This window comes from Nocardia sp. NPDC024068 (genome assembly GCF_040638875.1).
GTDB lineage: Bacteria > Actinomycetota > Actinomycetes > Mycobacteriales > Mycobacteriaceae > Nocardia.
This window is the reverse complement of record NZ_JBEZYU010000004.1, coordinates 55,175-224,749: the sequence shown is the minus strand read 5'-3', so window position 1 is coordinate 224,749 and position 169,575 is coordinate 55,175. Positions and strand designations below refer to the sequence as shown.

Here is a 169,575-nt window from a genome sequence, read left to right as displayed (position 1 = left end):
TGTCAGCCCTCGAAGCGCATGTGGCGAAGCCACGAGTCTCGAGGGCTGACAGCAGACGCCAAGAGGGCCGAACCCCGCGCGCGCCAGCGCGCCAATAAACACAGCACCTTGGCGAGCAAGGTCACCTCCTCACCTTGGCGGGCAAGGTCACCTCCTCACCTTGGCGGGCAAGGTCACCTCCTCACCTTGGTGGGTGAGGTCGCCTGTCTCGCCTTGGCGGGCAAGATCAGCTCCCCACCGTCACGAGCAAGCCCGCCCGAACACCTGAGGCAGGGTTCCGCAACCATGTAAGTGCTCAACCGCCCCAACCCCTGGACGGGCAACCGCACGGCGCCTGCGCGGATGCTGTCGGTGTGGTTGGAGGGCCATGAGTCGGGCGCGCACCCACTCCCTCCTTCCTGCTGCTCCAGAAGTGGGCGGCCCCGCCCACTGCACGCGATCTCCGGACAAACGGGGAGGTCATCCAGCTCACCCGCATCCTTATCGCCCGGGACACCAGGGGGCCTCGACCCCGCGACGCCGAAGGCGGCGCCGACAAAGTTGACGTACCGGGGTGTAGCTGTAACTATTGGATACAGGTAAGCCCGAATCATCGACGAGAGGCAGTGACGATGACGTCTTCAGCCGCCACGGTGTCCGACGAGCAGTTGGTCGCCCAGGCCCAGGAGTACGCGGAAAAGCTGTTGCTGCTGTCGGAGGGCTCGGTCAACCGTAATTTCGATCCCTTCGAGGACATCGACTGGGATAACCCCGACTTCGATGCCGACGCCGGCCCCGAGCGCTGGATCCTGCCCGTATCGGGCGACACCCTCGGCCGTCACCCCTGGTATCAGGCGCTGCCGAAGGACAAGAAGATCGCGCTCGGCAGGTACCGCCAGGCCAATGTCGCCAAGGTCGGGCTGCAGTTCGAGGCAATCCTGATCAGCGGCATGATGCAGCACATCTTCGGCCTCCCCAACGGCGACCCGGAGTTCCGCTACTGCTCCCACGAGATGATCGAGGAGCACAACCACACCCTGATGTTCCAGGAGATGGTGAACCGGATCGGCGCCGATGTACCCGGTATGGGCCCGCTCGTCCGGCAGATCCGCCATATCGCGGTACCCGTCGCCGTCGCCTTCCCGAACCTGTTCTTCATGGCGGTGCTCGGCGGTGAGGAACCGATCGATCACATCCAGAAGGATGTGCTGCGCTCCGGCGAGGAAGTGCACCCCATCATGCGCGGTGTGATGGCGATTCATGTGGCCGAAGAGGCCCGGCACATCTCCTTCGCCCACGAGTTCCTCAAGAAGCACGTTCCCGAGGTTCCGCGGGCCAACAAGTTCGTGCTGTCGGTGGCCATGCCGATCGTCATGTGGATCCTGGGACGCTCGATCGTGACCCCGCCCAAGTCGTTCTTCGACGAATTCGATATCCCGAAGAGTGTGCGCAAGGAAGTGTTCCACGGCTCCGACGATGCCAAGCAGACCTTCAGCGACTACTTCGGTGATGTGCGCGCCCTGGCCAAGGAGATCGGCCTGATCAACCCCGTCTCCAAGCGGGTGTGGAAGGCGCTGGGGATCGACGGCCACACCACCCGCTACCGTTCCGAGCCGCTGCGCGCCGTCTCCGGCAAAGCGGCTTGAGCGGGCGGTACCACGTCGATGCCCTACGTCGTCACCCAGTCGTGCTGTAGCGACGCGTCCTGTGTTTACGCGTGCCCGGTCAACTGCATCCATCCGACCCCGGACGAACCCGATTTCCGGACCGCGGACATGCTCTACGTCGATCCGGCATCCTGCGTGGACTGCGGCGCGTGCGCCTCGGCCTGCCCGGTGGACGCCATCACCTCGTCGAAGAAACTGACCGACGAGCAGATGCCGTTCATCGAGATCAACGCCGATTTCTTCCGGCAGTCGCGACCCCGCCCGCTGCTGGCCCCGCCGGTGCCGGCAGCGGCGATCCATACGTCCGGGCGCGGTCCGCTGCGGGTCGCTGTCATCGGTTCGGGTCCCTCGGCGATGTATGCCGCCGATGAGCTGCTCACCCAGCCGGACGTCCGGGTGACGGTTTTCGACCGCTTGCCGGTGCCCTACGGGCTGGCCCGTTACGGTGTCGCGCCGGATCATACGAAAACCCGCCAGGTGTCCGGCCTGTTCGACGTGATGTCGCGCCAGCCGGGTTTCGGATCCTATTTCGATGTCGAAGTGGGTAAGCACATCTCGCACGAGGAGCTGCTCGCGTATCACCACGCCGTGGTCTACGCGGTCGGCGCGTCCTCGGATCGCAAGCTCGGGATTCCGGGTGAGGGCCTGGCCGGCAATGTGTCCGCGACGGATTTCGTGGCCTGGTACAACGGTCATCCCGACCATCTGGACCACGAGTTCGATCTCTCGCAGGACCGCGTCGTGGTGGTCGGCAACGGCAATGTCGCCCTGGACGTCGCGCGAATCCTCACTACCGACCCCGACGAGCTGGCCGGGACCGATATCTCCCCGATCGCCCTCGAGGCATTGCGCCGTAGTGCGGTGCGCGAGGTCGTGGTGATGGGCCGCCGCGGTCCGGCGGAATCCGCGTTCACCGTCCCGGAGTTCGTCGGGCTGCTCGGGGCCGATGTCGATATCGCCGTCGACGGGGAACTGCCGGTGCTCACCGGCACACTGCCCTACCAGCTGGAACAGAAGATGAAACTGCTCCGGCAGGTGGCCGACCGGCCGTTCGGGCGGCGTAAGCGCATCGTCTTCCGATACCAGAGCGCCCCGGCCCGCATCCTGGGCCCGGACCGGGTCACCGGGATCGAGGTGGAGCGGACCGAGCCGACGACCGGCGAGGACGGCCGGGTGCGCGCCGTCGGTACCGGCGATTTCGATCTCCTGGAGACCGGACTGGTGCTCACCTCGGTCGGCTACCGGGGCGTGCCCACGCCGGGGCTGCCGTTCGACGAGCAGCGCGGTGTCATTCCGAACCGTGCGGGCCGGGTGCTGGACGGACCGGCCGGGGCCGTTGTCCCGGGCGCGTATGTGACGGGCTGGATCAAACGCGGTCCCACCGGATTCATCGGCACCAACAAGTCCTGCTCCCAGGAAACGGTGCAGCAGCTCGCCGACGATTTCAACGCGGGCCGGCTCGACGAACCCGCGGGAAGTGCCGCGGCGTTCGACCGGCTGCTGCGGCAGCGCCGGCCGCAGGTGCGGGCCGGCGGTGCGGTGGCGAACACCGGAAAACCCGTGCGCCGCTTGTTCAGCCGCGCCTGAGCAACCACTCCGCTTCCGCCCGCCCGGCATTGTTCCGGGCGGGCGGTTTTCTTTTCTCGTAGCGAATTGCGCGAAATAGGATATTGACCGGTTACTGTCCGGTATACCCCGATTGCCGCGCATTCCACTGTCAGTGGGGCTTACGGGGGGACGGTGGTGCGGACACGGTGGTGTCCACCTGTCCGAACCATATTTCCGCAGTTCACGGCCATATCAACGGAATCCGGCGATCTGAACTGCCGGTTTGTTTCCAGGGGCACTATCGGGGATGTGTTCCGTAACATCGGCTTTCCTTGTCATTTATTGGATTTCACCGCACCGATACAGCTAACCTGTGGGCGCTGTTTGGAAAACGACCGCGCCCATGGCTCTTCGAAGGACGTGGTCTCGGTGCGTTGACGGGATGGCAAATGACTTCTGGGCTGGGTATCAGCATCGGCACGGTGAACGTTGTCTCGGCGCGAGTCGGTGCTCAGGACTCCCGCCCCGCGGTGAGAACCCGGCGGACGGCCGTGGGTTTCGACAGCGGCGGCACCGCGCGGCTCGGCGGAATCACCCGGTTCTCCACGGCGGTCAGCGAATTCGCGGACCTCGGCCGCAATCCGGAATCGGTGTACGTGGACGGCCGGATCTGGTCGCCGGCAACCATTTTCGCGTCGGTGGTCCAGGGGCTGGTCGCCGCCGAACCGGCCACCGGCGTGGTGGCCACCTATCCGGCCGGTTATTCGCGCAAACACCTCGAACTGCTCCACCAGAGCCTGGATCTCGCCGGCGTGGGCCATGTGCAGCTCGTTCCGGAACCGGTGGCCGCCGCGCATTGGCTCGATACCGAACAGGGCCCACTCGATACCGGGTTCGTCCTGGTCTACGACCTCGGCGGCAACAGCCTCGATGTATCCGTGGTGCGCACCGGCCCGGACTGGCCGGATCATCCCGTGGTCGGAAAGCCGGTGCGCTCCTACGAATTCGGCGGCCGCCCACTGGGCGCGCTGATCGCCCGGTGCGCCGGCGATCGCGCCATCGGTCCGGCCGAACCCGGGACCGGCGCGGTATCGCTCATGTCGTTCGTCAACCCCGAAGGTCTGCGCCGCGAGCATGTGCGCGATTCGCTCGAAGTGGTACGGAGCGCGGTGCGTTCGGCCGGGGTCTCTCTCTCCGATATCGCCCAGGTGCTGGTGGTGGGCGGTGCCGCCCGGCCACCGCAGGTCGCCGGGACACTCGCCGAACTGGGCCTGCCGGTGACGATAGCCGCCGATTCCGGCCAGTGCGTGGCCCTCGGCGCGGCCGCGATGGCGGCGGAGAGCGTGGCCGGAACCGGCTCGCCGCGGGTCGGGCATCCGCCGATCTTCTCCGGCGCGGCCCTGTTCTCCGCCGTGGCCATGTCCGCGGCGACGATCCTCGGCAACAGCCCGGCCGATACCGGTCCGCTCGACCAGGATCGGATTCCACTGCAGAGCCCGGGCGCGGTCCGCTACGAGATCCACGGGGAGGCGCGAGTGGAGCGCTCCGGCACCGGCTGGACCGTGTCCTACGCCCCGCTCGACCCGTCCGCACTGGTCGCCCCGGCGGCCACCTCGCGCCCGTACGGGCCGGCGATGCCGGGAGCGGAGTCCGCGGATCGCACCGATCGCCTCCGGACCGACCGGCCCGCCGGGGCGGGGTCCGGGACGCACAACTCGGCCCGCGACGGTCACGAGCTGCCCGCGGCGCGCCGCGACGATCCGGCCCGATTCGACCATCCGCTGCCCTCGGAACGGTCCGGAACGGGTACGCCGGGCCGGGATCGGGACGAGGGATCCGGCAGCGCGCCCGGCCCCGGCGATCCGCCCGGTACGGAACCGGAAGGCCCGCAGGATGCAGGATCGGGGCCGGGTCCCGGTGGCGGGTCGCCGGAGGACGGCGGGCCCGCGGGTGGCGGAATACCGCAGATTCCCGGTCCCGGTAGCTGGTCCGATGGCGGTCATTGGTCCGGCGGCGGCTGGTCCGGTGATCAGGGCGGGTGGTCCGGCCCGGGGACGGGCGATACGGGTTCCGAATCCGAGAACGGGGCGGGATCCGAATCCGGCGACGGCGCGGGTCCGGGAGCAGTCGACCAGGGTGGTTCGCCGGGTGGGGGCGACGGTGACTCCGGCTCCGGTGGTGGTGATTCCACCTCCGGTGGTTCCTCGTCGTCCGGTGGTTCGGACTCGTCGTCCGGGCACGGTGGCGATTCGGGTCACTCCGGAGGTGACTCGGGTGGCGATTCGTCTGGTGGAAGTACCTCCGGCGGCACCGATTCGACAGGTGGGAGCAGTGTCGGCGGGGCCGATTCTTCCGGTGGCGATTCGTCCGGTGGTGGTGACTCTTCCCATGGCGGTAGCTCCTCCGGCGGTGACTCTTCCGGCGGCTCGAAATCCGGCGCGCGGGGCTCGGATTCGGGTGGTTCGCGGTCGGGCGGCGGCGACGGCGGATCGTCGAAAGGCGGTTCCCGCAACTGATTCCGGTCTCGCGCGGGCGGCGGAATTCCGGCCGGAATCGACAGGCGCGCAGTGCGGAAGTGATCCGACCTCTCCCGGTTGTGCCCGCAATCCAGACCTCCCGGTGCAGCTTTCCGCCGAAAACCCGATGCTGTCCCGGGATATGCGCGGCACAATCGATTGCGTGGACGTTGACGGGGGCCCGCCGCGGCTGATCGCGCTGGATGTGGACGGCACGCTGCTGAAAACCGGTACGCCGGTAAGCGACCGGGTGGTGACAGCGGTGCGCGCGGCGGTGGCGACGGGTACGCATATCGTGGTGAGCACCGGCCGGACCATGGTCACCACCCGGCCGGTACTGGAAGAACTCGGTCTGGTCCGGGGGCACGCCATCTGTTCCAACGGGGCCGTACATATCGATATCGAGCGTGCCGATCCGGTCGCGGTGCATCATTTCGATCCCGCGCCCGCGGTTACCGCGCTCCGGGAACTGTTCCCGGAGATGATCTTCACCGCGGAACGGGTGGGACACGGGGTGTGGGCCACCGGTGCCAGCCCGGGGGAGTACTACCCCGGGGGCGAATACCTGGTGGTCGACGATCTCACCCTCGGCAGCGAACCGACGCCGCGCCTGAACTGCTGGTGGCCCGAGGGATCCACCGCCGAGATGCGGCGGCTGATCGATGAACTGGCCATTCCGGATATCAGTTGGGTGTACGGCGAATTCGGGCCGTGGCTGACCATCTCCCGGCACGGAATCTCCAAGGGCTGGGCACTCGAGCGGTTGCGCGGGCTGCTCGATATCCCCCGGTCGGCCACGCTCGCCATCGGTGACGGTTTCAACGACCGGGAGATGTTCGCCTGGGCCGGGCATTCGGTCGCGATGGCGAACGCGCCGGCCGAATTACACGACGTGGTCGACGAGGTCACCGTCGATGTGACCGCGGATGGGGTGGCGGCGGTCCTGGAACGCTGGTTCTGAGCGCCGGATCCGGGCTTCGCGACGGGTTCGGCGTCCGCCGGCGATCAGGGCGCTCAGGCGGAGAGGGCGAGCGTCCGGGCGAGCGCGGCGTCGTAGCGGTCCCAGACGATATCGGCCGTTATCGGGTCCGGCCCCAGGACCGCGGCGTGCGGGAGGCCGGGCGCCTGAGCGCGTAACCGGTCGGTGAGCAGCCCCGGCGCGAGGAACCACGGCGCCACCAGCACCTGTTCGGCGCCGCGGGCGCGCAGCCGGGTTACCGCCCGCGGCAGCGCGGGATCCGTGGTGGCGAAGCATATTTCGGTGGGGAGGCCGGTCCGGGCCGCGAGCCGCCGGGCCACCCGGGCGGTGGCGCGGTTCGCCGCGTCCGAGGAGGACCCGACCGCGGCCATCGCGATCCCGATTCGCCGTGTGCCGGGATCCCAGCCGTTCTCGGCGCAGGCGGTATGTACCCGATCGTGCAGTATCTCGATCAGCCGAGGATCGGCCCCGAGCACATCCGCCTGAACCGGTCGCAGCCGCGGATGCCGGGCCGACGACTCGGCCAGCAGCGCGGGCAGATCCACCCGCGCGTGGAACGCGCTGCCGAGTAGCAGCGGCACCACCACGGCGCGGGTCTGCCCGGCCGCCGCGACGGCGTCGAGGGCCTGCCCGACCGATGGCGCGTTCAGGTCGAGGAAGGCCACCCGCGCGGGAACCTCCGGGCGGGCGGCCCGGATCCGCTCCAGCAGCGCGGTGACCGTGGCGGCCGAGCGGGGATCCCGGCTGCCGTGGGCCACCGCGAGCAGAGTGGGCGGCGGTATCAAGAAGCCTCGGATCCGACCTCGACCGCGGTGAGCACATCGCCGACCAGACCGGCCGCGAGGGTGTTCCCGCCCGCCGGATCGATCAGCAGGAAACTGCCGGTGTGCCGGTTGGTGCGGTAGTCGTCGGCGGCGATCGGTTCGGCGACCCGCACCGAGATCCGGCCGATATCGTTGAGCGCCAGGGAATCCGGTGCCGGATCGGCGGCCAGCCGCTGCTCGTCGAAGCGTTCGGTGAGGGCACCGACGATCGCCTGGGTGGTGCGGGTGCCGTGTTTGAGCAGCAGCCGCGCACCGGCGTGCAGCGGTTTGTCGCCGAGCCAGCAGACCGTGGCGTCGAAGGTGTCGACAGGTTCCGGGGCATCGCCGGGGGAGACGATGGTGTCGCCGCGGGAGATGTCCACATCGTCGGCCAGGATCAGCGTGACACTGCGGCCCGCCTGGGCGACCGCGAGTTCCCCGTCGGGGGTGTCGATCCGCTCCACGGAGGTGCGGATACCCGAGGGCAGGACCACCACCTCGTCACCGGGTGCCACCGAACCGGCCGCGATCTGCCCCGCGTAGCCGCGGTAGTCCGGGTATTCGGGGGTGCGGGGCCGGATCACGTACTGCACCGGGAATCGCAGGCCGACGGCGTGCTCGCCGGAATTGTCCGCGTCCACCGGCACCGATTCGAGATGTTCGATCAGCGACGGGCCGCTGTAGTACGGGGTCTTGTCCGACCGGGTGGCGATATTGTCGCCGTGCAGCGCGGAGACCGGGATCTCCAGCACATCGTCGTCCGACCAGCCGAGGGTACGGGTGAGCTGCGAGAACTCGGCGGAGATCTCCGCGAAGACCTTGGCCGCCGCGGCCTGTTGCGCTTGTTCGCCGGGCTCGTCCTGACCGACCAGGTCGATCTTGTTCACTGCCAGCACCAGTTTCGGCACCCCCAGCAGTGCCAGTACCGCGGCATGGCGGCGGGTCTGCTCGATCACGCCTTTGCGGGCGTCGACCAGCAGGATCACCAGTTGCGCGGTGGAGGCGCCGGAGACGGTGTTGCGCGTGTACTGCACATGCCCCGGAGTATCGGCCAGCACGAACGACCGCTGCGGGGTCGCGAAATACCGGTAGGCGACATCGATGGTGATGCCCTGTTCGCGCTCGGCCCGCAGACCGTCCACCAGCAGCGACAGGTCGGGGGTGGACAGACCCTTGTCCACCGACGCCCGGGTCACCGCGTCGATCTGGTCGGCGAGCACGGATTTGGTGTCGTAGAGCAGACGTCCGACCAGTGTGGACTTGCCGTCGTCGACAGAACCGGCGGTGGCCAGCCTCAGTAGGTCGGACATATCAGAAGTAACCCTCTCGTTTACGGTCTTCCATGGCAGCTTCGGAGACCCGGTCGTCGCCACGGGTCGCGCCGCGTTCGGTCAGCCGGGAAGCGGCGACCTCGGCCAGGATGGCCTCGTTGTCCGCGGCATCGGACAGGATGGCACCGGTGGTGGAACCGTCGCCGACGGTGCGGTACCGCACCGAAAGGGTCTCCAGGACCTCGCCGTCGCGCGGCCCGCCCCAGCTACCCGGGGTCATCCACATCCCGTCGCGCTGGTACACCGGGCGCTGGTGGGCGTAGTAGATGGTGGCCAGTTCGACGTCCTCGCGGGCGATGTAGCGCCAGATATCGAGTTCGGTCCAGTTGGACAGCGGGAACACCCGCACATGCTCGCCCGGCGCGTGCCGCCCGTTGTACAGATTCCACAGCTCGGGCCGTTGCCGCTTCGGATCCCACTGGCCGAAGGCGTTGCGCAGCGAGAAGATCCGCTCCTTGGCGCGGGAGCGTTCCTCGTCGCGGCGGCCGCCGCCGAACACGGCATCGAACCGGTTCTCGCTGATGGCGTCCAGCAGCGGCACGGTCTGCAGCGGGTTGCGGATACCGTCGGGACGCTCGGTGAGGCGGCCGTCGGTGAGATAGTCCTCCACGCTCGCCACATGCAGCCGCAGACCGTACTTCTCCACCACATGGTCGCGGAATTCCAGCACCTCGGGCAGGTTGTGCCCGGTATCCACGTGCAGCAGCGCGAACGGCAGCGGTGCCGGCCAGAAGGCCTTCAGCGCCAGATGCAGCAGAACGGTGGAGTCCTTACCACCGGAGAACAGGATCACCGGGCGTTCGAACTCGCCCGCGACCTCGCGGAAGATATGGATGGCTTCCGATTCCAGCGCGGCCAGGGTGTCGAAATCCGAGAGTCCGATGGAGCGTTCGGTGGTGATGGCTTTTGTCATGACGCGTGTAACCCGCATTCGGTCTTGGCGAGGCCGGCCCAGCGGCCGCTTCGCGGATCGGATCCCGGCTCCGGCTTCCGTGTGCACGGAGCGCAGCCGATGGACGGATACCCTTCCTCCACCAGGGGATTGACGAGAATCCCGTGCTTTTCGATGTAGTCCTGCATCTCGTCGTCGGACCAGGGCGCGATCGGGTTGATCTTCACCAGCCCGAAACCCTCGTCGAAGGAGATGAGCGGAGCGTTGGCGCGGGTGGGGGCCTCCACGCGGCGGATCCCGGTGACCCACGCGTTGTAGGGCGCGAGCGAATTGCGCAGCGGTACCACCTTGCGCAGGCGGCAGCATTCACCGGCGTCGCGGGCGAACAGGTCCTTACCCAGCAATGCGTCCTGCTCGTCGACGGTCTGCTCGGGGCGCACGTTCACCACATTCACCCCGTACACCGCCTCGACGGCGTCACGGGTACCGATGGTCTCGGCGAAGTGGTAGCCGGTATCGAGGAACAGCACGTCCACGCCGGGCCGGACCTGGGCGGCCAGCTGTACCAGCACCCCGTCCTGCATATTCGACGCGACGATATAGCCGGAGCCGAAGTTCTCGTCGGTCCAGCGCAGCAGTTCCTCGGTCGAGGCGTCCGGACCCAGTTCGGCGGCGCCGCGCTCGGCCAGCGCCTTCAGTTCCTCGGTGCTCAGTTTGGTGGGCAGCTGTTTCTGCTCGGTTGTCACAGTGGGTTCTCCCGTCACCACGCTCGCGGGTTTCATCGCAGATCGGCTTCCTCGGCGCGAACGGCCCACTGCGCGAACCGTTCCCCGCCTTCGCGGTGTTTGACGAAATTGCGGACCACGCGCTCGATGTAGTCACCGAGTTCGGCGCTGGTCACCTTGTGCTGGCGCAGTTTGCGCCCGAAAGCGCTGTCGAGGCCGAGGCTGCCACCCAGATGAACCTGGAAGCCCTCGACCTGATTCCCGTCACCGTCGTCCACCAGCTGCCCCTTGAAGCCGATATCGGCGATCTGCGACCGGCCGCAGGAGTTGGGGCAGCCGTTGATGTTGATGGTGATCGGCACATCGAGCTCGGCGTTGATATCGGCCAGCCGCTGCTCCAGCTCCGGCGCCAAAACCTGGGAGCGTTTGCGGGTCTCGACGAAGGACAGTTTGCAGAATTCGATCCCGCTGCAGGCCAGCAGGTTGCGCCGCCATACCGAGGGCCGCGCCTGCAACCCCAGCGGTTCCAGGTCCGCGATGAGCTGCTCGACCTTGTCGTCGGCGACGTCGAGCACGATGAGCTTCTGGTACGGGGTGAACCGGATCCGGTCCGAGCCGGCGCGTTCCGCGGCATCGGAGACCTGGGTGAGGATGCTGCCCGAGACCCGGCCCGCGATGGGGGAGAAGCCGACCGCGTTCAGTCCGTTGCGCAGTTTCTGCACGCCGACATGGTCGATGGGGCGGCTGGGCCGCTCCGGTGCCGGGCCGTCGATCAGCTTGCGCTTCAGGTACTCGTCCTCGAGGACCTGGCGGAACTTCTCGATACCCCAGTCCTTGACCAGGAACTTCAGCCGCGCCTTGGTGCGCAGCCGGCGGTACCCGTAGTCACGGAACAGAGAGACCACCGCCTCCCAGACCTCCGGCACCTCGTCCAGCGGTACCCACGCGCCGACCCGCTGGGCCAGCATCGGGTTGGTGGACAGTCCGCCGCCCACCCACAGGTCCAGGCCGGGGCCGTGCTCGGGATGGTTCACGCCGATGAACGCGACATCGTTGATCTCGTGCACCACGTCCTGCTGGCCCGAGATCGCGGTTTTGAACTTACGCGGCAGGTTGGAGTACTCCGGTTTGCCGATATAGCGGCGCACGATCTCGTCGATCGCGGGCGTGGGGTCGAGGATCTCGTCGAACGATTCCCCGGCCAGCGGGGAACCGAGCACCACACGCGGGCAGTCGCCGCAGGCCTCGGTGGTCTGCAGGCCGACGCCCTCGAGCCGTTTCCAGATCTCGGGAACGTTCTCGATCTCGATCCAGTGGTACTGGACGTTCTCGCGGTCGGACAGGTCGGCGGTATCGCGGGCGAACTCGGTGGAGATACCGCCGAGCGTGCGCAACTGCGCGACATTCAGTGCGCCGCCGTCGCAGCGCACCCGCATCATGAAGTACTTCGCCTCGAGGAGGTCGATGTTCTCGTCGCCGGTCCAGGTGCCGTCGTAGCCTTCTTCGCGCTGGGTGTAGAGACCCCACCAGCGGAAACGGCCGCGCAGATCGCCCTTGTCGATACTGTCGAAGCCGTTGCGGGCATAGATGTTCTCGATCCGGCTGCGGACGTTGAGCGGGTTGTCGTCCTTCTTGGACTGTTCGTTCGGGTTGAGCGGTTCGCGGTAACCGAGCGCCCACTGGCCCTCGGCGCGGCGGCGCACCGGCTTACCGGTGCGAGCGCGCGTGGGGCGTGCGGCGGGGGCCTCGGCCTTCGCGGGGGTGGTGGCGTCGGTGCTCGACGTCATGAAGTCGCTCCTGCTGGGTTGGGCTTGATCCGTGCTGAGGGCGCGAGGGGCTGACTCGCGCCCGCGGTGGTCAGCGGGCCGAAATCCTCGAATCGGAATATCGCCGGGAATCCGGGAAGAGGCGCAGCTGAGCTACCGGGCGGAGCCGGGCAGACAACAGGCGCTGCAGACGCGCTTGAAGTCGACGTGGCGACGTGCCACAAGTCGTACTCCGGATGTGCGCATGCGACCCATTGTGCCATGCCGGAGGCTGCGTTCCGACCGCCCTACCAGTATTTCCCGCGAACAAGCGGAAAATTCCCTGGTTCTACCGTTCTATTTGTGACGGCCGTCATATTTACGCGCGCAACGGCTCCCGGGGCGGATCGCCGTGACCTCCGCGGTTGACCTGAACTTCGGTCGAGGTTGCAGGCTCGGGGTCATGACGATCGAAACCACGCATACCGGCCACCGCCCCGCCGATATCGAAGCCGAGACCGCCGCCATCCACGCGGTGATCGCCGCGGTGGCGCGCGCCCAGGCCGACGAGGACGTCGCCGGATTCGCCGGGCTCTTCCGCGCCGACGCGATCTGGACCACGGGGCACGGCAAACGTCTCTACGGACAGGCAGCCATCGCCGAGTTCACCGCACGGGTGCTGCCCGGCGCGACCGCGCACGGCCATGCCACCTATGAGGTCGAACACATCCTCTTCCTGCGACCCGATGTGGCCGCCGTCAAGGTGCGGCAGCGCTACTCCACCACCACCGGTGATCTGGAGAGCGAGGGCACACCCATGTATGTCATGACCCGAGAGGACGGCCGCTGGATGCTCACCGCGAACCAGAACACCCCGGTCGTCGAGGGCTGAGCCGGACGCGGTCACACTGGAGGGGTGAACCTCCCCGCCACCGCATCGCCCACCGACGCCTCCGCTCCGGTGCTGCGCGATTTCGGTGCCGGCCCGTTCGGCATCTATATCCATGTGCCGTTCTGCGCGACCCGCTGCGGATACTGCGATTTCAACACCTACACCGCCGGTGAGCTGGGCACCTCCGCCTCCACCGGGTCGTGGGCCGAGGCGCTGCGCGGTGAACTGGCGACCGCGGCCCGCGAGTTCGACGCATTGCCGAGCGCGACGCCCGAGGTGGCGACGGTTTTCGTGGGCGGCGGAACCCCGTCCCTGCTCGGCGGCGACGGACTGGCCGGAGTGCTCGACGCGATCCGGGCGGAGTTCACCCTCGCCCCGGACGTCGAGATCACCACCGAATCGAATCCCGAATCGACCGCGCCGGCGTTCTTCGAACGGATCCGGGACGCCGGTTTCACACGCGTCTCCCTGGGCATGCAATCGGCCGCGCAGCACGTCCTGGCCGTTCTGGACCGCACCCACACCCCGGGCCGGGCCGTGGCCGCCGCCCGGGAGGCGCGCGCCGCCGGATTCGACCATGTGAACCTCGACCTGATCTACGGCACCCCCGGCGAACGCGACGGCGACCTGGACGCCAGCCTGGACGCGGTACTGGAGGCGGGCGTCGACCACGTCTCGGCCTATTCCCTCATCGTCGAGGACGGCACCGCGCTGGCCCGCCGGGTGCGCCGCGGCGAACTGCCCGCCCCCGACGAAGATGTGCTCGCCGCCCGCTACGAACGGATCGACGCGCGGCTCGCGGCCGCCGGGCTCACCTGGTACGAGGTGTCGAACTGGGCCGCGGGTGACGACGCCCGCTGCCGGCACAACCTCGGTTACTGGGACGGCGGCGACTGGCTCGGCGCGGGCCCGGGGGCACACAGCCACCTCGGCGGGGTGCGCTGGTGGAATGTGAAACATCCGGCCCGCTACGCCGATCGCGTCGCGGATGGGGGCCTCCCCGCCGCCGGTTGGGAAGCTCTCACCCGCGACGACCGCTACCTCGAGCGCATCATGCTCGCCCTGCGCCTGCGCGGCGGCCTCCCGCTGACCGACCTCGACGCCGCCGGGCGCGCGGCGGCGCACCGCGTTTCGGCCGACGGGCTGGTGACGATCGCGGGTGGGCGGCTGATCCTCACCGATCGCGGGCGCCTGCTGGCGGACGGGGTCGTCCGGGATCTCGTCGGCTGAGTCCCGATCGCGAGCGGCTCCTGTCGCGAGACCGCCCGGCGATCAGCCGGTTGCCATCTTCACGATGGAGAGAATCAGCATCACGGCCAAGAACAGCCCGAACACGGCGAGTATCGGCGCCGTTACCCGGTAGTACCGCCATCCCGGGAATCGTTCACGCGGCTCGGGACCGAGCGCCCCGGCCGGAACCTGGTTCAGCGGCGCCTGGTAACAGATGGTCGTGCTGTGTTCGGGCGCGACCGGAACCATCGCGTCCGCGAAACCGAAAGGAATGCCCGGCAGGAGAATCGGAACGAGCTTGAAGCCGACCAGCCAGTGCGGGATCGTCCCCATCCGTACATGATGTACACCCGGTGGGACCGGCACGTGTGTCGTCCCCCACCCGATATCCGGGACCTTCTCGCCGTTGATCACCACACTCGGTTTCGCCATCCACCGATGGATATGCGGCGGGAACAACCAGGGGAAGTACAGCGCCCGCACGACTATTCCGGTCGAACCCGGCACCGGAATATAGTGCGGCATAGGCGAATCCGGAGTCGTGTCGTAGGGCAGGATGAAATCGGCGGGCAGTACGGTGCCCCGATACGGTTGGCCCGGGGTTACGGGACGTACCGGGGGAGGTCCGGCCGCAGCGGCCCGATTCGGGTGACCTGAGTGCATTGTGTTCCTGAATCCAGTCGTCGGAGCGGGGCGATCGCCCGGCGTACGGCTCGTCCGATGGATCGGGCCGCCGCGCCGGGAGCGTCGCGCGGTCAGGCGGGTGCCGGCGCGGCCGGAGTCTCTTCGGGGGCGGTGAGGGTGTCGAGGATAGCGAGGGCGGCGTCCCGGAACGGCGCCATATCCTTCAGGGCCATACCGAGTTTCGTCACGAGGGTCGCGACCCGGATCGACTCCGCGGTGATCCGCCCGGCCGCCGCGACCGCCACGACAGGGGCCGCGGTGCCGAGCGAGAGACCCAGTTCGATGGTCCAGCCGATCAGCGCCCCGGCCAGCGCCACCAGTATGTCGTGTACCAGGGTGCGGACGGCGTCGACGATCTTCGCCGCCTTCTCGGTCATCGTGGCCAGGGTGGCGGCGGCGCCCCCGGCCGCCTTGACGTGGTCGATCGATGTGGCCGCATAAGTACGGTAGGCATTGGCCGTCTCGCCGGACCAGGCGGCGATGTCCCGGTCGATCGCCGTCTGCCAGTCACCGCCGATCGCGGTCAGTTCTTCGGCGATCTTCGTCCAGGTCTGCGCGTATGCCTCGACCATTTCGGGATTGCCCGCCAGGGCATCGAAAGTCCGCCGCAGGTACTCGCAGTGGTCGAGCATCCAGCCCGCTATCTGGGTGCCGACGAAACCGAACGGGTCGATCCACGCGGCGCCGATGGTGACGCCGGCATCGATCGCGCCGAAAACGCTCGACATGTAGTCCTGTTTGTTGAAGTCCGAGACGACTTTCCACGCGTCATAGGCCAGGGTGCCCTCCAGCACTCCCCAGGGCCCTTCTTCACCCTCGAACCCGATGTTGGAGAAGGTGAAAACCGTCTCCTGGAAGTACTGTTCGCGGAAGTTCGTACCCTCGGCGATGAGGGGATTGCCCTCGGGCGCGGCCTCGTCGCCGAATCCGGGCAGTGTCTCGTTGAGCCAATCGCCCACCTGATTTGCCATTACAAGCCCCCTGTCGCTCCATCCACTGTTGTCTGCATCCCCTCCAGCGCCTTCGCCAGCGCGCCGTCCGCGCCGGCGAAGGAATCGGCGTCGGCGGCCAGCTTCCCGGGCACTGCGCCCACGGTGTCGTCGAGTTTGCGGATGGCCTCGACGGTCGCGCCGTGACTGTCCGCCAGCAGCCAGGAGACGAGGGGTTTGGGTATCACTCCGTACCCGTCGTCGGCGGAATTGATGTAGTTCGCCGCCTGCAGCACGGTCGCGAGTCGCGAGGTGAGCTGCTGCACCGAGGTGGCGTGGGTGCGCAGGGCTTCGGGATCCACCTGCACGGGAACCGGATCGCTCATCGCCGCCTCACACCAGCCACGAGGCGCGTCGGTAGTACTCGCCCTCTTCGTCTTCCACGTCCGGGATCAGCGACGAGCGTCCGGGCAGCGGCTCGGGGGGCCGCGGGGGTGAGCCGGGCTCCGGGTGAGCGGGCGGCTGCGGCGGAGCCGGTTGCGGTGCGGGCGGCCGCGACCCCGTGGGTGGTTGCGGGGCGGATGGCTGCGACCAGATGGGGGCGGGCGCCGGGGGCGCGACGGCCGGCTGGAATGCGGGCGCGGCGGTATCCGGCGCGGCGAGGCGCTCCTCGTACTGTTTGATGATGTTCGCGCCGATCGGGTCGTCGCCGACCACTTCCCGGATGGTCGCGGTGACATCGGCGGTCAGCGTCTGCCGGGCGCGGTACAGGCACTGCATCACCTCGGCCGACAGCGCGGCCGGGCTCTTACGGCGAATACCGTCGGTGAAACGGATATCCGCCGGTACGCCGTTGGCGTCGACGACCACGGTGACACTTCTGTCGTTCGAGACAGTGGTCGCGGTCAGGTTCGTCATTCGCGCCTGCAGCGTCTGGAATCGCTCGGTCTTGCGCTGCATCTCCTCGGCCCAGCGGGCGAGGTCGGGCGCAGAGCGAGACGGCTCGTCCACCATCCGGAATCCCCCTCGATAGCTTTTCGATCTTGCGTCGGCGACGCTATCATGTGCGCCACGGCAGAACCGAGTGAACGAGCGGGCGCCACTACACTGGGTGGCGAACCCGGCGGTACGTGAGCCGGGTTCGCGAGAACACGGGCGCCGGACGGCCACATCGACGCGCGGTAAGGCTAGGAGGTGGGTCGATGTCGAGCACCGAGGATCGGCGCTTCGAGGTCCTACGGGCGATTGTCGCGGACTATGTCTCCACCAAGGAGCCCATCGGTTCGAAGACCCTGGTCGAACGCCACAATCTGGGCGTTTCCAGCGCGACCGTCCGCAACGATATGGCGGTGCTGGAGGCCGAGGGTTATATCGCTCAGCCGCACACCAGTTCCGGGCGCATCCCCACCGATAAGGGCTATCGCCAGTTCGTGGACCGGATCGCCGAGGTGAAACCGCTGTCGCCGGCCGAACGCAGGGCGATCATGCAGTTCCTGGAGTCCGGCGTCGACCTCGACGATGTACTGCGCCGCGGCGTCCGCCTGCTTGCCCAGCTCACCCGGCAGGTCGCGGTGGTGCAGTATCCGACGGTATCGGCGTCGACGGTGCGTCACCTGGAAGTGGTGGCGCTGAACCCCGCCCGGCTGCTGCTCGTGGTGATCACCGATACGGGCCGCGTGGACCAGCGCCTCGTGGACCTCGGCACCGTGGTCGACGACGAGGATCTGGCCGCGCTGCGCGGCATGCTGGGCGGCGCCATGGACGGGAAACGCCTCGCCACCGCCTCGGCCGCCGTCGCCGAACTCCCCGAACAGGCACCGCCGAAACTGCGCGACGTTTTGATCAAGGTCTCGACCGTCCTGGTCGAAACCCTGGTTGAACACCCCGAGGAACGTCTCGTCCTCGGCGGCACCGCGAACCTCACCCGCAACGCCGGCGACTTCGGTATGCCCGGTTCGCTGCGTACCGTCCTGGAAGCCCTGGAAGAGCAGGTCGTGGTGCTCAAATTGCTCGCCGCCGCCCAGCAGCCCGGCACCGTCACGGTACGGATCGGGGAGGAGACCCAGGTCGAGGAGATGCGCGGCACCTCCGTCGTCACCACCGGCTACGGCGCCGCCGGCGCCGTCCTCGGCGGTATGGGCGTCCTGGGCCCTACCCGGATGGACTACCCGGGAACCATCGCCTCGGTGGCCGCCGTGGCCCGCTACATCGGCGAAGTCCTCGCCGAACGCTGAAGGTTGCGGGGTCGTCCCGTGTTCCGGGCCTCGACACGAGGCGGCGTAGCCGCGAGTCCCGAGGCCTGAAAACACGGACCCGAGGGGCCCGCGCCCCCGCGCGCCGGAGACGCGCCAGTAGACTCAACTCTTCGACCGGATAAAGTTGAGTCGACCCGACTAAGCTCACCAGCGGGCGGCTACACCCATCACGAGCCACGCGGCCGGACGAGCGAGCCGGAGCCGTGGACAGCGACCAAGGACTAAGAGACTCAAGTGGCACGGGACTACTACGGAATGCTAGGTGTCGGCCAAGACGCCTCCGATCAAGAGCTCAAACGCGCGTACCGCAAGCTGGCTCGCGAACTGCATCCCGATGTGAATCCGGACGAGGCGGCGCAGGCGAAGTTCAAAGAGGTCTCCGCGGCCTACGAGGTGCTGTCGGATCCGGAGAAGCGGCGCATCGTCGATATGGGCGGCGATCCGCTGGAGGCCGGCGGCGGCGCGGGCGGATTCAGTGGCGCCGGGTTCGGTGGTCTCGGTGATGTGTTCGAGGCATTTTTCGGCGGGATGAGCGGCGGTGCCGGTGGTGGCGCCCGCAAACCCCGCGGGCGGGTGCAGCCGGGCGCCGATTCGCTGGTGCGTACCCGGTTGAGCCTGGCCGAATGCGCGGTCGGCGTCACCAAACACCTCACCGTGGATACCGCGATCCTCTGTGATCTCTGTCAGGGCGCGGGTACCAACGGAAACTCCAAACCGGTGCGCTGCGAGACCTGCGGTGGTGCCGGTGAGGTCCAGTCGGTCCAGCGTTCCTTCCTCGGCCAGGTGCTGACCTCCCGGCCCTGCCCGACCTGCCGCGGTGCGGGTGAGACCATCCCCGATCCCTGCCATAAGTGCGGTGGTGACGGGCGGGTCCGCGCCCGCCGCGAGATCGCCGCACCCATCCCGGCGGGGGTGGCCAACGGTATGCGGGTGCGTCTGGCCGCGCAGGGCGAGGTCGGCCCGGGCGGTGGTCACGCCGGTGACCTGTACGTGGAGATCGTGGAGCAGCCGCACGATGTTTTCGTGCGCGACGGTGACGATCTGCACTGCACGGTCCGGGTGCCGATGGTGGACGCCGCGCTCGGCACCACCGTGGTGATCGACACGATCATGGACGGGCCGACCGAGTTGAGTATTTCGCCGGGAACCCAGCCCGGGGAGATCTCGGTGCTGCGCGGTCACGGTATGCCCCGGCTGCGCTCCAGCGCCCGCGGCGACCTCATGGCACATCTGGATATCGTCATCCCGACCAAATTAGACGGTAAGCAGACCGACCTGCTGCGTAAATACAAGGGGATGCGGGTCAAGGACAAGGCCGAGGTGATGTCGGCGCAGTCGGAACACAACAGCGGCCTGTTCGCCCGGTTGCGGGCGTCGTTCAGCGGACGCTGAGGCGATGGCCGCCACGGTCTTCTATCTGGACGAGGTTCCGGAGCCCGGTGCCGTCGCGCTGCTGGACGGGCCGGAGGGCCGCCACGCCGCGACGGTGCGGCGGATCCGGGCGGGCGAAGCCGTCACATTGTCCGACGGGCGGGGGGTGCTGGCGCGCACGGAGGTCGTCGCCGCGCAGAAGGACCGTCTCGAACTGCTGGTGCACGATCGTCAGCGCGCCGAACCGGCGTATCCGGCGGTCACGGTGGTCCAGGCACTGCCGAAATCCGAGCGTTCGGAGCTGGCGGTGGAGTTGATGACCGAGGCCGGTGCGGATCTGATCGTGCCGTGGCAGGCGGCGCGCTGCGTATCGAACTGGGAGACCAAAGCGGATAAGGGCGTGGCGAAATGGCGGGCGGCGGCGCGTGCCGCGGCCCGGCAGTCGCGGCGGGCCTATATTCCGGAGGTCACCGCCCTGCACCGCACACCGGAGGTGGCCGACGCCGTGCGGGCCGCGAAAGCCCAGGGTGCGGTGGTCGCCGCACTGCACGAGTCGGGCACTGCCGCGTTCACCGGACTGCCCTGGGGTTCGGCTCCGGCCGCCATGCTGATCGTGGGTCCGGAGGGCGGGCTCGACGATGCCGAGCTGACGGCGCTGGCCGGATCCGGAGCCGAGGTGGTCCGGCTGGGACCCACCGTGCTGCGGACGTCGACTGCGGCTGCGGTGGCGCTCGGGGCGCTCGGAGCGCTGACCCGGCGATGGTGAATGCACGGGCCGCCGATGTGCGCGGACCGCGCCGTGATCTCGTGCGCTGACCGCGCCGTGATCTCGTGCGCTGACCGCGCGGTGCGCAAGTGCGCCGATCACATGAGGTGAACACCCGGTGAATCCCCGGTCGTACCGTTGCGTGGCGCTGTGGACAGGAGATATTCCACTGGGACGTGTCGGGGCCGAGAGCTAGACTCTGGGCAGCGACAGAATTCGCGCCCAGCTTCATCAGCGTGCATCACCGCAGCTCCGAGACCGGAAAGCAGGCCATAGCGACTACGTGCGATCACAAGGCGATATCGGCGATCAGAATCCCTCCCCGGCCGGGAACGGTGCTTCGGAGCCCGCGGCTCGCACCGTCCGCTCGAGTATCGAACTCGCCCCCGAATCGGTATTCCCCTTCCTCGGATCGGCCGACGAGAATCTCCGCGAACTGGAAGAGTTGCTCACCGCCGATGTGCACGTACGCGGCAATCTGGTCACCCTGACCGGACGCGCGGGCGATGTGGCGCTGGCCGAACGGGTGATCGAGCAGCTGGTCGCGCTGACCGGCCGCAACCGGGTCATCACGCCCGAAGCGGTACGCCACACCGTATCCATGCTCACCGAGGGCACCACCGAATCTCCGGCCGAGGTCCTCAGCCTCGACATCCTGTCGCGGCGCGGGAAAACGATCCGCCCCAAAACTCTCAACCAGAAACGCTACGTCGACGCGATCGACGAGAACACGGTCGTATTCGGGATCGGCCCGGCCGGTACCGGTAAGACGTATCTGGCCATGGCCAAGGCCGTGCAGGCGTTGCAGACCAAACAGGTGAACCGGATCATCCTCACCCGTCCCGCCGTGGAGGCCGGGGAGCGGCTCGGCTTCCTGCCGGGCACTCTCAACGAGAAGATCGACCCGTATCTGCGCCCCCTCTACGACGCGCTGCACGACATGATGGACCCCGAGGCCATCCCCAAGCTGATGGCGGCGGGAGTTATCGAGGTCGCGCCCCTGGCATATATGCGTGGGCGGACGCTGAACGATTCGTTCATCATTCTGGACGAGGCGCAGAACACCACCGCCGAACAGATGAAGATGTTCCTGACCAGGCTCGGGTTCGGGTCGAAGATCGTGGTCACGGGCGACGTCACCCAGGTGGATCTGCCGCACGGCTCGCGTTCGGGCCTCCGCGCGGCCAGCGAGATTCTCACCGATATCGAGGATATCCATTTCGCGCAGCTCACCAGCAGTGATGTGGTGCGGCACCGGCTGGTGTCGGAGATCGTCGATGCCTACGAGAAATTCGAGTCGGAAACGCGCCCGCCGGTCGGCCCACCACATATGTCGGGGAACCGGGCGCAACGGCGGGCGGCCGGTCGCACGGCGCGCCGGTAGCGGTCACGCGCGGTAGCTCGGTGCGGGAGGCCGGGCAGAGCGTCTCCGGCGTGCACCAGACCGTACGTGCACGTCGGATGGGCTCGAGTCGGCCGCACCCTTTAGGCTGACCAGGTGAGTATCGAGATCGCCAACGAGTCGGGGATGGAAGTCCCCGAGGAAGACCTGGTGGGCGTCGCCCGGTTCGTGATCGGCCGGATGGACGTACACCCGGCTGCCGAACTGTCCATGGTGCTGGTGGATCTCGACACCATGGCCGATCTGCACATGCGCTGGATGGACCTGCCCGGGCCCACCGACGTCATGTCGTTCCCGATGGACGAACTCGAACCGGGAGGTCGTCCCGACAGTCCCGAACCGGGGCCCTCGATGCTCGGCGATATCGTGCTCTGCCCGGAGTTCGCCCTGGACCAGGCGGCCAAGGCCGGGCATTCCCTCGACCACGAACTGGCTCTGCTGACCGTGCACGGTGTTCTGCATCTGCTCGGCTACGACCATGCCGAACCGGCCGAGGAGAAGGAGATGTTCGAGCTCCAGGGCCGGCTGCTAGAACAGTGGTACGAGGAACTGCGTGACGCAGCGCGCCGCGCCGAACTCGCCGCCCGCGATGCCCGACTGCTGGGCAAAACGGGTTTCGCGGCGCCGGACGAGGGGCGTTCGTGGCCGGGTGACGCGCACGCGTGAACGAGATGACCCTGCTGCTGTTCGCGGCGTTGCTGGCCGCGGTCGGCGGGGTGTTCGCCGCGGTGGATTCGGCGCTGAACACCCTGTCCCCGGCCCGGCTCGACGATATGGCGCGCAGCGAACGCGCCGGTGCGGTGCGGTTGAGCCGGATCGTCGACGACCGGCCCCGCTATGTGAACCTCATGGTGCTGTTGCGCATCCTGTGCGAGATCACCGCGACCGTACTGCTGGCCGCCGCGTTGAGCAGCTTTCTGGACAGCGGGTGGGCACTGCTGGTGACGGCGGTGGCAATGGTGCTGGTGTCGTATGTGGTGATCGGCGTCGGGCCCCGTACGCTGGGCCGCCAGCACGCGTATTCGATCGCGCTGGCCGCGGGATTGCCGCTGCAGTTCATCGGTGCCTTGCTGGGACCGGTGAGCCGGCTGCTGATCCTGCTCGGTAACGCGATCACCCCCGGTAAGGGTTTCCGCAACGGCCCGTTCGCTTCGGAGATCGAGTTGCGCGAAGTGGTGGATATGGCGCGCGAGCGCGGCGTGGTCGCCGACGACGAGCGCCGCATGATCCAGTCGGTGTTCGAACTGGGCGACACCATCGCGCGCGCGGTGATGGTGCCCCGCACCGAGATGGTCTGGATCGAGGACGACAAATCCGTGGCGCAGGCGATGTCGCTGGCGGTGCGCAGCGGGCATTCCCGGATACCGGTGATCGGGGAGAACGTCGACGACATCCTGGGTGTGGTGTATCTGAAGGATCTGGTGCCCTACGCCGATCGCGGTCGCAGTGTCCGGGTGCGTGAGGTGAAACGCGACGCGATGTTCATGCCCGATTCCAAACCACTCGACGATCTGCTCGACGAGATGCAGCGCCGCCGCAACCATATGGCACTGCTGGTGGACGAATACGGCGGTATCGCGGGACTGGTCACCATCGAGGATGTGCTCGAGGAGATCGTCGGTGAGATCGCCGACGAATACGACACCGACGAGACCCCGCCGATCGAGGAGATCGAGACCGGCCGATACCGGGTTTCGGCGCGTCTGCCGATCGCCGACCTGGGTGAGTTGTACGGATTGCCGATCGACGAGGAGGAGGTCGACACCGTCGGCGGCCTGCTCGCGCATGAACTGGGCCGGGTTCCGCTTCCGGGCGCCGAGGTCGTCGCGCACGGTCTGGAACTACGTGGTGAGGGCGGCGCGGACGCCCGTGGACGGGTCCGGGTGCACACCGTGGTGGTGGGCCGGGCAGCGGAGCAGAGTTCGGAAACCGATCCGGGATCGGAACGGGATCGCCCGTCCGCCCGACACGACGAGGGAGCAGGCGATGAGTGAACTGGATGCCGAGGACAACAAGCTGGTGGTGCTGGCCCGGGGGGCGCTGGGTCGTACCGGCGGTTCGGGGGGTGCCGCGATCCGTGACATCGACGGCCGCACCTACGCTGCCGGGGAGGTCGGGTTGCAGGCGCTGCGGCTGACCGCCCTGCAGTCGGCGGTGGCGGCGGCGATCTCCAGCGGCGCCGAGGGTTTCGAAGCGGCCGTGGTGATCGGCGGGAAATTCGCCGACGCCGGGGTCGCCGCGGTGCGGGAGGTCTCGGCCGGCGCCCGCATCATCTTCGCCGACGCCGCCGGTACCGTCTTCGATATCGCCGAGGGTTACGAGGCCAGCGATGCCTGAGGCCGGTGGGGCCGAGTTCCGCTCCGGTTTCGTCTGTTTCGTCGGCAGGCCGAATACCGGTAAGTCGACGCTGACCAACGCGCTGGTGGGTGCGAAGATCGCGATCACCAGTTCGCGCCCGCAGACCACCCGGCACACCATCCGCGGCATCGTGCACCGCGAGCACACGCAGCTGATCCTGGTGGACACCCCCGGGTTGCACCGGCCCCGGACGCTGCTCGGGCAGCGGCTCAACGATCTCGTCCGCGATACGTATTCCGAGGTGGATGTGATCGCGCTGTGCATCCCGGCCGACGAGAAGATCGGCCCGGGCGATCGCTGGATCGTGCAGCAGATCCGGCAGATGGCACCGAAGACCACCCTTCTCGGTGTGGTCACCAAGATCGACAAGGTGGGTAAGGAGCAGATCGCCCGCCAGCTGCTCGCGGTGTCGGAGCTGCTCGGTCCGGAGACAGACGTGGTGCCGGTCTCGGCGACCAAGGGTGAGCAGATCGAGGTGCTGGTGGATGTGGTCGCCTCGCAGATGCCGCCCGGTCCTGCTTTCTACCCCGACGGCGAGCTCACCGACGAGCCCGAGGAAACCCTGATGGCCGAGCTCATCCGGGAAGCGGCCCTGGAGGGGGTCCGTGACGAACTGCCGCATTCGCTCGCGGTGGTGATCGAGGAGATCCTGCCCTACGAGGAGCGCGAGGACATGCTCGATGTGCACGCGCTGCTGTATGTGGAGCGGCCGAGCCAGAAGGCCATCATCATCGGCAAGGGCGGCGCCCGGCTGAAGGAGGTCGGGACGAACGCGCGCAAGCAGATCGAGCACATCCTCGGTACTCGTATCTATCTGAATCTGCACGTCAAAGTCGCCAAGGATTGGCAGCGCGACCCCAAACAGCTGGGCAAGCTCGGATTCTGATCAAGGCCGGTCTCTGGTTGCCGCCGGGTGGGCACGTCGAGCCCGATGAGCATCCGGCCCGCACCGCGTGCCGAGAAGTCGCGGAAGAACTCGGTATCACTGTCGACCTCACCCCGGTTTCCGCGCCGCGATCACCACCACGATCGGGGCCCACGGCGGCCACGAGGACGTCGGCCTCTGGTACGTGATCACCGTCGATCGCGGTACCGCCTTCACACTCGACCCCACCGAGTTCTGTGGTGGCCGGTGGTGGAGCGTCGACGAGATCGGCGCGGCCGACCCCGCACTGTTCGACCCGCATCTCGGCCGGTTTCTCACGAAGTTGCGCGGCAGCGCGCGGCCGGTGCGCGAGTCCCGATTCGGACACTGAGTGTTAGCTGAGGTTTGGCTTACTCGACTGGCGGACGTTGGACCAGACCGATATGCTTCGGCCCGTACCCGAATAAACCGGAGCGAAACCATTTTTCATCCGACGATTCGGTAACGGACACGACGGGGTGTCGGATGCGGGCTCGGCGTGGGGTCGGCAGGACAAAGCGCGAGCGGGGGTACTCGACCTATGTATGAATCGGTGGCGCCGGCCCCGGCCGGAGGGGCCGGCCGCAGGCCGTGGCTGGCCCCGGCGCTGGCGCTGGGCATCTCGGTGACGGTGGGCGTCGGAGTGCTGTGCGGCGCCGTGCTCTCGGTGGCCCCGGCCGACCGGATGCTCACGGCCGTATGGATCTCCGTCACCGTGGTGGCCGCGTGCACCGCCGTCACCACCGCGGTGTACTTCCGCGGGATGATCGGCGCGGAACAGCGCCGCGCCGATGCCGCGCTCGACCGGGCCGCCCGCGAGCAGGCCCGTGCCGTCGCCGCCGAACAGACGGTTCTCGCGGAGAAGGAGGCCACCGCGACCGCCGAGCGGCGCCGGTCGGCCGCCATCGCCGCCCTCGCCAACGCCGCGGGGCGGATGCAGGCGATGACCACCAGCATGCTCGCCGAACTGCAGGATCTCGAACATCGGTACGCCGATCAGAGCGTGCTCGCCGATCTGCTGAAACTCGATCACGCGACGGCCCAGGCGGGCCGGCTCGCCGATAGTATCGCCATTCTCAGCGGTGCGCGGACGGGCCGCCGCTGGGCCAAACCGATTGTGATGGAACGTGTTCTGCGTGCCTCCATCGGCCGGGTCGGCGGATATCAGCGGGTGCGGATGCGGGCGATCGCCGATATCGCCATCGCCGGGCACGCGGCGGAGGGCGTGATCCACGCCCTGTCCGAACTGGTCGACAATGCCTGCCGATTCTCCCCGCCCACCACCGAGGTGCATATCTACGCGGCGGAACTCCCCGCCGGTGTGGCGGTGACCATCGAGGACAGCGGCCTGGTGATGAGCGAATCCTCGCTGCGCCGGGCGCAGGCCACCGTTTCGGGCACGGAAACCGATGCGGCCGAGGGGCTTTCCTCATTGAACGGCACCCGGTTCGGGCTGGCGGTCGTCGGGCGGCTCGCGCGTAAACACGGACTCACGGTCAGCTACCGGCCGTCCGCGATCGGCGGCACCGCCGCGGTGGTGATGATCCCGCGTGAGCTCACCGCCCGGATCGAACCGCCCACCCCCGCCGCCCTGCCCACCGGTCATTCGGCCACCCAGGCCGGACTGCCGCCGGGCGCCGTCCCGGATACCGATTCCGGGTCCTTCGGCGCGCTCACCGATACGGGATCGCGATACCGCACGTCGCCTTCGGCCGGTGATGCGCTCGCGACCTTCGGATTCGATTCGGACGCGCCGGGCCGGCACGGCGGCGCGCGGCACAGTTCCGGCCGGTTCCCGGTGCTCGACTCCCCGGAAACGGACGCGACCACCACCACCGTGCTGCCGAAGCGGCGCCGGGGCAGCACCCTGGCGGCCGCCCACCCCGAGGGTCTGCCCGAACCCGACGCTTTCGACGGTGACGCCTATCAGGATTCGCCCGCGAAACACCGATCGGCAGCTTCCTCGCTGGGTGCGTTCCAGCGCGCGGTCACCGGCCGCGCCGGTGACGATTCCCAGCCGTTCGGCGGACCGATCCACGGCAACGACGCCGCGCGATCGTCCCGGCATTCCCTGACAACCGACTGGGAGAACGATCGATGACGATGACATCGGATCCAGCGCAATTGGATTGGCTGCTGCAGCGGCTACTCAGCGAAACCGCCGGTGCGCGGCACGCGGTACTACTGGCGGCGGACGGAATCCAGATGTGCCATACCGCCGGGTTGACCATGGACCAGGCCGATCGTCTCGCCGCCATCGCATCGGGAGTGCAGGCCCTGGCCGGCAGCGCCTCGGCCGAATTCGGCAACGGCCGCGGCGGGGTGCGACAGTCGATGACCGAGTTCTACGGTGGGATCCTGTTCATCGTCGGCGCCGGAGCGGGCGCGCAGATCGCGGTCCTGGCCGACGACGACGCCGACGCGGGACTGGTCGGCGCCCAGATGGCGGCCCTGATCGAGCAGGTGGGCGAGTATCTTTCCGCGCCGCCGCGAGGGAGCCGAGCGAGACTGCTGTGAACCGCCCCGGCCGCGACGACGAGCCCGACCGCTTCTACACACTGACCGGTGGACGCGCCGCCCCGACCACCGACGAATTCGATCCGGTCACCCTGGTGGTGAGCGAATGCGATCCGGCCGCCGCGATGCAGCACGAGCATATGGCCATTCTGGCGATATGCAGGCAGCCGACCGCGGTGGTGGAGATCGCGGCCGAACTGCGGTTGCCGATCGGTATCGCGACGGTACTGGTCGCGGATCTGCTGCACGCGGGAAAGGTCACCGTCCGCCATCCCGAACTCGCCACGGGCCGCTACGGTGACACGTTCGATATCGACATGCTCGAGAAGGTGCTAGTTGGACTCCGTAGCCTTTGACGCCCGACCCACTCGCGCTCGGGCGCCCCTGCACAGCTCGGTGCGGCACGCGCTGAAAATCGTCGTAGTCGGCGGTTTCGGCGTGGGTAAGACCACGATGGTTCGCGCGGTCAGTGAGATCCAGCCGCTGGACACCGAGGCGGTGATGACCAACGCGGGAGTCGGCGTCGACGATCTGTCCGGAGTGACCGGTAAGTCGACCACCACCGTCGCCTTCGATTTCGGGCGTATCAGCCTCGGTGCGGAGTACGTCCTCTACGTCTTCGGCGCACCCGGACAGGAACGGTTCTGGTTCCTGTGGGACCGGCTGTTCACCGGCACACTGGGCGCGGTGGTACTGGTGGATCCGCGCCGGATCAGCGATTCCTGGTATGCCATCGATCGCCTCGAATACCAGGGCACCCCGTTCGTGGTGGCCTGCAACTCCTTCGAACCGATCCCCCCGGCGCTCGACGAGATCCGCGACGCTCTCGATCTGGACCCGCAGGTGCCGCTGTTCACCACCGACGCGCGGTCCCGGGAGTCGAGCAAACAGGTGCTGATCGGGCTCGTCGAACACCTCATCGAGCGGCAGACGCCACCGGCCCCGGTAGCGGGGGCGGGCTCATGACCCGGGCCGGCCACAACCCAGGGGTATCCGCGGCGGCCTGTCCGGTGGGTCCGTCCGGAGCGGTACTGCTGGAGGGGCCGGGTTTCCACAACGATCCCGCGCTGCTCTACACCCGGATGCGGTCGGAGCGCGGCGCGGTCGTCGCGGTGGAACTCATCGGCGAGATCCCCGCGTGGCTGGTGATCGGCTACCGGGAGCTGCATCAGGTCACCACCGACGGCCTGTTGTTCCCGCGGGATTCGAGTCTGTGGAACCAGTGGCCGGCGATCCCGCCGGATTGGCCGCTGCTGCCGATGGTCGGGCGGCCCCAGCCCGGGATCTATTTCACCGCGGGCGCCGCGCACGCCCGGCATGTGGGCCTGGTGGAGCCCGCACTGGAATCGGTGGACCCGTTCGCGTTGCGGACAGCCTGTGAACATCTGGCCGACAGCCTGATCGACCGGTTCTGCGGTCGCGGGCACGCCGACGTGGCCAAAGAGTTCGCCGAACTGCTGCCGGTGCTGACACTGGCCTGGATCATGGGCGTTCCCGAAGCCGACGGCCCCTATCTCGCGCAGAATATGCAGGCGCTGTGTGACGGCGGGCCCGAGGCGCCCGCCGCCTACCAGCGTTTCGTCGAATACATGCAGCAGCTGCTGGCGCAGAAGAAGGCCGCACCGGGTCAGGATCTGGTGTCGCGGATGCTCGCCCATCCGGAGCCGTTCGCGGACGAGGAATACGTCCTGAACATGCAGTCGGTGACCGCGGCCGGGCATCTGCCGACCGCCGACTGGATCGGCAACTCGATCCGGCTGATGCTGGTCGACGACCGGTTCGCCGCGGCCTTCGGCGCCGCCCGGCACAGTATCGGCCAGGCGATGACCGAGGTGCTGTGGGAGGACACCCCCACCCAGATCCTGGCCGGACGCTGGGTCGCCCGCGATTCCCGACTCGGCGAAGTGCTGGTGCGGCGCGGAGATATGCTGCTGCTCGGCCTGGCCGCGGCCAACGCCGATCCCCATATCCGCCAGTACAGCGGGCACGGCGCCGACCCCGCCCATTCCGGTAACGCCGCGCATTTCGCGTTCGGGCACGGCGAATACCGATGCCCCTACCCGGCGCAGCAGATCGCCGAGATCATCGCGCGCACCGGTATCGAGGTGCTCCTCGACCGGCTCCCCGACCTGGATCTGGCGGTACCCGCCGAATCCCTGGTCCGGCGCCCGTCGCCGTTCCTGCGTGGATTCACTTCTCTTCCGGTTGTTTTCACACCCGTACCCGCTGTTGGAGGTGGCTCGTGAGCCAGCAATGCCCGCATACCGCGGCCCTGACCATCGACCCCATGGTCGCCGATCTCGCGGGCGAGACCCGGACCCTGTGCGAGGGCCCGGAGCTCACGAAGATCGAACTGCTCGGCGCTCCGGCCTGGACGATCACCCGGCACAATCTGGCCCGCCGGCTGCTCACCGACCCCCGCCTGGTGAAAGATCACACCCGGTGGAATCTGTGGCAGTCCGGGGCCGTCACCCGGGAGTGGCCGCTGATCGGGATGATCGACGCCGGCCGCTCCATGTTCACCGTCGACGGCGCCGAACACCGCCGGTTGCGGATCAAGACCACCCGTGCCCTGGCGCCCCGCCGGCTGGGGGAGCTGCGCCCGAAGATCGAACAGTTCACCGCCGAACTCCTCGGCGATCTGGCCGAAGCCGCCGCCGGCGGTGACGCCGTGGACCTCAAGCAGATCTTCGCCTACCCGCTGCCGATGCGGGTGATCAGCGAACTCATGGGCGTCCCGCGCAGCGACCACACCATGCTGCTGGAGTCGTACAAGAAGTTCTTCTCCCTGCTGACTCCGCACGACGAGCGGATGCGGGTTTACGCCGAACTCGACGACTACTACACCGAACTCATCAAGGAGAAAACCGCCCACCCCGCCGACGATCTGACCTCCGACTTCATCCACGATGTCGCCGAGGGCGAAACCCCGCTCACCGAAGCCGAAGTGCACGGCAACCTCAAAGCCCTCGTGGCGGCGGGCCACGAAACCACCGTCAGCCTCATCATCACCACCACCCGGGCCCTGCTCGCGAACCCGGACCAGCTGGCGGCGGTCCGCTCCGGCGACCGCAGCTGGGAAGAAGCGATCGAGGAGACCCTGCGCTGGGACGGCCCGGTCATCCACCTGCTGATGCGCTTCGCCACCGAGGACATCACCGTCGGTGATCTGACCATCGAGCGGGGCGACGGGGTCGTCATGTCGTACCGGGCCATCGGCCGCGACCGCGATCTGCACGGCGAGGACGCGGACACCTTCGACCTCACCCGCCCGACCGCCAACCGCAATATCTCCTTCGGCTACGGCCCGCATATCTGCCCCGGGGCGGCCCTGGCCCGGCTGGAGGCGGCCATCGCGGTACCGGCGTTGTTCGAGCGTTTCCCCGATATCCGCAGCGCGATGCCGATCAGCGAACTGGGCAACCTCCCGGTCCTCACCCAGAACGACCCGGCAGCCTTCCCCGTTCGGCTCGGCGGGGCATAGCGCCGCCGCTGCCGCGTCTCACGGCCCGGCCACGGAATCGTCACCGGTGCCTGTCACCGATCCGGTTCCGGACGCCGCGGTCCGGTGGAGTGCGTCGAGCAGGTGGCGCAGGGCGGGGCGGGGTGGCCCGGGTGGGACGGCGAGCGACGTTGTCACCGAGAGATCGGCAAGCGGGCGGATCGCCACCCGATGGACCGTCGGCAATGCGGCGACCTCGTAGAACACCGTCCATGACGGTGGGCCCTCGGCGATTTCGGTGAGAGTCTGCTGCAGCGTGGTGAACGGCGGGCCGGTGGGCGGGGCGATACCCGCGGTCCGGCACCCCTCGGTGACCAGATCCTGGAACGGCGGATTGGCGTCCCGCCCGGCGAGGCGCAGCGGAAGGCTCCCGAGTTGTCCCAGCCGCAGCTCGGGTTGCCCAGCGAGTACATGGTCCGCCGGTAGTGCCACGTACAGCGGATCGGTCCACAGCTCGAGCACCTCGAGATCGGCGGCGGACCGCAGGGCGCGAATCAAGGCGGCGTCGAGTTCTCCCGACCGGACGGCGGTGAGTCGTTCGGCGGGCGGCAGCCTGCGCGTCCGGACCTGCAGGCGCGGGGCTATCGTGGCCAGCTCGTTCAACGCGCGATAGATCCGATTACCGGGGGCGTGCAGGGTGCCCAACCGCAGCACACCGTCACCACCGGCGGCGATATCTCCGGCGATACGACTCATCCGCTGGGTGGCCGCGAGCACGAGCCGCGCCTCGGCCAGGAGACGTTCGCCCGCACCGGTGAGCCGGACGTGCCGGGTCGTCCGGTCGAGCAAGCGCACCGAGAACTCTCTCTCCAGCCGTGCGACCTGCTGACTCACCGCCGACTGGACGATGTTCAGGCGTCGGGCCGCCCGGCCGAAGCCACCTTCCTCGGCGACGGCCACGAAGTACTCGAGCTGCCGCAATTCCACAGCGCCTCCACCGATCTGGATCCGTGATCACTGCACGTGACAACTGCGTCTGGTTCGTCCTTTCTTCCCGGTGTGGACTGAGAGCAACCACGAACGAAGGAGCATGTATGCCGTCCCGTGATCCCGAAACCCTGTTCGTACCGCCCGCGACCGCGGAGGTCGTGCCCCTACCCGACGGCGGCGCCTTCCATCTACTCGCCGATGCCGTCGATACCGGTGGGGCACTGGGGGCGAATCGGCTCGTTCTCGGCGCCGGGGCGACCGGGGCCGGGCCACATCACCACGCGCTGTCCTCGGAGATGTTCTACGTCCTGGCGGGGACCGCCGAATTCGTTCTCGACGGCACACCTGTGACCGCGCCCGCGGGCAGTACGGTCGTGATTGCGCCCGGAACGATCCATGCCTTCGGTGCCGCACCGGATGCGCCGGTGGATCTGCTGATCGTCCTCACCCCGGGGATCGACCGATTCGAGTACTTCCGGCGGCTGGGCCGGATCCGGCACGGGGACGAGGACTTCGACAGCCTGTTGCCGGATCAACAGCGTTTCGATGTCCACTTCGCAGCTCCGACGGCCTGACATCCCCGTCCGGGATGGCCCGGCGCGCGGCGGCGCGACACGTGCAAGACTGGTCGCGTGCGCTTGTACCGTGACCATGCCGTCGTGCTGCGCCAGCACAAGCTGGGTGAGGCCGATCGTATTGTCACGTTGCTGACCAGGGAACACGGTGTGGTGCGGGCCGTTGCGAAGGGGGTGCGGCGTACCAAATCGAAGTTCGGGGCGCGGTTGGAGCCGTTCGCGTATATCGATGTGCAACTCCATCCCGGCCGCAGTCTGGACATCGTGACCCAGGTGCACACGATCGAGGCGTTCGCCACCGCCATCATCGCCGATTACGGCCGGTACACCACCGCCTGCGCCGTGCTGGAGACCGCGGAACGCCTGGCCGGTGAGGAACGCGCACCCGTGCCCCGCCTGCACACTCTCACCGCGGGCGCGTTGCGCGCCATCGCCGAGGGGCAGCGCCCGCACGAACTCGTTCTCGACGCCTTCCTGCTCCGCGCCATGGATTACGCCGGCTGGGCCCCGGCCGTCGACGAATGCGCCCGCTGCGCCACTCCCGGCCCACACCGGGCATTCCATGTGGGCGCCGGGGGAGCGGTGTGTGTGCACTGCCGCCCGGCGGGTGCGGTCACCCCGGCTCCTGCGGTGTTCGACCATATGCTCGCACTGCGCCACGGCCGATGGGACCGGGTCGAGACGATTCCGGACTCGGCGCGACGGCAGGCCAGCGGGTTGATAGCGGCTCACCTGCAATGGCACCTGGAGCACAAACTCCGGACCCTGCCCTTGATAGAACGTGCGGGAGCCGCATCGCGGTCCGGTCCCGCGGAACCCGGGCAGGGATCCGGGGCCGATCTGGACGGTGTCGTCTCGGGCGCGGTGGGGAGTTCCTGAAACCGCCGGAGCGCGCGGGCGGCGGGAAGGCCCCGATCCGGTCGGTGTCATGAACACAGATAGTCTTTTCTGGTGATCCTGCGTCGTGACTCCGCCGGTTCGGACGCATCCGCGTCTGCCGGTGTCCGCACTGTCCGTCCGCCGTCACCGCATCCGTCCGGCGCGACCCCGCCCGATATCCCGGCCGAGCTGGTTCCGCGGCATGTGGCCCTGGTGATGGACGGGAACGGCCGCTGGGCGCAGGAGCGGGGGTTACCGCGGACCGCCGGGCACGAAAAGGGTGAGGCCGTGCTCATGGATACCGTCGAGGGCTGTATCGAGATCGGTGTGAAGTGGTTGTCGGCGTATGCGTTCTCCACCGAGAACTGGCGCCGCAGCCCGGATGAGGTGCGGTTCCTCATGGGCTTCAACCGGGATGTGATCCGGCGCCGTCGTGACGAGATGCACGAGATGGGGGTCCGGGTGCGCTGGGCGGGACGGCGGCCGCGGTTGTGGCGCAGTGTGATTCGTGAGCTGGAGACCGCTCAGGAGTTGACGGCGGACAACACCGTCATGACATTGACGATGTGTGTGAACTACGGGGGTCGCGCCGAGATCGCCGACGCGGCACGGGAGGTCGCGCGCCGGGTGGCGGCGGGGGAGATCGATCCGGAGAAGGTGACCGAGGATGTGCTGGCCCGGTATCTGGACGAACCGGATATGCCCGATGTCGATCTCTTCCTGCGGCCTTCGGGCGAGTTCCGCAGTTCGAATTTCCTGATCTGGCAGTCGGCGTATGCGGAATTCGTCTATCAGGAGACGCTGTTTCCCGATTTCGATCGGCGCAATCTGTGGGAGGCATGCCTCGAATACGCCCGGCGTGACCGGCGGTTCGGCGGTACCAAATGAGTAGTGATGCGGATTCCGGCGCGCTGGCGCCGGATATCGAGTTGAAGGCCCGGGCCGGCGCCGGGCTGGGGCTCTACGATATCGACGTCCGGGTCGACAACGACGGTTCGTTGCGTTTCGACTATCAGGGTGTGCTGTGTTCGGCGAGCGCGTTCACACTGACGCCGGGTCTGGATGTGCTGTCGCTGACCTGCGTACTGGCGTGGGATCGCCCGCTGAAACCGCAATTGCACAAGCGGGTCGGCGAACGGAACGCCGCGTTGCAGTTCGGTTCGATCGCGGTGATCTCGCACGACAAACTGGCCGATGTGATCCTGCGCTACACCTTCCCGGCGGCCGGTCTGGACGATCAGGCCCTCACGACGATGCTGCTGCTGGTGCTCGGGGGAGCGGCGGAGGCGCGGAAGGGGCTGCTGCCCTGATCCTCGTTCAGGCGGGTGCGGCGTCCGCCGTTTCGGCCGGCGAGGGTGCCGGATAACGCCGGTCGCCATACGGGAAGAGGGTGTCGACACCGCGGATGTACTGATCGCTGTCCAGATCGCCCATGAGCAGGTGTTGCAGCACGAATCCGGGTAGCAGCCCGAAGAGCGCGGCCGCTACCGCGTCGAGATCGCTGTCGGCCGGCAGCCAGCCGGCGTCGTGCATCCGCACCGCGTACTCGCGCCACATGGCCCGGATACCGGTCATGGTGTTGCGGACGGGTATGGCGGCCTGCGCGTCGGTGAGGGCCAGCGACCAGGCCTGTGGAGCCAGGCGGATCCGGCCCTCGGGGCCGCTCTGGGTGTAGATCCAGTCGGTCATATGGGCGATCAGTTCGGCGGGTGTGGGCAGCGGATCGTGCTCGATGAACTCGAGCATGCGTGCGCGGACATCACCGGCCGCGGTGGTGGCCAAGGCCATGACCAGGTCGTCTTTGCTTTTGAAGTACCGGTAGACCGCGCCTGCGGACAGGCCCGATTCGGTGAACACGTCCTGCATCGACGTCTGGTGGAACCCTTTGCGGACGAAGCACACCCGGGCCGCGTCGAGGATCTGTTGCCGGCGGCGTTCCAGGTGTTCGTCACTGACTCGGGGCATACCTACAAAGTAAAACGAATGTTCGTTCTTGACAAGCTCGGGGTCGGATGGGACGGTGAGGTCACCGAAAAAGAACGAGCCTTCGATTTTCTGGGGAGAACGTCATGAACGTCATCCAGCGCGCTGTCGCCATCGGGGCCGGCGCGGCTCTACTGCAGGCGCTGATGCTCATCGCCTTCGCTTGGCCCGCCACCAATATCGCGCCGCGCGATCTGCCGCTGGCCGTCGCGGGACCGCAGGCGGCGATGGTGGAACAGCGGCTCACCGGCCAGAACCCGGACGCCTTCGAGGTCACCACCGTCGCCGACGCGGCGGCGGCCCGGGAGGCCATCGCCGACCGCGAGGTCTACGGTGCGATCGTCACCGGCAACGGGGCGCCCCAGCTGCTGATCGCCACCGGGGCCAGCCCCGCGGTCGCTCAGCAGCTCACCCAGATCGGTCAGCAGATGTCCGGCGCTCCGGCCGCGCAGATCGAGGACGTGGTGCCGGGTGATCCCGACGATCCGCGCGGTATGGGATTCGGGACCATGGCATTGCCGCTGGTGATGGCCGGTATCGCCGGAGGTGTCCTGCTGTCGCTGCTGATTCCCACCGCCACCGGCCGGATCGTCGGCGCACTCACCTTCGGGATCGCCGGCGGACTGCTGAGCATGCTCGTCACCCAGACCTGGTTGTCCATCGTCCCCGGTTCCTACCTGGCGCTGTCGGCGGTGGCCGGACTGGTCTCGTTCGCTGTCGCCGGAACCGTGTCGGGGCTGGCGACGGTGATCGGACGAGCCGGTATCGGTGTCGCCGCGCTGACGATGCTGCTGATCGGCAACCCGTTCTCGGCGGCCACCTCGGCTCCGGAACTGCTGCCCCGGCCGTGGGGCACGGTCGGCCAGCTGCTGCCGCCGGGTGCCGCCGCCTCGCTGATCCGTTCGGTCGCGTTCTTCGACGGCGCCGGTGCGCTGAAACCGCTGCTGGTTCTGCTGGCCTGGGCGGCCCTCGCGCTGGTTCTGCTGGGGATCGGCGTGATCCGCGACAGCCGTCGCACCGATCCGGAACCCGCCACCTCCGAGGCGGTCCCGGTGGCCGCCTGAGGCGATACCGCCGGCACGGCGACAGGGCCGCTACCGTTCTCGGTAGCGGCCCTGTCGCCTAGTACTCACGGTGTCCGCGTCACCGGCCCATCGCGGAGCAGGCGTGGCAGCTGCCGAAGATCTCCAGGGTGTGGCTGACATCGGTGAACCCGTGGCTGGAGGCGGTACTGGCCGCCCACGCTTCGACGGTGGGTCCCGCGACCTCCACCGTGCGGCCGCAGTGCCGGCAGACCAGATGGTGATGGTGCCCGGTCGAGCACTGCCGGTAGACCGACTCACCGTTATCGGTGCGCAGCACGTCCACCATCCCGGCGTCGGCCAGCGACTGCAGTGTCCGGTAGACGGTGGTCAGGCCGATGCCCTCGCCGCGGCGCCGCAGTTCGTCGTGTAGCTCCTGGGCCGAACGGAACCTGTCGATGTCCTCGAGTAGTGCGGCGACCGCGTTGCGTTGCCGCGTGGTGCGAACACCGACTGCTCTCCCCGTAGCGGCCCCTTTGCCGGTGACCAGGTTCTCGGACACGAATTACCCTTCTTCTTCGGCGTGCGCGACTGCGTCGACCACGATATGCGCAAGATGGTCATCGACGAGTTCGTAGAGGACCTCGCGGCCCGAACGCTCACCGTGCACCACCCCGGCCGATTTGAGGATCCGCAGGTGCTGGCTGACCAGCGGTTGCGTGACACCGAGGGCATCCACCAGTTCGTGCACACAGCGCGGCGACTCCCGCAGTTGTAGCACGATGGCAATGCGAACGGGGGCCGCGAGTGCGCGCAGCAGCTCACCGGCGTTCTCCAGGACGGCCCGGGCGGGTATCGGGACCGGCGCGGGGGAGCGGTAGGGGTTGTGCTGCCCGACGGCGGCGGTATCGGTTGTCATGGTCCACTCCTTATTGGAAACCGGTCCCATTTTGATATGCACGGATACGCATGTCAAATGTCCATGCCGTGGTGGGTGCGAAACCCGGTGGCATCGGCCGATAAGCTGTACAGGATCGTTCGTGTCACGGCCGTGGGCAACCGCCGTGTGCAGCTGTGATCACGCCGCTCGATCCGGGCGGTGTAACTACTGGCGATTCGTAGTGGATGGAGAAATCTCGCGTGGCACCCAAGTCGAAGGTGGACACCGTTGCCAACCTCGCCAAGCGCCGGGGGCTGGTGTACCCGTGTGGTGAGATCTACGGCGGTACCAAATCGGCGTGGGACTACGGTCCGCTCGGCGTCGAGTTGAAGGACAACATCAAGAAGCAGTGGTGGCGCACCATGGTCACCGGCCGCGACGATGTGGTCGGCCTCGACTCCTCGGTGATCCTCCCGCGGCAGGTCTGGGTCGCCTCCGGCCATGTGGAAACCTTCTCCGATCCGCTGGTGGAATCCCTGCACACCCACAAGCGGTACCGGGCCGATCACCTGCTCGAGGCCTACGAGGCCAAACACGGCCGCCCGCCCGCCAACGGCCTGGCCGATATCAACGATCCGGAAACCGGCCAGCCCGGCAAATGGACCGAACCCCGCAACTTCTCCGGCCTGCTCAAGACCTACCTGGGCCCGGTCGACGACGAAGAGGGACTGCACTATCTGCGTCCGGAGACCGCGCAGGGCATCTTCGTGAACTTCGCCAATGTGATGACCACCGCGCGTAAGAAGCCGCCGTTCGGTATCGCCCAGATCGGCAAGAGTTTCCGCAACGAGATCACCCCCGGCAATTTCATCTTCCGCACCCGCGAGTTCGAGCAGATGGAGATGGAGTTCTTCGTCAAGCCGGGTGAGGACGCCGAATGGCACAAATACTGGATCGATACCCGTTTCGCCTGGTACACCGACCTCGGTATCGATCCGGAGAACCTGCGCCTGTTCGAGCATCCGAAGGAGAAGCTCTCCCACTACTCCGCCGGCACCACCGATATCGAGTACCGGTTCGGCTTCCAGGGCGGTGAATGGGGCGAGCTGGAAGGTATCGCCAACCGCACCGATTACGACCTGTCCACGCACGCCAAGCATTCCGGCGCGGAACTGAGCTACTACGACCAGACCACCGAGGAACGCTACGTCCCGTACGTCATCGAGCCCGCCGCCGGTCTGACCCGGTCGCTGATGGCGTTCCTGGTCGACGCCTACGCCGAGGACGAGGCGCCCAACGCCAAGGGCGGCGTGGATACCCGCACCGTGCTGCGTCTGGACCGCCGTCTGTCCCCGGTGAAGGCCGCGGTGCTGCCACTGTCGCGCAATGCCGACCTCACCCCGAAGGCCAAGGATCTCGCCGCCCGGCTGCGCCGCAACTGGAATATCGAATTCGACGATGCCGGCGCGATCGGCCGCCGCTACCGCCGCCAGGACGAGATCGGTACCCCGTTCTGCATCACGGTCGATTTCGATACCCTCGACGATCAGGCGGTCACGGTGCGCGAGCGCGACACCATGGCCCAGGAGCGGATCGCCCTCGACCAGGTCGAGGGTTATCTGGCCCAGCGCCTGCTCGGCTGCTGACCGTGTCCCTCGTTCCCGCTTCGGCGGGAGCGAGGGACTTCCGCTCCTCGATAGCATCGGGGGGTGATCACCATCGAAAAGTCCTACACCGGCCATGTCGAACCCGGCGGCGCCGCGCAGCGCCGCGAGGTCCCGGGCGCCCGGGTGACCAAGATGTCGGTCGGCCCGATGGACAACAACACCTACCTGATCCAATGCGCCACCACCGGCGCGACCCTGCTGATCGACGCCGCCAACGACGCGGACCGCATTCTCGCGCTCATCGGCCAGGAAGCCACCCACGGTATCGACCTCATCGTCACCACCCACCAGCACGCCGACCACTGGCAGGCCCTCACCGCCGTCGCCGAATCCACCGGCGCCCCCACCGCCGCCCACGCACTCGACGCCGACCCGCTCCCGGTGACCCCGCAGCGCATCCTGGCCGAGGGCGATACGGTCACCGTCGGCGACCTCACCCTGGACGTCATCCACCTGGTCGGTCACACCCCGGGATCGGTGACCCTGGTCCTCACCGACGGCTTCGGCCGCGCCCACCTGTTCACCGGCGACTGCCTGTTTCCGGGTGGTATCGGAAAAACTTGGCGCCCAGAGGATTTCGCCACTCTGCTGGCGGACGTGACCACCAAACTGTTCGGCCGCTACGGCGACGACACGGTGGTCTACCCGGGCCACGGGGACGACACCACCCTCGGCGCCGAGCGTCCGCGACTGGGGGACTGGCAGAGCCGGGGCTGGTGACCCGCCGGGGTCCGGCGGTGGACATGACACCGCCCTCGGTGCGTGCGGCCGGAGGGGGCCCACGCCGCCGAGGGCGGTGAGTGGGGTCAGGCCAGGCCGGCCAGCTGCCCGCGCAGCCAGGACAGGGCAGTGGCCCCACCGGCTACCCGGTAGGTCGGGTAGCTCTGGTGGATGCCGGATTTCACGAAATCGTCGACCTGCTTCTTACGCTCTTCGTAGGCGTCGTTGTTGAGCTGATCGTGCAGCAGACCCAGACCGCCGGCGGCCAGGGCGTCGTTCAGCAACTCCACCCCCAGTGAGTGGTAGTTGCCGAACTGGGAGGGGTCGGCGTTGGACACCTGGGCGAAGAAGCCCGCGATCCGGGCCGCGAAATCGCCGTCGGGGGTGGAGCAGTACAGGTCGCCGACCGCGCAGAAGGTGTAGGTGCGGTTGCTCAGCCAGCCGAAACCGGTGAGGCGTGGGCCGCCCGCGCCGGAGCCGGGAACCGGCGGGCCGATGAGGACATCGGCGGGGGAGCGGCGCGGATCGGCGATCAGGCCGACCAGGGCGACCCGGTCGGCGGGGACGATACCGAGCCCGGTGCCGATCTCGGAGGCGAGGTCGCCGGCGGCGTCCGCGCCCTGGCTGTACCCGAGCAGCGCGAAACGGGTGTTGCCGCAGCGGCCCGCGACCTCGGAGATGAGACCTTTGGCCCCGGAGATGGCCTCGTTCTTCGAGCGGCCGTAGACCTCGCCCTCCCACGGGAAGGCCGTGGCCGTATAGGCGACATAGTCGCTGTAGGCGCCGCGGGGCAGGCCGTCGGCGACCGCGGCCAGCATGCCCTTGCCGGGGTCGGCCTTCGAGGTCTCCCAGGTGCCGGGGATCGCCACCACGTACAGACCCGGGCAATGCGCGGGTGTGGCGTGGGCGGTCGTGGCGACCGCGGGCGCGAGGACCGAGGCGAGGGTGACCGCCAGACCGGCGGTGGCGCTCTTCCATCGAGGAAACATCGTGTACTCCATGTGCTCACCGAGACGGCCACCGGCCGTTCATCTGTTCCCAGTGTTCCCAAAACAGTCGACGGGCATGCCGCGACGATGCGGCCGACACGTACGAACGGCGGGCCCACGGCGGCCGGAGGTTCTCCGGCGCGCAGCGGAACTCGCCGTCTATAGCAAATCACAAATACGATTGTTTCGGCGTGTGAAATCTACCCGTGTTCGCCACAGATCAACGCGATATTCACACGCGCGCGGGTTGGCGATGGACTTGCCGGCGGCCCGGTGCCGCCCAGCCGCGGCGGCACCGGGTCCGGATCAGATGCGCGCCACCGGTTCCTGGAGTTCGGTGACCCATTTGTTCTCGTCCACATCCCAGACCAGCGTGACCTCACGGCCCGCGCCTGCGGTGCGGTACCCGTTCTCCTCGATCCACCGGGTGAGATCCTGATGGGGTTCCAGGGCGCCGTCCATGCTGCCGCGGTGGATCTGGGTGGCGGCCAGCGGCATCGCGGGGAGGTCGACGACCGTGTAATCGGGTGTGTCACCGGGTTCGGCGGCGACCGGCATCGCGGCGTGCGCCAGCAGCGACCCGTCGGGGCGCTGGTCGTAGTAGACGACGGCGGGTCCGATGATCCCGACACCCGCCCGGTCCAGCCCGGCGCACAGGTCCGTGAACAGCTGCTCCACCGCGGGGCCGATCGCCTCCGGAGTGAAATCGGCGACCACGGTGCTGCGTTCGGCCACCCGGACCGCGGGGACGGATTTGATGACGATCTCGTCGGTAGGCATGGCGCCCTCCCTTTCGATAACCCGGAGTCTCGCCTCGACCTGGGTGAGCCGGTTTCGATCGGCGGTGATCCGCTGCTCGATCTCGGCGCGGCGCAGCGTGAGCATGCCGCGCAGTTCCGGTCCGGTCACCGCGTCGTCCAGGACCCGGCCCACCTGCTCCAGGGTGAGTCCGAGTCCCTTCAGCGCGATGATCCGGTTCAGCCGTGCCAGTTGCCCGGCCTCGTAGTAGCGGTAGCCGCTCACCGGGTCCACGCGGTCGGGTACCAGCAACCCGAGCCGGTCGTAGTGGCGCAGCATGCGAACCGACACCTGCCCGTGCCGGGCGAAATCTCCGATACTCAACATGACGCCTCCGGTTCTATGGTCTGACACGGGGAGAGGGTCAAGGCGGCGGCGGTCCGCCGAGCGCGCCGTGTTCCCGGCCCTGGGCCCGCCTGGCAGACTTGTGACGTGACTTGGGCGCCAGTGCGTACTCGACCGGACTCGCGTGCCGATTCCGGGCGTTCGCGCGGGATCGGCGCCGCGATCGTGCGCTGGGGCGGTCGTCTGATCGGCGGAGCCCTGGTGGTCGGGCTGGTGCTGCTCGGCGGTACTGCGGTGCGGGTGTGGCAGGTGGCGCGGATCGAGGACTACACCCCGGCCGACGCCATCGTGGTGCTGGGGGCCGCCCAGTACTCGGGCACACCGTCGTCGGTGTTCGAGGCGCGGCTCTACCAGGCGGAGAAACTGTACGAGCAGGGCGTCTCGGATCTGGTGATCACGGTCGGCGGTAAACAGGACGGCGATCTCTACACCGAGGCCGCGTCCGGGAAGATGTACCTGATGGAGGCCGGTATCCCGGAGGACTCCATCCTCGCCGTGGAAACCGGATCCGACACCCTGCGCAGTGTGGAGGCCGTGGCCGCCGCGATGCACGACCGCGGATTGGGCTCCGCGGTGCTGGTCAGCGACCCGTGGCATTCGCTGCGCACCCGCACCATGGCCCGCGACGCCGGTATCGACGCCTGGACCGCGCCCACCCGTACCGGCCCCGCCGTGTACACCCGGGAATCGCAGGCGCACGGCATCACCCGCGAGACCGCGGCGCTGCTCTGGTACCAGCTCACGCATTTCTCGGCGGATTTCTCCTATACCGCCGGGCAGTGAGCCCTTCACCCGCCGGTGTCGCCGCACCCGCCGACCGGTCACCCCCCGGTGGCAGACTCGTGCGATGAGCTACACCGAGCACGACCGCGAACGCCTGGTCACCGAGGCGCCCAAAACGGCGGGCCTGGTCGATCCGGGTGTCTCCGGTAACGGTCACCGCAGCGAATTCGCGCGTGACCGTGCCCGGGTACTGCATTCGGCCGCACTCCGCCGCCTGGCGGATAAAACCCAGGTGATGGGGCCGCGTGAAGGCGATACGCCCCGAACCCGGCTCACCCATTCGCTGGAGGTCGCGCAGATCGGGCGCGGTATCGCCGACGGCCTCGGGTGTGATCCGGACCTGGCCGAGCTGGCCGGCCTGGCCCACGATATCGGGCACCCGCCCTACGGGCACAACGGCGAGAAGGCACTGGATATGTTCGCCACCGACGCCGGCGGTTTCGAGGGCAACGCCCAGAACCTGCGCATCCTCACCCGGCTCGAACCGAAGGTGCTCGACTCCGACGGCAGCAGCGCGGGTCTCAACCTCACCCGCGCCGCGCTCGACGCGGCGATCAAATATCCGTGGCAGCGGATCGAGCCGGGTGGCAAATTCGGCGCCTACGCGGTCGACGCCGAGCGGCTTGCCTGGGTCCGCAAGGATGCGCCGGAGCGCCGGCCCGCGCTGGAATGCCAGGTCATGGACTGGTCCGATGATGTCGCCTACTCCGTGCACGATGTCGAGGACGGCATCATCGCCGGGCGGATCGATCTGCGGGCGCTGGCCGACCCGGTGGAGCGGGCGGCGCTCGCCGAACTCGGGCACGTCCAGCACCGCGACCTGACGATCGATGATCTGGTGGCGGCGGCGCAGCGGCTGTCGGCGCTGCCGGTGGTGGCCGACGTCTTCACCTACGACGCCACCCTCACCAGTTCGGTGGCGCTGAAACGGCTGACCAGCGAACTCGTCGGCCGGTTCGCGAACGCGGCGGTGGTGGCGACCCGCGAAGCCTGGCCGGGTACACCGGCCCGCTACTCCGCCGACCTGGTGGTTCCCCCGGTCGCCGCGGCCGAGGTCGCGATCCTGAAGACCGTGGCGCTGCGCTACGTGATGTCCGATTCCGACCACAAGCTGCGACAGGCCGAACAGCGGGACCGGCTCACCGCCGTCGCCGAACATCTGCTGGCCACCGGGCCCACCGCTCTGGACGCGATCCTGCAACCGTGGTGGGAGGCCGCGGCCGACGACACCGCCCGGGTGCGGGTGATCGCCGACCAGATCGCCTCCTACACCGAGAGCCGGCTGGAACGCGTCGCGTCGGGGCTGTGAACCTGCCCCGCAGCGGTTCCGGCCCTGCGACGGCTGCGGATGGGGTCCGCCCGGCGGTGCCCTCTAGACTCGACTTCCGTGACCGGACGAATACCAGCTCGCGATATCACCGCCATTCGGGAGCGTGTCCGGATCGAGGACGTGGTGAGCGAGTACGTCACGCTCAAGAACGCGGGACCGCAGTCGATACGCGGTCTGTGCCCGTTCCACGATGAGAAATCCCCGTCCTTCCACGTACGTCCCCACCTCGGCCTCTTCCACTGTTTCGGCTGCGGTGAGGGCGGCGACGTCTACGCGTTCCTGCAGAAGATCGAGCACATCGGCTTCGTGGAGGCGGTCGAACAGCTCGCCGACCGGCTCGGCTACCGGATCGACTACGAGGGCGGCGGCACGTCGGTCCAGCGCGACCGCGGGACCCGCTCCCGGCTGGTCGCCGCCAACGCCGCCGCGCACGAGTTCTATATGGAGCGGTTACGCGGCCCCGACGCCACCGTGGCCCGCAAATACCTCACCGACCGCCATTTCGACGAGGCCGCGTGGACCCAGTTCGGGTGCGGATACGCCCCCGACGGCTGGGACATCCTCACCAAACATCTCCTGAACCGGGGGTTCGATTTCAAGGAGCTGGAGGCGGCGGGCCTGTCGAAGCAGGGGCGCCGCGGGCCGATCGACCGCTTCCACCGGCGGCTGCTCTGGCCGATCCGCAACCTCGGCGGCGATGTGATCGGTTTCGGCGCCCGCAAACTGTTCGACGACGACACCATGCCCGGTAAGTACGTCAATACGCCGGAAACGCTGCTGTACAAGAAATCCCAGGTGCTGTTCGGGCTCGACCACGCCAAACGCGAGATCGCCAAAAGCCATCAGGCGGTGGTGGTCGAGGGCTACACCGATGTCATGGCGATGCATCTGGCCGGGGTGAAAACCGCGGTCGCGGCCTGCGGAACGGCGTTCGGCGACGACCATTTCTCCGCACTGCGCCGACTGCTGATGGACGACAACTTCTGGCGCGGCGAGATCATCTTCACCTTCGACGGCGACGCGGCCGGCCAGGCCGCCGCGCTCAAGGCGTTCCTCGGCGATCAGAAGGTGTCCGGCCAGACCTACGTAGTGGTTACACCGGACGGTGAGGACCCGTGTGAACTGCGCCAACGTGCCGGTGACGCCGCCCTGCGCGATCTGGTCGCCCGCCGTGAACCGCTGTTCGACTTCGCGCTGCGCCAGGAAATCGCCAAACGTGAGGACACCCGCACCCGGGCGCTGACCTACGACAGCCAGGTCGAGGTGATGCGCTGGGCGGTGCCGATCGTCGCGCAGATCAAGGACCACGGCCTGCGCAAACGCTATGCGACCCAGCTGGCGGAATGGACGGGCTGGCAGGACCCGCAGCTCGTCTACCGCCGTGTCGACGAGGAGGCCCGCAAGATCCGCGGTGCGGCGGCCGCGCCTCCCGCGCGGGCCAATCGCAACGAACAGGCCGGCCCGTCCCAGGCGGCGGCCCGTCCCGACCCCCGGGACCCCGTCCTGCGTTCACAGCGTCAGGCCCTCGCGGCGGGACTGCAGTATCCGGAGATCGCGGGACCGGCGTTCGACGCCCTGGAGGCCGACGCCTTCACCCATCCCGCCTATATCGCCGTACGCCGGCTCATGGCCGAAGCGGGCGGGGTGGCGGCCGGGTTGTCGGGTGCCGACTGGATCCATGCGATCGGCGACCGCAGCGACGACCTCACCCTCCGCGCCATGATCTCGGAACTGGCCAGTGAGCCGCTACCGGTGAAAACGACGAACGATATCCCACGCTTCATCACCGGGGTGCTGGCCAACGCCCAGGCCGCGCTGGTCGGGCGTCAGATCGCGGAACTCAAATCCCGCCTGCACCGGGTGTCCTCGGTGGACGACCCGGACACCTATATGGCCCTGTTCGGCGACCTGGTGGCGCTGGAGCAGTACCGCAAGAGCCTGCTCGCACAGGCCATGGGCAACGACAGCCACCCGGCCGCCGGTTAACGCCGTCGCAGCTGATCCTGCGGCACCATCACCGTGGTCCGCTCGTCCAGCGGCTCCATCGGCTCCAGTTTCGGCCGGGTGCTCAACCGGTCCGACAGTCGCTGTCGGCTCACCATCACCAGCTTGCGTGTCACCGGGCTGCCGGCCACCGCACGGGCACTGGCGCTGATCTGCTCATAGCGCGCCCGCCCGGCCTTACTGCCCAGTACATAACCGGCAGCGATACCGATGATCAACCGCAGCATTTCGGTCGAGCTCCTCCCAGTAGTCCGTGCCGCCCCATCCTGCCCGACCGCACCGACACCTGTCGATCCGACGCCGCCGACGGACCGGCCGCTCAACGCCGGTTTTCCCGCCCGCCCTTGGGCCCGACCCCGCGATTTGGGCGCGCGCGCACCCATACGCTAAAGTTTCCTCTCGGCCAGCCCGGTACGGGCGGGGCCGGTGAGCAATCCCCTATAGCTCAATTGGCAGAGCAGCCGACTGTTAATCGGCAGGTTACTGGTTCGAGTCCAGTTGGGGGAGCAGAAACCGCAGGTCAGGCCCGATAGTCAGGCTTGACCTGCTTTTCTTTTGGCTGATCACCCAAAAATACCCCAAGTTTCCGCCCCGGACTTTTATCCAGTCGAACGCCATGGCGATCATTTTTCCCGGGGTCGTGCTGACGGTGGCCCTGACTCTGCGGACACGCGACGCTGGACGGTATACCGCCGCAGGCAGGGTTCAGCCAGCCGGTGAGCCCACATCGGAATGGGTGGGGTTGCCCGTATATGACGCCGCCAAACGACGGGTGCCCGGGCTGCGCCGCCAACAGGTCGCCACCCTGGCCGGATTGTCGGTGGACTACTACACCCAGATCGAACGAGGAAAAGTTACCGGAGTCTCCGAACCGGTCTTCGACGCCATGGCCCGCGCCCTGCAACTCGACGAGGCCGAACGCTCGCACCTGTTCGACCTGCACCGCAGCCTCCTCACTCGCCCGCAACGGGCACGCCCACGCCGCGCCAAGACGATCCGGCCCGGGCCCCCCGCGCCCCGGCCCGCGCCGACCGGTGAACATCGTGCGGTTCTGCTTCCTCGACCCGCACGCCCGCGAGTTCTTCCTCGACTGGGACCAGGTAGCCGACGGCGTGGCCGATCTCTTGCGCATCGACGCCGGGCGCGACCTGCGACCGGGGCATCTCCGATCTAGTAGGCGAACTATCTACCCGCAGCGACGAATTCCTGGTTCGGTGGGCCAAGCACAATGTGCGGTTGCACCACAACGGCGTGAAGCGATTCCACCACCCCGTGGTCGGCGACCTCACCCTGGGCCGGGAAGCCATGCCGCTACCCGCCGACCCGGGCCTGGCCGTCACCTTCTACTGCCCTCAACCCGGATCGCCGTCGGCCGACGCGATCGCCCTGCTCGCCGGCTGGGCCGCCACCAACCTGCAAGACCAGTCCACCGCGCTCGAACGACCGGCAACCCACCACATCGGCGAATAGTGCCGGCGGCGTGGTCAGTACGCTCCCTGGCATTCCGCCGGCGCCGAGGCCCGGTACTGATCGAAACGCCGTCGGGTCGTCGCCCCCCGACGAGCGCCGGTCGTCGGGGTGGGACAGGTTCGGGCCGGGGAGTGCGGTGGGGTCGTAGGCCATTGCGCGTACAGCTGGCAAACACCTGTGATCCGCGACGAAAACGACTCCGGGCCGGGTCCTCCGACGTTCCGGGCGGGTTCGGGTGTCGAGGCGCTCGTCCGAGTTCATCCGCACGGTATCGAACCTCATTGTTCCTCTGTACGGGGAAGTGTGGGTCAGCATTCACCGGAGCGGATAGCGACCGTCAGGGCCGGGCCGGTCATGATTTCGAGCGCGGCGGAGCTCCCGGCTCGGGTGCAGCGCTCCGATCTCCGGGACACCTTGACGGTGGCCCCAGCAAATAAATACCGGTCGGTTGCATGAATGTGTTTGAGCTGGCAAGCTACTGGAAAGCAGGCGAGTCAGATCAGCTACCGCCGGCATGCTGTAGGCGAGGGATTGTGAATGAGTGTTGATCGGCTCCCGGGTTCGAGTCCGGTGATACCTGTGCCTTTGCCTGAGCGTGATCAGCTGTCAGGGCAGACAACTCGTTGAAGCGATTCAGCTATCGCTGCCGGCCGATATCGCTGAAGCCGTCGGCCGATCCGATTTCCCACAGCTGACAAACCCGCTGATCGGCGGGCGATCATGTCGCCCATCAGGCGGCCCCTGACTCTCGGTCGGTCGCCGATCCGTCTCAGAACCAACTGACTTACCCAACCCGGCGTGTTCACACCCCCCGGGTTTCTTCTCCCGACCCTGGAAGACCCTCCAGGTCTCTCTGCCGACCCTGAAAAACCGGGATGTGACACGTGGACACCAATAACGGCGCTTCGTCCGACCGCACGCTGGAGTACCTCAAGAAGGTAACGGTCGAATTGCTCACCACCCGGGACGATCTGACCCGGCTGCGCGACAAGCTCGACGAACCGATCGCGATCGTCGGCATGGCGTGCCGTTACCCGGGTGATGTGGAGTCACCCGACCAGCTGTGGGAGCTGGTCCGCTCCGGCGGCGATACCGTCACCGAGTTCCCCCGTGACCGCGGCTGGGATGTGGACGGGCTGTACGACCCCGATCCGGATCGGTTCGGTAAGACCTACACCCGGTCCGGGAGCTTCCTGCGCGGCGTAGGCGATTTCGATGCCGGCTTCTTCGAGATCGGCCCGCGCGAGGCGGCCGCGATGGATCCACAGCAGCGGTTGCTGCTGGAAGCGGCGTGGGAGGCGTTGGAGGACGCCGGGATCGATCCGGTGTCACTGCAGGGCTCCGATACGGGTGTCTACGCCGGTGTCATGTACCAGGACTACGACCACACCGCGCGGGCCGCCGGTCCGGCCGCCGAAGGCTACGGCGGTGTCGGTACTTCCGGCAGCGTGGTGTCCGGGCGGGTCGCCTACACGCTCGGCCTGGAAGGGCCGGCCATCACGGTGGATACCGCGTGTTCGTCCTCGCTGGTGGCGATCCACCTGGCCTGCCAGGCATTACGCCGTGGTGAGACGGCAATGGCGCTGGCCGGCGGCGTGACGGTCATGTCGACACCTCAGCTGTTCATCGAGTTCGCCCGGCAGCGGGGACTGGCGCCGGACGGCCGGTGCAAGGCGTTCTCGGCGGCCGCGGACGGGGCCGGTTGGTCCGAGGGTGTCGGACTGCTGGTGCTGGAACGGTTGTCGGATGCCCGGCGGCTCGGGCACAACGTACTGGCGGTGGTCCGCGGTTCGGCGGTGAACCAGGACGGTGCGTCGAACGGGTTGACCGCACCCAACGGCCCCTCCCAGGAGCGGGTGATCGCCGCGGCGCTGGCGGCGGCCGGGCTGGGACCCGCCGATGTGGACGCGGTGGAAGCGCACGGGACCGGTACGGCGCTGGGCGACCCGATCGAGGCGCAGGCGCTCATCGCGACCTACGGACAGGACCGCCTGGAACCGCTGCGGATCGGGACGCTGAAGTCGAATATCGGGCACAGTCAGGCGGCCGCCGGGGTGGGCGGGGTGATCAAGATGGTGCAGGCGTTGCGGTACGAGCAACTGCCCGAGACGCTGCACGTCGGCGAACTGTCGCCCCATGTGGATTGGTCGGCCGGCACGGTGCGCGTGCTGACCGGGACGGAGCCGTGGCCGGCCGGTGCGCGGGTGCGACGGGCGGGAGTGTCCTCGTTCGGGATCAGCGGCACCAACGCGCACGTGATCGTGGAGGAGGCGCCTGTCGCCGCCGAACCGGTCGCGGACGAGAACGCAGGTCCCGCGGATTCGCCGGCCACCGTGTCCACCGAGGTGACCCCGCTGGTGGTGTCGGCCAAATCCGAACCTGCCCTGCGAGCTCAGGCCGAGCGGCTGCGCCGGTGGTTGTCCGGCCATCCGGACGCCGACCTCCCGAGTGTGGCGTCGGCACTGCTGGAACATCGGACCCGGTTCGCCCGGCGGGCCGCCGTGGTGGGCCGGGACCGGGCCGAATTACTGGCGGGGCTGGCGGATCTGGCCTCGGGCTCGGCGTCGCCGGCGGTGGTGACCGGCTCGGTGGGTTCCGGAAAGACGGCCTTTCTGTTCACCGGACAGGGTGCGCAGCGGGTGGGGATGGGTGCCGGTCTGTACACGGCGTTCCCGGTTTTCGCACAGGCACTGGACGAAGTGTGCGGACAATTCGACCCGCTGCTGGGCGGGTCGCTGCGGGAGGTGATGTTCGCCGATCCGCAGGGCGTGCTGGAGCGGACCGAGTGGACGCAGCCGGCCTTGTTCGCGTTCGAGGTGGCCATGTTCCGCCTCGTCGAGTCCTTCGGTCTCGCGCCGGACCTGGTGGCGGGGCATTCGATCGGGGAACTGGTCGCGGCGTATGTGGCGGGTGTCTGGTCGCTGGCGGACGCCTGTGCGCTGGTGGCGGCCCGGGGCCGGTTGATGGGTGCGCTGCCCGCGGGCGGGGGGATGCTGGCCGCCGCCGTCACCGAGGAGCGTGGGCGCGAGATCGCGGCAGCTTTCGAGGATCGGCTGGCGCTGGCCGCTGTCAACGGTCCCGCCTCGGTGGTGTTGTCCGGTGACGCCGACGCCGTCGAGGAAGTGGAACGCCGGCTTTCCGGCGAAGGTGTGCGGACCTCGCGGTTGCGGGTCAGTCATGCGTTCCATTCGGCTCGGATGGATCCGATGCTGGCCGAGTTCCGCGCTGTCGCCGAGCGATTGACCTATCGGCAGCCGGCGCCGGCGCTGGTGTCGAATGTGTCCGCCGGTATCGCCGGGACGGCGTTGACCGATCCCGGCTACTGGGTCGACCAGGTCCGCGGTTGCGTCCGGTTCGCACCCGGGGTGGACGCGCTGGTGGCTGCCGGGGTGCGGCGGTTCGTCGAGGTGGGCCCGGACGCGGTGCTCGCGGCGATGTCGCGTGAATGCCTGGCCGGGCATCCGGGAGTGGAGGCCGAATCGCTGGTGGCGGCCGCGTCCCGGCGATCGGGCGACGAGGTGAACCAGTTCGTCACTATGCTGACCCAGGCCGGCGCCGCCGGCCTGGAGGTGGACTGGCGCCCCTTGTTCGCCGGCCGGGAGATCGGCCGGGTAGCGCTGCCCACCTATGCGTTCCAGCGGCAGCGGTACTGGCTGGAGCCGCTGCGCCGGGGGGCGGCGCCGGGAACTTCCGATCACCCGATCCTGACCGGTGTGGTTCCGCTGGCGGGCAAGGACGAATGGCTGTTCACCGGCCGGATCTCGGCGGCCGATCAGCCCTGGCTGGCCGATCACAGCGTATTCGGTTCGGTCGTGGTGCCGGGTACCGCGTTCGTGGAGCTGGTACTCACGGCGGGGGCGCGGCTGGACACCGGTTTCGTCGAGGAGCTGCTGCTGGAGAACCCGCTGGTGCTGACCGGCGATGCTCCGGTGGATATCCAGGTGAGTGTGGAACCGGCCGATGAAGCGGGCCGGCGCCGGTTCGCCGTGCACTCCCGCGCGGCCGGGGATGACGATGTCACCGGTGGCGAGTGGAGTACGCACGCCAGTGGTGTGCTGGTCCCCGTTGCCGAGGCCGTCCCGACCTGGGTCGCCGCCGAGACGTCGGGGGACTGGCCGCCCGCCGGGGCGGAGCCGGTCGCCTATGACGCGCTCTACGACCAGCTCGCCGATCTGGGGTTCGGCTACGGCCCGGCGTTCCAGGGAGTACGGGCGATCTGGCGGGACGGCGGGGATCTGCTCACCGAGGTGGCGCTGACCGACGACGCCGGTGCGGGGGCTTCCTACGCCATCCATCCCGCGTTGTTCGATGCCGCGTTCCATGCGGCGATCGCCGAACTCGCGCGGGAGCTGCCGGCGGGCCGGCTGCCACTGCCGTTCTCGTTCGGTGGGGTCCGGTTGTACCGCACCGGGGTGACGGCTGTCCGGGTGCGCGTCATGCTGACCGGATCCGATCGGATCCGGCTCGTCGCGGTCGATGACGCGGGTGCTCCGGTTCTGAGTCTCGACTCGCTGGCTTCCCGTCCCGTGGACGCCGAAGTGTTGCGCGGCGCAGCCGGAGAGCGTCCGTCACTGGCGGAGGTCGAGTGGGTGCCGGTGTCGGCGGGGTCCGGCGATCCGACGGTGCCGGTGGCGGTGCTGGGATCCGTCTCGGTCTCCGGGGCGGGCGGCCGGTTCGCCGACCTGGCCGAGCTGCTGGCCGCGGAGACGGTTCCCGAGGTCGTCGTATGGTCCCCGGTCGGCGGTGATTCCGGTGCCGACGATGTCGTCGCTCGCGCGCACACCGAGGTTGCCGCGACGCTGGAGCTGTTGCGTCGGTGGCAGACCGATGACCGGTTATCGGCTGCTCGGCTGGTGGTGCTGACGCGAGGTGCCGCCGCGATATCCGGCGAATCGCCGGATCCGGCCGGTGCGGCTGTGGCCGGTTTACTGCGCAGCGCGCAGTTCGAGTACCCGGGCCGGTTCGTGCTGCTCGACGTGGCGCCGGGCGCGGACCTGGATGAGGAAACGGTCGCCGCCGCGGCGGATTCGGAAGAACCGGAGCTGGCGATCCGCGACGGTGTGCGGTACGTGCCCCGCCTGCGACGCCGGTCCGGCCGGTCCGGATCCGCGGCACCGGACTTCGGCACGGGCTCGGTGTTGATCACCGGCGGCACCGGTGGGCTCGGTGCCGAGGTGGCCCGGCATCTCGTGGCGGCGCACGGAGTGCGTCGCCTGGTTCTGGTCTCGCGCCGTGGCGACCGCGCCCCCGGGGCGCCCGAGCTGGTCGGTGAGCTGGCCGCGGCGGGTGCACAGGTGCGGGTGGCCGCATGCGATGTCGGTGATCGCACCGCGCTGGCCGCGCTGCTGGCGGATCTCCCCGGCGAATTCGCCCCGAGCGCGGTGATCCATTCGGCCGGCGTTCTCGACGACGGCACCGTCGAAACCCTGACCGACGAACAGCTGCATCGGGTACTGGCGGCGAAAGCGGATGCCGCGTGGAACCTGCACGCCGCCACCCGTGACCGGGAGCTGGCCGCCTTCGTGTTGTTCTCCTCGCTCGCGGGTGTCGCGGGATCACCGGGGCAGGGCAATTACGCCGCGGCGAACGCCTTCCTGGACGCGCTGGCAGCCCAGCGGCACACGGCGGGCCTGCCCGCGGTGTCGATCGCGTGGGGTTCCTGGAACCAGGGCAGCGGTATGACCACTGCGCTGGACGACACCGCGATGGCGCGAATGGCGCGGATGGGGATACGCCCGCTCGCCACCGCCGACGGTCTGGCCCTGTTCGATCAGGTGACCGCCGCGGCCGCGCCGACGGTCGTCGCCACCGATTTCGACACCGAGGCACTTGCGGCGCGGGCCCGCGAGGGCTCGCTTCCCCGGGTACTGCACGCGATGGTGACCGTGCCGGTGCGGCGGGCGGCCGATACCACCGGCTCACTGGCTCGCCGGTTGGCGGCTGCCGAGCCGGCCGAGCACGAGGCCATTGTTCTCGCGGTGGTGTGCGCGGAGGCGGCCGGCGTGCTCGGGCACATCTCCGCCGCCGCGATCGATCCCGGCGCGCCGTTCAGTGAACTGGGTTTCGATTCGCTGGCCGGCGTCGAGTTCCGAAACCGGCTGGGCAAGGCGACCGGTGTGCAACTGCCGTCCACGCTGGTGTTCGACCATCCCACCGCCACGGCGGTGGCCGCATTCGTGCTGTCCCGGGTCGGCGAGCTCGGGTCGGCCCGACCGGTGAGCCGGGTGGTCCGCCGGGTCCGGACCGATGAACCGATCGCGATCGTCGGTATGGGCTGCCGCTATCCGGGGGGTGTCGAATCGCCCGCCCAGCTCTGGGATCTGGTGACCGCCGGAACCGACGCGATCACCGACTTCCCCACGGACCGGGGCTGGGATCTGGACCGGCTGTTCCATCCGGACCCCGACAACCCGGGGACCTCGTATCTGCGCTACGGCGGATTCCTCACCGATGCGGGCCATTTCGATGCGGGATTCTTCGGCATCGGCCCCCGGGAGGCGGCGGCGATGGATCCGCAGCAGCGGCTGCTGCTGGAGGCGTCGTGGGAGGCGCTCGAACACGCGGGAATCGACCCGGCGTCGTTGCGGGGCAGCGATATGGGTGTGTTCACCGGCGTCTCGTACCTGGACTACGAGGAGATCGCCAAAGCCTCCGGCGCCGGTGTCGAGGGGTACATCGGCACCGGTTCGGCGAGCAGTGTCGCCTCCGGTCGGGTGGCGTATTCCCTGGGTCTGGAGGGGCCGGCGATCACCGTGGACACCGCGTGTTCGTCCTCGCTGGTGGCCATTCATCTGGCCGCTCAGGCGTTGCGTCAGGGCGAATGCTCGATGGCGCTGGCCAGCGGCGCCGCGGTGATGTCGACACCGTTCCTGTTCACCGAGTTCTCGCGCCAGCGGGGTCTGGCGCCGGACGGCCGGTGTAAGGCGTTCTCGGCGGCGGCGGATGGGGTGGGCTGGTCCGAGGGTGTGGGTGTGCTGGTGCTGGAGCGGTTGTCGGATGCGCGGCGGCTGGGTCATGAGGTGCTGGCGGTGGTGCGGGGCAGCGCCGTCAATCAGGATGGTGCGAGCAACGGTTTGACCGCGCCGAACGGTCCGTCGCAGGAGCGGGTGATCGCGGCGGCGTTGGCGTCGGCGGGGTTGTCGGCGGTGGATGTGGATGCGGTGGAGGCGCACGGTACGGGTACGCCGTTGGGTGATCCGATCGAGGCGCAGGCGTTGATCGCGGCGTATGGGCAGGATCGGGCCGAACCCCTGTGGGTCGGCTCGCTGAAATCGAATATCGGGCACAGTCAAGCGGCCGCCGGGGTGGCCGGGGTGATCAAGGTGGTGCAGGCGCTACGCCACGCGGTGCTGCCCAGGACGTTGCACGCGGACGCGCCGTCGCCGCATGTGGATTGGTCGGCCGGTGCGGTGCGGTTGCTCACCGAGGATCGGTCGTGGCCGGGTTCGGCGGACCGGGTGCGCCGGGCCGGGGTCTCGTCGTTCGGGATCAGCGGTACCAACGCACACGTCATCATCGAGGAAGCACCGGCCGGACCGGTGGGCTCGGTGCCCGTAGCCGACGGCCGCGGTCCGGCGGCGGGAGTCGTGCCGCTGCTGCTGTCGGCCAAGTCGGCGCCGGGGCTGCGCGCCCAGGCGGCGCGGTTGCGCGACTGGCTGCTCGCGCACCCGGAAGCGGAACTACCGGATATCGCGCACGCGCTGCTGACAACTCGCTCCCGGCTGAACCGGCGCGGAGTGGTCGTCGCCGGGGACCGGGAATCGGCACTGGCGCGGCTGGCGGATATGGCCACCGGTTCGACCGGCGTGGGCGTCGTCGACGGCACACCCGTCGACGGCAAGATCGCCTTCCTGTTCACCGGTCAGGGCGCCCAGCGACCGGGCATGGGCGCCGGACTGTATTCGACCTTCCCGGTCTTCGCCGCCGCCTTCGACGAGATCTGCGCCGAATTCGATCGACAGCTCGGCAGCGATACCGGCCTGAAGGAGATCGTCTTCGGTTCGGCCGAGCCGGACTCGATCCATCGGACCGAGTACACCCAGCCGGCGCTGTTCGCCTACGAGGTGGCGCTGTTCCGGCTGGTGGAGTCGTTCGGCATCGGTCCGGATGTGCTGATCGGGCATTCGATCGGTGAACTGGTCGCCGCCTATGTGGCCGGGATGTGGTCGACCGCTGACGCGTGTGCGCTGGTGGCGGCGCGCGGCCGGCTGATGGGTGCGTTGCCGCCGGGCGGCGCGATGCTGGCGGCGGCGCTCGGGTCGCCGCGCGCGGACGAGATCATCGCCCCCTTCGGCGGGCGGGTGTCGATCGCCGCCGTCAACAGTCCGTCGGCGGTCGTGTTCTCCGGTACCGAGGAAGCTGTCGACCGGCTGGAGGAGCTGCTCTCCGCCGAGGATGTGCGGGTGTCCCGGCTGCGGGTGAGCCACGCCTTCCACTCCGGGTTGATGGAGCCGATGCTCCCCGAGTTCGAGAGTGTGGCGGCCGGGGTGAACTACCGTCGTCCGCTGCTTCCGGTGGTGTCCACCGTGTTCGGGGTCGTCGGCGGTGAAGCATTCGCCGATCCGATGTATTGGGTCGGTCATGTCCGGGATACCGTGCGGTTCGCCCTCGGCGTCGACCATCTGGTGGACAGCGGGGTGACGCGGTTCCTGGAAATCGGACCGGATGCCGTACTCAGCGCGATGACCGGGCAGTGCCTGCCCGCGGACCTGGAATCGAAGGCTCTGGTGGCGGCCGCCGGCCGGCGCGGCGCCGACGAGGTGACGCAGTTCCTGGCGTTCCTCGGCCGGGCGCACAGCGCGGGTATCGAGGTCGATTGGGCGTCCCTGTTCGCCGGCCACTCACCGGCGCGAGTCGAGCTGCCGACCTATGCCTTTCAGCGGCAGCGCTACTGGCTGCCCGCGGGCCGCCCGGCCGCTGCGAGCGGATTCGGCCATCCGATCCTGACCGAGGCTGTGCCGGTGGCCGGCAGGGATGAGTGGCTGTTCACCGGAAAGCTGTCCGATCCGGGCCAGCCCTGGGTCGCCGAGCATCTGGTGTTCGGTACGCCGGTGGTGCCGGCGACCACCTATCTGGAATTGGCATCCGCGGTCGGGGCGCGCCTGGGCGCCGGGGTGATCGAGGAATTGCTGCTCGATATTCCGCTGGTGCTCACCGAGAACCCGGTGGATATCCAGGTCGCGGTGGCGGAGGCCGGGCCGGACGGCCGCCGCCACTTCACCGTCTACTCCCGGCCGGAGCGGACCGAGGACGCCGAAGCCTGGGTCGCGCACGCCGGTGGTGTGCTGGCCGAAGCCGACGCGACACCCGATACCGGCACCGGATGGGCCGCGGCGTGGCCGCCGGAGGATGCCGAGCAGCTCGATGTGGCGGACCTGTATCACCGGATCTCCGGCCTGGGTATGGAATACGGACCGGTATTCCGCGGGGTACGCGCGGCCTGGCGTCGTGGGCAGGAGATGTTCGCCGAGATCTCGCTCGACGACGCGGTGATCCCCCAGCCGGGCGGCTTCGGTATCCACCCGGCGCTGTTCGACGCCTGCCTGCACCCGGCGCTCGACTTCGTCATGGACGACGTTCCCGCCGACCGGGTTCCGCTGCCGGTGCGTTGTGCGGGCGTGCGGTTGGCCCGGACCGGTTCCGGGCCGCTGCGGTTGCGGATCGACTGGCACGGTGGCTACGGGATCCGGATGGAAGCGGTCGGCGAAGCCGGCGAACCGGTGCTGAGTGTCGACTCGGTCGTGGTTCATCCGGTCGAGCGGCGCACGGTGGAGCGGGTCCGCTCGGCGGGCGCATTGCCGCTGTACGGCCTGGACTGGTTGCCGGTCCCGGTCTTGACCGAGGTGCCCGAGGTGTCGGTAGCCGTGCTCGGCGGGGCCGATATTGCCGGAGCCGAGCACCGATTCACCGATATCGGTGCGGCCGCCGAGGCGGCGCGGGGGCCGGCGGCACCCGATGCGGTCGTGTGGTTCGCCGAGACGGTGCCCGATGCCGTCGAGACGGTGTCTGATGCCTCCGCGACGGTGGCCGACGCCGCCCAGGCAGTGGCCGATATCGCCGAGACGATGCCCGGCCGGGCCCGGCGCGGCGTCCGGGAGACGCTCGGCCTGATGCGATCCTGGCTCGCGGAGAGCGGGGCGGCCCGGACCCGGCTGGTGGTGGTGACGCACCGGGCGATGGGGCCGGCCGGGGAATCACCAGACCCGGCGGCGGCGGCGATCGCCGGACTGGTGCGCAGTGCGCAGGCCGAACATCCCGGCCGGATCGTCCTGCTCGACCTGGACGGCGAGCTCGACCGGCGAATTGTCTCGGCGGCCCTCGCCGCGAACGAGCCGCTGCTGGCGGTACGCGACGGTGCCCTCACGGTGCCGCGCGTGAGTCGCCGTTCCGCCGCGACCGAGTCCGCGCCGATGTCTTTCGGCACGGGCACGGTGCTGGTCACCGGCGGTACCACCGGTCTGGGCGCACTGGTGGCGCGGCATCTGGTCGCGGCATACGGAGTACGCCGGCTGCTGCTGGTTTCCCGCCGGGGTCGCGACGCCGAAGGGCTACCGGAGCTGGTCGCCGAGGTGTCCGCGCTGGGGGCCGCGGTCGAGGTGGCCGCCTGTGACGTGGCGGATCGAGATGCCCTGGCACAGTTGCTGGCCCAGCTTCCTCCCGAGTTCCCGTTGTCGGGAATCGTGCACGCGGCCGGGGTCGTGGACGACGCGACTGTCGAGAGCCTGACGAACGAGCAGATCGATCGGGTGTTCCGGCCCAAGGTCGACGGGCTGTGGTCGCTGCATGAGGTGGCCGGGTCTGCCGCGGTTTCGGCGTTCGTCGTCTTCTCGTCCATGGCCGGGGTGGCGGGGTCGCCGGGCCAGGGCAACTACGCGGCCGCGAACGCCTTCGCGGATGCGATGGTGGTGCTGCGGACCACGGCCGGCCTACCGGCCGTATCGATTGCCTGGGGTCCGTGGAACGCGGGTACCGGGATGACCGGCGAACTGGGTGCGCCCGGCTTGGCGCGACTGCGCCGGATGGGTCTACGGCCGCTGGAGAACACGGCCGGACTGAAGTTGTTCGACGCCGCTGTCGCCGGGCCGAACGCCCTGGCGGTGGCCGCCGATTTCGATATCGCCGGACTGACCGAACTCGCTCGGGCGGGTTCGCTGCCGAACGTGCTGAGCACGCTGGTCGCCGCGCCCGGGACCCCTGCGAACGCGGCGCCGCTCGGGCGCCTGGCCACCGTCGCGGCCGCTGAGCGGGACGAGGTCGCGCTGTCGGTGGTGCGCGAGACCGCGGCCGCGGCGCTGGGCCACGGCTCGGCCGAGGCGATCGAGCCGGATATGCCGTTCACCGATCTGGGATTCGACTCCCTGGCCGGGGTCGAATTCCGCAACCGGCTCGCCAAGGCCACCGGTTTGCCGCTGCCCGCCACCCTGGTCTTCGACCATCCGACCGCGCGGGCGGTGGCGGTGTTGCTGGTATCGCTGATCGCTGACGCGCCCAGTGCGCGGAAGCCGGCGCCCAGGGCATTGCGCCAGGGCCGCACCGATGAGCCCATCGCCATCGTCGGAATCGGTTGCCGTTATCCCGGCGGCGTTTCCTCCGCGGCACAGCTGTGGGACCTGGTGGCCGCCGGCGCCGACGCGATCACCGGTTTCCCCACCGACCGGGGCTGGGATCTGGACCGGCTGTACAACCCGGACCCGGATGTCCCCGGCACCACCTACGTGCGTGAGGGCGGTTTCCTCGCCGACCCCGGTGGTTTCGACCCCGGCTTCTTCGGGATCAGCCCGCGTGAGGCGACGGCGATGGACCCGCAGCAGCGGCTGATGCTGGAAGCCGCCTGGGAGGGGCTGGAAGACGCGGGTATCGATCCGGTATCGCTGCGGAACAGCGATACCGGTGTATACGTCGGCGCCACACCTTCCGGCTACGGCGAGCGGGTCGTGGGGGAGAACGAAGGGTTCCGGATGACCGGGAACTCCGAGAGCGTGATCTCCGGGCGCGTCGCTTATGTTCTCGGGCTGCAGGGTCCGGCGATGACCGTGGACACCGCCTGCTCGTCGTCGCTGGTCGCCTTGCACTTGGCGTGCCAGGCGCTGCGCAACGGTGAGACGTCGCTGGTGCTGTCGGCCGGCGTCAGTATCTCCGGCAGCCCCGAGTTCTTCGTGGACTTCGCCCGGCAGCGGGGTCTGGCGCCGGATGGCCGGTGTAAGGCGTTTTCGGCGGCCGCGGATGGGGTGGGCTGGTCCGAGGGTGTGGGTGTGCTGGTGCTGGAGCGGTTGTCGGACGCGCGGCGGCTGGGGCACGAGGTGCTGGCGGTGGTGCGGGGTTCGGCGGTGAATCAGGATGGTGCGTCGAACGGTTTGACCGCGCCGAATGGTCCGTCGCAGGAGCGGGTGATCGCGGCGGCGTTGGCGTCGGCGGGGTTGTCGGCGGTGGATGTGGATGCGGTGGAGGCGCACGGTACGGGTACGCCGTTGGGTGATCCGATCGAGGCGCAGGCGTTGATCGCGGCGTATGGGCAGGATCGGGCCGAACCGCTCCGGATCGGGTCGCTGAAATCGAATATCGGGCACTCGGTGGCGGCCTCCGGAGTGGCGGGCGTGATCAAGATGGTGCAGGCCTTGCGCCACGGCATGCTGCCGAAGACCCTGCACGTGGACGAGCTCTCGCCGCAGGTGGATTGGTCGGCCGGTGCGGTGCGGGTGCTGACCGAGTCCGAGCCGTGGCCCGCCGAGGACGGGCGCAAGCGCCGGGCCGGCGTTTCGTCGTTCGGTATCAGCGGCACCAACGCACACGTGGTGCTCGAGGAAGCACCCGCCGAGTCTCCGACGGCACCCGGGCGGACCCGGCGCGATGAAACGGACGCGGCCGTTCGGGTGGCGGCGGTACCGCTGCTGGTATCGGCGAAATCCGAGGCTGGTCTACGCGCGCAGGCCGATCGATTGCGGCAGTGGCTGGCCGATGCCCCGGAGACCGATGATCTGTGGCGGGTGGCCTTCTCGCTGGTCGAAAGCCGAGCGCAGCTGGACTGGCGCGGCGCGGTGATCGGGCACGGCCGCGACGAGCTGCTGAAGGGCCTCGGGGAGTTGGCATCGGGCGCGTCGGCCGGGCGGGTGACACCCGGGAAGGCACGAACGGGTCGCACCGCGTTCCTCTTCACCGGCCAGGGCGCGCAGCGGGCCGGAATGGGTGCGGGGCTATACCGCGACTTCCCGGTTTTCGCCGCCGCACTGGACGAAGTGTGTGACCGGTTCGATCCGCTGCTCGGGCGGTCGCTCCGGGAGCTGATGTTCGACGCGGACCGGGCGGATCTGCTGGGCCGCACCGAGTTCACCCAGCCCGCGTTGTTCGCCTTCGAGGTCGCGATGTTCCGGCTGGTGGAATCGTTCGGGATCGTCCCCGACGTGCTGGCCGGGCATTCCATCGGCGAGCTCGCGGCCGCGCAGGTGGCCGGGGTGTGGTCGCTGGCGGACGCCTGCGAGCTGGTGGCCGCACGCGGCCGGCTGATGGGTGCGCTACCGGAGGGCGGGGCGATGCTCGCGGCGGCGACCACCGAGGAAAGCGCCGAGCGGTTGCTGGACGACTACCGGGACGATCTGTCGATCGCCGCGGTGAACGGCCCGCTCTCGGTGGTGTTCTCCGGAACCGCCGACGCGGTCGACGCGGTCGCGAAGCTGTTGGACGAGGCGGGGACCAGAACCTCGCGACTGCGGGTGAGCCACGCGTTCCACTCGGGTCTGATGGACCCGATGCTGGCGGAATTCCGCTCTGTCGCGCAATCTCTGGCGTATCACGCGCCCTCGACCCCGATCGTTTCCACCCTCTCGGGAACCGTCGCGGGTAGCGAGCTCACCGACCCGGAGTACTGGGTGGACCAGGTGCGTGGATGTGTCCGCTTCGCCGCCGGGGTGGAAACGCTGGCCGCTGCCGGAGTCCGGCGTTTCCTGGAAATCGGGCCGGACGCGGTGCTCACCGCGGCGACCCGCGAATGCCTGACCGGTGCCGAGACCGAAGCCGAGTCGCTGGTGGCGGCCACCGCCCGGCGCACGGTCGATGAGGGCACGCAGTTCGTGACATTCCTGGCGCAGGCGCGGGTATCGGGCGTGCCGGTAGTGCTGGATCCGCTGTTCGCGGGCCGGGACACCCGTCGGATCGCGTTGCCGACCTATGCCTTCCAGAATCAGCGGTACTGGCTGGAGCCGGGACCGAAAGCCGCCCGGCCGGTTTCGGGTCATCTGCTCACCGAGGTCGTGCCGGTGGTCGGACGGGACGAATGGCTGTTCACCGGCCGCTTCTCCACCCGCACCCACCCGTGGCTGGCGGACCACGTGGTATTCGGGTCGGCGCTGATCCCGGGCACGGGTTTCGTGGAGATGGCGCTGCACGCCGGGAGCCATCTGGGCATGGACACGATTCAGGAACTGGTGCTCGAGTCACCGATGCTGTTCGACGACGACACCCCGCTCGACGCGCAGGTCGTCGTCGAGGCGGCCGACACCACCGGCCGGCGGCGGTTCGTGATCCATTCCCGTCCCGTCGGGGCTTCCGACGAGGCCGACTGGATCACCCACGCGATCGGCACGCTGGCCCCCGCCGGCTCGGTCCCGGATGACAAGCTGTGGGACGGACAGGTGCCCGCGGGTGAGGTGCGGTCGCTGAACCCCGGGCAGTTGTACGAACAACTGGCAGCTATCGGCTTCGGTTACGGGCCTGCTTTCCGAGGTGTGCGCACGGCATGGAGTGCCGGCGACGTGATGTACGCCGAGGTGGCGCTTCCCGACAGCGCCGCGGCTCGGGAGTACCGGATCCATCCGGCGCTGCTGGACGCGAGTATCCACCCGTCGCTGGACCGGCTCGACGATCCGGGCCGGGTTCCGCTGCCCTTCTCCTACACCGGGATCCGGCTGTACCGGGCGGGTGCCGATGTCGTTCGCGTCCGGATCAGCGTCACCGATCAGACCAATACCGCCCGGCTCGACCTCACCGACACCGACGGCGCACCCGTGCTGACCATCGCCGCCGCGCTGGCCCGCCCGGTCGATATCGAGACGCTGAACCGTTCCCGGGCCACCTCCAGCCCGCTCTACACCCGCAGCTGGAAGACGGTGCCGCTCCCGGCCGCCGGGCCGGGAACCGCGGTGGCAGTGCTCGGCTCGGCGCCGGTGCCGGGATCGGTGAGTACCCACCAGGATCTGACCGCGCTGGCCGCCGGCCCGGCGGTACCAGGATTGGTGGTCTGGGATTCCGGCGAGGAGACGGCCGCCGGTGATCTGGCCCAGGCCGCGCGGCTCCGCGTCAGCGCCACCCTGACGCTGGTACGCGACTGGCTGGCCGACGAACGCACCGAGCGCGCAATCCTGGTGGTCCTCACCCGCTGCGCCGCCGGCCTGCCCGGCGAGCCCGGCGACCCGGCGAGTGCGGCGGTCGCCGGTCTTATCGACTCCGCGCAGGCGGAATACCCGGGCCGCATCGTCCAGCTCGACCTCGACGAGCGGACCGCGCCGAGCGCGGATCTGATTCGCGCGGTCGCCGGGGCCGGTGAGCCCCGGGTCGCCGTCCGCGAATCCGCGGCGCTGGTGCCCCGGGTGGTCAAGGCGGTGGCGGACACCGAACCGGTGTCGTTCGGCACCGGGACGGTCCTTGTCACCGGTGGCACCGGTGGCCTGGGGGCGTTGCTGGCCCGGCACCTGGTGGCCGAGCACGGTGTGCGGCGGCTGCTGCTGGTGTCCCGGCGCGGGCCCGCCGCCGACGGTGCGGAAGAACTGGCCGCCGACCTCACCGAGGCCGGTGCCCAGGTGCGGATCGTCGCCTGCGATGCGGCCGATCGCGCGGCATTGGGCGACCTGCTGCGCACGGTGCCGGCCGAGTATCCGCTGACCGCGGTGGTGCACACCGCGGGTGTGATCGACGACGGCACCATCGAAACCTTGACCGCCGACCAGGTGCATCGGGTCATGCGGCCGAAAACCGATGCCGCGGTGAACCTGCACGAACTCACCCGGGATGCGGAGCTGTCGGCCTTCGTCCTGTTCTCCTCGGCCGCGCCGCTGCTCGGCGGCCAGGGGCAGGGCAACTACGCGGCGGCGAATGCCTTCCTCGACGCGCTCGCCCATCAGCGTCGCGAATCCGGCCGGCCCGCGCATTCGCTGGCCTGGGGACTGTGGACCGTCGGCATGGGCAGCGCGCTCGGTGGCGAAGGCGCCGAGCAGATAGTTCGCCAGATCCGCACCCGGCTCGGCTTGGTGCCGATCACCGCCGAACCGGGCATGGAGCTGTTCGACAAGGCACTCGGCACCGGCCATGCCCTGGTGCTGACCGCACTGCTGGACATGTCCGCGCTCAGCGAGCTCGCCGGCACCGGCGCATTGCCCAGCCTGTTCCGCGATATCGTTCGCGCTCCGGTGGCGGCGCTGTCGGCCGAGGACACGGGATCGCTGGCCCGGCGGCTGGCGGCCGTTGCCGAGTCCGAACGTTACGACCTGGTGCTGCACGAGGTCCGGGCGCTGGCGGCCACCGTGCTGGGCCACGCTTCGGCCGACGAGGTGGACCCGGACGCGTTGTTCACCGAACTCGGGTTCGACTCACTGGGCGGTGTGGAATTCCGCAACCGGCTCGCCACGATCACCGGACTGACCCTGGCGTCCACGCTGGTGTTCGAATATCCGACCCCGGCCGCCGTGGCCGAGACGCTGACCGAGCAGATCGGTGGTCTCGTCGGCGTCGAGGGCGGAGCGGCGCCGGTGGCATCGGGTCCGAGTGGGCCCGGGATTCTCACCGGGCTGGTCACCGAGGCGCTCCGGCGTGGTGACGCGAAGGTCGCCCTGCCGGTGCTGATGCAGACCGGCCGGCTGATCGTCGATCTGGACGAATCGGCCGATCGGCTGGTCGCCCCGAAACCGATGTTGCTGGCGCGCGCCGGGGCCGGGCTGAAGCTGATCTGTGTCCCGTCGTTCGTGGTCGGCAACGGTCCGCACCAGTTCGGCCGGTTGGCCCGGGAGCTCGGTGCCGAGTTCGGGATGACCGCGCTCTGGCTACCCGGTACGCGACCGGGCGAGTCGTTGCCGCCGCACTGGGATGCCCTGCTGGACTGTCTCGCCCATACCACCCTGGACACGGTCGGTCCGGATCCGTTCGTGCTGGTCGGCTACTCGATCGGTGGGGCGATCGCCCACGGGCTCGCCGGCCGGCTCGCCGAACGCGGGCGGGCGCCCAGGGGCGTCGCCATGATCGACACCTATTCGCCCGACAGCGAAGAGGACAACCTCGAGGTGTTCGGCAGTGCACTGGAAGTGGCCTTCAGCCACGAACTGGTGACGGTCGACGATCGTGGCCTGGTGGTGATGGCGCACTACGGCCAGGTCTACGGCGGCCGTGCGGCAGAGCCGATTTCCGAACCCACGCTGCTGCTGCGGGCCACCACTCCGATGCCGGGACTGTCGGATATGGCGGTACCGGTGCCGGACTGGCAGCACGCCGGTCCGACGGTGCGGATCACCGCCGACCATCTGTCCGTGCTCGACGGGGCCGCGGCCGAGGTGGCGACACATATCCGGGAATGGATCAGCGCGGTGACCGGCGCCGACCCGCAGCGGCCGGCGGTGGATCCGGGTCGCGATGTCGATCCGGGATGACCGGCGTGGCCGGCCGCAGCCCCTGGTGGGGCGGTGGTGACGTGGCTGCCGGCGAACACGAACAAGCTCAGTATTCACCTGGTTGGACGGGAATTTCCATGATCGAGTCGGCGAACGATATCGCTGTTGTCGGGATGTCGTGCCGCATGCCCGGAGCACCCGATCTCCCGGCTTTCTGGCGACTGCTGCGGGAGGGACGGGACGCGATCGGCACCGCCGGGGCGGACCGTCCGGGGATCGAGGAGATCGCGGGGTTCCTGGACACCGCGACCCGATACGACGCGGACTTCTTCGGCGTACCCCCGAACGAGGCCCGCGCTATCGATCCCCAGCAGCTGCTCGGTCTGGAACTGAGCTGGGAGGCGCTGGAGGACGCGGGTTTCGGTGCCGCGGCCGAGGCCGCCACCGGCGTGTTCCTCGGGAGCACCGGCACCGACTTCGCCGAAATCGAGGCCGGGCGGGGAAGTGCCGGTATCGGCCGGCATTCATTGTGGGCGGTGGGCCGGGGTGTGGCGGCCAACCGGATCTCGAATCACTACCGGTTCACCGGGCCGAGCCTGGTGGTCGACAGTGGGCAGTCCTCGTCGCTGGTGGCGGTGCACCTGGCCGCCGAAGCGATCCGCCGTGGTGAGTGCGAGGTCGCGCTGGCCGGTGGCGTCAACCTGATCCTGTCGCCGCTCAGCGGCGAGCGCTACGAACAATTCGGCGCCCATTCGCCGTCGGGAAAGTGTCACACCTTCGATGCGAACGCCGATGGGACCGTTCGCGGTGAGGGTGGCGGCATCGTCGTACTCGAACCGCTGCACCGGGCGGTGGCCGCCGGCCGCCGGGTCTACGCGGTGATCCGTGGCAGTTCGGTCAACAACGGCAACGATCGGCAAGTGCTGAGCGCGCCCAGTCCGGATACCCAGGCAGCGGTCATCCGGACCGCGCTGGCGACCGCCGGGGTCGAGCCGGAGTCGGTGGACTACGTGGAGCTGCACGGAACCGGCACCCCCGCAGGGGATCCGGTGGAGGCGGCCGCGCTGGGCGATACCTACGGCGCCGGCCGACCGGCCGGGCGGCGACTGGCCGTCGGTTCGGTCAAGACGAATATCGGGCATCTGGAGGGTGCGGCCGGAATCGCCGGGTTCATCAAGACCGCACTGTGCGTGCGGTACGGCGAACTGGTACCCAGCTTGAACTTCCACACGCCCAATCCCCGGATCCCGCTCGACGAGCTGGGCCTGACCGTGGTGACCGGCAACCGGCCCTGGCCCGCCGCACCGGTGCGGCGAGCCGCTGTCTCGTCGTTCGGCATGGGCGGCACCAACGCGCACGTGATCCTCGAAGGAGTTCCGGCCGAGGTGGGGACGGATTCCGGTGATCCGGATACCGCACCCGGGCAGCCGCTGACCTGGGTCCTGTCCGCGCGCAGTTCACAGGCGCTGGGCGCGCAGGCCGCTCGGCTACGGGACTGGCTCGGCGATCATCGCGACCTCGACGCCGCGGCGGTGGCCTCGTCGCTGGCCCGGTCCCGCGCGCGGCTGGAGTGGCGCGCGGCCGTGGTCGGCGCGGATATCGCCGCCCTGTCCGACGGGCTGGCCGGGCTCATCGACCCGGCACCCGATTCCGGTCCGGGGGCGGTCCTCCCCGAGCGGGCCGCGACCCGTCGGGTGGTGTTCGTTTTTCCGGGTCAGGGCAGCCAATGGGTGGGGATGGGCGCCCGGTTACTGACTGCCGACCGGGTGTTCGCCGCGGCCATCGCCGAGTGCGAAGCGGCGTTGGCGCCGTTCGTGGACTGGTCGTTGACCGAGGTGCTGCGGGCCGAACCGGGTGCCCCCGGACTGGACCGGGTGGATGTGGTGCAACCGGCGCTGTTCGCGGTCATGGTGTCACTGGCGCGATCGTGGCAGGCGCGGGGTGTCCGTCCGGCCGCGGTGCTGGGACATTCGCAGGGTGAGATCGCGGCCGCGGTGGTGGCCGGGGGGCTGTCGACAGCGGATGGCGCCCGGGTGGTGGCGTTGCGCTCGCGGGCGGTTGCCCACGAGCTCGCCGGATCCGGTGGTATGGCTGCGGTCGGACTGTCCGCGGACGCCGTCGCCGATCGGTTGCGCGCGTTCGGTTCTCGATTATCGGTCGCCGCCGAGAACGGTCCGGGGCAGACCGTCGTATCCGGTGACGCGGACGCGATCGGGGAGTTCCTCGACGCGTGCGCGGCCGAGGGGGTCTGGGCGAAACGCATTCCGGTGGACTATGCCTCGCATTCGGCTGCGGTGGAACGGATCCGGGAGCGACTACTGGCCGAACTGGAGCCGATCCGGCCCGTTTCGGGGTCGATTCCGTTCTTCTCGACCGTGACGGGCGACTACCTGGATACGGCCGGTCTCGATGCCGGGTACTGGTATCGCGGTCTGCGCCGGCAGGTCCGGTTCGCCGAATCCGTGCACAGCCTGATGGACACCGGAATGAACGCGTTCGTCGAGGTGAGCCCCCATCCGGTGCTGACCGTGGCGATCGAACTCACCGCCGGGTCGCTGGGGCTGTCCGAGCGGGTGGCCGTGCTGGGCACGCTCGAACGCGAGCGTGACGGTGCGGAGCAGTTCGGCGCCGCGCTGGCTCGGGCGTACTGCGTGGGCATCGATGTGCCGGACGATATGCTCGCGCCCCGCACCGCCCCGGTGGACCTGCCGGCCTATGCCTTCCAGCGGCGGCAGTGCTGGACCCCGGACGCGGCCGTCGGAGCGGGCGATGTGCGCGCGTACGGGCCGGCTCATCCCGATCATCCGATTCTCGGCGTCGCGACGCCGATCGCGGGGACCGGCGGTTGGCTGTTCGCCGGCCGGTTGACCACCCGTACCCATCCGTGGCTCGCCGACCATGTGCTCGCCGGGGCGGCCGTGGTACCCGGTTCGGTCTGGGTCGAGATAGCCCTGGCCGCCGGCGCCCGGGTCGGCGCCGAAACGGTGTCCGAATTGCGGATCCACCCGCCGCTGCCCGCTGCCGAGGTGCTGGATCTGCAGGTGAGTGTGGCAGCGGCGGACGACCACGGGCAGCGGTCGTTCACCGTGCACGCGCGGCGCGACACCGGCGACGAGAGTGGCGCGGCGGTGTGGGTGCGCTGTGCGTCCGGCATACTCGCCTCCGCCGTGGACGCGGCGGACACCGAGGTGACGATCGGTGACCGGCCTCCCGCGACCGACCGGGTGTCCGCCGGGGAGCTCTACGACCGGCTGTTCGGCCGGGGCATCGACTACGGAGTGGCGTTCCAGGGCGTCACCGCCGCCTGGGAACAGGACGACGAGCATTTCGCCGAGGTTTCGCTCGACGAGAGCCTGGCCGAAGGGGCCGGGCGTTTCCTGGTTCATCCGGCGCTCTTCGACGCCATGCTGCATCCCGCGCTGGACTCCTACATCGCCGGTTCCGGCAGCCCGGCGATACCGATCACGGTGTCGCTGCGCGGTATCCGCCTGTATGACCGTGGTGTGCCGGCCGCACGCGTCCGGATCGGACGTGGCGCGGCGGGTGCCACCCACCTCGCCGCGACCACCGAGAACGGTCGACCGCTGCTCACCGTCGAGTCGGTGCTGATCGAGCCGGCGGGGCCCGTGCCCGATACCGCCGCCGCGGTGGCGAACCCGGCCCGCCCGGTGCGGGAACGGCGGACCGTGGCCGGGTCCTTCGCCGAGCGGCTCGGCGCCGTGCCCGGGCCGCAGCGGCAGGCGCTGGTGCTCGCGGTGGTCGCCGAGCAGGCGGCGGCGGTACTCGGCCACGATTCGCCCGAGGCGATCGATCCCGACCTGCCGTTCACCGCGTTCGGCTTCAATTCGCTGAGCGGCATCGAGTTACGGCATCGAGTGGCTCGCGCCACCGGCGTCGACCTGCCGATGACGCTGATCTTCGACCATCCGACACCGACTGCGGTCACCCGGCTGGTTCGATCCCGGCTGGAAGGCCTCGAGAACGACGTGCCGCGACCGGCGCGTCGCGACCGCGCGGACGAACCGATCGCCATTGTCGGAATCGGTTGCCGTTTCCCGGGCGGCGTGCGGTCGGTCGAGGACCTGTGGGATCTGGTCGCCGGTGGCGTCGACGCGGTCACCCCCTTTCCGGCGGATCGCGGCTGGGACCTGGACCGCCTCTTCGATGCCGATCCGGATAAGCCGGGCACCGTGTACACGCGGGAGGGCGGCTTCATCGACGATGTGGCGGCATTCGACGCGGCCTTCTTCGGAATCGCGCCCCGCGAAGCGGCGGCGATGGATCCACAACAGCGATTGATCCTGGAAGTGTGCTGGGAGGCCCTGGAGAACGCGGGGATCGATCCGGCCACCTTGCGCAACACCGACGCCGGTGTCTACCTCGGCGCCGGTTCCTCCGGGTACTCGCCCGGAGTAACCGGTGAATACGAGGGATTCCGGCTGACCGGCAACTCGCACAGTGTGGTCTCCGGCCGGGTCGCCTACGTCCTCGGCCTGGAAGGCCCGGCCGTCACCGTCGACACCGCGTGTTCCTCCTCGCTGGTCGCGCTGCACCTCGCCTGTCAGGCACTGCGGCAGGGTGAGGTGTCGCTGGCCCTGACCGGCGGTGTCACCGTCGCGGCCGGCCCGGATCTGTTCGTCGACTTCTCCCGCCAGCGGGGCCTGGCCGCCGACGGGCGGTGCAAGCCGTTCTCCGCTGCCGCCGACGGTGTCACCTGGGCGGAGGGCGCCGGGGTGCTGGCGGTCGAGCGGTTGTCCGATGCCCGGCGGCTCGGCCATCCGGTGCTTGCGCTCGTGCGCGGCAGCGCGATCAATCAGGACGGCGCGAGCAATGGACTGAGCGCGCCGAATGGCCCTTCGCAGGAACGGGTGATCGCCTCGGCACTGGCGAATGCCGGGCTGGACCCGGCGCAGGTGGACGCGGTCGAGGCGCACGGCACCGGTACGGCGCTGGGCGATCCGATCGAGGCCCAGGCCCTGATCGCCGCCTACGGAACCGATCGGGAACGCGCACTCCGGATCGGATCGCTGAAATCCAATATCGGGCACGCGGTCGCGGCCGCCGGTATCGGCGGCGTGATCAAGATGGTGGCGGCCCTGCGCCACGAGACCTTGCCGAAATCCCTGTACGCCGATCCGCCGACACCGCATGTGGATTGGTCGGCCGGTTCGGTTCGGTTGCTGGCCGAATCCGAGCCGTGGCCGGTCGGTGACCGTATCCGTCGCGCGGGTGTGTCCTCGTTCGGGATCAGTGGCACCAACGCGCACGTGATCCTGGAGGAAGCGCCGGCGCTGCCGGCGAGCAGTGAGCCCGGGGCCGGTGGTGCCGCCGCCGGTGGTGTGGTGCCGTTGGTGTTGTCGGGTAAGTCGGAATCGGGTTTGCGCGGACAGGCGGATCGGTTGCGGCAGTGGCTGATCGAACACCCCGACCTGGATGTGGACAGTGTCGCGTATTCGCTGATCGAGACCCGGGGGTGGCTCGGGCGCCGGGCGGTGGTGGTCGGCGCGGACCGGGACGAATTGATCGTGGGGCTGGCGGCGCTGGCGTCCGGGTCGGTATCGCCGGCGGTCGTCGAGGGCGGTGCGCGGGCGGGGAGTACCGCGTTCCTCTTCACCGGTGGCGGCGCCCAGCGCGTGGGGATGGGTGCGGGTCTGTACCGGGCCTTCCCGGTGTTCGCCGCGGCGTTGGACGAGGTGTGCGAGGAGCTGGACCGGCAGCTGGGCGGGTCGTTGCGGACGGTGATGTTCACCGATCCCGACGGGTTGCTGGATCGGATGGAATGGATGCAGCCGGCGCTGTTCGCGTTCGAGGTGGCGCTGTTCCGGTTGCTGGAATCGTTCGGTGTGCTGCCGGATGTGGTGGCCGGGCATTCGCTGGGTGAGCTCGCCGCGGCGTATGCGGCCGGGGTGTGGTCGTTGCCGGACGCCTGTGTGCTGGTGGCCGCGCGTGGCCGATTGATGGGGTCGGCGCCGTCGGGCGGGGCCATGCTGGCGGCGGCGGTGTCGGAGGCCGAGGCCGCGCGACTGCTGGACGGTTACGGTGACCGGGTATCGGTCGGTACGGTCAACGGCCCGAATTCGGTGGTGTTCTCCGGATACGCCGACGCGGTCGCCGAGATCCAGGCGCGGTTGACCGAGGCGGGGCGCAAGAACTCGTTGCTGCGGATCTCGCACGCGTCGCATTCGGTGCTGATGGAGCCGATCCTCGACGAGTATCGGGCGGTGGCGCGGGGCTTGACGTACCGGTCGCCGTCGATCCCGATCGTGTCGAATGTGTCCGGTGCGCTGATCGGGGAGCAGGTGCGCGATCCGGAGTACTGGGTTTCGCATGTCCGTAGCTGTGTGCGGTTCGCACCCGGGGTGGATTCGTTGATCGACTCCGGCGTGCGCCGGTTCGTCGAGGTCGGTCCGGATGCCGCGCTGACCGCGATGATTCGTGAGTGCTTGGCCGAGCGCCCGGAGCTGGAGGCCGAGTCGGCGGTGGTGGCATCGTCGCGGCGTTCGGTCGAGGAGACGTCGGCGTTCGTGGCGGCGCTGGGGGCGGCGCGGGTCGCGGGGGCGGAGGTGGATTGGCGGCCGTTGTTCGCCGGTCGTGCGGTGGGCCGGGTGCCGTTGCCGACCTATGCGTTCGATCGTCAGCGGTACTGGCTGGAGCCGGTGCCGTCGGTGGATGTGTGGCAGTCGGGTCTGGACGATCCGGAACACCCGTTGCTGGGTGCGATGGTGCAGGTACCCGATTCCGGTGCGGTGGTTTTCACCGGGCGATTGTCCCGGTCGGGGCAGTCGTGGGTGGTCGATCACGCGGTGGCGGGGGCGGCGCTGTTGCCGGGGGCGGCCTTCGCCGAGCTGGTGTTGCACATCGGCGCGGTGATCGGATGTCCACGGGTGGCCGAACTGGTGATCGAGGCGCCGCTGCCGCTGCCGGCCGCCGATACCGTCGAGTTCCGGGCGGTGGTGGCAGGGGCTCCGGACGAATCCGGAGCCCGCGGCGTCGCGGTCTACTCGCGTACGCGGCCGGCCGACGATTCGGGTCGCGCAGGTGCCGAGGGTTTCGAGCAGACGCCGGCCTGGGTGCGTCATGCGGTGGCCACCCTCGCCCGGCGTTCCATTGTCCGAACGCCGGATTCGGGTCTGCAGGTGTGGCCGCCGGACGACGCGGAAGCGGTGGAGATCGGCGACGCCTATCGGGATCTGGCCGAGCGGGGCTATGAGTACGGGCCGGTGTTCCGTGGTCTGCGGGCCGTGTGGCGGCGTACGGATGAAGTGTTCGCGGAGGTGGAGCTACCGGCTGGTGCCGGCAGCGCCGAATTCGACCTGCACCCGGCACTGCTGGACGCCGCGCTGCATCCGATCCTGGTGAGCGGGCTCCTGCCCGAGACCCGGCTCGGACAGATCGCTGTTCCGTTCGCCTGGGAAGATGTCGAGCTGTACGCGACCGGTGCGACGACCCTGCGGGTCCGGATCGCGGCCACCGATTCCGATTCCGGCCGGCTCGCGGTGACCCTCGCCGACAGTTCCGGGGCGACCGTTGCCGAAGTGGGCGCCCTGACGATGCGGCCCCTGTCCATCGGTGCGCTGTCCGCCACCCGCACCGATCCGGGTTATCGGGTCGATTGGGTCGCGCAGCCCGAAAATGACAGTGCGCCCGGCGATCCCGGTGCTTGGGATCCGGCCGAGATCGGTGAGACCGCGACCGTTGCCGGCCGGACCGTTTCGGTGCTGCTTCTCGACGACGCGATCGGCGGCGATATCCCCCGGGACGTGCGCGACACGGTGACCGCGCTGACCGAGCGGCTCCAGCGGCTGCTGGGCCGGGACGAGCCGGTGGTGGTGGTGACCCACCGTGCGGTGGCTGTGCACCCAGGCGAGTCGGTCGATATCGCGCAGGCCCCGGTATGGGGCACGGTGCGGGTCGCGCAGTCCGAGCACCCCGACCGGATCGTCGTCATCGATATCGACGATAGGTCGCGATACCGCCGCGCGGTGGAACTGGCGGTGGCCGCGGGCACCGAACCCCAACTGGCGTTGCGCCGCGGGACCTGGTACGCGCCCCGGCTCAGTGCCGGTGTCGGCGACATCGTCGGGGCCGCGGATCTCGTCCGCACCCCGGGGTGGGCGCTGACGCACCTGGAGAAGGGCACCTTGACCGGCGACAATCTCGTGCTCACCGAGACAGCGGCGCAGCGGGCCCTGGAATCGGGTCAGGTGCGGGTGTCGTTGCGTGCCGTCGGGGTGAATTTCCGGGATGCGCTGATCGCGCTGGGCATGGTGACGAATACGGACGCCGGATCCCGGACGATCGACGCGACCTTCTGCGTGGAGGGCGCGGGTGTCGTGCTCGAGGTGGCCCCCGACGTGACCGAATTCGCGCCCGGCGACCGGGTATTCGGGTTCACCTCCGGTGCCGGCTCGGAGTCGGTGACCGACCGGCGGCTGCTCGCCCCCGTTCCGGACGGCTGGTCCTTCGTCCAGGCGGCCGCTGTTCCGGTCGTCTACGCGACCGCTTACTACGGCTTGGTCGATCTCGCGGGCGCCCGGCCCGGTGAGACATTGCTCTTGCATGCCGCTACCGGTGGCGTCGGCCTGGCGACCGTCCGGTTGGCCCGGCACCTCGGATTGCGGCTGCTGGTCACCGCGAGCGAGTCGAAGTGGAATGTGCTGCGCGGACTCGGCTTCGCCGATCACGAGATCGCGGATTCCCGGACGCTGGATTTCGAGCGGAAGTTCCTCGAGGTCACCGACGGGCGTGGTGCGGATATCGTGCTGGATTCGCTGGCCGGCGAGTTCGTGGACGCGTCGCTGCGGTTGCTGCCGCGCGGTGGCCGGTTCATCGAGATGGGGCTCCTCGATGAGCGCGACCCGGTTCGGGTCGCCGCCGAATACCCCGGCGTGGAGTACCGCCAGTTCGTGCTCCTGGATGTGCACCCGGATCGGTTGCGGGAGATCCTCACCGCCGTCGTGGGGCTCTTCGAGTCGGGTGCCCTGACCCCGTCGCGGACCACGGCCTGGGATATCCGGCGGGCGCCGGAGACTTTCCGGTACCTGAGCCAGGCCCGGCATATCGGCAAGAATGTGCTCACCGTGCCGACTCCGCTTCGGCCGGACGGGACGGTGCTGATCACCGGTGGAACCGGTGGACTGGGTGCGGGCCTGGCGCGGCATCTGATCAGCGAGTACGGCGTCCGCAGCCTCGTGCTGACCAGCCGGCGTGGACCCGACGCCCCCGGCGCGGGCGAATTGCGGGCCGAACTGGCCGGCCTCGGCGCCCGGGTGGATATCGTCGCCTGCGATGTGGCCGATCGGGCGGCGCTGGATGCGGTGCTGGCCGCGATACCGGCCCGGCATCCGCTGACCGCCGTCGTGCATGCCGCCGGTGTGCTGGCCGACGGCCTGCTCGACACCATGACACCCGAGCGGATCGCCGAGGTATTGCGGCCGAAGGTCGACGCGGCCTGGAATCTGCACGAGGCGACCCGGTCCATGGACCTGTCGGCCTTCGTGCTCTATTCCTCGATCGCCGGCGTGATCGGCAACCCGGGCCAGGCGAACTACGCGGCGGCCAATGTCTTCCTCGACGCATTGGCCCAGTACCGGCAGGTCATGGGTCTCGCGGCTACCTCGGTGGCGTGGGGACTGTGGCAGGACGGAACCGGGATGACCACCGGTCTCGGGTCGGCCGATATCGCCCGGCTGCGGCGAGACGGGTTCCCGCCCCTGGGTACCGAGGAGGGTTTGGCGCTGTTCGACGCGGCCTTGGCCGGCGGCCGGGCGGCCTTCGCCGGAGTCCGGATCGACCGGTCGGCCCTCGCCGAATCCGGTGCGGCCGGTACCCGTTCGATCATGCGCGGCCTGTCGCGGCCGGTTCGCCGGCGGGTGGCAGCCGGCCCGGGCGAGTCGTCGACGCCGGCCGGCACGCTGGCCGGGCGGCTGGCGGGCCGGCCGGTTGCCGAGCGGGAACGTCTCGTGCTGGAACTGGTCCGGACCCAGGCGGCGGCGGTGCTCGGGCACGAGAGCGCCGAGTCGATCGCCCCGGGCATGCCGTTCAAGGATCTGGGGTTCGATTCGCTGAGTGTGATGGAATTCCGTAATCAGCTGGTCGCGAGCACCGGTATGGCATTGCCCTCGACCCTGGTGTTCGACTATCCGACCGCGACGGCGATCACGGAGCTGCTGCTGTCCCGGATCGAGCCCGCCACCTCGGCGGGCGCCGCCGGACAGGTTGTGCCGCCGAGCCTGCCGGTGGATCCGGGGCGCGGCACCGAACCGATCGCGATCGTCGGGATGAGCTGCCGGTTCCCGGGCGGCGTCGCGTCGCCGGACGATCTCTGGGATCTGGTCGCGGCCGGAATCGATGCGAGCGGGGAGTTTCCCGCGGATCGCGACTGGGATCTCGCGCGGCTCTTCGATCCCGATCCGGACAGCCCGGGTACGACCTACACCCGGCGCGGTGGATTCCTCACCGATATCACCGGGTTCGACGCGGAATTCTTCGGGATCAGCCCCCGGGAGGCGTCGGCCATGGATCCACAACAGCGCCTACTGCTCGAAGCGTCCTGGGCGGCGATCGAGAGCGCGGGCATCGACCCGACCACCCTGCGCGGCAGCGACACCGGAGTGTTCGCGGGCGTATGCGACTCCGGGTACGCCGACCGGATACCCGAAGAACTGGAGGGTTACCGGCTCACCGGCACCGCGCACAGTGTGGTCTCCGGCCGGGTGTCCTATGTCCTGGGACTGGAAGGGCCCGCGGTGAGTGTGGACACCGCGTGCTCGTCGTCGCTGGTCGCGCTGCATCAGGCCTGCCGGGCGCTGCGCGAGGGGGACACCTCGCTGGCGCTGGCCGGTGGCGTGACCGTCGCGGCGACCCCCTGGCTGTACATCAATTTCGCGCGGCAGCGCGGGCTGGCGCCGGATGGGCGGTGCAAACCGTTCTCCGCCGACGCCGACGGTGTCGGGTTCGCCGAAGGCGTCGGCGTGCTGGTGCTGGAACGGTTGTCCGATGCGGTGCGGCTCGGCCACGACGTGCTGGCGGTGGTACGCGGAACCGCGGTCAACCAGGACGGCGCGAGCAACGGGCTGACCGCTCCCAACGGCCCGTCCCAGGAACGGGTGATCGCGGCCGCGCTGGCCGACGCCGGCCTCGGACCCGCTGATGTGGACGCCGTCGAGGCGCACGGTACCGGCACCACGCTGGGGGATCCGATCGAAGCGAACGCGCTGATCTCGGCCTATGGCCGGGATCGTGAGCATCCGGTGCGCATCGGCACGGTCAAGTCGAATATCGGGCACACCGTGGCGGCCGCCGGTGTCGGCGGGGTGATCAAGATGGTGCAGGCGCTGCGGCACGAGATGCTGCCCAAGACGCTGCACGCCGAAGAGCCGAGTCCGCATGTGGAATGGTCGGCCGGAAAGGTGGCGCTGCTGACCGAGGCCGCGCCGTGGCCGGCCGATGGCCGGATCCGGCGCGCGGGGGTGTCCTCGTTCGGGGTCAGCGGCACCAATGCGCACGCCATCCTGGAGGAGGCGCCGCGGGCTCGGGCCGGGGCGGCCGAGCCGGTGGACCCGCCGCGCGCGGCTGTGCCGATTCCGGTGCCGGGCGCGGCTGTGCCGATTCCGGTGCCGCGCGCGGCTGTGCCGTTTCTGGTGTCGGCGAATTCGGAGCCGGGCTTGCGGGCTCAGGCGCAACGATTGCGGCAGTGGTTGATCGAACACGCCGACCTCGATCTCCGGGACGTGGCCTGGGCGCTGGAGTCCACCCGGGCCCGGCTCGATCGGCGCGGCGTGGTGGTCGCCGCCGATCGCGACGAACTGCTGGCCGGTCTGGCGGAGATCGCGGCCGGTGCGCCCGGCACGATCACGGCGGCGGCCGGCACCGGCGCGACAGCGCTGCTGTTCACCGGACAGGGTGCCCAGCGCACCGGCATGGGCGCCGGGCTGTACGCGGCCTTCGATGTTTTCGCGGCCGCCTTCGACGAGGTCTGCTCGCATATCGATCCGTTACTGGGCCGCTCACTCGCAGATATCGTGTTCGACCCCGGCAATACGGACCTGCTCGATCGGACCGAGTTCACTCAGCCGGCGTTGTTCACGTTCGAGGTGGCGGCCTTCCGGCTGCTGGAATCGTTCGGAGTCGTGCCCGATGTGCTGATCGGGCACTCGATCGGTGAACTCGCGGCAGCGTACGTGGCCGGTGTGTGGTCGCTGCCCGACGCCTGCGCGCTGGTGGTGGCCCGGGGCCGATCGATGGGTGCGCTGCCCGCGGGCGGCGCGATGCTGGCGGCGGCCGTCTCCGAGGAGGTCGCCGCGCAGGCTGTCGCCGGTCGCGGCGACCGGGTGTCGGTGGCGGCCGTCAACGGCCCGTCGTCGGTGGTGCTGTCGGGTGATCTCGACGCCGTTGCCGAGATCGAGGCCGAGCTGGCCGGGGCGGGTGTGAAGACCAACCGGCTGCGGGTGAGTCACGCGTTCCATTCCCCGCGAATGGATCCCGTGCTGGACGAGTTCCGCCGGGTGGCACAGGGGGTGACCTATCACCGGCCCACCGTGCCGATCGTGTCCAATGTCTCCGGCGCGGTGGCCGACGCCGAGCTGACGGATCCGGACTACTGGGTCGACCAGCTGCGCGGCTGTGTGCGGTTCGCGCGGGGCGTGGAAACGGCGGCCTCGATCGGGGTGCGGCGATTCGTCGAGATCGGGCCGGACGCGGTGCTGAGCGCGATGGCTCGGCAGTGCCTCGCCGAAACACCCGATATCGAGGATCGCTCGATAGTCGTGGCGGCCGCCAGGCGGTCGACGGACGAACCGGCACAGTTGCTTGCAGCGCTGGCGTGGGCTCATGTCGCCGGTATCGCGGTGAATTGGCGGCCGTTGCTCGCGGGCCGCGCGGCGAGCCGGGTCTCGTTGCCGACCTACGCGTTCCAGCACCAGCGCTACTGGCCCGCGCCGATCACCACGTCGGATGCCCGGCAGTCGGGTATGGACCGGGCCGGCCATCCGTTGTTGGGTGCGATGGTGCGGCTGCCGGATTCCGAGGGGGCGGTGTTCACGGGGCGGTTGACGGTGGACGGTCATCCGTGGCTGGCCGACCACACGGTCGCCGGGACGACGCTGGTTCCGGGCGCGGCGTTCGTCGACCTGGTCCTGCATGCCGGGACGACGGTGGACTGCCCGCGGGTGGCGGAATTGGTGGTCGAGTCGCCGTTGCCGTTGGCCGGGGACGCGGTGGTCGAGTTACGGGTGGTCGCGAGCGGGCCGGACGAGTCCGGTGCGCGGACGGTGTCGGTGTACTCGCGAACCGGCTCCGGCTCCGACGGCGACTACGGTGACCAACCAGACCGCTGGATTAGGCATGTGTCGGCGACGGTCGTGCCGGAACTTCCGGCCGCGAGCACCGCCGACGGCGACACCGAGCCGATGAGCTGGCCGCCGCGAGCAGCGGTGGCCGTCGAGATAGGTGACGTGTACGCGGATCTCGCGGCACGCGGCTACGAATACGGTCCCGCGTTCCGTGGCCTGCGGGCGTTGTGGCGAGGTGACGGCGAAGTGTTCGCCGAGGTGACCCTGCCCGACGCCGCGGGCGCGGCCGGAGAGTTCGGCATCCACCCGGCGCTGCTCGATGCCGCATTGCACGCGGTGGTCGTGGGCGGGTTGGTCCCCGCCGCGGGCGCCGGCGCGGTGGCCGTGCCGTTCTCCTGGGCGGACGTGGACCTCGCCGCGGCGGGTGCGTCGTCGGTGCGGGTGCGTGCGGTGGCGGGCACTTCCGCCGACCGGGTGACGGTATGGCTGGCGGACATCTCCGGTGCTCCGGTGGTTCGGATCGGGACGTTGACCTTGCGTCCGATCTCCATCGCGGCGCTCGAGCCGACCGGCCGGAGTTCGCCGGGGACCGGCTACGAAGTGGACTGGGTACGTATGTCCGAGTTCGACGTGGAGCAGGTCGCGGAGCTCACCGCCGCCGACACCGTGTCCGACGCCGGTGATCTCGGTGAGATCGTTACTGTCGCCGGCCGGGTCGCGGCGGTGGTCCGGGTGGATCACCGGGCGGTCGTCGAGCGCCGCGCCGTCGTCGATGAACGCGGCGCCGGTGCGCTACCGGAAACGGTCCGCGATGTGGTGATCGGCGTCTCCACCAGGATCAAACGCCTGCTGGCTCGGGACGTACCGATCGTGGTGGTGACGCGACGAGCGGTCGGCGTGCATCCGGGCGAACCGGTGGATCTGTCGTCGTCGGCGGTATGGGGTCTGGCCCGCTCGGTGCAGAGCGAGCATCCTGATCGGCTGGTGCTGCTCGATATCGGCGACTGGGCCGAGTGCGCGAGCGGTATCGCTACGGCGCTGTCGGCGGCCCGGGAACCGCAGCTGGCGATCCGGCGTGGCGCGGTCCATGTGCCACGGCTGCGCGCGGGCGGCGACGAGCTGGCCGTGGACCTGACCGGCGCGCAGTCCTCGTGGTCGCTGAAACTGCGCGGGAAGGGCACCCTGACCGGGGAAAACTTCGCGTTGGCCGAGAACTCCGACGCGCCGGCGGCACTGGCTCCGGGCCAGGTCCGGCTGAGTATGCGCGCGGTCGGGCTCAACTTCCGCGATGTGCTGATCGCGCTCGGCACCTATCCGGACCCGAGCGCCGGGATCGGGGGTGAAGGCGCCGGCGTCGTACTCGAGGTCGCCGCGGACGTCACCGAATTCGTTCCCGGCGACCGCGTGTTCGGGTTCGTCACCGACGTGGGCTCGGTCACCGTGACCGATCGGCGCCTGCTCGCCCGGATACCTCGTGGCTGGTCGTTCGCCCGAGCGGCGTCGGTGCCGATCGCCTACGCCACCGCTTATTACGCGCTGGTGGATCTGGCGGCGGCCGCGCCGGGCGAGACCTTGCTGCTGCACGCGGCGACCGGTGGGGTCGGGATGGCGGCGATCCAGGTCGCCCGGCATCTCGGCTTGCGTTCGCTGGTCACGGCCAGTACGCCGAAGTGGGGCGCGCTGCGGGAACTGGGATTCCCCGAGGACCTGATCGGGGATTCCCGGACACTGGACTTCGAGCAGAAGTTCCTGGATGTCACCGGCGGCCGTGGTGTGGATATCGTGCTGGATTCGCTGGCCGGTGAGTTCGTGGACGCGTCGTTGCGGCTGCTGCCGCGTGGCGGCCGGTTCGTCGAGATGGGCATGATCGACCGTCGTGATCCGGCGGAGGTGGCGGCCGGGCATCCGGGTGTCCGGTATCAGAGCTTCATGCTGCTGGACGCCGATCCCGGGCGGTTACAGGAGATCCTGGCGACCCTGGTGGAGCTCTTCGAGGCCGGAGCACTGGGGCTGTCTCCGATCACCGCCTGGGATGTGCGCAACAGTCCCGATGCCTACCGGTACCTGAGCCAGGCCCAGCACATCGGCAAGAACGTACTCACCGTGCCCACCCGGTTGCGGACCGACGGGACCGTGCTCATCACCGGCGGCACCGGTGCGCTGGGAGCGGTGCTGGCCCGGCACCTGGTCCGGACATACGGCGTGCGGCGGCTGGTATTGGCCGGCCGCCGCGGGCCCGCCGCGCCCGGCGCGGTCGAACTCCGGGACGAACTGGTCGTCGCGGGTGCGGAAGTCGAGGTGGTGGCGTGTGACGCCGCCGATCGAGCGGCTGTGGACGCGGTGCTGGCGAGTATCCCCCCGGATCGTCCGCTCACCGCGGTCGTGCACGCCGCGGGCGTGCTGGCCGACGGGGTATTCGAACAGCTGACCGAGGAACAGATCGGCGCGGTGCTGGCAGCCAAGGTGGATGCCGCGTGGAACCTGCACGAGGCCACCCAGGATCTCGATCTCGCGGCGTTCGTCCTGTACTCGTCGATCGCCGGTGTCATCGGCAGCTCGGGGCAGGCCAACTACGCTGCCGCGAACGTTTTCCTGGACAGCCTGGCACACCACCGCCGGATCAGCGGATTACCCGCGACCTCGCTGGCGTGGGGTCCGTGGCGGCAGGGCGGTGGTATGACCAGCGCGCTGTCGGATACCGATCTGGCCCGACTGCGCCGAGAGGGCCTGCTACCGCTGGAGGATTCCGACGGTATGGCGTTGTTCGACGCCGCGCTCGCGGCCGGCCGGGCCGTTTCCGTGGCGGCCCGGCTGGATCGGGCCGCGCTGGCCGAACTGGCGCCGGCCGAACTGCGGGCGGTGATGCGCGGTCTGACCCGCCCGGCGCGGCGGCGGGCGGCGGGGCCGGTGGACGAGTCGCCGACCGGACTGGCCGGGCAGCTGGCCGGCCGCGCGCCGGCCGAGCAGGAGCAGGTGCTGCTGCAGGTGATCCGGGCCCAGGCCGCGGCGGTGCTGGGCTATCAGAGCGCGGCGGAGATCAGCGCGGACAAGCAGTTCAGCGATATCGGGTTCGATTCGCTGGGCATCATGGAGTTCCGCAACCGGCTCAAGGCATCGGCGGGTGTGCGGCTCGCCGCGACCGCCGTGTTCGACTACCCCACCCCGGTGGCCCTGGCGGCTTTCCTCCGCCGCGAAATCGCACCCGGCGACGACCCGATGCCGGCCATCACGATGGAGTTCGATGCCCTGGCGCGCCGCTGTGCCGACGCGGAACTCTCGCCGGCGCAACGGTCGGAGATCACGAGCCGGCTGGCTGTGCTGCAACGGCAACTGGAAGCCGGCGACCAAGGTGCGGCCGATCTGGCCGAAAACGCCGAAAAGCTCGACGACGCCGACGATCGCGAGCTCTTCGATTTCATCGACAACCTCAGCTGAACTGGTACGAGCAGGAGCCCCACCGATGGCCGACAACGACGAGCTTCGCCGGTATCTCAAGAAGACCGCCAAAGAGCTCTACGACACCAAACAGCAACTGCGCGAGGTCACCGACCGGTCGCGTGAACCGATCGCGATCGTCGGGATGGCCTGCCGGTACCCGGGCGGAGTCACCTCACCCGACGAGCTGTGGCGGATCGTGGCCGAGGGTGTGGACGCGGTCGGGGACTACCCGGCGGACCGGGGCTGGGATCTGGATCGGCTGTTCGATTCCGACCCGGACGTGCCGGGCACGATCTACACGCGGCAGGGTGGTTTCGTCGACGACGCCGCCGGTTTCGACGCGGGCTTCTTCGGGATCAGCCCGCGTGAGGCCGCCACGATGGATCCGCAGCAACGATTGATGCTCGAGGCGTCGTGGGAGGCGCTGGAGGCCGCCGGAATCGATCCGGTATCGCTGCGCGACAGCGATACCAGTGTGTTCGCCGGCGTCGCGCACCAGGACTACGGGCCCCGGGTCGGCTCGGCGCAGATCACGGCCGAGACCGAGGGCCACGTCTACCTGGGTGTGTCCAACAGTGTGCTGTCGGGCCGGGTCGCCTACACCCTCGGTTTCAAGGGGCCGGCGATCTCGGTGGACACGGCGTGCTCGTCCTCGCTGGTCGCCCTGCATCTGGCCTGCCAGGCGCTGCGCCAGGGTGAGACCTCGCTGGCGCTGGCCGGTGGGGTCACGGTGATGTCGGATCCGTCGTTGCTGATCGCGTTCGCGCGTCAGCGCGCGCTCTCGCCCGACGGCCGGTGCCGGGCGTTCGCGGCCGGGGCCGAGGGGACCGGTTTCGCCGAGGGTCTGGGTGTACTGGTACTCGAGCGATTATCGGACGCGCGGCGGCTGGGCCACCCGGTCCTGGCGGTGGTGCGCGGTAGCGCGATCAATCAGGACGGCGCGAGTAACGGGCTGACCGCGCCCAACGGTCTGTCGCAGGAGGCGGTCATCCGCCAGGCGCTGGTCAACGCCGGTGTGCATCCCGCGGAGGTCGACGCGGTCGAAGCACACGGGACGGGTACGAAACTCGGTGACCCGATCGAGGCGCGGGCGCTGATCGGTGTGTACGGCGCGCGGCCGGTGGAGACCCCGTTGTGGCTGGGTTCGCTCAAGTCCAATATCGGCCACACCTCGGCCGGAGCCGGGGTCGGCGGTGTGATCAAGATGGTTCAGGCCATGCGGCACGGCATGCTGCCGAAGACACTGCACGTGGACGAACCCAGCCCGCTGGTGGATTGGTCGGCCGGGACGGTACGACTGCTCGAGGACAGCGCGCCGTGGCCGCGCGTGGGGCAGCGGCCACGGCGAGCGGGTGTGTCCTCGTTCGGGGTCAGCGGCACCAACGCGCACGTCGTTCTGGAGGAGGCGCCGGAGCCCGGTGAGACTACGGTCTCCGGGTCCGCCGAGGGGGCATCACCGCCGGCTTCGGCGGAGATCGGGGAGCGGGTCGGCAGCGAGTACGTTCCGTTGCTGGTGTCGGCCGGTTCCGAGGGGGCATTGCGGGCCCAGGCCGACCGGTTGCGTGGCCTGCTGAATCCGGATGCGGGCGTGCATGTCCGGGACATCGCGTACTCGCTGTCCACAACCCGGGCGCAGCTGGAGTGGCGGGCGGCTGTGGTGGGCCGGGATCACGCCGAACTGGCGGTGGGGCTGGCTGCCCTGGCCGAAGGTGCGCCGGGCGCGGGCGTGGTGTCGGGGCAGGTGGGTTCGGGCGGTACCGCCGTCATGTTCACCGGTCAGGGTGCACAGCGTGCGGGCATGGGTGCCGGGTTGTACACCGGGTTCCCGGTGTTCGCCGCGGCGCTGGACGAGGTATGCGCGGTCTTCGATCCGTTGCTGGGCAGATCGCTGCGCGAGCTGATGTTCCGGGCCGATGCGGGCGAGCTGCTGGATCGCACCGAGTTCACCCAGCCGGCGTTGTTCGCGTTCGAGGTGGCGCTGTACCGGTTGGCCGAGTCGTTCGGGCTCGCCCCGGATGTTCTGGTGGGTCATTCCATCGGTGAGCTGGTCGCGGCGTATGTGGCGGGTGTGTGGACCCTGTCCGATGCGTGCGCGCTGGTCGCGGCGCGGGGCCGGCTGATGGGTGCGTTGCCGGCGGGTGGGGCGATGCTGGCCGTCGCGATCACCGAGACCGAGGCGGGCGAGTTGCTGTCCGGGTACCCGGACACGTTGTCGGTGGCGGCGGTCAACGGCCCGGCCTCGGTGGTGCTGTCCGGTGACGCGGACGCGGTCGGCGAAGTCGAACGTGAACTGCGCGAACGCGGCGCGAAGACCACCCGGTTGCGGGTGAGCCATGCCTTCCATTCGGCCCGGCTGGATCCGATGCTGGCCGAATTCGGCGCGATCGCGGCCGGTCTGAGCTACCGGGCGCCCGCGATCCCGATCGTGTCCGATGTGACGGGTGCGGTGGTGGACGGGTCGGTACTGACCGATCCGGAGTACTGGGTGCGTCAGGTACGGGCGGGTGTGCGTTTCGCTCCGGGGATCGCCGCCGCGATCGATGCGGGTGTGCGCCGGTTCGTCGAAATCGGCCCGGACGCGGTGCTCTCCGCGGCGACGCGTGACTGTCTGGCCGCCGATCCCGAGGTCGAGGCGCGATCGGTGGTGCTCGCGGCCGGTCGGCGTGGCGTCGATGAGACGGCGCAGTTCGTCACCTTCCTCGGTAGTGCGCACGCCGCCGGGTTACGGGTGGACTGGGGCCGGTTGTTCGCCGGCCACGCACCCCGCCGGGTTCCGTTGCCGACCTACGCCTTCCAGCGGCAGCGGTATTGGCTGACGCCCACCGAAGGATCGGGTGATGTGTGCCGAGCCGGTCTGATGGCTGTGGACCACCCCATGCTGGGCGCGGCCGTCGCACTCGCCGGCCGGGACGAGTGGCTGTTCACCGGCCGCCTCTCGCTGGCATCGCAGGCGTGGATCGCCGATCACGTGGTTTTCGGCTCGGTGCTGCTGCCCGGGACGGGTTTCGTGGAGCTGGCGCTGGCGGCCGGTGCCAGGCTGGGTATGGAGGTACTCGACGAGCTGGTCCTCGAGGCGCCGCTGCGGCTGACCGAACGCGGCGAGGTCGATATCCAGATCAGCGTGGAAGCGGCCGGTACCGATGGGCGGCGCCGATTCCTGGTGGCCTCCCGCCCGGCGGACGATCCGGCCGCCGGCGCGATCACGCACGCCCGAGGTGTCTTCGCGCCCGGCGCGGCCGCCGACATACTGCCCACCGGCGGGTTCGACGGCCCGCTGGCCGAGGGCGACGCGGTCGCGGCCGACGTGCTCTACGGCCGATTGCTCACCCAGGGGTTCGAGTACGGGCCGGCGTTCCAGGGTGTGCGCCGCACTGCCCGGGGCGAGGACGAGGTGCTGGCCGACGTGCTGTTACCGGCTGCGCTGAGCGCGGACGCCCCCGGTTTCGGTCTGCATCCGGCACTGCTGGACGCGGCGCTGCACGCGGCCGGCGAGGTCCTGGACGCCGAGGCAGGGGCCGGGCAGGTCCCGCTGCCCTTTTCGTTCAACGGTGTACGGCTGTACCGTCCGGGCGCGGCGGCCGTGCAGGCCCGGATCCGGGCCGACGGTTCCGGCAGTGTCCGGGTCGAGCTCCGGGACGCCGCCGGTGATCCGGTGGCCCTGATCGAATCGCTGCTGACGCGCCCGATCGACCGCGAAGCGTTGACGAGCGCGACCTCCACCACCCGCGACGCGCGCTACGAAATCCGCTGGATTCCAGCGGGTGCACCGGAACCCGGATCGGTGGGTGAGCGACGGCTCGTCGCGGTGGGCCGGCCGGTCGCGACCGGTTTCGCCGTAGCTCAGCCGGATATGGCCGCCTGGATACAGTCCGTGGCCGCCGAATCCGTGACCTCCGAGTCGAGCGGTGCCGCCACCGTCGTGGTGTGGTTCGCCGACCCGGCGGCCGGATCACCGGCCGCGGCGGGCGCCGATGCGGTGCACCTGGCGGTGCACACAGCGCTGGCGACCGTGCGCGGCTGGCTGGATCAGCCGGTGGCAGCAGAGTCCCGGCTGGTCGTCGTGACCCGCAACGGAGCCGGGTTACCCGGCGAGGATCCCGACCTGGCCGCCGCGGCGATCCGGGGGCTGGTGCGCAGCGCGCAGTCGGAGAACCCGGGCCGGATCGTGCTCGTGGACAGCGATACCGCCGAGGTGACCGGTGATCTGGTTTCGGCGGTGCTGGCCACCGGTGAATCGCAACTGGCGGTACGGGCCGGCTCCCTGCTGGTGCCCCGGCTCACCCGCCTCGGCACCGGCGAGGACACAGCCCTCACCTTCGGTGCCGGCGCGGTGCTGATCACCGGTGGCACCGGTGGCCTCGGTGCGCTGGTGGCACGGCACCTGGCCACGGCTCACGGTGTCCGTGATCTGGTGCTGGTGTCCCGGCGCGGTGAACGTGGCGAGGGCGTCGGCGAACTCGTCACCGAACTGACCGGGCTGGGGGCTCGCCCCAGGGTGGTGGCCTGCGATATCGCCGACCGCGACGCGGTACGGGCCATGCTCGGCGAACTCGCCGGCGGCCCCCCGCTGACCGGTATCGTGCACGCCGCCGGTGTCCTGGACGACGGCACGATCGACACTCTCACCCCGGATCGGGTCGATCGGGTGCTGGCACCGAAGGTCGACGGAGCACTGAATCTGCACGAGCTCACCGCCGGCGCCGATCTCGCCGCATTCGTGATGTTCTCGTCGGTCGCGGGGATGCTCGGATCGGCGGGCCAGGGCAATTACGCCGCCGCGAACTCGGTACTGGATGCCCTGGCGCACCGGCGGATACACGCCGGCCTGCCCGCGGTCTCCGTGGGATGGGGACCCTGGAATCAGGACAGTGGTATGACCGCCGAGCTGGCCGCGGCGGCAGTCGATCGGATCACGCGGCTGGGTTTCCGGCCACTGGCCGAAGCCGACGGTTTGGCGTTGCTCGACCTGGCCGGGGGTCCGGCGTTCCTCGCCGCGGTGGACTTCGAGATTTCGGCGTTGTCGCTCCAGTCCCGGGCCGGTGTGCTGCCCGACCTGCTGCGAACACTGGCCCCGACACCGCCACCGCGCCGCGTGGGGGGCGGCGGCGGGAGTGCGGACCTGCTCCGGCGGCTGGCCGCCGCCGCACCGGATACGCACGAGGAAATCCTGGTGGGTTTCGTCCGCGATCAGGTGGCCGAGGTACTCGGCCACCCCTCCGGTGCGTCGATCGACCCCGAAAAGCCCTTCAGTGAACTGGGTTTCGACTCTCTCGGTGGGGTGGATTTCCGGAACCGGCTGAGCAAGGCCACCGGCCTGCGACTGCCCTCGATCCTGATTTTCGATTACCCGACCGTCACGGCAACCGCTCGGTTCCTGCGTTCGCGGATCGAAGGTGGGATCCCCCGGGCCCGCCGGACCGAGCGCCGTACCGAGGCCGACGAACCGATCGCGATCGTCGGTATGGCATGCCGGTATCCGGGCGGGGTGTCCTCGGCGGACGAACTGTGGGATCTGGTGAGCGCCGGCACCGATGCCATCGGTGAGTTCCCGGCCGACCGGGGCTGGGACCTGGACGGTCTGATCCACCCGGACCCGGACCACGCGGGCACCTCGTACTCGGGCCGGGGTGGCTTCCTCGACGACGTGACCGGTTTCGATGCCGCGTTCTTCGATATCGCACCGCGGGAAGCGGTGGCGATGGATCCGCAGCAGCGGTTGCTGCTGGAGGTGTCCTGGGAAGCGCTCGAGCACGCCGGGATCGACCCGGCCTCGTTGCGGGGTTCCGACTCCAGCGTCTACACCGGCGTGATGTACCAGGACTACGAGGTGCTCGCCCGGAGCGCCGGCGCGGACGCCGAAGGCTATATCGGGACCGGTGGCGCGGGCAGTGTGGTGTCCGGCCGGGTGGCGTACACGCTGGGCCTGGAAGGCCCGGCGCTCACAGTGGATACGGCGTGTTCGTCGTCGCTGGTGGCGCTGCATCTGGCGTGCCGCGCGTTGCGGCAGGGTGAGACTTCACTGGCACTGGTCGGCGGTGCCACGGTGATGGCGACACCGCTGCCGTTCGTGGAATTCTCCCGGCAGCGCGGCCTGGCCCGGGACGGGCGGTGCAAACCGTTCTCGGCCGCGGCCGACGGTGTGTCCTGGGGTGAGGGCGCCGCTGTGCTGGTGGTGGAACGATTGTCGGACGCCCGTCGGCTGGGGCACGACGTGCTGGCGGTGGTGCGGGGCAGCGCCGTCAACCAGGACGGGGCGAGCAACGGTTTGACCGCGCCGAACGGGCCCTCGCAGGAGCGGGTGATCACCGCCGCGCTGGCCGATGCGGGTCTGCGTCCCGGTGATGTGGACGCGGTGGAGGCTCACGGCACCGGCACCGCGCTGGGCGACCCGATCGAGGCGCACGCGCTGATGGCCGTGTACGGACAGGACCGGTCGCGGCAGCCGCTGCGGGTGGGGTCGCTCAAATCCAATATCGGCCACACCCAGGCCGCGTCCGGGGTCGGTGGCGTCATCAAAATGGTGCAGGCGTTACGACACGAGGCCCTGCCGAAGTCGTTGCACGCCGAAGAACTTTCCCCCCATGTCGATTGGTCGGCCGGGGCGGTGCGGGTGCTCACCGCGCCCGAACCGTGGTCGGCGGGTGCGGCGGTCCGGCGCGCGGGAGTGTCCTCGTTCGGTATCAGCGGAACCAACGCCCACGTGATCCTGGAGGAGGCGCCGCAGCCGTCGGCCGGGCCGGCCGACGCGGCCGGTGGCGAGCCGGTCCCGGCCGCCGAGGTGGTGCCGCTGGTCGTCTCGGCGAAGTCGGTGCCCGCGCTACGTGCTCAGGCGGACCGGATACGGGCGTGGTGGACCGCGCATCCCGAGGTCGATGCCGCGACGCTGGGGCGGTCGTTGCTGGATACCCGGGCCTCGTTCGATCGGCGCGGTGTCGTGGTCGGCGGTGATCGGGTGGGCTTGCTGGCCGGGTTGGCCGCGCTCGCCTCCGATACCCCGTCGCCGACGGTGGTGAACGGCCGGATGACCCCGGGTACCACCGCTTTCCTGTTCACCGGCGGTGGTGCGCAACGAGTGGGTATGGGTGCCGAGTTGTCGCGCGCGTTCCCGGTGTTCGCCGCCGCGCTGGACGAAGTGTGCGCGGAGTTCGATCGGCACCTGGACGGCTCGTTGCGCACCGCGATGTTCACCGATCCGGACGGCGTGCTGGACCGGATGGATTGGATGCAGCCGGCGTTGTTCGCCTTCGAGGTGGCGATGTTCCGGCTGCTGGAGTCGTTCGGCATGGAGCCCGATGTGGTGGCGGGTCATTCGCTGGGTGAGCTGGTGGCGGCGTATGTGGCCGGGGTGTGGTCGCTGGCGGACGCGTGCGTGCTGGTCGCGGCGCGGGGCCGGTTGATGGGGTCGGCGCCGTCGGGTGGGGCGATGCTGGCGGCGGCCGTCTCGGAGGCGGAGGCGGACCGGTACCTGGACGGCACCGATGATCGGGTCTCGGTGGGAACGGTGAACGGTCCCCGTTCGGTGGTGTTCTCCGGTTTCGCCGACGCTGTCGCCGGGATCCGGGCGCGGCTGACGGCCGACGGTGTGCAGAACACCGTGCTGCGGATTTCGCACGCATCGCATTCGGTGGTGATGGAACCGATCCTGGACGAGTTCCGCACGGTGGCCCGGAGTTTGACCTATCGGGCGCCGTCGATCCCGATCGTGTCCAATGTGTCGGCTACCCGGGTCGCCGACGAAGTATGCGACCCGGACTACTGGGTGCGGCATGTGCGCAGTTGTGTGCGGTTCGCACCCGGGGTGGACCTGCTGATCGAATCGGGGGTGCGCAGGTTCGTCGAGGTCGGTCCCGACGCCGCACTGACCGTGATGGTCGAGGAAAGCCTCGCCGAGCGTCCGGAGATCGCGGCGGCGGCCACGGTGGTGGCGTCGGCGCGGCGATCGACGGATGAGATCGCCGGTTTCGTCGCCGCGCTGGGCCGGGCGCACACGGCGGGAATACCGGTGCGCCTGCGCCAACTGTTCGCCGGGCGTCCGGTCGAGCGGGTGACCCTGCCCGCCTACGCTTTCCAGCACCACCGGTACTGGCTGGCGCCGAGGGTGGACGCGGCCACCGGATCGCTCGGTCATCCACTGCTCACCACCGGGTTGGCGCTCGCGGGACGGGACGAATGGCAGTTCACCGGTCGCTTCTCGCTGCGGACCCATCCGTGGATCGCCGATCACGCGGTCTTCGGTTCGGTACTGCTGCCCGGGACGGCGTTCGTGGAACTGGCGTGCAGTGTCGGTGCGCACCTGCACCTGGACGCCGTCGAGGAACTCCTGCTCGAGGCTCCGCTGTCGATCGCCGCCGGCGACGATATCGAAGTGCAGATCGGTGTCGGCCGGCCGGACGAAGAAGGTCGCCGGACATTCACGGTCTACTCCCGTCTGCGCTCGGGCGGGGACAATGCCGAGGAGAACCGCTGGGCGACACACGCCCGCGGGGTACTGGCCCTCGGTGCCGAGTCCGCGCCGAGCTGGAACGAGCCGAGCTGGCCGCCCGCCGGAGCACAGCCGGCAGCGGAGGAGTCGATCTACGACCGGCTGGCGGAGGCGGGTTTCGACTACGGGCCGGCCTTCCAGGGCGTGACCGCCCGGTGGACCCGCGGCGAGCACACGTTCGCCGAGATCTCGCTCGACGACACCGCGGTCGGTCCGATGACCGGTTTCGGTGTTCATCCCGCACTCCTGGACGCCTGCCTGCACGCGGCCGTCACCGGGTTGCTCGATGATCTGCCACCCGGACGGTTGCCGTTGCCGTTCACCTTCGCCGGTGTGCGGCTGTGGCGCCCCGGCGCGCGGGCGGCGCGGGTGCGCGCGGTCGCCGTCGGCGACGGCCGGGTCGGCATCGACGTGGCCGACGACTCCGGTGCGGTGGTGCTCACCATCGACGCCGTCGCCTCCCGGCCTGTCGCCGCGGCCGATCTGACCGCCGCTGTCGCTTCCCGGCCCGCACCCGTACTGGATCTGCGCTGGGTCGAATCGGAACTCCCGCAGCCGACGTTTCCGGACGCACGGGAGATCGCGAGCGTGGGTACGGTGCGTATCCCCGGTATCGACCGGCATCATCCCGAACTGGCCGGTACCGAGCGGGTTCCGGAAGTGGTGGTGTGGTCGCCGGGACCGGATCCGCTCGGCGCCGACGACCCGGACACCGGCGCCGGGCGGACGCAATCGGCGGGAGACCGCGCCGGGCTCGTCCGGGCGGCGGTGCATGCCGCCTGGCACACGGTCCGATCCTGGCTGGCCGTGGACCTTCCCGACGCGGCCCGCCTCGTCGTCGCCACCCGGCGGGCGAGCGGCATCGACGGCGAGCCGGTGGATCTGGCGGCCGCCGCGGCGGCGGGACTGGTCCGCAGCGCGCAATCGGAGCACCCGGGCCGGATCATCCTGCTGGACTACGACGACGAGCTGAGTCCCGACCTGGTACGCACCGCGCTGGTGGCCGGCGCGGCCGATATAGCGGTGCGCGGATCGCGAATGTTCGTACCCCGGGTGGTCCAGGGTGCCGCCGCCCCGGCATCGGTGCCGGGTGGGGCGTTCGGAACCGGCACGGTGCTGATCACCGGCGGTACCACCGGCCTGGGCGCGGTCACGGCCCGGCATCTGGTCGCCGCGCACGGTGTCGAACACCTGCTGCTGGTATCTCGCCGTGGTGCGGCGGCAGCGGGTGTCGCGGAACTGGTTTCGGAGTTGTCGGGGCTGGGTGCGCGGGTGCGGGTGGCCGCCTGCGATGTCACCGACCACGCCGGTATGGCGTCGCTACTGGACTCGATCGATCACGCGCATCCCTTGACGGGGGTGATCCACTCGGCGGGTCTGCTCGACGACGGCACGATCGAATCGCTGACCACCGAACAGATCGACCGGGTACTGGCGCCGAAGGTCGCGGGCGCGCTGATCCTCGACGAGCTCACCCGCGGGTACGACCTCCGGGCCTTCGTCGTCTTCTCGTCGCTGGCCGCCGCGATGGGTTCACCCGGGCAGGGCAATTATGCCGCCGCGAACTCGGTGCTCGACGCGCTGGCCCGGGTCCGGCGTGCCGAGGGTCTGCCCGCGGTATCGGTGGCATGGGGTCCCTGGACTCCGGATATCGGGATGACCGGCGAGCTCGACCGGTCGGCCGTGGCGCGGTTGGAGCGGATGGGCATCGAGGTGCTCGGCGAGGGTGTCGGGACGGCGTTGTTCGATGCCGCGCTGCCGGCCGGCGCGCCGGTGGTCGTGGGCGCCCGGTTCGACCGGTCCACCCTGGCCGCGCAATCCCGGGCGGGGCTGCTGGCCGAGGTGCTCAATGGTCTCGTGCCCGCGCGTCCACGCCGGTCCGGCGGTGGCGCGGCCGGAGCCGGACTGGTCCGGCGGCTGGCCGCGGCCGCCGAAGACGAGCGCGACGAGTTGGCACTCGAATTCGTCCGGGAGCAGGCGGCGGCGGTGCTGGGCTACCCGTCGGCGGCTGCCGTCGAGCCGGATACGCCGTTCAAGAGCCTGGGATTCGATTCGCTGGGCGGTGTCGAACTGCGCAACCGGTTGTCCGAAGGGTCCGGTATGCGGTTGCCCGCCACTTTGGTATTCGACCATCCGACCGCCGCGGCGGTCGCGAAACTGCTATTGCAGCGGTGGGAGGACACCGCGGTGACCTCGGCGGCCGACGATCAGCTCGCGGCGTTGCGCTCGATGTTCACCACTATCCGGTCGGCGCAGGACAAGCAGCGTCTGGCGGCCCGGATCCGGGCACTGCTCGACGAGGCGACCATCGAGCCGGAGCCGACGCCGGTCCCCGCCCACACGGTGGTGGCGGACGCCAGCGCGGATGAGCTCTTCGCGTTGCTCGATCGAGAGCTGAAGGATTGATGTCCGTCCCGGCCCGAGGGCCGGGGCGGGCCCACACAGCACAGTGACCGCGATATCCCGGTCGGCGAAGTCGCCGGCCGGGATATCGCCGTGGCGGCCCGGAGCAGATCACCCGGATCGCGACCGCTGCGTCAGAGCTCGGACGCCAGTTGGGTGCCTTGTTCGATCGCGCGTTTGGCGTCCAGCTCCTTGGCTTCGTCGGCGCCGCCGATGACATGCCACCGCATCCCACGGTCGCTGAGTGGATCCACCAGTTCCCGCACTGATTCCTGACCGGCGCAGATCACGACAGTGTCGACCTCGAGCACGCGCCGGCCTTCGTGATTCGGCCCGAAGCTGATGTGCAGGCCCCGGTCGTCGATCAGCTCGTAGTTCACCCCGGCGATCTGCTCGACCCCCCTGGCCTCCAGCGCGGTGCGGTGGATCCAGCCCGTGGTCTTGCCCAGCGTGGTTCCGAACGGACCGGGTTTACGTTTCAGCAGCGTGACATCGCGAACCGCCGGTGACCAGGTGCGTGTGGTCAGCTGGCCTGGCGCCTGCTCGTCGTGGGTGACCCCCCATTCCCGCTGCCATTCGGCCAGGTCGAGCGCGCTGCTGTCCGCCACGGTGAGGAGTTCGCCGACGTCGAATCCGATTCCGCCCGCGCCGATCACGGCCACCCGTCGCCCGGCGGTGCGTTCGCCGCGGATCAACTCGGGGTAGGAGAGCACCATCGGGTGGTCGATACCGGCGATATCGGGGACGCGCGGACGGACCCCGGTGGCCACCACCACCTCGTCCCAGTCGCCTTCGGCGAGCAGTCCGGCCGTGACCTCGGTGTTCAATCGCAATGACACACCGAGGACTTCCAGTTTGCGCCGGAAGTACCGGATCGACTCGTCGAACTCCTCTTTGCCGGGAATACGCCGGGCCAGGTCGAATTGACCGCCGATTCGGTCCGCCGCCTCGAACAGCTCCACCCGGTGCCCTCGTTCGGCCGCGCCGATCGCGGCCGACAACCCGGCCGGGCCGGCCCCGATCACCGCGACCCTCTTGGCCTGTCTGGTGGGCAGCAGCTGCAGGACGGTCTCCCGGCCGGCGCGCGGATTCAGCAGGCACGACACCAGTTCTCCGGTGAAGGTGTGGTCCAGGCAGGCCTGGTTGCAGGCGATGCAGGTGTTGATCTCGTCGACCCTGGATTCGGCTGCTTTTCGCACCCACTCCGGGTCGGCGAGCATCGGACGCGCCAAGGCGACGAGATCGGCGTCGCCACGCTCGAGGATCGCTTCGGCGACGTCGGGCATATTGATCCGATTCGCCGCGCACACCGGAATACTCACCTGCTGTTTGATCTTCGCGGTGTATCCGACGAAAGCCGCCCGGGGCACGGAGGTGGCGATCGTGGGTACCCGGGATTCGTGCCAGCCGATATCGGTGTTGATGATATCCACTCCCGCCGCTTCCAGCTCGCGAGCCAGGGCGATGATCTCCTCGAAGGTCTGTCCGTCCTCCATGAAGTCGGCCAGCGACATGCGGAACATGATCAGGAATTCGTCACCCAGCGCGGCGCGGGTCCGGGTGACGATCTCCACCGGGAATCGGCGCCGATCGGCCGGTGAGCTTCCCCAGCGGTCAGTGCGCTTATTGGTCAGGGGAGCGAGGAATTGATTGATGAGGAATCCCTCGCCGCCGATCAGCTCGATTCCGTCGTACCCGGCCGATTTCGCCAGCCGGGCGCAGTGCACATGGGCATCGATGGTCGATTCGACCTCGACGTCGGATAATTCCCGCGGTTCGAAGGCGCTGAACGGCGAGGCGACCACCGACGGTGCGACATTGTTCGGGGTGTTCGAATCGCGTCCCGTATGCAGGATCTGCATCGCGATCTTTGCGCCCGCCTCATGGACGGCACCGGTGATGACGCGATGCCGCACGGCATCGGCCTCGGTGAGCATCGAGCACGAGAACGGTGAGATCAGCGCTTCCCGGTTGGGTGCGTACCCGCCGGTGACGATGAGACCTACGCCGCCGCGTGCGCGTTCGGCGAAGAAGGCGGCCAGCCGATCGGTATGCCAGGGCCGGTCTTCGAGGCCGGTGTGCATCGAACCCATCACCACGCGATTGCGCAGTGTGATATGGCGCAGCTGAAGGGGCGCCAGCAAATGCGGGAACGTGGAGCTCATGAAGTGAACCTACTGACCAGTCTAATTCGCCGCAACGGATGGCCGCCGTTCCGGTTTCGACTCGGTTCGTACCCCTGTCCCGCTGTCATCCGGGCTCGGTCACCGCGCTGGTTCCGGAGCTCTTCCCAGGCGGCCGGGGCCCGCTCGGCATGGTGGCTGCGGCCGGTGGTCGCCCGGGTCCGGCGCCGATGAGCCGGGGATTGCGGCGCGGTAGGGGGCGGGCGGACAATGTATGCGGCTCGACAGCGATCTGACCAGGAATTCGACAGTGAGAAACGGCCGCGTGGAGCGTCAGCGAGGGGCGCCGTGCCGTCAGCAGGTCCGAGGTTCCGATCGACCCCAGGAGCACACCATGACGCAGTCCGTTTCCAGTGAACTCAAGACCAGGCACCGGGCGATGTGGGCGTCGGGTGATTACCCGCGCGTGGCCGCCGACGTGATCCCCGAACTCGGCCGGCGGCTGGTCCGCGCCGCACCCGTCGGACCGGGGAAGAAAGTGCTGGATATAGCCGCCGGCGCCGGAAACGCCGCCATACCGGCCGCGCAAACCGGTGCGGATGTGGTCGCCAGTGATCTGACGCCGGAGCTGTTCGAGGTCGGCCGCCGCAACGCGGCCGCGGCCGGGGTGGCGGTCACCTGGGAGCAGGCCGACGCCGAGGCGCTGCCCTACGACGACGGCGCGTTCGATGTGGTCCTGTCCTGCGTGGGGATCATGTTCGCGCCGTTCCACCGGACCGCGGCCGACGAATTGGTCCGGGTCACCGGAACCGGTGGCACGATCGCCCTGGCGAACTGGACGCCGTCCGGGTTCATCGGCCGGATGTTCGCCGCCATGAAGCCCTACGCGCCGCCGCCCCCCGCGGGCGCGCAGCCGCCCCCGCTGTGGGGCGACGAGGCGCATGTGACGGAGTTACTGGGCGATCGGGTCGCCGGTCTGGAAATGCGGCGCGAGACGTTGCCGGTCGACGTATTCGCCGACGGCGCCGCGTTCCGTGATTTCTTCAAGACCAATTACGGGCCGACGATCTCGGTGTACAAGACGCTGGAAGGCGACCCGGATCGTGCCGCGGCCCTGGACCGCGACCTCGCCGACCTCGCCGCCGACAGCGATCTCGGCGGCGGCCGGATGGAATGGGAGTACCTGCTGGTGACGGCGCGGCGAAGCTGAGCGGACGCTGTGGATCGGGCCGGGCGGGATTTTCTGCGTCCGGAGCCGGGTTGTACCGGGGGCACATAATGAGGGGGACGAAGGAGGAAGCGTGACCGAAACGCGGAAGGCGATCCTGGCCGGTGGGTGCTTCTGGGGTATGCAGGACCTGATCCGCAGGCAGCCCGGGGTGCTCTCGACTCGTGTCGGCTACACCGGTGGCAGCAATGACCATGCCACCTATCGCAACCATCCGGGGCACGCCGAGGCGGTGGAAATCGTCTACGACCCCGCGCAGACCGATTACCGGGCGCTGCTGGAGTTCTTCTTCCAGATCCATGATCCGACCACGAAGGACCGGCAGGGCAACGATATCGGCAGCAGCTACCGGTCGGAGATCTTCTACGTCGACGACGAGCAGAAGCGGGTCGCGCTCGAGACCATCGCCGATGTCGAGGATTCCGGGCTGTGGCCGGGCAAGGTCGTCACCGAGGTGAACCCGGCGGGCGCGTTCTGGGAGGCCGAGCCCGAGCACCAGGACTATCTGCAGCACTTCCCCAACGGTTACACCTGCCATTTCCCGAGGCCGGGCTGGAAGCTGCCCAAGCGGCAGGCCACCGCCTAGAGTGCCGGGCGAGATTCCCGGCTCCACCGGCGCGATCCCGCGGGCCGCTTCGGCTCGCGGGGTCGATGTCGTGGTGAGTAGTGTCGGTCGGGTGAGTAGGTGGACGCGCCGTAGGTTCCGCAGGATCGGCAGGGTTGATCAGGCGGTGGGCGATACCGTGGCCGGGCTGCCCGCTTCGAAACTGGACACCGGTTTGCTGCGCCTGACCTCCAGCGCCGACCACAGTCTGCTGTGGATGGGGGCGGCGGCACTGCTCGCGAGCAGCAGCGGATCGACCCGGCGCGCGGCGATGCGCGGGGTCGTCTCGGTGGCGGGTGCCAGTTTCGTCACCAATGTGGTGCTCAAATCGGTGTTCGCCCGGCGCCGCCCGGCGGCCGAACTGATGCCCGGGTACCGGAGGCTGTCGCCGGCACCCACCTCGTCGTCGTTCCCGTCCGGCCACAGCGCCAGTGCGGCGGCGTTCGCGACCGCCGTGGCGATGGAGAGTCCGCGCAGCGCACTCTTCGTTGCGCCGGTGGCCGCCGCGGTCGCCTATTCGCGAGTGCATACCGGTGTCCACTGGGGTTCGGATGTGCTGGTGGGCGCGGCGGTCGGTTCCGGAATCGCGCTGGCCACCCGGCGCTGGTGGCCGGTGCGGGAATCGGATGAGGCCGAAGCCAGTCCGGTACCCGAGGTGCCGGTCCTCGCCGAGGGCAAAGGCCTTGTGGTGATGGTGAATCCGGTATCGGGTGACGCCAACTACGACCCCACCGATGACGTGACGGCCGCCCTGCCCGCGGCGACAGTGGTGCGGACCCGGCCCGATATCGATTGCGCCGACCAGCTCGAGCAGATCTTGGCCGAGCGGCAGGAACCGGTGCTCGCGGTGGGTGTCGCCGGTGGCGACGGCACGGTGGCCGCGGTGGCCGCGCTGGCTCTGCGCAAGGAACTCCCGCTGGTGGTGATCCCGACCGGCACGCTCAACCATTTCGCCCGCGACCTCGGTGTCTACGATCTGCGCGAGGTCATCGACGCGACCGGCGTGGGTGAGGCGGTGGCGGTCGATATCGCCGCCGTGGAATACGGGGACGAAAACGAGACGCAGACACGACATCTCATCAACACCTTCAGCCTCGGGTCCTATCCGGACCTGGTTCGCCGCCGCGAGAAATGGCAGAAACGCTGGGGTAAATGGCCGGCGTTCGCGGTGGCGCTGGTGGTGACCCTGCGCCGGGCCGAACCGATCGAGATCTTCCTCGACGGCCGCTGGCAGAAGGTGTGGTTCCTGTTCGTCGGTAACGGCCCCTATCATCCGCACGGCGCCGTACCCGCCTTCCGTGCCCGCCTCGATTCCGGGCTGCTGGACGTGCGCTGGTTGCGCGCCGATCTGCGCTGGTCGCGCACCCGTGCGGTGACCGCGCTGGTGCTGGCGGCGATCGGCCACAGCCGGGTGTACGGGGAACGGCAACTGCCGGAGCTGATCGTGCAACTACCTGCCGCGGAGGCCCTCGCCGCGGACGGCGAGGTCATCGGCAGCGCCACCCATCTGCGGTTCACGGTCGCGGGTCAGTTGCCGGTCTACCGGCGCGACGAATCCAATCCGCTGTGGATCAACCGCAGCCGTCCGCACCATCGGCGCGCGCCGTGGTTGCCGGAGGTATTCCGATTCCCGCTGAGCGGGCGGGTGATCCCGGAAAACCGCGGGTCCGGCACCTGATCCGAACCGGGCGGGGTTCGCGAATGCCCGCCCGCGCGCGACGCGGCGATCCTACGATATGAGCACGTCGGCGGGTGACCGCTCGCCGACGGGTGCCACCGGCCGCGGCCGGGCTCGAGTAGGGCCGTCGTATGAGAAGTACCCTCCTTCCGATTCTCGCGGCGGCCGGGGTGCTGTTCGCCGCCACCGCGACCGCCACCGCGGCGCCCGATCCCGCCGCCCGGACCGAAGTGCCGGTGGTATCCACCTCGCCGGTGACCTCGGTGCTGGAAACCGTTGTCGGTCTCCGTATCCCGCTCCCCGAATCGGCCGGTCCCCGTCCGGCGGCGTGTGACCGCCTCGCCTATCTGCGCTGGCGGCACGCCGACGGCCCGACCGGGTCGGCCGATGCCGATGCCGTACTCATCGCCCAGCCCGGTGTTTTCGAGGGGGCCGCGGCCTTCGACACTCTGGCCCGCAATACCGTCGCGGCCGCGGCGCGCAACGGCCGTCATATCGAGTTCTGGGCGCTGGACCGCCGCTCGAACTGCCTGGAAGACCACACCGGCCGCCTGGCGGCGCTGACCTCGCGCGACCCGCACCGCGCGGTCGACTACTACTTCCGCGGCGCGGCCGTGGACGGACGGACCTTCGCCGGCTACGTCCCCGACAGTGCGCTGGGCTGGCTCGGCCGGGTCGGGCTGGCCCAGACCGTCCAGGACCAGTTCGACCTGCTCGCCGCCGAACTGCCCGACCCGGTGGCGCGGTCGCGGAAAGTGCTGTGCGGGGGACATTCCCTGGGTGGTCTCATCACCGGTTTCTTCGCCGAATGGGATTTCGCCGGTGTCCCGGGCCGGGACCAGTGCGCCGGCTATTTCGCGCTCGATTCCGCGGTCGGGACCTCGCTGTCCGCGCTCAGCGGCCTCCCGGACGCACTGCTGGCACCGGCCGGTCTCGGATACGGTCCCACCCAGGCGGGTCTCGCGAGCGGCGCGTTGCCGCGGGCCCTGGCCCTGCCCGCGGTGATCAACCCGGAGACGATGAATCTGCTGGGTATCGTCGGGCTGGCCGCGGCGGTGGCGCCGACGGCCGAATCCGATCTCGCCCGGTACATCCCGCCGAACGCGAACCAGGACGCCACCTACCGGATCCTGCTGTCGCGGGATGTGTTCACCGCGCTCACGGGTACGCCGTCGGTGCGCGATTTCCGGGTCACCAACGCGGCCGCGCTCGGGGCGTTCCTGGACGCCAATTCGCAGCCGGTGTCCATCCTGAAAACCGGTATCGGCTTCTTCGCCGGGGGTCCGGTGGTGGACAAGGATTTCCCGCCGGATACCGCCGCGCTGTCGGCGGTCCCGGGCCTGCGGGCACTCGCGGGGATGCTCGGCGGTGACGATCCGATGGCGATCACCGGACAGCCGCACGGGCCGTTGTACTCCTGGCGCGACTACAACGAGATCTCGGGTTCGCCTATCCCGCTCGGGCGGGACGGCCGGCCGTTCACCACCGCCGCCGACGAGGTCACCAGCGTGCACGACCTGGCCCGCAGCCTGGCCGAGCATCCGCTCGATTTCACCGAGTGGTATTTCCCGTTGAAACTCACCCTCGATATCGCCCAGAGTGGCGCGCCCGAGATCGCCCGGTACCGGCTGCATCCGGGACCGGGCGGCGCACCGATCATCAACCTGCTCGGCGGTTCCGGGATCGTGGTCGCCGGCGGCGGGTACGGCGCGGGCGAAACGGTTATCGTGCCCGGCTACCACCATCTGGACGTGATCACCGCGGCGGCGGCGCAGAACGGCGGCGGTCCGGAGCCGGTGTCCACGAATCTGGCGCGATTCGCCGCCCGCCTCATCGGATGACCACCCGCCTCGCCGCGCGGTGGCCGGTGTCCGGCGGGGGTTACGGTTCGGGAGGACCGGCGCCGGGCGTGGCGGCCGGCGAACGGGTCGGGAGCCGCCGGGTACCGAACAGGGCGGCGACCGCGAGCAGGGCGGTGACGGCGAAAGCGGTCTGCAGCGCATCCAGGCGGGCCTCGGTGTTGATCGAGACCACGGCCTCCGCGGTGGGGCCCTGCACCCCCGCGGTGCCGAGTGCTTCGCGCAGCTGGGTGTCGGAGAGGAACGGCACACCCGCGGCCAGGTCGGTGGTGGCCTGTTCCTGCACGGCCGCCGGGACATCGGGATTGTTCTCGATATCGTCGATCACCGAGGACGTGAGCGCGCCGATCAGGATCGATCCGATGAGTGCGGTGCCCAGGGAGGCGCCCAGGTAGGAAGCGGTGTTCTGCAGTCCGCCCACTTCCGCGCTGCGCGATTCGGGTACCGCGGATACGGTCACCGCCCCCAGCTGGGAGGCCAGCGCGCCCAGGCCCGCACCCATCAGCAGCATCGGTAGCGCGACGACTCCCGCGTTCACCCCGGGGTCCATCCCGGCGGCGAGGAGCAGGATTCCGATGATCATCGACACCAGGCCGACCCGCACCACGCGGCGCGGGCTCGCGCGCGGCAGGAACTTCGGGATCCCCAGCGCGGCGATGATCAACGCGACCGACAGCGGCAGGAGCCGCGCGCCGGTTCCGAGCGCGCTGAGTTCCAGGACGACGGACAGGAACAGCGGCACGGCGAAGAACACCCCGGCCTGGACGGCGAATTGGGCGAAGAACATGGTGAGCCCGCCCTTCAGCCGCCCGTTGTCGAGCAGCCGCGGATCGAAGAGCGGTTCGCGTCCGGCGCGTACCCGCGCGGCCAGCCGTTCCCGGAACAGCACCAGCACCAGCAGCCCGCCGAGCAGCAGCCAGACCACCGGCGACAGTCCGAGAACTGCCGGACTTCCGGGGCGCGGCTGTATCCAGCCCCATTCGCCGGAGCGCAGGACGCCGTAGACGATCATGCCGAGACCGGCCACCGAAAGCGCCGCGCCGAGCAGATCCAGCCGGGCCTGTTCCGGGGGACTGTCGGCCATCCGCCGCAGCAGCAGCATGATCACGGCCACCACGACCACCTCGCCGAAGAAGACCAGCCGCCAGGAGGCGTAGGTGGTCACGGCCCCGCCCAGCAGCGGTCCCACCGCGACGGCGGACGCGCCCGCGGCCGCGATCAGCCCGTAGGCGGCGGTCCGCCGTTCGGCGGGTACGTTCGCGGCCACCAGCGCCACGATCGCGGGCATGATGAGCGCGGCGCCGATACCTTCCAGCAGCGACCAGCCCACCAGCAGGACGCCGAGGTTCGGCGCGAGGCCGGTGACCAGCGATCCGGCGCCGTAGATGATCAGGCCGAGTGCGAAGACCCGGCGCCGGCCCACGATCGCGCCGATCTTTCCGCCGGTGATCATCAGCGACGCCATCACCAGGGTGTAGAGCGTGATGGCGGTCTGGATGCCGGTGATACTGGTGCCGATATCCTCGGCCACCGTCGCCATCGACACGTTCATGACCGAACTGTCGAGGGTCATCAGGAACTGCCCGGCGGCGAGCACCGCGAGCACCAGCCCGGAACCGGCCCGGGGCGGGTGCTCGGCGGTTCGGTCCTCGCTCACCGGCGGCTTCCCCGGGCCGGTGGCAGGAGTCCGGGAGGCATGTCTATTGCGCGCCGTAGTCGAACATCCACGGAATGGAGAACCGGTCGGTCAACATGCCGAACAGTTCCGTCCATTCGGTTTTGGCGAGATGCATATCCACATTGCCGCCCACCGCGAGGGCTTCGAAGACGCGTTCGGCCTCGTCCTTGTCGCTGACTTCGAGGCAGACATTGAAGTTCGGGCGCGCCGACACGTCGACGGCCTGCCCGGGCGGGCAGTCCGAGCCCATCAGGATCTGATCGGTGCCGTTGAGCGGCAGCGATACATGCGCGACCAGGTTCTTCGCTTCCTCGGGCAGGTTCGCGGCCTCACTCATATCGGCGAACCGGACCACCTGCAGTTCACCGCCGAACACGGATTTGTAGAAGGTGAACGCCTCTTCGGCGTTGCCGTTGAACATCAGGTACGGGTTGACCGACTTCACCTGGATCAGCTCCTCTGACGTTGTGCCGGGATGTCGGGACGGACGGAACACCTGCCGCCGTCGGAGGGGACGGCGGCCGTCGCATGGACTGACCGGCCGAGCGTATCCCCGATCCGCGCGATTCGGGGCAGATCCGCGCGCGAGTCCTGCGGCAGGTCGTCCGGTGCCGGGTGAATACTCGGAGGGTCCAGCGCCGCCCTCCGGGTGACGAGGCCCGCCCGATGCTTGTGGAGGTTTCCATGGCATTGACCCACCCCGCGCACGAGCCGTCACGGCGCCGCGACGAGATCACCGTGAACCCGGTCTTCACCCGGGAACCGCTCGAAATACCGCGCAACCGGCTGCCGGCCGGTGAACTGGACAGCGATACCGCCTACCAGGTGGTGCACGACGAACTGCTGCTCGACGGTAACGCGCGGCTCAATCTGGCGACCTTCGTCACCACCTGGATGGAGCCGGCCGCGCGGGTACTGATGAGCGAGTGTTTCGACAAGAACATGATCGACAAGGACGAGTACCCGCGCACCGCCGAACTCGAGCAGCGCTGTGTGCGGATCCTGGCCGATCTCTGGAACGCGGAGGACCCGGACCATGCCGTCGGGTGTTCGACCACGGGGTCCAGTGAGGCGTGCATGCTGGCCGGGCTGTCACTGAAACGGCGCTGGCAGCAGCGGCGCCGGGCCGCCGGGCAGCCGATCGAACGGCCGAATATGGTGATGGGCGCCAATGTGCAGGTGTGCTGGGAGAAGTTCGCCGAGTACTGGGATGTCGAGGCCCGGTTGGTGCCGATGTCGGGGGACCGGTTCCACCTCACCGCCGAGGAGGCGGTGGCCCGGTGTGACGAGAACACCATCGGGGTGGTGGCGATTCTGGGGTCGACCTTCGACGGCAGTTACGAGCCCGTCGCCGAGATCTGCGCCGCCCTGGATCGGGTGCACGCCGAGCAGGGCTGGGATATCCCGGTGCACGTCGACGGGGCGTCCGGCGCGATGTTCGCGCCCTTCTGCGATCCCGGACTGGAATGGGATTTCCGGCTGCCGCGCGTTGCCTCGATCAACACCTCGGGCCACAAGTACGGATTGATCTATCCCGGGGTGGGGTGGGTGCTGTGGCGCGACAGTGCGGCACTACCCGACGAGCTGGTGTTCCGGGTGAACTATCTGGGTGGCCAGATGCCGACCTTCGCCCTCAACTTCTCCCGGCCGGGCGCACAGGTGGTGGCGCAGTACTACACCTTCCTGCGGCTCGGGCATCGTGGATACGAGCGGGTGCAGGGATATTGCCGGGAGGTCGCGGCGGCCTTGGCGGACCGGATCGCGGCCCTGGGGCCGTTCCGGTTGCTCACCGACGGACGGCAGTTACCGGTTTTCGCCTTCACGCTCGCGCCGGAGGAAACCGGGTATTCGGTGTTCGATGTCTCGGCGGCGCTGCGGGAACAGGGCTGGCTCGTCCCGGCCTACACCTTCCCGGCCGATCGGGAGGATCTCGCGGTGCTGCGCATCGTGGTCCGTAACGGATTCAGCCACGATCTGGCCGATCTGCTGATCGAGGCCCTGGAGCGGGCGCTGCCACGGCTGCGGGCACAGCAGGCGCCGCAGCGCGGTCCCGAAGCCGCCTCCTTCTCGCACGGGGCCGACACCCACGTTCAGGGTGCCGGCCCGGCCGCGAGATGACCGGCCGAGCCCGGGCCGGTACCTCCCGTCCTATCGCGCGGTACCCACGCGATAGAGATTTACCTGGATGATGAGCCGTTATTCAGCGGTCAGAAGGCGCTGCCGGTGCCCGGGAGGTAGATCCGGGGCAGCGGCAGGCCGTGGCCCTGGTTCCAGCCCCGGTTCCAGCCGCGGCCGTGGTTCCAGCCGTGGTCGTTCCAGCCGTTGTTCCAGCCCTGGTTCCAGCCGTGCCGGTTGCGGTTGCGGTGGCCGCGATCCCAGTCGACGCCGTCGTCGAACCAGCCGTTCCAGCTGTGCTGGCCGCGGTCGTGCCGGCCCCATCCGCGGTCGTGACGACCGAATCCGTTGTGGCCGTGGCGACCCGGGCGGCTGACATCCTCGACCACTCCGTTCGGAGCGGGCGCGGGCGCCTCGGCGAGGACCACTCCGTTCGGGGCGGGCGCCTCGGCGAGTGCGGGGGCGGCGGTGATCGCCAGGGGGGCCAGGGCGATCGCGGCGGTGGCCGCGATCCGGACGATGAGCCGGCGGGTCTGCGGGGTGCGATGCATATTCGGTCCTCGGTCGGTGCCGCCGTGGCGGCACGGTATCGGTCGGAGTCGACGCACTCTGGAGTGCGATGGCAATGACTGAACCGTACCGTTAATCAACGGCGCATTCAATAGGTGTCCGTTAATTGGGAAGAATCACCGGTATTCGAGGACCGTTGTCCCGCACCCGGTTCGGGGCCGGGTGCGGCGAACTACTCCGTCCCGGCAGTCCGGCCCGGCGCCGGGGCCGGCGGGTCCAGCCGCAGCACGCAGCGGGTCCGGCTGTAGATGGTCGGCATACATTCGTTGCAGTGCACGCAGGCGGACTCCGTGTTCGCATCGGCCCGGATGCGGTGCAGCAGATCCGGTTCCCGCAGCAGCGCCCGGCCCATGGCCACGAACTCGAATCCCTCGGCCATCGCCAGATCCATCGATTCGCGGTCGGTGATACCGCCGAGCAGCACCAGCGGCATCGCGAGTTCCCGCCGGAACTGGCGCGCGCGTTCGAGCAGATAGGCCTTCTCGTACGGGTATTCGCGCAGGAAGGCACGGCCGATCATCCGGAACCCCCAGCGCGCCGGGCCGGGCAGTGTTTTCGCGAACTCGCGGCGCGGTGCGGCGCCGTGGAACAGCAGCATCGGATTCAGCAGCGAACTGCCCGCGGTGAGTTCGAGGGCGTCGAGGGCGTCGTCGGCTTCCAGCCAGGACGCCACCTGCAGTGATTCCGGCAGCGTGAAACCGCCGCGGACGCCGTCCTCCATATTCAGTTTCGCGGTGACCGCGATTCGTTCGCCCACCGCCTCGCGCACCGCCCGCGCGATATCGCGGGCGAGCCGGGCCCGATTCTCCAGGGAGCCGCCGTAGCGGTCCTTGCGCCGGTTGAGCAGTGGGCTCAAGAACGAACTCACCAGGTAGTTGTGGCCGAAATGGATTTCCACGGCGTCGAATCCGGCCTCGATCGCCAGCTGTGCCGCATCCGCGTGGGCGGTGACCAGTTCATCGATCCCGGCCTGGTCGGGCACCTTCATCGGGCTCATCCCGAGTGGGCTGAAGAACCGGCTCGGCGCCAGGGCCGGGAGCCGGTTGGACGCCGAATTCGCGACCGGCCCCGCGTGCCCGATCTGCGCACTGGCCGCGGCGCCCTCGGCGTGGACGGCGTCGGTGAGGCGGCGTAGTCCGGGCACCGCCTCGGGGCGCATCCAGATCTGGTGCCGGTCGGTGCGGCCGCCCGGTGCCACGGCGCAGTAGGCGACGGTCGTCATCGCGACCCCGCCCGCCGCGACCTCGCGGTGGAATTCGATCAGGTCGTCGGTGACCAGCGCGTCGGGAGTGCGGCCCTCGAAGGTCGCGGCCTTGATCACGCGGTTTCGCAGGGTGAGCGGTCCCAGTGTGGCCGGGGCGAATACATCAGTCATCGGTCTCTCCTGTCGGAGCGGTCAATCCGGCCACCACGAAATCGCGCAGCGTGGCGACGGCCCGCGGGGTCACGGGCCGGTCATCGACGGCCGCGCCGCCGAACCGGGTGATGATCAGGTCGAAGGCGAGCATCCAGCGTCGCCCGCTCTCTTTCTCGCCGATACCGGGCAGCAGGCCGGACCACGAATCGATCCGGAACCACTGCTGCTGCCACGGCCCCACCTGCCGGCCGAGCACGCACTGGGCGAGCAGGCGCAGGTGCAGGCGTCCGAGTGGGTCGGCCGTCAGTTCGGTGAACGGTTCGAGAACCGCGTCCACGATCCGGTGCACGGGCCGGGGATCGGCGGTGACCTCGGCGAGCCGGTCGGCCCAGAGGGCGCCGAGGCGATCCTCCAGCAGGGCCGCGACCAGGGCTTCCTTGGAACCGAAGTGGTAGTGCACCGCCGCCGGGTTAGCCCCGGCCGCCGCACAGATACCGCGGACCGAGACATCGTCGTACCGCTCGGTGAGCAGGAGCCGTTCGGCGGCGGCCAGCAGCCGCTCCCGGGTGCCGGCCGAGACTTTCTGGGTCATGGACGTAGTGAACCACCACGCCGGGCATATTTCAATCAGTGATTGAAATACTGATTGATCGAATTCTGTCGGTGCGGGCGGGCCGCCGATACATGGTGCGGCCCGCCGGCTCAGTCGGCGAGTGCGGTGACGGCCGAGCGCTCCGATCTACCTGCGGCGACCAGCCGGCCCCGGCAGACCACGTAGCGGTCGGGAGGGGCGGAGGCGATGGCCTCCCGCAGGCTCGAGGCCCGGATCGCCAGCAGGTCGGCGCGGGCGCCGGGCCGTGGTCCCGCGGGCGGTAGGCCCATGATCTCGCGGGCGCCGGCGGTGACCGCCGTGTAGGACTCCTGCGGTGTGAGATGTCCGGCCGTCACCAGCAGCATGGCGGTTTCCAGGGCATCGCCGCTGCCCACCGGATTGAACGGGTCCTGGACGTTGTCCGCGCCCGCGCCCAGCGGCACCCCGGCGTCGAGCAACGCGCGGACGGCGGTGAGGCCGCGGGGTTTGCCCGCGAGGTGGTCGCGACCCTGGAGATAGAGATTGGTGATGGGCAGGGTGACCACGCCGATCCGCGCGGCGGCCACCGCGGCGATCACCCGGGCCTGCACATCGGGGCGTGTCATACCGAGGCTCACACAGTGGCTCGCGGTCACCGGGGTGGAGGCGGGCCGGTCGCGCACCGCGTGCGCGAGCTGTTCGAGGGTGAGCATGCCGGGGTCGAGCTGTTCGTCGGTGTGGATATCCACACCGACCCCGTGGTCCGCCGCGATCCGCAGCAGCTTGCGCAGGTTCCCCTCCGGATCGGGAGTGTGGTGGGGATGGCCGCCGAGGAGATCGATGCCGAGGTCGAGTGCCTCGTGGATGGCCTCGTCGGGCACCGTGAACGGGGCCAGGGCCACCAGCTGGATATCCATCACGGCCGCCAGCTCCGCGCGCACCCGCAGCAGTGCGCGCACCCCGCGCAGCGGATCCGGGCCGGGTAGCAGGTTCACATGAGAGCGGAGGGCGGTGGTGCCGTAGGACAGTGCCCGCAGGGCGGCCCGGCGGGCGCGGTCGGCGATATTGTCGACGGTCAGCCGGGGGCCGTAGTCCTCCCAGGCGGCGATCGCGGCGCCGAGATCGCCCAGCGGCGGGCGGATCTCGTCGAAGGACAGCGCCTTGTCCAGGTGGATATGCGGATCGGCGGGCGCCGCGAGCAGCAGATACCCGGTGAGGTCCAGGTCGAGTTCCCCGGCGGGCGCACCGTCGGCGGGGACCACCGCGTGGACGAGGTCGTCGCGCAGATGAACGTCCACGGTCCGGCCGTCGGTGGTGCCGGCGTTGCGCAATGCCCGCACCGGACGTCCGTCGGCGCGGCGGAAATCAGGCCGCGAAATCCCGTTTGCGGATGGCACAGTGCACTCCCTTCACGATGTCGACCACCTGGGTGACCGAGAAATCCCCGGCCGCGCTGAGGTAGAGATACGCCTCGGTCGGCGACATACCCGTTCTGGCGGCGAGGAACGCGACACTCGAGCGGGCGCAGTCGCGCATGGCGATATCGAGGCTTTCGTGCATCCCGAGCAGGATCCAGTGCTCCTCGGTCTCGGCGAACGGCCATCCGGCGGGCGCGCCGGCGATCACCGGTACCACCGTCAGACGCGCGGTCACCCGCAGCGACCCCTCCAGCGCGGTCAGCGCGATCTCACCGTTGCCCTGCGCGAAATGCGGATCGCCCAGAAAGAAACCGGCGCCCTCGACCTGCACCGGCAGGAACAGTGAGCTGCCCACCACGATGTCGCGCAGGTCGATATTGCCCCCGAAGGGGCCCGGCGGGATGGTGCTCAGCGCCTCGTCACCGGCGGGGGTCACCCCGCACAGTCCCAGGAACGGGCGGATATCGATACGCGCACGGCCGCCGTCGAACCCGAACACCGCGCGGGAGCCGTCCAGTGCGCAGAATTTGCTGACCACCGGCGCGGGGTCGCCCTCGGTATTCCGGGGCAGTGAATCGGGCAGGGCGCCGCGCCCGTGCCGGCTGGAGATGATTCCGTACGGGACGCGCGGCGCGAGGTCGAGGAAATCCACCCGCAGCCAGTCGCCCGGGCCGGCGCCGCGCACCCGCACCGGCCCGAGCACGATATGCGGGCCCTTCGGTTTCTCCTCGCGGTGCAGCCCGGACTCCGCCAGCGCCACCGCTTCCGGCAGCACCTGCCGCCGGTCCACGCCGAACTGGCCGAAATAGGCGACCGGGTCGCGCCCCTGATCCTCCATCAGCCCCTCTTGGGAGACCGTGTCGAAGGTGACGGTCTGCCCGCTGTCCACCGCCAGCACCGCCGGGGTGCCCGGTACGGGCAGCGATCCCCAGCGCACGGTGTCCGGGGTGCAGTACAGATAGTGATCCGCGGTGCCGGGGTCCCTGCCGGCGGTCAGGATATCCATCGCTACGTGTGGTCGGCGAGGATCGCGCGGTGTTCGCGCCAGCCGCCGGGCGCGGTGATCTCGCGGGCCGGATCGCCCGGTCCGGGCAGGTGGCGGCACACCATGCTCAGCGAGCCGCGGCCGTCCTCCAACTCGATCACCGAGAGTTCCAGTTCGGCGGGTTCGCGGGGCAGCAGGTTATCGCGCAGATCGGCGTAGGACACCCGGTAGATCTCGCCGGGCACCTGCCAGCCGCCTTCGGAAACCCTTGCGAGACCGGGGAATACATCGTCGAAGGAGAAGAACCGGTATCTGGGCGCGGTACGCACCGCGCCCAGATACCGGGCCGAGGCGAGGGCGTCGTTGAGCGACCCGCCACGCATGGCCTGGCCGTTGACGAACATGAGGACGGCGTCGTCGGACATGATGAAGCTCCTTTTGCGGCGTCGCGGCGCGGATGCGCGGACCGACGTGACTAGGTGAGGGTGGTGTTGCCGGGTCCGCGCAGCGCGTGGATCCGGGCGGCCGTGGTGGCGCGTTCGAGATCGCCGCTGGAGAGGTCGTCGAGCAGGGTCCGGTGCTGGGATACCGGTTCGTGTCCAGGCTGCTGGACGTAGTCGTCGGTGGGGTAGAGGAACGCCTGGCGTTGCAGGAACGACGAGGTGACCGGCGTGAACGCGGCCCGGTTGATGGCCATGTGGAAGTCGAGATGGGCCATCGAATACTGCGGCGAGGTCACACCGTATTCGTTGAGCGCGGCGCCGAGCGGATCCAGCAGCGCGTACAGCGCGGACCAATCGACGGAATCGGTTTTGGCGGTGAGCATCTTGGCCGCGACGGTGTCGAAGGCGATGCGGAGTTCGTGCAGTTCGGCTCGGGCGGCGGCGTCGAATTCCACCACCACGAGCTGTCCCCGCCGCACTCGCTCGACCAGCCCTTCACTGGTGAGCCGTTGCAGCGCCTCCCGGATCGGGGTCCGGCTGACGCCGAGTTCCTCGGCGATCTGTTCCTCGGTCAGCCGGATCCCGCCGGCGTACTTCCCGGTGGTGATCTGCTGGCGCAGGAACCGGTACACCTGTTCGCGGACGCTCATCTGTTCCCGCGGGTGGGTGAGTCCCGTACCGGGCGGGGGGTTCACCGCGGGCCCGCGCTCAGCAGCGCCGCCCGGCAGGCGTTGGTGACCCGCTGCATGAAGGTCCCCGACATCACGTTCATCCCCGCCCGCAATGCCGCGGTCTGGAGCGCCGACACCCGGTTGTTCAGATCGAAGTAGCAGTTGCCGGGTGCGGTGAGCTCGGCGAAATCGAAGGCGAAGGGCCGGGTCTCGGAATCATCGGTCTCACCCCAGGTGGTGGTGTTGACGATCAGCGCCGGAATCTCCTCGGCGCACAGCGCTTTCAACTCCGCGGGCGCCACCTGCTCGGCCTCGAAGCGCCGCGCCCAGCCGGCCAGCGCCTCGGGATCGCGGGCGCTGCCCACGAGCCGGGTGGCGGGCCAGGCCCGGCGGCAGGCCAGCGCGACCGAGTTCGAAGAGCCGCCCGCACCCAGGACCAGGACGCTCGCCGGCGCCCGCCCGCCCAGAACCGTCTCCATCGCCGCCTGCGCCGCCCAGCTGTTGGTGTTGACCCCGGCCGTCGTTCCGGCGCCACGCACCACGGTATCCACGACGCCGGTGCGGGTCGCCGATTCGGTCAAGGATTCCAGCCGGTCGGCCACCCGCTGTTTCCACGGGCTCAGTACCAGCGCCAGATCCCAGGAACCATCGGCGGCCAGGGCATCCGGATCGGCGAACGGCAGGGCGTCGGCCACTTCGACATCCTGGGCCGTGAGCGCGTCGAGCAGTAGTGTTCCGCGCAGCGCGTGCGGCGCGGTGGTGCCGATCCCGGCGATCACCGCGAGCGAACCGCCGCAGGTCTCGGTGGCCGCCGCGCCCGGGACACCCAGCCGGCGGACCTCGTCCAGGCAGCGCGCCACCGCGTTGCGCATCGTGACGGCGCCGTCGCCGCCGGAGTCGAGCAGAGATACCTGTGTCTCGGTCACGACTTCTCCCTTGTGCTGTTCATGAACCGTGCTGTTCCGGGCCAACGGATATCGCGACACTCAGGACGCCGCGGTGGCGGGCCGGCGGGCCGGCATCACCTGGCGGCCGGCGGGTTCCCCGATGATGTCACCCTTTTCGTAGACCAGTTGTCCGCGCAGGTAGGTCGCGAGCACCGATCCGGTCAGCGGCCAGCCGTGGTAGGGCGTCACCGTATGTTTCGAATGCAGTCCGGCCGCGTCGAGGGTGGATTCGACGGTGGGATCGACGAGCACGAAATCGGCGTCGAATCCCGGCGCCAGCTGCCCTTTGGACGCGATGGACCAGCGCTGCGCGGGCCGGTAGCAGCACAGTCGCACGATATCCTCGATGGTGAGCCGGCCCCGGGCCGCCGCGGTGAGCAGCAGCGGGAGCATGGTTTCCACGCCGATGAAGCCGCCGTAGGCCTGCCAGACATCCGGTTCGGCCTGTTCCTCGGCGGTATGCGGGGCGTGGTCGGTGGCGATGATGTCCACATCGCCGCGGGCGATGCCCGCCCACAGTGCCTCCACATCGGCGGCGGGGCGGATCGGCGGATTCAGTTTGATCAGATTGCCGTAGTCGTCGTAGGCCGAATCGTCCAGGAACAGGTGCGCGACCAGGGTCTCGATCGTCACCCGGTGCCCCTGCGCCCGCAGATCCCGGACCCGGTTCAGGCCCGCCGCCGTCGACAGATGGTGGATATGCAGTTTCGTCCCGGCCTCGGTGGCCATGGTGATGATCCGGGTGACCGCCTCCACCTCGACGAACGCGGGCCGGCCCTCCAGATGGGCGCGGGGGTCCTTACGGCCCGATTCGCGCAGCCGGTCACCGAACATACGGAGCAGATGGTCGTTCTCGGCGTGTACGCCGACCACCAGATCGGCGGCGGCCGCCGCCTCCAGCCCGCGGAAGATCGCCGCGTCGTTGGGGCAGCGGTTGTCGCCGGTGGTCTGGCCCATGAAGAGTTTGAAACCCATGGCGCCCAGTTCGGCCATCCCGGCGATCTCCTCGGCGTTGTCGTGGTCGAGCATGCCGTAGAGCCCGAAGTCGACATACGCCTTGCCGCGCACCAGTTCCAGCTTGTCCCGGTACCGTTCGGCCGTGGCGACGGGCGGTTTGGTGTTCGGCATATCGACGACGGTGGTCACCCCGCCGGCGGCCGCGGCGCGCGTACCGCTGGCGAAGTCCTCCTTTTCCGTCATCCCGGGTTCGCGCAGGTGAACGTGCATATCCACGAGACCCGGCAGGACCAGCAGGCCGGTCGCGTCGAGCGTCGGGACACCGTCGGCGGCGAGACCGTCCCCCACGGCGAGCACCTTGCCGTCCGCGACGGCGATATCGTGCCGGTGGCGGCCGTCGTGGGAGACCACGGTGGCGCCGGTGACCACATAGTCCGGAGTACTGGATGCGGGCATGAACTGGCCTTTCGGAGAGCTGCGGGGGTCAGGACAGAGCGAGGTCGGGGTTCTCGGCGTACACCTCGCGGATGGGCCCGAGTTCGAAGAGGTCCCCGACCGACAGTTTCAGGCCGCCCGCCGCGATCGAGGCGATATTGGCGGCGGCGTCCTCGTCGGAGATCGCGACGATCTGCTGCCCGGCGGTGCCGTTGCGGATGAGTTCGTTGCCCGCGAGACAGCAGTCGAGGGTGGCGGCGCGGTCCAGGTCGAGGGTGCGGCCGTACTCGTCGACGGTGATATCGGCGGCCAGCTTCGGATCGGCGAGCACATCCTTCCAGCCGCGGATCTCGGCCTTCAGGAACGCCTTCAGCTTGTCGCGGTGGTTGTCGATATTGTCCTGGGTGGTGATGTAGGTCTGGCCCACCAGCGGGAAACCCATATCGGCGAGCAGCCTGGCATGGATATCGAACCCCTTGTGCCGCAGGTCCACGACCTGGCTGTTGATGAAGCCGAGGTAGCCGTCGATCTCGCCGGCCGTCATACCGATGGGGTCGCCCTGGACCGGGACCGTGTTGATCCGGGACTGGTCGAGTCCCAGCGCGGCCATATAGGTGCGCCACACCGGTTCGCTGGACGACGCGCAGCCGATGGTCTTGCCGTAGAGGTCTTCCGGGCTGTCGATCGGTGTCGCGCCCATCGACATGATGCAGCCCGCGTACCGCTGGTACACCGCGCCGACGATCTTCAGGGGCGCGCCCTTGGCGACCGCCGACCCCACGATCGGCACCTGCGTGACACCGGCGAAGGTGCGGGTGAGGACATCGGATTCGATGGGCGGTGCGGTCGGCCCACCCGACACCAGATCCGAACCGGTGAACCCGGCCTCCCGGTAGTAGCCGTTGCGGTCGGCGAAATAGCTACCGGCGAACTGGGTGTTCTTGATCCACGCGAGACGCTGGGAAGCGACGCCGAACCCGTCGCCGGAGCCGGTGGCGGCCGAGCCGCCCGATACGCAGGCCGTGAGCGCGGCCGAACCGGCCAGGGCGAGGCCACCGGCGGCCAGGCTCCGGGTGAGGAATTTGCGGCGGTCGAATTGTGCAGACATGGGTGCTCCGGGTTGTTGTGCGGGCGGGGACGGTCGGGCGGGAACGCTCAGCGGGGAGCACTCATGCGGGTGGCGACGAGTTCCTCGACGATGGCCACGACCTGGTAGATCACGACGCAGACCAGGGTGAGGACCACCACCGAGGCCCACAGCCGGTCGAACTGGAATTCGTTGGCGGCCCGCAGCATCTGGCCGCCGAGGCCTTCACCGGTCGCCAGCCATTCGGCCAGCAGCGCGCCGACGACCGAGGTGGTCACCGCGACCCGCGCGGCCGCGAACCAGGTCGGGATCGCGTGCGGTAGCGAGACCTTGCGGAACGCGGTCAGGGGCGAGGCGCCGAACGCGGTGATCATGTCGAGATCGGTGCGCGGGGTCGCCCGGATACCGTGCAGCATCGTGAGCAGCGCCGGCACCACGACCACCGCCGCGCCGATCACCGCGGTGGCGAAGGCGCCCCGGCCGAAGATCAGCACCAGGATCGGGGTGACGGTCACCATCGGGATCGCGTGCATCGCGGTCAGCGCCGGGGTGAACATGGCCTCGACGGTCCGGGAGAAGTAGAACAGCAGCGCGACGGCGGCCGCCAGACCGAGTCCGAATACGTACCCGTAGGCGGCATCGGCGAGGGTCCGGGTCAGATCCGCCGCGATGGCGGACCGGTTCGCCGCGGCCTCCGGCGCGGTGAGCAGGTAGCCGATGACGTCGCCGGGGGATTTCGCGACGAACGGGCTCACATTCACCGTGCGCAGGAATACGGTCCAGACGACCACGATGGCGACGACCGCGCCGGCGAAGGTGAGCAGGGTGCGACCGGCGCTGCGGGCGAGACGATCGACGAGGAGCGTATTCATGCCCGGGCCTCCGATTCGGTTCCGGCGGCCCATGGGGTGGCGAAACGCTCCACCGCCGCGACGAGGAGGAAGACGCCGCCGGCCAGCACGCTGCACACCAGGGTGATGCCCCAGGTGCGCACCACATCGCTGGATTGCTGCGCGACCACCAGGGCGGCGCCGAGTCCGCGTTCCTGGCCCATGAATTCGCCGATCACCGTGCCCAGCAGCGCCGCGGGTACCGCGATCTTCAGAGCGGTGAGGATATTCGGCAGCGCGTAGAGCAACTGGACCTTGCGCAGCACCAGATACCGGCCGCCGCCGTAGGCGCGGACCAGATCGGCGCAGACGGGGTCGGCGTGGCGCAACCCGTTGAGCGTGCCGACCAGGGTGGTGAAGAAGACCGAGACCGCGGCCATGATCGCCGAGGTCACCGGGCCGTTGAAGCAGGCCGCGAGGATCGGCGCGATGGCGATCAGCGGGATACAGGCCGAGGCGATACCCATCTGCAGCACCAGTTTCTCCACCGCGGGCACCGTGAGCACCAGGGCCGCGCAGCCGATCGCCGCCAGGTTGCCCCAGAAGAAGCCCGCGGCCGCCGAGGCGAGGGTTACGGGCAGGTGCAGGTTGTAGAAGGCGAGTCCGTCCTCCATCAGACCGCCGAGAATCGCCGACGGCGGTGCGATCGCCGGACCCAGGATTCCGGTGGTTCCGGCGACCTGCCAGGCGGCGAGAACGATCAGCGTCCCCGCGACCGCCAGGTATCTCCGATTGCTCATGCGTTCACCCCGGCCGCGACAGGTGCGGCCCCGCTCTCCCGGGCGCCGAACAGAACGGCGGAGAGCAGATCCACGTATTCGTGAAACGCGCTGGTCCGCATCATTTCCGGAGTGCGGGGGCGGGGGAGATCGATATCGACCACCTTCTGGACCCGCCCCGGCCGCGGACTCATCACCACCACCGTGTCGGACAGGAATACGGCTTCGGAGATCCCGTGGGTCACCATCAGGGTCGTCGCGGGGCGTTCGGTCCAGATCCGCAGCAGTTCCACGTTGAGGTTCTGGCGGGTCATATCGTCGAGGGCGCCGAACGGTTCGTCCAGCAGCAGTACCCGCGGTTCCACCACCAGGGCGCGGGCGATCGCCACCCGCTGCCGCATCCCGCCGGACAGTTGCGCCGGGCGGGCGGTCTCGAAGCCGGTGAGGCCCACGAGGTCGATGAGGGCATCGATGGCGTCGTCGTCGACCCGTTTCCGGGAGACTTCCAGCGGCAGCCGGATATTGGTGCGCACCGACCGCCACGGGAGCAGGGCCGCGTCCTGGAACGCGATACCGAGGTGGTCGTGGCGGCGCATTTCGCGCGGGGTCTCGCCGTGGACCAGGGCGACCCCGGAGCTCTGCGGTTCCAGTCCGGCCAGGATGCGCAGCACCGTGCTCTTACCGCATCCCGAGGGCCCGAGCAGGGTGACGAATTCCCCTTCGCCGGATTGGATGTCCACGCCGTCGAGTGCGGTCACTTCCTTGCGGCCGGCCTTGAATGTCTTGGTGAGACCGCCGATATGGATGCCGGGTGCGGTAGGCGAGACCATAGGTTCTCCTCGTATGAAGCACTCCGTCTTGTATCCGAGTTTGGATCCAAGCTCGGATACAGAAATTACGGAGGCCACGTTTCGCCCCCGTGAAGTGCTGACACGACTGGATTACATTCCGCTCACCGGCTTCCGCGGAAATCACCCACGCGCTCGGGATTCCGGCCGGGCCCACAACCCGTCCGCCGCGCACCGGGCCGTCACCGATCGCGCTATCGGGCGACGCCCGCCGCGGCGCTTCCTGCCGGGCGACATGGCCCTCACGGTGATACCGCCGCGACCCCGCGCAATCGCTGCGCGGAACCCGGCTTCCGGCCCGATACCGTTCGGTCTGTGCCGAACACGGTTCCCCCGGCCGCCGGCCCGTGGCACCATTACCAGGTGACCGAGGCTCCACCGCCGTACCTCCGGATCGTCGCCGAGATCGAACGGCGTATCGCCGCCGGGGAGTTGCGGCCGGGTGATCCCGTTCCCACCACCCGGGCGATCGTGCGCGAATTCGGTGTCGCCATGGCCGCCGCGACCGCGGCCCTGGCAGCGCTGACGCAGGCCGGCGCGATCGACTCCGCCGCCCGGGTCCGCGCCGCGGTCGCGTCCCGGCGGCTGCCGTCGCGCACGGATGCGGGACCGGATCGCGAACGCGTCATCAGGGTGGCGGTGGATATCGCCGATACCGGCGGTCTCGCGGCACTGTCGCTGCACAGCGTCGCCACCGAACTGGGTGTCGCCACGATGACCCTGCACCGGCATCTCGGGGCCGATTCCGACCTCACCCGGTTGATCGCGGACGCCGCGTTCGCGGAGATCGACTATCCGGACCCACCACCGGATCGGCGCTCGCATCTGGGCGTGGCCGCGCGGCTGCAATGGGAGGCATACCGGCGTCATCCGTGGCTGCCGCGGCTGGTCTCCCTCACCCGCCCGGCCACCCTGCCGGCGATGGCCGCGTACGAAACGTGGACGATGCGCGCCTTCGACGATTCGGTCGTCGATCCCGGCACTCGGCGGCATATCTACGCCACCCTGGTGAACTTTGTGCGTGGTATCGCGATCGATATCGAAACCGAGGCGACCGCCCCACCGGATCCGGAGTCGGCCGATCGTCGGTGGGGCACCAGCGAACCCGGTGCGGAAGGACCGCTGATCGACCGGCTCACGGAGTCGGCCCCGGCGGTTGTGGAGCTGGAATCGTTGTTCGCGTTCGGGCTGGAACGGCTGCTCGACGGTCTGGCGGTGGTGATGGCGCCGCGTCCGCGGGGGTAGCCGCGCCGGCCGAAGTCACTGTGCCGCGGCGAAGGCGGTGGCGGCCACGGCCGACGCGAAGTAGGCGCCCGGGAATGCGAGGTTGTAGAACACGCGGGCGCGCAGGTGGGCGACGAGCGCCCCCGCGAAGAACAACACCAGGCCCGCGCCCGCGGCGACGCCCAGTTCCCGCATACCGAGGAGTCCGAGCAGCAGCCCGATCGCGCCCGCCATCTTGAGGGTCGCGAGCCACGGGATCCAGCTCCGCGGCACACCCACTTCGGCCGAATTGGCGAGTACGAAATCCGCCCGGGCGAAGTCGGCGACGGCCATACCGGCATTGGCCGCGATGGCGGCGATCGTGACGACGAGATAGGTGGTGTGCATCGGCGGGCTTCTCTCGAACTGGTCGGTGCGCGGGCGCGGAATGCCGGGCCCGCGGGTACGGAATCCACTCTTCGCGGCCCGGTGCCCGCCCGCCAATACCTGCATCCATAACCTGGGGGAATGGATGTCGACACCCGGTTGCTGCGCTATTTCGCCGCGGTCGCGGCGGAGGGCAACCTCACCCGGGCCGCGGAACGTCTCTATGTTTCGCAGCCGTCGCTGACCAAACAGATCCGGCAATTGGAGAACCTGTTGGGTGTCCGGTTGTTCGACCGGTCGCGGAGCGGGATGGCACTCACCGCGGCGGGTGCGGAACTGGCCGCGGAAGTCCCCGATCTGCTCGCCGGGTGGGACCGGATCCTGCGGGAGACCCGGCGGGCGGCCGGTCGGGAAGCGCGCGTGCTGCGGGTGGGCTTTCTCGCCAGCGCAGCCAATGAGGCGACACCGCGGATCATCGCGGAGTTCGCGCGCCGGCAACCGGGCTGGCGAGTGGAGATGCGGCAGGCGTCGTGGGGAGATCCGACGGGCGGCCTGGCCGCGGCCGAGGTGGATGTCGCGATCCTCCGGTTGCCGTTTCCCGGTGCGGACGAGTTACGGGTGCGGGAGCTGTTCGGTGAACCGCGCTGGGTGGCGCTGGCGTCCTCGCATCCACTCGCGAGCCGGGGGGTAGTCGACTTCGCCGAACTGCTCGACGAGCCGTTCGTGGCGGCGCCGACGGAGACCGGCGGCTGGCGGGACTTCTGGCTCGCCACCGAGGAACGTGCCGGCCGGGTGCCGCGGATCGGTGCGGTCACCGACCAGCCCGACGAATGGCTGAGTGCGATCGCCAACGGATACGGGATCGCTCTCGCGCCGGAGTCGAGTGCCCGGTTCTATGCCCGGCCCGGCATCGTCTACCGGCCGGTCACCGGGGTCGCCCCGAGCCGGGTCGGGGTGGTCTGGACACCGGCGGCCGAGGAGAACGCGGTGGTGGGCGAGTTCGTGCGGTGCTGCGTGCGGATCGGATACAGCGGTGGCGCACCCGAACCGCCCATACCAGTCGGCGATGACGACAATGCGGCTCCCGAAACGGAGTGATGGCACCCCGGTTCGGAAAATTCTCGGCCGGACGTAAATACCTCCCTACCTGCGTCAACGGGCGATATCGAGGAGCTCAGGGCCGCTGATGGTGCCATGTGTGTGCCATTTTGATGCCAAAAAGATTGCTTGTGTGCCATCGACTGTGCCATAGTGGTGCCATGGACTTGACCAGCTACGTGAGCAACCTCGGACGAGAGTTCGCGACCCTCGCCGAAACCAGCGGCGAGGAGTCTCGCGCACTGGTCGAGCAGCTGTCCGGCTCGCTCGAATCGGCGATCCGGATGACCTTGCTGGAGACGCTGGCGGCCGCCGCCGATGAGATCACCGTGGATCTGGCACCGGGGTCGGTGGAACTGCGGCTGCGGGGTCGTGATCCGGATTTCGTCGTCACCGCGCCACCCGCGGAGCGGGCCGGCGACACCACGGCCGCCGGGGGCGGCGTCGCGGACGGGGAACCGCTGATCGCCGAGGAAGGCCCCGCCGCGCGGATCAACGTCCGTATGCCCGAACAGCTCAAGGCCGCGATCGAAGAGGCCGCGGCCAGGGAAGGGCGTTCGGTCAACGCGTGGCTGGTCCGGGCGGCCGCCGCCGCCCTGCAGCGACCCGAACCCGAACAGCGTCCCGAACCGCGCGGCGCCAAACAGGCGTTCACCGGCTGGGTGCGTTAACCGCTCCCGCACACTCTTTCACTCCGTTTCCCCGACCTGCGGAAACGGCTCACCTTCTCATGATGTGGAGACTCCCATGCCAAAATACGACACCCCGGAACCGATTTCGGTCACCATCGAGCTCGGCTTCGGGCACGTACGGCTCGCCGCGAGCGACCGGACCGACACCGTGGTCGAGGTCCGCCCGACCGATGAATCCGACGATTCCGATGTGAAGGCCGCATCGCAGGTTCGCGTCGACTACACGAACGGGGTGCTGCGGGTAACCGGCCCGAGGCGGCGCATCGACTTCTCCAACAAATCCCGGGCCGTCGATGTGGATATCGAACTGCCCAGCGGTTCACGGGTTTCCGCCGACCTGCAGGCCGGGGATGTCCGGGGCACCGGCCTGCTCGGACAGTGCGGGCTCGAAACCTCCGCCGGTAATGTCCGGCTGGACCGGACCGGCCCGCTGCGGGTCAAGACCGCGGCCGGTCACGTCACCGCCGAGACCGTCACCGGTGACGCCGAGATCTCTACCGGTTCCGGCAAGGTCCGGCTCGGCGAGGTGCGGGGGGTCGCGGAGGTCAAGAACTCCAACGGCGAGACCGTGATCGGCGCGGTCACCGGCGAAGCGCGGGTGCGCGCGGCGAACGGCGATATCCGCATCGAACGGGCCGGCGCCGACGTCCACGCGAAATCGTCGAACGGCGGTATCCGGCTCGACGAAGTGGTCCGCGGCTCGGTCGAGATCGAGACCGCCATGGGCGATCTGGAGATCGGTATCGCCGAGGGCACCGCCGCCTGGCTGTCGGTGAATACGAAATTCGGCGCCGTGCGAAATCTGCTCACCGATGCCGCCGGGCCCGAGAAATCCGACGAGACCGTCGAGGTGCGCGGCCGCACCTCCTTCGGCGATATCACCGTCCAGCGCTCCTGACGCCCTGTCCCGTCCCGAGAAAAAGGAACACCATGACCAGCCAACAGTCCCCGGCGATCGCCGTGACCGGATTGCGGAAATCATTCGGAGACAAACTCGTCCTCGACGGTATCGATCTGACCGTGCCGCAGGGCACGATCTTCTCCCTGCTCGGCGCGAACGGCGCCGGTAAGACCACCACCGTCCAGATCCTGTCCACACTGATCAACGCCGACGGCGGCGATATCCGGGTCGCCGGCCACGATATCGCCGGCGAATCGGACGCCGTCCGCGCCGCGATCGGTGTCACCGGTCAGTTCTCCGCGGTGGACAACCTGCTCAGCGGGGAGAAGAACCTGCTGCTGATGGCGGATCTGCACCACCTCACCCGGCACCACGCCCGGCAGCGCACCGCGCAGCTGCTCGAACAGTTCGATCTGGTCGAGGCCGCCAAGAAACCGGCGTCGACGTATTCCGGTGGTATGCGGCGGCGTCTCGATCTGGCGATGACCCTGGTCGGCAGCCCGCAGGTGATCTTCCTCGACGAGCCGACCACCGGACTGGATCCGCGCAGCCGCCGCAATATGTGGCAGATCGTCCGGGACCTGGTCGCCGGAGGAGTCACCATCTTCCTCACCACGCAGTACCTGGAGGAAGCCGACGAATTGGCCGACCGGATCGCGGTTCTCGACCACGGCCGCATCGTCGCCGAGGGCACCGCGGATGCGCTGAAGCGCCGAATCCCGGGTGGTCATATGCGCCTGCGGTTCGCTGATCAGCAGGGTCTCGAGAAGGCGTTGCGCGTACTGGACCGGGCCACCCGCGACGGCGACGCGATGGCGCTGCGGGTCGCCAGCGACGGCAGTATGCGGTCGTTGAAAACCGTGATCGACCTGCTCGACGAACGGGCGATCGAGGTCGACGAACTCTCCGTGCACACCCCCGACCTCGACGACGTTTTCCTCGCCCTCACCGGCAACCCCTCCGACCGGAAAGTGACCGCCCGATGAGCACCATCACCCCCACCGCCCCGCCGCGCTTCCATCCGCTGCGCGATTCGGCCACCATGCTGCGCCGCAATCTCGAACATATGCTGGCCTACCCGTCGATGACGGTGATGCTGGTCGGGATGCCGGTCGTGTTCCTGCTGCTGTTCGTCTACGTCTTCGGCGGCACCATGGGCGCCGGCCTCGGCGGGCCGACCGGCGGCCGCGGCGAGTACGTCGATTTCATCGCTCCCGCGATACTCCTGATGACCATCACCGCCGCCGTCCAGGGCACGGCGATCTCGGTGGCGATGGATATGACCGAGGGCATCATCGCCCGGTTCCGCACCATGCATATCGCCCGGGTCTCGGTACTCACCGGACACGTCCTGGGCAGCCTGATCCAGACGATGATCAGCCTGGCGCTGGTGCTCGGCGTGGCGGTCCTGGTCGGGTTCCGCCCCACCGCGAGCCCGCTGGAATGGCTGGCCACGGCCGGGTTCCTGATGGTCGTGACCTTCGCCCTGGTCTGGCTGGCCGTCGCCCTCGGTCAGGCGAGCAAAACCGTCGAATCCGCCAGCAATGTCGGTATGCCGCTGCTGCTGCTGCCCTTCCTCGGGTTCGCCCCGGTGGAATCCATGCCGGCCGGTCTGCGCTGGTTCGCCGAATACCAGCCGTTCACACCGATCATCGAAACCCTGCGCGGGCTGCTGATGGACGAGCCACTGGAGAACAACCTGTGGATCGCACTGGCCTGGTGCGCCGTCACCGCCCTCGGCGGCTACCTGTGGTCGAAGAAACTGTTCAACCGTGACCCCTCGCGGTAACACCCCGTAACCAGCCGTGAAGCGCGTCCCCCGCGGGGGTCGCGCTTTTCGGGTGTGTGCGGTGGGCCGTTCGGATCGACCGAGGTCAGTGGGTGTAGCGCAGAACTGTGTCCGGGTGGATGACGAAACGGACCCATTCCTCGGTCAGCATGCCGGCGAGGGTGTCGGCGTGCGCCGGGTCGCCGAGGTCCCAGTAGCGGGCGGCGAGGCGGGCGCACAGGTCCCGGGCGCCGTCGGGTTCCACCGTGGCGCGGCCGGCGACCGACACCCAGCGCTCGGGTTCACCGACCGGAGCGGCGACGACGAGCGAGGCGCGGGGGTCGCGGCGGAGATGGCGCACCTTGAGCGAATCCGGGCCCGTGAACAGTTCGACGGTGCCCGCGGCGGTGGCCTCGAACCACACCGGCCGGGGTTGCGGCGGGAGCGGGCCTCCGGCCACGGACAGGAAACCGTGCAGGGGGCGTCGGAGGAATTCCAGGTCCTGGTCGGTCAGCGAACCGGTGTCGGTACTCATGAAGCGATTGAACACGGCAGGGCCGGACCCCCGACATAGATCGGACGCTCGACTGCCTGTGTATTCGTCTACCGGGCCGGTTCGTCTAGGTCGGCATGTTGCCGCGCCGGGCCAGGATGGACGCCACCCCCGCGGCGGCCGCGTGGACCGACGCCGCGTGCGCCTCGGGATGGAAGCGCCCGGCGGGGCCGGTGACCGAGATCGCCGCGACGGGACGGTCGTCGGTGCCGAGGACCGGGGCGGCCACGCAGACGATTCCCACCGCGGACTCCTCGTATTCGTAGGCCAGCCCCCGTTCGACGACCTGCGCCAGTTGCGCGCGCAGCAGACCGGGGCCGACCACGGTGCGGGGCGTGCGCCGGACGAGCGGCCCGGTGAGGATGCGGTCGACCGTCTCGGGTCCGGAGTAGGCGAGCAGGGCTTTGCCGATCGCTGTGCAGTACAGCGGCATCCGGCCGCCGATCCGGGAGGGGGCGCGGGCCTGGCGGTGCCCGCCGATCTTGCTGATGTAGACCACCTCGTCGCCGTCACGCACACCGAAGTGGACGGTTTCGCGGGTGCGGGTGAACAGGTCCTGGAGGAACGGCACGGCGACCTCCAGCAGCGTTCGTTCGGTGGCCGCCCGCATCCCCAGCTCGAACAGTCCGCGGCCGAGCCGGTACCCCTCCGGCGACACGCTCAGCAGCCGCGCCGTCACCAGATCCCGGCACATCCGGTGGACCGTGGCCTTCGGCAGGCCGGTGCGGCGGGTGAGTTCGGACAGGCCGACGGCCCCGTCCTCGACGCCGAACGACTCCAGGATCAACAGTGCCCGCCCCAGGACCGACCGCTCGTCGAGCCGGTCTTCGGGCATGGCGGCCTCTTCTCCTGGTTGGTCCATTCAGTGGACCAGTTTACTGGTCAGCGCTCTGCCGAGGGTGTGCACTGGTGACACCCCCAACGAAGAGGAGAACGGAGGTCGCGGTGGCCACCACTGTCGACAGCATCAGTGACAGCGGGCCCGGAATCGACGAATCGATCGTCACCCGGGCAGCGCAACGACTGATCACCGCCGCGGAAACGCGCCGGACCTGTGCGCCGCTGCGCGAGGATTTGATCGGCCCCGACGATGTCGCCACCGCCTACCGGATCCAGGAGCGGTTCAACGCCGCCCGGATCACCCCGGAGGTCACGGTGGTCGGTCGTAAGATCGGCGCCACCTCGCAGGCCGTCCAGCAGCAGCTGGGCGTGGACCAGCCCGATTTTGGGGTGCTGTTCTCCGATATGGCCTACGTCGACGGTGATGTGATCCCGATCGACCGGCTGCTGCAGCCGAAGGCCGAGGCCGAGGTCGCGTTCATCCTGGGCGAAGACCTGGCCGAGGGGCCGCTCGATATCGCGCAGTGCCGGGCGGCCGTATCCGAAGCGGTGGCCGCGCTGGAGATCGTGGACAGCCGGATCACCGACTGGAACATCTCCTTCGCCGATACCGTCGCCGACAACGCCTCGAGTGGGCTCTACGTGCTCGGCACCGAACGCCGCAGACTCGACGACTTCGAGCCGATCGACGTCGTCATGAGTATGCGCATCGACGGCGAAGAGGTCTCCACCGGTAACGGCGCCGCCTGCCTCGGCGACCCCCTCAACGCCCTGTCCTGGCTCGCGCAGCAGGCCCGCACCTTCGGTGAGCCGCTGCGAGCCGGGCAGGTGATCCTCTCCGGTGCGCTCGGCCCGATGCGGCCGCTGCACCCCGGCGCCGCCGTCACCGCCGCCATCTCCGGCCTCGGGACGGTCTCGGCTTCCTTCACCACCGCCTCGGAGGTCTCGCAATGAGTGACAACAACACCCGCACCAAGGTCGCGATCATCGGATCCGGCAATATCGGCACCGATCTGATGATCAAGGTGCTGCGGCATTCCCGGTTCCTGGAGATGGGCGCGATGGTCGGCATCGACCCGGAGTCCGACGGTCTGGCGCGTGCCGCCCGCATGAAGGTCCCCACCACGCACGAAGGTGTGGAAGGACTGGTGGCGCTGCCGAACTTCGACGAGATCGAGATCATCTTCGACGCGACCTCGGCCAAGGCGCACGAGCAGAACCATGCCCGGCTCGCCCCGCTGGGTAAACGCCTGATCGACCTCACGCCCGCGGCGATCGGGCCGTTCGTGGTGCCCGCGGTCAATATCGAGGAACACCTCGGCGCGCAGAACGTGAACATGGTGACCTGCGGCGGCCAGGCGACCATTCCGATCGTGGCCGCTGTCTCGCGGGTCGTACCGGTGGCCTACGCCGAGATCGTGGCGTCCATCGCGTCCAAGTCCGCCGGACCGGGCACCCGCGCCAATATCGACGAGTTCACCGAAACCACCTCGCATGCCATCGAAACCGTGGGCGGTGCCGAACGCGGCAAGGCGGTGATCATCCTGAATCCGGCGGAGCCGCCGCTGATCATGCGCGATACCGTCTTCTGCCTGGTGAACGCCCCCGACGAGGATTCGCACGACCGGATCAGGGCCTCGGTGGTGAAAATGGTCGAGGATGTGGCCGCCTACGTCCCGGGTTACCGGCTCAAGCAGGAAGTGCAGATCGACCAGATCCCGTCCGACCAGCCGGTGCACACACTGCTCGCGAAGGACAACGACAAATTCCCGACCCACCGGGTCTCGGTATTCCTCGAGGTCGAGGGCGCGGCCCACTATCTGCCCGCCTACGCCGGCAACCTCGACATCATGACCTCGGCCGGGCTGCAGGTCGCCGAGCGGATCGCGCAGAACAGCCAGCAGAACGCGTGAGCGCGTCAGAGCCCGATACCCAAGGAGAACGCACGATGACCTCGACCGAATCGGCGACGTCGGTTTTCGTCCAGGATGTGACGCTGCGCGACGGTATGCACGCCATCCGGCACCGGATCACTCCGGAGAACGTCGGCAAGATCGTGGCCGCGCTCGACGACGCGGGCGTCGGCGCCATCGAAGTCGCGCACGGTGACGGTCTGGCGGGCGGGTCGGTGAACTACGGGCCCGGCTCACACAGTGACTGGACCTGGCTCGAGGCCGCCGCGGCCAATCTGAAGAACGCCCGGCTCACCAGCCTGCTGCTGCCCGGTGTCGGCACCGCCGAAGATCTGCGGCGGGCCTGGGGGCTCGGGGTGCGGTCGGTGCGGGTCGCGACCCACTGCACGGAAGCCGATGTCGCCGCCCAGCACATCGCCACCGCGCGTGAGATCGGTATGGACGTCTCGGGATTCCTGATGATGAGCCATATGGCCGAACCGGCGCAGCTGGCCGCGCAGGCCAAGCTGATGGAGAGTTACGGCGCGCATTGCGTGTACGTCACCGATTCCGGTGGCCGGCTCACCATGAACGGCGTCCGTGACCGGATCCTGGCCTACCGGGACGTGCTCGATCCGGAGACCGAACTCGGTATCCACGCCCACGAGAATCTGTCGCTGTCGGTGGCGAATTCGGTGGTCGCGGTGGAGAACGGGGTGCGCCGCGTCGACGCCTCGCTCGCCGGTCACGGTGCGGGCGCGGGTAATACCCCGATCGAGGCGTTCGTGGCGGTCGCCGATATACTGGGCTGGAAGCACGGCTGCGATGTGTTCAAGTTGCAGGATGCCGCCGATGATCTGGTCCGGCCGCTGCAGGACCGGCCGGTGCGGGTGGACCGGGAGACGCTGACCCTCGGCTACGCGGGCGTCTACTCCAGCTTCCTGCGGCACGCCGAGGCCGCGAGCGAACGCTACGGAATCGACGTCCGCACCCTGCTGATGGAGGCCGGTCGCCGGCGTCTGGTGGGCGGGCAGGAGGACATGATCGTCGATATCGCGCTGACGATGGTCGCCGAGCGGGAGAAGCAGGCCGTCTGATCCTGCCGCCGGTTCGCCGCCGGGTCCACGGTCACCGACCGCGGTCCGGCGGCCGTTCGCGTTTCCCGGGGCGATCGGTTGCGTTCGGGCGGTGCGGATTCCGCCCGGTACCGCCGGTCCTGCGCACATCGGCTACCGGCCGCGCTATCCGCCGTGGGCCGGCTGCTGGAACGCGGGACGCAGGAGTTCGATGACGGGCGGATGGGCCCTCCGCGCCGTGCTGCCCGTGCCGTCGCTCTGATTGTTTCCGGCATTCGTCAAGACCGAGCCCGGAGCCGTTAGGCTCGCGTCAGGAATCATTCCGGCGAGCTAATGCCCGAAATAGCGTGAATTGTGGGCATTTTCGGGTTCACCTGGGCCGATGGCGGTGCGTTCGTCGGCGGGGCGCTGGGCGCGGCCTTCTTCGGGCCCCCTGGGGCGATGCTCGGCTCGGCGGTCGGTTCTTTCGCCGGCGGAGCCCTGGGCGACGACAAGGGCGCGGGCGCCGCGTTCGAAGAGGCGCTCGTCGCCGGTATCGGTGCCGCGGGCGGTGCGTGGGCGACGAATCTCGGTGGGAAACTGCTGAAAGACGGGATCGCCTCGGCCGCGACGAAAGCTCTCCCGGCGAACGCGGCGCAGCGGGCCGACCGGGTCGCCGCCAAGGCGCTGCTGCCCTGGAACAAACACGGCGGTGGTCCAGTAGCCGCGCTCGGCGGGGCCTTCGGGGGGTATGAGGTCTCGGTGCAGGCGCGGCCACTCGTCCGGATCGCCACCACCGATATCGGCAACGGGGGCTGTCCCGCGCAGATGTCGAACCTGCGGATGCCCGCCGGTCTCACCGGCAGCGTGGGCGAACTCTATCTGGGCTTGCCGGGTTACCTGTGCGAGGTGTGGCGCGGTTTCGGTGCCGGGGTCCGGAAGGCGCCCCCGGCGCCGACACTGCCGAAGGAAATGGACGGGGTGGCGGCGAGCGGGATCGCCGACTACCGCCGGAAGGCGCGGCACCTGGACACCGTGATGGCCGGTTTCGCCGCACTGGACACGCGCGCCGTCGCGTTGATCGGCCGGGGAACGGAACGGATTTCGCGGGAGGGGCGGCTCGCGGTGGGTTCGCTGATCGCCACCGTGAACACCCGGGCCGCGCAGACTCCGGCCGACGGGATGTCGGGGCAGGTACACGCGCTGGATCTGCTCGACGAAGCGTTCCGCCGCGGGCGGGAGATCCTGAGCCAGGCGGTGACCGCGAGTGACCGGGTGGCGGCCGACGTCGACGACCTCTCGGCGGAACTGAACTCGTTGCGCGAGGAGTTCGACGACTACCGCGCGAAACACGAACGGGAGCATCCCCCGGGTGGCGGTCGGCCCGCGCTACCGCCCGCCCCGGCCTACCCGCCCCCTCCGGCGGTGCCCGCGCCCGTACCGTCCGTACCCGCGCCGATGCCCGTTCCGCCGACATCCGGCACCGCGCCCGCGCCCCGGTCCTGGACCGGCGAGTCCACCACCGGGACTGCGCCCGGCATCGGCCCGGAACATCCCGGATCGGACTTCGCGTCGAGAGCCGGTACGGCGTCCGGTGCGGCGGACTCGTGGCCGGTCCCCGGAACCGGGACGACCGGCTCGCCGCCCTCTCCATGGGTGCGACCCACCGGAACCGATTCCACCACTCCGGAATCCGCCGCACCGCTGGTCCCGGAACCGGAAGCCGCGGTATCGCACGTGGTCCCGAGCGCGGATCCGGCCGCGCCCATCGGCTGGTCGGTTCCGTCGTACGTACCGGCCGGATGGTCCGGTGGTGTGGCTGCGGCGGCGACGCCGGCGTCCGGCCCGACGGTTGCGGTGGCCGCCGGTCGCACACCCTGGACCGATCTCGCTGCCATGACCGCCCGCGCGGATTCCGGGGGCCTCTGGGCTCCCGGGCAGGCCCCTGCCGGGCCACGCCGTTCGGTGAGTTCCGGAGTGCCGACGGCGTCGGCCGGGCCTGCGCCGGAGCTCCCGCCCGGCGAACGCGAATCGGAGACATCGCCGGCCGGAGTCCCGCGGGACGGATGAGAGCCGAGGTCGCGCAGACCGACTGAGGCCACCGGAACGGCCGGCGATCCGGTCACGGTGGGGACCACGAAAATCGGGTCCGCCTGCGGTCTCGGGGCTCGGCCTCCGGCTACAGTTCGTGCGACCAGTTCTGACCGACCAGGTCCTGCCGCCTGCCGCCTGCTGCCTGCCGGCTGCCGACGGGCGGCGGGCGGCGGGTCAGCGGGGGCCGAGGAAGAGGGTCTGGGTACTGCGGCCCAGCGGGCCCTTCTCGTCGAAGAGTTCCGATTCGGCCAGGCCGATACCGTGCGGCTGGGGGTGGGTCACCGCGTCGAGGCAGACCCATTCCCCGGCCGGCTGGCGGTGCAGGGTGACCGTCAGGTCCGTGTTGATGAACAGGTACTGATTCCAGTCCAGGACCGAACTCACGCCGTTGCCGGAATCGGCTGCCGCGAGGGTGCGTTCCAGCGGGCTCGGTGTCGTGCCGGCGACGATCGGGTACCGGAGCCGGATCCAGCAGACCGCCGGCCCGGGTTCGGCGAACGTGCCCGAGACGAAGCGGTATTCGATTCCGGTGTGGAAGCCCACCTGCTGTGTCGAGGGGAATGCTTCCGGCTCGGGCGCCCGGTCCGGTCCGGGGCGGGCACCGGTGGGCCGGAAGCGCTCGGGTAGGTCCAGTTCCGGGTCGGCCAGTTTGAAGCGCCACGCGTTCGCGCGCATGACCGGCCCGCGGTCGGTGGAGAGGGTGGCCTCGATCATTTCGACACTGCGGCCGGGGCGGACCAGGCGGGCCTCCGCGGTGAGCGGTGCCAGCGGTACCGGGCCCAGGATTTCCACCGCGACCCGGCCCACCTGGAAACCCGGCCGCGGTTCGCAGCGTTCGATCACGTGGCCGAGCAGGGCGGACGGGGGACCGGCGTGCTGGGCGTCGGGTGACCACGGGCCGCGGGTCAGTTCGGTGGATTCGAACCGCCGCGGGTCCGCCGGATCGGGGAGGTAGAAGGCCTCGTGCACGTCGGTGTCCGTTTCTTCCGGTCGGCGATCGCCGTCTGATGGGGACTGTGACACGACCGTACCGATGTCTCACCGGCGATCGGCGGGCGGCGTGCCGGTCCGGGTGAAAATGCGGAGTGACCTGGCGTACATGCTTGCATACAAGCTTGTATCTATGGGCTAGAGTGGCGGCGTGCGGAAATCATCGGATGACTTGGGTGACATGGGTGTGAGCGCGGCCGACCGCGCCTATCGGCTCACCAAGGAACTCGTTCTCTCCGGCGAATTGCCGGGCGGTCACCTCTTCAGTGAGACCGAGATCGCCGGCCGGCTGGGACTGAGCCGGACCCCGGTACGGGAGGCATTCGTCCGCTTGCAGGCCGAGGAACTGCTGACCCTGGTGCCGAAGCGCGGTGCGATCGTCGCGCCGGTGCCGCCGGGGGAAGCCGAGGATGTACTGGACGCCCGCGAAGCGGTGGAAACCGCCGCGGTCCGCCGGCTGCTCCGTACCCCTGCCCGCGTCTCCGTCGCGGCCGCGGAGCTGCGCGCGGCGCTCGCGGTGCAGCGCGAACGGGCCGAACGCGACGATCTGCACGCCTTCGCCGAGGCCGACGAACGGTTCCACCGCACCCTGGTGGAGGCCGGCGGCAACGCCCTGCTGATCCGCTTCTATACGGGTCTCGCCGACCGGCAGCGCCGCATGAACGTCGCGGCGCTGGGGCCGGCCCCCGGCCATATCCCCGTCATCCTGCGCGAGCATGCCGAACTGATCGAGATCATCGAATCGGGTGACGCGGCCACGTTCGCCACCGCGCTCCGAGCGCATCTGGACGGGACGCACCGGCGATGAGAAACGGTTCCTGGCACGCGGCGGTGGCCGCGATCTTCGTCTGCGCCTGGGGCGGTAACCAGTTCACGCCGCTACTGGTGATGTACCGCGACGCCGGTTACTCGCCGCTGGTGGTGAACGCGTTGCTCGGCGCCTATGTCCTCGGCCTGGTTCCCGGTCTGCTGACCTCGGGTGCGCTGGCCGCCCGTTTCGGCCGCCGGCCGGTGGCCGTGGCCGGTGTCCTCGCGTCGATGCTGGCCAGCCTGTTGCTCGCGACCGGAGCGGCCGGGGTCGGCTGGATCGCCGCGGGGCGGTTGGTCACCGGGTTCGGGGTCGCGGTGGCGATGGCGGTGGGCACCACCTGGGTCACCGAACTCTCCGTCCGGGCGGGCGCGCCGGCGGCCACCGGTGCCCGGCGGGCCGCGCTGTGGATGACTCTCGGGTTCGTGTTCGGGGCCGGTGTGGCGGGTCTGCTCGCCCAGTGGGGCCCGGCGCCGATGGTGTCGCCCTATCTCGTCCACGCAGCGCTGGCGCTCGCGGTGCTGCCGCTGGTGTGGCGGGCCCCGGAGACGGGCGGCGCCGGTCTCCGTGCCGGTCACGGCTTCTCGGGATTGCGCCATCCGCGGTTCCGGCGGGTGATCCTGCCGATGGCGCCGTGGATCTTCGGCTCGGCCGGGGTGGCCTACGCGATCATGCCGCAGCTCGTCGGCGATCGGGTCGGCGAATGGGGGTTGCTCTACGCGACCGCGATCACCGTCGCCACCCTGGCCGTCGGTGTGCTCGTCCAGCCGTTCGCCAAACGGCTGGACCGGACCACCAGCGCGCGGGCCGTCGTGGTCTCGATGTCGCTGGTGCCCGCCGGGCTCGGCGTGAGTATTCTCGCCGCCGCCGTGCGCTCGCCGGTGCTCGCGTTCGCCGCCGCGCTCTCCCTCGGGTGCGGCTACGGTATCGCGCTGGTCTCCGGTCTGCTCGAACTCCAGCGTTTCGCCGATCCCGGGGAACTCGCCGCGCTGACCGGCGCCTACTACGCCCTGGCCTATCTGGGCTTCCTGCTGCCGTCGCTGCTCAGTCTGCTCGAGCCGCTGGCCGGATATCCCGTGCTGCTCGGTGGATTGGTTGTGGTGGCGCTGACCGGCACCGCGGTGATCGCCCGGCATTCCCGGTCCTACCTACCGATTACCGAGCCGGCCGACCGGCAGCTCGTCCGCACCGGATAGCGGCACGGGCCGGGTTCGCGCATGGCCCGGCAGGTGTTCACCGGCCGAATGCTTTGAGGAAGGTCGCCACTGCGGCGTGGGTGAGGGCGTGGAGTTCGGGGTCGGGGACCGGGTTGGTGCCGAGTCGAAGCAGGCCGTCGGCAGGACCAGCGAGCAGCGCGGCGAACTGGGCAGCCGCGATATCGGGATCGTCGATGTCGAGTACGCCGGCCAGCGATAACCGTGCGAGCCGGTCGGCCAGGGCCGCGGTAGCCCGGCGGGAAACCTCGGTCACGAGGTCGACCAGATCCGGAAACTGCGCGGCTTCTGCGCAGACCAAGCGTCGCAACGCGCGCGATTCCTCGGTGCAATAGCAGTGGACCAGCTGGAGCCCGACCTGCGTCAATCGGGTAGCCGGATCGCCACCGGGGGACGCCAGCTGTTCGATCGCGGCCAGGTTGCCCGCGAGCGCGGTCTCCGAAAGCGACTGCACTGCTTGGCGAAACAAGCACTCCTTGTCGCCGAAGTGATGGTAGACGGTGGCCTTGGCGACCTTGGCCTCGGCAGCGATGTCATCCACCCGGGCCTGGGCGTATCCCACGCGCGCGAACACGGTGAACGCCGCGGCCATGATGGCCTGCCGTTTGTCGATACGGCCACGCGGCGGCTCCTGCCGGGACGAAGGAGGTTGCGACGCGCTCATCGGCTCATTGTAATCCCTGGGCCAGATAGTTGAACTTGCCGGTCTACTGAATCAGACCATAAGATCTAGACTTACCAGTCTAGTTTACTAGACTGAATAGTTCGATCAGGAGGTAAGGGATATGAAGACGGTTGTGATCACCGGCGGGACCGATGGCATGGGAAAGGCGCTCGCGCTGACCTACCTGCGCCGCGGCGACCGGGTAGTCATCATCGGCACCAGCGCATCCAAGGGGCAGGCGGTCCTGGATGCCGCCGGCGCGTTCGGTGCCGGTGCGCGTATAGAGTTCATCCGGGCGGATCTGAGCCTGGTGACGGAGAACCGGCGGGTGATCGAGCAGCTCGCGGCGACCTATCCGGTCGTCGACGCGCTCGTGCTCGGCGCGCGGTATTACCGCGCCGCCCGGTTCGTCACGTCCGAAGGCTTCGAAGCCAATTTCGCGTTGTTCTACTTGAGCAGATACCTGTTCGGGCACGGCCTGGTGAATCGGATGGAACCGGCCGACGCACCGGCGATCCTCGACCTGGCCGGTCCCGGTGGCGACCTTTCCGGGATACGTTGGGACGACTTACAGTTCGCTCACGCCTACGACCCCGATGCGGTCATGAGGCAGTGCGGGAAGTTGAGTGATCTTCTCGCGGTCGGCTTCACACGCCGCTACCCCGACAGCCGGATTCGATACATCATCCTGCATCCCGGGCTGACAGCGACCGGATTCACCGGGCAATACGATGCCGCCAGTGCCGAACTGGTCGCCGGCATGCGCGAGCGTGGTCAACCGGTGGAAGCCGCCCTCACCCGAATCCTCCGCCATCTCGATCACCCGCCGACTGCGCCGTTCAGCGCATTCATGCAAGACAATCCCATCGACGTCCACGGTGAGCCATTCGATCACGAAGCCGCCGACCGGCTGGCGCATCTGACCACGACCCTCCTGCGCGCGGCGAACATCAGCGGTACATGAAGGCGGCAGACCACGCCACCACCGTTATCCGATGAGCGTGAGGCGGCCGGAGCCGGGCGTCGCGCGAGGTGGTGGCCGCTCAGACCGGTTCGCCGAGCCGCCGGACCGAGAAGCGGTAGTCGGCCTGGCGCAGCAGTTCGTCCGGATCGTCGGTGGGTGGATAGATGAAGAGTTCGTTGACCTTTCGCTTGCGGGCCTTGGCGGTATCGCCGGTGGCGACCACCCGGCGCTCCCAGCCGTTGGTGAACACCGCCCCCGCCGAGCCCAGATCGAGGCAGGTGACGTAGGGGGTCGCGGAGAACGGCGCGGCGGGTAGGCCCAGGGCATTGGCGGCCGCATTGTGGCCGGCGTATTTGCCCAGTTGCAGGGCGTGCTGGCAGCACTGCAGCACGCGGTGACCCGGTTCGGCCTCGGCGGCGGCGGTGTCGCCGGCCGCGTAGACGCCCGGTACGCCGGCGACCTGGAGGTTCGCGTCGACCTCGAGCCGGCCCAGCCGGTCGTGGGTGCCGGGGACCGCGGCGGTGAGCGGCCCGGCCTGCACCCCGGCCGTCCAGATCACTGTGCGGGCCGGGAGATAGGTGCCATCGGAGAGCGTGGCACCTTCCGGGTCCACCGCGGACAGGCTCACGCCCAGGCGCTGCTCCACCCCGAGGGCATCGAGGGCGTCCAGGATCGGCTGCCGGGGTCCGGGGCCCAGCTCCGGGCCGACCGCATCGGACCGCTCCACCAGCACCACCCGTACCCGCTCGCCCGGTGCCCTGGCCGCGGCGAGTGCGCCGAGCCGATCCGCCAGTTCCGTGGCGGTTTCGAGGCCGGTGAAGCCGGCACCGACTACCACCACGGTGAATCGTCCCGCGCCCGCCGGGAGATCCGGGAGCCGGTTCAGGTGCGAGTCCAGTGCGGCTGCCGATCGGAGAGTGTCCACATCGTGGAGCAGTTCGGCGCCGGGCAGGCCGGGCCGGACCAGCGTACTTCCGGTGGCGAGAACGAGCCTGTCCCAGTCGATTTCCTCGGGGTCGCCGCCCGGCCCCGCCACCGTCACCGTGCGGCGGGCGGTATCGATCGCCGTGGCGGCGGCCGCGATCCGGCGCACGCCGACGGGGTCCAGGACCCGGTCCAGCGGAACCCGCATCCGGTCGGGTTCGGCCTGGTACAGGCGGGGCCGGATCACCAGATCGGCACCGGGTGAGATCAGCGTGACCGGTAGGTCGCGTCCGGCGTCACGGGCGAGCCGCACGGCCCCGGCGGCCGCCCACACTCCGGCGAAACCTCCGCCCACCACAACGATTCCGGACATGCTCTCCTCCTTGATGGATCCGCGTAATCGGGTACTTCTCGGCCCGGATCGGATTCTGTTGCCGGGTGTATGGGCGGGTCAGGGGCCGATCAGACCGCGCCGGGTGCGTTCGGCGGAGGTGACCGGCGCGGCGGCGGCGAGGTCGGCGATGGTCTGTGCGGCGAGTTCGCGCCGCCAGGCCAGTTCCGCCCGGCGCATCGCGACCGCGATACCGCAGGGCGCGGTGAATTCGGCGCCCGCGGTCTCCCCGCTGCGCCCGCGCTGCCTGATCTCGGTGCAGCGAAACGGGTCCACGCCGCCTTCGACGGCGGTCACCACCTCGAGCAGGGTGATCCGCTCCGGTGGGCGTGCCAGTCCGAATCCACCCCGCACGCCCGGGGCGGAGGTCAGGATCCCGGCCCGGACGAGGGTCTGGAGACGCTTCTTCAGGTACTCGGCCGGCAGATCGAACCAGGTGGCCAGCCGCGCGATCGAAACCGGCCACAGCTGTTCGGCCCAGGTCAGCGTGACACAGCAGTGCAGGCTCCATTCGACGCCCTCACCCATTTTCATAATGGGGATATTAAACATCCTGGTTTGTGGAGGCAAGTAGGCTGGCGGGTTCGGCCCGCGATTCGGGGGCCGAACTGGAGATTCGGTTCCGCCAAGCCGGACGGTTCGAGGCGTGGAATCGGGGAGGGACGAGTATGAGTGCCGAGATCCGTGAACTTGCCGAGGTCTGGGGCCCACCGACCTGCGTCGAACCGGTCCCGGCCGACCGGTTCGACGCCTTCCGCGGCGTCGTACCGGATCTGCTGCTGGAGTACTGGCGTGAATACGGTTTCGCGGGTTTCGGCGACGGTCTCTTCTGGCTCTGCGACCCGGCCGCCTGGCAACCCGCCGTCGATGCGTGGACCCGCAACCTCGATCTGCCCTTCGGCGACGACTGGATCGCGGTCACCCGCACGGCCTTCGGAACCCTCGACCTGTGGGGCCGGCGCACGGGTATGAGCCTGTCGATCTCGCCGCACAGCGGCTGGGTGATCCACCGGGACCGTTCGGAGCGGATGACCTCGCCGTTCGAACGGGATTCCCAGATCTACGCGGCACTGATGTCCGGGGGCCCGGAATCCGCCGATCTGACGGGCGACGACGAGGAGCCGCTGTTCGTGCGGCTACGTGACGCTCTCGGGCCGGTCGGGCCCGATGCGATGTACGGCTTCTTCCCCGCTCGCGCGCTGGGCGGCGCGCTGAGTCCCGACCACGCCGAGATCGTCGATGCCGAGGTGCATCTGGAGTTGCTCGCCGACCTCACCCCGCGCCGGGTCATGGATACCGACGACCTGGCCGCCCTGTTGCTCGGCAGGTGAGCGACAGGACAGCGGCCTCGGCCGACGGTGACTTTGCTCTGCGTGCACGAAGGCCGTCACCACAGTGCTCAATGGTGGTGTGAACCTCTACTGTTTCGGTACAGATGGCCGGTGGTGGAGGTGGCTGGACGGTGTTGGTTCACGACAGCGATTCGATCGCGCCCGAAGACCGCCTGGAGGCGATCAACGCCGTCTTCAACGACCGGGAGAGCCCACAGTCGGTCACGTATGCCGTATCGCGCCCTATCCGGCACCGGATGCATGTCGTGGATCTCGGGCCCGGGGTGCATGTGGTGCGCAACAGCGGCACCGGATTGCACATCGTGCGCAGCGCGCGGCATATCGCGCAAGGTGCGCCTGAGCAGTTCGCGCTGTTCATGCCGGTGCGGGGGGATGGTGTACTGGCCACACCCGGCAACACCGGACTCGTCCTGCCGGGGCAATTGAGTGTGCTGGACACCGCGCGGCCGTATACGTACCGGCAATCGGCCTCGGCCGAGAACAAGGTCGTGATCGTCGACCGGCAGGTGCTGGATCTACCCGCCGGAGTGCTGCGGGCCGCGGCTCCAGGATTACGCGGTAGTCCGGTGTATGCGCTGGTTCGAGCGCACTTCGCGCAACTCTGTGCTGTTCCCACCGAATTGCCGGAGACTGCGGCCGCGGAAATCGGCAGGGCCACGGCCGCGCTCATCCGCGCTCTGGTGACCACCGCCGCGGGCGACAGTCGCGGGCAGGCGGCGCTGCACGGAAGTCTCATCGAGCGGGTCACTCTCTACATCGAGGCCAATCTGCCCGATCCGCACCTGGATCCGCCGCGGATAGCCGACGCGCACAATATTTCCCTGCGCCAGTTGTACTACCGCTGGGCGGAGGCAGGGCGCGACCGGGGGATCGGTGAATGGATCATTCAGCGGCGTCTGGCCCGTGCCATGCGGCTGCTGGCAGGCACGGGCGATACGCCGATCGCGGAGGTAGCGCGCCGTTCGGGGTTCACGAACATCAGCCACTTCAACCGGCGCTTCCGGGCCGAATTCGGAACGACACCGAGGGCGTGGCGTATCGCAGAACGAGACGGGGAGGGGGTTGTTTCATGACGGTTGTCGCCGAATTCCCGGACGACGTGTTTTCCGGACGCGGCCCGGGCGAGACCGCCGGGCCGCGGCGCCGCCGGATCGGCATCCTGATCTTCGACGGTGTGAAGATGCTCGACTTCGCCGGCCCGGCCGAGGTCTTCGTCGAGGCCAACCAAACCCTGTCCGCCTATGATGTCGTCCTGCTGTCACCCGACGGGCGGCCGGTCCAGACCTCGATCGGTGTGCGAGTCGGGGTCACCTGTGCCGTCACCGATTCGGGTCGTTTCGACACCGTGGTGGTTCCCGGTAGCGAACTGTCCCCGGCCAAGTTCGTCACCGCCGACCTGCTCGCCGCGGCTCGTCACCTCGCCGGGCACACCCGTCGGCTCACCTCGATCTGTAGCGGCGCCTATGTACTGGCCCACCTCGGTCTGCTGGACGGTCGTCGGGCCACCACCCATTGGAAGTTCACCCGGGAACTCGCGCGCCGATTCCCCCGGATCCGAGTGGACTCCGACGCGATCTTCGTACGCGACGGGCTGGTCTACACCTCGGCCGGGGTCGCGGCGGGCATGGATCTGGCACTGGCGCTCGTCGAGGAGGACCACGGCGCCGATGTGGCGCGGCGGGTCGCGCAATCGCTGCTGGTGTACATGCAGCGGGCAGGTGGGCAGACCCAGTTCTCCGCGGCGCTGGCCGGCCCCACCCCGCGCAGTCCGCTGGTGCGGTCCGTGGTGGACCTGATCTGGACCGATCCGTCGTATCCGTACACGGTGCAGACCCTGGCGGCGCATGCGCGGGTCAGCCCCCGGCATCTGACGCGGCTTTTCCGGGAGGAACTGGGCAGCTCACCGGCAGAGTACGTCTCCGAGGTCAGATTCGCCTACGCGCGCGACAGGCTCGACGCCGGGCATACCGTCACCGAGGCGGCACTCCTCGCCGGTTACGGCAGCGGCGAAGCCATGCGCCGTGCCTTCGTGGCCAGGCTGGGCGTTTCACCGAAGAAGTATCAGCAGCGTTTCCGCACCACAGTGCGCGCCGAGGTCTGATCTCCGCAGGTCCGGCGATGTCCGGAAATCCGGCATTCTTGTCCGTCCGTGTGGGGCGGGATGCCGCGCTGCCACGAACACTGATCCTTGCGAATCGATTCGCGAATCTGCTCGAGACAAGGGATCCCATGGCAGGAAATCCACACGGTTTATCGCTCGAACCCGCCGCGCAGGCGTTCGTCGACGCGACCGCCGACCCGCCCTACCTGTATCAGCTGCCGCCGGAGGAAGGCCGTAAGACGGTCGACGCCGTCCAGGACAGTCCGATCGACAAGCCCGAGATCGGCGAGGAATGGATCACCGTCGCCGGCGGTCCCACCGGTTCGGTGCGGGCGCGCATCGTCACCCCGCCGGGCGTCGAGGGGCCGCTGCCGGTGATCCTCTACACCCATGGCGCGGGCTGGGTGTTCGGCGACGCCCACACCCACGATCGGCTGGTGCGCGATCTCGCGGTCGGTGCACGGGCCGCGGTGGTCTTCCCCGAATACGATCGATCGCCGGAGGCGCGGTATCCGGTTGCGAACGAACAGTCCTACCGGGTCGCTCGATGGGTTGTCGAGAGCGGTGCCGACAAGGGCCTCGACCCCACCCGCCTGGCGGTCGCCGGAGATTCGGTGGGTGGGAATATGGCCATCGCTGTGACCCTGATGGCCGCCGAACGCGGGGATCTGTCCTTCGCCGCGCAGGTGTTGTTCTATCCGGTCACCGACGCCGCCTTCGACACCGGGTCCTATGACGAATTCGCCGAGGGTTACTTCCTCACCCGCGAAGGTATGCGGTGGTTCTGGGATCAGTACACCATCGACCCCGTGGAACGGGCGCAGATCACGGTTTCCCCGCTGCGCGCCACCGCCGAGCAGCTCACCGGGCTGCCCCCCGCACTGGTGATCACCGCGGAAGCGGATGTCCTGCGCGACGAGGGTGAAGCCTTCGCCGCGAAACTGCGTGCGGCCGGGGTTCCGGTGACCGCGGTCCGCTATGGCGGGATCGTGCACGACTTCGTCATGCTCAACACCCTGCACGACACCCGGGCGGCGCGTGCCGCGGTGGCGCAGGCCGTCGCGTTCCTCGCCGATGCGCTGCACGGCCGGCAGAGATAGGAGTCCGTGGTGCGGATATCGAAATCATTGTCGGCGGCGCTGGGGGTGCTCGCCGTGGCGGCCGGGGTGGTGCTGTCCGGCGCACCCGCGCACGCGGCCGACCGGCCGACCGTAGTTCTCGTCCACGGGGCGTTCGCGGACACGACGAGCTGGGACGGTGTCGCCGCGGTGCTCCGCGACGCCGGATATCGGGTGGTCCTCCCGGACAACCCGTTACGCGGCCCGGCCTATGACGCCACGGCGGTCGAAGCCGCTCTCGACGGTATCGAGGGCCCGATCGTCCTGGTGGGGCACTCGTACGGCGGGACCGTGATCACCAATGTCGAGGACCCGGATGTCGAGGCGCTCGTCTACGTCGCCGCGTTCGCCCCCCAGCAGGGCGAACCCACCCAGCTCGCCCTGGATCCGATCCGGTTCCCGGGCAGCCGCCTGCTGCCGCCCGCACTGTCCGTGCACGCCTCGGGCAGCGGCGTGGAGGCCACGGTCGACCCCGCCCATTTCGCCGAGGTCTTCGCGCAGGACGTCGACCCCGCGACCGTCACATCGATGCTCGCGCATCAGCGGTCGCTGGCATTGACGGCGAATCTGGAGCCGTCCGGGCCCGCGTCGTGGTCCGGGACGCCGAGCTGGTATCTCGTCGCCGCCGACGACCGGGTCATCCCGCCCGCCTCGCAGCATTTCATGGCGAGGCGCATGGGTGCGGTCACCGCAGAGATCACCGGCTCGCATGCCGTTCTGGTCTCCCGGCCCAGAGAAGTGGCGGTCGTTATCGAACACGCCGCGCGCGGAGAGGACTCCTGATGACCGAAACCACCATTGATCCGCACACTCTCGAGCAGATCGCGCAGGCGAACGCCGGTGGCCGTACGCCGGTCGTCTTCGTCCACGGCCTGTGGCTACTGGCCTCGAGCTGGGATCGCTGGGCGGATCTGTTCGCCGGGGCGGGCTATGCCCCGATCACCGCCGGATGGCCCGATGATCCGGATACCGTGGCACAGGCCCGCGAACATCCGGAAGTGTTCGCCGACAAGACCGTCGGACAGGTCGCGGACCATATTGCGGAGGTCATTTCCCGGCTGGACCGCAAACCCGCTGTTATCGGCCATTCCTTCGGCGGTCTGCTCGCCCAGATCATCGCCGGCCGCGGTCTGTCGGTGGCGTCGGTGGCCATCGACGCGGCGCCGTTCCGCGGTGTATTGCCTTTGCCGATCAGTTCGCTGCGCGCGGCGGCGCCGGTGCTCACCCGTCCGGCCAATCGCCATCGCGCGGTTCCGCTGACCTACGAGCAGTTCCGGTACAGTTTCGCCAACGCGGTGAGCGAGGAGGAGGCCCGGCAGCTGTTCGATACGTTCGCGGTGGCGGCGCCCGGGGCACCGCTTTTCCAGGCCGCGGCGGCGAATCTCAATCCTTGGTCGGAGGCCGCCGTGGACACCGGCAATCCGGATCGCGGTCCGTTGCTGATCGTCTCCGGCGAGAAGGACAATACGGTTCCGCGGGCCATCTCGGAAGCCGCCTATCGCAGGCAGTTGGAGAATCCGGATATCACCGAATTCGTCGAGATCCCGGAACGCGGGCATGCTCTGACCATCGACAGTGGATGGCGGGACGTGGCGGAGGTCTGTCTGAAGTTCGTCACGCGGTTCGCCTGACCGCGGGCCCCGGGAATCCAGCTGCCCGGGGCCCTTCGGCAGGCCGCGTTGTCGGCGACCTCGGGCCTCGTCGAATCGCTTCTCGCGCTCGGTAACTCGTCGGCATGCCGGCGCCCATAGACTGGTGCCGTCGGCCCACGCATCCGGCCATGGGTACGAAACAGCCGAGGAGTTGGGTGTGAGCATCTCGGTCTCAGGGATCGCCTCGCTACTCGTGAATATCGCTCACCGGGCGATCTACTCGGGGAAGATGGTCGGCGACTGCCTCGCCGCCGACGTCAGGACGACAAGCACGAACCTGCGGCATACCGACTCGCTGTCTCATGCGGACGGCGATGGGGCCGATCTCCTCGGCGGGATGCCCGCAGGGGCCGGTTTCTTCCCGGATCGGGAGGCAAGCCTGGGTGCGGCCGCGGATACGCTGCGGTCGAGGATGGACAGCGGCCGGATCGCCTTCCGTGATTTCTACGAGTATGTGCAGCGCAACGAGCTGCCCGAGGGGATCGACCGGTCGTCGCCGCAGGCCGCGGATCGGACGATCAACCGGGCGTTGGGGGCGGGCGGTGGCGGCGAAACTCGATCATCTCCGCGAACAGGGCGTGACCGGCCGGCCCGCCGCTGAGTCTCTGTGGAAGTGGAAGGCCGATATGGAAAGTCAGGCCCGCGATATGGACGGCACCCTGGATTTCCCTGCCGAGACCGCGCGTCGCGAACCCTATCTGGACAGGCTCTATCGCGGCGACAAACGCCCGACCGAGGCCATCTACGACGAGGGATTCCGCCCCCGCAGCACGATGACCGACTCGACCCACTCCTGGGTGCCCATCGACGGGCCGGGTGCCGACGACTGGATCTGTCTGTCGAAGGATGCCGAGACGGCTGCGCGGTTCCCCCTGCGCAGTCGCTGGGTCCAGGCCGATCCGGAAGGCGAGGTCTATGTGGTGCGCGATGCGGTGAACGCCCAGGACAAGACGGCGGAATCCCGGCCGAACGCCGCTGAGGGACTGGTGGTGGTCCACGACGGCATCCCGGCGGACAAGATCGAGGGCGTTCTGGTCGACCGGGACGACCCGGGCAAGGGCCTGGTGCCCAACCCTGGTTTCGTGCCCTACGAGCCGTCGCCGATCCGCCCTCCGCGCGAGGACGACGGCTGGGACAATATGGTCCCCGATCCGTCTTGAACTGCGGTCACCCGGGTGGGCGCTCGAACCACGTCGGTTCGGATGCCAGCGCCTGTGCGATGCGGAAGCGGTTCGACTCGGGAAGGCCGTCGGGCAGCGTGTCCGGCGCGAACCACCCGACCTCCAGCGACTCGTCGTCGTTCACGCGGGCCTCGCCGTCCACCGCGCGGGCCCGGAAACAGATATTCATGAACTGACAGATATCCCCGTTGGCGTAGGTCACCGCCGCTTCGGACTGCACCGCGACCAGATGCTCGACCACACACCGGACGGCGGTTTCCTCGAACACCTCCCGGACAACCGCGGCCGCCGGCTGTTCGCCCGGTTCCGGGATCCCGGAGATCAGCGCCCACCTGCGATCATCCACACGTTGCTGCAACAGCACCCGGCCCGTGCCGTCGAAAACCACGGCGCTGACACCGGGGAGCCAGAGCAGATCATGACCGATATCGGCCCGGACGCGGCTGATGAAGTCGGGGGTCGGCATGGCATCGACTATAGGAACGCCGCGGGTGACTCCAGTCGAGGGCGGTGGCGCGCAATGCGTCGTCGCCGGAGCGGCCGGGTCTGCGGGATCCGCTCCGCGATCAAAGTAGAACGTGTTATAGTTTTTGCGGTTTGCGAGCCCCGGTGGGCGGTTCGCCCGCCGCGATGACCGACGACGGCCCCCGGGGCTCGGCGGCCCCGCCGGAGCACCGGTCGATATCGCTGGGCCTCCCTACGGGCCGGCCCGAAAGGCAGACGAATGAACACTGAACCGCACGTCGACGACGCCGCCCTCCTGCACCGCGAGCCGCTGGCCGTGGATCTGCTGGGCAAGGCCCTCGAGCGTTACGCCGACCGCACCGCGGTCCATATCGATGATGCGACGCTGACCTACCGCGACGTGCGCGATCAGATCAGCCGGTTCGCGCAGGCGCTGGCCTCTGCCGGGCTGGGTATCGGGTCGCCGGTGGCGGTACTCTCGGCCAACCGGCCGGAGGTCATCTTCGCCCAGGGCGCCAACAACGTGAACGGTTCCCGGGCCATGGCGCTGCATCCGATGGGCTCGCTCGACGATCACGCCTACGTTCTGGAAGACGCCGGGGTCGAAACCCTGATCTACGATCCGGCCGGTTTCGACGAGCGCGCCGCGCAGTTGCGGGACAAGGTCCCGGGTCTGCGGAACTTGTTCTCGTTCGGCCCGTCCGAGGCGGGCACCGATCTCATCGAACTGGCGACTGGTTTCACCCCCGCGCCGCTGCGGGGACCGCGGGTGGACCCCAACGAGACCATGAGCCTCGCCTATACCGGCGGCACCACCGGTAAGCCCAAGGGCGTGGAGATGAGCTTCCGGGGCAGCACCACCATGCTGCGCATCCAGATGACCGAATGGGAATGGCCGGACGAGGTCCGGTTCCTGGTGTGCACCCCGCTCAGCCATGCCGGTGCCGCCTTCTGGAACCCCACCGCGCAGCAGGGCGGTTCCATCGTCGTGCTGCCGTACTTCCACCCGGCCAAGGTGCTCGAGGCGATCGAGAAGTACAAGATCACCGCGACCATGCTGGTCCCCACCATGCTCTACGCTCTGCTCGACAGCCCCGATCTCGACAAATACGATCTGTCGAGCCTGAAGACCGTCTTCTACGGCGCCTCCGCCATCTCGCCCACCCGGCTGGCCGAGGCGATCCGGAAGTTCGGGCCGATCTTCTTCCAGTTCTACGGCCAGGCCGAGAGCCCGATGACCATCGCGGTGCTGCGCCGCGGCGATCACGACCTGGACAAGCCGGAGCGGCTGGCCAGTTGCGGCCGCCCGGTGCCGTGGCTGAACGTCGCACTGCTCGACGAGAAGGGCAACGAGGTACCCCAGGGCGAGCCCGGCGAGGTGTGCGTACGCGGGCCGCTGGTGATGAACGGGTATCTGAACAAACCCGAACAGACCGCCGAGGCCACCGAATTCGGCTGGCTGCACACCGGCGATATCGCGCGCCGGGACGAGGAGGGCTTCCTCTACATCGTCGACCGCAAGAAGGACATGATCGTCTCCGGTGGGTTCAATGTGTTCCCGCGTGAGGTCGAGGATGTGCTCTCGGCGCATCCGGCGGTGAGCGCGGCGGCGGTGATCGGCGTGCCGGACGACAAGTGGGGCGAAGCGGTGAAGGCGGTGGTCGTGCTGCGTGATGGGCAGACCGTCGCGGTCGAGGAACTGCAGGCGCTGGTCAAGGACCGCAAGGGTGCGGTGTACACGCCGAAGACGGTCGATTTCGCCGACAGTATCCCGGTGAGCCCGCTCGGGAAGCCGGACAAGAAGGCCCTGCGCGCCCAGTACTGGGGCGAGGGCCGTCAGGTCAACTGAGCCGGACGCTCGGCCGGTCGGGATGCCACGGCTCCCGGCCGGCCATCACCTCAGGTCGGCGACCGGAGGTCCGCCGTCGCAGGAAGGTCGTGGGTGACCGGCGGATTCGGCGCAGGACGAACCCGCGTTCACGGATGGCGATGAAGAGTGCGGTCACCCGCCGGATTGCGGTCACGAGGTAACCGTGCCGCGGTCGGTGACGCCGTCACCGAAAGGAGCGGTCAGCGGTCCGGGGGACCGGTGAGGATCGCGGTGACCGTATCGATCAGCTCGGTGAGCAGCTCGTCGGGGGAGAGCCGGGTTCCGCTGAGCGCCAGCATGCCTCGTAGACCGTCCGGGTCGCCGAGGGTCTGGAAGGTCAGGTTCATCGCCTGGGTGAGGCGGAAGCGGATCGTGCGGGAACTCGCGCCGGGCGCGGTTTGTTCCAGCAGGGTTTTGAAACGCAGGGCCTGCGGGGCGAATCCTTCGGTGAGCCGGGCCAGCGCGGGATGGTTACCGCTCATGATGCCCGCGACCAGGCGGATCCACGGGGTGCCGCCCGCGGCGGCGAGTTCGCCGACCGGGCGGACGAAGGCGTCGGCCAGCGCGCGGGCGTCGGGAGCGCCGGCGGACTCGACGGCGTCCAGCAGTTCGGCGCGGCGGGTGTGCAGTTGTTCGCTGCGACGGCTGATCAGCGCTTCGACCAGGGCATCCTTGGAACCGAAGTGATAGTGGACCGACGCGACGTTCGCGCCGGCCTCCGCCATCACCGAACGCAGTGAGACGGCATCGATCCCGCGTTCGGCGAACAGCCGTTCGGCGGCCAGGATCAGGCGCTGATCGGTGGGGAGATCGGCCTCCGACGAGTGCCCGTGGCCGGGGTCCGGGCCTGCCTCGCCGCCGGCTTCGGCCGGACCCCGGCGCGGGGATGCGGCGGGCGAGTGCGTCACTCGCCCGGTCCGCACCCGGCTTCTCGTCATGACCGGAACTCTAGGAGACCGCGCCCGGAGCGCCGTACAGGGTCACCACGCAGGCCCCGCCGAGCCCGAGATTGTGGGCCAGCCCGAGCCGGGCGCCGTCCACCTGACGGTCACCCGCCGCACCGCGCACCTGGGTGACCAGTTCCGTGCACTGCGCGAGCCCGGTCGCGCCGAGCGGATGCCCCTTGGAGATCAGGCCACCCGACGGGTTGACCACCCAGCGGCCGCCGTAGGTGGTGGCCCCCGATTCGACCAGACCGCCGGATTCACCCTCGCCGCAGAGGCCGAGCGCCTCGTAGGTGAGCAGTTCGTTGATCGAGAAGCAGTCGTGCAGTTCGAGCACGTCGATATCGTCGATCCCGACCCCGGCCGTCTCCAGCACCTTCCGGCCGGCGATCCGGGCCATCGGCGCCCCCACCACGTCGATCATCGACCCCGATTCGAACGAGGCGCCGGTATCGGTGACCAGTTCCTGCGCGAGGATCGGCACCGCGCGGTCGAGACCGTGTTCCCGGACATATCGTTCGCTCACCAGTATCGCGGCGCCCGCGCCGTCGGACATGGGGGAGCACTGCGAGCGGGTCAGCGGATCGGAGACCAGTTTGTCCTCCAGCACCTGCTCGAGGGTGTAGGCGTTCTGGAACTGGGCTTTCGGGTTGCGGGTGGAGTGTTCGTGGTTCTTCACCGCGACCTGTGCCAGCTGTTCCCGGGTGGTCCCGTACTTCTTCATATGTTCGTTGGCCGCGGCGCTGAAGAACTGGGCGGTCATCGGGGCGGCGCTGAAACCGGCGGCGGCTTTCAGAGCATCCATATGCCAGTCGACGGTGGTCACCTTCGGGACGGTGCCGTCACCGGACATCGCCTGTTTGGTCATCTGCTCGAACCCGACGGCCAGCACGATATCGGCCAGCCCGGCCTGCACCCATTCGCGGGCGAGGACCAGCGCCGTCGAACCGGTGGCGCAGTTGTTGTTCACGTTCACCATCGGGATACCGGTGAGGCCGATATCGTAGAGCGCCCGCTGACCCGCGGTGGACGGCTGGAAAACGTATCCGACGGCGGCGCGCTGGACCTGGTCGTAGCCCACGCCGGCATCGGTGAGCGCCTGGCCCACCGCCTCGGCGACCATCTCCGGGTAGGTCCAGTCCCGCGACTGGATCTTCTCGAACTTCGTCATGCCGACACCGGCGACATACACCCGCTCGGTCATAAGTTTTCTCCTCGTCCGGTGCGGGCCTTCGTATCCCGCGCTGTGGTGTGTTGTGTGCCGCCCGGTGTTGTTGCCGCCGCCGGGCGCATCTTGTCGTTCGTTCCGGTAGCCGGAACCACTGGCCGATGCCGGGTACCGGCCTCCTACCGGGCCCCCGCACAGGGTGCGGCAGGTACCGGGTCGTCGGCGTGTCCGCGATTATCGGCCCGGTCAGGAGGTCGGCGGTTCGGATCCGACCACCCACAGCGCGTGGAACTGGGCCGCACCACCCATCGCATGCCCGATGGCGCGGCGGGCGTCGGGGACCTGGTGGTCGCCCGCGGTCCCGCGCACCTGCATGGCCGCTTCGGCGAAGCGCAGCAGACCCGTCGCGCCCGTGGGGTTTCCGGAGAGCACCCCGCCGGACGGGTTGATCGGCAGCGCACCGCCGAACGCCGTACTCCCGGAGTCCACCACCTTCCAGCCCGCGCCCACCTCGGCCAGGCCCACGTTCTCCAGCCAGATCGGCTCGAACCAGCTGTAGGGGATGTAGAGCTCGGCGGTATCGATCTCCCGGGCCGGGTCGGTGATCCCGGCCTGCCGGTACGCCTCGGCCGCGCACTGGCGGCCGGCCTCGGGGTTCACCTCGTCGCGTCCGGCGAAATGCCCGGTTTCGGTGCGCCAGGCCATCCCGTGGATCCAGGCGGGCGGGCGGCCGGTGTGGTGGGCGTCGTCCTCGCCGGTGATCACCACCGCGCACGAGCCGTCCGAGGACGGGCACGATTCCAGGAACCGGATCGGATCCCACAGCATCCGCGATTCCCGCACCTGCTCCACGGTGATATCCGGAAGCTGGATATGCGCGTAGGGATTACGGGTCGCGTTGAGCCGGTGGTTGACCGCGATCTGCCATCCGATGTGCTCGGGAGCCTCCGAGCGGCGGATGTATTCGCGGATCACCGGCGCGAAATGCGCGCCCGCGCCCGCACCCAGTTGCGCGCTGAACGGCAGACCCCGCGAGAGCGCCCAGGTGAAATCGCCTTCGGATTCCTTCGAATACGCGACCACCAGCACCCGTCGCGCCAGCCCCGCCTGCACCAGATGGGCTCCGTAGATGGCGGCGTGGCCGCCGACGCTGCCGCCGGTGAACACCCGGGTCACCGGAAGTCCGCGCGCCCCCATCGCATCGGCGAGATACAGCTCCGGGTTCATCACCCCGTCGAAGAGATCCGGAGTTTTCGACAGGACGATCGCGTCGATATCGCCGAATTCGAGTTCGGCGTCCGCCATCGCCTCGTCCACGGCCTCGCGCACCATCGCGCCGATGGTGACCTTGCGCTTCTTGGCCTGTTTGCTCTGTCCGATTCCGACGACCGCGAGTTTCATCGGTCTCCCTCCATGAGGCAGATCATGTTCTGCTGGAGCGCGGGCCCGTTGGTGGCGTGCGCCAGGGTGCGGTCCGCGCGACCGGTCAGGATGTGCTGTGCCGCCGACCCGATCCGGATCAGCCCGGTCGCGGTGGTGGGGCGGGCGACCAGCGGCCCGCCATCGGGGTTGATGGTGACGGCTGCCAGTCCGAGCGCCTCGCCGAGCAGCGGTTCCTGATAGCTGTACTCGGTGTGCAGTTCCGCGATCCCGACCTCGCGGGCGCCGAAACCGGCCTGCCGGGCGGCCTTTTCCGCGGCGAGTCCGACGGTATCGACCCGGGTGAGATCGCGGGTGCCCGGATAGTGCGAATCCATCCGGTGGTCGGCGCCGCGCACCCAGGCCGGGCGTTCTGCCAGCCGGCGAGCGGTATCGCCGGCGGCCAGCACGATCACGGCCGCGGCGTCGCCGATGGGTCCGCGATCGTGTTCCCGCAGCGGCGACGCCAGATACGGCGCGGCCAGCAGGTCGTCGACCGTCACCGCGCCGGACACCTGCGCCGCCGGATTGCCGACCGCACCCGCCCGCGCCCGGGCCACCACTTCGGCCATCTGCTTCTCGTCCAGCGCCCCGGCCGCGATCAACGCCTGCGCCTGCAGCGCGGCGATCGCGTCCTGATGCGGCCGCAGCGGCGCCAGATAGTAGGGGTCGAGCTGGGTCGCGGTCACCTGGTCCAGATCGCTCGCCAGCGAACCGCGGCCGATCCCGTAGACCACCGCGATCTCGCCCTCGCCGAGTTGCAGCCACGACCACGCCTCGTAGGCGGCCCACGCGGCGTCCATCTCCACATGGGATTCCGAGATCGGCGGCCAGGCGCCCACCGCGTCCAGCGATTCGATATAGGCGAAGGTGCGGCCCTCGTGGAAATCGTGGCTGCCCGACGCCCAGAAATCGACCTCGGTGCGGTCGATCCCCGCCGTCGCGAGGGCCTCCCGCATCACGGGCAGCAGGATCTCGGCCATATCGTCGGTACGATCGGCCGCCGTTCCCGGTGACTGGGCGAATGCCACCACCCCGATATCACGCATCGGTTCCTCCTGCGATCGGCCGGTAGTAGCGGATGCTGTTCATGGACGTGTCCAGGTCCTCGTCGGCGCACCACACCGGTTCCACCCGCATGCCGATATGCACCTCGCCCGGTTCGACCTCGCGGATCAGGTGCATGAGGGTGGTGTCGGCGCCGTCGACCTGGATATAGGCCACCAGATACGGCGGGTCGATCATCTGGCCGGGGAACGGGAAGTTCACCACACAGAAGGTTTTCACCACGCCGGTGCCGCCGAGTTCGAACGGTTCGGACAGTTCGGTGAGGCAGCGGGAGCAGAATTCCGGTGCGGGCAGGTACACCCGTTCGCAGGTGCCGCAGCGGCGGGCCAGCAGGGTGCGGTGCGCGAGTCCGCGCAGGAAGGTGGACCGTCCGGTGCCGGCGACGAAGGTGTAATCCACCTTGTGCGGGCTGGTGAACGATTCCACCGGAGTGGGCAGGGTGCTCATCACGACTCCACCGGTTCGAAGCAGACGATATCGCGGATACTGCCCACCCGTTCCGCCCGCCAGCGGGGCGTCACCCGCAGGCCGGAGGTGAGGCGGGCGGGGTCGCCGCCGGTATCCACGGCGTGGAAGAAACCGCCCTCGGCGCCGTCGATGGTGATCAGCGCCCACGCGAAATGGTCGGCGTCGATCTCGTCGCCGGGGCGGGTGGGCACCCAGGTCCAGTGGGTGACGGTGCCGGTCGGGTCCAGTCGCACCAGCTCGCCGGTGTGGGCGCCGGTGGCCGGATCGAATTCCACGACCGGGCACAGCACGGCACCCGAGCCGGTGCGCACGCCGTAGAGCTCGCCGTCGCGCAGGCCGCCCAGGAAGGTGCCGATCTTCGCGCCGACGGTTCTGTTGTACGGGAATTCGATGGTGTAGGGCGCGGTGAGACTCGCGTCCGGGGATTCGGCTGACATCGCCTCTCCTGCCGAGGGGGTGAGTGCGGTCCGCTGCTGCCGGTGCCGCGCCTCGATGGTGACCCCCGCCACCCGCTCGTGTCAATCACTTGATTGAATCAGTTGATAGTTCGGTGGCTACGTCGATAGCCGAAGCGCCCGGATTGTCCGGGCGATCCTCGGTGCGCGGCTCGCGGCCATGACGTAAGCTCCGAACTAAAGTAGAACCTGTTCCAATTCCTCGATGAGGAGAGATCACCATGGCCATCGTTGAACAGCTGGAGCCGACCGCCGACGGACGTCGCCGGCTCGAGCTGCGCAGCCCCGCTACCCGCGAGCGCGTCGGCGAGATCGAGGTGAGCACGGCCGACGATGTGGCGGCGGCCCTGGCCACGGCGCGCGCCGCGCAGCCCGGCTGGGCCGCGCGCCCGATCTCCGAGCGCGCCGCCATCATCCGCGACGCGGTCTCGGTGCTGCTGGCCCGCCGCGACGAGATCGTCGACACGGTGATGCAGGAAACCGGTAAGCCCCGGGTCGAGGCGCTGGCCGTGGAAATGGTTCCGGCCTGCGATTTCCTGAATTACTGGAGTGGTCGCGCGCCCAAGGATCTGGCCGACGAGAACCGGCGCCTGCACGGCTACATGCTGCCGCTGAAGAAACTCGTCATCAACTACCAGCCGCTCGGCGTCGTCGGGGTCATCACCCCGTGGAACGGCCCGTTCATCCTGTCCCTGAACCCGATCGCGCAGGCCCTGCTGGCCGGCAACTCGGTGGTGCTCAAGCCGTCCGAGGTCACCCCGCATTCGGGTGAATGGGCGGTCAAGGTCCTGCACGAGGCCGGTGTCCCGAAGGATGTCCTGCAGGTCGTGCACGGTGACGGCGAAACCGGCGCGGCCCTGGTCAACGGCGATATCGACAAGATCTCGTTCACCGGCAGTGTCGGCACCGGTAAGAAGATCGCCGCGGCGTGCGCGCAGCGGCTGATCCCCTGCACCCTCGAACTGGGCGGCAAGGACGCGATGATCGTCTGCGCCGACGCCGACCTGGACCGTGCCTCTCTCGGCGCGGTGTACCTGTCGATGTTCAACACCGGGCAGGTGTGTGTCGGGGTCGAGCGGATCTATGTGGTGGACAGCATCGCCGACAAGTTCATCGAAGAGGTCCGCAAACGCGCCGCCGAGGTGACCTACGGCTCCGGCAAGGACGTCGGCCCGCTGTTCTGGGACCGCCAGCTCGAGATCGTCGAGAAGCATGTCGAGGACGCCCGGTCCAAGGGCGCCACCATCCTGCTGGGCGGTGAATCCGACACCGCCGAGGGTGTGTTCTTCAAGCCGACGGTGGTCGTGGACGTCACCCACGATATGGACATCATGCAGGAGGAGACCTTCGGCCCGATCGTCGCCATCATGCGCGTGCGGGACGAGGAAGAGGCCGTGAAAATGGCCAACGACTGCCAGTACGGGCTCAGCGGCAGCGTGTTCACCAAGGACAAGAACAAGGTCATCCGGCTCGCCAAGCAGCTCAAGACCGGTTCGGTGGTGCAGAACGACGCCTCGGTGATCTACGGCGTCGCCGAGGCCCCGTTCGGTGGCCGCAAGGACAGCGGTATGGGCCTGGTGAACGGCCGTGACGCGCTGCGCGGTTTCACCCATCCGCAGCCGGTACTGCTGGACCGGTGGGGCCTGAAGAAGGAGAACATCTGGTACCCCTACAGCGAGGCCACCGCCGCCACGCTGGAGAAGACCATCGGCACGCTGTTCGGTAACAAGATCCTGCGCCGCCTGGTCCGCTGACCCCGGCGCGATCGACTCCGCACAGCACTGTGGCCCGGTGTACACCGGGCCACAGTGCTGTTTCTCAGGCCGGGTGGTCGGCCGGTTCGTCGTCGCTGTTCGCGGGGGCCTTGCGACCCGAGCGGTACCGCTTGAACACCTCCCACACGATCGGCAGCACCGAGACGGCCACGATCAGCAGGAAGATCAGGTCGACATTGTCGCGCACCACCGCGATCTGCCCGAGCAGATAGCCGAGCATCGTGACCCCCGCGCCCCACGCGATGCCGCCGACCACGTTGTAGGTGAGGAACACCGAGTACTTCATCTTCGCCGCACCCGCCACCAGCGGCGCGTAGGTGCGCACGATGGGTACGAACCGGGCCAGCACGATGGTGATCGGCCCGTGCTTCTCGAAGAACGCGTGCGATTCGTCGATATAGGACTTCTTGAAGATCTTCGCGTCGTCGCTCTTGAACAACGCCGTCCCGCCCCGGGCGCCGATGAAGTATCCGACCTGATCGCCCAGGATCGCCGCGATGGGTATCAGAACCAGCAGCACCCCGATAGGTGCGAAGGGTTCGATCTCGGCGGATTTGGACGCCGCGATGAGTCCGGCGGTGAACAGCAGTGAGTCGCCGGGCAGAAGCGGGAACAGCAGACCCGACTCGATGAACACCACTAGCAGCAGACCCAGTAGCACCCAGGTGCCGAACGAATTGAGCAGATTCACCGGGTCGAGGAATCCCGGCATCAGGGCAAGTTCGGTGGTGGCCGCCGCTGCGGCTGAGTAACTCACCCCGCCGAAGATACCGCAGCGCCGTCCGGGCGATGTTTCCGGATTGCCCGATTAGTGAAGATGTAGCGACCGGGTAGCCGATCAGGGCGCGGTGGCCTGCCGCATCGACTCCTGTATCGACGCTACCCGTTCCGCCGGAATACCCCACGGGTGGTCGAGGCCCAGCCGGGAGTCCAGATCCCACAGCACACACTGCTCGCCCGGCCGGGCGACCAGCGACCACGCCACCACGGTCCGGCCCAGCTGACTCGCCATATCACCCTGCCCGGCCACCGGAGTATCGGAACCCTCCGGATAGTGGTGCAGGAAACGCCCGTAGGCGCGATCACAGAAATCCGCGTACCGCCGGGTGCACAGGATGAAACCGTGCCAGGCCTCGTCCACGGCATGCGACGGCATCCCGATCACCTGATCGTCGGCCATCGCCGGCCCGCAACAGCGCAACCACTGGCGCAGTCCGGTTTCGACGAGTTCGCGGGGTTGCCACGGGCAGGTCTTGAATACGGCGTCGGGGAGTTCGAGTTCGCCGACCGCGCGTTCGACTGCGGCGGGGTCGATCCCGCGGCGGCGAGGTCCGGCGAAGGTGAACACGTCACCATTATCCCCGCCGCGCGCTTCCGGGCCCGGGCTGTGGGCGGCCGGGATCGTCGTCACTGCTGCTGACGCGCCGCTGTCGGGGCCGCCGACAGTCGCTTGCCGGTTTCCGGCAGGTTCTGGGTATAAGAGACCCGCCTCGATGCGCTTGGCCAGGTGCGCGTGGGCGCCGGCAGCAACCTGCCGGGCCTCGGGTTGATCGGATACGGGTCGACGGCCCGCTCGCGCGCGGATTCCCCGATACCGTTGAGAAATGGATCTGCTGCTGGGCCTGTTCGTCATTGTCGTGTTCGGCGCGCTGTGTATCGGCTCGGTGGCGGGCATCATCTACGCGATCGTCAAGGCGACCACGAACAGGACGCCGCGGAGGCGTGGCGGCGCCTACTCCGCGGGAACCTATTCCGGTAGCCATCACTGGACCGGCGACAGTGGCTCGGCTCCGTGGGATCACGGCGATCCCGGGCCGGGTTCGAGCGGAGGAAGCGGCGGCAGCGGTGGGGGGAGCAGCTGCGGCGGTGGCGGTAGTAGTTGTGGGGGCGGCGGCGGTGGAAGTAGCTGCGGCGGTGGCGGTTCTTCCTAGGCCGAGCCGGTCGCGCTTCGCCCCCACGAGAAATACACCCGCCGGTTGCTTGCCGGCCCGGGAAATCCTCTGAATCGGATGGCGAGAGAAGTATTTTCGAGGGACTTTGGCTGTAACCTCAAGTTGCGTGTAATATTCGGTGCGGAGATAGCGAAACCCTTTGTAGGACCACACAGAGTTTTGCCCGCCCGATTGGAATGCCTGCCCGCAGTGGGAACATCGCCTCTTCCGGCGTGTCTCCCGCCCGGTACCGATTCGATATCGTCCGGAACTGGGCGATTTCACACTCCAGCAGGGTTTTTCGTGAGGTGTATCAAAATATCCGGCGGGTATCAGCGATAGGCGTAAATCCGTCATTTCCGACAAATCGGTCTAGCCCGAAGCGGCATCGCAAACGCGCACCATAGACAGTTCTCGGGTGCGACGTCCACCCCCGATCACTACTCTGCTGCGCGTGGTTACCGCATTGGTAGTACTCGCAATCCTGATTCTCGTTGCCTCCGTAGTCCATCTCGCCAGCCGGCCACCGGCGGATCTGACGGCGCGCAGAGAGCGGGTGCGGGCCGGTTCGGAGAGTTACTCCGACTGACCCGCAGCGTTCACAGGAGTCAACACCACCACCGAAATCGGACGCTTCGTTTTCTTCTGGTACTCGCTGTACCGGCCCTTGTTCACAGCGTCCACCAACCCCCAGCGGCGCGCGTATTCCGGATCATCGGGCAAAGTGGCCCGAGCCCGAACCGGTAACGCGCGCCGCCCCACCCGGATCTCACACTCCGGCCGCGCCTTCACATTCGCCAGCCACCCCGGCGGCCGCGGCGACCCGCCGTTCGAGGCGGTTACCAGAAAATCCGCCCCATCTTTGGCATAGGTCAACGCCGATGTCCGCGGCAACCCCGTCTTCCGTCCCACGGTCCGCAGTAGCAGCGTCGGATTCCCGAACAGCAGCCGATGCCCCACCAGCCCGCCGCTCTTCTCGTACACCCACTGATGCGCCCGCAACGCCTGGATGAACAACCCGGCCACAACCCCTCCTTCGCTGACGACAGCCCTCCGGACGCATTGTGGCATCATTCTCCAGCCGGGTTCTGAGAGGGATTGAAGCCATATGATCAAACCGACGTCCGTCGCCACCGCGCTCGCAGCGGCCGCGGCCCTTCTGCTCTTCCTGCCCGCCACCCCGGCGCAGGCCCAATCGCCTGTGTGCGACCGCGCCATCGAGTTCGTCAACACCACGGTCGATATGAGCGGCGGCACCATGGACGCCGCGGCGGCGACAGCGCTGTCCGATCGCCTGAACGGTCTGGCGATTGTCGCGCAGGGCGAGGAGAAGGCAGTCATCACCGCCTACGCGAACGCGCTGGTCGACGACAACATCACCGACCTGAACCCCTACACCGCCGAGCTGAACCGGGTCTGCGGCCGGCCGTGACGGTCCGGGGCGGCGGACACTCGGCCGACCGCCCCGATTCGCCACCCTCACCGGGCCCTCACTGCGCGCTCACCCCGGTCCGGTGATTGGCGACCGTACCGCCGAGCGGGTACCATCCGACTCTTGCGACCCCCGGTCGCAACGAGGGGCGGTAGCTCAGTCGGTTAGAGCCGTGGACTCATAATCCATTGGTCGTGGGTTCGAGCCCCACCCGCCCCACAAATGACGCCCTACCAGCGGGAATGCGGAACTCGACAGCCGAGTTTGTCCAGAACAGCGCTCTGTCAGCAATGTATTTTGCCGGTAGAATCCAGCCATGGGGATGGATCTGGACGACATACGCGAGCTGGCGGAGGACTTCGCGACGGAGCTCCGGCGCAAGAACCGGAGCCCGAAGACGATCGACGGCTACCTCACCCGAATCCGGTACTTCGCAGACTTCCTCCAAGCGAAGGAGCTGCCGACCGAGGCGCCGGAGATCACCCGAGACCACATCGGCGCCTACATCGAGGATCTCTTGACGCGGCCGAATCAGCGCACCGGCGAACCGCTCTCGCCCGAGTATGCCCGCGGCCAGTACCGCTCGCTGCAGCAGTTCTTCAAGTACCTCACGACCGAGGAGATTATCGAGGTCAACCCGTTCGACAAGATGAGCCCGCCGGCAGTGCCAGAGCAGAAGGTCCCCGTTCCGAGTATGGACGCGGTGAAAGCCCTCCTTGCCGAGTGTGACGGCGTCGAGTTCGTCGACCGTCGGGACAACGCCATCATTCGCCTGTTCGCCGATACCGGCATGCGCTGTGGCGAACTCGCACCGCTGGAAGTCGATTCGCTGGACTTCAACGAGAACACCGTGTTGGTGATAGGCAAGGGTGGCCGACCGCGAACGTGTCCGTTCGGCGACAAGACGCGGACCGCGCTGCGGAGATACCTCCGTGTCCGTGCCAAGCATTCCGGGGCGAAGAACGACCCGACGGGCATCCGGGCGAACTCAGCTGGCGACAGATACCGGACGACGATGGACCCGATGCTGTGGCGTGGTCACAGATGACGACCCATCTCGACTCGATCACCGAAGACGAAATGTCGGATGTGCTTGCCTCTATGCGGTGGATGAGGGACTGCTGCCGGATCATGGATCGTCTCGGGGCGATCGCGGCGGAGGTGAAGCCGCGGCCGGGGTTAAATCTCCCGAGCCACGAACAGAATCTGTTGCCGTGGTGGTTCAGTGAATGGGGGGACCGTGCGACAGTGCGACTCACCTGGGGGACGTTCTGGTGGCTGAAGACGAGGTATCAAACGCCTAGTCTGGCCGCCGATAGTGATGAGTGCGGTCATGGCGCGGACGCCAGGAAATTGGGGTGCGCGGCCGACTTGACAGGAGTTGGATAGGGGTGTGGGAGAGCAGCATTCGGAGTATGAGAGGGAACGGGACATCCCGAACTGGGACGATCTGGCGCTGATGATCGAGCAATGGCGGAAGCGGGTCGTCACCCTCGAAACCCTGGATATCGCGCCGGGCTCAAGTATGGCCGGCGACGACAGAGCGAGCGCTCCGTGGCGAGTATCCCACTCCGTGGACAGCAATATCGATGTCGCCGTCGACGCCCTACACGCGGTGAAATCGCTGGTACACGACCAGCAGATTCTTCACACGGTTGCGCCCTATGTCCTCGTCCGCGGCGCACTCGAAACGCTTGCCGCTGCGTACTGGATCCTTCACCCACACAGCCGAGATACGCGGATTACCAGGGCGCTGCGGTGGTACACAAAAAATTTCAGGGATCAAGCGAATGCGCTGTCCGCGCGGGAAGATTTGGGGTACGACGGCATCGAACGCAGGCTGGCGCTGGTTACAGGTGTGGCGTCGAGGCGTGGTCTGGATCCGAACGAGGCCACACGACGGCTCACCAGCACCGCGATGGTAGAGGACACGGACACACACGGGCCGGTGCCGAATGTCATGTACATGTGGCAGCTGTGTTCGGGATACGCACACGGCCGTCCCTGGGTCGTACTTGGCCATTCCGAGCAAGAGATCTTGGAGTCACGCGAACCAGGTCTGGTGTCGATGCGTGTGAGCGCGAAGCGGGATAATGTGAGCGTTGCTGTGGGGACGGCGGTATGGCTGCTGCACGAGGTCGGGTACCTTCGGCAGGAACGCTCCAGCATTCAGTATTAGCTCGGGATTTCTGGCCGCCGATCAATACGGCGCTGACTGACAGCAATGTATTTTGCCTCGACGCCCGCTGTTGAGCAGCGTATTGCCAGGTCAGGACACCGCTCGGAGTGTTTGATCTCATAATCCATTGGTCGCGGGTTCGAGCCCCACCCGCCCCACGAAGAAAGTCCAGGTCAGGTCGAGTGGTTTGACCGGGTCGTGGAAGCAAACACCTGTGGGATAGCAGTGGGATAGCAGTAGCCAAACTGCTATCCCACTCGCCTTTTCGGAGGCGGTGGACCTACGCGGGCACCACGCCTACCCGCTGCGCGAGCTTGCCGAGGTCGCGGGGTAGGTGTCGCGGAAGGCTTCGCGCACCGTAGCGGCGTCGGTCCGGTCGCTGTCCTCGATCCTGGCGACGACTTCGGACACGCGCCAGTAGTTCGACGGCACCAACCGGCCCGAGGTGACGGCGGCGAGCGCTACGTCTGCCGCCTCCTCGGGCTTGTCGGCGGCGACGAGCGCCAGACCCAGGTCCAGGTTCGCCGATGCGATACGGCGCGGCCTGACGGACGTCGAGCCGGTGAGGTCGGCGAGCACATTCCGGGCGTAGGACTCGGCCGCTGGGTCGCCGAGCCATGACAACGTCGTCGCGACGTAGGCGTCCGACTTCGCCGGGTCATACCGAAAGTGATGCTCCGGCCGGTCCGGGGTGTGGAGGCCGGACACCAGTCTGGAGACCTTGCGTAGCGCGCCGTATGTGCCTGTGCTGTCTCCCAGTCGCGCCAGCGCGCGTCCCTCCTGCGCGGTCGCTTGTATGTAGGCGGAACTGTCCTCGGGCGCGATGGCCTGCGCGGCGCGCGACAGTTCGGCCGCGACGGCGAAATGGCCGTCCGTGAGTTGCTGCCACGCTCGCGTCTCCAAGCACCACGCCGATATCTCGCGGTGCTCCGCTTCCTCGGCGAGGTTCCATGCGAGGTGCCCGCGTGCTGCTGCGGCCGGTAGTTCGCCGATGTCGATATGGCACGTGCTTGCCAGCAGCGACAGCCAGCCCACCGTGACGAGCAATCGGCGATGCTGGGTCAGTGTCTTCTTGCCGTCCATCAACCGCGCGGCGTAGCCGAGATGCCGGCGAATCCTCACCAGTAGTTCACCCGGTGGTGTAGTCGGGTAGCTCGCCGCGAGATCGTCGACCGCCATTTCCAGACGGTCGAGGGTGTCGCCACCTACGTCGGAGGCGGCGACGCGCTGAAACCACTCGGTTGTCGCCTGCTCGCCGTCCTCCTGTTCGGTGAACATGAGCGAGCCCGGTCCGAGCACCGCGACGTAGGCGGCGACATGTTCGGGACGTATCCGGCGCTGTCCGGTCTCCAGCATCCCGAGCAGGGGCTTACTCAGGTAGGCCCGCGCGGACATGGCGGACAAGCTCAGCCCGGCCGCCTCACGTGCGGCGCGGAGACGCGCGCCGGTGATGGGCTCGGTTTCCACCACACCAGGGTAACCGGGTGTGTAGACGCTTGTAGACGCCTAATTCCTATGGGGCGTAAACCCTTCCGCTTAGCGTGATTTCAGCCCCGCCGCCGGGCGTTCGGGTCCTCGGCGGTGGGTGCACACCAACCGCAGGGGCTAAGGGAACAGGGGACACCGATGCGCTACCGGCCGACCGCACTCGGATACGTAGATCTGGATGTCAGCACTTCGCTGGCATGGGACCGGGCGCAGGTTCAACGTCTGGCGCGACACCTGGGCTACCTGGTGATCTGGCCCGACGTGACGTCGATACTCCCGCTGTTCGATCAGGTGCGCGCTGCCGACGTGGACGCCGTGGTGATCCCCGGCCCGGACCACCTCGGCCCGCTGGAGTTGAACCGGGTAATGGACGTGGCCGACGTGGAAACGGTGCTACCCCGGTTGTCCTTCGCCCGGTGGTCGATGGTCGGGGACGGGCGTTGATCGCGCTCGGGTTCGTGGTCGCGGCGGGGCTCCCGCTGGCCGTGCTGGTGCTGGCCGTTGTCCTACCGGTGCCCGGCGAGCAACCGGCTGAGCGAGATAGCCACGGCGGCAACGTCTGCCGGTCGCGGCGCGGCTCCCGCTCTCGTTGATTCGCAACTCATGAACTCTTACGCATGCATGCAAAGCTGCTCTGCGTGCAATGTCAGCGTCCGCTTGACTACGAAACACCAGCGACCGCCACCATGCCCCCGCGAGACCAGATCTCGATGGGCGCGAAGTCCGCGGCCTCGACAGCACGGCCACCGTTCCCGAGCTTCTTCACGCCTGGGCTCGCTGCACTTGGCAAGCAGCTACACCTGATCGGCCACGGCCCTCCGCGCAGTACCGGCTCGGCGCGGTTGGCAACGCACTGTAAGGCCGAATTGGGTGTGGTTCAGAGTGGGCGTCGTTGAGTTGCCGGGTATCAGCGCCCGTCGGGTGGTGCCCCTGATGCGGGCCACCGCTCCACCGCATGGATCATCTCGCGGCCGAGGTAGTCGAGGTATCGGCCGATTTCTGTCAGCCGCAGGCCTGCGGGGGTCGTTGCGCCGAGGATTTCGGCGCCGCTGCGCGCCGCCTTGACCTTTTCCTGGGAGGCGCGGGCAAGGTTGAGCGTGGTGCGATACCAGGTTCGATCATCGATGTAGTAGCGGTCGCGGCGTGGCGAATCGCGTTCCCGGCGAATAAGGTCTCGCTGTTCGAGCGCACGTATAGCTGTCGAAATCGATGCCGGGCTTACTCCGAGGCGATGCACCAAGTCGGCGGCGGTGAGGCTGCCGGAGTCGGTAAGGTGCAGGCAGGTCAGTACTCGGGCCTGCATGCGAGGCATCCCGTCGTAAATCAACAATTCGGTGAACTGGGCTGCGAAGGCGAGCACGGCATCGTCACGTTCAGGCGCGGTTGTTGGTGCCGATCGCGGAGGCGCGGTCGGTTTGCTCCGTCGCGATCGCGTTGCCGTTGCCCGGTGTGCTCGGTCGGCGCGATACCGATTCGGACCACCGTTGCGGGTCACCTCGCGACTGACCGTCGAGGCCGGCCGCGCGAGCTGACGTGCGATCTCGGTGTATCCCGACCCTTCGGCCAGTCCGGCGGCGATGCATTCCCGTTCCTGCAGGGTAAGTCGGGCTCCCGGCATGAGTGGCTCCTTGTCGACGTCATCGTTCAGCGCCGGCATGCGTTCGACGGCAGCTCATTGCAAATACACTGCTCATTCTTGCATTCCTCGGCATGCCCATTGCAATGCGAATATTGACCCCAGCTGTGTAAATCGTGCTTTGCACGAAGATTACCGTTGAACGTCGATGGAAGGGATCTATCGTTCAGCTCGGACTGAACATTGCACTCCGGAAGGAACTCGATGCCCGACCCCGCCCATCGCAACGGCGAAACAGCGACAGCCGCTCCGACGTTCGTGTTCGTACACGGCCTGACCAGCAACAGCTTCTATTGGGCACCCGTCGTTCGTGAGCTGGCCTTGCTCGGCCACCGCAGCTTGCCGGTCGATCTACCCGGACACGGGCTCGACGCCTCGATACCGATGGCCTACCAGGCGCAAGACATTGCGGCCTTCGTCGCATCATCGGCTACGATGTCCACAATTACTGTGCAGGACAACGTTTCCCACGTTATCGAGGTAGTGCAGAAGGCGCATCGGCACGGACCGGTCATCCTTGTGGGCCATAGCCTCGGGGGCGTGACGATCGGTTTGGTAGGCAATGCCATACCCGAAGCCATCCAACGTATGGTCTACCTCTCCGCATTCTGCCCCTCCACGCCGGATGCCCCCAGCGCGATGGCGCTGAGCCAGACCCCCGAGGCCATGAAAGAGGTGCCGGTCCCGAATGCCGAGCACTCGCTATTTCTGGGTATGGAACCGGTAGCCCGCGGCATTATCCGGTTCAACCCACGGTCCTCCGATCCTGCGGCACTGGAAGGCTTTCGGCAGACCAACATGCCCGAGGCCACTCTGGAACAGACATTGACGGTGATCAACTACGGTATGCAACCCGAAGACGGCGCACAGACCAGCTTCGCCGACGCCCGAGTTGAAGCCGACACATGGGGACGGATACCTCACACCTACATCCGCCTCACCCGCGATAACGTGATCTCTCCGGCGCTTGCGAGGAAAATGATCGACGACGCCGATCGCATCACCCCGAACAACCCCTTCGATGATGTCCATGATATGGCGGCCGGACACGTGGGTGTCATCCTGCGAGCACGCGAGCTGGCAGCCATCCTTGACCGCCTCGCGTGAACCCGCAACGAGTATTGCTGATTGAACCTGCTCAGTTTCGTTCCAGGCGTTTCGTTCACGCCGCGAACCGGCACCGGATGGCAGGGCCGGGTCGACGGGCCGTGCCGGTGCCGCTGGTGACAATGCGGCGATGGAGAGCTTCTTCAGCCTCCGGTAGCGCAACGTGCTGGACCGGCAGCGGTGGGATACCCGCAAACAGCTGTGGATCGCGATCGTGACCTCGCGGTGTCCGCTAGGCGGGAACGCTGCGGCGGATGGTCGATCCTCCGACTCCGGTCTCGGTTGATCTGGCTATCGTTCTCACCGGCGAGGCGCGCCCCGCCGCGACGCATGTGTCCATGCGCGCGAAGTCCGCGAGCCTCGACAGCACCGCCACCGTCCGCGGACTTCTGCGCGCCTGGGTGCGCTGCAATTCTCTGCACTGAGCAAATCGATGTGTCGTGCGACGGGGTCCTGACGAGTCCCGCCTCGCTCGAATGCGCGGCGGGACTCGTCAGGGTTCAGGCGTGCGCTGCCGGCGCGCGGACGTCGTCGTTCTCGTGTGCGGCCGATCGCGGAATCAGCACGGTGGCGACCAGGCCGAGCAGGATGAATCCCGCGGCGAGGTAGCCGCCGAGCTCGATACCGTCGGTCATGGCCGCTCGACCGGCGTCGGCGATGGGCCGGGTCTGCGGCTGTGCCGCGTACCCTTCGATCGCGGCTCCCGCGCTGTCGGTGATCGTGTGGGCGTGCTGCTCGGCCCGGACGGTGTCCATGCCGTCCGCGGTCAGGCGGTCGGTGACCTGCGATCCCAGCGTGGTGAAGAACACCGTGGTCAGGATCGCGATACCGAGGGCGGATCCGAGCTGGCGGAACGCACTCTGGATGCCGGAAGCCTGTCCGTTGTCGTTCTCGGGGATGTCGGCGAGGACGACGTTGGTGACCTGTGCGGTCGCGAAGCCGACGCCGACGCCGTAGAGGCACAGGATCAGTGCCAGCGACCACCACGAATTCTCCGGGGAGGCGAACAGCGCGAGGCCACCCAGGCCGACGACCTCGAAGGCCAGGCCGAGGCGGACCAGGTTCACCGGCGAGACGTTCTTGTCGGCCAGCCCGAAACTCGCACCGCTGGCGATGAAGCTGCCGATGGCGATCGGCACCAGCGCCAGGCCGGACTGGACCGCACTGTATCCGAGGGTGAATTGCAGCCACAGCGGCAGCACCGCGACAATGCCGAACTCCCCGAGCCCGATGATCAGCGTGGCGATGTTGCCGTTGCGGAACGAGGCCGATTTGAACAGGCTCAGGTCCATCAGCGCCTTGTCGGTGTTCCCGCTGCGGCGCAGCAGCATCTGACGCCCGGTGAACCCGCCGAGAGCGAACATGCTCAGCACCAGCGCCACCAGCACCGGCGAGGGACCGCTGTCCCAGCTGATGCCACCGATATGCAAGGGCTCCTTGCTGGTGATCCAGCCGTAGGTGCGGCCCTCGACCAGACCGAAGGCCAACAGGCCCAGACCGAGCACCGACAGCAGCGCTCCCAGAACGTCGAGACGCCCCGGTGCTCGTGGCGAACGCTGGATGCAGGTCAGCACACCGACCACGATCAGTACCGCGAGCGGCACGTTGATGCCGAACGCCCAGCGCCACGACACGTGTTCGGCCAGCCAGCCGCCCAGCAGCGGGCCCAGCGCGGCGGCCGCGCCGATGGTGGATCCCCACACCGCGAACGCCTGACCGCGCGCTTTGCCGGTGAATGTGGCGTTGAGCAGCGCGAGCGAGGTCGGCAGGATCATGGCCGCGCCGGCGCCTTGCAGGAATCGTGCCACTACCAGCAGGCCGCCGCCGGGTGCGAGCCCGGCCATGATGCTGGTGACGCCGAAGACGATGACGCCGGCGAGGAAAATCCGCCGGGCGCCGATGATGTCGGCGATGCGACCGACCACCAGCAACAGTGCGGCGAACACGATCGCGTAGGACTCCTGAATCCATTGCGCCTCGGTCGAACCCGTGTCCAGGTCCTCGATGATCGACGGGATGATCACGTTCACGATCGTGGTGTCGACCACGATCAGGGCGACGCCCAGAGCGATGGCGAGCAAACCGAGCCATTGCAGCAGGGAGGTCTCGGCCTGGGGCTCGGCCGTCCTCTTCTCATTCATAGCAATCTACTTCCATGGTGGAATAATTCCATCGTGAAATTAGATTCGAGGGCGGTAGGTTGTCAAGCGGCGGCGCCGGTAGCGCCCCGCGGTGAGAAAGGCGGGCAGGGATCGATGAACCACCCGGTTGTACAGGCTCAACTGGACCAGGTGACCGAAGGACTACGCGCCTACGGCGCCAACTATCGGGAGTTCAGCCGCAAGTTCGCGGCATGGCTGGGGCTGCACTCCACCGACGCCGAGGCGCTCATCGAAATCCTCGCCGCCGAGGAGCGGGGCACGGCGCTCTCACCTGCCCGGCTCAGCGAACGCATCGGGCTGTCCCAGCCCGCCACCACCGCGCTGCTGAACCGGCTCGAGCAGGCCGGCCACGTCGTGCGCACCCGCGAACACCGCGACCGGCGCATGGTCACCCTGCGCGGCGGCCCGGACGTCCACCACCTTGCAGACGAGTTCTTCCATCCGCTCGGCGAGGAGGTCGCCGCCGTCATGGCCCGATACAGCCCCGAACAACTCACCCAGTTCGAGAGATTCCTGACCGAGCTGACCGAAGCGATGAACAACCGCCTCGGCCAGCCGCTTCCACCCTCGCCCGACCGGACTACCACCGACCACTGAGACCGGCCCGCCGCCGCTGCCGTTGAGAGTTCGGCGCGTATTGCGACCACTCGGGTTCACCGCTATGCCGGCAGCCGACGGCTCGGGTCCGACAACCGATCCATCAGCACGACCGCGGTCCGCCGGCTCACCAGCCGGCTGATCGCGGCGCCGAACCGATTGCTCATCCCGTCGGCAACACTCGGCCCCGGCGACCGGCGGTCGAGATGCGCCAGCGCCGTCGCCACCACCTCGGCCGGCGCCCGCATCCGCGCGCCCGCGGTAGCGTCGTCGGTGCCGACGACCGCGTTGAACTCGGTATCGGTCGCCCCCGGCGACAATGCGAAAACCGCGACACCACAACCACGTAATTCCGACCACAAGGCCTCGGTGAAGTTGAGCACGAACGCTTTCGACGCACCGTAGACCGCCATGCGCGGCGTCGGAGCATAGGCCGCCATGCTCGCGACATTGATCAGGAATCCGTTGCCCGCCGCGAGCAGATCCGGCAGGAACGCGGAGGTGAGCTGGACGGGCGCGGATACGTCCACCGCGATCTCCTGCGCGAGCCGTTCCGGGTCCTCGTCGCGGAATGGGCCGAAGGTGCCGAAGCCCGCGTTGTTGATCAAACTCGTCACCCGCATACTTCGCTCCGCGACGACCTTTCGCAGATCCGGCCCGGCGGTCGGCGACGTCAGGTCGTAAGGAATCACCTCGACCGCCGCTCCGTGCGCAGACCGCAACTCCGCGGCGAGTTCGTTCAGCAGATCGTGACGCCGGGCCACCAGCACCACCGCCGCCCCGCGCTCGGCGAGCGCCCTCGCGAATTCCCGCCCGATTCCGGAGCTGGCCCCGGTGATCAACACGGTCTGATCGGCATACGATATCGACATACTTGACATCGTAGGCCAGGTTGACACCAAGTGCCAGGTTGGCACGGGGTATGCTCCCCGCATGGCGAAGGAAACCGTGTGGGACCGCCAGCGCGCGGCCGTCCGGAGTGAAATCGTCGGCACCGCCCTCGAGATGTTCCTGACCGACGGCTTCGACGAGACCCCGATCGACCGCATCGTGGAAGCGGTCGGGGTTTCCCGGCGCACCTTCTTCCGCTACTTCGGCACCAAAGAGGACATCGTCCTCGGCGACCTCATTGCCCGTGGCCGGGTGATCGCCGACGAATTGGCCGCCCGGCCGCCCGGCGAAAGCCCGTGGGAAGCCCTCCGGGCCGCCCTTCACGCCAGCCGCGAAACCACGGTCCCCGACATGGATGCCGCCCTCGCTCTGGGGAAAATGCTCTTCGACACCCCGACGTTGCGGGCGCGACTGATGGAAAAACGGCTGCGCTGGCAGGAGATGTTCGTGCCGTTGCTCGCAGCACGAATGGACGGGCTCCCCGAGCGGGTGACGCTGCATGCCACGGCGATCGCCGCGGCGGCGCTCTCCTGCCTGGACGCGGCCTCGGAAGCGTGGATCGAATCGGACGGCGACGACGACCTCGCCGAGCTCTATGACGAGGCAGTGTCGGCGGTGCGGGGCTAGTGCGACAGCAACGCCCGCTGCTTTTCCTCGATGTCGACGGGCCGCTTCTTCCATTCGGTGAAGGCCCGCGACACGAACGGCGGGATGTTGTCGTATCGGACCGACGGTCGCGGCTCAACCCCGAGCTGGGGCGGTGGTTGGCAGCGCTGCCGTGTCAGCTGGTCTGGGCCACCACATGGGAAGACGAGGCGAACGCCGAGATCGCACCCCTGATCGGACTTCCGCAGTTGCCAGTCGTCCGCTGGCCGGATACTTCTGCCGAGCACGAACGCGAGGATCGATGGTTCGGGCTGTGCTGGAAGACCAGGACACTGGTGGACTGGGCGGCCGGCCTGCCGTTCGCGTGGATCGACGACGAGATCACCGACGCCGATCGCAACTGGATCCGCCTACATCATCCCGGCCGTGCGCTCCTGCATCATGTCGAGTCCTACCGCGGACTCAGCGACGACGACTTCACACCTCTCAGTCAATGGCTACGAATGTCCGGCGCGGTCTGAGCGGCGGTTCCGACAATCTTCGCGGATAGCGATTACTCCTCGGCCGATGCTCCGTCTTATCGGTTGAACGCGCTACCAACCCGGCGCGACCGACCGAAGGACCGGATATGACCACCGCCAACCCCACCGCCAGCTACTCCGCCGACGCCGTCACCTACCGTCCCGGCAAAATCCGTAACCGCGTCCTGTGGACCCTGCAGATCCTGCTCGGCCTGTTCTTCATCATCGCCTCCGGCGGGCCGAAACTGGTGATACCGAACTCCCTGACCGAGAACGCCTCCGAGAACCTGACCATCCCGTTCGCGCTGCTCATCTTCATCGGCATCGTCGAGGTCGCCGGCGGTATCGCCCTGATGGTGCCCCGGCTCAGCGCCCTGGCCGCCGCGGGCCTGTCGGTTCTCACCGTCCTCGCCGCCGGGACACAGGCGTTCATCGCCGACAAACCCGCCATGGCGATCTTCCCGCTGGCCCTCGCCGCGATCTTCGCCTGGATCGCCTACGAGCGCCGCGCCACGATCACCGATCTGCGTACCTCGCTGTCGCGATGACAAACCACTGAGCACGACCGGCGATCGGTGGCCTGAGCCACCGATCGCCGATCGTGCGTTTCCGGATCGGTCGCTTGTCGGGTTGGCGGCGATCGATCGAGCGGCCATCTGGTCCGCGGCGCCCTGGCCCCGGGCGCCGCACCAGGTGGCCGTGATCGCGTCGGGCGCATTCCATGCCCTGGCTACTCGGTGACTTCACCTGGCAAGCAGGACGGCGGCGACGGCGGGAATAGGGTTTGGTGGATGAGTTTCCGATTCGCGGCATACGCCGTCTGTCTCGAACAGGGGCGGGTGTTGCTCGCTCGTCACGTGGCCGGAAACGGCGAGACCACGTGGACACTTCCAGGCGGTGAGGTCGAGCACGCGGAGGATCCCTTCGATGCGGTGACCCGGGAGCTCGCTGAGGAAACCGGCTACGACGGGGTTGTCGAACGCCTGCTGGGCGTGGATTCGAGAGTGATCCCCGCCGCTGTTGCTCGGGCGGGAGTCGAGCACCAGAATGTCGGGATCTTCTACCGCGTCCGCGTCACCGGCGGTCGGCTTCGCGCCGAACCGAACGGGGCGACTGTCGAGCCGACCTGGACTCCGATCGGCGAGGTGGCCTCGCTGCGGCGAGCATCGCTTGTCGATACCGGCCTGGCGCTGGCGCGGACCCTTCCGGCAACCGGTCACGTCACGCCCACTCCGGTCGGCGGCTTGATCCAGCATTGAAATGCTTCCGGTATACGGGGTCCCGGTGGGAGCGGGCCTGCGCCGCCTGGTGTTCCGTTGGCCGTTCGGCCAGCGGAACAGCTCAGGATGTCGTGGCGACTTCGAGCTGGCCCCCTCCGCTGGAGTTGACCAGCAAAGCCTCCGCCATCCCGACGCGCTATCCGCCTGCGTGTGGGGCGCGTGCGGCGGAGGATCCTTCTCGGAGGACCTCTCCGGTGAGGTTGCGGTTGGCGTCAGATCCCAGGAACACGATCAGGCGGGCGACATCGTCGGGATCGGACAGTCGCCGGGTCGGGGTGCCCGCGGCCAGCTTGTCGATCACGGCATCGGGAAACGCAGCCCTGGTTTCGGTGAGGGTGAACCCGGGGGCGACGACGTTGACGAGAATGCCGTCCCGGCCGCCTTCCCAAGCGAGACTGCGCGACAAGCCGTACAGGCTCGATTTGGCCGTGCCGTACGGGCCGGGTCCGGGGATCCCTTCCTCGGCCACGCTGGAGGAGATCAGCACGATGCGTCCCCAGCTGTTCCTGCGCATACCGGGCAACACAGACCGGATTACCGCCACGGTGCCGATCAGGTTGGCGCCGATCATCCGGTTCCAGTGGTCGAGCGGTACATCCTCGAACCGGACGCCGGGGTCGGGCGGGGCGTCCCCGCCCCAGTCGACCGCGTTGGCGACAAGAGCGTCGATATCGCCCCAGCGCTCGTTGATTGCTCCCACCGCTGTGGTAGCGGTGGCGGGATCGCTGAGCCGCAACGGCACGACCATCGCCTCTCCGCCGGCTGCCTCGACCGACAAGGCCGCCGTCTCCGCGCCCGCGCGGTCGGTGTGGTACGTGATCGCCACCCGGGCTTGTTCGGCCCCGAACGCGCGAGCCGTGGCAGCGCCGATGCCTTTGGAGGCTCCGGTCACCAGTACCACGCGGCCCTTCAGTCCTGTCTCCATGTTTCTCCGATTTCCGTTGTTGCGGGCTTGCGATCGCCCGATTGAAAGTTGTTGCAGGAGTGGTTGGCTCAGCTCGACAGTTGCAGCCGTCGGCCGATCGAGGTGACGAGTGCGGTAGCGGCTTCCAACGCGGCGGCTCGCGAGGTCTGGTGAGCGTCTTTGAACTCGGCCAGGAACGGGACGTGCAGTGCGTTGGTCAGTTCCGTATGGATGAAATGCAGATCCGTGAGCCCGAGTGTCTCGAAATAGGCCTGCAGGTAGGGCTCCTGGTAGTCGTGCGCCGCACGTGGTGTTCCCGGCGCGTACGAGCCGCCCCGGGCGGTGACCACGACGGCAGTCCGCCCGGCCAGCGGCAGCCAGGGAAAGGAGATCTGGTCGATCCACGCCTTGAGCGTCGAGGGGAGTGAGAAGTTGTACATCGGGCTCGCGATCAGCAGCACATCGGCCGCCAGCAATTCCTCGATCAGCGGCCGGCTCACCGCCCAACTTCTCTCCTGTGCTGGGGTTCGCACCGCACTGGACATGTCGGCCAGCTTCCGGACCCCTGTTGCGGATGCCTGGATCGCGATCTCGGTGCGAGCCTCGTCGACCGGCGGCACGGGATCGGCACCCAGATCCCGGTAGGTGTAGTCACCGCCGGGATGTCCGGTGCGCCACGCGGCGGCGAACACTGCCGAGACTTCGCGGGAGAAGGAGTTCCTTCTGGGACTGGTATCAATGTGCAGCAGGTGCGCCACGGCGTCTCCGTTCGAATTACATAGCCGACTATATAATAGCCGACTGTACAATAGCCGACTATGGAAATGCCCTCTCGATCAGGCCGCGACACCGCTCGCGACGTCGGCCCCATCGGCTACGCTCTCGCTCTCGCCGCGCGTGCACACCGGGCCGATCTGACGCAGCGGCTCGCCCGGCTCGGGCTGCACCCCGGCCAAGAGCTCATCGTGGTCGACCTCCACGAGAACCCAGGATCGACGCAGGCCGAGCTGGTGGAGCGCATGGGTATCGAGCAGCCCACGATCGCCAAGACCATCAGCCGTATGGAGCGTTCCGGCTTCGTGGAGCGGACCCACGACGACTCCGACCGGCGGGTGATTCGACTGCGTCTGTCCGCGCAGGGACACCAGGCGGTCGAGCCGGTGCGGGTCGCGTGGCGCGACGCCGAAACCGTGGTCACCAACGGCCTCAACGGGGCCGAACGCCGCCAACTTGTGAGTCTGCTGCGAAGGATCGGTGAACAGTGATTGCCGGACCCGGTGGTTGGAACAGGGTGTCGCGGATCCGCAATGGCCGGTAGCCGGTCGGGCCGAGGGCGGCGAGTTCGGCGTCGATGTCGACCTCGATCGCGCCGAAGAAGTTGATGTTCTCGCTGTGCGCGGGTGAGATGTGGGCGAGCACCTCGTCGTCGATGCGCCGGCCTTCGCGGCGCATCTGGTCGACCGCGACAAGCCAAGCGGACCGCTCGCGAAGCACCGAGCCGATCGCGCGGCCGGTCGGGCTTGTGACGCCGAGTCGTGCCGCCCGGCTACGTGGGCACCACGCCGACCCGCCGGGCGAGCTTGCCGAGGTCGCCGGACGTGAGGTTCCGGCGGG

The 169,575-nt window shown here is 68.9% G+C and carries 134 protein-coding genes, 2 tRNA genes and 4 pseudogenes (1 of these 140 running past the window's edge); 81 read left to right on the top strand and 59 right to left on the bottom strand.

Features of this window, described 5'->3' with window-relative positions; all coding sequences use genetic code 11:
• Positions 1-611 precede the first annotated feature (611 nt).
• The 4 genes from AB0F41_RS08090 (at position 612) to AB0F41_RS08075 (ending at position 6,671) form a co-directional block, all read left to right on the top strand.
• Positions 612-1,625, top strand: coding sequence for a diiron oxygenase (locus AB0F41_RS08090; RefSeq protein WP_357422052.1), 1,014 nt, complete (start codon positions 612-614; stop codon positions 1,623-1,625).
• An 18-nt stretch (positions 1,626-1,643) separates the two neighbouring features.
• On the top strand, positions 1,644-3,233 hold the full coding sequence (locus AB0F41_RS08085) for an FAD-dependent oxidoreductase (RefSeq protein WP_357422051.1): 1,590 nt from the start codon (positions 1,644-1,646) through the stop codon (positions 3,231-3,233).
• 410 nt (positions 3,234-3,643) lie between these two features.
• Positions 3,644-5,710: an Hsp70 family protein gene (locus tag AB0F41_RS08080; RefSeq protein WP_357422050.1), complete on the top strand. Its 2,067-nt coding sequence runs from the start codon at positions 3,644-3,646 to the stop codon at positions 5,708-5,710.
• 163 nt (positions 5,711-5,873) lie between these two features.
• Entirely contained in the window at positions 5,874-6,671 is a 798-nt protein-coding gene (locus AB0F41_RS08075; protein ID WP_357422049.1) for an HAD family hydrolase, read from the top strand.
• Positions 6,672-6,724: 53 nt separating this feature from the next.
• Here AB0F41_RS08075 and AB0F41_RS08070 read toward each other — a convergent pair whose 3' ends face one another.
• From AB0F41_RS08070 to AB0F41_RS08045, 6 genes are all read right to left on the bottom strand, one after another.
• Positions 6,725-7,447, bottom strand: coding sequence for a sirohydrochlorin chelatase (locus AB0F41_RS08070; protein WP_357422048.1), 723 nt, complete (start codon positions 7,445-7,447; stop codon positions 6,725-6,727).
• Positions 7,448-7,470: 23 nt separating this feature from the next.
• Positions 7,471-8,802: a GTP-binding protein gene (locus tag AB0F41_RS08065; RefSeq protein ID WP_357422047.1), complete on the bottom strand. Its 1,332-nt coding sequence runs from the start codon at positions 8,800-8,802 to the stop codon at positions 7,471-7,473.
• Between the two features lies 1 nt (position 8,803).
• Positions 8,804-9,736, bottom strand: coding sequence for a sulfate adenylyltransferase subunit CysD (gene cysD / locus AB0F41_RS08060; RefSeq protein WP_357422046.1), 933 nt, complete (start codon positions 9,734-9,736; stop codon positions 8,804-8,806).
• Positions 9,733-10,461: a phosphoadenylyl-sulfate reductase gene (locus AB0F41_RS08055; protein ID WP_357422045.1), complete on the bottom strand. Its 729-nt coding sequence runs from the start codon at positions 10,459-10,461 to the stop codon at positions 9,733-9,735. The genes cysD and AB0F41_RS08055 overlap by 4 nt, the downstream gene beginning before the upstream one ends.
• Before the next feature lie 32 nt (positions 10,462-10,493).
• Positions 10,494-12,227 (bottom strand): nitrite/sulfite reductase, encoded by a 1,734-nt coding sequence (locus AB0F41_RS08050; RefSeq protein ID WP_357422044.1) that lies wholly within the window; start codon positions 12,225-12,227, stop codon positions 10,494-10,496.
• Positions 12,228-12,359: 132 nt separating this feature from the next.
• Positions 12,360-12,452: an Ms4527A family Cys-rich leader peptide gene (locus AB0F41_RS08045; protein ID WP_357422043.1), complete on the bottom strand. Its 93-nt coding sequence runs from the start codon at positions 12,450-12,452 to the stop codon at positions 12,360-12,362.
• Between the two features lie 196 nt (positions 12,453-12,648).
• On the opposite strand from AB0F41_RS08045, the gene AB0F41_RS08040 reads away from it, so the two are divergent.
• On the top strand, positions 12,649-13,077 hold the full coding sequence (locus AB0F41_RS08040; RefSeq protein ID WP_357422042.1) for an SgcJ/EcaC family oxidoreductase: 429 nt from the start codon (positions 12,649-12,651) through the stop codon (positions 13,075-13,077).
• 69 nt (positions 13,078-13,146) lie between these two features.
• On the top strand, positions 13,147-14,307 hold the full coding sequence (hemW, locus tag AB0F41_RS08035) for a radical SAM family heme chaperone HemW (RefSeq protein WP_357422061.1): 1,161 nt from the start codon (positions 13,147-13,149) through the stop codon (positions 14,305-14,307).
• 42 nt (positions 14,308-14,349) lie between these two features.
• Here hemW and AB0F41_RS08030 read toward each other — a convergent pair whose 3' ends face one another.
• From AB0F41_RS08030 to AB0F41_RS08015, 4 genes are all read right to left on the bottom strand, one after another.
• Positions 14,350-14,814, bottom strand: a complete 465-nt coding sequence (locus AB0F41_RS08030) for a hypothetical protein (protein WP_357422041.1) — start codon at positions 14,812-14,814, stop codon at positions 14,350-14,352.
• A gap of 248 nt (positions 14,815-15,062) precedes the next feature.
• On the bottom strand, positions 15,063-15,962 hold the full coding sequence (locus AB0F41_RS08025) for a hypothetical protein (RefSeq protein ID WP_357422040.1): 900 nt from the start codon (positions 15,960-15,962) through the stop codon (positions 15,063-15,065).
• A complete protein-coding gene (locus tag AB0F41_RS08020) occupies positions 15,962-16,306 on the bottom strand; it encodes a type VII secretion target (RefSeq protein ID WP_357422039.1) in 345 nt (114 codons plus the stop codon). Before AB0F41_RS08020 ends, AB0F41_RS08025 begins: the two co-directional genes overlap by 1 nt.
• Positions 16,307-16,313: 7 nt before the next feature.
• Positions 16,314-16,934, bottom strand: a complete 621-nt coding sequence (locus AB0F41_RS08015; RefSeq protein WP_357422038.1) for a YbaB/EbfC family nucleoid-associated protein — start codon at positions 16,932-16,934, stop codon at positions 16,314-16,316.
• A gap of 188 nt (positions 16,935-17,122) precedes the next feature.
• Between AB0F41_RS08015 and hrcA the strand changes: the two genes are divergently transcribed.
• The 16 genes from hrcA to AB0F41_RS07935 all read left to right on the top strand — a co-directional run bounded on the left by hrcA (position 17,123) and on the right by AB0F41_RS07935 (position 30,977).
• A complete protein-coding gene (gene hrcA, locus AB0F41_RS08010) occupies positions 17,123-18,154 on the top strand; it encodes a heat-inducible transcriptional repressor HrcA (RefSeq protein ID WP_357422037.1) in 1,032 nt (343 codons plus the stop codon).
• A 255-nt stretch (positions 18,155-18,409) separates the two neighbouring features.
• Positions 18,410-19,567, top strand: a complete 1,158-nt coding sequence (gene dnaJ, locus AB0F41_RS08005) for a molecular chaperone DnaJ (protein ID WP_357422036.1) — start codon at positions 18,410-18,412, stop codon at positions 19,565-19,567.
• 4 nt (positions 19,568-19,571) lie between these two features.
• On the top strand, positions 19,572-20,312 hold the full coding sequence (locus AB0F41_RS08000) for a 16S rRNA (uracil(1498)-N(3))-methyltransferase (RefSeq protein ID WP_357422035.1): 741 nt from the start codon (positions 19,572-19,574) through the stop codon (positions 20,310-20,312).
• A gap of 301 nt (positions 20,313-20,613) precedes the next feature.
• Positions 20,614-21,696, top strand: coding sequence for a PhoH family protein (locus AB0F41_RS07995; RefSeq protein WP_357422060.1), 1,083 nt, complete (start codon positions 20,614-20,616; stop codon positions 21,694-21,696).
• Positions 21,697-21,810: 114 nt separating this feature from the next.
• On the top strand, positions 21,811-22,380 hold the full coding sequence (gene ybeY, locus AB0F41_RS07990; protein ID WP_357422034.1) for an rRNA maturation RNase YbeY: 570 nt from the start codon (positions 21,811-21,813) through the stop codon (positions 22,378-22,380).
• Positions 22,377-23,708 (top strand): hemolysin family protein, encoded by a 1,332-nt coding sequence (locus tag AB0F41_RS07985; protein ID WP_357422033.1) that lies wholly within the window; start codon positions 22,377-22,379, stop codon positions 23,706-23,708. Before ybeY ends, AB0F41_RS07985 begins: the two co-directional genes overlap by 4 nt.
• On the top strand, positions 23,701-24,051 hold the full coding sequence (locus AB0F41_RS07980) for a cytidine deaminase (protein WP_357422032.1): 351 nt from the start codon (positions 23,701-23,703) through the stop codon (positions 24,049-24,051). The genes AB0F41_RS07985 and AB0F41_RS07980 overlap by 8 nt, the downstream gene beginning before the upstream one ends.
• A complete protein-coding gene (gene era / locus AB0F41_RS07975; protein ID WP_357422031.1) occupies positions 24,044-24,958 on the top strand; it encodes a GTPase Era in 915 nt (304 codons plus the stop codon). Before AB0F41_RS07980 ends, era begins: the two co-directional genes overlap by 8 nt.
• Positions 24,916-25,146: an NUDIX domain-containing protein gene (locus AB0F41_RS07970; RefSeq protein WP_357422030.1), complete on the top strand. Its 231-nt coding sequence runs from the start codon at positions 24,916-24,918 to the stop codon at positions 25,144-25,146. Before era ends, AB0F41_RS07970 begins: the two co-directional genes overlap by 43 nt.
• Positions 25,143-25,328: a hypothetical protein gene (locus AB0F41_RS07965; RefSeq protein ID WP_357422029.1), complete on the top strand. Its 186-nt coding sequence runs from the start codon at positions 25,143-25,145 to the stop codon at positions 25,326-25,328. The genes AB0F41_RS07970 and AB0F41_RS07965 overlap by 4 nt, the downstream gene beginning before the upstream one ends.
• Positions 25,329-25,517: 189 nt before the next feature.
• Entirely contained in the window at positions 25,518-27,077 is a 1,560-nt protein-coding gene (locus tag AB0F41_RS07960) for an ATP-binding protein (protein ID WP_357422028.1), read from the top strand.
• A gap of 2 nt (positions 27,078-27,079) precedes the next feature.
• Complete coding sequence (locus AB0F41_RS07955) at positions 27,080-27,493, top strand: roadblock/LC7 domain-containing protein (protein WP_357422027.1); 414 nt, start codon at positions 27,080-27,082, stop codon at positions 27,491-27,493.
• Complete coding sequence (locus AB0F41_RS07950) at positions 27,490-27,849, top strand: DUF742 domain-containing protein (protein ID WP_357422026.1); 360 nt, start codon at positions 27,490-27,492, stop codon at positions 27,847-27,849. Before AB0F41_RS07955 ends, AB0F41_RS07950 begins: the two co-directional genes overlap by 4 nt.
• A 52-nt stretch (positions 27,850-27,901) precedes the next feature.
• Entirely contained in the window at positions 27,902-28,459 is a 558-nt protein-coding gene (locus AB0F41_RS07945; RefSeq protein ID WP_357422059.1) for an ATP/GTP-binding protein, read from the top strand.
• Positions 28,456-29,739 (top strand): cytochrome P450, encoded by a 1,284-nt coding sequence (locus AB0F41_RS07940; RefSeq protein ID WP_357422025.1) that lies wholly within the window; start codon positions 28,456-28,458, stop codon positions 29,737-29,739. Before AB0F41_RS07945 ends, AB0F41_RS07940 begins: the two co-directional genes overlap by 4 nt.
• Positions 29,736-30,977, top strand: a complete 1,242-nt coding sequence (locus tag AB0F41_RS07935; protein ID WP_357422024.1) for a cytochrome P450 — start codon at positions 29,736-29,738, stop codon at positions 30,975-30,977. Before AB0F41_RS07940 ends, AB0F41_RS07935 begins: the two co-directional genes overlap by 4 nt.
• A gap of 18 nt (positions 30,978-30,995) precedes the next feature.
• On the opposite strand, the gene AB0F41_RS07930 is transcribed toward AB0F41_RS07935, so the two are convergent.
• Positions 30,996-31,922 carry a LysR family transcriptional regulator gene (locus AB0F41_RS07930; protein ID WP_357422023.1) on the bottom strand — a complete coding sequence of 309 codons (927 nt, stop codon included), beginning with the start codon at positions 31,920-31,922 and terminating at the stop codon, positions 30,996-30,998.
• 107 nt (positions 31,923-32,029) lie between these two features.
• Between AB0F41_RS07930 and AB0F41_RS07925 the strand changes: the two genes are divergently transcribed.
• The 4 genes from AB0F41_RS07925 to AB0F41_RS07910 all read left to right on the top strand — a co-directional run bounded on the left by AB0F41_RS07925 (position 32,030) and on the right by AB0F41_RS07910 (position 34,689).
• On the top strand, positions 32,030-32,500 hold the full coding sequence (locus AB0F41_RS07925; protein ID WP_357422022.1) for a cupin domain-containing protein: 471 nt from the start codon (positions 32,030-32,032) through the stop codon (positions 32,498-32,500).
• A gap of 57 nt (positions 32,501-32,557) precedes the next feature.
• A complete protein-coding gene (gene recO / locus AB0F41_RS07920) occupies positions 32,558-33,379 on the top strand; it encodes a DNA repair protein RecO (protein WP_357422021.1) in 822 nt (273 codons plus the stop codon).
• A 72-nt stretch (positions 33,380-33,451) separates the two neighbouring features.
• A complete protein-coding gene (locus AB0F41_RS07915) occupies positions 33,452-34,267 on the top strand; it encodes an isoprenyl transferase (protein ID WP_357422020.1) in 816 nt (271 codons plus the stop codon).
• Positions 34,264-34,689, top strand: a complete 426-nt coding sequence (locus tag AB0F41_RS07910) for a hypothetical protein (RefSeq protein ID WP_357422019.1) — start codon at positions 34,264-34,266, stop codon at positions 34,687-34,689. Before AB0F41_RS07915 ends, AB0F41_RS07910 begins: the two co-directional genes overlap by 4 nt.
• Before the next feature lie 7 nt (positions 34,690-34,696).
• On the opposite strand, the gene AB0F41_RS07905 is transcribed toward AB0F41_RS07910, so the two are convergent.
• A complete protein-coding gene (locus AB0F41_RS07905) occupies positions 34,697-35,344 on the bottom strand; it encodes a TetR/AcrR family transcriptional regulator (protein ID WP_357422018.1) in 648 nt (215 codons plus the stop codon).
• 104 nt (positions 35,345-35,448) lie between these two features.
• Here AB0F41_RS07905 and AB0F41_RS07900 point away from each other — a divergent pair, with 104 nt between their 5' ends.
• Positions 35,449-36,426: a hypothetical protein gene (locus tag AB0F41_RS07900; RefSeq protein ID WP_357422017.1), complete on the top strand. Its 978-nt coding sequence runs from the start codon at positions 35,449-35,451 to the stop codon at positions 36,424-36,426.
• A 79-nt stretch (positions 36,427-36,505) separates the two neighbouring features.
• Here AB0F41_RS07900 and AB0F41_RS07895 read toward each other — a convergent pair whose 3' ends face one another.
• Complete coding sequence (locus tag AB0F41_RS07895) at positions 36,506-36,946, bottom strand: Fur family transcriptional regulator (RefSeq protein WP_357422016.1); 441 nt, start codon at positions 36,944-36,946, stop codon at positions 36,506-36,508.
• A 3-nt stretch (positions 36,947-36,949) separates the two neighbouring features.
• Positions 36,950-37,303: a metalloregulator ArsR/SmtB family transcription factor gene (locus tag AB0F41_RS07890; RefSeq protein WP_357422015.1), complete on the bottom strand. Its 354-nt coding sequence runs from the start codon at positions 37,301-37,303 to the stop codon at positions 36,950-36,952.
• Between the two features lie 221 nt (positions 37,304-37,524).
• On the opposite strand from AB0F41_RS07890, the gene AB0F41_RS07885 reads away from it, so the two are divergent.
• Both AB0F41_RS07885 and AB0F41_RS07880 read left to right on the top strand, forming a co-directional pair.
• Positions 37,525-38,910, top strand: coding sequence for a glycine--tRNA ligase (locus AB0F41_RS07885; RefSeq protein WP_357422014.1), 1,386 nt, complete (start codon positions 37,525-37,527; stop codon positions 38,908-38,910).
• Positions 38,911-38,973: 63 nt separating this feature from the next.
• Positions 38,974-39,651 (top strand): MBL fold metallo-hydrolase, encoded by a 678-nt coding sequence (locus AB0F41_RS07880; RefSeq protein ID WP_357422013.1) that lies wholly within the window; start codon positions 38,974-38,976, stop codon positions 39,649-39,651.
• Between the two features lie 86 nt (positions 39,652-39,737).
• On the opposite strand, the gene AB0F41_RS07875 is transcribed toward AB0F41_RS07880, so the two are convergent.
• Both AB0F41_RS07875 and AB0F41_RS07870 read right to left on the bottom strand, forming a co-directional pair.
• Positions 39,738-40,640, bottom strand: coding sequence for a cutinase family protein (locus AB0F41_RS07875; RefSeq protein WP_357422012.1), 903 nt, complete (start codon positions 40,638-40,640; stop codon positions 39,738-39,740).
• A gap of 306 nt (positions 40,641-40,946) precedes the next feature.
• Complete coding sequence (locus AB0F41_RS07870; protein WP_357422011.1) at positions 40,947-41,765, bottom strand: MerR family transcriptional regulator; 819 nt, start codon at positions 41,763-41,765, stop codon at positions 40,947-40,949.
• 120 nt (positions 41,766-41,885) lie between these two features.
• On the opposite strand from AB0F41_RS07870, the gene AB0F41_RS07865 reads away from it, so the two are divergent.
• The 3 genes from AB0F41_RS07865 to dnaG all read left to right on the top strand — a co-directional run bounded on the left by AB0F41_RS07865 (position 41,886) and on the right by dnaG (position 45,882).
• Entirely contained in the window at positions 41,886-42,566 is a 681-nt protein-coding gene (locus tag AB0F41_RS07865) for a YdcF family protein (protein WP_357422058.1), read from the top strand.
• Between the two features lie 64 nt (positions 42,567-42,630).
• Positions 42,631-43,875, top strand: coding sequence for a deoxyguanosinetriphosphate triphosphohydrolase (locus AB0F41_RS07860; RefSeq protein ID WP_357422010.1), 1,245 nt, complete (start codon positions 42,631-42,633; stop codon positions 43,873-43,875).
• Positions 43,876-43,953: 78 nt separating this feature from the next.
• Positions 43,954-45,882 (top strand): DNA primase, encoded by a 1,929-nt coding sequence (dnaG, locus tag AB0F41_RS07855; RefSeq protein ID WP_357422009.1) that lies wholly within the window; start codon positions 43,954-43,956, stop codon positions 45,880-45,882.
• On the opposite strand, the gene AB0F41_RS07850 is transcribed toward dnaG, so the two are convergent.
• Positions 45,879-46,127, bottom strand: coding sequence for a hypothetical protein (locus AB0F41_RS07850; protein WP_357422008.1), 249 nt, complete (start codon positions 46,125-46,127; stop codon positions 45,879-45,881). The genes dnaG and AB0F41_RS07850 overlap by 4 nt on opposite strands.
• Positions 46,128-46,334: 207 nt before the next feature.
• On the opposite strand from AB0F41_RS07850, the gene AB0F41_RS07845 reads away from it, so the two are divergent.
• The 6 genes and pseudogenes from AB0F41_RS07845 (at position 46,335) to AB0F41_RS07820 (ending at position 92,573) form a co-directional block, all read left to right on the top strand.
• Positions 46,335-46,407, top strand: a tRNA-Asn gene (locus AB0F41_RS07845).
• A 109-nt stretch (positions 46,408-46,516) separates the two neighbouring features.
• A pseudogene (locus tag AB0F41_RS07840) lies at positions 46,517-46,771 on the top strand (helix-turn-helix transcriptional regulator); the annotation flags it as partial.
• Positions 46,653-47,370 (top strand): annotated as a pseudogene (locus AB0F41_RS07835) (hypothetical protein). The pseudogenes AB0F41_RS07840 and AB0F41_RS07835, both read left to right, overlap by 119 nt.
• 884 nt (positions 47,371-48,254) lie before the next feature.
• A complete protein-coding gene (locus AB0F41_RS07830) occupies positions 48,255-64,994 on the top strand; it encodes a type I polyketide synthase (RefSeq protein ID WP_357422007.1) in 16,740 nt (5,579 codons plus the stop codon).
• 98 nt (positions 64,995-65,092) lie between these two features.
• A complete protein-coding gene (locus tag AB0F41_RS07825; protein WP_357422006.1) occupies positions 65,093-81,682 on the top strand; it encodes an SDR family NAD(P)-dependent oxidoreductase in 16,590 nt (5,529 codons plus the stop codon).
• Between the two features lie 25 nt (positions 81,683-81,707).
• Positions 81,708-92,573: a type I polyketide synthase gene (locus AB0F41_RS07820; RefSeq protein WP_357422005.1), complete on the top strand. Its 10,866-nt coding sequence runs from the start codon at positions 81,708-81,710 to the stop codon at positions 92,571-92,573.
• 131 nt (positions 92,574-92,704) lie between these two features.
• Here the strand turns inward: AB0F41_RS07820 and AB0F41_RS07815 are convergent, their stop codons facing one another.
• Positions 92,705-94,735, bottom strand: a complete 2,031-nt coding sequence (locus tag AB0F41_RS07815) for an NADPH-dependent 2,4-dienoyl-CoA reductase (protein WP_357422004.1) — start codon at positions 94,733-94,735, stop codon at positions 92,705-92,707.
• A 352-nt stretch (positions 94,736-95,087) separates the two neighbouring features.
• On the opposite strand from AB0F41_RS07815, the gene AB0F41_RS07810 reads away from it, so the two are divergent.
• The 4 genes from AB0F41_RS07810 (at position 95,088) to AB0F41_RS07795 (ending at position 100,044) form a co-directional block, all read left to right on the top strand.
• Positions 95,088-95,903 carry a class I SAM-dependent methyltransferase gene (locus AB0F41_RS07810; RefSeq protein WP_357422003.1) on the top strand — a complete coding sequence of 272 codons (816 nt, stop codon included), beginning with the start codon at positions 95,088-95,090 and terminating at the stop codon, positions 95,901-95,903.
• Positions 95,904-95,994: 91 nt separating this feature from the next.
• On the top strand, positions 95,995-96,507 hold the full coding sequence (msrA, locus tag AB0F41_RS07805) for a peptide-methionine (S)-S-oxide reductase MsrA (protein WP_357422002.1): 513 nt from the start codon (positions 95,995-95,997) through the stop codon (positions 96,505-96,507).
• 145 nt (positions 96,508-96,652) lie between these two features.
• Positions 96,653-98,203 carry a phosphatase PAP2 family protein gene (locus AB0F41_RS07800; RefSeq protein ID WP_357422001.1) on the top strand — a complete coding sequence of 517 codons (1,551 nt, stop codon included), beginning with the start codon at positions 96,653-96,655 and terminating at the stop codon, positions 98,201-98,203.
• A gap of 131 nt (positions 98,204-98,334) precedes the next feature.
• Complete coding sequence (locus AB0F41_RS07795; RefSeq protein WP_357422000.1) at positions 98,335-100,044, top strand: hypothetical protein; 1,710 nt, start codon at positions 98,335-98,337, stop codon at positions 100,042-100,044.
• A gap of 40 nt (positions 100,045-100,084) precedes the next feature.
• On the opposite strand, the gene AB0F41_RS07790 is transcribed toward AB0F41_RS07795, so the two are convergent.
• Entirely contained in the window at positions 100,085-101,719 is a 1,635-nt protein-coding gene (locus AB0F41_RS07790; protein WP_357421999.1) for an MFS transporter, read from the bottom strand.
• Positions 101,720-101,762: 43 nt separating this feature from the next.
• The gene (locus tag AB0F41_RS07785) at positions 101,763-102,185 is read right to left on the bottom strand and encodes a VOC family protein (protein ID WP_357421998.1); all 423 of its coding nucleotides are present in this window, start codon (positions 102,183-102,185) and stop codon (positions 101,763-101,765) included.
• Between the two features lie 239 nt (positions 102,186-102,424).
• Here AB0F41_RS07785 and AB0F41_RS07780 point away from each other — a divergent pair, with 239 nt between their 5' ends.
• Positions 102,425-103,858, top strand: coding sequence for a glutamate decarboxylase (locus AB0F41_RS07780; RefSeq protein ID WP_357421997.1), 1,434 nt, complete (start codon positions 102,425-102,427; stop codon positions 103,856-103,858).
• A gap of 89 nt (positions 103,859-103,947) precedes the next feature.
• Here AB0F41_RS07780 and AB0F41_RS07775 read toward each other — a convergent pair whose 3' ends face one another.
• The 13 genes from AB0F41_RS07775 to AB0F41_RS07715 form a co-directional block, all read right to left on the bottom strand.
• Complete coding sequence (locus AB0F41_RS07775; RefSeq protein ID WP_357421996.1) at positions 103,948-104,406, bottom strand: hypothetical protein; 459 nt, start codon at positions 104,404-104,406, stop codon at positions 103,948-103,950.
• 191 nt (positions 104,407-104,597) lie between these two features.
• Positions 104,598-105,800 (bottom strand): NADH:flavin oxidoreductase, encoded by a 1,203-nt coding sequence (locus AB0F41_RS07770; RefSeq protein ID WP_357421995.1) that lies wholly within the window; start codon positions 105,798-105,800, stop codon positions 104,598-104,600.
• A complete protein-coding gene (locus tag AB0F41_RS07765; RefSeq protein ID WP_357421994.1) occupies positions 105,793-106,374 on the bottom strand; it encodes a TetR/AcrR family transcriptional regulator in 582 nt (193 codons plus the stop codon). Before AB0F41_RS07765 ends, AB0F41_RS07770 begins: the two co-directional genes overlap by 8 nt.
• 110 nt (positions 106,375-106,484) lie before the next feature.
• Positions 106,485-107,750, bottom strand: a complete 1,266-nt coding sequence (locus AB0F41_RS07760; RefSeq protein WP_357421993.1) for an amidohydrolase family protein — start codon at positions 107,748-107,750, stop codon at positions 106,485-106,487.
• Complete coding sequence (locus AB0F41_RS07755; RefSeq protein WP_357421992.1) at positions 107,719-108,777, bottom strand: acetamidase/formamidase family protein; 1,059 nt, start codon at positions 108,775-108,777, stop codon at positions 107,719-107,721. Before AB0F41_RS07755 ends, AB0F41_RS07760 begins: the two co-directional genes overlap by 32 nt.
• 2 nt (positions 108,778-108,779) lie before the next feature.
• Complete coding sequence (locus AB0F41_RS07750; RefSeq protein ID WP_357421991.1) at positions 108,780-109,181, bottom strand: gamma-glutamylcyclotransferase; 402 nt, start codon at positions 109,179-109,181, stop codon at positions 108,780-108,782.
• 50 nt (positions 109,182-109,231) lie between these two features.
• Positions 109,232-109,849, bottom strand: coding sequence for a GntR family transcriptional regulator (locus AB0F41_RS07745; RefSeq protein WP_357421990.1), 618 nt, complete (start codon positions 109,847-109,849; stop codon positions 109,232-109,234).
• A gap of 41 nt (positions 109,850-109,890) precedes the next feature.
• A complete protein-coding gene (locus AB0F41_RS07740; RefSeq protein ID WP_357421989.1) occupies positions 109,891-110,796 on the bottom strand; it encodes a hypothetical protein in 906 nt (301 codons plus the stop codon).
• A gap of 60 nt (positions 110,797-110,856) precedes the next feature.
• Positions 110,857-112,230, bottom strand: coding sequence for an allantoinase AllB (gene allB, locus AB0F41_RS07735; protein ID WP_357421988.1), 1,374 nt, complete (start codon positions 112,228-112,230; stop codon positions 110,857-110,859).
• Between the two features lie 28 nt (positions 112,231-112,258).
• Positions 112,259-113,317 carry an ABC transporter substrate-binding protein gene (locus tag AB0F41_RS07730; protein ID WP_357421987.1) on the bottom strand — a complete coding sequence of 353 codons (1,059 nt, stop codon included), beginning with the start codon at positions 113,315-113,317 and terminating at the stop codon, positions 112,259-112,261.
• A 47-nt stretch (positions 113,318-113,364) separates the two neighbouring features.
• Complete coding sequence (locus AB0F41_RS07725) at positions 113,365-114,168, bottom strand: ABC transporter permease subunit (protein ID WP_357421986.1); 804 nt, start codon at positions 114,166-114,168, stop codon at positions 113,365-113,367.
• A complete protein-coding gene (locus AB0F41_RS07720) occupies positions 114,165-114,926 on the bottom strand; it encodes an ABC transporter permease subunit (protein WP_357421985.1) in 762 nt (253 codons plus the stop codon). Before AB0F41_RS07720 ends, AB0F41_RS07725 begins: the two co-directional genes overlap by 4 nt.
• The gene (locus AB0F41_RS07715; protein ID WP_357421984.1) at positions 114,923-115,735 is read right to left on the bottom strand and encodes an ABC transporter ATP-binding protein; all 813 of its coding nucleotides are present in this window, start codon (positions 115,733-115,735) and stop codon (positions 114,923-114,925) included. The genes AB0F41_RS07720 and AB0F41_RS07715 overlap by 4 nt, the downstream gene beginning before the upstream one ends.
• Before the next feature lie 381 nt (positions 115,736-116,116).
• On the opposite strand from AB0F41_RS07715, the gene AB0F41_RS07710 reads away from it, so the two are divergent.
• Positions 116,117-116,998, top strand: coding sequence for a GntR family transcriptional regulator (locus AB0F41_RS07710; protein ID WP_357421983.1), 882 nt, complete (start codon positions 116,117-116,119; stop codon positions 116,996-116,998).
• Positions 116,999-117,013: 15 nt separating this feature from the next.
• Here the strand turns inward: AB0F41_RS07710 and AB0F41_RS07705 are convergent, their stop codons facing one another.
• Positions 117,014-117,364, bottom strand: a complete 351-nt coding sequence (locus tag AB0F41_RS07705) for a DoxX family protein (RefSeq protein ID WP_357421982.1) — start codon at positions 117,362-117,364, stop codon at positions 117,014-117,016.
• A gap of 120 nt (positions 117,365-117,484) precedes the next feature.
• Between AB0F41_RS07705 and AB0F41_RS07700 the strand changes: the two genes are divergently transcribed.
• From AB0F41_RS07700 to AB0F41_RS07680, 5 genes are all read left to right on the top strand, one after another.
• Positions 117,485-118,441, top strand: a complete 957-nt coding sequence (locus AB0F41_RS07700) for a LysR family transcriptional regulator (protein ID WP_357421981.1) — start codon at positions 117,485-117,487, stop codon at positions 118,439-118,441.
• Positions 118,442-118,602: 161 nt separating this feature from the next.
• Positions 118,603-119,112: a YlcI/YnfO family protein gene (locus tag AB0F41_RS07695; protein ID WP_357421980.1), complete on the top strand. Its 510-nt coding sequence runs from the start codon at positions 118,603-118,605 to the stop codon at positions 119,110-119,112.
• Positions 119,113-119,188: 76 nt separating this feature from the next.
• Positions 119,189-120,031 carry a DUF4097 family beta strand repeat-containing protein gene (locus AB0F41_RS07690; protein WP_357421979.1) on the top strand — a complete coding sequence of 281 codons (843 nt, stop codon included), beginning with the start codon at positions 119,189-119,191 and terminating at the stop codon, positions 120,029-120,031.
• A 32-nt stretch (positions 120,032-120,063) separates the two neighbouring features.
• Positions 120,064-121,020 (top strand): ATP-binding cassette domain-containing protein, encoded by a 957-nt coding sequence (locus AB0F41_RS07685; protein WP_357421978.1) that lies wholly within the window; start codon positions 120,064-120,066, stop codon positions 121,018-121,020.
• Positions 121,017-121,823, top strand: a complete 807-nt coding sequence (locus AB0F41_RS07680) for an ABC transporter permease (protein WP_357421977.1) — start codon at positions 121,017-121,019, stop codon at positions 121,821-121,823. Before AB0F41_RS07685 ends, AB0F41_RS07680 begins: the two co-directional genes overlap by 4 nt.
• 85 nt (positions 121,824-121,908) lie before the next feature.
• Here the strand turns inward: AB0F41_RS07680 and AB0F41_RS07675 are convergent, their stop codons facing one another.
• On the bottom strand, positions 121,909-122,337 hold the full coding sequence (locus AB0F41_RS07675) for a pyridoxamine 5'-phosphate oxidase family protein (RefSeq protein ID WP_357421976.1): 429 nt from the start codon (positions 122,335-122,337) through the stop codon (positions 121,909-121,911).
• 85 nt (positions 122,338-122,422) lie between these two features.
• Positions 122,423-123,217 (bottom strand): IclR family transcriptional regulator, encoded by a 795-nt coding sequence (locus tag AB0F41_RS07670; protein ID WP_357421975.1) that lies wholly within the window; start codon positions 123,215-123,217, stop codon positions 122,423-122,425.
• Positions 123,218-123,321: 104 nt separating this feature from the next.
• On the opposite strand from AB0F41_RS07670, the gene AB0F41_RS07665 reads away from it, so the two are divergent.
• The 4 genes from AB0F41_RS07665 to AB0F41_RS07650 all read left to right on the top strand — a co-directional run bounded on the left by AB0F41_RS07665 (position 123,322) and on the right by AB0F41_RS07650 (position 128,212).
• Positions 123,322-124,149 carry a fumarylacetoacetate hydrolase family protein gene (locus AB0F41_RS07665; RefSeq protein ID WP_357422057.1) on the top strand — a complete coding sequence of 276 codons (828 nt, stop codon included), beginning with the start codon at positions 123,322-123,324 and terminating at the stop codon, positions 124,147-124,149.
• Positions 124,146-125,108 carry an acetaldehyde dehydrogenase (acetylating) gene (locus AB0F41_RS07660; protein ID WP_357421974.1) on the top strand — a complete coding sequence of 321 codons (963 nt, stop codon included), beginning with the start codon at positions 124,146-124,148 and terminating at the stop codon, positions 125,106-125,108. Before AB0F41_RS07665 ends, AB0F41_RS07660 begins: the two co-directional genes overlap by 4 nt.
• 35 nt (positions 125,109-125,143) lie before the next feature.
• Positions 125,144-126,184: a 4-hydroxy-2-oxovalerate aldolase gene (gene dmpG / locus AB0F41_RS07655; protein WP_357421973.1), complete on the top strand. Its 1,041-nt coding sequence runs from the start codon at positions 125,144-125,146 to the stop codon at positions 126,182-126,184.
• A 333-nt stretch (positions 126,185-126,517) separates the two neighbouring features.
• Positions 126,518-128,212 (top strand): hypothetical protein, encoded by a 1,695-nt coding sequence (locus tag AB0F41_RS07650; protein ID WP_357421972.1) that lies wholly within the window; start codon positions 126,518-126,520, stop codon positions 128,210-128,212.
• A 198-nt stretch (positions 128,213-128,410) separates the two neighbouring features.
• Here the strand turns inward: AB0F41_RS07650 and AB0F41_RS07645 are convergent, their stop codons facing one another.
• The gene (locus AB0F41_RS07645; protein WP_357421971.1) at positions 128,411-129,205 is read right to left on the bottom strand and encodes a thioesterase family protein; all 795 of its coding nucleotides are present in this window, start codon (positions 129,203-129,205) and stop codon (positions 128,411-128,413) included.
• Positions 129,206-129,407: 202 nt separating this feature from the next.
• Between AB0F41_RS07645 and AB0F41_RS07640 the strand changes: the two genes are divergently transcribed.
• Both AB0F41_RS07640 and AB0F41_RS07635 read left to right on the top strand, forming a co-directional pair.
• Positions 129,408-130,034, top strand: a complete 627-nt coding sequence (locus AB0F41_RS07640; protein WP_357422056.1) for a GntR family transcriptional regulator — start codon at positions 129,408-129,410, stop codon at positions 130,032-130,034.
• Positions 130,031-131,230 (top strand): MFS transporter, encoded by a 1,200-nt coding sequence (locus AB0F41_RS07635; RefSeq protein WP_357421970.1) that lies wholly within the window; start codon positions 130,031-130,033, stop codon positions 131,228-131,230. The genes AB0F41_RS07640 and AB0F41_RS07635 overlap by 4 nt, the downstream gene beginning before the upstream one ends.
• Positions 131,231-131,267: 37 nt before the next feature.
• Here AB0F41_RS07635 and AB0F41_RS07630 read toward each other — a convergent pair whose 3' ends face one another.
• Positions 131,268-131,912, bottom strand: a complete 645-nt coding sequence (locus AB0F41_RS07630) for a TetR/AcrR family transcriptional regulator (protein WP_357421969.1) — start codon at positions 131,910-131,912, stop codon at positions 131,268-131,270.
• Between the two features lie 133 nt (positions 131,913-132,045).
• On the opposite strand from AB0F41_RS07630, the gene AB0F41_RS07625 reads away from it, so the two are divergent.
• A complete protein-coding gene (locus AB0F41_RS07625; RefSeq protein ID WP_357421968.1) occupies positions 132,046-132,876 on the top strand; it encodes an SDR family NAD(P)-dependent oxidoreductase in 831 nt (276 codons plus the stop codon).
• Between the two features lie 79 nt (positions 132,877-132,955).
• Here AB0F41_RS07625 and AB0F41_RS07620 read toward each other — a convergent pair whose 3' ends face one another.
• Both AB0F41_RS07620 and AB0F41_RS07615 read right to left on the bottom strand, forming a co-directional pair.
• Complete coding sequence (locus AB0F41_RS07620) at positions 132,956-134,173, bottom strand: FAD-dependent oxidoreductase (protein WP_357421967.1); 1,218 nt, start codon at positions 134,171-134,173, stop codon at positions 132,956-132,958.
• Positions 134,174-134,251: 78 nt separating this feature from the next.
• On the bottom strand, positions 134,252-134,725 hold the full coding sequence (locus tag AB0F41_RS07615) for an Rrf2 family transcriptional regulator (protein WP_357421966.1): 474 nt from the start codon (positions 134,723-134,725) through the stop codon (positions 134,252-134,254).
• Between the two features lie 134 nt (positions 134,726-134,859).
• On the opposite strand from AB0F41_RS07615, the gene AB0F41_RS07610 reads away from it, so the two are divergent.
• The 8 genes from AB0F41_RS07610 (at position 134,860) to AB0F41_RS07575 (ending at position 141,574) form a co-directional block, all read left to right on the top strand.
• Positions 134,860-135,522 carry a GAD-like domain-containing protein gene (locus AB0F41_RS07610; RefSeq protein WP_357421965.1) on the top strand — a complete coding sequence of 221 codons (663 nt, stop codon included), beginning with the start codon at positions 134,860-134,862 and terminating at the stop codon, positions 135,520-135,522.
• A gap of 131 nt (positions 135,523-135,653) precedes the next feature.
• The gene (locus tag AB0F41_RS07605; RefSeq protein WP_357421963.1) at positions 135,654-136,616 is read left to right on the top strand and encodes an AraC family transcriptional regulator; all 963 of its coding nucleotides are present in this window, start codon (positions 135,654-135,656) and stop codon (positions 136,614-136,616) included.
• Positions 136,613-137,644 carry a GlxA family transcriptional regulator gene (locus AB0F41_RS07600; protein ID WP_357421961.1) on the top strand — a complete coding sequence of 344 codons (1,032 nt, stop codon included), beginning with the start codon at positions 136,613-136,615 and terminating at the stop codon, positions 137,642-137,644. The genes AB0F41_RS07605 and AB0F41_RS07600 overlap by 4 nt, the downstream gene beginning before the upstream one ends.
• A 128-nt stretch (positions 137,645-137,772) precedes the next feature.
• The gene (locus tag AB0F41_RS07595; protein ID WP_357421960.1) at positions 137,773-138,744 is read left to right on the top strand and encodes an alpha/beta hydrolase; all 972 of its coding nucleotides are present in this window, start codon (positions 137,773-137,775) and stop codon (positions 138,742-138,744) included.
• A 9-nt stretch (positions 138,745-138,753) separates the two neighbouring features.
• On the top strand, positions 138,754-139,545 hold the full coding sequence (locus AB0F41_RS07590) for an alpha/beta hydrolase (protein ID WP_357421958.1): 792 nt from the start codon (positions 138,754-138,756) through the stop codon (positions 139,543-139,545).
• Complete coding sequence (locus AB0F41_RS07585; protein WP_357421957.1) at positions 139,545-140,393, top strand: alpha/beta hydrolase; 849 nt, start codon at positions 139,545-139,547, stop codon at positions 140,391-140,393. Before AB0F41_RS07590 ends, AB0F41_RS07585 begins: the two co-directional genes overlap by 1 nt.
• 178 nt (positions 140,394-140,571) lie before the next feature.
• A complete protein-coding gene (locus AB0F41_RS07580; RefSeq protein ID WP_357421955.1) occupies positions 140,572-141,015 on the top strand; it encodes a hypothetical protein in 444 nt (147 codons plus the stop codon).
• Between the two features lie 25 nt (positions 141,016-141,040).
• On the top strand, positions 141,041-141,574 hold the full coding sequence (locus AB0F41_RS07575) for a hypothetical protein (protein WP_357421953.1): 534 nt from the start codon (positions 141,041-141,043) through the stop codon (positions 141,572-141,574).
• 7 nt (positions 141,575-141,581) lie between these two features.
• Here AB0F41_RS07575 and AB0F41_RS07570 read toward each other — a convergent pair whose 3' ends face one another.
• Complete coding sequence (locus AB0F41_RS07570; RefSeq protein WP_357421951.1) at positions 141,582-142,061, bottom strand: NUDIX domain-containing protein; 480 nt, start codon at positions 142,059-142,061, stop codon at positions 141,582-141,584.
• Positions 142,062-142,319: 258 nt separating this feature from the next.
• Here AB0F41_RS07570 and AB0F41_RS07565 point away from each other — a divergent pair, with 258 nt between their 5' ends.
• A complete protein-coding gene (locus AB0F41_RS07565; protein ID WP_357421950.1) occupies positions 142,320-143,909 on the top strand; it encodes an AMP-binding protein in 1,590 nt (529 codons plus the stop codon).
• Here AB0F41_RS07565 and AB0F41_RS07560 read toward each other — a convergent pair.
• The 7 genes from AB0F41_RS07560 to AB0F41_RS07530 form a co-directional block, all read right to left on the bottom strand.
• Positions 143,902-144,084, bottom strand: coding sequence for a hypothetical protein (locus tag AB0F41_RS07560; RefSeq protein WP_357421949.1), 183 nt, complete (start codon positions 144,082-144,084; stop codon positions 143,902-143,904). The two genes, AB0F41_RS07565 and AB0F41_RS07560, sit on opposite strands and share 8 nt — an antisense overlap.
• A 46-nt stretch (positions 144,085-144,130) precedes the next feature.
• The gene (locus AB0F41_RS07555; RefSeq protein ID WP_357421947.1) at positions 144,131-144,868 is read right to left on the bottom strand and encodes a TetR/AcrR family transcriptional regulator; all 738 of its coding nucleotides are present in this window, start codon (positions 144,866-144,868) and stop codon (positions 144,131-144,133) included.
• Between the two features lie 10 nt (positions 144,869-144,878).
• On the bottom strand, positions 144,879-146,078 hold the full coding sequence (locus AB0F41_RS07550; RefSeq protein ID WP_357421946.1) for a beta-ketoacyl synthase N-terminal-like domain-containing protein: 1,200 nt from the start codon (positions 146,076-146,078) through the stop codon (positions 144,879-144,881).
• A gap of 210 nt (positions 146,079-146,288) precedes the next feature.
• Positions 146,289-147,443, bottom strand: a complete 1,155-nt coding sequence (locus AB0F41_RS07545) for a thiolase domain-containing protein (protein ID WP_357421944.1) — start codon at positions 147,441-147,443, stop codon at positions 146,289-146,291.
• The gene (locus AB0F41_RS07540; RefSeq protein WP_357421942.1) at positions 147,440-148,510 is read right to left on the bottom strand and encodes a lipid-transfer protein; all 1,071 of its coding nucleotides are present in this window, start codon (positions 148,508-148,510) and stop codon (positions 147,440-147,442) included. The genes AB0F41_RS07545 and AB0F41_RS07540 overlap by 4 nt, the downstream gene beginning before the upstream one ends.
• Complete coding sequence (locus AB0F41_RS07535) at positions 148,503-148,976, bottom strand: Zn-ribbon domain-containing OB-fold protein (protein ID WP_357421941.1); 474 nt, start codon at positions 148,974-148,976, stop codon at positions 148,503-148,505. The genes AB0F41_RS07540 and AB0F41_RS07535 overlap by 8 nt, the downstream gene beginning before the upstream one ends.
• A complete protein-coding gene (locus AB0F41_RS07530; RefSeq protein WP_357421940.1) occupies positions 148,976-149,434 on the bottom strand; it encodes a DNA-binding protein in 459 nt (152 codons plus the stop codon). The genes AB0F41_RS07535 and AB0F41_RS07530 overlap by 1 nt, the downstream gene beginning before the upstream one ends.
• 239 nt (positions 149,435-149,673) lie before the next feature.
• Between AB0F41_RS07530 and AB0F41_RS07525 the strand changes: the two genes are divergently transcribed.
• Complete coding sequence (locus AB0F41_RS07525) at positions 149,674-151,206, top strand: aldehyde dehydrogenase family protein (protein WP_357421939.1); 1,533 nt, start codon at positions 149,674-149,676, stop codon at positions 151,204-151,206.
• A gap of 64 nt (positions 151,207-151,270) precedes the next feature.
• On the opposite strand, the gene AB0F41_RS07520 is transcribed toward AB0F41_RS07525, so the two are convergent.
• Together AB0F41_RS07520 and AB0F41_RS07515 are read right to left on the bottom strand one after the other, a co-directional pair.
• Positions 151,271-151,939 carry a VTT domain-containing protein gene (locus tag AB0F41_RS07520; protein WP_357422055.1) on the bottom strand — a complete coding sequence of 223 codons (669 nt, stop codon included), beginning with the start codon at positions 151,937-151,939 and terminating at the stop codon, positions 151,271-151,273.
• A 126-nt stretch (positions 151,940-152,065) separates the two neighbouring features.
• Entirely contained in the window at positions 152,066-152,575 is a 510-nt protein-coding gene (locus AB0F41_RS07515; protein WP_357421937.1) for a hypothetical protein, read from the bottom strand.
• A 256-nt stretch (positions 152,576-152,831) separates the two neighbouring features.
• Here AB0F41_RS07515 and AB0F41_RS07510 point away from each other — a divergent pair, with 256 nt between their 5' ends.
• Positions 152,832-153,158 carry a hypothetical protein gene (locus tag AB0F41_RS07510; RefSeq protein WP_357421935.1) on the top strand — a complete coding sequence of 109 codons (327 nt, stop codon included), beginning with the start codon at positions 152,832-152,834 and terminating at the stop codon, positions 153,156-153,158.
• Positions 153,159-153,734: 576 nt separating this feature from the next.
• Here the strand turns inward: AB0F41_RS07510 and AB0F41_RS07505 are convergent.
• Positions 153,735-154,184 (bottom strand): nitroreductase family deazaflavin-dependent oxidoreductase, encoded by a 450-nt coding sequence (locus AB0F41_RS07505; RefSeq protein WP_357421933.1) that lies wholly within the window; start codon positions 154,182-154,184, stop codon positions 153,735-153,737.
• 82 nt (positions 154,185-154,266) lie between these two features.
• Here AB0F41_RS07505 and AB0F41_RS07500 point away from each other — a divergent pair, with 82 nt between their 5' ends.
• The 4 genes from AB0F41_RS07500 (at position 154,267) to AB0F41_RS07485 (ending at position 156,769) form a co-directional block, all read left to right on the top strand.
• Positions 154,267-154,590, top strand: coding sequence for a hypothetical protein (locus AB0F41_RS07500; RefSeq protein WP_357421931.1), 324 nt, complete (start codon positions 154,267-154,269; stop codon positions 154,588-154,590).
• Between the two features lie 145 nt (positions 154,591-154,735).
• Positions 154,736-154,809 (top strand) — tRNA-Ile (locus AB0F41_RS07495).
• 97 nt (positions 154,810-154,906) lie between these two features.
• Positions 154,907-155,638, top strand: a complete 732-nt coding sequence (locus AB0F41_RS07490) for a tyrosine-type recombinase/integrase (RefSeq protein ID WP_357421930.1) — start codon at positions 154,907-154,909, stop codon at positions 155,636-155,638.
• A gap of 345 nt (positions 155,639-155,983) precedes the next feature.
• The gene (locus AB0F41_RS07485) at positions 155,984-156,769 is read left to right on the top strand and encodes a hypothetical protein (protein ID WP_357421929.1); all 786 of its coding nucleotides are present in this window, start codon (positions 155,984-155,986) and stop codon (positions 156,767-156,769) included.
• Between the two features lie 297 nt (positions 156,770-157,066).
• Here AB0F41_RS07485 and AB0F41_RS07480 read toward each other — a convergent pair whose 3' ends face one another.
• Complete coding sequence (locus AB0F41_RS07480; RefSeq protein ID WP_357421928.1) at positions 157,067-158,236, bottom strand: helix-turn-helix domain-containing protein; 1,170 nt, start codon at positions 158,234-158,236, stop codon at positions 157,067-157,069.
• A gap of 159 nt (positions 158,237-158,395) precedes the next feature.
• On the opposite strand from AB0F41_RS07480, the gene AB0F41_RS07475 reads away from it, so the two are divergent.
• Positions 158,396-158,701: a hypothetical protein gene (locus tag AB0F41_RS07475; protein ID WP_357421927.1), complete on the top strand. Its 306-nt coding sequence runs from the start codon at positions 158,396-158,398 to the stop codon at positions 158,699-158,701.
• 463 nt (positions 158,702-159,164) lie between these two features.
• On the opposite strand, the gene AB0F41_RS07470 is transcribed toward AB0F41_RS07475, so the two are convergent.
• A complete protein-coding gene (locus tag AB0F41_RS07470; protein ID WP_357421925.1) occupies positions 159,165-159,914 on the bottom strand; it encodes a helix-turn-helix domain-containing protein in 750 nt (249 codons plus the stop codon).
• Positions 159,915-160,097: 183 nt separating this feature from the next.
• On the opposite strand from AB0F41_RS07470, the gene AB0F41_RS07465 reads away from it, so the two are divergent.
• From AB0F41_RS07465 to AB0F41_RS07455, 3 genes and pseudogenes are all read left to right on the top strand, one after another.
• A complete protein-coding gene (locus AB0F41_RS07465; protein ID WP_357421924.1) occupies positions 160,098-161,000 on the top strand; it encodes an alpha/beta hydrolase in 903 nt (300 codons plus the stop codon).
• Between the two features lie 29 nt (positions 161,001-161,029).
• Positions 161,030-161,220 (top strand): annotated as a pseudogene (locus AB0F41_RS07460) (IS3 family transposase); the annotation flags it as partial.
• A gap of 34 nt (positions 161,221-161,254) precedes the next feature.
• Positions 161,255-161,425: a hypothetical protein gene (locus AB0F41_RS07455; protein ID WP_357421922.1), complete on the top strand. Its 171-nt coding sequence runs from the start codon at positions 161,255-161,257 to the stop codon at positions 161,423-161,425.
• A gap of 75 nt (positions 161,426-161,500) precedes the next feature.
• Here AB0F41_RS07455 and AB0F41_RS07450 read toward each other — a convergent pair whose 3' ends face one another.
• Entirely contained in the window at positions 161,501-163,141 is a 1,641-nt protein-coding gene (locus tag AB0F41_RS07450; RefSeq protein ID WP_357421921.1) for an MFS transporter, read from the bottom strand.
• Between the two features lie 114 nt (positions 163,142-163,255).
• Between AB0F41_RS07450 and AB0F41_RS07445 the strand changes: the two genes are divergently transcribed.
• Positions 163,256-163,759: a MarR family transcriptional regulator gene (locus AB0F41_RS07445; protein ID WP_357421920.1), complete on the top strand. Its 504-nt coding sequence runs from the start codon at positions 163,256-163,258 to the stop codon at positions 163,757-163,759.
• Positions 163,760-163,821: 62 nt separating this feature from the next.
• Here AB0F41_RS07445 and AB0F41_RS07440 read toward each other — a convergent pair whose 3' ends face one another.
• Positions 163,822-164,631 carry an SDR family oxidoreductase gene (locus tag AB0F41_RS07440; protein WP_357421919.1) on the bottom strand — a complete coding sequence of 270 codons (810 nt, stop codon included), beginning with the start codon at positions 164,629-164,631 and terminating at the stop codon, positions 163,822-163,824.
• A gap of 61 nt (positions 164,632-164,692) precedes the next feature.
• Here AB0F41_RS07440 and AB0F41_RS07435 point away from each other — a divergent pair, with 61 nt between their 5' ends.
• The 4 genes from AB0F41_RS07435 to AB0F41_RS07420 all read left to right on the top strand — a co-directional run bounded on the left by AB0F41_RS07435 (position 164,693) and on the right by AB0F41_RS07420 (position 167,036).
• Positions 164,693-165,277 carry a TetR family transcriptional regulator gene (locus AB0F41_RS07435; protein ID WP_357421918.1) on the top strand — a complete coding sequence of 195 codons (585 nt, stop codon included), beginning with the start codon at positions 164,693-164,695 and terminating at the stop codon, positions 165,275-165,277.
• A complete protein-coding gene (locus tag AB0F41_RS07430) occupies positions 165,277-165,777 on the top strand; it encodes an HAD domain-containing protein (RefSeq protein ID WP_357421916.1) in 501 nt (166 codons plus the stop codon). The genes AB0F41_RS07435 and AB0F41_RS07430 overlap by 1 nt, the downstream gene beginning before the upstream one ends.
• A gap of 107 nt (positions 165,778-165,884) precedes the next feature.
• Positions 165,885-166,325 (top strand): DoxX family protein, encoded by a 441-nt coding sequence (locus AB0F41_RS07425; RefSeq protein ID WP_357421915.1) that lies wholly within the window; start codon positions 165,885-165,887, stop codon positions 166,323-166,325.
• Positions 166,326-166,568: 243 nt separating this feature from the next.
• Positions 166,569-167,036, top strand: a complete 468-nt coding sequence (locus AB0F41_RS07420) for an NUDIX domain-containing protein (protein WP_357421914.1) — start codon at positions 166,569-166,571, stop codon at positions 167,034-167,036.
• 157 nt (positions 167,037-167,193) lie between these two features.
• Here AB0F41_RS07420 and AB0F41_RS07415 read toward each other — a convergent pair whose 3' ends face one another.
• Positions 167,194-167,982, bottom strand: coding sequence for an SDR family NAD(P)-dependent oxidoreductase (locus AB0F41_RS07415; protein ID WP_357421912.1), 789 nt, complete (start codon positions 167,980-167,982; stop codon positions 167,194-167,196).
• A 68-nt stretch (positions 167,983-168,050) separates the two neighbouring features.
• Positions 168,051-168,719 carry an NAD(P)H-dependent oxidoreductase gene (locus tag AB0F41_RS07410; RefSeq protein WP_357421911.1) on the bottom strand — a complete coding sequence of 223 codons (669 nt, stop codon included), beginning with the start codon at positions 168,717-168,719 and terminating at the stop codon, positions 168,051-168,053.
• Positions 168,720-168,779: 60 nt separating this feature from the next.
• Between AB0F41_RS07410 and AB0F41_RS07405 the strand changes: the two genes are divergently transcribed.
• A complete protein-coding gene (locus AB0F41_RS07405) occupies positions 168,780-169,226 on the top strand; it encodes a MarR family transcriptional regulator (RefSeq protein ID WP_357421910.1) in 447 nt (148 codons plus the stop codon).
• 19 nt (positions 169,227-169,245) lie between these two features.
• Here AB0F41_RS07405 and AB0F41_RS07400 read toward each other — a convergent pair.
• Positions 169,246-169,428, bottom strand: a pseudogene (locus tag AB0F41_RS07400) (Tn3 family transposase); the annotation flags it as partial.
• A gap of 79 nt (positions 169,429-169,507) precedes the next feature.
• Positions 169,508-169,575, bottom strand: the 3' end of a protein-coding gene (locus tag AB0F41_RS07395) for a helix-turn-helix domain-containing protein (protein ID WP_357421909.1). It continues 1,165 nt past the right edge of the window; only the last 68 of its 1,233 coding nucleotides appear in the window; its start codon lies beyond the right edge, outside the window; the stop codon is at positions 169,508-169,510.

Bases quoted from the DNA above. Each gene is read 5' to 3' on its own strand.
- AB0F41_RS08090 (WP_357422052.1), top strand. From the start codon at position 612: ATGACGTCTTCAGCCGCCACGGTGTCCGACGAGCAGTTGGTCGCCCAG.
- AB0F41_RS08085 (WP_357422051.1), top strand. From the start codon at position 1,644: ATGCCCTACGTCGTCACCCAGTCGTGCTGTAGCGACGCGTCCTGTGTT.
- AB0F41_RS08080 (WP_357422050.1), top strand. From the start codon at position 3,644: ATGACTTCTGGGCTGGGTATCAGCATCGGCACGGTGAACGTTGTCTCG.
- AB0F41_RS08065 (WP_357422047.1), bottom strand. From the start codon at position 8,802: ATGTCCGACCTACTGAGGCTGGCCACCGCCGGTTCTGTCGACGACGGC.
- cysD (WP_357422046.1), bottom strand. From the start codon at position 9,736: ATGACAAAAGCCATCACCACCGAACGCTCCATCGGACTCTCGGATTTC.
- AB0F41_RS08050 (WP_357422044.1), bottom strand. From the start codon at position 12,227: ATGACGTCGAGCACCGACGCCACCACCCCCGCGAAGGCCGAGGCCCCC.
- AB0F41_RS08045 (WP_357422043.1), bottom strand. From the start codon at position 12,452: ATGCGCACATCCGGAGTACGACTTGTGGCACGTCGCCACGTCGACTTC.
- AB0F41_RS08040 (WP_357422042.1), top strand. From the start codon at position 12,649: ATGACGATCGAAACCACGCATACCGGCCACCGCCCCGCCGATATCGAA.
- AB0F41_RS08025 (WP_357422040.1), bottom strand. From the start codon at position 15,962: ATGGCAAATCAGGTGGGCGATTGGCTCAACGAGACACTGCCCGGATTC.
- AB0F41_RS08020 (WP_357422039.1), bottom strand. From the start codon at position 16,306: ATGAGCGATCCGGTTCCCGTGCAGGTGGATCCCGAAGCCCTGCGCACC.
- AB0F41_RS08015 (WP_357422038.1), bottom strand. From the start codon at position 16,934: ATGGTGGACGAGCCGTCTCGCTCTGCGCCCGACCTCGCCCGCTGGGCC.
- hrcA (WP_357422037.1), top strand. From the start codon at position 17,123: ATGTCGAGCACCGAGGATCGGCGCTTCGAGGTCCTACGGGCGATTGTC.
- AB0F41_RS08000 (WP_357422035.1), top strand. From the start codon at position 19,572: ATGGCCGCCACGGTCTTCTATCTGGACGAGGTTCCGGAGCCCGGTGCC.
- AB0F41_RS07980 (WP_357422032.1), top strand. From the start codon at position 23,701: ATGAGTGAACTGGATGCCGAGGACAACAAGCTGGTGGTGCTGGCCCGG.
- era (WP_357422031.1), top strand. From the start codon at position 24,044: ATGCCTGAGGCCGGTGGGGCCGAGTTCCGCTCCGGTTTCGTCTGTTTC.
- AB0F41_RS07960 (WP_357422028.1), top strand. From the start codon at position 25,518: ATGTATGAATCGGTGGCGCCGGCCCCGGCCGGAGGGGCCGGCCGCAGG.
- AB0F41_RS07955 (WP_357422027.1), top strand. From the start codon at position 27,080: ATGACATCGGATCCAGCGCAATTGGATTGGCTGCTGCAGCGGCTACTC.
- AB0F41_RS07940 (WP_357422025.1), top strand. From the start codon at position 28,456: ATGACCCGGGCCGGCCACAACCCAGGGGTATCCGCGGCGGCCTGTCCG.
- AB0F41_RS07925 (WP_357422022.1), top strand. From the start codon at position 32,030: ATGCCGTCCCGTGATCCCGAAACCCTGTTCGTACCGCCCGCGACCGCG.
- AB0F41_RS07910 (WP_357422019.1), top strand. From the start codon at position 34,264: ATGAGTAGTGATGCGGATTCCGGCGCGCTGGCGCCGGATATCGAGTTG.
- AB0F41_RS07905 (WP_357422018.1), bottom strand. From the start codon at position 35,344: ATGCCCCGAGTCAGTGACGAACACCTGGAACGCCGCCGGCAACAGATC.
- AB0F41_RS07900 (WP_357422017.1), top strand. From the start codon at position 35,449: ATGAACGTCATCCAGCGCGCTGTCGCCATCGGGGCCGGCGCGGCTCTA.
- AB0F41_RS07890 (WP_357422015.1), bottom strand. From the start codon at position 37,303: ATGACAACCGATACCGCCGCCGTCGGGCAGCACAACCCCTACCGCTCC.
- AB0F41_RS07875 (WP_357422012.1), bottom strand. From the start codon at position 40,640: ATGTTTCCTCGATGGAAGAGCGCCACCGCCGGTCTGGCGGTCACCCTC.
- AB0F41_RS07870 (WP_357422011.1), bottom strand. From the start codon at position 41,765: ATGTTGAGTATCGGAGATTTCGCCCGGCACGGGCAGGTGTCGGTTCGC.
- AB0F41_RS07860 (WP_357422010.1), top strand. From the start codon at position 42,631: ATGAGCTACACCGAGCACGACCGCGAACGCCTGGTCACCGAGGCGCCC.
- AB0F41_RS07850 (WP_357422008.1), bottom strand. From the start codon at position 46,127: ATGCTGCGGTTGATCATCGGTATCGCTGCCGGTTATGTACTGGGCAGT.
- AB0F41_RS07825 (WP_357422006.1), top strand. From the start codon at position 65,093: ATGATCGAGTCGGCGAACGATATCGCTGTTGTCGGGATGTCGTGCCGC.
- AB0F41_RS07820 (WP_357422005.1), top strand. From the start codon at position 81,708: ATGGCCGACAACGACGAGCTTCGCCGGTATCTCAAGAAGACCGCCAAA.
- AB0F41_RS07815 (WP_357422004.1), bottom strand. From the start codon at position 94,735: ATGAGCTCCACGTTCCCGCATTTGCTGGCGCCCCTTCAGCTGCGCCAT.
- AB0F41_RS07810 (WP_357422003.1), top strand. From the start codon at position 95,088: ATGACGCAGTCCGTTTCCAGTGAACTCAAGACCAGGCACCGGGCGATG.
- AB0F41_RS07795 (WP_357422000.1), top strand. From the start codon at position 98,335: ATGAGAAGTACCCTCCTTCCGATTCTCGCGGCGGCCGGGGTGCTGTTC.
- AB0F41_RS07780 (WP_357421997.1), top strand. From the start codon at position 102,425: ATGGCATTGACCCACCCCGCGCACGAGCCGTCACGGCGCCGCGACGAG.
- AB0F41_RS07775 (WP_357421996.1), bottom strand. From the start codon at position 104,406: ATGCATCGCACCCCGCAGACCCGCCGGCTCATCGTCCGGATCGCGGCC.
- AB0F41_RS07770 (WP_357421995.1), bottom strand. From the start codon at position 105,800: ATGACTGATGTATTCGCCCCGGCCACACTGGGACCGCTCACCCTGCGA.
- AB0F41_RS07765 (WP_357421994.1), bottom strand. From the start codon at position 106,374: ATGACCCAGAAAGTCTCGGCCGGCACCCGGGAGCGGCTGCTGGCCGCC.
- AB0F41_RS07755 (WP_357421992.1), bottom strand. From the start codon at position 108,777: ATGGATATCCTGACCGCCGGCAGGGACCCCGGCACCGCGGATCACTAT.
- AB0F41_RS07750 (WP_357421991.1), bottom strand. From the start codon at position 109,181: ATGTCCGACGACGCCGTCCTCATGTTCGTCAACGGCCAGGCCATGCGT.
- AB0F41_RS07745 (WP_357421990.1), bottom strand. From the start codon at position 109,849: ATGAGCGTCCGCGAACAGGTGTACCGGTTCCTGCGCCAGCAGATCACC.
- allB (WP_357421988.1), bottom strand. From the start codon at position 112,230: ATGCCCGCATCCAGTACTCCGGACTATGTGGTCACCGGCGCCACCGTG.
- AB0F41_RS07730 (WP_357421987.1), bottom strand. From the start codon at position 113,317: ATGTCTGCACAATTCGACCGCCGCAAATTCCTCACCCGGAGCCTGGCC.
- AB0F41_RS07725 (WP_357421986.1), bottom strand. From the start codon at position 114,168: ATGAATACGCTCCTCGTCGATCGTCTCGCCCGCAGCGCCGGTCGCACC.
- AB0F41_RS07720 (WP_357421985.1), bottom strand. From the start codon at position 114,926: ATGAGCAATCGGAGATACCTGGCGGTCGCGGGGACGCTGATCGTTCTC.
- AB0F41_RS07715 (WP_357421984.1), bottom strand. From the start codon at position 115,735: ATGGTCTCGCCTACCGCACCCGGCATCCATATCGGCGGTCTCACCAAG.
- AB0F41_RS07705 (WP_357421982.1), bottom strand. From the start codon at position 117,364: ATGCACACCACCTATCTCGTCGTCACGATCGCCGCCATCGCGGCCAAT.
- AB0F41_RS07700 (WP_357421981.1), top strand. From the start codon at position 117,485: ATGGATGTCGACACCCGGTTGCTGCGCTATTTCGCCGCGGTCGCGGCG.
- AB0F41_RS07695 (WP_357421980.1), top strand. From the start codon at position 118,603: ATGGACTTGACCAGCTACGTGAGCAACCTCGGACGAGAGTTCGCGACC.
- AB0F41_RS07690 (WP_357421979.1), top strand. From the start codon at position 119,189: ATGCCAAAATACGACACCCCGGAACCGATTTCGGTCACCATCGAGCTC.
- AB0F41_RS07685 (WP_357421978.1), top strand. From the start codon at position 120,064: ATGACCAGCCAACAGTCCCCGGCGATCGCCGTGACCGGATTGCGGAAA.
- AB0F41_RS07680 (WP_357421977.1), top strand. From the start codon at position 121,017: ATGAGCACCATCACCCCCACCGCCCCGCCGCGCTTCCATCCGCTGCGC.
- AB0F41_RS07675 (WP_357421976.1), bottom strand. From the start codon at position 122,337: ATGAGTACCGACACCGGTTCGCTGACCGACCAGGACCTGGAATTCCTC.
- AB0F41_RS07670 (WP_357421975.1), bottom strand. From the start codon at position 123,217: ATGGACCAACCAGGAGAAGAGGCCGCCATGCCCGAAGACCGGCTCGAC.
- AB0F41_RS07660 (WP_357421974.1), top strand. From the start codon at position 124,146: ATGAGTGACAACAACACCCGCACCAAGGTCGCGATCATCGGATCCGGC.
- dmpG (WP_357421973.1), top strand. From the start codon at position 125,144: ATGACCTCGACCGAATCGGCGACGTCGGTTTTCGTCCAGGATGTGACG.
- AB0F41_RS07640 (WP_357422056.1), top strand. From the start codon at position 129,408: ATGGGTGTGAGCGCGGCCGACCGCGCCTATCGGCTCACCAAGGAACTC.
- AB0F41_RS07635 (WP_357421970.1), top strand. From the start codon at position 130,031: ATGAGAAACGGTTCCTGGCACGCGGCGGTGGCCGCGATCTTCGTCTGC.
- AB0F41_RS07630 (WP_357421969.1), bottom strand. From the start codon at position 131,912: ATGAGCGCGTCGCAACCTCCTTCGTCCCGGCAGGAGCCGCCGCGTGGC.
- AB0F41_RS07620 (WP_357421967.1), bottom strand. From the start codon at position 134,173: ATGTCCGGAATCGTTGTGGTGGGCGGAGGTTTCGCCGGAGTGTGGGCG.
- AB0F41_RS07615 (WP_357421966.1), bottom strand. From the start codon at position 134,725: ATGAAAATGGGTGAGGGCGTCGAATGGAGCCTGCACTGCTGTGTCACG.
- AB0F41_RS07610 (WP_357421965.1), top strand. From the start codon at position 134,860: ATGAGTGCCGAGATCCGTGAACTTGCCGAGGTCTGGGGCCCACCGACC.
- AB0F41_RS07600 (WP_357421961.1), top strand. From the start codon at position 136,613: ATGACGGTTGTCGCCGAATTCCCGGACGACGTGTTTTCCGGACGCGGC.
- AB0F41_RS07595 (WP_357421960.1), top strand. From the start codon at position 137,773: ATGGCAGGAAATCCACACGGTTTATCGCTCGAACCCGCCGCGCAGGCG.
- AB0F41_RS07585 (WP_357421957.1), top strand. From the start codon at position 139,545: ATGACCGAAACCACCATTGATCCGCACACTCTCGAGCAGATCGCGCAG.
- AB0F41_RS07575 (WP_357421953.1), top strand. From the start codon at position 141,041: ATGGAAAGTCAGGCCCGCGATATGGACGGCACCCTGGATTTCCCTGCC.
- AB0F41_RS07570 (WP_357421951.1), bottom strand. From the start codon at position 142,061: ATGCCGACCCCCGACTTCATCAGCCGCGTCCGGGCCGATATCGGTCAT.
- AB0F41_RS07565 (WP_357421950.1), top strand. From the start codon at position 142,320: ATGAACACTGAACCGCACGTCGACGACGCCGCCCTCCTGCACCGCGAG.
- AB0F41_RS07555 (WP_357421947.1), bottom strand. From the start codon at position 144,868: ATGACGAGAAGCCGGGTGCGGACCGGGCGAGTGACGCACTCGCCCGCC.
- AB0F41_RS07550 (WP_357421946.1), bottom strand. From the start codon at position 146,078: ATGACCGAGCGGGTGTATGTCGCCGGTGTCGGCATGACGAAGTTCGAG.
- AB0F41_RS07545 (WP_357421944.1), bottom strand. From the start codon at position 147,443: ATGAAACTCGCGGTCGTCGGAATCGGACAGAGCAAACAGGCCAAGAAG.
- AB0F41_RS07540 (WP_357421942.1), bottom strand. From the start codon at position 148,510: ATGCGTGATATCGGGGTGGTGGCATTCGCCCAGTCACCGGGAACGGCG.
- AB0F41_RS07535 (WP_357421941.1), bottom strand. From the start codon at position 148,976: ATGAGCACCCTGCCCACTCCGGTGGAATCGTTCACCAGCCCGCACAAG.
- AB0F41_RS07530 (WP_357421940.1), bottom strand. From the start codon at position 149,434: ATGTCAGCCGAATCCCCGGACGCGAGTCTCACCGCGCCCTACACCATC.
- AB0F41_RS07525 (WP_357421939.1), top strand. From the start codon at position 149,674: ATGGCCATCGTTGAACAGCTGGAGCCGACCGCCGACGGACGTCGCCGG.
- AB0F41_RS07520 (WP_357422055.1), bottom strand. From the start codon at position 151,939: ATGCCGGGATTCCTCGACCCGGTGAATCTGCTCAATTCGTTCGGCACC.
- AB0F41_RS07510 (WP_357421935.1), top strand. From the start codon at position 152,832: ATGGATCTGCTGCTGGGCCTGTTCGTCATTGTCGTGTTCGGCGCGCTG.
- AB0F41_RS07500 (WP_357421931.1), top strand. From the start codon at position 154,267: ATGATCAAACCGACGTCCGTCGCCACCGCGCTCGCAGCGGCCGCGGCC.
- AB0F41_RS07490 (WP_357421930.1), top strand. From the start codon at position 154,907: ATGGGGATGGATCTGGACGACATACGCGAGCTGGCGGAGGACTTCGCG.
- AB0F41_RS07475 (WP_357421927.1), top strand. From the start codon at position 158,396: ATGCGCTACCGGCCGACCGCACTCGGATACGTAGATCTGGATGTCAGC.
- AB0F41_RS07470 (WP_357421925.1), bottom strand. From the start codon at position 159,914: ATGCCGGCGCTGAACGATGACGTCGACAAGGAGCCACTCATGCCGGGA.
- AB0F41_RS07465 (WP_357421924.1), top strand. From the start codon at position 160,098: ATGCCCGACCCCGCCCATCGCAACGGCGAAACAGCGACAGCCGCTCCG.
- AB0F41_RS07455 (WP_357421922.1), top strand. From the start codon at position 161,255: ATGGTCGATCCTCCGACTCCGGTCTCGGTTGATCTGGCTATCGTTCTC.
- AB0F41_RS07450 (WP_357421921.1), bottom strand. From the start codon at position 163,141: ATGAATGAGAAGAGGACGGCCGAGCCCCAGGCCGAGACCTCCCTGCTG.
- AB0F41_RS07445 (WP_357421920.1), top strand. From the start codon at position 163,256: ATGAACCACCCGGTTGTACAGGCTCAACTGGACCAGGTGACCGAAGGA.
- AB0F41_RS07440 (WP_357421919.1), bottom strand. From the start codon at position 164,631: ATGTCGATATCGTATGCCGATCAGACCGTGTTGATCACCGGGGCCAGC.
- AB0F41_RS07435 (WP_357421918.1), top strand. From the start codon at position 164,693: ATGGCGAAGGAAACCGTGTGGGACCGCCAGCGCGCGGCCGTCCGGAGT.
- AB0F41_RS07425 (WP_357421915.1), top strand. From the start codon at position 165,885: ATGACCACCGCCAACCCCACCGCCAGCTACTCCGCCGACGCCGTCACC.
- AB0F41_RS07420 (WP_357421914.1), top strand. From the start codon at position 166,569: ATGAGTTTCCGATTCGCGGCATACGCCGTCTGTCTCGAACAGGGGCGG.
- AB0F41_RS07415 (WP_357421912.1), bottom strand. From the start codon at position 167,982: ATGGAGACAGGACTGAAGGGCCGCGTGGTACTGGTGACCGGAGCCTCC.
- AB0F41_RS07405 (WP_357421910.1), top strand. From the start codon at position 168,780: ATGGAAATGCCCTCTCGATCAGGCCGCGACACCGCTCGCGACGTCGGC.